Origin of the sequence: Pseudomonas sp. AG1028 (assembly GCF_007993955.1) — a bacterium.
Classification (GTDB): Bacteria; Pseudomonadota; Gammaproteobacteria; order Pseudomonadales; family Pseudomonadaceae; genus Aquipseudomonas; species Aquipseudomonas straminea.
In genome coordinates this window covers 57672-235390 of the sequence record NZ_VIVP01000011.1, presented here as the reverse complement: position 1 = coordinate 235390, position 177719 = coordinate 57672, and the positions used below count along the sequence as shown (strand labels likewise).

The 177719-nt window shown below is 63.9% G+C and carries 152 protein-coding genes, 2 pseudogenes and 1 riboswitch (1 of these 155 only partly in view); of the genes and pseudogenes, 81 read left to right on the top strand and 73 right to left on the bottom strand.

Features of this window, described 5'->3' with window-relative positions:
• Nucleotides 1-91: 91 nt before the first annotated feature.
• Nucleotides 92-1198, bottom strand: coding sequence for a glycerophosphodiester phosphodiesterase (locus FB481_RS19320; RefSeq protein WP_147177416.1), 1107 nt, complete (start codon nt 1196-1198; stop codon nt 92-94).
• Nucleotides 1199-1299: 101 nt separating this feature from the next.
• Between FB481_RS19320 and FB481_RS19315 the strand changes: the two genes are divergently transcribed.
• A complete protein-coding gene (locus FB481_RS19315; protein ID WP_178109901.1) occupies nt 1300-1824 on the top strand; it encodes a dihydrofolate reductase in 525 nt (174 codons plus the stop codon).
• Between the two features lie 16 nt (nt 1825-1840).
• Here FB481_RS19315 and FB481_RS19310 read toward each other — a convergent pair whose 3' ends face one another.
• A complete protein-coding gene (locus tag FB481_RS19310) occupies nt 1841-3796 on the bottom strand; it encodes an alkaline phosphatase family protein (RefSeq protein ID WP_147177414.1) in 1956 nt (651 codons plus the stop codon).
• A 106-nt stretch (nt 3797-3902) separates the two neighbouring features.
• Nucleotides 3903-4580 carry a Crp/Fnr family transcriptional regulator gene (locus tag FB481_RS19305; RefSeq protein WP_147177413.1) on the bottom strand — a complete coding sequence of 226 codons (678 nt, stop codon included), beginning with the start codon at nt 4578-4580 and terminating at the stop codon, nt 3903-3905.
• Nucleotides 4581-4668: 88 nt separating this feature from the next.
• Here FB481_RS19305 and FB481_RS19300 point away from each other — a divergent pair, with 88 nt between their 5' ends.
• The gene (locus FB481_RS19300; protein ID WP_147177412.1) at nt 4669-5190 is read left to right on the top strand and encodes a DUF962 domain-containing protein; all 522 of its coding nucleotides are present in this window, start codon (nt 4669-4671) and stop codon (nt 5188-5190) included.
• A 192-nt stretch (nt 5191-5382) separates the two neighbouring features.
• On the opposite strand, the gene FB481_RS19295 is transcribed toward FB481_RS19300, so the two are convergent.
• From FB481_RS19295 to oscA, 5 genes are all read right to left on the bottom strand, one after another.
• A complete protein-coding gene (locus tag FB481_RS19295) occupies nt 5383-6375 on the bottom strand; it encodes a sulfate/molybdate ABC transporter ATP-binding protein (RefSeq protein ID WP_093507609.1) in 993 nt (330 codons plus the stop codon).
• Between the two features lie 61 nt (nt 6376-6436).
• Nucleotides 6437-7297 (bottom strand): sulfate ABC transporter permease subunit CysW, encoded by an 861-nt coding sequence (gene cysW / locus FB481_RS19290; RefSeq protein ID WP_093507606.1) that lies wholly within the window; start codon nt 7295-7297, stop codon nt 6437-6439.
• 10 nt (nt 7298-7307) lie between these two features.
• Nucleotides 7308-8120, bottom strand: a complete 813-nt coding sequence (cysT, locus tag FB481_RS19285; protein ID WP_147177411.1) for a sulfate ABC transporter permease subunit CysT — start codon at nt 8118-8120, stop codon at nt 7308-7310.
• A gap of 78 nt (nt 8121-8198) precedes the next feature.
• Entirely contained in the window at nt 8199-9200 is a 1002-nt protein-coding gene (locus FB481_RS19280) for a sulfate ABC transporter substrate-binding protein (RefSeq protein ID WP_147177410.1), read from the bottom strand.
• A gap of 144 nt (nt 9201-9344) precedes the next feature.
• Nucleotides 9345-9527: a sulfur starvation response protein OscA gene (gene oscA, locus FB481_RS19275; protein ID WP_093507600.1), complete on the bottom strand. Its 183-nt coding sequence runs from the start codon at nt 9525-9527 to the stop codon at nt 9345-9347.
• A 253-nt stretch (nt 9528-9780) separates the two neighbouring features.
• Between oscA and FB481_RS19270 the strand changes: the two genes are divergently transcribed.
• Entirely contained in the window at nt 9781-10362 is a 582-nt protein-coding gene (locus FB481_RS19270; RefSeq protein ID WP_093507598.1) for an alpha/beta hydrolase, read from the top strand.
• Between the two features lie 52 nt (nt 10363-10414).
• Nucleotides 10415-11353: a sigma 54-interacting transcriptional regulator gene (locus FB481_RS19265; protein ID WP_147177409.1), complete on the top strand. Its 939-nt coding sequence runs from the start codon at nt 10415-10417 to the stop codon at nt 11351-11353.
• A gap of 55 nt (nt 11354-11408) precedes the next feature.
• Here FB481_RS19265 and modC read toward each other — a convergent pair whose 3' ends face one another.
• The 7 genes from modC to FB481_RS19230 all read right to left on the bottom strand — a co-directional run bounded on the left by modC (nt 11409) and on the right by FB481_RS19230 (nt 18596).
• Nucleotides 11409-12503 carry a molybdenum ABC transporter ATP-binding protein gene (gene modC, locus FB481_RS19260; protein WP_147177408.1) on the bottom strand — a complete coding sequence of 365 codons (1095 nt, stop codon included), beginning with the start codon at nt 12501-12503 and terminating at the stop codon, nt 11409-11411.
• Nucleotides 12500-13183, bottom strand: coding sequence for a molybdate ABC transporter permease subunit (modB, locus tag FB481_RS19255; RefSeq protein ID WP_147177407.1), 684 nt, complete (start codon nt 13181-13183; stop codon nt 12500-12502). Before modB ends, modC begins: the two co-directional genes overlap by 4 nt.
• Before the next feature lie 336 nt (nt 13184-13519).
• Complete coding sequence (gene modA, locus FB481_RS19250; protein WP_147177406.1) at nt 13520-14278, bottom strand: molybdate ABC transporter substrate-binding protein; 759 nt, start codon at nt 14276-14278, stop codon at nt 13520-13522.
• 182 nt (nt 14279-14460) lie between these two features.
• Nucleotides 14461-15321 carry a glycine betaine ABC transporter substrate-binding protein gene (locus FB481_RS19245; RefSeq protein WP_093507588.1) on the bottom strand — a complete coding sequence of 287 codons (861 nt, stop codon included), beginning with the start codon at nt 15319-15321 and terminating at the stop codon, nt 14461-14463.
• A 207-nt stretch (nt 15322-15528) separates the two neighbouring features.
• Complete coding sequence (locus FB481_RS19240) at nt 15529-16473, bottom strand: choline ABC transporter substrate-binding protein (RefSeq protein ID WP_093507586.1); 945 nt, start codon at nt 16471-16473, stop codon at nt 15529-15531.
• 43 nt (nt 16474-16516) lie between these two features.
• Entirely contained in the window at nt 16517-17398 is an 882-nt protein-coding gene (locus FB481_RS19235) for a proline/glycine betaine ABC transporter permease (RefSeq protein ID WP_093507584.1), read from the bottom strand.
• 1 nt (nt 17399) lies between these two features.
• Nucleotides 17400-18596, bottom strand: coding sequence for a glycine betaine/L-proline ABC transporter ATP-binding protein (locus FB481_RS19230; RefSeq protein WP_147177405.1), 1197 nt, complete (start codon nt 18594-18596; stop codon nt 17400-17402).
• Between the two features lie 1250 nt (nt 18597-19846).
• On the opposite strand from FB481_RS19230, the gene FB481_RS19225 reads away from it, so the two are divergent.
• The gene (locus FB481_RS19225; protein ID WP_147177404.1) at nt 19847-20947 is read left to right on the top strand and encodes a GlxA family transcriptional regulator; all 1101 of its coding nucleotides are present in this window, start codon (nt 19847-19849) and stop codon (nt 20945-20947) included.
• A gap of 351 nt (nt 20948-21298) precedes the next feature.
• Here the strand turns inward: FB481_RS19225 and FB481_RS19220 are convergent, their stop codons facing one another.
• The 8 genes from FB481_RS19220 to FB481_RS19180 form a co-directional block, all read right to left on the bottom strand.
• Nucleotides 21299-21547: a hypothetical protein gene (locus FB481_RS19220; RefSeq protein ID WP_093507578.1), complete on the bottom strand. Its 249-nt coding sequence runs from the start codon at nt 21545-21547 to the stop codon at nt 21299-21301.
• Between the two features lie 39 nt (nt 21548-21586).
• Nucleotides 21587-22360 (bottom strand): electron transfer flavoprotein subunit beta, encoded by a 774-nt coding sequence (locus tag FB481_RS19215; RefSeq protein ID WP_147177403.1) that lies wholly within the window; start codon nt 22358-22360, stop codon nt 21587-21589.
• 68 nt (nt 22361-22428) lie between these two features.
• Complete coding sequence (locus FB481_RS19210) at nt 22429-23658, bottom strand: electron transfer flavoprotein subunit alpha/FixB family protein (RefSeq protein ID WP_147177402.1); 1230 nt, start codon at nt 23656-23658, stop codon at nt 22429-22431.
• 108 nt (nt 23659-23766) lie between these two features.
• A complete protein-coding gene (dgcB, locus tag FB481_RS19205) occupies nt 23767-25725 on the bottom strand; it encodes a dimethylglycine demethylation protein DgcB (protein ID WP_147177401.1) in 1959 nt (652 codons plus the stop codon).
• A gap of 151 nt (nt 25726-25876) precedes the next feature.
• Complete coding sequence (gene dgcA, locus FB481_RS19200; RefSeq protein ID WP_147177400.1) at nt 25877-27937, bottom strand: dimethylglycine demethylation protein DgcA; 2061 nt, start codon at nt 27935-27937, stop codon at nt 25877-25879.
• A gap of 84 nt (nt 27938-28021) precedes the next feature.
• Entirely contained in the window at nt 28022-28552 is a 531-nt protein-coding gene (locus FB481_RS19195; protein WP_075933537.1) for a DUF5943 domain-containing protein, read from the bottom strand.
• Between the two features lie 119 nt (nt 28553-28671).
• Nucleotides 28672-29649, bottom strand: coding sequence for a dipeptidase (locus FB481_RS19190; protein WP_147177399.1), 978 nt, complete (start codon nt 29647-29649; stop codon nt 28672-28674).
• A 392-nt stretch (nt 29650-30041) separates the two neighbouring features.
• Complete coding sequence (locus FB481_RS19180) at nt 30042-30992, bottom strand: GlxA family transcriptional regulator (RefSeq protein WP_147177397.1); 951 nt, start codon at nt 30990-30992, stop codon at nt 30042-30044.
• 190 nt (nt 30993-31182) lie between these two features.
• Here FB481_RS19180 and choX point away from each other — a divergent pair, with 190 nt between their 5' ends.
• The 4 genes from choX to FB481_RS19160 all read left to right on the top strand — a co-directional run bounded on the left by choX (nt 31183) and on the right by FB481_RS19160 (nt 34523).
• On the top strand, nt 31183-32118 hold the full coding sequence (choX, locus tag FB481_RS19175; protein WP_093507568.1) for a choline ABC transporter substrate-binding protein: 936 nt from the start codon (nt 31183-31185) through the stop codon (nt 32116-32118).
• Nucleotides 32119-32185: 67 nt separating this feature from the next.
• Nucleotides 32186-33070 carry a 3-keto-5-aminohexanoate cleavage protein gene (locus FB481_RS19170; protein ID WP_093507566.1) on the top strand — a complete coding sequence of 295 codons (885 nt, stop codon included), beginning with the start codon at nt 32186-32188 and terminating at the stop codon, nt 33068-33070.
• Between the two features lie 20 nt (nt 33071-33090).
• Nucleotides 33091-34056, top strand: coding sequence for an L-carnitine dehydrogenase (locus FB481_RS19165; RefSeq protein WP_147177396.1), 966 nt, complete (start codon nt 33091-33093; stop codon nt 34054-34056).
• A gap of 2 nt (nt 34057-34058) precedes the next feature.
• Complete coding sequence (locus tag FB481_RS19160; protein ID WP_147177395.1) at nt 34059-34523, top strand: thioesterase family protein; 465 nt, start codon at nt 34059-34061, stop codon at nt 34521-34523.
• A 65-nt stretch (nt 34524-34588) separates the two neighbouring features.
• Here the strand turns inward: FB481_RS19160 and gbcA are convergent, their stop codons facing one another.
• Complete coding sequence (gene gbcA / locus FB481_RS19155; RefSeq protein ID WP_147177394.1) at nt 34589-35881, bottom strand: glycine-betaine demethylase subunit GbcA; 1293 nt, start codon at nt 35879-35881, stop codon at nt 34589-34591.
• Nucleotides 35882-36237: 356 nt separating this feature from the next.
• Between gbcA and gbcB the strand changes: the two genes are divergently transcribed.
• Nucleotides 36238-37338, top strand: coding sequence for a glycine-betaine demethylase subunit GbcB (gene gbcB, locus FB481_RS19145; protein WP_147177392.1), 1101 nt, complete (start codon nt 36238-36240; stop codon nt 37336-37338).
• 1200 nt (nt 37339-38538) lie between these two features.
• Here gbcB and FB481_RS19140 read toward each other — a convergent pair.
• The gene (locus FB481_RS19140) at nt 38539-39579 is read right to left on the bottom strand and encodes a low specificity L-threonine aldolase (RefSeq protein WP_147177391.1); all 1041 of its coding nucleotides are present in this window, start codon (nt 39577-39579) and stop codon (nt 38539-38541) included.
• Nucleotides 39580-39780: 201 nt separating this feature from the next.
• Between FB481_RS19140 and FB481_RS19135 the strand changes: the two genes are divergently transcribed.
• The 10 genes from FB481_RS19135 to FB481_RS19090 all read left to right on the top strand — a co-directional run bounded on the left by FB481_RS19135 (nt 39781) and on the right by FB481_RS19090 (nt 50936).
• Nucleotides 39781-40080 carry a hypothetical protein gene (locus FB481_RS19135; RefSeq protein ID WP_013793305.1) on the top strand — a complete coding sequence of 100 codons (300 nt, stop codon included), beginning with the start codon at nt 39781-39783 and terminating at the stop codon, nt 40078-40080.
• Nucleotides 40081-40180: 100 nt separating this feature from the next.
• Nucleotides 40181-40915, top strand: coding sequence for a TraX family protein (locus FB481_RS19130; RefSeq protein WP_147177390.1), 735 nt, complete (start codon nt 40181-40183; stop codon nt 40913-40915).
• Nucleotides 40916-41086: 171 nt separating this feature from the next.
• The gene (glyA, locus tag FB481_RS19125) at nt 41087-42340 is read left to right on the top strand and encodes a serine hydroxymethyltransferase (RefSeq protein ID WP_147177389.1); all 1254 of its coding nucleotides are present in this window, start codon (nt 41087-41089) and stop codon (nt 42338-42340) included.
• Between the two features lie 131 nt (nt 42341-42471).
• Entirely contained in the window at nt 42472-43722 is a 1251-nt protein-coding gene (locus FB481_RS19120) for a sarcosine oxidase subunit beta family protein (protein WP_147177388.1), read from the top strand.
• A 55-nt stretch (nt 43723-43777) separates the two neighbouring features.
• A complete protein-coding gene (locus FB481_RS19115) occupies nt 43778-44104 on the top strand; it encodes a sarcosine oxidase subunit delta (protein WP_013793301.1) in 327 nt (108 codons plus the stop codon).
• Nucleotides 44101-47118 carry a sarcosine oxidase subunit alpha gene (locus FB481_RS19110; RefSeq protein ID WP_147177387.1) on the top strand — a complete coding sequence of 1006 codons (3018 nt, stop codon included), beginning with the start codon at nt 44101-44103 and terminating at the stop codon, nt 47116-47118. The genes FB481_RS19115 and FB481_RS19110 overlap by 4 nt, the downstream gene beginning before the upstream one ends.
• On the top strand, nt 47111-47740 hold the full coding sequence (locus FB481_RS19105) for a sarcosine oxidase subunit gamma (RefSeq protein ID WP_147177386.1): 630 nt from the start codon (nt 47111-47113) through the stop codon (nt 47738-47740). The genes FB481_RS19110 and FB481_RS19105 overlap by 8 nt, the downstream gene beginning before the upstream one ends.
• A gap of 266 nt (nt 47741-48006) precedes the next feature.
• Entirely contained in the window at nt 48007-48864 is an 858-nt protein-coding gene (gene purU / locus FB481_RS19100) for a formyltetrahydrofolate deformylase (RefSeq protein WP_093507552.1), read from the top strand.
• Between the two features lie 218 nt (nt 48865-49082).
• Nucleotides 49083-50282, top strand: a complete 1200-nt coding sequence (fdhA, locus tag FB481_RS19095; RefSeq protein ID WP_147177385.1) for a formaldehyde dehydrogenase, glutathione-independent — start codon at nt 49083-49085, stop codon at nt 50280-50282.
• Between the two features lie 219 nt (nt 50283-50501).
• Nucleotides 50502-50936, top strand: a complete 435-nt coding sequence (locus FB481_RS19090; protein WP_147177384.1) for a VOC family protein — start codon at nt 50502-50504, stop codon at nt 50934-50936.
• A 206-nt stretch (nt 50937-51142) separates the two neighbouring features.
• On the opposite strand, the gene FB481_RS19085 is transcribed toward FB481_RS19090, so the two are convergent.
• The 10 genes from FB481_RS19085 to ubiE form a co-directional block, all read right to left on the bottom strand.
• Entirely contained in the window at nt 51143-52036 is an 894-nt protein-coding gene (locus tag FB481_RS19085) for an acyltransferase (RefSeq protein ID WP_093507546.1), read from the bottom strand.
• Nucleotides 52037-52300: 264 nt separating this feature from the next.
• A complete protein-coding gene (locus FB481_RS19080) occupies nt 52301-53008 on the bottom strand; it encodes a 16S rRNA (uracil(1498)-N(3))-methyltransferase (protein ID WP_147177383.1) in 708 nt (235 codons plus the stop codon).
• A complete protein-coding gene (tatC, locus tag FB481_RS19075; protein WP_093507542.1) occupies nt 53005-53799 on the bottom strand; it encodes a twin-arginine translocase subunit TatC in 795 nt (264 codons plus the stop codon). Before tatC ends, FB481_RS19080 begins: the two co-directional genes overlap by 4 nt.
• The gene (gene tatB / locus FB481_RS19070; protein ID WP_147177382.1) at nt 53796-54185 is read right to left on the bottom strand and encodes a Sec-independent protein translocase protein TatB; all 390 of its coding nucleotides are present in this window, start codon (nt 54183-54185) and stop codon (nt 53796-53798) included. Before tatB ends, tatC begins: the two co-directional genes overlap by 4 nt.
• Before the next feature lie 10 nt (nt 54186-54195).
• A complete protein-coding gene (locus FB481_RS19065; RefSeq protein ID WP_147177381.1) occupies nt 54196-54471 on the bottom strand; it encodes a twin-arginine translocase TatA/TatE family subunit in 276 nt (91 codons plus the stop codon).
• A gap of 24 nt (nt 54472-54495) precedes the next feature.
• Nucleotides 54496-54837: a phosphoribosyl-ATP diphosphatase gene (locus FB481_RS19060; protein WP_147177380.1), complete on the bottom strand. Its 342-nt coding sequence runs from the start codon at nt 54835-54837 to the stop codon at nt 54496-54498.
• Nucleotides 54830-55231, bottom strand: a complete 402-nt coding sequence (gene hisI, locus FB481_RS19055) for a phosphoribosyl-AMP cyclohydrolase (protein ID WP_147177379.1) — start codon at nt 55229-55231, stop codon at nt 54830-54832. Before hisI ends, FB481_RS19060 begins: the two co-directional genes overlap by 8 nt.
• A gap of 52 nt (nt 55232-55283) precedes the next feature.
• Nucleotides 55284-56891 (bottom strand): ubiquinone biosynthesis regulatory protein kinase UbiB, encoded by a 1608-nt coding sequence (gene ubiB, locus FB481_RS19050; protein WP_147177378.1) that lies wholly within the window; start codon nt 56889-56891, stop codon nt 55284-55286.
• Complete coding sequence (locus tag FB481_RS19045; protein WP_093507532.1) at nt 56888-57505, bottom strand: SCP2 domain-containing protein; 618 nt, start codon at nt 57503-57505, stop codon at nt 56888-56890. Before FB481_RS19045 ends, ubiB begins: the two co-directional genes overlap by 4 nt.
• Complete coding sequence (gene ubiE / locus FB481_RS19040) at nt 57505-58275, bottom strand: bifunctional demethylmenaquinone methyltransferase/2-methoxy-6-polyprenyl-1,4-benzoquinol methylase UbiE (protein WP_147177377.1); 771 nt, start codon at nt 58273-58275, stop codon at nt 57505-57507. Before ubiE ends, FB481_RS19045 begins: the two co-directional genes overlap by 1 nt.
• 316 nt (nt 58276-58591) lie before the next feature.
• Here ubiE and FB481_RS19035 point away from each other — a divergent pair, with 316 nt between their 5' ends.
• On the top strand, nt 58592-58870 hold the full coding sequence (locus FB481_RS19035) for a polyhydroxyalkanoic acid system family protein (protein ID WP_147177376.1): 279 nt from the start codon (nt 58592-58594) through the stop codon (nt 58868-58870).
• A gap of 68 nt (nt 58871-58938) precedes the next feature.
• Here FB481_RS19035 and FB481_RS19030 read toward each other — a convergent pair whose 3' ends face one another.
• Nucleotides 58939-59391: a TIGR02444 family protein gene (locus tag FB481_RS19030; protein WP_147177375.1), complete on the bottom strand. Its 453-nt coding sequence runs from the start codon at nt 59389-59391 to the stop codon at nt 58939-58941.
• Nucleotides 59392-59440: 49 nt separating this feature from the next.
• Here FB481_RS19030 and abc-f point away from each other — a divergent pair, with 49 nt between their 5' ends.
• From abc-f to FB481_RS19010, 4 genes are all read left to right on the top strand, one after another.
• The gene (gene abc-f / locus FB481_RS19025) at nt 59441-61354 is read left to right on the top strand and encodes a ribosomal protection-like ABC-F family protein (protein WP_147177374.1); all 1914 of its coding nucleotides are present in this window, start codon (nt 59441-59443) and stop codon (nt 61352-61354) included.
• A 50-nt stretch (nt 61355-61404) separates the two neighbouring features.
• Nucleotides 61405-61938 (top strand): mechanosensitive ion channel family protein, encoded by a 534-nt coding sequence (locus FB481_RS19020; protein ID WP_111542222.1) that lies wholly within the window; start codon nt 61405-61407, stop codon nt 61936-61938.
• 131 nt (nt 61939-62069) lie between these two features.
• A complete protein-coding gene (gene rhtB, locus FB481_RS19015) occupies nt 62070-62699 on the top strand; it encodes a homoserine/homoserine lactone efflux protein (protein ID WP_027904350.1) in 630 nt (209 codons plus the stop codon).
• A 2-nt stretch (nt 62700-62701) separates the two neighbouring features.
• The gene (locus FB481_RS19010) at nt 62702-63154 is read left to right on the top strand and encodes a YaiI/YqxD family protein (RefSeq protein WP_147177373.1); all 453 of its coding nucleotides are present in this window, start codon (nt 62702-62704) and stop codon (nt 63152-63154) included.
• 239 nt (nt 63155-63393) lie between these two features.
• Here the strand turns inward: FB481_RS19010 and elbB are convergent, their stop codons facing one another.
• Both elbB and FB481_RS19000 read right to left on the bottom strand, forming a co-directional pair.
• Nucleotides 63394-64053, bottom strand: coding sequence for an isoprenoid biosynthesis glyoxalase ElbB (gene elbB, locus FB481_RS19005; protein WP_147177372.1), 660 nt, complete (start codon nt 64051-64053; stop codon nt 63394-63396).
• Between the two features lie 142 nt (nt 64054-64195).
• Nucleotides 64196-64747, bottom strand: a complete 552-nt coding sequence (locus tag FB481_RS19000) for a DedA family protein (protein WP_147177371.1) — start codon at nt 64745-64747, stop codon at nt 64196-64198.
• Nucleotides 64748-64999: 252 nt separating this feature from the next.
• Here FB481_RS19000 and hemB point away from each other — a divergent pair, with 252 nt between their 5' ends.
• Together hemB and ppk1 are read left to right on the top strand one after the other, a co-directional pair.
• Entirely contained in the window at nt 65000-66013 is a 1014-nt protein-coding gene (gene hemB / locus FB481_RS18995; RefSeq protein ID WP_093506272.1) for a porphobilinogen synthase, read from the top strand.
• 18 nt (nt 66014-66031) lie between these two features.
• Nucleotides 66032-68245: a polyphosphate kinase 1 gene (gene ppk1, locus FB481_RS18990; RefSeq protein ID WP_147177370.1), complete on the top strand. Its 2214-nt coding sequence runs from the start codon at nt 66032-66034 to the stop codon at nt 68243-68245.
• 55 nt (nt 68246-68300) lie between these two features.
• On the opposite strand, the gene FB481_RS18985 is transcribed toward ppk1, so the two are convergent.
• Nucleotides 68301-70100 (bottom strand): acyl-CoA dehydrogenase, encoded by a 1800-nt coding sequence (locus FB481_RS18985; RefSeq protein WP_147177369.1) that lies wholly within the window; start codon nt 70098-70100, stop codon nt 68301-68303.
• Between the two features lie 160 nt (nt 70101-70260).
• Between FB481_RS18985 and FB481_RS18980 the strand changes: the two genes are divergently transcribed.
• A complete protein-coding gene (locus FB481_RS18980; protein ID WP_093506278.1) occupies nt 70261-71106 on the top strand; it encodes a 23S rRNA (adenine(2030)-N(6))-methyltransferase RlmJ in 846 nt (281 codons plus the stop codon).
• 153 nt (nt 71107-71259) lie between these two features.
• On the opposite strand, the gene FB481_RS18975 is transcribed toward FB481_RS18980, so the two are convergent.
• The 7 genes and pseudogenes from FB481_RS18975 to aceE form a co-directional block, all read right to left on the bottom strand.
• Nucleotides 71260-72513, bottom strand: coding sequence for an HD-GYP domain-containing protein (locus FB481_RS18975; protein ID WP_147177368.1), 1254 nt, complete (start codon nt 72511-72513; stop codon nt 71260-71262).
• A 71-nt stretch (nt 72514-72584) separates the two neighbouring features.
• Nucleotides 72585-72782 carry a putative motility protein gene (locus FB481_RS18970; protein WP_093506282.1) on the bottom strand — a complete coding sequence of 66 codons (198 nt, stop codon included), beginning with the start codon at nt 72780-72782 and terminating at the stop codon, nt 72585-72587.
• A 15-nt stretch (nt 72783-72797) separates the two neighbouring features.
• Nucleotides 72798-73448 carry a peptide-methionine (S)-S-oxide reductase MsrA gene (gene msrA, locus FB481_RS18965; RefSeq protein WP_147177367.1) on the bottom strand — a complete coding sequence of 217 codons (651 nt, stop codon included), beginning with the start codon at nt 73446-73448 and terminating at the stop codon, nt 72798-72800.
• A gap of 57 nt (nt 73449-73505) precedes the next feature.
• Nucleotides 73506-75737, bottom strand: a pseudogene (locus FB481_RS18960) (putative bifunctional diguanylate cyclase/phosphodiesterase); the annotation flags it as partial.
• A gap of 56 nt (nt 75738-75793) precedes the next feature.
• Nucleotides 75794-76178: pseudogene (locus FB481_RS23730) on the bottom strand (diguanylate cyclase); the annotation flags it as partial.
• A 310-nt stretch (nt 76179-76488) separates the two neighbouring features.
• The gene (gene aceF / locus FB481_RS18955; protein WP_147177365.1) at nt 76489-78465 is read right to left on the bottom strand and encodes a dihydrolipoyllysine-residue acetyltransferase; all 1977 of its coding nucleotides are present in this window, start codon (nt 78463-78465) and stop codon (nt 76489-76491) included.
• Between the two features lie 11 nt (nt 78466-78476).
• On the bottom strand, nt 78477-81125 hold the full coding sequence (gene aceE, locus FB481_RS18950; RefSeq protein WP_093506290.1) for a pyruvate dehydrogenase (acetyl-transferring), homodimeric type: 2649 nt from the start codon (nt 81123-81125) through the stop codon (nt 78477-78479).
• A 268-nt stretch (nt 81126-81393) separates the two neighbouring features.
• On the opposite strand from aceE, the gene glnE reads away from it, so the two are divergent.
• The 14 genes from glnE to FB481_RS18880 all read left to right on the top strand — a co-directional run bounded on the left by glnE (nt 81394) and on the right by FB481_RS18880 (nt 99357).
• On the top strand, nt 81394-84339 hold the full coding sequence (glnE, locus tag FB481_RS18945; protein WP_147177364.1) for a bifunctional [glutamate--ammonia ligase]-adenylyl-L-tyrosine phosphorylase/[glutamate--ammonia-ligase] adenylyltransferase: 2946 nt from the start codon (nt 81394-81396) through the stop codon (nt 84337-84339).
• Nucleotides 84340-84380: 41 nt separating this feature from the next.
• On the top strand, nt 84381-85418 hold the full coding sequence (waaF, locus tag FB481_RS18940) for a lipopolysaccharide heptosyltransferase II (RefSeq protein WP_147177363.1): 1038 nt from the start codon (nt 84381-84383) through the stop codon (nt 85416-85418).
• The gene (waaC, locus tag FB481_RS18935) at nt 85419-86420 is read left to right on the top strand and encodes a lipopolysaccharide heptosyltransferase I (RefSeq protein ID WP_147177362.1); all 1002 of its coding nucleotides are present in this window, start codon (nt 85419-85421) and stop codon (nt 86418-86420) included.
• Between the two features lie 20 nt (nt 86421-86440).
• Nucleotides 86441-87562 (top strand): glycosyltransferase family 4 protein, encoded by a 1122-nt coding sequence (locus FB481_RS18930; RefSeq protein WP_147177361.1) that lies wholly within the window; start codon nt 86441-86443, stop codon nt 87560-87562.
• Between the two features lie 139 nt (nt 87563-87701).
• Nucleotides 87702-88529 (top strand): lipopolysaccharide core heptose(I) kinase RfaP, encoded by an 828-nt coding sequence (gene rfaP / locus FB481_RS18925; protein ID WP_147177360.1) that lies wholly within the window; start codon nt 87702-87704, stop codon nt 88527-88529.
• The gene (locus FB481_RS18920; RefSeq protein WP_147177359.1) at nt 88526-89263 is read left to right on the top strand and encodes a lipopolysaccharide kinase InaA family protein; all 738 of its coding nucleotides are present in this window, start codon (nt 88526-88528) and stop codon (nt 89261-89263) included. Before rfaP ends, FB481_RS18920 begins: the two co-directional genes overlap by 4 nt.
• Nucleotides 89260-90009: a lipopolysaccharide kinase InaA family protein gene (locus FB481_RS18915; protein WP_147177358.1), complete on the top strand. Its 750-nt coding sequence runs from the start codon at nt 89260-89262 to the stop codon at nt 90007-90009. The genes FB481_RS18920 and FB481_RS18915 overlap by 4 nt, the downstream gene beginning before the upstream one ends.
• Entirely contained in the window at nt 90006-91436 is a 1431-nt protein-coding gene (locus FB481_RS18910; protein WP_147177357.1) for a lipopolysaccharide kinase InaA family protein, read from the top strand. Before FB481_RS18915 ends, FB481_RS18910 begins: the two co-directional genes overlap by 4 nt.
• Nucleotides 91437-91512: 76 nt before the next feature.
• The gene (locus tag FB481_RS18905; protein ID WP_147177356.1) at nt 91513-93288 is read left to right on the top strand and encodes a carbamoyltransferase; all 1776 of its coding nucleotides are present in this window, start codon (nt 91513-91515) and stop codon (nt 93286-93288) included.
• A 164-nt stretch (nt 93289-93452) separates the two neighbouring features.
• Nucleotides 93453-95273 (top strand): lipid A export permease/ATP-binding protein MsbA, encoded by a 1821-nt coding sequence (gene msbA, locus FB481_RS18900; RefSeq protein WP_147177355.1) that lies wholly within the window; start codon nt 93453-93455, stop codon nt 95271-95273.
• Nucleotides 95274-95377: 104 nt separating this feature from the next.
• On the top strand, nt 95378-96430 hold the full coding sequence (locus tag FB481_RS18895) for a glycosyltransferase family 9 protein (RefSeq protein WP_147177354.1): 1053 nt from the start codon (nt 95378-95380) through the stop codon (nt 96428-96430).
• Nucleotides 96430-97341, top strand: a complete 912-nt coding sequence (locus FB481_RS18890; protein WP_147177353.1) for a glycosyltransferase family 2 protein — start codon at nt 96430-96432, stop codon at nt 97339-97341. Before FB481_RS18895 ends, FB481_RS18890 begins: the two co-directional genes overlap by 1 nt.
• On the top strand, nt 97334-98482 hold the full coding sequence (locus tag FB481_RS18885; RefSeq protein WP_147177352.1) for a glycosyltransferase: 1149 nt from the start codon (nt 97334-97336) through the stop codon (nt 98480-98482). The genes FB481_RS18890 and FB481_RS18885 overlap by 8 nt, the downstream gene beginning before the upstream one ends.
• Complete coding sequence (locus tag FB481_RS18880) at nt 98479-99357, top strand: glycosyltransferase (protein WP_147177351.1); 879 nt, start codon at nt 98479-98481, stop codon at nt 99355-99357. Before FB481_RS18885 ends, FB481_RS18880 begins: the two co-directional genes overlap by 4 nt.
• 24 nt (nt 99358-99381) lie before the next feature.
• Here FB481_RS18880 and FB481_RS18875 read toward each other — a convergent pair whose 3' ends face one another.
• Nucleotides 99382-100044 carry a lipopolysaccharide kinase InaA family protein gene (locus tag FB481_RS18875; RefSeq protein ID WP_147177350.1) on the bottom strand — a complete coding sequence of 221 codons (663 nt, stop codon included), beginning with the start codon at nt 100042-100044 and terminating at the stop codon, nt 99382-99384.
• A complete protein-coding gene (locus FB481_RS18870; protein ID WP_256662775.1) occupies nt 100041-101225 on the bottom strand; it encodes an O-antigen ligase in 1185 nt (394 codons plus the stop codon). Before FB481_RS18870 ends, FB481_RS18875 begins: the two co-directional genes overlap by 4 nt.
• A gap of 110 nt (nt 101226-101335) precedes the next feature.
• Here FB481_RS18870 and FB481_RS18865 point away from each other — a divergent pair, with 110 nt between their 5' ends.
• The 3 genes from FB481_RS18865 to hldE all read left to right on the top strand — a co-directional run bounded on the left by FB481_RS18865 (nt 101336) and on the right by hldE (nt 105164).
• On the top strand, nt 101336-102232 hold the full coding sequence (locus FB481_RS18865) for a GNAT family N-acetyltransferase (protein ID WP_147177348.1): 897 nt from the start codon (nt 101336-101338) through the stop codon (nt 102230-102232).
• Between the two features lie 4 nt (nt 102233-102236).
• Nucleotides 102237-103670, top strand: a complete 1434-nt coding sequence (locus FB481_RS18860) for a PIG-L deacetylase family protein (protein WP_147177347.1) — start codon at nt 102237-102239, stop codon at nt 103668-103670.
• A gap of 72 nt (nt 103671-103742) precedes the next feature.
• The gene (gene hldE, locus FB481_RS18855; RefSeq protein ID WP_147177346.1) at nt 103743-105164 is read left to right on the top strand and encodes a bifunctional D-glycero-beta-D-manno-heptose-7-phosphate kinase/D-glycero-beta-D-manno-heptose 1-phosphate adenylyltransferase HldE; all 1422 of its coding nucleotides are present in this window, start codon (nt 103743-103745) and stop codon (nt 105162-105164) included.
• Nucleotides 105165-105219: 55 nt separating this feature from the next.
• Here the strand turns inward: hldE and FB481_RS18850 are convergent, their stop codons facing one another.
• From FB481_RS18850 to FB481_RS18835, 4 genes are all read right to left on the bottom strand, one after another.
• A complete protein-coding gene (locus tag FB481_RS18850) occupies nt 105220-106179 on the bottom strand; it encodes a metal ABC transporter ATPase (RefSeq protein WP_147177345.1) in 960 nt (319 codons plus the stop codon).
• Nucleotides 106180-106249: 70 nt separating this feature from the next.
• Nucleotides 106250-107086: an aldo/keto reductase gene (locus tag FB481_RS18845; protein WP_178109903.1), complete on the bottom strand. Its 837-nt coding sequence runs from the start codon at nt 107084-107086 to the stop codon at nt 106250-106252.
• Nucleotides 107083-108255, bottom strand: a complete 1173-nt coding sequence (locus FB481_RS18840; protein WP_093506334.1) for an FAD-binding oxidoreductase — start codon at nt 108253-108255, stop codon at nt 107083-107085. The genes FB481_RS18845 and FB481_RS18840 overlap by 4 nt, the downstream gene beginning before the upstream one ends.
• Before the next feature lie 39 nt (nt 108256-108294).
• Nucleotides 108295-108627: a multidrug efflux SMR transporter gene (locus tag FB481_RS18835; protein ID WP_013793240.1), complete on the bottom strand. Its 333-nt coding sequence runs from the start codon at nt 108625-108627 to the stop codon at nt 108295-108297.
• Between the two features lie 86 nt (nt 108628-108713).
• Here FB481_RS18835 and FB481_RS18830 point away from each other — a divergent pair, with 86 nt between their 5' ends.
• Nucleotides 108714-109601, top strand: coding sequence for a LysR family transcriptional regulator (locus FB481_RS18830; RefSeq protein WP_147177343.1), 888 nt, complete (start codon nt 108714-108716; stop codon nt 109599-109601).
• A 51-nt stretch (nt 109602-109652) separates the two neighbouring features.
• A complete protein-coding gene (waaA, locus tag FB481_RS18825; protein WP_147177342.1) occupies nt 109653-110933 on the top strand; it encodes a lipid IV(A) 3-deoxy-D-manno-octulosonic acid transferase in 1281 nt (426 codons plus the stop codon).
• A gap of 171 nt (nt 110934-111104) precedes the next feature.
• Here the strand turns inward: waaA and FB481_RS18820 are convergent, their stop codons facing one another.
• Complete coding sequence (locus FB481_RS18820; protein ID WP_147177341.1) at nt 111105-112535, bottom strand: TolC family outer membrane protein; 1431 nt, start codon at nt 112533-112535, stop codon at nt 111105-111107.
• Nucleotides 112536-112675: 140 nt separating this feature from the next.
• A riboswitch (TPP riboswitch) is annotated at nt 112676-112782 on the top strand.
• Nucleotides 112783-112957: 175 nt separating this feature from the next.
• Here FB481_RS18820 and thiC point away from each other — a divergent pair.
• On the top strand, nt 112958-114844 hold the full coding sequence (gene thiC, locus FB481_RS18815) for a phosphomethylpyrimidine synthase ThiC (protein WP_147177340.1): 1887 nt from the start codon (nt 112958-112960) through the stop codon (nt 114842-114844).
• Between the two features lie 52 nt (nt 114845-114896).
• On the opposite strand, the gene FB481_RS18810 is transcribed toward thiC, so the two are convergent.
• Complete coding sequence (locus FB481_RS18810; protein WP_256662774.1) at nt 114897-115652, bottom strand: DUF3298 and DUF4163 domain-containing protein; 756 nt, start codon at nt 115650-115652, stop codon at nt 114897-114899.
• 173 nt (nt 115653-115825) lie between these two features.
• Here FB481_RS18810 and FB481_RS18805 point away from each other — a divergent pair, with 173 nt between their 5' ends.
• The 9 genes from FB481_RS18805 (at nt 115826) to FB481_RS18765 (ending at nt 125124) form a co-directional block, all read left to right on the top strand.
• Nucleotides 115826-116443, top strand: a complete 618-nt coding sequence (locus FB481_RS18805; protein WP_147177339.1) for an NUDIX domain-containing protein — start codon at nt 115826-115828, stop codon at nt 116441-116443.
• Complete coding sequence (locus FB481_RS18800) at nt 116434-116886, top strand: DUF1249 domain-containing protein (RefSeq protein WP_147177338.1); 453 nt, start codon at nt 116434-116436, stop codon at nt 116884-116886. Before FB481_RS18805 ends, FB481_RS18800 begins: the two co-directional genes overlap by 10 nt.
• A 114-nt stretch (nt 116887-117000) precedes the next feature.
• Nucleotides 117001-117819, top strand: a complete 819-nt coding sequence (gene cpdA / locus FB481_RS18795; protein ID WP_147177337.1) for a 3',5'-cyclic-AMP phosphodiesterase — start codon at nt 117001-117003, stop codon at nt 117817-117819.
• Nucleotides 117820-117880: 61 nt separating this feature from the next.
• Complete coding sequence (locus FB481_RS18790) at nt 117881-118462, top strand: YqiA/YcfP family alpha/beta fold hydrolase (protein ID WP_147177336.1); 582 nt, start codon at nt 117881-117883, stop codon at nt 118460-118462.
• 45 nt (nt 118463-118507) lie between these two features.
• Nucleotides 118508-120406, top strand: coding sequence for a DNA topoisomerase IV subunit B (parE, locus tag FB481_RS18785; protein ID WP_147177335.1), 1899 nt, complete (start codon nt 118508-118510; stop codon nt 120404-120406).
• Entirely contained in the window at nt 120406-121392 is a 987-nt protein-coding gene (locus tag FB481_RS18780; RefSeq protein ID WP_147177334.1) for an esterase-like activity of phytase family protein, read from the top strand. The genes parE and FB481_RS18780 overlap by 1 nt, the downstream gene beginning before the upstream one ends.
• Nucleotides 121389-121913 carry a TIGR02281 family clan AA aspartic protease gene (locus tag FB481_RS18775; protein ID WP_093506355.1) on the top strand — a complete coding sequence of 175 codons (525 nt, stop codon included), beginning with the start codon at nt 121389-121391 and terminating at the stop codon, nt 121911-121913. Before FB481_RS18780 ends, FB481_RS18775 begins: the two co-directional genes overlap by 4 nt.
• A gap of 7 nt (nt 121914-121920) precedes the next feature.
• Nucleotides 121921-124170 carry a DNA topoisomerase IV subunit A gene (parC, locus tag FB481_RS18770; RefSeq protein ID WP_093506357.1) on the top strand — a complete coding sequence of 750 codons (2250 nt, stop codon included), beginning with the start codon at nt 121921-121923 and terminating at the stop codon, nt 124168-124170.
• Between the two features lie 249 nt (nt 124171-124419).
• Entirely contained in the window at nt 124420-125124 is a 705-nt protein-coding gene (locus FB481_RS18765) for a membrane integrity-associated transporter subunit PqiC (RefSeq protein WP_093506359.1), read from the top strand.
• 10 nt (nt 125125-125134) lie between these two features.
• Here the strand turns inward: FB481_RS18765 and FB481_RS18760 are convergent, their stop codons facing one another.
• On the bottom strand, nt 125135-126076 hold the full coding sequence (locus FB481_RS18760; RefSeq protein WP_147177333.1) for a LysR family transcriptional regulator: 942 nt from the start codon (nt 126074-126076) through the stop codon (nt 125135-125137).
• A gap of 142 nt (nt 126077-126218) precedes the next feature.
• On the opposite strand from FB481_RS18760, the gene FB481_RS18755 reads away from it, so the two are divergent.
• Both FB481_RS18755 and sstT read left to right on the top strand, forming a co-directional pair.
• Complete coding sequence (locus FB481_RS18755; RefSeq protein ID WP_093506363.1) at nt 126219-127607, top strand: L-serine ammonia-lyase; 1389 nt, start codon at nt 126219-126221, stop codon at nt 127605-127607.
• A 393-nt stretch (nt 127608-128000) separates the two neighbouring features.
• Nucleotides 128001-129233: a serine/threonine transporter SstT gene (gene sstT / locus FB481_RS18750; protein ID WP_147177332.1), complete on the top strand. Its 1233-nt coding sequence runs from the start codon at nt 128001-128003 to the stop codon at nt 129231-129233.
• A gap of 57 nt (nt 129234-129290) precedes the next feature.
• On the opposite strand, the gene FB481_RS18745 is transcribed toward sstT, so the two are convergent.
• Entirely contained in the window at nt 129291-130475 is a 1185-nt protein-coding gene (locus tag FB481_RS18745) for an NAD(P)/FAD-dependent oxidoreductase (protein ID WP_147177331.1), read from the bottom strand.
• 269 nt (nt 130476-130744) lie between these two features.
• Here FB481_RS18745 and FB481_RS18740 point away from each other — a divergent pair, with 269 nt between their 5' ends.
• Nucleotides 130745-131479, top strand: coding sequence for an ABC transporter substrate-binding protein (locus FB481_RS18740; RefSeq protein ID WP_093506369.1), 735 nt, complete (start codon nt 130745-130747; stop codon nt 131477-131479).
• 4 nt (nt 131480-131483) lie between these two features.
• Here the strand turns inward: FB481_RS18740 and FB481_RS18735 are convergent, their stop codons facing one another.
• The 8 genes from FB481_RS18735 to FB481_RS18700 form a co-directional block, all read right to left on the bottom strand.
• The gene (locus FB481_RS18735; protein ID WP_093506371.1) at nt 131484-132719 is read right to left on the bottom strand and encodes a diguanylate cyclase domain-containing protein; all 1236 of its coding nucleotides are present in this window, start codon (nt 132717-132719) and stop codon (nt 131484-131486) included.
• Nucleotides 132720-132756: 37 nt separating this feature from the next.
• A complete protein-coding gene (gene dbpA, locus FB481_RS18730; protein WP_147177330.1) occupies nt 132757-134136 on the bottom strand; it encodes an ATP-dependent RNA helicase DbpA in 1380 nt (459 codons plus the stop codon).
• Nucleotides 134137-134209: 73 nt separating this feature from the next.
• Nucleotides 134210-135625, bottom strand: coding sequence for a multidrug transporter subunit MdtD (mdtD, locus tag FB481_RS18725; protein WP_093506375.1), 1416 nt, complete (start codon nt 135623-135625; stop codon nt 134210-134212).
• Nucleotides 135626-135734: 109 nt separating this feature from the next.
• Nucleotides 135735-137444 (bottom strand): choline dehydrogenase, encoded by a 1710-nt coding sequence (betA, locus tag FB481_RS18720; RefSeq protein WP_147177329.1) that lies wholly within the window; start codon nt 137442-137444, stop codon nt 135735-135737.
• Nucleotides 137445-137607: 163 nt separating this feature from the next.
• Nucleotides 137608-139080 carry a betaine-aldehyde dehydrogenase gene (betB, locus tag FB481_RS18715; RefSeq protein WP_093506380.1) on the bottom strand — a complete coding sequence of 491 codons (1473 nt, stop codon included), beginning with the start codon at nt 139078-139080 and terminating at the stop codon, nt 137608-137610.
• Nucleotides 139081-139628: 548 nt separating this feature from the next.
• Nucleotides 139629-140219, bottom strand: a complete 591-nt coding sequence (gene betI, locus FB481_RS18710) for a transcriptional regulator BetI (protein WP_093506383.1) — start codon at nt 140217-140219, stop codon at nt 139629-139631.
• 604 nt (nt 140220-140823) lie between these two features.
• Nucleotides 140824-141507: a response regulator gene (locus FB481_RS18705; protein ID WP_013793214.1), complete on the bottom strand. Its 684-nt coding sequence runs from the start codon at nt 141505-141507 to the stop codon at nt 140824-140826.
• Nucleotides 141504-143030, bottom strand: coding sequence for an ATP-binding protein (locus FB481_RS18700; protein ID WP_147177328.1), 1527 nt, complete (start codon nt 143028-143030; stop codon nt 141504-141506). The genes FB481_RS18705 and FB481_RS18700 overlap by 4 nt, the downstream gene beginning before the upstream one ends.
• Before the next feature lie 169 nt (nt 143031-143199).
• Here FB481_RS18700 and FB481_RS18695 point away from each other — a divergent pair, with 169 nt between their 5' ends.
• Nucleotides 143200-145074: a potassium transporter Kup gene (locus FB481_RS18695; RefSeq protein ID WP_147177327.1), complete on the top strand. Its 1875-nt coding sequence runs from the start codon at nt 143200-143202 to the stop codon at nt 145072-145074.
• Nucleotides 145075-145470: 396 nt separating this feature from the next.
• On the opposite strand, the gene FB481_RS18690 is transcribed toward FB481_RS18695, so the two are convergent.
• Complete coding sequence (locus FB481_RS18690) at nt 145471-146106, bottom strand: bifunctional 2-polyprenyl-6-hydroxyphenol methylase/3-demethylubiquinol 3-O-methyltransferase UbiG (protein WP_147177326.1); 636 nt, start codon at nt 146104-146106, stop codon at nt 145471-145473.
• 101 nt (nt 146107-146207) lie between these two features.
• Here FB481_RS18690 and FB481_RS18685 point away from each other — a divergent pair, with 101 nt between their 5' ends.
• From FB481_RS18685 to FB481_RS18640, 10 genes are all read left to right on the top strand, one after another.
• Nucleotides 146208-148565: a DNA polymerase II gene (locus tag FB481_RS18685; protein ID WP_147177325.1), complete on the top strand. Its 2358-nt coding sequence runs from the start codon at nt 146208-146210 to the stop codon at nt 148563-148565.
• An 80-nt stretch (nt 148566-148645) separates the two neighbouring features.
• Nucleotides 148646-149314, top strand: a complete 669-nt coding sequence (locus FB481_RS18680) for a DUF4375 domain-containing protein (protein ID WP_147177324.1) — start codon at nt 148646-148648, stop codon at nt 149312-149314.
• Nucleotides 149315-149373: 59 nt separating this feature from the next.
• Nucleotides 149374-149925, top strand: a complete 552-nt coding sequence (locus tag FB481_RS18675) for a sugar O-acetyltransferase (protein ID WP_093506398.1) — start codon at nt 149374-149376, stop codon at nt 149923-149925.
• Between the two features lie 136 nt (nt 149926-150061).
• A complete protein-coding gene (locus tag FB481_RS18670) occupies nt 150062-150700 on the top strand; it encodes a peroxiredoxin (protein ID WP_147177323.1) in 639 nt (212 codons plus the stop codon).
• Nucleotides 150701-150709: 9 nt separating this feature from the next.
• Nucleotides 150710-151297 carry an NADPH-dependent FMN reductase gene (ssuE, locus tag FB481_RS18665; protein WP_093506402.1) on the top strand — a complete coding sequence of 196 codons (588 nt, stop codon included), beginning with the start codon at nt 150710-150712 and terminating at the stop codon, nt 151295-151297.
• Nucleotides 151298-151400: 103 nt separating this feature from the next.
• Complete coding sequence (locus FB481_RS18660; RefSeq protein WP_147177322.1) at nt 151401-152366, top strand: sulfonate ABC transporter substrate-binding protein; 966 nt, start codon at nt 151401-151403, stop codon at nt 152364-152366.
• A gap of 56 nt (nt 152367-152422) precedes the next feature.
• Nucleotides 152423-153571 (top strand): FMNH2-dependent alkanesulfonate monooxygenase, encoded by a 1149-nt coding sequence (gene ssuD, locus FB481_RS18655; protein ID WP_147177321.1) that lies wholly within the window; start codon nt 152423-152425, stop codon nt 153569-153571.
• Nucleotides 153572-153621: 50 nt separating this feature from the next.
• Nucleotides 153622-154413 (top strand): aliphatic sulfonate ABC transporter permease SsuC, encoded by a 792-nt coding sequence (gene ssuC / locus FB481_RS18650; RefSeq protein WP_147177320.1) that lies wholly within the window; start codon nt 153622-153624, stop codon nt 154411-154413.
• Nucleotides 154410-155222, top strand: coding sequence for an aliphatic sulfonates ABC transporter ATP-binding protein (gene ssuB, locus FB481_RS18645; RefSeq protein WP_147177319.1), 813 nt, complete (start codon nt 154410-154412; stop codon nt 155220-155222). The genes ssuC and ssuB overlap by 4 nt, the downstream gene beginning before the upstream one ends.
• Nucleotides 155223-155273: 51 nt before the next feature.
• A complete protein-coding gene (locus tag FB481_RS18640; RefSeq protein WP_013793202.1) occupies nt 155274-155489 on the top strand; it encodes a molybdopterin-binding protein in 216 nt (71 codons plus the stop codon).
• Nucleotides 155490-155642: 153 nt separating this feature from the next.
• Here the strand turns inward: FB481_RS18640 and FB481_RS18635 are convergent, their stop codons facing one another.
• Nucleotides 155643-157175, bottom strand: coding sequence for an AhpA/YtjB family protein (locus FB481_RS18635; RefSeq protein ID WP_147177318.1), 1533 nt, complete (start codon nt 157173-157175; stop codon nt 155643-155645).
• Between the two features lie 179 nt (nt 157176-157354).
• Between FB481_RS18635 and serB the strand changes: the two genes are divergently transcribed.
• The gene (gene serB, locus FB481_RS18630; RefSeq protein ID WP_147177317.1) at nt 157355-158554 is read left to right on the top strand and encodes a phosphoserine phosphatase SerB; all 1200 of its coding nucleotides are present in this window, start codon (nt 157355-157357) and stop codon (nt 158552-158554) included.
• A 492-nt stretch (nt 158555-159046) separates the two neighbouring features.
• Here serB and FB481_RS18625 read toward each other — a convergent pair whose 3' ends face one another.
• From FB481_RS18625 to FB481_RS18605, 5 genes are all read right to left on the bottom strand, one after another.
• Nucleotides 159047-161110: an EAL domain-containing protein gene (locus tag FB481_RS18625; RefSeq protein ID WP_147177316.1), complete on the bottom strand. Its 2064-nt coding sequence runs from the start codon at nt 161108-161110 to the stop codon at nt 159047-159049.
• Between the two features lie 64 nt (nt 161111-161174).
• Nucleotides 161175-162971 carry a molecular chaperone gene (locus tag FB481_RS18620; protein ID WP_147177315.1) on the bottom strand — a complete coding sequence of 599 codons (1797 nt, stop codon included), beginning with the start codon at nt 162969-162971 and terminating at the stop codon, nt 161175-161177.
• 128 nt (nt 162972-163099) lie between these two features.
• Nucleotides 163100-163957, bottom strand: coding sequence for an archaetidylserine decarboxylase (gene asd, locus FB481_RS18615; RefSeq protein WP_167363176.1), 858 nt, complete (start codon nt 163955-163957; stop codon nt 163100-163102).
• 56 nt (nt 163958-164013) lie between these two features.
• Nucleotides 164014-164829: a rhodanese-like domain-containing protein gene (locus FB481_RS18610; protein ID WP_147177314.1), complete on the bottom strand. Its 816-nt coding sequence runs from the start codon at nt 164827-164829 to the stop codon at nt 164014-164016.
• 66 nt (nt 164830-164895) lie between these two features.
• On the bottom strand, nt 164896-166416 hold the full coding sequence (locus FB481_RS18605; protein ID WP_147177313.1) for an HDOD domain-containing protein: 1521 nt from the start codon (nt 166414-166416) through the stop codon (nt 164896-164898).
• 121 nt (nt 166417-166537) lie between these two features.
• Between FB481_RS18605 and motA the strand changes: the two genes are divergently transcribed.
• Both motA and motB read left to right on the top strand, forming a co-directional pair.
• Nucleotides 166538-167389 carry a flagellar motor stator protein MotA gene (gene motA, locus FB481_RS18600; protein ID WP_147177312.1) on the top strand — a complete coding sequence of 284 codons (852 nt, stop codon included), beginning with the start codon at nt 166538-166540 and terminating at the stop codon, nt 167387-167389.
• Between the two features lie 5 nt (nt 167390-167394).
• Nucleotides 167395-168429 carry a flagellar motor protein MotB gene (gene motB / locus FB481_RS18595; protein ID WP_147177311.1) on the top strand — a complete coding sequence of 345 codons (1035 nt, stop codon included), beginning with the start codon at nt 167395-167397 and terminating at the stop codon, nt 168427-168429.
• Between the two features lie 31 nt (nt 168430-168460).
• On the opposite strand, the gene rsgA is transcribed toward motB, so the two are convergent.
• Nucleotides 168461-169492, bottom strand: coding sequence for a small ribosomal subunit biogenesis GTPase RsgA (gene rsgA / locus FB481_RS18590; protein WP_147177310.1), 1032 nt, complete (start codon nt 169490-169492; stop codon nt 168461-168463).
• 118 nt (nt 169493-169610) lie between these two features.
• On the opposite strand from rsgA, the gene FB481_RS18585 reads away from it, so the two are divergent.
• Both FB481_RS18585 and orn read left to right on the top strand, forming a co-directional pair.
• A complete protein-coding gene (locus FB481_RS18585) occupies nt 169611-170402 on the top strand; it encodes a class I SAM-dependent methyltransferase (RefSeq protein ID WP_147177309.1) in 792 nt (263 codons plus the stop codon).
• Nucleotides 170403-170429: 27 nt separating this feature from the next.
• Entirely contained in the window at nt 170430-170972 is a 543-nt protein-coding gene (gene orn, locus FB481_RS18580; protein WP_147177308.1) for an oligoribonuclease, read from the top strand.
• A 92-nt stretch (nt 170973-171064) separates the two neighbouring features.
• Here orn and queG read toward each other — a convergent pair whose 3' ends face one another.
• Complete coding sequence (queG, locus tag FB481_RS18575; RefSeq protein ID WP_147177307.1) at nt 171065-172135, bottom strand: tRNA epoxyqueuosine(34) reductase QueG; 1071 nt, start codon at nt 172133-172135, stop codon at nt 171065-171067.
• A 58-nt stretch (nt 172136-172193) separates the two neighbouring features.
• Here queG and FB481_RS18570 point away from each other — a divergent pair, with 58 nt between their 5' ends.
• The 5 genes from FB481_RS18570 to miaA form a co-directional block, all read left to right on the top strand.
• Nucleotides 172194-173693 carry an NAD(P)H-hydrate dehydratase gene (locus FB481_RS18570; RefSeq protein WP_147177306.1) on the top strand — a complete coding sequence of 500 codons (1500 nt, stop codon included), beginning with the start codon at nt 172194-172196 and terminating at the stop codon, nt 173691-173693.
• Nucleotides 173681-174148: a tRNA (adenosine(37)-N6)-threonylcarbamoyltransferase complex ATPase subunit type 1 TsaE gene (gene tsaE, locus FB481_RS18565; protein ID WP_027903242.1), complete on the top strand. Its 468-nt coding sequence runs from the start codon at nt 173681-173683 to the stop codon at nt 174146-174148. Before FB481_RS18570 ends, tsaE begins: the two co-directional genes overlap by 13 nt.
• Nucleotides 174149-174156: 8 nt before the next feature.
• On the top strand, nt 174157-175587 hold the full coding sequence (locus FB481_RS18560) for an N-acetylmuramoyl-L-alanine amidase (protein ID WP_208604551.1): 1431 nt from the start codon (nt 174157-174159) through the stop codon (nt 175585-175587).
• The gene (gene mutL, locus FB481_RS18555) at nt 175584-177458 is read left to right on the top strand and encodes a DNA mismatch repair endonuclease MutL (protein WP_147177305.1); all 1875 of its coding nucleotides are present in this window, start codon (nt 175584-175586) and stop codon (nt 177456-177458) included. The genes FB481_RS18560 and mutL overlap by 4 nt, the downstream gene beginning before the upstream one ends.
• 69 nt (nt 177459-177527) lie before the next feature.
• A protein-coding gene (miaA, locus tag FB481_RS18550) for a tRNA (adenosine(37)-N6)-dimethylallyltransferase MiaA (RefSeq protein WP_147177304.1) crosses the window boundary here: on the top strand, nt 177528-177719 show its start. 765 nt of this gene lie beyond the right edge of the window; the window shows 192 of its 957 coding nt (coding positions 1-192); the start codon lies at nt 177528-177530; the stop codon falls past the right edge of the window.

Below are 177719 nucleotides of genomic sequence, written 5' to 3'. Positions count from 1 at the left end.
GGCTGCATCGGGGAGTTCGTAGCGCTTTGCCATGCGGGCCTCCAGCCAATCATGGCGGCAATTCTACCCGCACCGACTTTTCGTACAGAACCTAGTGTCTGGCGGCGTCGCGCAGGCGCACGGCGATATCCGGCTGATCGATGAACAGGCCATCGATGCCCGTGGCCAGGAAGGCGCGCAGCTCGGCGTCGATGTCGCCGCGGGTGGCCGGGTCATTGCCCCGTTGCAGGTCGGTGGACAGGAACTGGTTTTCGGCACGGAAGGTGTAGGGATGAACCTTGAGGCCGGCGGCATGGGCATCGGTGACAAAACGTGTCGGCTCACCCAGGCTGCCGTCCGGCTTGCGTGGGATGACGTAGCCCTTGTCCGGACCGACGCCGTTGGCGTACTCGGCCACTGCCTTCAATCCAGCAGGTGTGGCCATCTGCGCGTAGGTCAGCGGATTACCCAACTCGACCTGATCCTGTGGCTGGCCCTTGCCGTACAACTGCACCAGGCGCAGCGGGCTGAGCTTGCGCAACGCCTTGAGATTGCTCACTTCGAACGACTGGAGATATACCGGCGCCTTGGCGTCGCGGTAGCCATTTCGGGCCAGCGCCTCGACCAGAGGTTTCTCCATGGCCAGCCCGAGCTGCTGGAAGTGTGCGGGGTGCTTGGTCTCGATATACAGGCCGATCTCGCGGCCCTGGCTGACCTGCAGCGCCTTCACCAGGTCGATGATTTCCTGCAGGGTCGGGATCTCGAACTGGCCATCCAGGCGCGTGTTGCCCGGGCGAATATCGGGGATGCGTTCGATGGCGCGCAGGCGTTTCAGCTCGGCGGCGGTAAAGTCCTCGCTGAACCAGCCATCGAGCTCGACCCCATCGATACGCTGCTTGCGTTTGCGCTCGGCGAACTCCGGGTGCCTGGCCACGTCGGTGGTCAAACCCAGTTCGTTGTCGTGGCGGGCGAACAGCTGGCCGTCCTTGCTCATCACCAGGTCGGGCTCGATGTAGTCCGCGCCTTGCAGCACCGCGACCGCATAGGCGGCCAGGGTGTGTTCGGGCAGGTAACCGCTGGCGCCGCGATGGGCGATGATCAGTGGCTTGCCGTCGTCGGCGCGCTTGGCGGCGGGGGCCGTCGGTTGTTCCGCGCTGGCGGTGAAGGGCAGGGCGAGCAGGGCGCTGAGCAGCAGCGCGCGGGGCTGGTGGGTCGGCATGGAGAGGGCTTCCTGGCGATTTGAGTGGTTAGCCTGCACCATCAACCATGGCGCGCGCATGACAATGCAGCAAGTCATGCGACGGCACGCGGCGCTCTGCTATGCTCGCCGCCATGACCACTCGACTCCCTCTCTGCCTGATCGCCGCCCTCGCCGAAAATCGCGTGATTGGCCGCGACAATCAACTGCCCTGGCACTTGCCGGCGGATCTCAAGCACTTCAAGGCCAAGACCCTCGGCAAGCCGATCATCATGGGTCGCAAGACCTGGGATTCCCTCGGCCGTCCGTTGCCGGGGCGTCTCAACCTGGTGGTCAGTCGCCAGGCAGGCCTGCAGCTCGAAAGCGCGGAAGTCTTCGCCACGGTCGAGGCCGCGCATCAGCGTGCCGAAGCCTGGGCGCGCGAGCAGGGTGTCGACGAGGTGATGCTGATCGGCGGTGCCCAGCTTTATGAACAGGCGCTGCCGGAAGCCGACCGCCTGTACCTGACTCGGGTGGCGCTGCAGCCGGAGGGCGACGCCTGGTTTCCGGCCTTCGACGAGGCGCAATGGCAGCGCGTCGAGTGCGACGAGCAGGCGGCCACTGATGTGGCGCCCGCGCACCGTTTCGAAACCTGGGCACGCCGCTAGCCCGTCACGGCAGCGCCTAAACGCGTTTCGGCGCTTCGCTGGGTTCGGCCACTTTGTCGCGGTCGTCGATGAATTCGGTTCGCGGCGAGCCATCGGCGTTGAGCTGGAACACCCGACTGGGCTGGCCCTTGGCATTGAAGAACACCTGACCGAGACCGGCGGAATTCCACAGTCGCTCGCCCGATCTGCTGTGTTTGGGAATGTGCGGGAAAACCTGCATGCGGCGGCGCTTGGTCAGCCAGTTGAGTGGCGACCAGGGCGCGTACAGCCAGCGATTGAGCCAGTCGAAGACGTTCAGCAGACGGCGTGGGAATTCGTTCTTCACGCCGCTGCTGGTGATCTGCCAGATGGTCGGGCCGCGCAACCGGTGCCGCACCTTGACCTCGTAGAAGAACGAGTAGTGCACGTCGCCGGACAGCACCACGTAGTCGCGGGGTGTGCGCGAGTGGCGGAAGATGTTCATCATCACGCTGGCGGCACCACGGTGTGCCATCCAGTTTTCCGCATCGACCATCAGCGGGTGGCCGGCCCAGCTGAATACCCGCTGCACGGCTTCGATCAGCTTGACCCCGAACATCGGCGCCGGCGAGACGATGATGGCGCTCGGGTGGTCGAGCAGGTTCTGCTGCAGCTCGCTGAGCGCTTCCCAGTCCAGCAGCCCGGATGGACGCTTGAGGTTGCGCTCGCTGCGCCAGCGACGGGTGCGGGTATCGAGCACCAGCAGCGCCGGGCTGCTGGGCAGCACGTAATGCCAGTGCTGGAAACTCATCAACTCGTCGATCAGGCGGTCCTGGGCCGGGCTGTCCAGCCCGGTTTCTCGCGCTCGCTCGCACAGCTCACGGGCATTGGCCAGCGGTTCGGCGAAAGCGTCCGGGTCATTGCCCCAGCCCTGGCACAGCAGGTAGCCAATCAGCGCGTTGCCGATGATGCGCTTGGAGAAAGGATGGCCGTAAGCGGTTTCCTCCCACTGGGCCGACAGGTTCCAGTCGTCGGTGATGTCGTGGTCATCGAAGATCATCAGGTTCGGCAGGTGCGCCAGCACCCGCGCCACGTCACCCAGATTGTCGACGAAGGCCGCGATGCAGGCGCGCTCGCTGTCGTAGCGCTGGGCATCTTCAGCGTTCAGCTCGGGCGCCGCGTTATTGAGCAGTTGCCAGGGCGTGGGTGACCACACCAGCAGATACATGGCCAGCACTTCGGCCAGGGTGACCAGGTGGTTGTCGGCATTGCTGCTGGTGAAGATGGGCTTTTCCGTGCCACCGAAGAAGCGCTCGCGTAGGGTTTCGTTGCTCTTCAGCGCCGGCAACAGGTCGGCGCGGTGGTAGTAGCTGGCCGGGTGGCGGTAGAGCTCTGTGCTGTCGTCGATGACGGCGCCTTCGAGCCATTCGTGGTACAGGCCCAGGCGCTCGATCAATTGATGAATGGCGTACAGCATCGGGCCGGCGACATCGTCGACGTACACCTGGTCGCCGCTGTGCATCAGCAGCGCAGGCCGTTCGTGGGGCGCATGGGGGGCGGCCAGCAGGCGGTCGGCACACAGCAGCCCGTCATTGGCGGCATGGTGCGGCTTGCGACAGGAGCCATGCAGCAACTGATCGATGCGCGCGCGCAGCACGAAGTTGGGGCAGGTCGCGCCGTCGTACAGCAGGTGCGCGGCCCACTCGGCGATGCCCTGGGTGCCGTCTATCAGCAGGTCGTAGTCGATCCGGGTGTCCTGGGGCAGCGGCGTGTCGAGGTGCAGGTCGATCAGGTGGATGACTGCGTGCTCACCGACCACCAGGCGCTGGCAGGCATCGTCGCCCAGCGGCTGATCACTGGCGGGCTGCTCGCCGTGTGCCAGGCGCAGCGTCAGTTGCAGCGGGCGGCTGGCGACCAGCCAGAGCACCAGGCGGCCCGGCTCCAGCCGGCGCAGAAGCGGGCCGGCGAGTACGTCGGGCAGGTCGGTAACGAGGGCAGAGTCTGGCAACGGCATCCTGGATCGTTCGCGGCCGCTGTTCATTCAGCGGGCCTGGGGTCTGGAGAATCAATAAGGACATGGCGCTTGGCCATTGGTTCTTCTGTCACAAAAGCTTCACGGTTCACTGCGCGGCCTTGCGCAGTTCATCCAGGTCGAGAATCTCGATTTCGCCGTAGGTCAGCCTGACAATACCGCGGGCCTGCAGATCTTTGAGTACGCCATTGGCGGTCTGCCGGGAAATGGCCAGCATCGCCGCCAGTTGCTCCTGGGAGAGGTGGATGATGCGCCGCGGGCCCTGGGTTTCGCCGTAGTCCTCGGCGATCAGCAGCAGGCGCCGCGCCAGGCGCTGCGCGGCGGGCAGCAGGCTGATCTCCTCGAGTGCGATAAAGGCCAGGCGCACCTTGTGAGCCATCAGCAGGGCGAGGTCGCGCCAGTAGGCGGGATGGGTGTCGAGCAGGGCCAGCAGGCCGGCCTGGGATACGTGGAGCAGGGTGCTGGCGCCTTCGGCGACGGCGTCATGGGTGCGTGGCTGGCCGTCGAACAGGGCGATCTCACCGAACCAGTGTGGTGCTTCCACCAGCACCAGCAGCGCTTCCCGGCCGTCGGCTCCCACGCTGCCGACGCGCATGGCGCCCTTCAATACGGCATACAGCCCGCTGGGCGCATCGCCGCGGCTGAACAGGCGCTGCCCGGCCTCCAGGCTCAACAGCTTGCCTTGCGTCAGCAACGCCTGTTGCAAGGCAGGCGGCAATGCGGCGAACCATTGGCCTTGAAGCAAGGTGTCGCGCAGATCGTTCATGGAAATTCCGCTTTGTCGGCTAGCTGACAGTGCTGGCGCACGAGCCGCGCCATGATGAGGTGGCACGCACCCCGAGAGGATAACAACAATGAAAACCCTGGTGGATCACCTCGCCCAATACGCGGCCTATCACCGCGACCGGCGCAATATCGTCACCCACTTCGTCGGCATTCCGATGATCGTGCTGGCCGTTACCGTGCTGCTGTCGCGACCGGGCCTTTTGGTGGGCGGTCTGTGGCTCTCACCGGCCACCCTGGCCGCGCTGTTCAGCACCCTGTTCTACTTGCGTCTGGACGTCCGCTTCGGTGTGGTGATGGGCGCGTTGCTGGGGTTGTGCCTGTGGTTCAGCGCCGGGTTGGCGATGGCCGGCACGGCGCTGTGGCTGAGCATGGGTCTGGGGCTGTTCGTGGTCGGCTGGATCATCCAGTTCATCGGCCATTTCTACGAAGGCCGCAAGCCGGCATTCGTCGACGACCTGATGGGGCTGATCATCGGGCCGCTGTTCGTGGTCGCCGAAGCAGCCTTTCTGCTTGGCCTGCGCCAGGAAATAGAACATCAGGTGGTCGAGCGGGCCGGGCCGACCTGCATACGTGAGCGCAAGGTGGCCTGAGGCAAGGTAGCGTTTGCGGGCTATCTGTGGGAGCGGGCCGTGCCCGCGAATCGCGCGCATGGCGCGCTCCCACAAGAACGGGGTTTATACACTGAGTTAGAGGCCGCCCGCGATCCCTGTGGGTACGGCCCATGGCCATGATTTTGCGGGCATAAACTGGGCGTCCGCCCGCTCCCGCAGTCCTAGATGCCGTCAGGCCCCGGTGCTTACCGGCTTGCCACCCTTGGGCTTGAAGTACAGCACGGTGCCACGGCCCAGGTCGTTGAGGCTGACGTGATCCTTGGCCACTTCGGCTTCGATCAACTCGTCCTGGCCTTCGACCTTCAGGGTGATGCGAGTGATGGCGCCGAGCAGGCGGATATCGCGTACCTCGCCGGCCTGATGGCCTTCCAGCGCTTCGGTGGAGAGACTCACTTCGTGGGGGCGGAACAGCACGTGATGATCGTCACCGACATACAGGCGGTTGGCGTCCCCGAGGAAGTGGTAGACGAAGTCGCTGGCCGGTTTCTCGTAGACCTCGGCCGGCGAACCGATCTGCTCGACCACGCCCTTGTTCATCACCACGATGCGGTCGGCCACTTCCATGGCTTCTTCCTGGTCGTGGGTCACGAACACGCTGGTCAGATGCACCTCTTCGTGCAGGCGCGCCAGCCAGCGGCGCAGCTCCTTGCGCACCTTGGCGTCGAGGGCGCCGAAGGGTTCGTCGAGCAGCAGCACCTTGGGCTCGACCGCCAGGGCGCGGGCCAGGGCGATACGCTGGCGCTGACCACCGGAGAGCTGCTCCGGGTAACGGTCGGCCAGCCAGTCGAGCTGCACCAGGCCGAGCAGGTCGTGGACCTTTTTCTTGATGGTGCTTTCGTTGGGGCGCTCGCCCTTGGGCTTCATGCGCAGGCCGAAGGCGACGTTGTCGAACACCGTCATGTGGCGGAACAGGGCGTAGTGCTGGAACACGAAGCCGACCTTGCGATCGCGCACGTCATGCTCGGAAACGTCTTCGCCGTGGAACACGATGTTGCCGCTATCCGGAGTTTCCAGGCCGGCGATGATGCGCAGCAGGGTGGTCTTGCCGCAGCCGGACGGGCCGAGCAGGGCGACCAGCTCGCCGCTCTGGATGTTGAGGTTGATGTCGTTGAGCGCCTTGAACTGGCCAAAGTGCTTGTTGATGCCGCTGACTTCGATACTCATGGGATACACCTGTGTCGGTCTGGCCGGTTCGCGCAGGGGCGCGGCGCCGGCGAAAAGGGTTTCAGTCGTCGTTGGCCTTGAGCTGGCGGCTCAGGCGCGCTTCGCTCCACTGGCGCAGCAGCAGCACGATCAGGGCCATCACCAGCAGCAGGATGGCCACGCTGAACGCAGCGACGATGTTGTATTCGTTGTAGAGAATCTCGATATGCAGCGGCAGGGTGTTGGTGTAGCCGCGGATGTGGCCGGAGACCACAGACACCGCCCCGAACTCGCCCATCGCCCGGGCGGTACACAGCACCACGCCGTAAATCAGCGCCCATTTTACGTTAGGCAGCGTGACATGCCAGAACATCTGCCAGCCATTGGCGCCGAGCAGGCGCGCGGCTTCCTCTTCGGTGGTGCCCTGTTCCTCCATCAGCGGGATCAGCTCGCGGGCCACGAAGGGAAAGGTCACGAAGATGGTCGCCAGCACGATGCCCGGCACGGCATAAACGATCTGCAGGTTGTGGTCCTGCAGGTAGGGCGCCAGCACGCTTTGCGAGCCGAACAGCAGCACATAGATAAGGCCGGCGACTACTGGCGACACCGAGAAGGGCATGTCGATCAGGGTGATCAGGATGCTCTTGCCGCGGAATTCGAACTTGGTCACCGCCCAGGCAGCGGCCACACCGAACACCAGGTTCAGCGGCACCGAGATAGCGGTGGCCAGCAGGGTCAGCTTGAGTGCGGAAATGGCGTCCGGCTCGCTGATCGCCTCCCAGAAGAATGCCAGGCCGCGGCTCAGGCCCTGGCTCAGTACGATGTATAGCGGCAGCAGCAGGATCACTGCGAACACCGCCCAAGCCACGGCGATCAGGGCGATGGCGCCGGGGGAGCGGCTCGCCGGGCGCGCCGCATTCTTGCCAAGGGTTGCAAGGCTCATGACGGGCTCCTCAGAGTTGCGGCTGGATGCGGCGCTGCAGGATGTTGATCAGCAGCAGCAGGATGAACGAGACCACCAGCATGATCACGCCGATGGCGGTGGCGCCCGGGTAGTCGTACTGGTCCAGCTTGGAGACGATCAGCAGCGGCAGTATCTCGGTTTTCAGCGGAATGTTGCCGGCGATGAAGACCACCGAGCCGTACTCGCCCACGCCGCGGGCGAAGGCCAGGGCGAAGCCCGTCAGCCAGGCGGGCAACAGGCTGGGTAGCAGCACATGGCGGAACACCTGGAACGGTTTGGCGCCCAGGCAGGCAGCGGCTTCCTCGACTTCCTTGGGGATGTCGGCCAGCACCGGCTGCAGGGTGCGCACCACGAAGGGCAGGGTGACGAACACCAGGGCCAGGGTGATGCCCAGCGGCGTATAGGCGATCTTGAACGGGAACAGCGAGCCGATCAGGCCGTTGGGCGCGTATAGCGAGGTCAGCGCGATGCCGGCCACGGCGGTGGGCAGGGCGAACGGCATGTCGACCATGGCGTCGATCAGGCGGCGGCCCGGAAAGGTGTAGCGCACCAACACCCAGGCGATGATGGTGCCGAGAATGCCGTTGAGCAGCGCAGCCGCCAGGGCGGTGCCGAACGACAGCTTCAGGGAGAACTGCAACTGGCGGTTACCCAACAGGCTCCACCACTGTTCGGCGGACAGCTGCATGGAAAACACGAACATGGCGCCCAGCGGGATCAGCACGATCAGCGCCAGGTAGGTAAGCGTGTAGCCCAGAGTCAGCCCGAAGCCGGGTATGACCGAGGAGGTTCGACGAGACATGGAGAGTCCTTTTGATCAGGTCCACAGCAAGGCCCGCCATTGCGTTGGTCAATGGCGGGCCAGATCGATCAGCTGAACTTACTGGTTGATCTTCTTAAAGATGTCATCGAACACGCCGCCATCGTCGAAGTACTTGGGCTGAGCCGAGCTCCAGCCGCCAAAGTCCTTGTCAATGGTGACCAGCTCCAGGTCTTTGAACTGGCCCTTGAACTCGGCCGCCACCTTGGCATCACGTGGGCGGTAGAAGTTCTTCGCGGCGATGCGCTGGCCTTCTTCGCTGTACAGGTATTGCAAGTAGGCTTCGGCGGCCTTGCGGGTGCCCTTGCGGTCGACGTTCTTGTCGACCACCGCCACCGGTGGCTCGGCGAGGATCGACAGCGACGGGGTGACGATTTCCAGCTGGTCGCCGCCCTCTTCGGCGAGCGACAGGTAGGCCTCGTTTTCCCAGGCCAGCAGTACGTCGCCCAGGCCACGCTGTACGAAGCTGATGGTCGCGCCACGGGCGCCAGTGTCGAGTACCGGGGCGTGGCGGTACAGCTCGGTCACGTATTCGAGGGCCTTCTCGTCGCTGCCGTACTTCTTCTTGGCGTACGCCCAGGCGGCCAGGAAGTTCCAGCGTGCACCGCCGGAGGTTTTCGGGTTCGGGGTGATGACTTCTACGCCATCCTTGACCAGGTCATCCCAGTCCTTGATGCCTTTCGGGTTGCCCTTGCGCACCAGGAACACGATGGTCGAGGTGTACGGCGTGCTGTTGTCGGCCAGGCGCTTCTGCCAGTCCTTGTCGATCAGCGGCTGGTTGAGGTTCAGCGCGTCGATGTCACCGGATAGCGCCAGGGTCACCACGTCGGCCTGCAGGCCGTCGATCACCGCCCGTGCCTGTTTGCCGGAGCCGCCGTGGGACTGCTGGATGGTCAGCGGCTCGTTGCCCTGCTCCTGCCAGTGCTTGTTGAAGGCCTTGTTGTATTCCACGTACAGCTCACGAGTCGGGTCGTAGGACACGTTGAGCAGGGTCTGAGCGGCGACCGGGCCGGCAACCAGGGCGCTGGCGAGTGCAGCGAGTGCGAAACGGCGGATGGACATGGTGAAGCTCCTAAATACTGAATTCGGTGCTGGGCGTGTCTGGCGATGCGATGTCTGCTCTCTAGGCCGGCATTCGCGGGTTACATCGGCAGTACTGGTAGCGGTTCATGCGTGGCTGCCCGTGGTCGGGTTGGCGAAAGGCGCTCAGGCGTTCTTGCTGCCGGGCTGCTGGAGGCGGAATTTTTCCTTGCGCTCGATCTGTACTACTTGGCCGTTGTGCACGGTGATTTCCACCGAGCCGAACTTGAGGCCGGTCAGGGCGCTTTGGATTTCGCGCAGGATGGTGGCGTCATCCTGGCCTTCCAGATTGCGAAGCGTGGCGGTCATGGTTGTGGCTCCTTGCCCTCGAATCGTGGTGCGACGGCTGTCGGTGGCGGGGCGTGGAGCGGATACTAAGCAGCCTGAAATATTCTTAAAAATACTGTTTAAGAACATTTATATATCTTTAGGAAATATATGGTGTTCTGCTTTCTACTGCCGAGCCAAACAGGCTTAGGGAATAAGCAAATAAGTTCTTATTCTTTTTAGATCATATTTTGCCCTCGTACACTGCAGGCCATGTAGATACGGAGGGCGCCCTATGCGCAGTGAAGCGGTTCGCTACCTGATCGTCCCTGGCTGGCAGGGCTCGGGTGATGACCATTGGCAGAGCCACTGGCAACGCAGCCTGCCCAATAGTGCGCGGGTCGAGCAGCTGGACTGGCTGGCGCCACGCCGAGAGGAGTGGGTCGCTGCGCTGGAGCGGCAGATCGCCGCTGATCCGCGTCCGGCGATCCTGATTGCCCACAGCCTGGGCTGCGTCACCGTCGCCAGCTGGGCTGCTCAGGCGGCAACGGCCGCCATACGCCGCGTGCGCGGCGCGCTGCTGGTGGCGCCGGCCGACGTGGAACGCGCCAACTGCCCGGAGGCGTTGCGCAATTTCGCGCCGATCGCGCGCCAGACACTGCCCTTTCCAAGCCAGTTGGTGGGCTCCGACAACGATTCGGCCGCCAGCGCGGCCCGTGCCATCGAGCTGGCCCGGGATTGGGGAAGCGAAGTCGCCATTCTCAGTGGCGCCGGGCACATCAACGTGAAATCCGGTCACCAGCGTTGGGATCAGGGGTTCGCTTACCTGTTCCGCCTGCAGAGCCGCATCGAACAGCAACTGCGCCTGCGTGCCTGATCGGTAGCCGCTGCCTGGCCTTTCGCGGCCTGACCGTCATGGAGAGTCACCTATGAGCCTGACTACGGCAGCCGACCCGTCGCTGCTGATTTTTCCCGACGCCGACAAGAGCCCGCTGAGTATTCGTGCCAAGGCGCTGGTATTCGTCGATCCACGTACCCGGCAATTGCGTGAGGAGGTCGAGCGCCTCGCCGGCTTGCCGGTACCCATTCTGATCGAGGGTGAAACCGGCACCGGCAAGGAGCTGTTGGCCCGCCACATTCATCGCTCCAGCGAGCGTCCGGGCCTGTTCGTGGCGCTGAGTTGCAGCAGCCTGAGCCCCAACCATGGCGAGGCCGAGTTGTTCGGCTACACCGCTGGCGCCCATCAGGGTGCACCGAGCAGTCGCGCCGGCTGGCTGGGCTCGGCCAACGGCGGCACCCTGTATCTGGACGAAATCGCCGACCTGCCGCTGGCGTTGCAGGGGCAGTTGCTGGGCGTGCTGGAAACTGGCGAGGCCTGGCGTGTCGGCGCATCGGCACCGACGCCTGTGGATGTGCGGCTGGTCGCGGCGACCAGCATCGACCTGTGGCGGGCGGTCGAGGCCGGTAAGTTCGACGAGCGCCTGGCCCATTACCTCAGTGACGGCCATCTGCAATTACCGCCACTGCGTGAGCGGGTCGGCGATGTGCTACCCCTGGCCGAGTATTTCCTGGGAATTTACACCCAGCGCTTGCGCCTGCCGTTGCCGACTATCAGTCTGGCCGCCCAGAAGGTGCTGGAACGGCATGACTGGCCGGGTAACACGCGGGAGCTGGAGAACGTGGTGCATTTTGCCCTGCTGGTGTGCGGGGCCGAGCAGATCGAGGCGCGGCACCTCAACCTGCCGGTCGCGCCGCCGCTCACGCGGATCGAGCAGGCGTTCGAGCAGCTCCTGGATGAGGGGGATGCTGGACAGCTTGCCGCGCTGCGCGACCTGCTGCAGCGCTCACCGCTGCTGGCCGCTTCTTAACCAGGCACCCATCTGGGTTTTGCGGCGCGCGATCCGTGAGTTCGACACGCGGCGTCTATGACGCCAGCAGCGATACCGACTTCACCTGTGCCCACAACGCCTGGCCGGCCTGGATGTTCAACTGATCGAACGAAAAGCGGGTGATGCGCGCGATGATGCGCTGATCGCCCAGCTGCAGCTCCACCAGACGGTGCGCCGGGTTGGGCAGGTCGAACCAGCGTTGCACCGTCACCGGCAGCAGATTCAGCACACTGCTGTCGCGGGCCTGCTCGAGGCTCAGGCTGACGTCGCGGGCCTTGATCTTGATGCGCACCGAACGCCCAGCCGGCAGCTGCGCGTGCGCCAACCGCAGGCTGGCCGTGGTGCCGGCCAGGTCGATGCCAAGCAGTCCATAGTGGCCATCATGGTGAGCGACGAGCCCGTCGATCACCGCCTCGGCTTCGGCCTCGAAGATGAATGGCAGGTCATTGCGGATCAGGGTTTCCTTGAGCGGCCCGCTGGCCGTGACGCTGCCTTCGTCGAGCACCACCAGATGATCGGCGAGGCGCGCCACCTCGTCCGGTGCGTGGCTGACGTAGAGAATCGGAATGTCGAGCTCGTCGTGCAGACGTTCCAGATAGGGCAGCACCTCGCCCTTGCGCTTGAGATCCAGCGCCGCCAGGGGTTCGTCCATCAGCAGTAGACGCGGGCTGGTGAGCAGGGCGCGGGCCATGCCGACGCGCTGGCGTTCACCGCCGGAGAGACGATCGGGCAGGCGGTCGAGCAAGTGGCCGATGCCGAGCAGTTCGACCGCCTGCTCGAGGGGTACGCGTCGCGCGGTCTTCGCGATGCGCTTGAAACCGAACTCCAGGTTGCGCCGCACCGACAGGTGGGGAAACAGGTTGGCGTCCTGAAACACGTAGCCGACCGGGCGCTGGTGGGCGGGCAGCCAGATGCCGTTGGCGCTGTCCTGCCAGGTTTCGCCGTTGACCTTCAGGTAACCGCTGCCAGATCGCTCCAGCCCGGCGACGCAGCGCAGTACCGTGGTCTTGCCCGAACCGGAGTGGCCGAACAGCGCGCTGACACCGCGGCCGGGCAGTTGCAGGTCGACGTCCAACGTGAAGCCAGGATGGCTGAGGGTGAAGCGGGCGTGGATCTGCAGGTCGTTCATGTCCAGGCCCTCTGCGTGCGGCGGTTGCTGGAGTAGAGCGCCAGCAGGACCAGGAACGAGAACGCCACCATGCCGCCGGCCAGCCAGTGGGCCTGGGCGTATTCCATGGTTTCCACATGGTTATAGATCTGTACCGAAGCGACTTGGGTCTTGCCGGGGATGTTGCCGCCGATCATCAGCACCACGCCGAACTCGCCGACGGTGTGCGCGAAGCCGAGAATCGCCGCGGTGAGAAAGCCCGGCCTGGCCAGCGGCAGTACCACGCTAAAGAAGGTATCCCAGGGCCCCGCGCGCAGCGTGGCAGCGGCCTCGAGCGGGGCGCGGCCCATGGCTTCGAAGGCGTTCTGCAGCGGCTGCACCACGAACGGCAGGGAATAGAACACCGAGCCGATCAAAAGCCCGGCGAAGGTGAAGGTCAGGGTGCCCAGGCCGAGCGCCTGGGTCAGTTGGCCGAAGAAACCGTTGGGGCCCATGCTGATCAGCAGGTAGAAGCCGATCACCGTCGGTGGTAGCACCAGCGGCAGGGCGACGATGGCGCCGATCGGCCGCTTCAGCCAGGAGTCGGTGCGCGCCAGCCACCAGGCGATGGGCGTGCCGACCAGCAGCAACAGCACCGTAGTCAGGGTGGCCAGTTCCAGGGTGAGGAGAATGGCGGCAAAGTCATTGGGGCCCAGAGGCATTCGGTGGCCTTTCAAGAGTTGGTGGTGAGACGGGTGCCACAGCCGGATGCCGATCTTCCGATGCAGGTTCCGGCATTGCAAACCGAGGGCTGTAAAAGGCAGGAGCGGACATCGGGCGCCGCCGCTCTTGTAGGAGGAGCTTTAGCTCCGAGCTTTATGAGGTGCAAAGAGCTCGGGGCTAAAGCCCCTCCTACGAGTTATGTGAACGAACGCTCTCGCCACATAGCAACCTCTAGCCGCATCTCCTGCGGGACGCTCTGCGTCCATACACCGTTCTTTATGCCAGCAATCGTGGCGCAGAGCGCCATAGGCTGGATATCCACGCAGGGCGTGGTATCAAAGCTTATAACCATAGGCCTTGATGATTTCGGCAGCCTTCGGCCCTCTCAGATACTCGACCAGCGCCTTGGCGGCCGGGTTAGCTTCGCCCTTCTTGAGGATCAGCGCATCCTGGCGGATCGGCTCGTACATCGTCTCCGGCACCACCCAGGCCGAGCCGCTGGTGATCTGGCCGTCCTTGTAAACCTGGGAAAGGGCCACGAAGCCCAGCTCGGCGTTGCCCGTGGAGACGAACTGCAGCGCCTGGGTGATGTTCTGGCCCTCGACGATCTTGCCCTTGAGCGCGTCGCTCAGGCCCAGCTTGGCGAGGGTCTGGGTGGCGGCTAGGCCATATGGCGCCGCTTTCGGGTTGGCGATGGACAGGTGCTTGAACTCGCCCTTTTTCAGCACCGCGCCCTGGTCATCGACGAAGCCTTGTTTCGGCGACCACAGCACCAGCGTGCCGATGGCGTAGGTGAAGCGCGAGCCTTTCACGCTCAGGCCTTCCTGCTCGAGTTTGGCGGGCGTGCTGTCATCGGCAGAGAGGAACACTTCGAAAGGTGCGCCGTTGCTGATCTGCACATAGAACTGCCCAGTGGCACCGTAGGACGCCTGCACGCTGTGCCCGGTGTCCTTCTCGAAGGCGCTGGCGATGGCCTGCATTGGGGCGGTGAAGTTGGCGGCGACCGCGACCTGAACCTGGTCGGCGAAGGCGTTGCCGGCCATGGCGAAGCTGGCGCAAAGCAGGAGAAGCGGACGAACGAGGCGGCTGTGCATGACTGGCTCCTGGGTGAGGGGCCGCAGGTGGCGGCCACTTTCGCTACCGCTATATACAAAAATATATGGCGGTAGGGAAGCCAAACTTGATCGGGCAGGCAGTCGCGAGGGGCATTGAACGAAAAATGCCAGTCAGGTGGCTGACTGGCATTCATGGGGCATCGCGCTAGCGAACGCTCAGATCACTTCAGCCACTCGGCCACGCGATCCGGGTTCTTGGCGATCCACTGCTTGGCCGCTTCATCCGGCTTCACGCCGTCGCGGATGGACAGCATTACCGAACCGACTTCCTCGGCACTCCAGGAAATCTTCTTCAGGAAGGCCGCCGCTTCCGGCGCCTTGGCTTCCAGGCCTGGGTTGGCCACGGTGTCGACGTGCTCGGCTTCACCGAAGACGTTTTTCGGGTCTTCCAGGAAGCGCAGTTTCCATTGCGCGAACATCCAGTGCGGGATCCAGCCGGTCACCACGATCGGCTTCTGGGCTTTCTCGGCGCGGGTCAGGGCGGTGGTCATGGCCGGGCCAGAGCTCGGCATCAGCTTGATGCTCTTGAGGTCGTATTCCTTGATCGCGTCTTCGGTGCGGCGCATCACGCCGGCGCCGGCATCGATGCCGGTGATCTTGCCATCGAAGTCTTTGGCGTATTTCTCCAGGTCGGCGATGGTCTTGGCTTCAACGTATTCGGGAACGATCAGGCCGATCTTGGCACCATCGTAGTTGGTGCCCAGCACGGTCACCTTGTCCTTGAGTTTCTCGTAGTACTCGCCGTGGGTGGCGGGCAGCCAGGCAGAGAGGGTGGCGTCGAGGTCGCCACGGGCGATGCCCTGCCACATGATGGCCGGCTCGACCGGTTGCAGGGTCACGTCGTAACCGAGCTTGGTCTTGAGGATTTCGCCGGCGACATGGGTGACTGCGACGCTGTCGTCCCAGCCGTTCACGTAGCCGATCTTGAGGGCCGGCTTGTCGGCGGCCATGGCACCGGACATGCCCAGGGCCAGGGCAGCGACACCGAGGCTCTGCAGGCAGAGGCGTTTGAAGTTGTGCATAGGTCTTGCTCCGTCAGTGAGTGGCAGTTCAGGTGGTTTACTGGCTCGTTCTGATCGCGGGCCTTGCGGCACCAGCTGTGCAGAGCAGGGCATGGCCCTGTTGGCACCGGCGCAGGGGCCTGGGCCCCCGGCTGACAGGCGATGCGTGCAGCCTCGCCTGCTGTACCTGACCCGCCCAGGTGCAGACGGGTCGCGGTGAGTGCGGGCTCAGAGCCCGACGAATTTCTTCACAGCAGCGGCGCCATCCTGACCATCGAAGGTGGTCACGCCTTGCAGCCAGGCGTCGAGCACCTGCGGGTTGGCCTTGATCCATTCCTTGGCGACGGCGGCCGGGTCCTGCTTGTCGAGCACCTTCTCCATGAGCTGGCTTTCCATCTCGACGTTGAACTGCAGGTTGTTCAGCAACTTGCCGACGTTGCCGCAGCGCTGTTCGTAGTCGGTCGGCACCACGGTGTAGACCTTGGCCGCGCCATAGTCGGGGCCGAATACGTCGTCACCACCGGACAGGTAGGTCATGTCGTACTGGGTGTTCATCGGGTGCGGCGCCCAGCCCAGGAACACCACCGGCTCCTTCTTGCGGATTGCACGTTGCACCTGCACCAGCATGCCGGCTTCGCTGGACTCGACCATCTTGAAGTCGCCCAGGCCGAACTCGTTCTTCTTGATCATGCCGTCGATCAGCAGGTTGCCGTCGTTACCCGGCTCGATACCGTAGATCTTGCCGCCCAGCTGATCCTTGAACTTGGCGATGTCCTGAAAGCTCTTCAGGCCCGCTTCAGCTGCGTAGGTCGGCACTGCCAGGGTGTACTTGGCGCCTTCCAGGTTCGGCTTGGCCAACACCTTGACGCTGTTGTCCTTGGTGAAGGGCTCGATCACCGAGTCCATCGAGGGCGCCCAGTAGCCGAGGAACACGTCGATCTGCTTGTTCTTCACGCCGGTGAAGGCGATCGGCACCGAAGCCATGGTCTTGCGCGGCGTGTAACCCAGACCTTCGGTCAGGGTCATGGCCACGCCGGTGGTGGCGGCGATATCGGCCCAGCCGATTTCCGCGAAACGGACCTGCTTGCAGCTCGCCGGCTCTTGCGCCCAGGCGCCCTGCACGAGGGCGCAGGACAGCAGACCGACACCCGCTACTTTGTGAAATACGTTCATCCGCGAATCCTTGTGTGAGTGAAAGGAAGCTCAGTATGGCCTTTTACTGGCGCTGCAGTCGCGCACTCAGCCAGTTCAGCCAGCCCGCGCGGTTTGCGGCGGTCTGCGGTGTACCGAAGCTTTCGGTGATGCGGTCGAGAATGATCGCCAGCAGCACCACGGCCATGCCGCTTTCGAAGCCCAGGCCGATGTCCAGCCGCTGGATACTCGCCAGCACGTCGTTACCCAGGCCGCCGGCACCGACCATCGAGGCGATGATCACCATCGACAGAGCCATCATGATGGTCTGGTTGACGCCCGCCATGATCGACGGCATGGCGTTGGGCAGCTGCACCTTGAACAGCAACTGTCGACCGTTGCAGCCGAACGACTGGCCGGCTTCGACGATTTCCTTGTTGACCTGGCGGATGCCCAGGCTGGTCAGGCGCACGGCCGGCGGCATGGCGAAGATCACCGTGGCGATGATGCCGGGCACGCGGCCGAGGCCGAACAGCATGGCGGCCGGAATCAGGTAGACGAACGCCGGCATGGTCTGCATGAAGTCCAGAATCGGTCGGATGATGGTCGACACGCGCTCGCTCTTGGCCGCCCAGATTCCCAGCGGAATGCCGATCAGCAGGCTGATCAGGGTCGCCGAGAAGGTCAGGCCGAGGGTCACCACGGTCTGCTCCCAGAAGCCGGTCATCACGATCAGCACGAAGGCCACGGTGGTGAATACCGCGAAGCGAAAGCCGATGCGCCACAGGCCCAGGGCCACGAAGATGGCGATCAGCAGCCACGCCGGTGGCAGCATCAGCACGTTCTCGATCGCTTCGGAGAAGCCGCTGACCACGCTGCCCATGCTGTCGAACACGCCGCTGTAGTTGTCCAGCATGTGCTGGACCGCGTCGTTGACCCAGCTACCCAGATCCAGTTTCTCGCTCATGTCATTCTCCCTGCAGGCGGGTCAGGAGGCGGCCCTTGCTGATGGCGCCGCTGTAGTGGCCATCCTGGTCGACCACCGGGATCGGACCTTCGTTGTCCACCAGGCGGTTGATCACCTGATCCAGAGGCAGGTCTTCGGGAACCGGGCTGATGGATTTGAGCACGTCACCATCGAGTGCCGGCGAGTCGCCGCCTTCGACCAGCAATGCGATCTTCTCCAGGCTGATGGAACCGCGGAACTTGTTGTCTTTGTCGACGATGAAGGCGTAGTGCTTGTCCTGCGCCTGCAGCTCGCGGCACACGGTCTGCGCATCGGGCGCCTTGCCATTGTGCACATAGACCGGAACGCTGTTGGCCTTCAGCTGGCCAGCGGTGAGATAGCGGCTGGTGTCGACCGTATCGAAGAAGTTGCGCACATATTCGTTGGCAGGATTGTCGATAAGTTCCTGTGGCGTACCGACCTGGACGAGCTTGCCGCCCTCCATGATCCCGATACGGTTGCCGATGCGCATGGCCTCTTCGATATCGTGGGACACGAAGATGATGGTGCGACGATGGGTCTTCTGCAGCTCCAGCAGGATGTCTTGCATCTCGCGGCGCTTGAGCGGGTCGAGGGCGGAAAACGCCTCGTCCATGATGATCATCGACGGGTCGACGGCCAGGGCGCGGGCCAGGCCAACGCGTTGCTGCATGCCGCCGGACAGCTCGTGAGGGAATTTGTTGGCGAAGGTGTCCAGGCCAACCTGCTTGAGTACCTGCATGGCGCGCTCTTCGCGCTCCTTGCGGCCCTTGCCGGCCACTTCGAGACCGAAGGCGGCGTTCTCCAGAACGGTACGCGAGGGCATCAGGGCGAAGGACTGGAAGACCATGCTCATGTCGCGGCGGCGCAGATCGATGAGCTGGTCCTTGGGAAGTTTGGCGACGTTCTGGCCGTCGATGTAGACATTGCCGGCGGTGGGCTCGACCAACCGGTTGATGAGGCGGATCAGGGTGGATTTACCCGAGCCCGAGAGGCCCATCAGGACGAAGATCTCGCCCTCTTCGACGCTGAACGACACGTCACTGACACCGATCACGGCGCCTTTTTCAGCGAGGATCTTGTCCTTGCTCCAGCCTTGCTTGAGCAGATCGATGGCTTCTTGCGGCTTGTCGCCGAACACCTTGTAGAGGTTTTCGACGACGATTTTTCCAGACTGCATGGGATGTTTCCCCTTCAGTAGACATCAGAGCAGTCACACGCAGCTTGCCGAGCGCCCACCGGGCACCCGTCATGCGATGCAGACTGTTCTTGCTTGTGGGTATATACACGGTTCCTGGGTTTGGACAGCGTTCTGTCACAAGGCGTTCTGCAGGCACTCGAGCGCGTCCCAGAGCGGTCGCCGAGGCGAGCGCAACAGGTGAACATGACGAATGATGTAATGCGTGGCCGTGCTGCAAACTGCTTTCCAAACCCTCTGGCAGTGTTACGAAGCCCAATCCTTTGGGTATTCACATCTCATCCGAGATGCGCGTACATCCGAAATTTCTTGTTGGGCTGGCGCCCTGTTGCGGTAGCCAGCACTTATCTGTTCTTCGGTCCGGGGCGGTGGGCCCCAGTCTGCCTCCCTGGTCAAGAGCGGCAGCGACGAAATCGGCTGACTCAACGATATAGTCTAGCGGTCGTGGCAATTATCGAATTACGACCCTGACGTGTTGGGCGACGACACGAAGCCCTCGCCTAAAAAAACCATAACAGATTCTTTCTGTACTTGGCCAAGGCTGGAGGCCGCGCATGGCGCGGTTTTCAGCCTTCAGGACGAGTGAAGGCCAGGGGCCATGCGGGCTACAGCAAATTTCAAAAAAACGTATGTAAAGCTGTTGGTCGCGGGCAAAAAGCGTATCAGTTTCAGTCGTTTTCGAGCCGTTCGGTGGCGTCTTCCAGCGTCGGAGGGCGAATAGTTGGCCGTGTTTTTCATATAGCCGGCGGTGTTTTTCCGGCATTCATCGAACTCGCTATCGACCGTACCCGAGGAGCGGCCGATGGAAATGCGTTATGCCCCACGGCAGTGAGCATTTTTTGCTCAGTGCGGCATGTGTTTGCCAGCTTTTGGTGCATGGGGTTTTTGGCCGATATGTCGCCTGAGTGACCGGTCAGTCATATTTTTTCGTGCTGCTCGGTTACCCCTGCAGACTGTGCGGAAACATCGTTACGCCAGCGACTGCTACCAAAATGCTCAAGCCCTTGTGGCATGGCACATTGCGTTCTTTTTCCGTTGCCGATTCAGGGCGCCTTCAATGCCCGCCAACCGGCCTTCCCAGCTGCCGCCAGTTCTTGTTTGAACGGGCGTTCAATGTCGGCATGGCCTTTGCGTTATATAGGCCATCTGCTTGACTGCCAGTCGGGCGTAATTACAAGAAAACAGAGCCTCGCCATGAAGGCTCATAACCTGGTTAGCGTGAGGGTTCATTGATGTCCCAGTTCAATCAGGGAGTGCAGCTCCAGAGTCGCGTTCCCCAGTCCATCGGTTTTCTGCTGCTGGACAACTTCACCCTGATCTCCCTGGCCTCGGCGGTGGAACCCCTGCGCATGGCCAACCAGCTTTCCGGCAAGGAGCTGTATCGCTGGCACACCCTGACCCTCGACGGTCAGCCGGTATGCGCCAGCGACGGTTTGAAAATCACCCCTGATGCCAGCACGGCCAACGCCCCGGCACTGAGCGCTGTGATCGTCTGCGGCGGTGTGGATATTCAGCGCAGCGTCACCCGCGATCATGTGCAGTGGCTGCAGGCCCAGGCTCGCCAGGGCCGGCAAATGGGCGCGGTATGCACCGGTAGCTGGGCGCTGGCCAAGGCCGGCCTGCTCGACGGCTACGACTGCAGCGTGCACTGGGAATTTCTCGCCGCCATGCAGGAGGCCTTTCCCCGCGCCGCCATCACCACGCGCCTATTCTCTATTGACCGTAACCGCAACACCTCGTCCGGCGGCACTGCGCCGATGGACATGATGCTGCACCTGATCGGCCGCGAGCATGGCCGCGAGCTGGCGGCGGCGATCTCCGAAATGTTCATCTATGAGCGTATTCGCAACGAGCAGGATCATCAGCGTGTGCCGCTCAAGCACATGCTCGGCACCAACCAGCCGAAACTGCAGGAAATCGTCGCGCTGATGGAAGCCAACCTAGAGGAGCCGATCGACCTCGACCAGCTGGCCCTCTATGTGGACGTGTCGCGTCGTCAGCTGGAGCGGCTGTTCCAGAAATACCTGCACTGCTCGCCATCACGTTATTACCTGAAGCTACGCCTGATCCGTGCTCGCCAGTTGCTCAAGCAGACGTCCATGTCGATCATCGAGGTGGCCTCGGTCTGCGGCTTCGTATCCACGCCGCACTTCTCCAAGTGCTACCGCGAGTACTTCGGCATTCCCCCGCGTGACGAGCGTGCCGGCAGCAGCGCCAACGTCGTTGCACTGGTTCCGGTCAATGATGAACTGCTGCACGAGTCGTCATCGGCCATGGCGGCGCTGAGTCGTGCCCAGGGCGAGTCGACGTTCGCCAGCGTGCGGATCATCTGATTTCCCGCATCGCACAAAAAATGCTCAATTCACGCAGACGCCCGAGAGCCGTGGCGTCTGCGTCGTCTTTCACAGATTATCCACAGTTATGCACAGAGTATTTGTACGCAAAACATCAGTGGGCAGGATGCCGTCAGGCCAATCATTGATTCAGGGCTGAAAGTGCGTTGTACCGGGCCTTTCGTGGCAGGCGTGATGCTGCCGTCGAGCGAAAAGTGGCCAGCCGGCCAAGCGCCCCATGAATGGGAGCGTTGCGCGGTTATCCAACAGTTTATCCACAGGTCTGCGCACAGTATTCGTGCGTCGAATGCCCACGCCCGAGCGATCAGGTGTGCGGCGCGGCGTTGTCGTTCAGCTGCGCGGCACCAGTGCCGGCAGCAATGTGCGGGAAATGGCTTCGCGCACGGTCGGCAGCACGGTCGCACTGCCGGCGAGGATGTCTTCGACCATGTGGCGCAGGGCGAGGGCGCGTTCCGGGCACAGGCCGGTCACCGCATATTCGCAGGCCTGCTCGGCGGTGGCGCCGCTGGGAACGCTGAAACCCAGGGCGACCAGGCGTTCGCGGAGATCTTCCTGGTCGATCAGTTCGGTATGCATCATCGTGGGCGTCCTCGTGGCAAGTTCGAATTCGGCGTACCGTCAGCGCAGCACGCCCTCATCCAGCAGTAGCTTGAAGATAGCCTCTGCACCTTCCTGTGGCGAGACGCCAGTGATCACCTGACCGCCACCGCCCGCCGCTTTCGCCGTCGCCGCCTTCATGCGCTCGGAGCCGGTCTTGGCCTTGATCACTTTCAGGCGCTTGGGCCGCGGCCGGGCCGGTTGCCATTGCGCGTCGGCATACAGCGGGTCGTCGACCAGCTCCACCGCTTCACGCTCAAGGGTGCCGCGCCGTGCCGGGCCGAATGCGCTCTGCCGGGCTGCCGGTGCGGCGCCATCGACACTGGCGACGAAGGGCAGACGCACCTTCAGCCGCCGCCGTTGCCCGCGGGGCAGGGCCTGCAGCACCTGGGCGCTGCCGCCTTCGATGCTTTCCACTTCTGCCAGGCCGACGACCAGCGGCCAGCCCAGTCGCTCGGCCAGCAGATAGGGCAGCATGCCCGAGCCTTCGCCGGTTTCCGCCTGGCTGCCGGTCAGCACCAGCTGCGCCTTGGCCAGTTGCAGGTGTTCGGTCAGCGCCGGCAGGGCGTCGGCCTCGCGGCTCTGCTCGAGTACGGTAAGACCCGGCAAGCCCATGCCCAGGTAGGCACGCAAGGTATCTTCCTGCGGGTCGCCGGCATGCACCACGTTGAGTTTTTCGCCGGCCAGGCGCAGGCCCAGCTCGACGGCGCGGGCATCCTGTTCGGCGCGCCGCGGACGGCCCGAGGCGGGGTGCGAACCGATGGAGACCAGGGTGACGACGTTCAGATCAGCCATGCCGGATCTCCCGTTGTGTGTACGATTTCGCGGGCATGGCCCGCTCCCACCAGAAGCGACCGAGAGAGTTATGCGGCATCGCGTTTGGCTCCGTTGCGGTGGGCTTCCACGCGTTCGATCAATGCCTGAAGGATCGCCGCCGAGTCGCCGATCACCGCCATGTCGGCGCGCTTGATCATGTCGCAGCCCGGATCCAGGTTGATCGCCACCACCTTGTCGCAGGCGCCGATGCCCTGCAGGTGCTGGATCGCCCCGGAAATGCCGACTGCCACGTAAACCCGGGCGGTAACCCAGGTGCCGGTGGCGCCGACCTGGCGGGCGCGGGGCATATGGCCATCGTCGACCGCCACCCGCGAGGCGCCTTCGGTGGCGCCCAGGGCGACGGCGGCGCGGTGGAACAGCTCCCAGTCCTTCACGCCGTTACCGCCTGAAAGGATGAATTCGGATTCGGCCATGGGGATCTGCGCCGGGTCGACGGCCACCGGGCCCAGGTCTTCGATGCGCGGCAGGTTGCGCGGCACTTGCGCCGACAGCTCGACCGGGCGCGCTTCATGGCGGGTTTCGCTGACCGGCTCGGCGCACTCGGCGGCGGCCAGGATCAGCCGCGGCGCTGCCCGCGCGATATCTTCGCGACCGGCACCGGCGCGGCCCGTGCTCTGCCCATCCTTGACCTGCCAGACGCGGGTGGCCGGGCGCTCGCCCAGGCCGGAAGCCAGGCGGCGGCCCAGTTCGCCACCGCCAGTGCGGCTGTCAGGCAACAGCCAGTGGCGCGGGCCGAACTGGTTCTCCACGGCGCGCAGCGCCAACACGCGTTGCTCGGGCGAGTAGCCGCTGTATTCGTCGCCTTCGAGTTGCAGCAGGCGGTCGACGCCCGCGCGGTCGAAAGCGGATTCCTTGTGCTCGCCGAACACCACGGCCAGCACGGCGCCATCCTTGCCGGCCAGTTGATGGGCGAGGCCGAGCAGATCCTTGTCGTGGCTGCTCAGGCGGCCACCGACCATGTCCGGTACCACGGCGATGATGAAGGCCGGCTGCTCGACCACATGCAGCGGCAGCTGTACCTGGGCGCTGCCGGTCTGGCGCTTGCCGCTGCCGCCCTGTTGGGCGCCACTGCGGTCGATGCGCTTGATGCCGGCCGGGCCGATGAAGCCGGCCGCTGCGGCTTGCGGGTTCTTGCGGACGATGCCGTTGGGGCCCATCCATTGGATCTGTTGGGGTTGCAGGGCAGCGTGCAACGGATGCAGGCGGTTGCGGGCGATACGCTCGGCACGCGGGTCACGGCGGATGATGTCACTCATGGCGGGCTCCCGTCGGACGGCTCGGTTTTGATGGGTTGGCACCCATCCTACGGAACGTGCTTTGTAGGATGGGTGTTAACCCATCAACCATCAGCGGTACGTCGATATTCATGCGACCTCCACAGCGGCGGGCTGAGCGGCCGGGCGCTTCTGCGGGGCATCGGCTTCGATCAGTACGTCGGCGACCAGCTCGGCGATGTCCTTGATCTGCGGGCGCGGCTCGACCACGCCTTCGAGCATCACGGTGCACTGTGGGCAGCCGACGGCGACCAGCTCGGCGCCGGTCTCCTTGATGTCGACCATGCGCATGTCGGGAATCCGTTGCTTGCCGGGAATGTCGGTGATCGGCGCGCCGCCACCACCGCCGCAGCAGCGTGAGCGAAAGCCCGAACGTTCCATCTCCTTCACCTCGATACCGATGGCCTTGAGTACTGCGCGTGGCGCTTCGTACTCGCCGTTGTAGCGGCCCAGGTAGCAGGGGTCGTGGTAGGTGACGGAGCCGCCCTTGTGCTTGCCAAGGCTCAGGGTGCCACGCTGCATCAGGGTTTCGATGAAGGTGCTGTGGTGCATGACCTGATAATTACCGCCCAGAGCGCCGTATTCGTTTTTCAGCACGTGGAAGCTGTGCGGGTCGCAGGAGACGATGGTCTTGAACTGGTATTTGTTCAGCGTGGCGATATTGCGCTTGGCCAGTTGCTGGAAGGTCGCTTCGTCGCCCAGTCGGCGGGCGACGTCACCGCTGTCGCGTTCTTCCAGGCCGAGCACAGCGAAGTCGACGCCGGAGGCTTTGAGGATCTTCACGAAGGCCCGCAGGGTGCGCTGGTTGCGCATGTCGAAGGCGCCGTCGCCAACCCAGAACAGCACCTCGGCGCTGCCCTTGTCGGTCATCAATGGCAGGTTCAGATCCGCCGCCCAGTTCAGTCGACCGCCGGGTGCGAAGCCGCCCGGGTTGTCGGTGGCGATCAGATTTTCCAGCACCTCGGCGCCCTTGTTCGGCGTCGAGCCTTTTTCCAGGGTGAGATGGCGGCGCATGTCGACGATGGCGTCGACGTGCTCGATCATCATCGGGCACTCCTCGACGCAGGCGCGGCAGGTGGTGCACGACCACAGGGTGTCCGCGTCGACCAGGGCATTGCCCTGCAGTGAAACGATCGGCTGGTGTGGGCCGCCGCCGTGCTCACCGAGTGGCTTACCTGGATACGGCGAGCCGGCAAACTTGGCGTCATTGCCGCCGGCCAGGCCGATGACCATGTCCTGAATCAGCTTCTTGGGGTTCAGTGGCTGGCCGGCGGCGAAGGCCGGGCACATGGCTTCGCACTTGCCGCATTGCACGCAGGCGTCGAAACCGAGCAACTGGTTCCAGGTGAAGTCGGTGGGTTTTTCCACACCCAGCGGGGCTTTGGGGTCATTCAGGTCCAGGGCTTTCAGGCCGGTCGAGCGCCCCCCGCCAAAGCGCTCGCTGCGGCGGTGCCAGGCCAGGTGCAGGGCGCCGGCGAAGGCGTGCTTCATCGGCCCGCCCCAGGTCATGCCGAAGAACAGCTCGGACACGCCCCAGGCCACGCCCACGGCGAGAATCGCCGCCAGCACCCAGCCGCCGAAGTCGGGCGGCAGGATGCCGGCCACCGGCAGGGTGGCGATAAAGAAGCTGCCCGCGAACATCAGCAGGCTTTTCGGCAGGCGCATCCAGGGGCCTTTCGACAGGCGCGAGGGCGGATTCAGGCGACGCTTGGCGACGAACAGGGCGCCGGTGAACATCAGCACCGTGGCCGCCAGCAGGGCGAAGCCGAGGATGCGGTTATGCAGGCCGAAACCGTGCACGACGATGGCCAGCACGGCCGCCAGCACGAAGCCACCGGCGGTGGCCACATGGGTCTTGGACATGTACTTGTCGCGCTCGACCACGTGGTGCAGGTCCACGAGGTAGCGGCGCGGCATCTTCAGCAGGCCGCCGAGCCAGTCGACCTTGGCCGGCCGGCCGCGGCGCCACATGAAGAAGCGCTTGGCCGCGCCGATGACCGCAAGGGCCAGGGCGGCAAAGAGCAGGATGGGGAGAATGGTTTGCAGCATTTGCTTACCCTCACAGGGTTAATCGTTCCCACGTCGAGTCGTCGAACCGTCCGCGTGGTAACGCATCGCCGGACGCTCTGCGTCCAGCGCTTGTGACGCAGAGCGTCACGGCGCTAGGTCTCCCACGCAGAGCGTGGGAGCCATCATCCAATCAGAAGTCCTTGCACAGGCGCAGGGCGTCGTAGATCGCCGCGTGCACGTTGCGCTGGGCTACGCAGTCGCCGATACGGAACAGCAGGTAGCCGTCGCCCGCCTCGGAAAGGCATGGCTGCGGCTTGATCGCGAACAGCGCCTCGACGTCGATCTGGCCCTTGTTGCGCGAGCCGTCCTTGAGCGCGTAATACAGGCGCTCGTCCGGGCGCACGCCGTTCTCGATGACGATCTGGTCGACCACTCGCTCTTCCCGGGCGCCGGTGTATTCGTTCTCCAGCACCGCGACCTTCTTGTCGCCCTCGGCGTAGACCTTTTCCAGCATCAGGTCGCCGGTCATGACCACTTCCTTGGGGTACATGCTGCGGTAGTAGGTCGGGAAGGTGGTGCCACCCATGGCCACACCGGGCTTGATGTCGTCGGTGACGATCTCGACCTGGCAGCCTTTCTCGGCCAGGTAGTCGGCCGCCGACATGCCGGTGAACTCGCAGATGGTGTCGTACACCAGCACGTTCTTGCCGGGCTCGACCTTGCCGCTAAGGATGTCCCAGGCGCTGACCACCAGGCCTTCGGCAGCGCCCCAGTGTTCGTTCTGTTCGAGGAAGGCGTGGCCACCGTTGGCCAGCACCACGATGTCCGGGCGCAGGTCGAGGATGGTCGCTTCATCGGCCGCCGTGCCCAGGCGCAGGTCCACGCCCAGGCGGGCGATTTCCAGCTGATACCAGCGAGTGATGCCGGCGATCTGGTCGCGTTGTGGGGCGCGGGCGGCGATGCTGATCTGCCCGCCGAGGCTGTCCTGCTTCTCGAACAGGGTCACGTCGTGGCCACGCTCGGCGGCGACGCGCGCGGCTTCCATCCCGGCCGGGCCGCCGCCGACGATCACCACCTTGCGCTTGGCGCCGGTGGTTTTCTCGATGATGTGCGGCATGCCCATGTATTCACGGCTGGTGGCGGCGTTCTGGATGCACAGCACGTCCAGGCCCTGGTACTGGCGGTCGATGCAGTAGTTGGCGCCGACGCACTGCTTGATCTGGTCGATCTGGCCCATCTTGATCTTGGCGATCAGGTGCGGGTCGGCCATGTGCGCGCGGGTCATGCCGACCATGTCGACGTAGCCACCTTCGAGGATGCGCGTGGCCTGGTTCGGGTCCTTGATGTTCTGCGCGTGCAGCACCGGCACCTTGACCACTTCCTTGATGCCGGCCGCCAGGTGCAGGAACGGCTCCGGCGGGAAGCTCATGTTGGGAATGACGTTGGCCAGGGTGTTGTGGGTGTCGCAGCCCGAGCCCACCACGCCGATGAAGTCGAGCATGCCGGTTGCGTCGTAGTAGGCGGCGATCTGCTTCATGTCCTCGTGGGACAGGCCGTCCGGGTGGAACTCGTCACCGGTGATGCGCATGCCCACGCAGAAATCGTCGCCGACTTCGGCACGCACCGCCTTGAGCACTTCCATGCCGAACTTCATGCGGCCTTCGAAGGTGCCGCCCCATTCGTCGGTACGCTTGTTCACGCGTGGCGACCAGAACTGGTCGATCAGGTGCTGGTGCACGGCGGATAGCTCGACACCGTCCAGGCCGCCTTCCTTCGCACGGCGCGCGGCCTGGGCGTAGTTGCCGATGATGCGCCAGATTTCCTCGACCTCGATGGTCTTGCAGGTGGCGCGGTGCACCGGCTCACGGATGCCGGACGGCGACATCAGGGTCGGCCAGTGGAAGCCGTCCCAGCGCGAGCGGCGGCCCATGTGGGTAATCTGGATCATGATCTTGGCGCCGTGCTTGTGCATGGCGTCAGCGAGATTCTGGAAGTGCGGAATGATGCGGTCGGTGGACAGGTTCACCGAACTCCACCACTGCTGCGGGCTGTCGATGGCCACGACCGAGGAGCCGCCGCAGATCGCCAGGCCGATGCCGCCCTTGGCCTTCTCTTCGTAGTATTTGACGTAACGCTCGGTGGTCATGCCGCCGTCGGTGGCGTACACCTCGGCGTGAGCCGTGCTGAGTACGCGGTTACGGATGGTCAGTTTGCCGATCTGGATCGGCTGGAACATTGCTTCGAAGGCCATGACCTTCTCCTCGATTCGACGGCTGCACTGCGTTCACGGTCAATGCGGGGTGGAGCGCCTAGCGAGTGGCGCTCCTGTTGTTATTCAGAGCGGGCGGGTTACGAACAGGCCATCGTCGTGGCCTTCTTCCGAGCCGCCGTATTCCTGCACGGTGACGGTGCGCAGGCTGCTGCCCTTGGCGGACAGGATCTGGTCGATGGCGCCAGAGAACCAGCCGGTGAACATGTAATCCACCTTGCGGCCGACCTTGCCGTACACGTACACGAAGGCCGAGTGCTTGAGCTTCACTTCCGCGTAACCGGCGTCGATGTCCAGCTTCTGGATCTCGAACAGGCCCCAGCCGCGCTGCGACAGGCGCTTCATGTAGTGCTCGAACACCGCATCGCCCTGCAGGCCATGGCACTCGGCCTCCTTCTCGCACCAGTGCCAGGCGGATTTGTAGCCGGCCTTGTAGAGAATCTCGGCGTACTTGTCGGCGCCGAGCACTTCCTCGATGCCGCGGTGGTTGTTGACGAAGAAATGCCGCGGCACGTACAGCATCGGCAGGGCGTCGGTGGTCCATACGCCGGTTTCGTCGTCGACCTGAATGGGCATTTCGGGGGCGTGGGTGGCCATGTGTGTAACTCCTGAGTTCGAATCGTAGGAGCGGCTTTAGCCGTGAGCTTCAAGGCACGTCGCCCTTTGGGGGCTGATCGCGGCTGAAGCCGCTCCTACGGAAATTGAGAGGGAAGGGCTTATTCGCCCCAGACGTCGGCGAGTACCCGTACCCAGTTCTCACCCATGATCTTGCGCACCACGCGCTCGGAATGGCCGCGTTTGAGCAGGGTTTCGGTGAGGTTGGGGAATTCGCCGACGGTACGGATACCCAGCGGATTGATGATCTTGCCGAAGTTGGTCAGGCGACGGGCATAGCCCTTGTCGTGGGTCAGGTACTCGAAGAAGTCCTGGCCGTGACCCTGGGTGAAGTCGGTACCGATGCCGATGGCGTCTTCACCGACGATGTTCATCACGTACTCGATGGCTTCGGCGTAGTCGTCGATGGTCGAGTCGATGCCCTTGGCCAGGAACGGCGCGAACATGGTCACGCCAACGAAGCCGCCGTGGTCGGCGATGAACTTCAGTTCCTCATCGGACTTGTTGCGCGGGTGCTCTTTCAGGCCCGAAGGCAGGCAGTGCGAATAGGTGACCGGCTTTTTCGATTCGAGGATGACTTCCTCGCTGGTCTTCGAGCCGACGTGGGACAGGTCGCACATGATGCCCACCCGGTTCATCTCGGCGACGATCTCGCGACCGAAGCCGGACAGCCCGCCGTCACGCTCGTAACAGCCGGTGCCTACCAGGTTCTGGGTGTTGTAGCACATCTGCACGATGCCCACGCCAAGCTGCTTGAACACCTCGACGTAACCGATCTGGTCCTCGAACGCATGGGCGTTCTGGAAGCCGAAGAGGATGCCAGTCTTGCCCAGCTCCTTGGCCTTGCGGATGTCGGCGGTGGTGCGCACCGGCATCACCAGGTCGCTGTTCTCGCGGATCAGCTTGCTGCTGGCGGCGATGCTGTTGACGGTGGCCTGAAAACCCTCCCATACCGACACGGTGCAGTTGGCCGCGGTCAGGCCGCCCTTGCGCATGTCTTCGAAGAGTTCACGGTTCCACTTGGCGATGATCAGACCGTCGATGACGATGCTGTCGGCGTGCAATTCGGCTGGGCTCATCAGGCGGCTCCCCTTGAATGAATGCACCAGATTCGCTGCTGGCGCTTTGTGGGCAGCATATGCCTCGACGCTTGGGCGACCCGATGCAAAAACGACGGGGGGATTGCCGAAAGCGTCAAGCCGAGGTCGTGGTTGGATAAGCCGCTTGCGCGTGCGCTGTTGCGGGGCAGGGGGCGAGATAGGGCGCTGAGAGTGCTAAGCCGATATCAGCCTATCTATAGGTGGGAGCGGGCCATGCCCGCGAATCGCGCGCATGGCGCGCTCCCACAAAAGCGCAGCCTTACGGGCATGGCCTGGGCGGCCACCCTCCCACAAAAAAGGCCGCAGTCCGTAGGATGGGTAAAACCCATCAATTTCCATGGGTTTCACCCATCCTACGACCTGTGACCGAGTTAAGATCCAGCCGCCTCGTGCCTATCCTGCCGCGGGCTGACGGCAAACCGCGCCCGATAACGCCGGGCAAAATAGGACGCCGAGTCGAAGCCGCAGGCCAGAGCCACCTCCAGCACGCTGAGGTCGCTCTGGCGCAGCAGTTGGCGGCCCTTGTCGAGGCGCAGGGCGAGGTAGAAGGTGACCGGTGTGGTGTTCAGGTGCTGGCGAAACAGCCGCTCCAACTGGCGGGTGGTGATGCCTACCGTGTCGGCCAATTGCTGCGGGGTGCGCGGCTCCTCGGTACAGCGCTCCATTTCGCCGATCACCAGGGCCAGCTTCTTGTCGTGGATGCCGTAGCGGCTGCTGACCTGCATGCGCTGGTGATCCAGCCGGGTGCGAATACGGCCGAGTACGAATTGCTCGGACACCTGGATCGACAATGCCTCGCCATGGTCGCGGCCGATAAGGCCGAGCATCAGGTCCAGGCTGCTGGTGCCGCCGGCACTGGTGATGCGCCGGCCGTCGATTTCGAACAATTCCTGGGTTGGTTGCAGCTGTGGATAACGTTCGCGAAAGGCCTCCAGCGCTTCCCAGTGCAGGGTGAAGCGCTGCCGGGCGTCCAACAGCCCGGCCTCGGCCAGCACAAAGCTGCCGGTATCGATGGCGCCCAGCACCCGGCATTCGCGTTCGGCACGTCGCAAGCGGGCGGCCAGCTGCGGCCCGAAACCCGCCAGTGGCTCGAAACCGGCTACCACGAACAGGCTGGTGTCGGTCAGGTCATCATCCAGAGCGCCATCGACATTGAGCGACATGCCATTGCTGGCCGGCACGGCCTGGCCGTCGGCGCTGAGCAGGCGCCAGTGGTAGTGGGGCGCATGAAAACGGTTGGCGACCCGCAGCGGTTCGATGGCCGACATCAGGCCCATCATCGAAAAGCCGGGCAACAGTAGAAAGCAGAAGTGATCAGGCATTGGAGTGCTCGCTGCGTAGAGCCTCATCTAACGGCAGCGTGGCTTGATCTTCAAGGCGTTATGTTCTGGTTTTATGTCGATATGGTGCGAATTTCCAACCGACTAACTGCGTAAGGTGGCTCCATCGGAATCCCGCTGTTCCGGTCACACGGTACTAAAAACCAGACTAAACCGTTGAGGAGCACCGCTCATGAAAACGCTCACCGCGTTCGCAGCCTGCTGCGCCGTCACCTTGTTCAGTGTGCCCCTGCTGGCCGCCGAAGAGGCCAGTTGCAAGACCGTCCGCCTCGGCGCCGTCGGCTGGACCGATGTGGTCGCCACCACCGCCGTGGCCAACCAGTTGCTGCAAGGCCTGGGCTATGAAACCACCCAGACCCAGGCCTCGCAGCAGATCATCTTCGCCGGCATCCAGAAGGGCCAGGTCGATGCCTTTCTCGGCTACTGGAAGCCGATCATGGACGACAACATCAAGCCCTTCCTCGATGCTGGCGCCGTGAAGGTGGCCGAGAGGCCGTCATTGGACGATGCCGTGGCGGTACTGGCCGTGCCGACCTACGCGGCCGAGCAGGGCATCAAGACCCTTGCCGACATCGCCCGCTTCAAGGATCAGCTCGACGGCAAGATCTACGGCATCGAGGCTGGGTCGGGCGCCAATACGGCGATCCAGAAGATGATCGATGCTAACCAGTTCGGCCTTGGCGGTTTCAAGCTGGTGGAATCCAGCGAGGCCGGCATGCTCGCCGCCGTCGGCCGCGCGGTACGCAACCAGAAGCCGGTGGTGTTCTTTGGCTGGAAGCCGCACCCGATGAACCTGCAGATGCCGATCACCTACCTGACCGGCACCGAGGATGTTTTCGGCCCCAATGACGGCGCGGCGACTGTTTCCACCGTGACTTCGCCGGACTACGCCCAGAGCTGCCCCAACGCCAACCGCCTGCTCACCAGCCTGCGCTTCACCAGCGAGCAGGAGGCCGAACTGATGCAGCCGATCATGGATCGCCAGGCGCCCGACAAGGTGGCGCGCGAGTGGATCGCGGCCAACCCCGAGGTGGTTGCCGGGTGGCTCGAAGGCGTTACCAGCCGTGACGGCAAGCCGGCCGCCCAGGCCCTGAAACTCAGCCAATAACTCAATCCCTCGCTGTCACCGCGCACTGCGCGGGGGCGGCGTTCGTCCTCGATAAAGGAGCACGACCGTGAACCACGAAGTCATCATCACCTGCGCGGTCACCGGCGCCGGCGACACCGTTGGCCGTCACCCGGCCATTCCCGTCACGCCGAAGCAGATCGCCGAGGCCGCCATCGAGGCGGCCAAAGCCGGCGCTACCGTCGCCCACTGCCACGTGCGCGACCCGCAAACCGGCAAGCCGAGCCGCGACGTGGCGCTGTACCGCGAGTTGGTCGAGCGCATTCGCGAGAGCGACACCGACGTGATCATCAACCTCACCGCCGGCATGGGCGGCGACCTGGAGATCGGCAAGGGCGAGCAGCCGCTGGAGTTCGGTGCCAGTACCGATCTGGTCGGCCCGCTGACCCGCCTGGCCCATATCGAGGAGCTGCGACCGGAAATCTGCACCCTGGATTGCGGCACGCTGAATTTCGGCGACGGCGACTTCATCTACGTTTCCACCCCGGCGCAACTGCGCGCCGGTGCCAAACGCATCACCGAGCTGGGCGTGAAGGCCGAGCTTGAGATCTTCGACACCGGTCACCTGTGGTTCGCCAAACAGATGCTCAAGGAAGGCCTGCTGGAGGATCCGCTGATCCAGCTGTGCCTGGGCATCCCCTGGGGCGCGCCGGCCGATACCGCGACCATGAAGGCGATGGTCGACAACCTGCCGCCAGGCCTGACCTGGGCCGGCTTCGGCATCGGCCGTATGCAGATGCCGATGCTCGCCCAGGCCATGCTCCTGGGCGGCAACGTGCGCGTGGGGCTGGAAGACAACATCTGGCTGGACAAGGGCGTGCCGGCCAGCAACGGCTCGCTGGTCGGGCGCGCGGTGGAAATCATCGAACGCCTTGGCGGCCGCGTGCTGAGCCCGGCCGAGGGCCGGGAAAAAATGAATCTGAAAAAACGCTGAGCCTTCGCCTGGAGCCTGCCATGTCCTTCGTAACCGACATCAAGATTTTCGCTGCACTGGGCACCGGTGTGATCGGCGCCGGCTGGATCGCCCGCGCCCTGGCCCATGGCCTGGACGTACACGCCTGGGACCCGGCACCCGGCGCCGAGGCAGCCCTACGCACGCGCATCGCCAATGCCTGGCCGGCGCTGGAAAAGCAGGGGCTGGCGCCCGGCTCGTCGATGCAGCGCCTGCGCTTTTTCGCTGACCTCGACGCCTGCGTGCGCGATGCCGATTTCATTCAGGAGAGCGCGCCCGAGCGGCTCGACCTCAAGCTCGACCTGCACGCGCGGATCAGCGCCGCGGCGCGCTCGAACGTGATCATCGGCTCCAGCACCTCGGGCCTGTTGCCCAGCGAGTTCTACGCCGAGGCACAGCACCCGCAGCGCTGCGTGGTCGGCCACCCGTTCAACCCGGTGTACCTGTTGCCTCTGGTCGAGGTGGTCGGCGGCGAACGCGCCGCGCCCGAGGCAGTGCAGGCGGCCATCAGCATCTACAGCGCACTGGGCATGCGCCCGCTGCACGTGCGCAAGGAAGTGCCGGGCTTTATCGCCGATCGCCTGCTCGAAGCGCTGTGGCGCGAGGCTCTGCACCTGGTCAACGATGGCGTGGCGACCACCGGCGAGATTGACGACGCGATCCGCTTCGGCGCCGGCCTGCGCTGGTCGTTCATGGGCACCTTCCTGACCTACACCCTGGCCGGCGGCGACGCCGGTATGCGCCACTTCATGGCCCAGTTCGGCCCGGCGCTGAAACTGCCCTGGACCTACCTGCAGGCCCCCGAGCTGACCGAGGCGTTGATCGACGATGTGGTCGCCGGCACGGGCGTGCAGCAGGGCCGGCGCAGCCTCGCCGAGCTGGAGCGCTACCGCGATGACTGCCTGCTGGCGGTGCTCGATGCCGTGCGCCAGACCAAGGCCTGTCACGGCTTCGCCTTCGAGGACTGAGCATGCTACCCGTCACCTACAAGACCGCGGTACAGCCCGCCTGGGTGGACTACAACGGCCACCTGCGCGACGCCTATTACCTGCTGATCTGCAGCTTTGCCAGCGATGGGCTGATGGATCTCATCGGCCTTGACGAAGCGGGCAGGGCGCGTACCGGGCACACGCTCTATACCTTGGAGTGCCACCTCAACTTTCTCGCCGAGGTGAAACTCGGCGTCGAGCTGCAGGTGCGCACCCAACTGCTCGGCCACGACCGCAAGCGCCTGCATATCCACCACCTGATCGAGCGCTGCGATGATGGGCAGATCGTGGCGGAAAGCGAACAGATGCTGATGAATATCGACACGGCCAATGGTCGTTCAGCGCCGTTCGATGGTGAGGTGGCTGAGCGAATTGCTGAGCTGGTCGAGGCGCAGCATGGAGCGCCGCGTTCTGTTTATGTCGGACGGGTGATCGGCTTGCCCTGAGCCTTCCTCGTGACGCAAAAAAGCCCCGCCAGGTTTAGCTGGCGGGGCTTTTTGTTCTCAGCCGCTTACTGCGTCTTCACATCCCGCAGATACGGCGCTGGCGCCGCACCCAGGTTGCTGAGCATGCGTTCGCTGTACCAGTCGATGAAGTTGACCACGCCGAACTCGTAGGTTTTCGAGTAGGGGCCGGGCTGGTAGGCGGTGGAGTTGATGCCGCGCTGGTTTTCCTCGGCGAGGCGACGGTCCTGGTCGTTGGTGGCATCCCAGACTTCGCGCAGGCGGGCCACGTCGTAGTCTTCGCCTTCGACGGCGTCCTTACGCACCAGCCACTTGGTGGTGACCATGGTTTCCTGGGCACTGATCGGCCATACGGTGAACACGATCAGGTGATCGCCCATGGCGTGGTTCCAGGAGTGCGGCAGGTGCAGGATGCGCATCGAGCCCAGGTCCGGGTTCTGGATGCGGCCCATCAGTTTCTTGCAGCCCTGCTTGCCGTCCATGGTCATGGACACGGTGCCCTTGAGCAGCGGCATGCGCACGATGCGGTTGCGCAGGCCAAAGCCAGCGTGCAGGTACGGGATCTTCTCGGCTTCCCACTTGGCGGCGGACTCGGCCACGTGGTCCTTGAACGACTGAGTCGCGCGGGGATCGTTGGTGTCGTCCCATTCCAGCAGGGTGTTGAGCAGTTCCGGATGCGAACCGTTGCAGTGGTAGCACTCGCGGTTGTTTTCCAGCACCAGCTTCCAGTTGGCCTTTTCCATCAGGGTGGTCTGCACGGCCACCTTGGCGTTCTCCATGTCGTAAGGTTCCATGTAGTGCGCCAGGGTGGCGAGGAACTCGTCGATGGCCGGCGGGTTTTCGGCCAGGGAGATGAAGATGTAGCCGCCGGCGGTCTTGCAGTTGACCGGCTTGAGGTTGTAGTCGGCCAGGTTGAAGTCGGCGCCCATTTCGGTGCCGGCGAACAGCAGGCGGCCATCCACTTCGTAGGTCCACTGGTGGTACGGGCAGACCAGCTTGGCGACCTTGCCCTTGTCGCTGGTGCACAGGCGCGAGCCGCGGTGGCGGCAGACGTTGTGGAAGGCGTGCACGACGCCCTCGGCGCCGCGGATGACGATGATCGGGTTGTTGCCTATCTGCAGGGTCAGGTAGTTGCCCTTGGCCGGGATCTCGCAGGTCATGCCGGCGATCAGCCATTCCTTGTGGAAGATCTCCTGCATGTCGAGCTGGAACACCCGCTCGTCGTTGTAGAACGGCTGCGGCAGAGAAAAGGTGCGCTCGCGATTCTGCAGCATTTCAGCGGCTGCGGCGCGTGCCGGTTCCAGCGGGTCGCCAAGGCTCAGGGTAGAGGTGACGGTCATCGGAAAACTCCTCGTGGCGGACACGGGTGCGGCCGCTGTGAAATAGGCTGGTGCGGTTGACGCAAGGTGGCATCGCCTGGCCCGGATCGCCTGCCGAATGGCGCATTGCTCAGGGGGCTGCGGCGCACGCTCTTATCCTGTTCGGCTTGGGGGTGAGTGTGGAGCCCGGCGCGGCGCGAACCTTATCCATGGGCGACATGGCCGAATCAGTTCCCGACTGGGTACGCCAGTGTCTACGGGGCAGGTCGCGGTGAGCATGCCGATGTCGCTGGCAGGTAAATGAGCGCCAGAGGCGTTGCGCACAATCGCGGCAAAGAATGGGCCGGTGAGCGGCCTGCGTGCGCGAGAGAACCGACATGTCGAACGACTTCCTCTATCCCGTCACTACCCAGACCTGGAGCAACGGCCGCCACCTGGTGCGCTGCGTCAAGGTCATCCAGGAAACGTGGGATGTCCGCACCTTCTGTTTCATGGCCGATCAGCCGGTGCTGTTCTTCTTCAAGCCGGGGCAGTTCGTCACCCTCGAACTGGAGATCGACGGCCAACCGGTGATGCGTTCGTATACCATTTCCAGTTCGCCGTCGGTGCCTTACAGCTTCTCGATCACCATCAAGCGGGTGCCGGGCGGCAAGGTCTCCAACTGGTTGCACGACAACCTGTCGGAAGGCCAGGAGCTGGCGGTGCACGGCCCGGTCGGGCTGTTCAACGCCATCGATTTCCCGGCCGACAAGGTGCTGTTCCTCAGTGGTGGGGTGGGCATCACCCCGGTGATGTCGATGGCCCGCTGGTTCTACGACACCAACGCCAACGTCGACATGGTGTTCGTGCACAGCGCCCGTTCGCCGAAGGACATCATCTACCACCGCGAGCTGGAGCACATGGCCGCGCGGATCGCCAACTTCAACCTGCACGTGATCTGCGAAAAGCACGGCCTGGGCGAGTCCTGGTCGGGTTACCGCGGCTACCTCAACCAGCCGATGCTGGAGCTGATCGCGCCGGATTACCTGGAGCGGGAAATCTTCTGCTGTGGCCCGACGCCCTACATGAGCGCGGTCAAGCGCCTGCTCGAAGCCAAGGGCTTCGACATGAGCCATTACCACGAGGAGGCCTTCGGTCCGGTGCCCGCCGAAGTGCGCCAGGAGGTCAAGGAACTGGCCGAGCTGGCTGCCGATGCACCGGAAGTGCCGGTTGGCGAGCGCAATCAGGTGTCCTTCACCAGCACCGGCAAGAGCATTCAGGTGGCTCCGGGCGAAACCGTGCATGCCGCGGCGGCGAAGCTTGGCCTGCATATTCCCAAGGCCTGCGGTATGGGCATCTGCGGTACCTGCAAGGTGCTCAAGACTGGGGGCGAGGTGGACATGGAGCATAACGGCGGGATCACCGACGAGGACGTGGCCGAGGGTTACATCCTGTCCTGCTGCAGCGTGCCGCGTAACGACGTGAGCATCGATTACTGATCCGCTGATCAAAAGATGATCAGTGCGCTGTAGCGCCCGGCTCATGGGCGCTGCAGGGGCTATCCAACAGTTTGTCCACAGCCCGGCGCACAGTAATTGTGTGAAAGGTTGGCTGCTGGTTTCCAATCGCCCGCTTGACCGGTCGCTCGCAGGGATTGGGAAAGCACGCAGGCTGCTGGAGGTTTGGCTGTGGCGGCTGCAGAACAGCTCGCGGCTGAAGCCGCTCCTACGTGCGCTATGGCACCACGCTCGAACAGCTTATCCACAGAGCTATTCACAATCTTATACAGACTTCTGACATGTCTCGCTGACGAGCACGTTGATTCGCCTGTTCAATTTTTGAACATCCTCATGTATGCCCCGCCAATAGTGGCTTTCAGCCTGATGGCGACAGCTTGTGCACAGCTTGATCCACGAAGTTTGGGGAAAGCGGGCTATGGGTTGTCCACCATGCGTCAGGCGTCACGTCGCGGCAAGACGGTAACTGAGGCTCTTCGACGGCTGATCGAAAAATGATCAATGCTGCCGAGGCCCTGCGGCTAAAGGGCTGAAGTCAATTCAAAAACAACTTATGCACAGAAACGCGCACAGTTTCTGTGTGTAGATAAGTTGCCAACTTATTGATGCTGCTCGTTTTTTGCTCGATAGGCTGCAGGTCTCTGATGGCGAGGCTTGCAGCGCTTTGCCGACAGCTTATCCCCATAATCGTCCCCTGATTGCTGGGGAAGAATGTCCACAGGCGGTAAAACCTCCGAGCGCGCATTGTGGATTAACGCGCCTCGAAATCCGCTGATCGAAATTTGATCAAGGTGCTGGAGGCCTTTGCTGGCAAGGGATGTAGCGACATATGCACAACTTGTATAAGCCCTCCTGCACAGCGATTGTGCGTAACCCAATGTGCAAGCTATTGAAATAGAACGTTTTTTGTACGATTGGCTGGAGCCCCCGTGCGCCTTGGTCTGCAGCTTTATGCCGACAGCTTATTCACAACGCCTTCCACGGGATCTGGGGATGTGGGAGATGATTGCGCACAGGCGGCGCGAGCGTTAAGCGCAGCAAAGCGCGTCGGGATACCTGTGTAGGCATTCGTTTTGGTTGGGATAACGATGTTATCCACAGGAGTGCAGGAGGAGCTGCAGGAGAGGATCGTTGCGGAACGTGAATGCGTTGGGCCGGCGCGCTGCCGGCCCAGCGCCTTGCTCAGGCGGCCATGACTTCGCGGATATCCGCAGCCAGCTGGCGAACCCGTGCTTCCTCGGTATCCCAGGAGCACATGAAGCGCGCGCCGCCGGCGCCGATAAAGGTGTAGAAGCGCCAGCCGCGGGCGGTGAGGGCGGCGATGGCCGGTTCGGACATCTGCAGGAACACGCCATTGGCCTCGACCGGGAACATCAGGCTGACGCCCGGCACGTCTTCCACCAGTTTGGCGAGCAGTTGGGCACAGTGATTGGCGTGGTTGGCGTAGCGCAGCCAGGCATCGTCCTGCAGGATGCCGACCCAGGGCGCCGACAGGTAGCGCATCTTCGAGGCCAGCTGACCGGCCTGCTTGCAGCGGTAGTCGAAGTCTTCGGCCAGGCCCCGGTTGAAGAACAGAATCGCTTCGCCAACCGCCATGCCGTTCTTGGTGCCGCCAAAGCACAGCACGTCGACGCCGGCCTTCCAGGTCAGCTCGGCCGGCGTGCAGCCGAGAAAGGCGCAGGCGTTGGAGAAGCGCGCGCCGTCCATGTGCAGGTTCAGGCCCAGTTCGTCACAGGTCTGGCTGATCGCCTGGATTTCCTCGGGGCGGTACACGGTGCCGACTTCCGTGGCCTGGGTCAGGGTGACCACGCGCGGCTTGGGGAAGTGGATGTCCTTGCGCTTGAGGGCTATTTCGCGGATCGAGGTCGGTGTCAGCTTGCCCTGTTCGGTGCGGGTGGTCAGCAGCTTGGAGCCATTGGAGAAGAACTCCGGAGCACCGCATTCGTCGGTCTCGACGTGGGCGGTCTCCGAGCAAATCACGCTGTGATAGCTCTGGCACAGCGACGCGAGGGCCAGGGAGTTGGCGGCGGTGCCATTGAAGGCGAAGAACACGTCGCAGTCGGTCTCGAACAGGCGGCGGAAGTGGTCGGCGGCGCGGGCCGTCCATTCGTCATCGCCGTAGGCGCGCTGATGGCCCTGGTTGGCCTCGGCCATGGCCTGCCAGGCCTCGGGGCAGATTCCGGAGTAATTGTCGCTGGCGAATTGCTGGGCGTTGTCGGGCATTGAAGGGTCCTTTTCTGCATCGCCCCGTGCGGGCGTATGCCGCTACTTTATCCCGCCGCACCGCTGCGTCGCACTCGCCGGGGCGACATATTGTTCCATGCCCAGGCGCGCCATTAATTGTGAACTCACGGGCGCCGATGGGCTCACAAGGCAGAGAGTTCATTACCAGGACTCACCGATCCCAAGCTACAGGAGCCCACCATGAGCTACCGTCATCTGATCGCCCTTTTCGCACCGCTCGCTTTCGCCCTGCCGGCTGCCGCCGCTCAGCAGTGGTCGCCGGAAGCCAAGTCCACCTTCGTGCAGGAATGCGTGAAGGGCGCTCAGTCCGGCCACTCCCAGGAAAAGCTCACCGCCTTCTGTGATTGCGCCGCGACCAAGGTCAGCGAGGAGTTCAGCGAGGCGGAAATGGCCGAGATGAGCAAGCAGGTTCCGCCGGACGCGGCACTGCAGAAGCGTCTGGTCACCGCATCGAGCAGCTGCAACGCGAAGCTGCAGTGAGCCTTGAGGGCGGCGTAGGTTCTACGCCGCCCTTTCTGTTTGCGCCTTGGCGCTGGCTGCCTCTACCTTGATGCTTTATCCGTCAGCGTGATGGGCGTGCATGCCTTCCTCTTTCCCACACCATCCTTCCCCTGGCCGCGACGCGGCTCTCGATCTGATCAAGTGGCTGGCGCTGCTGACCATGCTGATCGATCACCTGCGCCATGCCTGGCCTGAGCTGTATTTCCTCTATGTGCCTGGCCGCCTGGCCTTTCCACTGTTCTGCCTGGCGATTGCCGCCAATGTCGCACGGCCCAGGGCTGAGGGTGCCGGCGGCGTGACCACCCGTTACCTGGAGTGGCTGTTGCTGTTCTCGCTGATCTCCGAGTGGCCGTACCGGCTGCTGGTGCCGACCGCCGAATCGCTCAACGTGATGCCGACCCTGGTACTCGGCCTGCTGATCGCCAATGCCGTGCAGCGCGCCGATATCCAGGCGCGCTGGTTGGGCGCCGGCGCGCTGGCGACAGCCGTGCTGGCCCATGAGTGGCTCATGTTCGGTGCCTTTGGCGCGCTTTTGCCGGCCGCCTTTCTGCTTGCGTTGAAGGGCTCCTGGGCGCGCTGGTTGCTACCGATGCTCGGCTGCCTGGCAGCCAACTACTGGGCGCCGTTCTATGCCGATGCGGCCCGTGGCGATCCGTTCGCCTGGAGCGTGTTGGCCATGTGTCTGTTCGCGCCATTGCTGGGCCTTCTGCTGTTGCGCTTCCGGCCGCCATTCCCCGTACCGCCGGTCAGGCGCTGGGCTTACCTCTTCTATCCGGTGCATTTCCTGGTGCTGGTGGCGCTGCGCAGCCTCTGAGGCTCTGCTCTGGCATGCGCAATTGCGACGCTTAGGCATGTCGCAAACACAATCTCCCGTGGCGTACATAGGCATCTGGCTCGCCAGGGCCAGTCATACCATCGCTGCAACAAGACTCATACCGAGCAACCGCCAGATGCGGCGCCGCGAGGCGCCCCGGGGAGATACGTGATGTTCAGCAAGCAAGATCAGATTCAAGGCTACGATGACGCCCTGCTCAGTGCCATGCAGGCCGAGGAGCGTCGTCAGGAACATCACATCGAGTTGATTGCCTCGGAAAACTACACCAGCAAGCGTGTGATGGAAGCCCAGGGCAGCGGCCTGACCAACAAGTACGCCGAAGGTTATCCGGGCAAGCGCTACTACGGCGGTTGCGAGCATGTGGATAAAGTCGAGGCGCTGGCCATCGAGCGCGCCAAGCAGCTGTTCGGTGCCGATTACGCCAACGTGCAGCCGCACTCCGGCTCTTCCGCCAACTCGGCCGTTTACCTGGCGCTGCTGCAGCCCGGCGACACCATTCTCGGCATGAGCCTGGCCCACGGTGGCCACCTGACCCACGGTGCCAAGGTGTCGTCCTCGGGCAAGCTGTACAACGCCGTGCAGTACGGCATCGATACCGATACCGGGCTGATCGATTACGACGAAGTCGAGCGCCTGGCCGTGGAGCACAAGCCGAAGATGATCGTTGCCGGCTTCTCGGCTTACTCCAAGACCCTGGATTTCCCGCGTTTCCGCGCCATCGCCGACAAGGTCGGCGCCTTGCTCTTTGTTGATATGGCGCATGTCGCGGGGCTGGTCGCCGCCGGTCTGTACCCGAACCCGGTGCCGCTGGCCGACGTGGTCACCACCACCACTCACAAGACCCTGCGTGGCCCACGTGGCGGGCTGATCCTCGCCAAGGCCAACGAAGAGATCGAGAAGAAGCTCAACGCTGCCGTATTCCCGGGCGCCCAGGGCGGCCCGCTGATGCACGTGATCGCCGCCAAGGCGGTGTGCTTCAAGGAAGCGCTGGAGCCCGGCTTCAAGGAGTACCAGGCCCAGGTGATCAAGAACGCCCAGGCCATGGCTCAGGTATTCATCGACCGCGGTTTCGACGTGGTCTCCGGCGGCACCGACAACCACCTGTTCCTGCTCTCGCTGATCAAGCAGGGCATCACCGGCAAGGACGCCGACGCCGCCCTGGGCCGCGCCGGCATCACGGTCAACAAGAACGCCGTACCCAACGATCCGCAGTCGCCGTTCGTGACCTCGGGCCTGCGCATCGGCACGCCAGCGGTCACCACCCGCGGCTTCAAGGAAGCCCAGTGCCGTGAACTGGCAGGCTGGATCGCCGAAATCCTCGAGCACCTCGGCGACGCCGATGTCGAGGCGCAGGTGGCAGGTCTGGCCGCCGGCCTGTGCGCCGATTACCCGGTTTACCGCTGAGACACAGTCGTTACGTAGAGGCGCAGGTTCGGCACCGTAGGATGGGTGCAACCCATCAGCAATCGATGGGTTGCACCCATCCTACGGTTTAAGCACTCCCTCTACAGGCAAGCAGAATTCAGGAGTTACCCATGCAGCGCTATTCCGGCTTTGGCCTGTTCAAGCATTCTTTCAGCCACCATGAAAACTGGCAGCGCATGTGGCGCAACCCGACGCCCAAGCCGGTTTACGACGTGGTCATCATCGGCGGTGGCGGCCACGGTCTGGCCACCGCCTACTACCTGGCCAAGGAGTTCGGCGTGAAGAACGTCGCCGTGGTCGAGAAGGGCTGGCTGGGCGGCGGCAACACCGCGCGCAACACCACCATCGTGCGTTCCAACTACCTGTGGGACGAGTCCGCGCACCTCTACGAGCACGCGATGAAGCTGTGGGAAGGCCTGTCCCAGGATCTGAACTACAACGTCATGTTTTCCCAGCGCGGCGTGTTCAACCTTGGCCATACCCTGCAGGACATGCGCGACATCGAGCGCCGGGTCAGCGCCAACCGCCTCAACGGTATCGATGGCGAAGTGGTCGATGCCAAGCAGGTGGCGGAGATGATTCCGTACCTGGACTGCTCGAAGAACACCCGTTACCCGGTGCTCGGCGCTTCGCTGCAGCGCCGTGGCGGCGTGGCCCGTCACGACGCCGTGGCCTGGGGCTTCGCCCGCGCGGCCGACGCCCTGGGCGTGGACCTGATCCAGCAGACCGAAGTGATCGGCTTCCGCAAGCAGGATGGTGAGGTGATTGGCGTGGAAACCAGCAAAGGCTTCATTGGCGCCAAGCGCGTCGGTGTGGTCGCTGCCGGTAACTCCGGGCACCTGGCCAAGCTCGCCGGCTTCCGCCTGCCGCTGGAATCGCACCCGCTGCAGGCGCTGGTCTCCGAGCCGATCAAACCCATCATCGACACGGTGATCATGTCCAACGCCGTGCACGGCTACATCAGCCAGTCCGACAAGGGCGACCTGGTCATCGGCGCCGGCATCGACGGCTACAACGGCTACGGCCAGCGCGGCTCCTACCCGACCATCGAACACACCCTGCAGGCCATCGTCGAGATGTTCCCGGTGCTCTCGCGGGTACGCATGAACCGCCAGTGGGGCGGTATCGTCGACACCACGCCGGACGCCTGCCCGATCATCGCCAAGACGCCGGTCAAGAACCTGTATTTCAACTGCGGCTGGGGCACCGGTGGCTTCAAGGCCACGCCGGGCTCGGGCAACGTGTTCGCGGCCAGCCTCGCCAAGGGCGAGATGCATCCGCTGGCCAAGGCCTTCTCCATCGAGCGCTTCCACAACGGTGCGCTGATCGACGAGCACGGCGCAGCCGGTGTGGCGCACTGATTAAGGCGCCCTCTCTCGGCGAGAGGGGGACGATGGTTTTCTGGAGGTCCCGAACATGCTGCACATCTTCTGCCCACACTGTGGCGAACTGCGTTCCGAAGAAGAATTCCACGCCGGTGGCCAGGCGCACATCGCCCGCCCGCTGGACCCCAACGCCTGCACCGACGAGGAGTGGGGCGAGTACCTGTTCTTCCGCGACAACCCGCGCGGCATCCACCACGAGCTGTGGATTCACGCAGCGGGCTGCCGTCAGTACTTCAACGTCACTCGCCACACGGTGAGCTACGAGATTCTCGAAACCTACAAGATCGGCGAGCGCCCCAGCGTGACTGAGGCCACCGTCGCCGCGAAAAAGGCCGCTGACCAAGGAGTAACGGCATGAGCCAGGTCAATCGTCTTTCCCAGGGTGGCCGCATCGACCGCAGCCAGCCGCTGACCTTCAACTTCAACGGCCAGAGCTACCAGGGCTACGCCGGTGACACCCTGGCCGCCGCGTTGCTGGCCAACGGCGTCGACGTGATCGGCCGCAGCTTCAAGTACTCGCGCCCGCGCGGCATCATCGCCGCCGGTGCCGAAGAGCCCAATGCCGTGCTGCAGATCGGCTCCACCGAGGCCGCGCAGATCCCCAACGTGCGTGCCACCCAGCAGGCGCTGTACCAGAACCTGACCGCCACCAGCACCAACGGCTGGCCGAGCGTGAACACCGACCTGATGGGCATTCTCGGCAAGGTCGGCGGCGGCATGATGCCGCCCGGGTTCTACTACAAGACCTTCATGTACCCGCAGAACCTGTGGCTGACCTACGAGAAGTACATCCGCAAGGCCGCCGGCCTCGGTCGTTCGCCGAAGGAAAACGACCCGGACATCTACGACTACATGAACCAGCACTGCGACGTGCTGGTGGTCGGCGCAGGTCCCGCCGGCCTGGCCGCAGCCTTGGCTGCCGGTCGTAGCGGCGCGCGGGTGATCCTCGCCGACGAGCAGGAAGAGTTCGGTGGCAGCCTGCTGTCCACCCGCGAGATGCTCGACGACATGCCGGCCGCCGACTGGGCCGCCAAGGCCATCGCCGAGCTGGAAGGCATGCCGGAAGTGACCCTGCTGCCGCGCGCCACGGTCAACGGCTACCACGACCACAACTTCCTGACCATTCACCAGCGCCTCACCGACCACCTCGGCGAAGTCGCACCCATGGGCCAGCCGCGTCAGCGCCTGCACCGTGTGCGTGCCGGCCGCGTGGTATTGGCCACCGGCGCCCACGAGCGCCCGCTGGTGTACGGCAACAATGACGTGCCCGGCAACATGCTGGCCGACGCTGTGTCGACCTACGTGCGCCGCTACGGCGTGGCGCCCGGCCAGAAGCTGGTGCTGTCGACCAACAACGATTACGCCTACCGCGTGGTGCTCGACTGGCTCGACGCCGGTCGCCAGGTGGTGGCCGTGGCCGACGCGCGCAACAACCCGCGCGGCAGCTGGGTCGAGGAAGCGCGCCGGCGTGGCGTGCGGGTGCTCACCGGCAGCGCCGTGGTCGAAGCGCGCGGCAGCAAGCGCGTCACCGGTGCGCGCATCTGCGCCATCGACGCCGCCAAGCATAAGGTCACCAGCCCAGGCGAGACCGTTGATTGCGACCTGATCGTCAGCTCCGGCGGCTACAGCCCGGTGGTGCACCTGGCCTCGCACCTGGGCGGCCGCCCGGTGTGGCGCGAGGACATCCTCGCTTTCGTACCCGGTGAAGGCTTCCAGAAGCGTTACTGCGCCGGTGCCGTCAACGGTGTGTTCGGCATGGGCGACAGCCTCGCCGATGGTTTCGAGGCCGGCGCCAAGGCGGCTGCCGATGCGGGCTTCCAACCGGTCACCGGCACCCTGCCGAAAGCCGAGAAGCGCATCGAGGAAGCCTCGGTCGCGCTGTTCCAGGTGCCGCACGATAAAGGCACCTCGCGGGCGCCGAAGCAGTTCGTCGATCAGCAGAACGACGTCACTGCCGCCGGCATCGAGCTGGCCACCCGCGAGGGCTTCGAGTCGGTCGAGCACGTCAAGCGCTACACCGCGCTGGGCTTCGGTACCGATCAGGGCAAGCTGGGCAACATCAACGGTCTGGCTATCGCCGCACGCTCGCTGGGCATCAGCATCAGTGAAATGGGCACCACCATGTTCCGCCCGAACTACACCCCGGTGACCTTCGGCGCCATCGCCGGCCGTCATTGCGGCGAGCTGTTCGAGCCCAAGCGCTACACCGCTCTGCAGAAGTGGCACCTGCAGCAGGGCGCCGAGTTCGAGGACGTCGGCCAGTGGAAACGCCCCTGGTACTTCCCGAAAAACGGTGAGGACATGCACGCCGCTGTGGCCCGCGAGTGCAAGGCCGTGCGTAATGCGGTGGGCATTCTCGACGCCTCGACCCTCGGCAAGATCGACATCCAGGGGCCGGATGCCCGCGAGTTCCTCAACCGCGTGTACACCAACGCCTGGACCAAGCTGGACGTGGGCAAGGCCCGCTACGGCCTGATGTGCAAGGAAGACGGCATGGTCTTCGACGACGGCGTCACCGCCTGTCTGGCCGACAACCATTTCGTCATGACCACCACCACTGGCGGCGCCGGCCGCGTGCTGGAGTGGCTGGAAATCTACCACCAGACCGAATGGCCGGAGCTGAAGGTGTACTTCACCTCGGTCACCGACCACTGGGCGACCATGACCCTGTCCGGCCCCAACAGCCGCAAGCTGTTGGCCGAAGTCACCGACATCGACCTGGACAAGGACGCCTTCCCGTTCATGACCTGGAAGGAAGGCAAAGTCGCTGGCGTACCGGCTCGCGTGTTCCGCATCTCCTTCACCGGTGAGCTCTCCTACGAAGTCAACGTGCAGGCCGACTACGCCCTGGGCGTTCTCGAGCAGATCGCCGAGGCCGGCAAGAAACACGGCCTGACGCCTTACGGCACCGAGACCATGCATGTGCTGCGCGCCGAGAAGGGTTTCATCATCGTCGGCCAGGACACCGACGGCTCGGTCACCCCGGACGACCTGGGCATGGGCTGGTGCGTGGGTCGCACCAAGCCGTTCTCCTGGATCGGCTGGCGCGGCATGAACCGTGAGGACTGCCTCAAGGAAAACCGCAAGCAACTGATAGGCCTCAAGCCGGTAGACTCGAACAAGGTGCTGCCCGAAGGTGCGCAGCTGGTGTTCGATCCCAAGCAGTCGATTCCAATGACCATGGTCGGCCACGTCACCTCCAGCTACATGAGCGCCGCGATGGGCCATTCCTTCGCCATGGCCCTGGTTCGTGGCGGCCTCAAGCGCATCGGCGAGCGTGTGTACGCGCCGCTGGTCGATGGCAGCGTGATCGAAGCCGAAATCGTCAGCCCCGTGTTCTATGACCCGAAAGGGGACCGCCAGAATGTCTAACGTCAACGTCTACAAGCAACGCCCCGACGACATCGCCGGGCAATCGCCGCTGCACCACGCCGGCCTGCACGAACTGGCCGGCAAGGGCCGCACCGGCGCCGGGGTGACGCTGCGCGAGAAGAAACTGCTGGGCCATCTGGTGCTGCGCGGCGACGCCGCCGATGCCAACTTCGCCGGCGGCGTGCACAAGGCCCTGGGCCTGGAACTGCCGAGCGCACTGACCCTGGTGGCCAACGGCGATACCTCGCTGCAGTGGCTGGGCCCGGATGAATGGCTGCTGATCGTGCCTGGCGGCAGCGAGTTCGAGGTCGAGGGCAAGCTGCGCGCCGCTCTGGATGGCCAGCACATCTCGGTGGTCAACGTCAGTGGCGGGCAGACTCTGTTGGAGCTGTCCGGGCCGAAGGTGCGCGAGCTGCTGATGAAATCCAGCAGCTACGACGTGCACCCGAAAAACTTCCCGGTGGGCAAAGCCGTCGGCACCGTGTTCGCCAAATCCCAGCTGGTTATCCGCCGTACCGGCGAGGAGACCTGGGAACTGCTGATCCGCCGCAGCTTCTCCGACTACTTCTGGCTGTGGCTGCAGGATGCCAGCGCCGAGTATGGGCTGGCGGTGGAGGCCTGAGGTCTCGTAGCAGGATGAGGACGGTAGCTAAATGTGGGAACGGGCCATGCCCGTGACTTTTCGCGGGCATGGCCCGCTCCCACAGGAAAAGCAGAGCTGCAGCGGGCAGAGTGGATGACATTTCTTAGCCCAACGACTATCGCTAACCGCCGCTCCTGCTTTAGCTTCACCACTCCCAAAGGCTGCGCACAAGCGCAGCCAACGACGCTCCCCGTCGTGCACTGCCGGTCGGCGCATGGGAGCGATCTGCATAAGGAATCGCTTTCATGAGCCGCACCCCCGACACCTGGATTCTCACCGCCCACTGTCCGAGCCTCCTGGGCACCGTGGATGTGGTGACCCGCTACCTGTTCGAGCAGGGCTGCTACGTCACCGAGCACCACAGCTTCGATGATCGCCTGGCCAGCCGTTTCTTCATTCGCGTGGAATTTCGTACCCAGGCCGATTTCGATGAGGCGACCTTCCTCGCCGGCCTCAACGAGCGCACTGCGCCGTTCGACATGCGTACCGAGCTGACGCCGCCTGGCTACCGCGCCAAAGTGGTGATCATGGTGTCCAAGGCCGATCACTGCCTTAACGACCTGCTCTACCGCCAACGTACCGGCCAGTTGCCGATGGACATCACCGCCATCGTCTCCAACCACCCGGATCTCAAGCCGCTCGCCGACTGGCACGGCATTCCGTACCACCACTTTCCCCTCGACCCCAACGACAAACCCGCCCAGGAGCGCCGGGTGATGCAGGTGGTCGAGGACACCGGCGCCGAACTGGTGGTGCTTGCCCGCTACATGCAGGTGCTGTCCGCCGATCTGTGCCGCAAGCTCGACGGTCGGGCGATAAACATCCACCACTCGCTGCTGCCCGGCTTCAAAGGCGCCAAGCCGTACCACCAGGCGTACCAAAAGGGCGTCAAACTGGTCGGCGCAACGGCGCATTTCATCAACAACGACCTGGACGAAGGTCCGATCATCACCCAGGGAGTGGAAAGCGTCGATCATGCGCACTACCCCGAGGATCTGGTGGCAAAAGGCCGCGATATCGAATGCCTGACCCTGGCCCGCGCAGTCGGCTACTTCCTCGAACGGCGGGTATTCCTCAACGCCAATCGCACCGTAGTCCTCTAACCGGAGGCGGTGCCGCACAGAGAACGGCGGCTGTCGGTTTTGCATCCGCGGCCGCGCCACGCGCTAGCTAGTCTGGCTAGACCATTCGCGCTGCCCTCACCGTCAGCGCGACAGCTCGGTAGCCGTCCTGCCCTTACCGGCGGGTGCCGAGACAGACGCTTCAATACTCCATTGCAAGACCTACGCGCCTTGCATCCACAAGAAGAAAGGAGATTCATATGTCTGGTAATCGCGGTGTCGTCTATCTCGGCACAGGCAAGGTCGAAGTCCAGAAGATCGACTATCCGAAGATGCAGGATCCGCGCGGTCGCAAGATCGAGCACGGCGTGATCCTCAAGGTCGTTTCCACCAATATCTGCGGCTCCGACCAGCACATGGTGCGTGGCCGTACCACCGCTCAGGTCGGCCTGGTGCTCGGCCACGAGATCACCGGCGAGGTGGTCGAGAAGGGTAGCGACGTCGAAAGCCTGAAGATCGGTGATCTGGTTTCCGTGCCCTTCAACGTCGCCTGCGGCCGTTGCCGCTCCTGTAAAGAGCAGCACACCGGTGTGTGCCTGACCGTCAACCCGGCGCGTGCCGGCGGCGCCTACGGCTACGTGGACATGGGTGACTGGACTGGCGGCCAGGCCGAGTACGTGCTGGTGCCGTATGCCGACTTCAACCTGCTCAAACTGCCGAATCGTGACAAGGCGATGGAGAAGATTCGCGATCTGACCTGCCTGTCCGACATCCTGCCGACCGGCTACCACGGCGCCGTGACCGCTGGCGTTGGCCCGGGCAGCACGGTGTATATCGCCGGCGCTGGCCCGGTCGGCCTGGCCGCGGCGGCTTCGGCGCGTCTGCTGGGCGCGGCGGTGGTGATCGTCGGTGACGTCAACCCGGTGCGCCTCGCTCACGCCAAGGCCCAGGGTTTCGAAATCGCCGACCTGTCAAAGGATACGCCGCTGCATGAGCAGATCGCCGACCTGCTCGGCGAGCCGGAAGTGGATTGCGCGGTCGATGCGGTGGGCTTCGAAGCTCGCGGCCACGGCCATGCCGGTGCCCAGCATGAAGCGCCGGCCACGGTGCTCAACTCGCTGATGGGCGTGGTGCGGGTCGCCGGCAAGATCGGTATTCCCGGTCTTTACGTCACCGAAGATCCGGGCGCAGTCGATGCTGCCGCGAAGATCGGCAGCCTGAGCATCCGCTTCGGCCTTGGCTGGGCCAAGTCGCACAGCTTCCATACCGGCCAGACCCCGGTGATGAAGTACAACCGCGCCCTGATGCAGGCCATCATGTGGGACCGTATCAATATCGCCGAAGTGGTTGGCGTACAGGTGATCAGCCTGGACGACGCTCCGCGCGGTTACGGCGAGTTCGATGCCGGCGTGCCGAAGAAATTCGTCATCGACCCGCACAAGACCTTCAGCGCCGCCTGAAGCTGAAAAGCGGAGCCCAAGGGCTCCGCTTTTTCTTGCTGATCGTGCCCGCGCTCTGCGTGGGCATTCCGCCCGTGACGCTCTGCGTCACGATTTACGGTACGGACGCAGAGCGTCCTGCCAACGCGTTCCCACGCAGAGCGTGGGAACGATCACCTTTTTCTTTCGACGGCCGGTTCGGCTGCTACCCTGTCAGGCTCGACCTGCAAGGAGCACCTCATGAGCTTTGACCGACGGATTTCCCTGATCACCCTGGGCGTGGCCGATGTACAGGCCAGCGCCGCCTTCTACGAGCGCCTGGGCTGGACGCGCTCGTCCGCGTCCCAGGAGCAGATTGTCTTCATCAAGCTCAAGGGCCTTGCCCTGGGGCTATTCTCACGCGATGAGCTGGCCAAGGACGCCAATTTGGCCGAAGCCGGCCCAGCAGACTTTTCCGGCATCACTTTGGCGCACAATCTGGAAAGCCCCGAGGCCGTCGACACCGCCATGGCGCTCGCAGTGGCCGCTGGCGCGCGGCAGGTCAAGGCGCCGGAGAAAGTATTCTGGGGCGGTTACTCGGGTTACTTCGCCGACCCGGACGGTCACCTCTGGGAACTGGCGCACAATCCCTTCGCGCCGCTCGACGAGGCTGGCCACATGATCCTGCCGGACTGATGCAGTCGTTTCCTGTTTACGATCTATATGTGCCCGAAGCAGCAGGTACAAGGCAAAAAGCGACCGTCACCGATCTATTGTGGGAGCGCGGCATGCGCGCGAAAAATCGCGGGTATGGCCCGCTCCCACAGGTACTGCACCGATGACCGCTCTCGCAACTTTTTTGCCAATATGACCAATCCTGGGCCGAGAGCTCATAAACAGGTTCAGCCCTTGGCTTCCTGCTTCAATCGGGTGATCAGCGCATCCTTCTCCTCCCACAAGCCGCTGACCCAGTCCTGCACGTAAAGGCGGAAGTCCGGGTCGTTCTGGTAGTCACCCTGCCACAGCGCCGGCTCCAGCGGCCGCGTGCGGATATCCATGATGACCTTTGGCACCTGGCCGCTGATCAGCTTCCAGAAACCGGGCGGCGTGTCCTCGGCATAAACGATGGTGACATCCAGAATCGCGTCGAGCTGCTCGCCCAGGGCTGCCAGCACGAAGGCCACTCCGCCGGCCTTGGGCTTGAGCAGGTGCTGATAGGGCGAGCCCTGCTGGGCCTGCTTGGCGGGGGTGAAGCGCGTGCCTTCCAGGTAATTGACCACAGTAACCGGTAGATCCCGAAATTTTTCGCAGGCGCGGCGGGTGATTTCCAGGTCCTGACCTTTGAGGTGTGGGTGCTTCTCCAGCTTGGCCTTGCTGTAGCGCTTCATGAAGGGGTAATCCAGCGCCCAGAACGCCAGGCCGAGAAAGGGCACCCAAATCAGCTGCTGCTTGAGGAAGAACTTGAAGTAGGGCGTCTTGCGGTTGAAGGCCTGCACCAGTGCAGGAATGTCGACCCACGACTGGTGGTTGCTGATGACCAGGTAGGAGGTGTCCTGACGCAGCTCGGCGTTGCCGCGGATATCCCACTGGGTCGGCGTGAGCGCCGCGAAGATGCGCTTGCAGTTCTCCGCCCATGCTTCGGCGATATGCATAACCTGACGCGAGCAGGCCGCCTTCAGCGCCTGGCCGGGCAGCACGAACTTGCCGAGGGCGATGAGCATCATCGGCCCGATGAGGATCAGCGTGTTGAGCAGCAACAGCAGGATGACGGTGATGCCGGTGAGCAGACGGCGCATGACAGCTCCTTGAGGGCGCGAGGTATTCATCATAGGCAGAGCGCATGCTGGCGCCAAATGGCTGCTTGGGGCAAGGCGTTACCGGATGTCCCGTTGATAAGCGATGGCTTTGGTAAGGCAGGAGCGGACATCAGGTGCTGCTGCTTTTGTAGGAGGGGCTTTAGCCCCGAGCAGTATTAGGGTGCAAAGAGCTCGGGGCTAAAGCCCCTCCTACGGATTACGCGAAAGGCCGCTCTCGCCCTTGAGGCGCCCTCGAGCTACCGCTCAGAACAACCGGGCCAATAGCGCCGTCACCGCCGTCTCCACCCGCAAGATCCGCTCCCCCAGCTGCACCGGCTTGAGACCGGCCTCGGCCAGCTTGTCCACTTCGTAGGGAATCCAGCCGCCTTCCGGGCCGATGGCCAGGGTTACCGATTGCTGAACGGCGCGTGGGCAGGCCGGGTAGTCGCCGGGGTGCCCGGTCAGGCCGAGCGTGCCGGCGGCCAGCTGCGGCAGGCGATCTTCGACGAAAGGCTTGAAGCGCTTCTCGATGATCACCTCGGGTAGTACGGTGTCGCGAGCCTGTTCCAGACCCAGGATCAACTGTTCACGAATCGCTTCCGGCTCCAGAAAGGGCGTCTGCCAGAAGCTTTTTTCCACCCGGTAGCTGTTGAGCAGCACCAGCTGCGGCACGCCCATGGCGCTGACGCTCTGCAGCACGCGCTTGAGCATCTTCGGGCGCGGCAGGGCGAGCAGCAGGGTGATCGGCAGTTTGGCCGGTGGCGGCTGGTCGAAGGCGACCTGCAGTTCCGCGCTCGTGGCATCGAGCTGCAGCAACTGGCCGCGGCCCATCTGCCCGCCGAGGCGGCCGACACGCAAGGTATCGCCGTTCTCGGCGCGGTGCACATCGTTGAGATGGGTCAGTCGCCGGCCGCTCAGGCGCACCCGGTCGGCGGCGATGAAGTCACCGTCCTCGAGCAGCAGCAGGTTCATGGTTGGACGCTGGGCGGCTGGTCGGTCGGTGCGTTGTCGTCTTCTTCATCCGGCTCACCACGGCGCGTGCGCACCATGCTGCCAGCCAAGATGCCCAACTCGAACAGCAGCCACATCGGCACGGCGAGCAGGGTCTGGGAGAAGATGTCCGGCGGGGTGAGGATCATGCCGACCACGAAACAGCCGATGATCACGTAGGGACGGATCTTGCGCAGGTAGTCGACGTCGACCACGCCGATCCAGATCAGCAGCACCACGGCCACGGGAATTTCGAAGGCCACGCCGAAGGCGAAGAACAGCGTCATCACGAAGTCGAGGTAGCTGGCGATGTCGGTCATCATCGACACGCCTTCGGGCGTCACGCTGGCGAAGAAGTGGAAGATGATCGGGAACACCAGGAAGTAGGCGAAGGCCATGCCGGCGTAGAACAGGATGATGCTGGAGACCAGCAGCGGAATGGCGATGCGCTTCTCGTGCTTGTACAGCCCTGGTGCGATGAAACCCCAGACCTGATGCAGGATCACCGGCATGGCCAGGAACAGCGCGACGATCATGGTCAGCTTGAAGGGTGTGAGGAACGGCGAGGCCACGTCGGTGGCGATCATCGTCGCGCCTTCGGGCAAGTACTGGCGCAGCGGCGCCGAGACCAGGGTGTAGATCTTCTGGGCGAAGTAGAACAGGCAGGCGAAGATCAGGAAGATCGCTGCCACGCAGCGCAGCAGGCGAGTGCGCAACTCGGCAAGGTGGGAAACCAGCGGCATTTCCTGGTCGTTGTCGGGCATTCGACTCATGGTTGCGGCGTCTTGTCCTGGCTGGCGGCGGGTGTCGGGGCGGCCTGAGTGGCGGGCGTTGGTGTGGGCTCGGCCGGCGCTTGTGCAGTGGGCTCGACGCCCGGTGGTGGCGGCACGCTGGCCTGGGGCGCGGGCGGCAGGATGTCGTTCTTGACCGCCTGCATCTCGCGCTCCAGTTCGAGGATGCGTTCGTTATGCAGTTGCCGACGGATCTCGTCGGCGCCAATCTCGCGCTCGACTTCTTCCTTGATCGAATTGAAGCTGCGTTTGATACGCCCGATCCACAGCCCCGCCGTGCGTGCGGCACCAGGCAGGCGCTCGGGGCCGAGCACCAGCAGGGCGACCAGAGCGACCAGCAGCAGCTCGCTGAAACTGATACCGAACATGCTTGTGGCCTCAGTCCTTGCGCAGCGGGTCTTCGACCTTGCTGGCCTGGCCTTCAACGGTGTGCGGCTGGTTCAGCGGCGCCTGCTGCTGGTAAGGCTGTTGCGGTTGCTGCGGCTGTTGCGCGTGCGGTTCGGCCGGCTTGCCGTCTTCCTCGTTCATCGCCTTGCGGAAACCCTTGATGGTTTCACCGAGGTCCGAACCCAGGTTCTTGAGTTTCTTGGTACCGAACACCAGCACCACGACGATCAGAATGACGACCCAGTGTTTCCAGTCGAAAATGCCCATGTTTCGTAGTCCTCGTCAGCGTCTTTATTGAGTGTCGCTGTCGCTGCGCGCGGCTTTTTCCGCGTGCCCCGACAGGCCGAAACGGCGATCCAGTTCATCGAGCACCGCCTGCGGGTGCTGATCCAGCGCGGCCAGCATGACCAGGCTGTGGAACCACAGGTCGGCGGTCTCGTAGATCAGGTCGCTGCAGTCGCCACTGGTGGCGGCGTCCTTGGCGGCCAGGATGGTTTCCACCGATTCCTCGCCGACCTTCTCCAGAATCTTGTTCAGGCCCTTGTGGTACAGGCTGGCCACGTACGAGCTGTCCGGCGCCGCGCCCTTGCGCGACTCCAGCACCTCGGCCAGGCGCTTGAGGGTATCAGTCATGGCGATGCTCCGGCGAATAGATGGTGTGCGGATCTTTCAGCACGGCATCGACGGTTTTCCAGGCACCGTTCTCGAACACGCGATAGAAGCAGCTTTCGCGGCCGGTGTGGCAGGCGATGCCGCCGAGCTGTTCGACCATCAGCACGATCACGTCGGCGTCGCAGTCCAGGCGCAGCTCATGCAGCTTCTGCAAATGACCGGACTCCTCGCCCTTGCGCCACAGCTTGCCACGCGAACGTGACCAATAGATGGCACGCCCCTCGCTAGCAGTCAGCGCCAGGGCTTCGCGGTTCATCCAGGCCATCATCAGGATGCGCCCGGTCTGGTGGTCCTGGGCGATGGCCGGCACCAGGCCGTTGTCGTCCCACTTGATCTCATCTAGCCAGTCGTTCATTGCGTTTCCATCTTCTCTCGAAGCCAAGTGTGCCAGCCGCTGTACGGGCTGGCTATCGGCGCAGTATCAGGTACAGGCCGCTGGCGCTCATCAGCCAGGCCGGCCAGGCAGTGGCCGGTTCGCTGAGGTTGCCCAGACCAAGGGCCGTCACCACGCCGCCGCCGATCAGCGCTGCGCCGATCAGTCGCACCGCCCAGCCGTCACGTTCGCGCCAGGGCGGCGGTGGATCGTTGGCGTGAGGTTGGGCCATGCGCTCAAGCAGGCTGCGGGTCATGTTAGCCAAGTGCGGTAGCTGCTCGACCTGGCTTTGCAGGTTGTGCATCACGTTGCGTGGGCTGACGCGCTCGCGCATCCAGCGCTCCAGGAACGGCTGGGCGGTGGTCCACAGGTCCAGATCGGGGTACAGCTGACGACCCAGGCCTTCGATGTTCAGCAGGGTTTTCTGCAAGAGCACCAGCTGTGGCTGGATTTCCATGTTGAAGCGCCGCGCCGTCTGAAACAGGCGCATCAGCAGCAGGCCGAAGGAAATGTCCTTCAGCGGGCGCTCGAAGATCGGCTCGCAAACGGTGCGGATCGCCGCCTCGAAATCGTTGACGTGGGTTTCCTGCGGCACCCATCCAGAGTCGATGTGCAGCTGCGCGACCTTGCGGTAATCGCGCTTGAAGAAGGCCACCAGGTTGCGCGCCAGGTAGTCCTGATCTTCAGGCGTCAGGCTGCCGATGATGCCGCAGTCGATGGCGATGTACTGCGGGTTCCACGGCGTGCGGGTGCTGACGAAAATGTTGCCGGGGTGCATGTCGGCGTGGAAGAAGCTGTGGGTGAACACCTGGGTGAAGAAGATCTCCACACCGCGCTCGGCCAGCAGTTTCATGTCGGTGCGCTGGTCGGCGAGGGTTTCCATGTCGTTGACCTGAATGCCGTAGATGCGCTCCATCACCAGCACCTTGGGGCGGCACCAGTCCCAGTAAACCTGCGGCACGTAGAGCAGGCCGGAATCCTCGAAGTTGCGTCGCAGCTGGCTGGCGTTGGCGGCCTCGCGCAGCAGGTCGAGCTCGTCGTAGATGGTCTTTTCGTAGTCGCTGACCACATCGACCGGGTGCAGGCGGCGGGCTTCGGCGGAAGCGCGTTCGGCGATCTTGGCGAGCAGGAACAGCCAGGCCATATCAGCCTTGATGATTGGCTTGAGGCCGGGGCGCACCACCTTGACCACCACGTCCTCGCCGCTTTTCAGCTGCGCCGCGTGCACCTGGGCTACTGAGGCCGAGGCCAGTGGTTCGGTGTCGAAGCGGGCGAACGCCACGCTCACCTGCACGCCGAGCTGCTCCTCGATCAGGGCCAGCGACTTGGCCGGGTCGAATGGCGGTACGCGATCCTGCAGGTGCGCCAGTTCGTCAGCGATGTCAGGCGGCAGCAGGTCGCGGCGGGTGGACAGCAACTGGCCGAACTTGATGAAGATCGGCCCCAGTTCCTCCAGCGCCAGGCGCAGGCTCTCGCCGCGGCTCAGAGAAGACTTGCGTCGCGGTACCCAGCGCCACGGCAGCAGGAAGCGCGGTGCGCGCAGCCAGAACGGCAACGGCAGGGCGAACAGCAGGTCATCGAGGCGGTAGCGGATGACCACGTAGAGGATGCGCAACAGACGACGAACGGCAAGCAGCTTCATGCGATGGGCTTATGGCGTTGGGCGAGGCGCTCAATGCGCGCATCGAGACGGTCGAGGGAAAGTTTCAGGTCATCGAGTTCGGCAAAGCGGGCGTCGGCCTCGCGGCGGCCGACCAGGGTGCGCGATTCTTCGCTGAGGTAGTCGGCCAGGCTCAGTTGCAGGCTGTGCAGGTTTTCCCGCGTCCAGCCCGCGCGGCTGCGCAGGTGCCCGGCCAGCAGCGCCGTGGGCACCGGGCCGAGCCAACGCGACAGCTCGTATTCCCAGTCCAGGTCCAGGTCCTGCAGCACGCCGGCCAGCTCCATCAGCGCGCCACTGTCGCCATCGAGTTCGACCTCGGGCTCGTGCAGCACCGCCTGCTTGTCCCGGGCCAGGGCCAGGCGCAGCAGGGCGCTGGCGGGGGCACGCAGGGTGCAGTCGACCGCGCCGGCCCATTGCCCGGCCAGGCGCAGCCCCTGGCCGTCGGCGAGAATGAACATCTGCAGCGACGGCGACTGGGACTGCACCGCGATCACCCGGCCATTGAGCCTGGCCAGGCGCGGCAGGGCGGTGCTGTCCAGCTCGAGAACGCGGTTGAGGCCGCGCTCGACGGCCGCCAGCAGAGCCTGGGTGAGCATCAGGGCTTGATACCGCGGTGCAGGGCGACGATGCCGCCGGTCATGTTGTGGTAGGTCACGCGGTCGAAACCGGCGTCCAGCATCATCGCCTTGAGGGTGTCCTGGTCCGGGTGCATGCGGATCGACTCGGCCAGGTAGCGGTAGCTGTCGGCGTCGTTGGTGACCAGCTTGCCCACCAGCGGCATGAAGTTGAACGAATAGGTGTCGTAGACCTTGGACAGCAGGCTGCTCTTGGGCTTGGAGAACTCCAGCACCAGCAGGCGGCCGCCCGGCTTGAGCACGCGCAGCATGGAGGCGATGGCCGCGTCCTTGTGGGTGACGTTGCGCAGGCCGAAGGCGATGGTCACGCAGTCGAAATGATTGTCCGGGAAGGGCAGCTTCTCGGCATCGGCCTGCACGAAGGAGATGTTGCCGGACACGCCGCGGTCGAGCAGGCGGTCGCGGCCCACCTTGAGCATCGAGGCGTTGATGTCCGCCAGCACCACTTCGCCGGTCTCACCGACGATGCGCGAGAACTGGCGGGCCAGGTCGCCGGTGCCGCCGGCGATGTCGAGTACCCGATTGCCGCTGCGTACACCGGACAGCTCGAGGGTGAAGCGCTTCCACAGGCGGTGCATGCCGCCGGAGAGCAGGTCGTTCATCAGGTCGTACTTGGCGGCCACCGAATGGAACACCTCGGCGACCTTTTCCGCCTTGCGGCTTTCCGGAACGTCCTGGAAACCGAAGTGGGTGGTGGGTTCGCTGCTGTCGTTCTTGCGCGGATCGTTCATGTGGCCCTTTTCCTGAAGTCCGGTAGGCGTTGGCATCTGCTCAGTGTGCGGGCGTGGAGCCCGGCATGGCGTGATCGTGATCATGAGACAGCGCCGGGCGCGTCTCATCAGTGAGTCAGACAAGCGAAAAGGCGAGTTTACCGAGGTAAATAAGCGTTTCCATCGAGTTGCTGATCCACGGCCCGTTCAACCCCTGTACAGCGCCGAGTGGCGGCATTCTAAACCCAAAAGCCGGGCGCCGGCTGCACGCGTGGTAGTGGGCCGGCGGGCGCTTCTTGTATATTGCCCCGCCCGCGTTTTCAGTCAGGAGAGCCAGATGGCCAAAATCACCGTCGACCGCCCCCACAATCTGGGCATCGAGGCCGCCCGTGGCAAGGCTGAAAAGCTCGCCGAACGCCTGGCCCGCGAGTACGACGTGCGCTACCAGTGGAAGGGCGACACCCTGGAATTCAAACGCAGCGGCGCCGACGGCTGGCTCGCCGTCAGCGAAGACCGCGTGCAGCTGCAACTCAACCTCGGCCTGCTGCTGTCGGTGATGAGCGGCAAGATCAAGAGCGAGATCGAGGAAGTGCTGGATAAGGAATTGGTGGCCTGAGTACGGGTCGCCCCGTAGCCTGTGGTTGAGCGCAGCGATACCCAGGTGATCCCGCCGTGATTAGAATCTCAGAGCAGGCTGGCGCTACGCAGCCCCGCACATGCCTCGGCATGCCCTGCTGGTGAAAAAGCCTCCAGCCACCGCCGATCTTTTTCACTCGACTGCTGACTCCACCACTCGGCCTGCGCCTGCAACCGTTCCAGCAGCTCCCGCTCCGCTTCCAGTTCCAACTGCTTAACCCGCTCGCGCAGGCCGCTCAGTGCCGAGTTCTGGCCAGCCGCTTCGCGCCAACGCTGGCGCAATGCCCTCAGCGGTTTCACCACCTCTTGCTGCCAGGGATCGGCGATGCGCCGCAGCTGCGCTTCGCGCTCCGCGTCATGGGCCACACCTCGGCTGTCCAGCCACAGGCCGCAGAGCAGCAGGCAGACGTCTGCGCCGGCGGCCTGGAGTTCCAGGCAGGCGGCCTCGACGCCTGGGCGGGCGTAGAGGGTGGTGGCGAAGGTCCACAGGTCAGGGCTCATGCGTGCTCCGAGTATGCGGCGGGGGACTCTGGTAGAATCCGCCGCCATTATGATCCGACTCCAGAATCTTACCTTACAGCGTGGCCCTCAGCGTTTGCTCGAGAACGCCGAGCTGACCCTGCACGCCGGCCACAAGGCCGGTCTGATCGGTGCCAATGGCGCCGGCAAGTCCAGCCTGTTCGCGCTGCTGCGCGGCGAGTTGACGCCTGATTCCGGCGATTGCCTGCTGCCCGGCGATTGGCGCATCGCCCATATGCGCCAGGAGGTCGACACCCTCGACCGTCTGGCCGTGGACTATGTGCTCGATGGCGACCACAACCTGCGGCGCGTGCAGCGTGAGCTGGCCGCGGCCGAGCAGGGCCATGACGGCGCCGCCATCGCCCGCCTGCACAGCGAGCTGGACAGCGCCGACGGCTACACGGCAGATGCCCGGGCGCGCAAGTTGCTGGCCGGCCTGGGTTTCGACAATGCGCAGATGGATCGCCGCGTCGGCGATTTCTCCGGTGGCTGGCGCATGCGCCTGAACCTGGCCCAGGCGCTGATGTGCCCGTCCGACCTGCTGCTGCTCGACGAGCCGACCAACCACCTGGATCTGGATGCCATTCTCTGGCTCGAAGGCTGGCTGCAAAGCTACCCCGGCACCTTGCTGCTGATTTCCCACGACCGGGACTTCCTCGATGCGGTGGTCGATCACGTCGCCCATGTCGAGCAGCGCAAGCTGACCCTGTACCGCGGCGGCTACTCGGCCTTCGAGCGCACCCGCGCCGAGCGCCTGGCCCAGCAGCAGCAGGCGTACGAGAAGCAGCAGGCGCAGCGCGCGCACATGGAAAAGTACATCGCCCGCTTCAAGGCCCAGGCCACCAAGGCTCGTCAGGCGCAGAGCCGCATCAAGGCCCTGGAACGTATGGAAGAGCTGAGCGCGGCCCACGTCGACTCGCCCTTCGATTTCGTGTTCCGCGAGGCCGACAAGATCTCCACGCCGCTGCTCAGCCTCAGCGAAGGGCGCCTGGGTTATGGCGACAAGACCATCCTGCAGCAGGTCAAACTGAGCCTGGTGCCGGGCGCGCGCATTGGCCTGCTTGGCCCCAACGGCGCGGGCAAGTCGACGCTGATCAAGAATCTCTCGGCCGAGCTGCAGCCACTGAGCGGCAGCCTGACCCGCGGCGAAAACCTGGTGATCGGCTATTTCGCTCAGCACCAGCTCGATGCCCTGGACGACAAGGCCAGCCCGCTCTTGCACCTGCAGCGCATCGCGCCGACCGAGCGTGAGCAGACGCTGCGCGACTTCCTCGGTGGTTTCGATTTTCGCGGTGCGCGCTGCGACGAGCCGGTGGTGAATTTCTCCGGTGGCGAGAAGGCCCGCCTGGCCCTGGCATTGATCGCCTGGGGCAAGCCCAACCTGCTGCTGCTCGATGAGCCGACCAACCACCTCGACCTGGAAATGCGCCTGGCGCTGACCATGGCGCTGCAGGAGTTCGCTGGTGCCGTGGTGGTGGTGTCTCACGATCGTCATCTGCTCAAGAGCACCACCGACGAATTCCTGCTGGTGGCCGATGGCCGCGTGGCGCCGTTCGACGGTGATCTGGAGGATTACGCCCGCTGGCTGGTCGACTATCGCCAGCGTCAGGCTGCGCCGGTCGCCGCCGCATCGGCTGCCGGTGCCGGCAACGACAAGCGTGGCCAGCGCCAGGCCGCCGCGGCCCTGCGTCAGCAACTGGCGCCGCACAAGAAGGCCGCCGACAAGCTCGAAGCCGAGCTCGGCCAGGTGCAGGCCAAGCTCGCGGCGCTGGAAGAACGTCTGGGCGACAGCGGGATCTACGAAGCCGCTCGCAAGGACGAGCTGCGCCAGGCCCTGGCCGAACAGGCACAGCTCAAAACGCGCGAGGCCGAACTGGAGGAGGGCTGGCTCGAAGCCCTGGAAACCCTCGAAGCATTGCAACGTGAACTGGAGGCCGTGGTTTGAACCTGGAGCTGATCGATTGGGCCTGGCTGGTGTCCTGGAGCCAGCCGCTGATGCGCGCCGGCCAGGTGCTGCTGATCCTCATCCTGGCATGGGTTGCTCAGCGCATCCTCACCCGCGGTATCACCCGTCTGGGCCAGCGTTACCCGCAGTTGCCGCCGGAGCTGCTTATGCCGTTGCGCGGCCTGACCCGCTGGCTGATCCTCGGTAGCGCCATCATGCTGGTGCTCGAGCGCCTCGGCGTGTCCGCCCAGGTGCTGTGGGGCGCGCTGACCGGTTTCGTGGCGGTGGCGGCGATCGCCTTCTTCGCGATCTGGAGCGTGCTCTCCAACATGTTCTGCACGCTGCTGATCTTCGCCCTCGGGCCGTTTCGTATCGGTGATTGCGTGGAGGTGCTGGAAAGCGCCGACAAGCCCGGCGTGCGCGGTCGCGTGCTGGCCATCAATCTGTTCTACACCACCCTGGAAGACCTGACCGGCGATGCGCCGGGCACCTGGCTGCAGATTCCCAACAGCCTGTTCTTCCAGAAGGCGGTACGCCGCTGGCGCAACGGCGAGCTGCCGACGGCGCGCAAGATCGAGCCTTGATCGAGACTGTGCCACGGCACGCATTTGGGGTTGCGTGCGCCGCCTGTGAAATAGCGCCTGCAGCCCCTGCCGCGATTGCGGCAATTCAGGTAATTTCGACGTTTCGCTAATCCCTCACCGAGGTCGCCATCATGGCTCTGGAAACCTGGCTCGCTTTCTTCGTCGCCTGCTGGCTGATCAGCCTGTCGCCCGGTGCCGGTGCTATCGCCTCGATGTCGGCGGGGCTGCAATACGGCTTCTGGCGCGGTTACTGGAATGCCCTGGGCCTGCAACTGGGCCTGGCGCTGCAGATTGCCATCGTCGCGGCGGGCGTCGGCGCGGTGCTGGCCACCTCGGCCCTGGCGTTCAGCCTGATCAAATGGTTCGGCGTGGCCTATCTGGTCTACTTGGGCTGGCGCCAATGGAGTGCCGAGCCGGCGGACATGAACGTCGCGGGCGAGCGCCCCATCGGTCGGCCGCTGAGCCTGGTTCTGCGCGGCTTTCTGGTCAACTTCGGCAACCCCAAGGCCATCGTGTTCATGCTCGCGGTGCTGCCGCAGTTCATCAACCCCCATGCGCCGCTGACCGAGCAGTACCTGATCATCGGCGTGACCATGGTCACCGTCGACCTGATCGTCATGGCCGGCTATACCGGCCTGGCCGTGCGGGTGCTGCGTCTGCTGCGCACGCCGCGTCAGCAGCGCATCATGAATCGCAGCTTTGGTGCGCTGTTCGTAGGTGCCGCTGCCCTGTTGGCCACTGTCCGCCGCGCACCGCTCTGAACATGCGTGTCTGGATCGACGCCGACGCCTGCCCGCGGCTGGCCCGCGATCAGGTGGTCAAGTTCGCCCTCAAGCGTAGTTTCGAGGTGGTGCTGGTCGCTGGCCAGGCTGTGGCGCGGCCCAACTTCGCCTGCGTGAAGCTGATCGTGGTGCCGAGCGGCCCCGACGCGGCGGACGATTACCTGGTAGAGCACGCCGTGCCCGGCGAACTGGTGATCTGCAGTGACGTGCCGCTGGCCGACCGCCTGGTCAAGAAGGGCGTGCTGGCACTGGATCCCCGTGGGCGCGAGTTCGACGAACGCAACATGGGCGAGCGCCTGGCGGTGCGTAACCTGTTCACCGACCTGCGTGAGCAGGGGCAGGTCGGTGGTGGCCAGGCGGCCTATGGCGACAAGGATCGCCAGGCGTTCGCCAACTCGCTGGATCGCTTGCTGACGCGTTTGGCGCGGGGTTGAGCCTGACCTCGTAGCCTGGGTTGAGCGTAGCGATACCCGGGAGAAGCAGGCTATTGAGCGATGTGCTCGTTGATGGGCTGCGCCCATCCTACGGACATGATCGACCGATGTAGGAACGGGCGGGACGTCCCAGTCCATGCCCGTGACGTCGCGCGCATGGCGCGCTCCCACATTGACTTGAGATCGCGCGCCTTAGGCGATTAGCCGAAGCGAATCAGTCCCCAGGATGGGGCGGTCTGTCACTCGTGAGTCAGCTCCAGCACCCGGTCGACCAGCTTGTTGATGCCCGAAGCCGCTTCGGCGATGGAGTTGGCGAGCATGTAGGCCGGGGTGGTGACCAGCTTGCGCTCGGTGTCCTCGACGATGTCCTCGACATGACACTCGACGTGTCCGGCGCCCATCTTGCCAAGTGCTGCGGCGGTGTCGGTGTCGTTGCCGATGGTGCAGGTCACGCCGGCGCCAAAGATGCGCGCGGCCATGGCCGGGGCGATGCACATCAGGCCGATGGGTTTGGCGGCGCTTACGAAGGATTGCGCGGCGGCCAGTACATCGGGCTGCACGCTGCAGTCGGCGCCCTTGCTGGCGAAATCGCTGAGGTTCTTGGCGGCGCCGAAGCCGCCCGGGATGATCAGCGCATCGAAGTTGTCGGCACGCAGTTCGCGTACGTCCTTGACGTTGCCGCGGGCGATGCGGGCCGACTCCACCAGCACGTTGCGGGCGGGCTGCATTTCCTCGCCCTTGAGGTGGTTGATCACGTGGGCCTGATCGATATCTGGCGCAAAGCACTGCACCTGGGCACCGCGCTGATCGAGGCGCAGCAGGGTGATGACGCTTTCGTGGATCTCCGCGCCGTCGTAGACGCCGCAACCGGAAAGGATCACTGCAACTTTCTTGTTCATCGACCAACTCCTGATGAAGGGCCAGCACTGCGTCGAATGCAGCGCTCGCTTGAGAAAAACCTGCCTGAAGATATGACTGGGCAGTCGTGAGATTGTTACAGCCTTTTGAACGCCCGCGCCGCGTTCGTCAAGCTGGCGCTGACTAGCCTTCGTGCTGTCTGCGCCGGTACAGCCAGACGCCCAGGCCGATCACCAGCAGGGCGCCAAACAGATAGGCCTGGATCTCGTGCAGTTCGCCGAGCAGGCCTTCCAGTGCGCGGCCGAGCTTGTAGGCCAGGGTGCCGAGTGCGATGGCCCAGATGGCCGCACCAATGGCGTCGAGAATCACGTAGCGGCGTCGCGGGTAACCGGAAATGCCAATGGCCAGTGGCATCACCGTGCGCATGCCATAGAAGAAGCGAAAGCCCAGCACCCACAGGTCAGGGTGGCGGCGCAGGTACACCAGGGCCTTGTCGCTCAGCGCCTGCCACTTGGGCTTGCGTTCGAGAATGCGGCGGCCGTGACGGCGGCCCAGGTGGAACCACAGCTGGTCGCTGGCGTAGGTACCGATGAAGGCGAACAGCATCACCAGCTCGATCTGCAGGATGCCGCGCAGCGCCAGGTAGGCCGCCAGCAACAGCGACATTTCGCCTTCAAGGAAGGTGCCCAACGCGAGGGCCGGGTAACCGAAGTGCTGCAGCAGATTTTCCAGCATGTAGAGATGACCGTCGCAAATGGGTTGGCAAGGCTACGCCGTTCGACACTCTAAAACAGCATTTGTCGAAAACCCGTGAAATATCCCGAGCGCCGGCGCTAGCGGCTGATTTTGCGAGCTTTTGCGCGCCGGGATGTGCCTTACTGGCTGCGACGCACCGTCGCAGTATTCGTTGTGCTCGTCATCATTTAGTCATAATGGCGGCTTATAACTGTCACACTTCGCCCGTTCGAGCGGGCCCAGGAGTCTGCCGTGAGCTTTACCCCCGCCAACCGCCTGTTCCCTGCCACCCGCCTGCGTCGCAATCGTCGCGACGACTTCTCCCGGCGTCTGGTGCGCGAGAACGTGCTGACCACCAACGATCTGATCCTGCCGGTATTCGTGCTCGATGGTGAGAATCAGCGTGAGGCGGTGACGTCCATGCCGGGCGTCGAGCGGCTGTCAATCGACTTGCTGCTGCAGGAAGCGGAAAAGTGGGTGGCGCTGGGCATTCCGGCGTTGGCGCTGTTCCCGGTCACCCCGGCGGAAAAGAAAACTCTCGACGGTCGTGAAGCCTGGAACCCGGACGGCATCGCCCAGCGCGCCACCCGTGCGCTGCGTGAGCGCTTCCCCGAACTGGGGGTGATCACCGACGTGGCGCTGGACCCGTTCACCACCCATGGCCAGGACGGCATTCTCGACGAAGACGGTTACGTACAGAACGACATCACCGTCGATGCGCTGGTCAAGCAGGCGCTGTCCCATGCCGAAGCCGGCGCTCAGGTCGTCGCGCCGTCGGACATGATGGACGGGCGCGTCCAGGCGATCCGCGAAGCACTGGAACTGGCCGATCACGTCAACGTGCGGATCATGGCCTACTCTGCCAAGTACGCCAGCGCCTACTACGGCCCGTTCCGCGATGCGGTGGGTTCGTCGCTGAACCTGGGCAAGGCCAACAAGGCTTCCTACCAGATGGACCCGGCCAACAGCGACGAGGCCCTGCACGAGGTGGCCAGCGACCTGGCCGAAGGCGCCGACATGGTCATGGTCAAGCCGGGCATGCCCTATCTGGATATCGTTTCCCGGGTCAAAAGCGAATTCAAGGTGCCGACCTTTGTCTACCAGGTCAGCGGCGAATACGCGATGCATATGGCCGCCATCCAGAATGGCTGGCTGAGCGAGGCGGTGATTCTCGAATCGCTGACCGCCTGCAAACGAGCGGGTGCCGATGGCATCCTCACCTACTTCGCCGTGCGTGCGGCCGAACTCTTACGACAGGGGCAATAAGCCCTCCAGGGTAATTCAATGAGCAACGAAGGACTCAGTGAGAACGAACAGCTCGACGTAGCGGCAGTCAGCCTGCCTGTGGTCGACGAAGCACCGGTGGAAACAGTCGTGGAAACACCTGTAGTCGAAGCCGCGGCAACGCCCGTGGTGGTGCCGAGCCTGGATGACAGTAGCCTGTACATCCACCGCGAGCTGTCGCAGCTGCAGTTCAACATCCGCGTGCTGGAACAGGCGCTGGACGAGTCCTACCCGTTGCTGGAACGCCTGAAGTTTCTGCTGATCTTCTCCAGCAACCTGGACGAGTTCTTCGAGATTCGTGTTGCCGGTTTGAAGAAGCAGATCAACTTCGCCCGTGAGCAGGCCGGTGCCGACGGCTTGCAGCCGCACCAGGCGCTCTCGCGCATTGCCGAACTGGTGCACGAGCAGGTCGGCCGCCAGTACGCCATCCTCAACGATGTGCTGTTTCCGGAGCTGGCCAAGCACGGCATCAACTTCATTCGCCGCCGTTACTGGACGACCAAGCACAAGACCTGGGTGCGCCGTTATTTCCGTGACGAGATCGCGCCGATCATCACCCCGATCGGCCTCGACCCGACGCACCCGTTCCCGCTGCTGGTCAACAAGAGCCTGAACTTCATCGTCGAGCTGGAAGGCGTCGACGCCTTTGGCCGCGACTCCGGTCTCGCTGTTATACCGGCTCCACGTCTGCTGCCGCGCATCATCAAGGTACCGGAAGAGGTGGGTGGCCCAGGTGCGAACTACGTGTTCCTGTCGTCGATGATCCACGCTCACGCTGACGACCTGTTCCCAGGCATGAAGGTCAAGGGCTGCTACCAGTTCCGCCTGACCCGTAACGCCGACCTGTCGGTGGATACCGAAGACGTCGAAGACCTGGCCCGCGCTCTGCGTGGCGAGCTGTTCAGCCGCCGTTACGGCGATGCCGTGCGCCTGGAAGTGGTCGATACCTGCCCGAAACACCTCACCGACCAGCTGCTCAAGCAGTTCGGCCTGTCGGAGCATGAGCTGTATCAGGTCAATGGTCCGGTCAACCTGACTCGCCTGTTCAGCATCACCGGCCTGGACAGCCACCCAGAGCTGCAGCACGCGCCGTTTACCCCGGTGATCCCCAAGCTGCTGCAGAACAGCGAGAACATCTTCAACGTGGTCAGCAAGCAGGACATTCTGCTGCTGCACCCCTTCGAGTCGTTCACGCCGGTCGTCGACCTGCTGCGTCAGGCGGCGAAAGACCCGCACGTGTTGGCGATCAAGCAGACCCTTTACCGCTCGGGCGCCAACTCGGAGATCGTCGATGCGCTGGTGGAAGCCGCGCGTAACGGCAAGGAAGTCACGGCGGTGATCGAACTGCGCGCCCGCTTCGACGAGGAGTCCAACCTGGCCCTGGCCAGCCGCCTGCAGGCAGCTGGTGCGGTGGTGATCTACGGCGTGGTGGGCTTCAAGACCCACTCGAAGATGATGCTGATCCTGCGCCGCGAGAACGGCGAGATCCGTCGTTACGCGCACCTGGGCACCGGTAACTACCACGCTGGTAACGCGCGGCTGTACACCGACTACAGCCTGCTGACCGCCGACGTGGCGCTGGGTGAGGACGTCTCCAAGCTGTTCAGCCAGTTGATCGGCATGGGCAAGACCCTGCGCATGAAGAAGCTGCTGCACGCGCCTTTCACCCTGAAGAAGACGCTGCTCGACCTGATCGCCAAGGAGACGGCGGCCGCAGCCGAGGGTAAGCCGGCGCACATCATCGCCAAGTTCAACTCGCTGACCGACGCCAAGATCATCCGCGCGCTGTACAAGGCCAGCCAGACCGGCGTGAAGATCGATCTGGTGGTGCGCGGCATGTGCTGCCTGCGTCCGGGCATTCCCGGCGTGTCGCACAACATTCAGGTGCGTTCGATCATCGGCCGCTTCCTGGAGCACACCCGCGTCTACTACTTCCTCAATGGCGGTGACGAGCTGATCTACCTCTCCAGCGCCGACTGGATGGAGCGCAACCTCGACAAGCGGGTGGAGACCTGTTTCCCGGTGGAGGGCAAGAAGCTCATCACGCGGGTCAAGAAGGAACTGGAGGCGTACCTCACCGACAACACCCACGCCTGGGTGCTGCAGCCCGATGGCCGCTACGTGCGGCTGTCGCCAACCGGCAACCAGAACTCGCGTAGCGCGCAAGCCAGCCTGCTGGAGAAGCTCAGCGCACCGGTGATCACCGCGCGCTGATCAGCTGGATAAGAAAACGGGCCCTCTGGGCCCGTTTTTTTTTATTTTGGCTAATTCAGAACCAGGCGTCCTGCATCGCCAGGCAGGTATCGTCGCGGCGCGCCAGAATATCCAGGTCGTGGTGGCAGCCTGGCACTTCGCGCAGCAGAAAGTAGCGCGCGGCCTGCAGCTTGCCGTCGTAGAAGTCAGCGTCCCCTCCTTTACCGGCCAGGCGGCCCTGTTCGGCGCGTACCGCCTGCTCCAGCCAGCGCCAGCCGAGCACCAGATGGCCGAAGGCTTTGAGGTACAGCGCCGAGTCGGCCAGCGCCGTATTGATGTGGCCCTGCTGCAAGTCGCCAAGTAGGCCTAGGGTGATTTCCGACAGGCGCTCCAGCAACGCCTGCAAGGCCTGGCGCAGGGCGTTCAGTTCGCTGAATGGCTCGGCACGCTGGCAGGTATCGAGAATCCGCTGGCGCAACGCCTGCAGGCCAGCGCCGCCATGCTGGCCAACCTTGCGGCCGAGCAGGTCGAGGGACTGGATACCGTGGGTGCCCTCATGGATCGGGTTGAGGCGGTTGTCGCGGTAGTACTGCTCCACCGGGTGGTCGCGGGTGTAGCCGTGGCCGCCTAGAATCTGGATCGCCAGGGCATTGGCCTGCAGGCAGTATTCGGACGGCCAGGATTTGGCGATCGGCGTGAGCAGGTCGAGCAATTGGGCGGCCTGTTCACGCTGGGCGGCGTCTTCGAGGGTCTGGCTGTCGTCGACCAGGCGCGCGCAGTACAGCACCAGGTCGAAACCACCCTCCACGTAGGCTTTCTGCGCCAACAGCATGCGGCGCACGTCGGCGTGCTCGATGATCGCCACCTGGCCGTCGGCCTGCTTGGCGTCGGGCAGGCGCCCCTGGGGGCGCTGGCGGGCGTAGTCGAGCGAATACAGGTAGCCGGCATAGCCGAGCATCACCGCGCCCATGCCGACGCCGATGCGCGCCTCGTTCATCATCTGGAACATATAGGCGAGCCCGGCGTGGGGCTTGCCGACCAGATAGCCTATGCAATTGCCATGATCGCCGAAATTCAGCGCCGTGGACGTGGTGCCGCGCCAGCCCATCTTGTGGAACAAGCCGGCCAGGGTGACGTCGTTGCGAGCGCCGAGGCTGCCATCGTCATTGACCAGAAACTTCGGCACGATGAACAGCGAAATACCCTTCACACCGGCCGGCGCGTCAGGCAGGCGAGCCAGCACCAGGTGAACGATGTTCTCGCTGAGGTCGTGGTCGCCGCCGGAAATGAAGATCTTGTTGCCCTTGAGACGGTAGCTGCCGTCGCTCGCTGGCTCGGCGCGGGTGCGGATGTCGGCCAGGGAAGAGCCGGCGTGGGGCTCGGTCAGCGCCATGGTGCCGAAGAAGCGCCCCTCGATGATCGGCTGCAGGAAGCGGCGCTTCTGTATGTCATCACCAAAGGCTTCGATCAGATTGGCGGCGGCCATGCTCAGCAGCGGGTAGGACGCCGTGGCGATGTTGGCCGCCTGAAAGTGCGCGAAGCACGCCTGGGAGAGCAAGTTGGGCAGCTGCATGCCGCCCAGCTCGAAATCCCGTGTGGCGTTGAGAAAGCCTGCCTGGTTGAAGGCCTGCAACGCCGGTTTTACCTCGGCGATCAGTTTGGCGCCGCCGTCGACGTACTGCGGCTCGTGCTCGTCGTTCTTGCGGTTGTGCGGGGCGAACAGGTTTTCGGCGATGCTGCGCGCGGTGCCCAGGGCGGCGTCGAAGGTTTCCCGGTTGTGCTCGCTAAAGCGCGGGCGTTGGCTGAGTGCTTCGGCGTCGAGCACTTCGTAGAGTTCGAACGCTAGGTTGCGGGCGCTGAGCAGGGTATCGGACATGGTGGTTCTCCGCTGGAATGAGGCCAGTCTAGGGGCCTTACCACGCCTCGCCAGCATCATCGAAAGCGGTGATACCCGGGGAGAAGTCGAACGGCGTCGGGCGGGCGCTGCGTCAGGCGCCCAGGCCAGCTACAATTCGTCCCCTGCTCAGGAGCCGACGATGAATTACCGCCACGCCTTCCATGCCGGCAACCACGCCGATGTGCTCAAACACCTGGTGCTCTGCCGCCTGTTCGCGCTGCTGGCGCGCAAGGACGCACCCTATGCCTACTTGGACAGCCACGCCGGCGTCGGCCTGTACGACCTGCAGGGCGATCAGGCCAGCCGCACCGGTGAATGGCGCGAAGGCATCGGCCGGCTCTGGGAGGCTACGGACGCGCCCGAGCCGTTGCTCGATTACCTGGAAGTGATTCGCGCGATGAACCCCGATGGCGTGCTGCGCCATTACCCAGGCTCGCCCGAGCTGGCTCGCCTGCAGACGCGCGAGCAGGACCGCTTGCACCTCAACGAAAAACACCCGGACGACGGCCAGGCGCTTAAAGAAAACATGGCCGGTGACCGCCGCGTTGCCGTGCATCTGGGCGAAGGCTGGCATCTGCCGCGGGCCTTGCTGCCGACTCGCGAGAAGCGTGCAGTGATGCTGATCGATCCGCCGTTCGAAAAGGCCGATGAGCTGGAGCGCTGCGTCACCGCCCTCAACGAGGCGATCGGGCGCATGCGCCAGACCATCGTGGCGATCTGGTACCCGATCAAGGACGAGCGCCAGCTCAAGCGTTTCTACCGGGACATGGAAAAGAGCGCCGCGCCGAAACTGCTGCGCGCCGAGCTGTTCGTCCATCCGGCCGACGAGGCCGGGCGCCTCAACGGCTCGGGCCTGCTGATCAGCAATCCGCCGTGGGGTTTGGAGGAGGAACTGCGTGCGCTGCTGCCATGGCTGGCCGAGCGCCTGGCGCAAAGCCAGGGCAGCTGGCGGCTGGACTGGCTGATCGCCGAGCAGCAGCCCTAGGAGCCTGTTCGCGATCTTTCAGCCTTTTGGCAGCTGAGTGGCAGAAGCGGATGGTGAATGCGTGCTTTTTGTAGGAGGGCTTTAGCCCCGAGCTCTTTACGCCCTCATAAAGCTCGGGGCTAAAGCCCCTCCTACGTTCTCACCCGCCGCTGTCTAGCGGCGTCGCGGATCGACGTAGTAGGTCAGCTGCTGGCGCGGGTTGAGGTATTCCAGCGCTTCAGGCGGTAGTTGCGAAGGGCGGATGCTGGCGGCGATGGCCAGTTTCGGCTCGGCCTCCAGGTTGACGATCAGCGCTTCCTCCTTGGGCACTGCCGGATCGTAGATGATCAGGGTCGGCTTCATCGGCAGGGTCGGATGCATGCCCAGCACCAGCGCGTAGCGTTCGTCCTCGAGCTGCACCAGGCTGCCCGGCGGGTAGACGCCCATACAGCGAATGAAAGCTTTCAAGGCGACATCGTCGAAACGCACCCGATACTGTGGCAGGAACATCCGCGCCAGCGCCTCGTGGGGGCTCAGCGCCGTGCGCGGGTCTACCGGGTTGCACAGGTTGTCGAAGTGGTTGGCGATGCACACGATTCGGCTCAGCCGGCCGATGGAGGCCTCGCGCAGCTGCTGTGGATAACCGCTGCCGTCACAGTGTTCGTGGTGCTCATGGATGATGCGCAGCACATCGTCGTCGAGCATCAGCTTCTCGCCCATGCGCTTGCCGTACAGCGTGTGCATTTCCAGCAGCTGTTGCTCGGCGCGGGTCAGCGGTGGCGGTTTGAGCAGCACCTTGCTGGGCAGCTCCAGCTTGCCGATGTCATGTAGCAGGGCGCCCATGCCGAGCATGTGGCTGGCCTCAGCATCCAGGCCCAACTGACGACCGAGCATCATCGATAGCACGGTGACGTTCAGGGAATGCAGGTAAGCGTCTTCAGCAGCCTTGCCGTTGATGCTATGTAGGGCAACGCCGTCTTCGCCGAGCATGGTGGTAACCAGCTCGTTGACCAGCGCACCGGCCTGCTTGACCGATTCCTCCGGCTGGTTGCGCAGGCTCTGGTTGAGGGCCTTGACCCGCTGGCTGGCCTGGACGAAAGCGCGGTCGACCTCCGACAGGCGTTTGCGCAGCACGCTGAGCTGCTTGACCCGCGCCTGGCGTGCCTGCTCTTGGGGATCTGGCGGTGGAGGCGGTGCAGCAGGCTGTTCGACTGGCGCTTCGGCCAGCGGTAGCGGGTCGCAATCACTACGCGCCGGATCGTAGCGCAGGCGCTTGAGGCCCAGGGCGCGCAGCTGCTTGAGCTGGCTTTCGTCCTTGATCTTGAAATTGCTGAACGCGAACGAATGTTCCCACCAGCTCAGGTCGAGCTGGATGTACAGCCCGACGCAGAGCTGCTCGGGCGAAATGTAGGGCAGGTTGGCGGGCATCCGGTGCTCGTCGATTACTGGCTAATTGCCCACAAGTTTAGTCGGGCTGACGATGGGATGGCAGTAGTTCGTCAGGCCATCACGTCGATGCTGTTGCCCAGGTTTGGCGGATTGACGGGGCTACTGGCAGGCGAAGCGGCCTGCACCAGGCCGCCGACGCTGGCGGCCTGCAGCTCAAGCGTCTTGCGCAGCAGCAGGAGCGACATCTGCGCGGAGAACTGCGCCGATGCCTGACTCGATACCTGACTGGCAATGCTGCTCAACTCCAAGTCCGTCTGCTCCTGTTACTGAGGTGGCAGGCACACACCCGTGCCGCCCAGGCCGCAGTAACCTTCCGGGTTCTTGGCCAGGTACTGCTGGTGATAAGCCTCAGCGTAGTAGAAGGTCGGCGCGGAGGCGATCTCGGTGGTGATGTCGCCCAGGCCGGCCTTGCGCAGCTCTGCCTGGAACTGCTCCTGGCTGTGCTTGGCGGCAGCGAGTTGCTGCTCATCGACGCAGTAGATGGCCGAGCGATACTGGCTGCCGATGTCGTTGCCCTGGCGCATGCCCTGGGTCGGGTTGTGCACTTCCCAGAATACCTTGAGCAGATTTTCGTAGCTGGTCAGCTTGGGATCGAACACCACCAGCACAACCTCGGCATGGCCGGTCAGGCCCGAGCAGGTTTCCTCGTAGGTTGGGTTTGGCGTGTAGCCGCCGGCGTAACCAACCGCGGTGGTCCATACGCCAGGTTGCTGCCAGAAACGGCGCTCGGCGCCCCAGAAGCAGCCCAGCCCGAAAATGGCGGTCTGTAGGCCTGCAGGGAATGGGCCCTTGAGCGGGTTGCCGTTGACGAAGTGCGCCTCGGGAACCGAGATCGGCGTTTCACGGCCCGGCAAGGCCTGCTCGGCGCTGGGCAGTTCGAGCTTTTTGGTGAGGATTTCCGAGCGTAGAGCCATGGTGGAGGTTCTCCAAATCGATGTTCTGGGTAGACCGCGGCGGCTGACGGAGGTTGATTACCGTCTGGCGGTCGGGCGTCGCGAGTAGCGCTTGAGACTTTCTACCAGATCACGGCCCGCAATGGGGCGATCGAATAGATAGCCCTGGCCGATATCGCAGTTCTGACGACGCAGGAAGGTCAGCTGTGCCGGCGTCTCGACGCCCTCGGCGACGACCTTGAGCTTGAGATTGTGGGCCATGGCGATCACGGCAGAGGTGATTTCCATGTCGTCCTCGTTTTCGGGAATGTCCTTGATGAAGCTGCGATCGATCTTGATCACGTCGATGGGGAATTTTTTCAGGTAGCTGAGCGACGAATAGCCGGTGCCGAAGTCGTCCATGGCCAGGGTTAGGCCCAACTGCTTGAGTTCGTTGAGCTGGCTGCGTGTGCTGTCGGTGGCTTCCAGCAGCAAGCCTTCGGTGAGCTCCAGTTCGAGCAGTTCTGGCGCCAACTGCTCCTCTTGAAGAATGGTGGCGATGGAGCCAACCAGGTCCGGGTCGCTGAACTGCTTGGGCGACAGGTTGATGGCCACCTGCAGGTTACCTAGCCCGACCGCGGTAAGTTGCTTGCTCATGCGGCAGGCCTGGCGCACCACCCACTTGCCGATCGGCACGATGAGGCCGGTTTCCTCGGCCACGCTGATGAACTGATCCGGGCGGATCATGCCCTTTTCCGGATGCTGCCAGCGCAGCAGCGCCTCCATACCCAGCAGCTGGCCAGTCTTGAGGCACAGCTTGGGCTGGTAGAACACTTCCAGTTCGTTTTGAGTCAGGGCGCGTCGCAGGTTGTTCTCGACGAACAGCTTGTAGTTGGCCTCGGCATTCAGGGCATCGGTGAACACTTGCATCTGGTGTTTGCCGTTGGCCTTGGCCTTGTGCAGCGCCAGGCCGGCATGTTTCATCAGCGTCTGCGGGTCGGCGCCATGCTCGGGCGAGCTGGCCAGGCCCACGGAGCCGCTGATGATGATCAGTTGATTGTCGACGAACAGCGGCTTGTCGAGGGTTTCCAGCACCTGCTGGGCAATTTCCTGTCCGCGCTGGCTCTCGCAATTATCGAGCAGGATGGCGAATTCGTTGCTGGCAAAGCGCGCCAGGGTGCCTTCGCCGCTGAAACTGTTGCGCAGGCGTTTGGCAAGGCTGACCAGCAGTTTGTCGCCGGTCTGGTGGCCTAATGTGTCGTTGATGCGCTTGAAGTTATCGATATCCACCAGCAGCAGGCTGACCGGCGCGGTGTCACTGCTGAAGCGCTGCTCCAGCGCACGAATGAAGGCGTAGCGGTTGCCGAGGCCGGTGAGGTTATCGCTATAGGCCAGGCGCTCGATGCGCTGTTGAGACTGCTTGGTCTCGGTGATGTCTTCATAGATGCCGATGTAATGGGTCAGGCTGCCATCGTCGGCATGTACCTTGGAGATCGAGAACTGGCTCCAGTATGGCTCCAGGTTCTTGCGCCGGCTCTTGAACTCGCCCTGCCAGCTGTTCTGTTCGGCAAGGCCCGAGTCGGTGTTGAACAGCAGGTCACTGAGGTTTTCCAGGGCCGGCAGCTCGGCGAGCTGGCGGCCTTGCACTTCATCGGCGCTGTACTGGGTGATGGCCGTGAAGCTGGGGTTCACGTACTCCACCATGCCGTCGCGGTTGAGCAGGATAAAGGCGCTGGCGCTCTGCTCGACGGCGCGCTGGAACAGGTACAGGGCACTGGTGGCGTTGCGTCGTTCCTGATTGCTGAGCACGTTGGCGTACTGGTCGGCCAGCTCGCCGGCGAAGGCCACTTCGTCCGCCTGCCAGGTACGTGGGCCACCGGTGTGTTCCAGGCAGAGCACGGCCACCAGTTCGCCGCCGACGCGGATGCTGGCGTCGAGGATCGCGGTCACCGATTTGGGCCGCAGGTAATCCTCGAACAGCTCGCGGGTGCGCGGGTCGTTCTCTGCGTCGTGGGCGTCGAGCGCCCGGCCTTCCTTGAGCGCGCGCAGGTAACTGGGATAACGGCGACCGTCTATCGGCGGCGGCATCTCGTGATGCCCCTGTTCCTGCACATAGAGTGCTACCGGCTCGAGGGTGTCGCCGTTGATGTGCCAGATGCCGGCCCGTGCCACATCGTATATCTCGCAAGCGCTGCGGGTGATCAGTTCAGCGGCTTCCCGGCATGGGTCGGTGCCCTGGTAGCGTTGGCTGGCCAGGCGCACGATGAGCTGCTGCTGGGCCAGGGCACGTGACTGGTGTTGCAGCAATTCGGCTTGGCTGCGCTGCAGGTCCTCCAGCGCTGCTGACGGCTGCATGGTGGGGGTCAAGTCGCCCGGCTCTTCGCTGATTACCAGCAGGTAGCCGCGTAGCAGGGCGCGCCCGCGTTGCTTGAAGGGCTCGCCCAGCTCCATCAGCTTCAGAGGACCTTGGGGCGTGTGCAGGGTGTAGCGCACCAGATAATGCGAACTATCGACGAGCTGTTGCTGAATGGAGTCGTGCAGACGGTAGCGCTCCTCAGGCTCCATCAGACTGGCATAAGGCGTTTCCACCAGGTTGCATAGATCACTGGGAGGAATGCCGAACTGCTTTTCGCAGCTCGCATCGATGAACAGCAGGAGCCAGTTCGGCTCATTCATCCGCTCGAAACGCATCATGCCGAGCCGAGAGGGCACGGGCAATTGCGTGACGACCTCGGCCATGGCACGGCCTGCGGCATCGGGATGACTTTTCATCGAATGGCGTTATCCATCGGCTGGCACAGGCTATTGCCCGGCCCTACCACTATAGCGCTAACAGGGTTGAATACAGTATTGGTTGCAGCTCCGCACAGGCGATAGCCGGCCTAGGTTGCACCATGGCAGTAGCGGCTGACAAGGAATCTAATGGCATTGTGACGTCTTTATTTTAACTTGCTGATTTGAAAGAGATATTGCAGAAAGAAAAACCTGTAATCCGAGGTGATTAAGCCGATGATCGGTCAAAAAAAACCCCGCCTGATTGGGCGGGGTTGAGGATACGAGCGTGGCGCTCAAAAGATGTCGTTTACAGCAGCATGGTGCGGATGTCGGTCAGCACATCACCCAGGCGCTTGGTGAAGCGGGCAGCGGCTGCGCCGTTGATCACGCGGTGATCGTAGGACAGCGACAGCGGTAGCATCAGCTTGGGCTGGAAGGCCTTACCATCCCACACCGGCTGAATGGTCGCTTTGCTGACGCCGAGGATCGCCACTTCCGGCGCGTTGACGATCGGCGTGAAGCCGGTGCCGCCAATGTGGCCGAGGCTGGAGATGGTGAAGCAGGCACCCTGCATGTCGTCAGCCGACAGCTTCTTGTTGCGCGCTTTCTCGGCCAGTGCAGCGGCTTCGGCAGCCAGTTGCAGCAGACTTTTCTGGTCGACGTTCTTGATCACCGGCACCAGCAGGCCGTCCGGCGTATCGACGGCGAAGCCGATGTGCACGTACTTCTTGCGGATCACGGCCTTGCCGCTTGGCGCCAGCGAACTGTTGAAGTCCGGCAGTTCCTTGAGCAGGTAGGCGCAGGCCTTGAGCAGCAGTGGCAGCACGGTCAGCTTGACGCCGGCTTTCTCGGCGACAGCTTTCTGGGCAACGCGGAAGGCTTCCAGCTCAGTGATGTCGGCCGAATCGAACTGGGTCACGTGCGGGACGTTCAGCCAGCTGCGGTGCAGGTTGGCCGCGCCGACCTGCATCAGGCGTGTCATCGGCACTTCTTCGACTTCACCGAACTTGCTGAAATCGACAGTCGGGATCGGCGGAATGCCGGCGCCACCGGTTGCACCGGCAGCTGCGGCAGGAGCCGACTTGGCTTTCTGCAGCTCGGATTTGACGTAGGCCTGCACGTCTTCCTTGAGGATGCGACCTTTCGGGCCACTGCCAGGTACCGAACTCAGCTCGACGCCAAACTCGCGGGCCAGCTGACGCACCGCCGGGCCGGCGTGCACCTTGCTGCCGTCGCGGCTTGGCGCGGCCGCAGGGGCGGCCTGCGGTGCAGCCTTGGCTGGCGCGCTGCCCTGTACGTTGGCCGGTTTGGCCTGCTCGGGTGCAGCGGCTGGCGCCTGGGCTGCAGCCGGCTTGGCGGCAGCTTTGCCTTGGACCTTGAGGGTCAGGATCAGGTCGCCGGTCTTGGCCTGGTCACCGACCTTGATGGCGATACTTTCGATCACGCCAGCTTTGGGAGCCGGGATCTCCATGCTCGCCTTGGCCGACTCCAGGGTGATCAGCGATTGTTCGGCTTCCACGCTGTCGCCTTCTTTGACCAGCATCTCGATGACGCTGGCAGCGTCGGCGCCGATGTCCGGGATACGCACTTCTTCAGTGCTCTCACCGGCCGGCTCTTCGGCAGCGGCAGGCGCTTCGGCCTGGGTCTGGGCCGGAGCGGCCGCAGGAGCTGGCGCGCTGGCGGCCTGCTTCTGAGCGCCGCCGGCGCCCTTGAGCACCAGAATCAGGTCGCCGGTGCCGACTTCGTCACCGACCTTGACCGATACGCTTTCCACCACGCCGGCAGCCGGCGAGGGGATTTCCATGCTGGCCTTGTCGGACTCGAGGGTGATCAGCGATTGATCGACCTCGATGGTGTCGCCCGGCTTGACCGCCACTTCGATGATGCTCGCCTTGGCGCTGGAGCCGATGTCCGGCACCTTGACTTCCTGAGGCTCGGCGTTGCCTGCCGACTGAGCTTGCGGCTCGGCAGCCGACTCCTCGGCAGCAGCCGGTGCTGCCTGTTCTGAAGCCTGCTCCTGCTTCTGCTCTGCCGGAGCGGCTTCGGCATCGCCTTCCACGTCCAGCTCGAGCAGCTCGTCACCTTCTTTCAGGGTGTCGCCTAGCTTGACCTTTAGGCTCTTCACGACGCCGGCCTTGGGGGCCGGGATTTCCATGCTGGCCTTGTCCGACTCGAGGGTCAGCAGGCTCTGGTCGGCTTCGATGCGGTCGCCGACCTTAACGAACAGCTCGATGATTTCACCTTCACCGCCGCCAATATCGGGTACGCGAATCAATTCACTCACAATGCGTCTCCTCAGCAGTCCAGTGGGTTGCGTTTTTCAGGGTCGATACCGAACTTGACGATGGCCTCGGCCACCACCTTGCGTTCGATTTCACCGCGATCGGCCAGCGCTTCGAGCGCAGCCAGAACAACCCAGCGACGGTCCACTTCGAAGAAGTCGCGCAGCTTGCGACGGCTGTCGCTGCGGCCATAACCGTCGGTGCCCAGAACTTTGTATTCCTTGACTGGTACCCACTGACGAATCTGTTCGGCGAACAGCTTCATGTAGTCGGTGCTGGCCACGACCGGACCTTTACGACCGCTCAGGCACTGCTCGACATAGCTCTGCTTGGGCTCGTCGCCCGGGTGCAGACGGTTGCTGCGCTCTACGGCCAGGCCGTTGCGACGCAGTTCGTTGAAGCTGGTGACGCTCCACACATCGGCACCGATGTTGTAGTCGTTGCGCAGGATCTTCGCCGCTTCGCGAACTTCGTTGAGGATGGTGCCGCAACCCATGAGTTGCACGTGGTGGGCGGCTTCCTTCTTGTCCTCTTCGAGCAGGTACATGCCTTTGATGATGCCGTCTTCGACACCTTCGGGCATGGCCGGCTGCTGGTAGTTCTCGTTCATCACGGTGATGTAGTAATAAACGTTTTCCTGCAGAGTCATCATCCGGTGCGTGCCTTCGCGCATGATCACCGCCAGCTCGTAAGCGTAGGTGGGGTCATAGCTGCGCACGTTGGGGATGGTGCTGGCGAGAATGTGGCTGTGGCCGTCTTCGTGTTGCAGGCCTTCGCCGTTCAACGTGGTACGGCCCGAGGTGCCGCCCAGCAGGAAACCGCGGGTCTGGCCGTCGCCGGCGGCCCAGGCCAGGTCACCGATACGCTGGAAGCCGAACATCGAATAGAAGATGTAAACCGGCAGCATCGGGGTGTTGTAGTTGCTGTAGGCGGTACCGGCAGCGATGAAGGAGGAGAACGCGCCTGCCTCGTTGAGGCCTTCCTGGAGGATCTGGCCGTCCTTCTCTTCGCGGTAGTACATCACCTGATCGCGGTCGACCGGCTCGTAAAGCTGGCCGACAGGGGAGTAGATACCCAGCTGGCGGAACATGCCTTCCATACCGAAGGTACGCGCCTCGTCAGCGAGGATCGGCACGATGCGCTTGCCCAGCTCCTTATCCTTGACCATCGAGGCGAGGATGCGACCGAACGCCATGGTGGTGGAGATTTCGCGGTCGCCCGAGCCGTCCAGAACCGCCTTGAGGGTTTCCAGCGGCGGCGTCGGGATGCTGATGCTGCCGCGGTTACGCTGCGGCAGGTGGCCACCGAGCTTCTCGCGGCACTTGCGCAGGTACTTCATCTCGGCGCTGTCTTCGGCCGGACGGTAGAACGGCAGCTCTTCGAGCTGCGAATCGTTCAGCGGAATGTCGAAGCGATCGCGGAATTTCTTCAGCGACTCGATATCGACCTTCTTGGTGTTGTGCGCGGTGTTCTTGGCTTCGCCGGCACCGGTGCCATAACCCTTGATGGTCTTGGCCAGGATGACGGTCGGCTGGCCTTTGTGGTTGACCGCCTGGTGGTAGGCCGCATAGACCTTATACGGGTCGTGGCCGCCGCGGTTGAGGTTGAAGATTTCCTCGTCCGACAGCTTCTCGACGCGCTTGAGCAGCTCCGGATCGGCACCGAAGAAGTGCTTGCGCACGTAGGCACCGTCTTTAGCCTTGTAGTTCTGGTATTCACCGTCGATGGCGGCGTCCATGCGACGCTGCATGCGACCGTCTTCATCCTGGGCGAACAGCGGATCCCACATGCGGCCCCAGATGACCTTGTTGACGTTCCAGTTGGCGCCGCGGAACACGCCTTCGAGTTCCTGAATGATCTTGCTGTTACCGCGAACCGGGCCATCGAGGCGCTGCAGGTTGCAGTTGATGACGAAGATCAGGTTGTCGAGGTTCTCGCGGCCGGCCAGGGAGATGGCGCCCAGGGTTTCTGGCTCGTCAGTCTCACCGTCGCCGATGAAGCACCAGACCTTCTGCTTGCCGGCCGGGATGAAGCCGCGGTTTTCCAGGTACTTCATGAAACGCGCCTGGTAGATCGCGGTGATCGGGCCCAGGCCCATGGACACGGTCGGGAACTGCCAGAAGTCCGGCATCAGGTGCGGGTGCGGGTACGACGACAGGCCATCACCGTCTACTTCCTGGCGGAACTTGAGCATTTGCTCTTCGCTCAGGCGGCCTTCCAGGAAGGCGCGAGCGTAGATGCCGGGCGATGCGTGGCCCTGATAGTAGATCAGGTCGCCGCCGTGTTCTTCGGTCGGCGCCTTGAAGAAATAGTTGAAGCCGATGTCGTAGAGGGTCGCGCTGGAGGCGAAGGTGGAGATGTGACCACCCAGATCCGGGTCCTGCATGTTGGCGCGCATGACCATGGCCAGAGCGTTCCAGCGAACGATCGAGCGGATGCGGCGTTCCATGAACAGGTCGCCCGGCATGCGTGCTTCACGCGTGACCGGAATGGTGTTGCGGTAGGGAGTGGTGATCGAATAGGGCAGCTGTGTGCCGCTACGAGTGGCCAACTCACCCAGACGCGTCATTAGATAGTGGGCACGGTCTTCGCCTTCCTTGTCGAGGACGGATTCCAGTGCGTCCAGCCATTCCTGGGTTTCGATTGGATCGAGGTCTTGCATGGCTTGCTCCAGAGCGGAAAGGCTTCCAGAATCGGAAACCAGATGCGTGGCCGGCTTTTTGAGCGGGCACATAAATTCTTGGATGTACCGGTTGGGTAGATCCGGCTTCGTGTAGTTTTACTACATTTCGTCGACGATTTCAGCTCTCTCGATCAATCCAGTCGTGGCAAAACTACAATCAAATCAGGCGAGAGCCAGAAACGGCGAGCCTTCGCAGGGGCTGCGCCGGTTTTCCAACAGGCCCCCAGCCCGCCGAAAAGGATAGACCATGAGCTTGCCCGCGCTCGTCCCTTTGCCTGCTGCCCTGCAATCCATCGCCCAGCGTGCCGAGCAGTCGCTCACCCAGGCCTTCGCTACCTTGTCTGCTCAAGCAGCCGCCGATTTCGCCGCCTGGCCGGCGCAGCGCAAGGAGCAGCTGCAGTGCGTCACGGCCGCCAGTGACTTCGTCACCCAGCAGAGCCTGCGTGACCCGCAGATGCTGCTTGATCTGGCCGTCAGTGGCGAGCTGGAGCGGCGCCTGGCGGGCGGTGAGTTGCGTAATCAGTTGGCCGAGCAACTGGCTGAATGTGTCGATGAAAATGCCTTGGCACGCAGCCTGCGAAAATTTCGCAACCGCCAGCAGCTGCGCATCATCTGGCGCGATATCAGCCGTCAGGCGGATCTGGTGGAAACCTGCCGCGATCTCTCCGATCTGGCCGATGCCTGCATCGATCTGGCCTATCACTGGCTCTACCCGCGGCATTGCGAGCAATTCGGCACGCCGGTCGGGCGCCGCACTGGTGAGCCGCAGCATATGGTCATCCTCGGCATGGGCAAGCTCGGCGCCTTCGAGCTGAACCTGTCGTCGGACATAGACCTGATCTTTGGTTATCCAGAAGGCGGCGAGACTCAGGGCGTGAAGCGTCCGCTGGATAACCAAGAGTTCTTCATTCGCCTGGGCCAGAAGCTGATCAAGGCACTGGACGCCATCACCGTCGACGGTTTCGTGTTCCGTACCGACATGCGCCTGCGCCCCTATGGGTCGAGCGGCGCGCTGGTGTTCAGCTTCAATGCGCTGGAGCAGTACTACCAGGACCAGGGGCGCGACTGGGAGCGCTACGCGATGATCAAGGCGCGGGTGGTCGGCGGTGATCAGCAGGCCGGTGCGCACCTGCTGGAGATGCTGCGCCCGTTCGTCTACCGCCGTTACCTGGACTTTTCCGCTATCGACGCGCTGCGCACCATGAAGCAACTGATCCAGCAGGAAGTGCGCCGCAAGGGCATGGCCGAGAACATCAAGCTTGGCGCCGGCGGCATTCGTGAGGTGGAATTCATCGCCCAGGCGTTTCAGCTGATCCACGGCGGGCGTGATCTCAGCCTGCAACAGCGTTCCTTGCTCAAGGTGCTGCAAACCCTCAAGGACCAGGGCTACCTGCCTGGCCAGGCGGTCGAAGAACTGCACGCCGGTTACGCCTTCCTGCGTTACACCGAGCACGCCCTGCAGGCCATCGACGACCGGCAGACGCAGATGCTCCCGGACAACGCTCAGGACCGCGCGCGCGTGGCCTTTATGCTTGGCTTCGACAGCTGGGAGGCCTTCCATGGGCAGCTGATGTACTGGCGTGGCCGGGTCGACTGGCATTTCCGCCAAGTCATCGCCGACCCCGACGAGGATCAGGAGGGTGGCGATGAACTCATGGTCGGCGCTGACTGGCTGCCGTTGTGGAACGATGATCAGGATGAAGAGGCGGCCTGCCGGCAACTCATTGAGGCCGGTTTCGTCGAGGCTCAGGCCGCCTGGCAGCGGCTGGTGGGGCTGCGTAACGGCAATCAGGTGCGCGCCATGCAGCGTATCGGTCGCGAGCGCCTCGATGCCTTCATCCCGCGTCTGCTGGCTGCCACGGTGGAGCACGACAAGCCGGATCTGGTGCTGGAGCGAGTGCTGCCGCTGATCGAGGCAGTGGCGCGTCGTTCGGCCTATCTGGTGCTGCTCACGGAAAACCCCGGCGCCTTGCAGCGCCTGCTCACGTTGTGCGCCGCCAGCCCGTGGATCGCCGAGCAGATCAGCCGCTTCCCGCTGCTGCTCGACGAGCTGCTCAACGAAGGCCGGCTATTTAGTCCGCCCCATGCGCCGGAGCTGGCCGCCGAGCTGCGCGAGCGGCTGACGCGTATTCCCGAGGACGATCTGGAGCAGCAGATGGAAGCGCTGCGTCACTTCAAGCTGGCCCACGGCCTGCGCGTGGCGGCTTCGGAAATCGCCGGCAGCCTGCCGCTGATGAAGGTCAGCGATTACCTGACCTGGCTGGCCGAGGCCATTCTCGATCAGGTGCTGGCCCTGGCCTGGCGGCAGATGGTCAGCCGCCATGGCACGCCGCTGCGCGCCGATGGCAGTCCGTGCTCGCCGGATTTCATCATCGTCGGCTACGGCAAGGTCGGCGGCATCGAACTGGGCCACGGCTCGGACCTGGACTTGGTGTTCATCCACGACGGCGACCCCCAGGCCGAGACCGATGGCGCCAAGCCCATCGACGGCGCCCAGTTCTTCACTCGTCTGGGCCAGCGCATCATTCACCTGCTGACCGCACAGACTAACTCCGGCCAGCTCTATGACGTCGACATGCGCCTGCGCCCCTCCGGCGCGGCGGGGTTGCTGGTCAGCTCCTTGGGCGCCTTCCGCCGCTACCAGGAGGGCGAGGCCTGGACCTGGGAGCATCAGGCGCTGGTCCGCGCCCGGGTGCTGGTTGGTTGCGAGCGCGTGGGCGCCGCCTTCGATGAAGTACGTAGCGCCGTGCTTGGCCGCGAGCGCGATCAGGCCAAGTTGCAGGCCGAGGTCAGCGAGATGCGCGCCAAGATGCGCGACAACCTGGGCAGCCGTTCCACCGCCGCCGGCACGGCGGAGAATGCCTTCGACGCGGCCTCGCCCTTCGATCTCAAGCAGGACGCCGGAGGTATCGTCGATATCGAATTTATGGTGCAATACGCGGCCCTGGCGTGGTCGAAGCAGCATCCGGCGCTGCTCGAATTCACCGATAACATCCGCATTCTGGAAGGCCTGGACCGGCTCGGTCTGCTCCGCGATGGCGAGGCGACCCTGCTACAGGACGCCTACAAGGCCTACCGTTCGGCAGCCCATCGGCAGGCCCTGCAGAAGCAGCCCGGGGTAGTGGGTGGCGACCAGTTTCACGAGCACCGGCGCAACGTGATGCGCATCTGGCGTGAACTGGGCCTGAGTTGATGGCCGCCGCCGCCATCGGGCTTCTCTAGCGAACTGAGTGTATGAATATTCTGATCATCGGCCCCTCGTGGGTAGGCGACATGGTGATGGCGCAGACATTGTTCCAGTGTCTGAGGCAGCGTCACCCTGATTGCGCCATCGACGTGCTGGCCCCGGACTGGAGCCGGCCGATCCTCGAGCGCATGCCCGAGGTTCGCCAGGCCTTGAGCTTTCCCCTGGGCCATGGCGTGCTGGAGTTGGCCACGCGGCGGCGCATCGGCAAGTCCCTGGCCGGCCGTTACGATCAGGCGATCTTGCTGCCCAATTCCATGAAATCGGCGCTGGTGCCATTCTTCGCCGGCATCCCGCTGCGTACCGGCTGGAAAGGCGAGATGCGTTACGGCCTGCTCAATGACGTGCGCAAGCTGGACAAGGAGCGCTACCCGCTGATGATCGAGCGCTTCATGGCCCTGGCCTATCCGGCTGGCGCCGAACTGCCGCAGCCTTATCCGCGCCCCTCGTTACAGATCGATCCGGCTACCCGCGACGCGGCCCTGGCGCATTTCGGCCTTTCCCTGGACCGCCCGGTACTGGCCCTGTGCCCCGGCGCCGAGTTCGGCGAGGCCAAGCGCTGGCCCAGCGAGCATTACGCCAAGGTCGCCGAGGCGAAGATCCGTGAGGGCTGGCAGGTCTGGCTATTCGGCTCGAAAAAGGATCACCCGGTGGGCGAGGACATCCGTTCACGGTTGATTCCCGGTCTACGTGAGGAGGCCGTCAACCTGTCCGGCGAGACCAGCCTGGCCCAGGCCATCGACCTGTTGTCCTGTGCCGCTTCGGTGGTGTCCAACGACTCCGGGCTGATGCACGTGGCCGCGGCGCTCAATCGTCCGCTGGTGGCGGTGTACGGCTCGACTTCGCCGCAATTCACGCCGCCGCTGGCCGAACAGGTGGAAATCATCCGTCTGGGCATCGAGTGCAGCCCCTGTTTCGAGCGCACCTGCCGCTTCGGTCATTACAACTGCCTGGTGCAGCTCGAGCCACGGGTTGCGGTCGACGCGCTGCAGCGCCTGGCCGGCGAGCCCGTCGAGGTCATGCCCTGAATGCGTGTGCTGGTGATCAAGACCTCATCGCTGGGCGACGTGATTCATACCCTGCCGGCCCTGACCGACGCGGCCCGGGCGATCCCTGGCATCCGGTTCGACTGGGTGGTGGAAGAAGGCTTCGCCGAGATTCCAGCCTGGCATCCGGCCGTCTCCCAGGTGATTCCGGTGGCCATCCGCCGCTGGCGCAAGCACCCGCTGAAAACCCTGCGCAGTGGCGAGTGGGCGCGGTTCAAGCAGCGCCTGCGCGAGAGTCATTACGACCTGGTGATCGATGCTCAGGGGTTGTTCAAGAGCGCCTGGCTGACCCGTTACGTCAAGGCGCCGGTGGCTGGCCTCGACGGCAAATCCGCGCGCGAGCCTGTCGCTGCGCGTTTTTATGACCGTCGCTACAGCGTGCCGCGGGCCCAGCATGCGCTGGAGCGTACCCGCCAGTTGTTCGGTCTGGCACTGGGCTACAGCGTGCCCGCTGGTCTGGGCGACTACGGGTTGAACCGCGGCCAGCTTGCAGATCCGGCCGCAAGCCCTTATCTAGTGTTCCTGCATGGCACCACCTGGGCCAGCAAGCACTGGCCCGAAGCCTACTGGCGCGAGCTGGCCGAGCAGGTCGCCGAGCAGGGCTGGGCGATCCGCCTGCCGTGGGGCAACGAAGCCGAGAAGGCGCGCGCGGAGCGAATCGCCGAGGGCATCGAAAACGCCGCCGTGCTGCCGAAGCTCAATCTGGCCGGTGTGGCCAAGGTACTCGCCGGTGCTCAGGCCTGTGTGGCCGTCGATACCGGCCTGGGCCACCTGGCGGCAGCGCTGGATGTGCCCACCGTGTCGCTGTACGGCCCGACCCTGCCGGGCCGGGTCGGTGCCTACGGGCGCTCCCAGGTGCACCTGTGCGCCAGCGGCCCGGATGCCGGCAAGGGTGACCGCGAAAAGCCCTGTTTCGATGATTTGAAACCACAGCGGGTGTTCACCGAATTACATGCCCTGCTGCTGGATCTGGGGCTGGACTGATGCAAGCGAGCGGAGGGCCGATGCGCCTGGCTTTTATCCTCTACAAGTACTTCCCCTACGGCGGATTGCAGCGCGACTTCATGCGTATCGCCCTGGAGTGCCAGCAGCGCGGCCACAGCATCCGCGTCTACACGCCGATCTGGGAAGGCGAGGTACCGGAGGGTTTCGAGGTTGTGGTGGTGCCGGTCAAGGCGCTGTTCAACCATCACCGCAACGAGAAGCTCACCGCCTGGGTGCAGGCCGATCTGCGCGAGCGCCCGGTCGACCGGGTGGTCGGCTTCAACAAGATGCCGGGGCTGGACGTCTACTACGCTGCCGACGGCTGCTTCGAGGACAAGGCGCAGACCCTGCGCAACCCGCTGTATCGCCGCTGGGGCCGCTACAAGCATTTCGCCGAGTACGAGCGAGCGGTTTTCGCGCCCGAGTCGAACACCGAGATCCTGATGATCTCCGAGGTGCAGCAGCCGCTGTTCGTCAAACATTACGGCACGCCTGCCGAGCGCTTTCACCTGCTGCCGCCGGGCATCGCCCTGGATCGCCGCGCGCCGGCCAATGCCGCCGAGATTCGTGCCGAGTTTCGCCGCGAATTCTCGTTGGGCGATAACGGTCTCTTGCTGGTGCAGATCGGCTCGGGGTTCAAGACCAAGGGGCTGGATCGCAGCCTCAAGGCCCTGGCCGCCTTGCCGGAAGCATTGAAGAAGCGTACCCGGTTGATGGTCATCGGCCAGGACGACCCCAAGCCGTTCCTGCTGCAGGTAAAAGCCCTCGGCCTGAGCGATCAGGTGCAGATTCTCAAAGGGCGCAGCGATATTCCGCGCTTCCTGCTCGGCGCCGACCTATTGATCCACCCGGCCTACAACGAAAACACCGGCACCGTGCTGCTCGAGGCGCTGGTCGCCGGGCTGCCGGTGCTGGTCACCGATGTCTGTGGCTATGCCCATTACATCGAGGATGCCGACGCCGGCCGCGTAGTGCCTAGTCCGTTCGAACAGTCCACGCTGAACCGCCTGCTGGCCGAAATGCTGGCCGACGACGCGGCGCGTGCGCAGTGGAAACAAAATGGCCTGGCCTATGCCGATACAGCTGACCTTTACAGCATGCCGCAGCGGGCTGCGGATGTGATTCTGGCGGATCTGGTTTGATGCTCGACCTGCGGGTACCCGCTAGCTCCGATTGTCAGAGGCAGTGCGTATGCCGAATGATGGCTGCGTTTTGCGTCATGGCGGGTAATGCTGTGCATCACAACGATCTGCCGGCGCGCCGGCTTCTGCGAGAGGCCCTATGCCGCTGATTCTTGCTGAACCATTCAAGTCCCTATGGGCCGGCAAGGATGCCTTCGAAGAGGTCGAGGGCTTGCAAGGGCAGGTTTACCGCGAACTCGAGGCGCGCCGAACGTTACGCACCGAGGTGGACGGCCAGGGCTATTTCGTGAAGATTCACCGTGGGATCGGCTGGGGAGAAATAGCCAAGAACCTCGTCACGGCTCGCTTGCCGGTCCTTGGGGCTGGGCAGGAGTGGAAGGCTATCCAGCGCCTGAACGAAACCAGAGTGTCGACCATGAACGCAGTGGCCTATGGCGAGCGGGGTAGCAATCCGGCACAGCAGCATTCGTTCATCATCACCGAAGAGCTGGCGCCGACCATCGATCTTGAGCAACTGACGCTGAGCTGGATTGATAAGCCCCCGACACCAGCGTTGAAGCGGGCGCTCATCTGCCGTGTCGCGCAGATGACCGGGCTCATGCATGCGGCTGGCGTGAACCATCGAGATTGCTACATCTGTCACTTTCTGCTGCATACGGACAAGCCTTTCGATCCCGATGATTTTCGGCTGTCAGTGATCGATCTGCACCGGGCTCAGGTGCGCTACCGGGTGCCACGCCGCTGGCGCAACAAGGACCTGGCCGGGCTGTACTTCTCCGCGCTGAATATTGGCCTGACCCAGCGTGATCTGCTTCGGTTTCTGAAGGTCTATTTTCTCGCGGCTGACAGTCGTCCGCTGCGTCAGATTCTGCGTGAGGAAGCCTCCCTGCTGAGCTGGTTGCAGCGCAAGGCGGATAGGCTGCGTTCGCGCTACGTGCGTAAATATGAAGTGGAGGACGGCGTATGAGTCAGTGGCGTGTTACCGCCTTGGCCACGCCCGAGGCGGCCAAGGCTTTCGTCTCCCTGGATGCTGTCTTCGCTCTGCAAGGCGAGGCCATTACCCATGACCCGCTGTCGGATGTGATTCGCGTCGAGTACGGCGGGCTGCGCTACTACGTCAAGCGTTACCACGGTGCGGGCAAGGGCGCCCGGCGTTTCGTCGGTCGGCCGCGGGTCAAGGCCGAGTGGCAGAACCTCAAGCATTTTGCTGCCTGGGGTATTCCGACTGCACCTATCGCCGCCTATGGGCTAGAACGTAAGGGTTCCGCCTTTCATCGTGGTGCGCTGATCACCCAGGAGCTGGTCGATACCACTGATATGTGGCGTCTCGCCTCCACAGATGACGCGCGGCTGCGTGACCGTGCCTGGGTGGAGGATGTGAGCTGCCAGCTCGCCCGCGCCACGCGCATCCTGCATGATCACCACTTTGCCCATAACGACCTGAAATGGCGCAACCTGCTGATCGACGAACACCGTCGCCTGTATTTCATCGATTGCCCGACCGGGGCATTCTGGTGGGGGCCGTTTCTGCGCCGGCGCATCGTCAAGGATCTGGCCTGCCTCGACAAGGTGGCCAAGTATCATCTTTCGCGCACCCAGCGCCTGCGCTTTTATCTGCAGTATCGCCGTCGCGATCGGCTCAACGATAGCGACAAGCAACGTATCGGGCAGATCGTTCGCTACTTCGAGGGCAGAGAATGAAGGACTTCATCGCCAGCGACGACCAAGCGCTGCTCGATCGTCATGGTCTGGCCAGCTTCGAGGCGCTCTGGTCGCTCGAACTACATGCCGTCGACGAGCCCAACGAGGCGCCGCGAGGCGGTTGGAGCACGGTCTATCGTCTCGATCTGGAGGGGCGCGGTTACTACCTCAAGCGTCAGAGTAATTACCTGACGCACAGCCTGGAGCGCCCCTGGGGTGAGCCGACGCTAGCGCGGGAATTCCGTAATATCCGCCGCTACCAGCGCTTGGGGATCCCGGCCATGAGTGCGGCTTTCTATGCGCAGCGGCGGGTCGTTGGCGAACGGCGCGCCGTGCTGCTGACCCACGCGCTGGATGGCTGGCAGGACCTTTATAGCTGGCTGCCGGAATGGGAGCAGCTTGCCGTCGAACAGCGACAGGCAATCGTCAGTGCCTGCGGCGCCCTGGCCCGACGGGTTCATGAGCGTGGTCAGGTGCATGGTTGCTTCTACCCCAAGCACATCTTTCTTCAGCCTCGGGGCGCAAGCTTTGCGGCCCAGCTGATCGACTTGGAGAAAACTCGACCGCTGGTTCTTGGCGAGCGCGATCGGGTCAAGGATATCGAGCCGCTGCTGCGTCGTACCAACGCCTGGAATGAGGTTGATCGTGTGGGTTTCCTGAGTGCTTATCTGGGCGGTACGCAAAAACTGGATCACTGGTTGCTGCGTCTTGGTGCGCGCTTGAAAGACAAGGCCCAGCGCACATGAAGCTGGCTCAGCTGAACGACGCAGGTCGCGACCCGGTTCTGCCCCTCGAGATCGACCTGCCAGAGGCGACGTCGCTTGAGCTGGAGAGCTTGTTGCGTGTATTGCCAGGGCAGCGTTATGTCGGCCTTGCGCTGTGGCAGGGGCGCAGCGTGCTCGCCAAGATACTGGTCGGCAGCAAGGCCGAGCGGCATTTCGCCCGCGAGCTGCAGGGTGCACGATTGCTGGCTGAGCAGGGATTGTGCACGCCGCTTTTGCTTGAGCAGGGTGTCGCGGCGGGTGAGGGTGGTTGGCTGCTATTCGAGTTTCTGGGCGGTGCACGGAGTCTGGCGGACGACTGGCAGACCGTCGCTGGCGACGCCTGGCTGAGCGAGGCGCAGCAACGGGTGCTGGGTGAGGCGCTTGGCGTTATCGGCGAGCTACATCGTTGCGGGTTGTGGCAGGAAGACCTGCATCTGGACAATTTGCTGCGCCATGATGGTCGTCTGTACCTCATCGATGGTGGTGGTATTCGTGCCGAAACGCCTGGGCAGCCCCTCTCCCGAGATCGGGTGTTGGAAAACCTTGGGCTGTTCTTCGCATTGTTTCCCCGAGCCATTGATGACTTCATTGAAGAGTTGCTGTTGCACTACCTGCTGGCCAATGGCGAGCATGCGTTGCCGCTCGAGGCGTTGCTCAAGGCAGTAGCCAGAGCGCGCGGATTGCGTCTGCATTCGTTCATGGCCAAGATCCGCCGCGAGTGCACGGCATTTCGCGTTTGGCGCGGGCCCTGGCGTCTGCAGGTGGTAAGGCGAGAAGAGGAAGCGGCGTTGGCACCCGTCCTGGCCGATCCCGACGCGGCGATGGCAGTCGGCGAGCCGCTCAAGCTGGGCGGATCTTCCACCGTGGTACGTATTCGGCAGGGTGACCGGCAATTGGTCATCAAGCGTTACAACATCAAGAGCGTTGGTCATTGGCTGCGGCGCTTTTGGCGGCCGAGCCGCGCCTGGCACAGCTGGTGCGAGGGTAATCGTCTGGATTTTCTCGGTATTGCCACGCCCAGGCCGCTTGCGGTGCTGGAGCGGCGCACGCTGTGGCTGCGCCGTCAGGCCTATCTGATTACCGAACACGCGCCAGGTGTGGATATAATCGCCCGTTTCGCGCCCTGTGGGGCCGACGGACTGCCCGCCGAGGCGGATTTGCAAGCGCTGGAGGCGTTGTTCGCAGCCCTGTTGCGTGAGCGCATCAGCCATGGCGATTGCAAGGGCCACAATATCCTTTTTCAAGACGGCCGCTGGGCGCTGATTGACTTGGATGCCATGCAGTACCATGGCCAGGCCAGCAGCTTCAAGGCAGCCTATGCGCGTGATCGCGCACGCTTATTGCGTAACTGGGCCGCCGACAGCGCCCTGTACCGTGAGCTTGATCGACGCTTGCCAACACTTATCTGAGCCTTCCGAGGAGGGCTTAGCGAAATCAAACAGTATCGGTTGCCGAGTCAGGCAGCCGCGTTAAGAGGCTTTATCCGTGGCATTGACGATTCTTGGCCTGTCCGGCGCCCTCAGTCATGACCCCTCCGCCGCGTTGTACATCGACGGCAAGTTGATTGCAGCGGCCGAAGAAGAGCGCTTCGTGCGTGACAAGCACGCGAAGAACCGCATGCCCTACGAGTCGGCCAAGTTCTGCCTGGAACAGGCCGGCATCAAGCCTTCGGATGTGGATGTGGTGGCGATTCCCTTTGCGCCCATCAGCCTGTTCGGCAAGGCCCGCTTGCACTATGCCAAACGCTACTGGTACGCGCCGGACCGTGCCCTCGACGCGATCTTGATGGGCAATCGCCGCTACAAGCGCTACCGCAAGAAGATCGTCTGGTGCCTGGAGCAGCTGGGTTTCGACCCCAAGAAGGTCAAGATCGAACCGGTCGAGCATCATCTTGCTCACGCTGCCAGCGCTTATCACTGCTCGGGTTTCACCGAGAAGACCGCGATCCTCGGTATCGACGGCAAGGGCGAGTACGCCACTACCTTCTTCGGCTATGGCGAGAACGGCCGTATCCACAAGATCAAGGAATTCTTTGACCCTGACTCCCTGGGCGGCCTGTACGGCGCGGTGACCGAGTTCCTCGGTTTCGAAATGCTCGACGGCGAGTTCAAGGTCATGGGCATGGCGCCTTATGGCGATGCCAGCAAATACGATTTTTCCCGCCTGGCCAAGTTCGAGAACGGCGAGTTGGTGATCAATACCGACTACGCCAACGTCATCGGCCTGCGCCGCCACAAGGAAAAGGGTAAGGGCTTCTACTTCTCGCCCAAGCTGATCGAGTGGCTGGGGCCAAAGCGCGAAGGCGACATTGCCGACGACCCTTACATCCACTACGCCGCCAGCATGCAGGCGCTGTTCGAGAAGCTGGCGCTGGAGATGATGGATTACTACCTGGGCGACATCCTCCGCGAAACCGGCAAGATCGCCTTCGCCGGCGGCTGCGCGCTGAACGTCAAGCTCAACCAGAAGATCATCGCCCGTCCCGAGGTCAAGGAGCTGTTCGTTCAGCCTGCCTCGGGTGATGCCGGTACTTCGGTTGGTGCCGCTGCCTACGTTTCCCACAAGCGTGGCGTGCCCGTGGAGAAGATGGAGCACGTCTACCTCGGTCCGGCCTATTCCAACGAAGACGTCATTGCCGCCTGCGCCCGCCACCCGAATGCGCCGAAATGGCAGAAGATCGACGACATGCCGCAGCGCATTGCACAGATCATGGTCGACGGCAACCCGGTAGCCTGGTTCCAGGGCCGCATGGAATTCGGTCCGCGCGCCCTGGGCGGTCGTTCGATCATCGGTTGCCCGAGCATTCCCGGCGTGGCCGATCGCATCAACGAACAGATCAAGTTCCGCGAGCGCTGGAGACCCTTCTGCCCATCAATGCTCGACACCGTAGCCGAGCAGATGCTCAAGGTCGACCATCCGAGCCCGTTCATGACCTTCACCTTCGAAGTCAACGACGAGTGGAAAGAACGCGTCAGCGAAGTCGTCCACGAAGACGGTACCTCGCGCGCCCAGGTGCTCAAGCGCGAATACAATCCGCGCTGGTACGATCTGATGCAGGAGCTGGAGAAACTTACCGGCAACGGTGTATCCCTGAACACCTCGCTCAACCGCCGTGGCGAGCCGATGATCTGCTCGCCGACAGATGCGCTGAACATGTTCTTCGGCTCGGACCTGCAGTACCTGATCATGGAAGATATTCTGGTGGTGAAGGACGGGGTCGCGGCACCGACCGACGAGCTGTCCAGCAGCATGGCACCTTAAGCCCGGCGGATAGAATATCTGCCAATGGCTGCAGCATGGCGCCGTGTTTGCACGGCGCTCCAGCGCAGCCATTGCCTGGGCTGGCTCCGCTGGGCGGGTCGCTGCATTTGGTTGCGGGTTCCCTGATGGTACAATCGCCTGCTTCACCTCAGAGCCCGCATCTTATGCCTGATTCAAGCGCCAAATCGCCTTCGATCTCCAGCTTCAAGCTGTACATGCGGCTGTTGAGCTACATGAGGCGTTACTGGTTCATGTTTGGCATCAGCATGATCGGTTACATCATCTTCGCTTCGACCCAGCCTATGCTTGCCGGTCTGCTCAAGTATTTCGTCGACGGGCTCGCTTCTCCCGAAGCCGGTATGGTCGAGCTGCCACTGCTTGGCAGCATGCAACTGCTATACGGAGTACCGCTCGCGTTGCTGCTGATCACCTTCTGGCAGGGGATCGGCTCATTTCTCGGTGGTTATTACCTCGCTCGGGTTTCGCTGGGGTTGGTTCAGGATCTGCGCATCGCGCTCTTCAACAACCTGCTGACGCTACCCAACCGCTATTTCGACAACCACTCCAGCGGCTACCTGATATCGCGCATCACCTACAACGTGGGCTCGGTCACCGGTGCGGCGACCGACGCCCTGAAGGTCATGGTGCGTGAAGGACTGACGGTGGTGTTCCTGTTCGGCTATCTGCTGTGGATGAATTGGAAGCTGACCATGGTGATGGTGGCGATTCTGCCGCTGATCGCCCTTATGGTTAAGAGCGCGAGCAAGAAGTTCCGTAACCAGAGCCGCAAGATCCAGAGTGCCATGGGCGAACTGACCCATGTGTCGTCTGAAACCATCCAGAATTACCGTGTGGTCCGCAGCTTCGGTGGCGAGCGCTACGAGCGTGAACGTTTCTATGAGGCGAGCGAAGACAGCACCCGCAAGCAGCTGCGCATGACCCGCACCAGTGCTATCTACACGCCCAGCTTACAATTGGTGAACTACGCGGCAATGGCGTTTCTCATGTTTCTGGTCCTGTTCCTGCGCGGGGATGCCAGCGTAGGCGATCTGGTGGCTTATATCACCGCCGCAGGGCTTCTGCCCAAGCCGATTCGCCAGCTCTCGGAGGTCAGCTCGACTGTTCAGAAGGGGCTTGCCGGTGCCGAGAGCATTTTCGAACAGCTGGACGAAGAGGCTGAGCCAGACCAGGGCAATGTCGAGAAAGAGCGTGTCAGTGGCGCCCTCGAGATCAAGAACCTGAGTTTCGTTTATCCCGGCACCGAAAAAAACGTGCTGCAGGACATCAGCTTTACCGTCGAGCCCGGTCAGATGGTGGCGCTGGTGGGGCGCTCGGGTAGCGGCAAGTCGACACTGGCCAATCTGATCCCGCGTTTCTATCAACATGATCAGGGGCGGATTCTGCTCGATGGCACGCCGATCGAAGACTATCGCGTTGAGAACCTGAGAAAGCATATCGCCCTCGTTACCCAACAGGTTTCCCTGTTCAACGACTCCGTGTCGAACAACATCGCCTATGGCGACCTGCGAGGCTTGCCGCGCGAGGCTGTCGAGCGTGCCGCCGAGGCTGCTTATGCTCGCGAATTCATCGATTTGCTGCCGCAGGGTTTCGACACCAAGGTAGGCGAGGACGGCGTCGTGCTTTCCGGCGGTCAGCGACAACGCCTGGCCATAGCCCGCGCGTTACTCAAGAGTGCGCCCGTGCTGATTCTCGATGAGGCGACCTCGGCGCTGGACACCGAGTCCGAGCGTTATATCCAGGCCGCTCTGGATAAAGTCATGGAGGGTCGCACCACGCTGGTCATCGCGCATCGACTGTCGACCATCGAGAAAGCCGATCTGATTCTGGTGATGGATCAAGGGCGGATCGTCGAGCGCGGCACCCATGAGTCGCTGCTGGCGCAGAACGGTTATTACGCCCGCCTGCACGCCATGGGACTGGAGGATAAGGACGAGTCACACGTGCAGGAACAGCCTGAGTCCTGAGTGGCTGAGGCGATAAAGGCATGGCATTGGCGGTGAACAGAGTGCGCCAGTGAAGATTTGCCGTACGTGATCAGGGACGATATTTGGATTATGCGGGAGTTCTGATGGCCGAAGTTTTAACGCACGCTGATGCTCGTCTATCGGCGGTGCCGGCTGATTGTCGGATCGCATTGGTGCCCTCCATGGGGCTGGGTGACGGCTGCATCTATCTAGTGCTGGCCGCCAATCTGGCGCGAGCGGGTTACCAGGTCACGGTGTTGAGCAATCATCTAGGAGCGCTCAATGATTGGTTGCCGCTGTTCGAGACCCGGACGCTGCCTGCGCCTGACGAAACCTTCGCGGTGCTCGACGAGTTCGATCTGGTCATCTCCGATATGGGCAGCATGCTGACCCGCCATGCCGAGGCGGCCGAGGCGCTGGCCCGGCGTTACGTCTTCGTCGGTACGCTGAAAGTCGACTCACGATTCGTGCGGGAGCCGGCGGCCGATACGCTCGCGCGACTGCCTGCTGACAAGGCTCGCCTCCTGGCGCCGCTAGCTGCCGCTGCCGGGCCGCTGCGTTGTCTGCCGGACGATAGCGTCAGCATGGTCGAGCAGGCCGTAGCTTTCTGCCGTACACGCTTGGGCTTGAAGGATGCCAGCAGCGATATCGCGCTGCAGATGCCTTCTACGCTCCAGCACCGCGGTCATGCAAAACGGGTGATGTTGCACCCGCTGTCCTACAACGAGAAGAAGAACTGGCCCGCGCGTAAATATCTGGCCCTGGCCAGGCGCCTGCATGCCGCGGGCTATCAGCCGCAGTTCGTGCTATCGCCCAAGGAGCGCTGTGATCATCTTGAGGTGTTCGCGCCGGAATTCGCTGTTCCCGAGTTTCCTGATTCCAAAGCGTTGGCCGCCTATCTGTATGAGTCCGGTTATGTGATTGGTAACGACTCTGGCGTGGGCCATCTTGCCTCGGCGTTGGGCGTGCCGGTTCTGACTCTGTACCGTAAGCGCCGAGATGGTTTTTGCTGGCGCCCGGGCTGGGGCGCTGGGCATGTCGTGCGCCCGGCCTTCTCGCTGAGTTTCATGCGTGATCGCTGGGCGATGTTCATGAGCGTCAATCGGGTGGCCAGGGGTTTTTACCTGTTGAGTCGAAAGGTCGGAGGAGGCCAATAATGAGTGGGTCCACTTCGATAACCATCGTCATTCCCGCGTACAACTACGCCAACACCTTGGGGCGTACCGTACGTTCAGTCGTACCGCAGCTGAGCGATGATGACGAATTGCTGATCATCGACGACGGCTCCAAGGATCAAACGCCGCAAGTCATCGAGGCATTGCAGATCGATTTTCCTGGGCGCTTCACCGCGATTCGCAAGGAAAACGGAGGGTTGGCCTCGGTACGCAATTTGGGTATCGAGAAGGCCCGTCATGACTGGCTGATCTTTCTCGATGCCGATGACGAAATGGCGCCAGACAGCCTGGCTCTGATTCGTGCGCACCTGGTTGCCAATAGCCAGACCCGGATGGTCATCGGCGGGCATTGGTCGGTCGATGAGAACGGCCGGCGTCGCCAGCATTCGCCTGACCATCTGCCGCAAACCCCTGTTCAGCGTGTGCGGGCTTATCTGCTGGACAAGAAGCTGAGCATTTCCAATGGCGCCTGTGTCATGCACCGCTCCATCTTTCAGGCAGGCAATTATCCCGAGCGCTTTCGCAATGCCGAGGATATCCCGGTGTTCGCGCAAACCCTCGCCGCCTATCCGGTTACCCTGCTGCCAGAGCCCCTGGCCATGATTCACAAGCACAGCGACAGTCTACGCCATGACTTCAGCTCCAGCCTGGCAGGCGGTGTCGAGCTGGTCGATGAGGTGTTCGGGCGTCTGCCGCCAGCGCTGCAAACGTTGCGTGCTGCTTTCTACCAGCAGCGCTGCCTGTCTCTGTTTCGCAGTGCTTGTCTGGCCGGTGATCCGGTCGCTGCCAAGCAGTTCTATCGCCAGGCGGTAGTCAGTGATTGGCGCGTACTGCTCAAACTTTCCTATCTGCGCAAGGCGATCCGCCTTTGGATGGGCCGTCTGAATGGCTAGCAAACTCAAAGTTCTGCAATTGCAGACTCGCTACAACGCAGCTGATACCAACTCCGACCTCGGTGAGCAGATCCTGCAAGGGCTACCAGCGGAGCGCTTCGAGGTGGTCAATGCCTACCTCGAGGGCCGGCCCGCCGAGGCTCTGCCCAGTCCATCGGGTCGTCGCCAGGTGTTCTTCGAATTCAGCGACAAGGACATGAGCGGTTTGCGCCGCAAGGTGCGGGCGCGCCTGCTGGAGTTCTGCCGCGAGGAGAAGTTCGACGTGGTGCTGCTGCACCGCTTCAAGGCCGTCAACCTGTTCATGCACCTCAACAAGAAGCTGCGTATCGCCCGTTGTATCGGTGTATCTCATGGTTTCGGCGAGTACGACCGGTTTTATCGACGCTGGCAGGCCAGGCGCCTGATTGATGAGCGCTGGCGTTTCGTTGGTGTGTCTCCGGCAGTCGTCGACTACCTGGTGTCGCTGCGCTGTGGCTTCACGGCCGAGAACACGGTGGCGATTACCAATGCACTGGACATCGACCTGGCCGAGTCCCTGCAGCTTTCCCGAGATGAAGCGCGTCAGGCGTTGGGCCTGCCGATACAGTCGTTGATTATCGGCGCGATTGGACGCCTGGTTCCCATCAAGGGCCATACCTATCTGATTCGTGCATTCGCCGCGATCAGTGAGGAATTTGTCGATGCGAACCTGGCCATCATCGGAGGCGGGCGTGAGCAGGATAATCTTGCCGGACTGATCGCCGAGTTGGGTTTGCAGGGGCGCGTGCACCTGTGCGGTACCCAGCCCGATGCCATGCGTTATATAAGGGCCTTCGATCTCTTCGCCATGCCTTCCCTGCAGGAAGGCCTTGGTCTGGCGTTGCTTGAGGGCATGTGCGGCCGCTTGCCGGTGCTGGGCTCGGATATTCCTGCCATGCGTCCTTTACTGCAGGGCGCTGGCGGGCGGCTGTTTAAGCCGGGTGACGTGGCATCGCTGACCGAGCAGTTGCGCGCCAGCCTGGCCGATGGCGACGCTGAGCGTACTAAGCGGGGTGAACTGGCCTACCGATACCTTAGGCGCGAGCACGACATCAAGGATTTCCGCTGTAAATACCGTGAGCTGCTCGAAGGCGACCAGCTGCTGACAGGATCGTCGTCATGACCGATAGCCACAATCCGCTGCCATTGGTATCGGTACTTATCTCTTCCTACAATCACGTCGATTTCATCGAGGCCAGCATTCGCAGCGTGTACGCGCAGAGCTACCCCAATATTGAATTGCTGGTGGTCGATGACGGCTCGCGCGATGGCAGCGTTGAGCTGATTCAGCGGCTGCAGGCGGAGCTGGGATTCGATTTCGTGGCGCAGGCCAACAAGGGGCTGTGCACCACGCTCAACGAGATGATCGCCCGCAGCAAGGGCCATTACATCGCACCGCTGGGCTCGGATGACGTCATGTTGCCCGAGCGCCTATCGTTGCAGATTCCGTTTATGGAACAGCACCCGGAAACGGGCATCTGCGCTGGTGGAATCGTTCTGATCGACGGCGAAGGCAAACCGTTGCCCGACAAGAAGCAGCGCCATCGCCCGGCTCGGCGGCTCGATTTCGATGACCTGTTCATGGACCGCAAGCCGGGGCCGCCGGCCCCGACCCTGCTGTTTCGCAGGGAGGCGCTCGAAGAGGTCGGCGGCTTCGATCCGACCATTCGCATCGAGGATTACTTTGTCGAACTGCGCATCGCACGGGCTGGCTATTTCGTCGACATACTCGAGGAGCCGCTGGCCCTTTATCGCGTCCACGGCAGCAACACCTACAAGAATCGGCGTCTGATGATCGAGACCGAGTTGGCGATCTACCAGCGTTTCAGTGACCACCCAGGCTATGAGGCGACGCGTCTGCGTTACCTGAATGCCATGTTCACCAAGGTGGCCAACGAGGATCGGGCGCTGGCTGGGGAATTGTTGGCGCAAATTCCTTGGCGCTCGCGCAATCTGAAGACCCTCAAGGGCCTCTGGCGCTACTGGTTCAAACGCTGAGCACCAGGCTGCTTGGCCAGGCAGTTAGCGGGCCGCCAGCCATTTTTTCAGGTCGCGGCTGAAGCGTTCGGTGTTCCGCTGGTTGGCACTGACCGCATAGCCAGCCAGCCAGTTGTCTAGATGCTGCTGCGTCAACCAATCGATGTCCTCGGCGTAGCGCAGGATATGCTGCAGGTTGCGGCGCCTTTTCCAGGGCGCGAGCGGGCGGTTCTCGAGCTTCATGTCGGAAAGGTCGATCAGGCCGAAGCCACCATCCGGTAATAACAGCACATTGCCCAAGTGCAGGGATCGAAAGTAAACCCCGTGCTGGTGCAGCTCGCCTAGGAAGGCTCCAAACTGTTTCACCAGCGCTGCGCGTGCACCTGCATCGAGCTGGCGCAGCTGGTTACGCAGCGTATCGCCTGGCAGGGGTTGATAGCGGACGGCGCTCAGGCGACGTTCGCTGATCATCAGTACGTCGAGCACGGTTGGTGCGGTGATGCCCAGATTCAGTAGGTCTCGTGCATTGTCGGCGAAGCGTTGGGCCGGTAGATCCCAGAGGTCGGAGGACAGTAATCGCTTGCGGCGATACAGCTTGAGAAAGTCGCCATTGTCCAGCCGCGCCACCTTGATGCCCAGGCCATCTTCTTCGATGGTTTTGGCACCCAGTAGGAGGGCGTCAAGCTGTTTTGCATCGATACGTTTCATGCGCTTGCCTGTCGGTGCCGGATGGAAAGGGCGGCCAGCAGTGCAAGTGGAATCCAGATCAGGAACCAGCTTTCATTGGGGCGCGAAAGGAAGTTACCGCCTTCTGTCAGCCCCGCGCATATCCCGTAGACCAGCAGGGCCGAGGCGATCTGGAATTGCGGTAAGGCGCGTAGTTGCAGGCAGCGCCCCAGTGCGACGCCATACATAACGGCCCACACACCCAGCCCGATCATCCCCAGCTCGAGGAGCACGGCCAGCTCGACGTTGTGCGGGTCGTGCAGCAGGTAGCCAACGCCAGGAATGTCGTATTCGAACTTGCTGTTATAACCTGCACCGAGCCAGAGGTGCTGACCTGCCTGGCGCCAGGCATCGTTCCAGAGTTCAGGTCGGAATGAAGTACCGCGTTGCAGCAGGATGTCCGGGTAAAGCAGGTACGTGGCAATGACGCCGATCAACAGGGTCGCGGCGAGATAAACGGCGCGCCTGCCGCTGACCAGCAGCATCCAGAAGCTGGTCAGTGCCAGCCCCATCAGCGGTGTCCGCGAGCCCGTAGCTAGCAGTGCTGCCAGCAGGGGCAGTGTCATCAGGATCGGTAGCCAGTCATGGCGTTCGTTGCGTGCCAGCCAGGCAGCGACCCAGTAGGTGCATAGAAAGCCGAGAACGTGAGAAGTGAGCAGAGGGTTGCGCAATGCCCCGCTACCGATCAGGCGCTCGCCCGGCGCGGCGGTGTGCAGGAACCAGGCGACATTGATCAGCGCAGCCAATGCGCCGATACCTGCACCGATGCGCAAGGTCTTCATAAACAGGTCTTGGCTACTGAGCGTCATCAACGCGCAACTCGCGAACAACATGAATACATAGAGCGGTCGCTTGGCCAGGCTGCCAAAACCATCGTCCGTGCGGCTCCAGCCTAAGCTGATGAGCAGCCAGGCACTCAAGATCAGGAAGCACAATATGACGGGGTCGCGCAGTATCGGTTTAATCTGCTGAGGTACGAGCAGCATGCCCAGTAAAGCCGGCGCCGCGATCAGCGCGTAATAGAATTTCGTGTACAGACTTCCATCGGGAATCCAGAACATGCCTGTCAGCAGGACTAGATAACCGCCAATCAGCCAGCGTGTGGTAACGAAACTGTACAGGCGTGTGCGGATGTCGTTGGGCTGTGAAGAGGTTAGCTGCACCGGAGTTCCTAAAAGCATCGGTAAAGGCGCGTATCTTAAAGCATCAGTCCCTTAGTAGGCAGCGGCCGCATGATAAGCTTGGCGACCTTTTTGCCCGAGCCGGATGCCTGATGTTCAACCTGTTACAACGCTGGCGCGAGCGAGGCTGGCAACCGATTAGCGCTGATCTTTATGCACAGACCTGGGCGCGTTTTGGTGGCAGTGTCATCACGCATCCCGACGTGGTTTCGCGTCTGTCGAAACTGGCGGGTATTTCGGTGCGCTATCTCGGCTGGCCGTTACAGGGCGAATTGCAGGCCGCTGTTGCGGTCTGGGGGGGTTCGTTGGCGCTTTCCCGGGATGTGCTCAAGCGCATGCGGCAACGTGACCTGTTCGATCTGGGTAATGCCGAAGTGATCCTGCCGGCCGCGTCGGCTGCCATGGCGCCGGTGCGTCAGCGTATGCGCTACGTGTCTGCCTTGAATGAAGGGGCGATTTCGACCCTTCACAAGCAGGCCGATGAGTTGGCGTTGGCCCGGCAGCCTGAGGAATACGGCAAGAAATTTCGTTACAACCAGCGCCGTGAACTGCGCATGCTGGAAGATGCCGGCGGTGAGATTCTCCCGGTTGCCGATTTGTCGCCCCAGGCACTGGCCGCTATCTACACGGAACTGTTCGAAAAGCGCTGGGGTTTCGACGTACCCGGCAAGCAGCATCTCGTACAGGTATTCGATGCCCTTAAGGATTTCCTCTGGGGGCATTACCTGCAGCTGGACGGCAAGCCCATAGCTGTTCAGGTTCTGTACAGGGTCGAGTCGCCAGAGTGGATCAGCATCGAATACATCAACGGTGGAGTGGATCCAGCCTCTCGTGATTTCAGCCCCGGCAGCGTCCTCAGCTTTATCAACACCCAGTCCGCATGGGAAGATGCGCGCCTGCGGGGAAAACCGCTGCGCTATTCCTTTGGCAGAGCGGATGTCGAATACAAGGATCGTTGGTGTAACCGCCAACCTGTTTTTCGGGTGTAGATGAATGGAAGCACGTAAGCAGCAACTGGTACGTCGGCACCGGCGTAACAAGCGCATCCTCATGGTAGTGGCATTGCCTATTCTGGTTGCACTTGACTGGTTCGGCTCGTGGGGGACCGCCCCGGTCGTACTGGTGCTGGCATGGATCGCCCATGAAGCCTGGTTTTCCGACCATCTCTTCTATTCGCCTCGTGACGATTATCGGCACGCCTTTGTGCCTGATAGCCTCAGTCTGCCAATTTTGCTCGACCGCCATGGCCAGATAACCCTTCATGAGGGGGTGTGGCCTGAGACTGCCGATACGCTGGTATTGGCCATTCATGTGCGCAGCAATTGGTTGGGCCGCTGTCTTGACCCCCATGTCCTGATCGGCGAGGGCGAAGATCTGGACCGCCAGGACTTCGAAAGGGGCGTCAATGGTATGCGCTTTCTCAACCTGTCCGCGTGTCTGCCGCTGCTGCGGACGGGGCAGCTGAAGCTGAGCGGGCGCTTCTGCACGCTGGGGCGCGAGGCGACGCTGTACTGCTTCAGTAATCCTGACTACACCCGCCAGCGCGTTATGGTACTTGCGCCCCACGCCGATGATGCCGAGCTCGCTGCATTTGGCCTCTACAGTCGCAGTCAGGACGTGTCCATCGTGACGCTGACGCAGGGGGAGATCGAAGCCGATTTCTATCGCCGCCTTGGCCTGAGCGACGCTGCTGCGGCCCGCCTCAAGGGGCGTCTGCGCAGCTGGAGTAGTCAGACCGTGCCGCTTTGGGGGGGCGTCGAGCCCAGTCGCTGCGTGCAGCTGGGTTATTACTGCATGCAACTGCGGCAGATGGAGAGTGAGCCTTCCATGCCGTTCGCTTCACGTGAGTCCGGCGACTCCGACATCCGTAGCGTTCGCCGCTTCAATGCGATGAAATTACCCGCGGATATGGATGGTTCGCCTACCTGGCATAATCTGACGGCCGACCTTGCCGCCCTGCTGCAGCACTTCAAGCCGGAAGTGGTCGTGCTCCCCCATCCCGAACTCGACCCCCATCCTGATCATATTCAGACGGGGCGTGCATTGCGTCAGGCTATCGAGCAGAGTGGCTGGCGGCCTGATGTACAACTGCTCTACGCCAACCACCTGGCCGATAATGACCGCTGGCCCATGGGGCCAGCGGGATATGGTATCGCCTTGCCGCCGTGTATCGAACCGTTACCGGCCGACAAGCTCTGGTGTCTGCAACTTGATGACAGCGTGTTGCTCGACAAGAGCCAGGCGCTGGCGATGCAGCATGATCTGCAGACCCCGCTACCCTTCAAGAAGCGCCTGCGTCGTCTCATTCAGTGGTGTCTGGCAGCGCGTCGCTGGCCGCAGGCGGGCGAGGATGAATTCTTCCGCAAGGCTGTGCGTCGCCATGAGTTGTTCTGGGTTCGCCCGTTCGAAAATACCGAGACGCTCTGAAACGCCCCGCGGCGGTGCGTAATAGCTGATGTGCTATTCTCCGCGGCGATTTTGCAATTCCGGAGTTTCCGCATGAAGTTATCCATGCCGCGTTTCGATCAGGCCCCCGTCTTGGTGGTGGGCGATGTCATGCTCGACCGGTATTGGCACGGCGCTACCTCGCGTATATCGCCAGAGGCTCCTGTGCCGGTGGTCAAGGTCGAACAGATCGAGGATCGCCCTGGCGGTGCGGCCAATGTCGCACTGAATATCGCCGCCCTCGGTGCGCCTGCCGTTCTGGTCGGCGTTACCGGCGAAGACGAGGCTGCGCAGAGTTTGCAGCAGAGCCTGGAAGCCATTGGTGTGAAAACCTACTTCCAGCGCATCGAAAACCAGCCGACCATCGTCAAGCTGCGCGTCATGAGCCGTCATCAGCAGCTGTTGCGCATGGATTTCGAAGAGCCGTTCCAGACCGATGCCGAGGCGTTGGCGCGGCAGGTCGAGCAGTTGCTCGATCAGGTCAAGGTGCTGGTGCTGTCCGATTACGGCAAGGGCGCGCTGCAGAACCATCAGGTGCTGATAAAGGCAGCCCGGGCACGTGGTATTCCGGTGCTGGCCGATCCCAAGGGCAAGGATTTCTCCATCTATCTCGGCGCCAGTCTGATCACCCCGAACCTCAGTGAGTTCGAGTTGATCGTCGGGCGTTGTGAAGATGAAGCCGAGTTGGTCAGCCGTGGCGCGCGCCTGATGCGTGAACTCGACCTGGGCGCCTTGCTGGTTACCCGTGGTGAACATGGCATGACGCTGCTGCGCCCCGATCATGCGCCGCTGCACCTGCCGGCGCGGGCGCGCGAGGTGTTCGATGTTACCGGTGCAGGCGATACGGTGATCTCCACCCTGGCCGCGTCCATTGCGGCGGGCGAGGAGCTTCCCCAGGCCGTGGCGCTGGCCAACCTGGCCGCCGGTATCGTGGTGGGTAAGCTGGGCACCGCGGCTATCAGCACCCCTGAGCTGCGTCGTGCCGTGCAGCGTGAAGAGGGCTCCGAGCGTGGCGTGCTTAGCCTCGAGCAGCTGCTGCTGGCCACCGAGGATGCGCGTGCCCACGGCGAGAAGATCGTCTTTACCAACGGCTGCTTCGATATCCTGCATGCCGGCCACGTGACCTACCTCGAGCAGGCGCGGGCGCAGGGTGACCGCCTGATCGTGGCGATCAATGACGACGCGTCGGTGAGCCGTCTCAAAGGCCCGGGCCGGCCGATCAATGCCGTGGATCGCCGCATGGCGGTGCTGGCCGGGCTCGGCGCCGTGGACTGGGTGGTGAGCTTCAGCGAAGACACGCCCGAGCGTCTGCTCAAACAGGTGCAGCCCGATGTGCTGGTCAAGGGCGGCGACTACGGCATCGACCAGGTGGTCGGTTCCGATATCGTGTTGGCCTACGGTGGCGAAGTGCGGGTGCTGGGGCTGGTCGAGAACAGCTCAACCACGGCCATCGTCGAGAAGATCCGCAGTCGCTGATCCAGAAAGCAAAACCCCGCCAACTGGCGGGTTTTGCTTTCTAGCGCTTAGGTGATCAGACCGCCGCTGCGGTATTCAGGGGAACCCTTGATGAGGGCTCCGGGCGGGTGCTGAACAATTCTGGCTTGTTAGGTTTGGGCGTCAGGTTGTGCAGCGCCAGCCAATCCTTCCAGCGAATCCGCTCGTCGCGCACCAGCCAGCCGTCCTGGGCAGCGAAGCTTTCCGCCAGCCACAGGCCGCGGGTATTGGCCGGGATTAGCTGGCCCTGGCGCAAGGTCAGCAGTTCGGCTGTAGGGCGGCCGCCTTCCAGCGGAATCAGATACAGATCCGGGCGGGCGTGATCCAGGCGGGCAATCAGTTTGCCATTCTCCAAGTGCTCATCGACGTGCAGCAGACTGGGTTGCCTGGCCTCTTTGGGCAGGTCCAGGCGCAGGTCGTAAACCAGCTGCAGCGAGGCGGTGGGTACATGCACGTAGGCACGGGGGCGTTCCAGCAAGGTCAGGTTGCCGCATTGCACCGGGCGAGCGGCGCCAGACAGTGGGCTGAGCCGAAAATGGACGTTCTCCCGGTACTTGAGTGCGCCCTCGTAGGGCGCCGGCAGCCAGGTGTCGCCGAAACGGCCGTAGAGCCAGCCTTCGCTGGTTTCCAGCAGGCACTCTTCGGCCACTTCCTGCAGGGCAGTCAACAGCGGCAGGTTGAGTTCGTGGGCGGGCACGTAACCGGAGATCAGCTTGAGCACCACATCGCCGCGGTCATGGCGGCGCTGGCGCACCAGCAGCCAGTAGTCGCGGCCTTGCCAATGAAGGGTCAGGCGTACTGAGACGCCCAGGTTGGCCAGCTCCACCGCGAAGCGCTGGCTGTCGGGCAGTTCGACCGGTTTGCGGCGTTCGAGCATTTCGCTGAAATTCAGCGGGCGGCCGAGGCTCTGGTAGGCGATGCCGTCGGGCGTGGCCTCGACGTACAACGGCAGGGTCTTGAAGGTGGCGGGGTCCTTGCGGGAAATGATGCGCGGCATGTCGGCTCCTTCTTGCGTCGGGGTCGGCCGCCTGGGCGGCGTCAAAAGGCGTAATCGGAACGCCTGTCCATCACTCTGCTGATCCTCTGTTACCACTTTTAGTGCCGACAATAACCTCGGCTGCCACGGCCACGTTGTGGGCCAGGTGCAGCGGGTTGATGGTGCCGACGATGGCGCTAGCGACCCCGGGGTGTCCGAAGATCAGCTCGAAGCTGGCGCGTACCGGGTCGACGCCGCTGTCCAGGCAGACATGGCCGCTGGCCAGGGCTTTCTTGATCAGCACGCCTTTGGCGTGACTGGCAGCATAGTCCAATACCGGGCGCTCCTGCTGCTCGCCGAGGTTGTAGGTGACCATGGCGCAGTCGCCGCGCTCCAGGGCCAGCAGGCCGCCCTCGACCGTCTTGCCGGAGAAACCGAAGCCGCGAATCAGCCCGGCCTGCTTGAGTTCGGCCAGGGTGTCGTAGACCGCTTCGTGCTGCAGGATCGCCAGGTCGTCACCGTTGGAGTGCACCAGCACCAGGTCGATATAGTCCGTTTCCAGACGTTTCAGGCTGCGTTCCACCGAGCGCCGAGTGTGGGCGGCGGAAAAATCGAAATGCGACAGACCGTTGTCGAACTCCTCGCCGACCTTGCTGACGATCACCCAGTCATGGCGCTGGCCACGCAGCAGTGGGCCGAGGCGCTGTTCGCTGGTGCCATAGGCTGGCGCGGTATCGAGCAGGTTGATGCCCAGCTCGCGGGCCAGGCCGAGCAGCTGAAGGGCCTGCTGGTCATCGGGAATGGTGAAGCCGTTGGGGTATTTGACGCCTTGGTCGCGGCCCAGCTTGACGGTGCCCAGGCCAAGGGGGGAAACGTTCAGGCCGGTGGAGCCCAGCGGGCGGTGGAGGCTGTGCAGGTCGCGCATCAGAACGCCGCCTCCCACGCGGTGCGACCGATCACCGGGCGCGGCAGTTCGGGCAGGGCAGGGTGAGCAGCCGGGCGAATGCCGTCGCGTTCGAGATGGCTCAGCACGCGATCGGCGAAGTCCGGTGCCAGGGCCAGCTTGGTCGGCCAGCCGACCAACAGGGCGCCTTGGTCGCTTAGGAAGGCATTGTCGGGACGCACCAGGCCGCTTTGTGCCGGTTCCGCGCGCTCGACGCGCAGGGTCGCCCACTGGGCTGTGGACAAGTCGATCCACGGCAGCAACTGACTGAGCTCCTTGCGCGCTGCTTCGATCTGCGCGGCTTCGTCGCGGGCCACGCCGTCGGCTTCGGCGAGGTCGCCACCCAGATACCAGACCCACTCGCCATCAGCGCTCGGGTGGCTGGTTACGGTGACACGCGGCTTCGGCCCGCCGCCCAGGCAGTGGGCGTACAGCGGTTTGAGGCTCGAGCCCTTGACCATCACCATGTGCAGCGGGCGTAGCTGCTGGGCTGGCTGAGGAACGTCGAGGCTGGCCAGCAGATCGGCATTGCCACGGCCGGCGCTGAGCACGATGCGCTGGGCACGGATCTCGCGACCGTCAACACGCAGGCCGACCAATCGGCCATTCTCGTGTAGCGGCTCAATGGCATCGGCGGCCAGCAGGCTATCGCCGGCCAGTTCGGCCAGACGGGCGATCAGGCTCGGTACGTCGACCACCAGTTCGGCCAGGCGATAGACCTTGCCCTTGAATTTCGGATGCTGCAGCGCCGGCGGTAGCTGCTCGCCCTTGACCTGGTCGACGCGGCCGCGCACCGCCTTGCTGGCGAAGAAACTGGTCAGGTTGCCGGCCAGGGTACCCGGCGACCACAGGTAATGGGCATCGGAGAGCAGGCGCACGCCGGAAAGGTCCAGTTCGCCGGCGCCGTCCAGCGCCTCGCGCCAGCGCCGCGGCATATCCGCGATGGCCTCGGAGGCACCCGTCAAAGCACCGTGCAGGGCGTACTTGGCGCCGCCATGGATGATGCCCTGGGACTTGACGCTCTGACCGCCGCCCAGGCTTTCGCGCTCCACCAGCAAGGTGGCGTAGCCCTTGGCGCGCAGCCGCGCGTTCAGCCACAGGCCGGCGACGCCGCCGCCGACGATCAGGACGTCTGTGCTCAGAGTTTGGGACATGCGTGCGCCTCTCAGAAAAACCGGCGCCCAGTATAACGCTCAGTGGCCGGTGACGCGGGAGAACAGCTGGATCACCACCACGCCGCTGACGATCAGGCCCATGCCCAGCACGGCCGGAAGATCCGGTTTCTGGTCGTAGACGAACATCGCCGCGATGCTGACCAGCACGATCCCCAGGCCGGCCCAGATGGCGTAGGCGATGCCCACCGGAATGGTGCGGACCACCAAGATCAGCATCCAGAAGGCGATGCTGTAACCGGCGATCACAAGCAGCAGCGGCAGGGGCTTGTTGAGACCATCCACAGCCTTCATGGAGGTGGTGGCGACGACTTCGGCGGCAATCGCCAGAGCGAGATAGAGATAACCATTCATCGGCAGCACTCCTCTTAACAGGCTGTCGATTTTACCGCTGCATGCTGTTAGGTAAACTCATTACCTATCTATATGGGAGATAGGTTGTGCGCTGGAGTCTTGAGCAGCTGGAAGTTTTCGTTGCCGTTGCCGAAGGGCATTCGTTTTCGGCGGTGGCGCGCCGGATGGGCCGTGTGCAGTCGGCGGTCAGCACGGCAGTGGCGACGCTGGAAGACGATCTCGGTGTGCGCCTGTTCGAGCGCAGCAGCGGCCGTCAGCCCCGCCTAACGGACGCGGGGCAGGCGCTGCTCGAGGAAGCCCGCGAGTTGCTGCGCCAGTGCGAGCGGCTGGAGGGGCGGGCGCTCGGCCTGGCCCAGGGCGAAGAGGCCTGCCTGCGACTCGCCCAGGATGAAGCCCTGCCGCTGCCGCCCGTACTCGATAGCCTGGAGGGCCTGGCGCGGGTTTTTCCCGGTGTAGAAGTGCAGATGACCAGTGGCGGGCAGGGCGTGGTGGCGCGCCGGCTCATCGAGCGGCGTGCCGATCTTGGCCTGCTGTTCCACCACGAAGGCATGCCGGCAGAGCTGGAGCGCCGGCGCTTGGGCATGGTGGAAATGGTCATGGTCTGCGGCGCCGGTCATTCGCTGGCGCAGGCCGGTGCGGTCGGGCGGCGGGAGCTGGCGCGCCACCGCCAGCTGTTGATCACCCTGCAAGACACCCAATACCCTGGCAACGAACGGATCAGCCCATCAGCCTGGCATGCGGACAGCTTCTATTCTATGGCCGAGCTGCTGATGCGCAACCTGGGCTGGGCCTGTCTGCCGCGACATGTGGCCCAGTACCCGACCTATCGGGACCACTTGGTAGAGCTGAGCAGCGACTGGATTGCGCCGCCGCTGCCGCTGGAAATGGTCTTTCGTCGTGACGAGGCGCTAGGGCCGGCTGCCCAGTGGCTGGCCACGGCGCTGACCGAGCGTTTGCGGGTGCTCAAGGCATGAGCCCGTGGCGCGACTTGTGCTGCCCCGCCCGCATCCCTAAGCTTCGCCGCCATGAACCGACATCTCTATAGCCTGCTGTTTCACTTCTGTCTGCCGCTGATCGGCCTGCGGCTGGCCTGGCGGGCCTGGCGGGCGCCGGCCTATGCCAGGCGTATCGGCGAACGCTTCGCCCTGCTGCCGCCACTGCGGCCCGGTGGCATCTGGGTGCATGCCGTGTCGGTGGGCGAGAGCATCGCCGCGGCGCCGCTGGTGCGCGAGCTGCTGGCGCGCTACCCGGATCTGCCGATCACCCTGACCTGCATGACGCCCACCGGCTCCGAGCGCATCCGTGCGCTGTTTCCCGAGGCGCAGTTCGCCGGCCGGGTGCAGCACTGCTACTTGCCCTACGACCTGCCCTGGGCTGCGGCGCGCTTTCTCAAGCAGGTGCGACCGAAGCTCGCAGTGATCATGGAGACCGAGCTGTGGCCCAACTACATCCACCAGTGCGCCCGCCGCGGTATTCCGGTGGCGCTGGCCAATGGTCGCTTGTCCGCGCGCTCGGCCAGGGGCTACGGGCGTTTCGCCAAACTCACCGCGCCGATGCTCGCCGAGCTGAACCTGCTCGCTGTGCAGACCCAGGTCGAAGCCGAGCGCTTCATCGCCCTTGGCGCGCGACCCGAAGCCGTCGAGGTGACCGGCTCCATCAAGTTCGACCAACAGGTGGACGCCGAGGTAAGTGCCCGCGCCAGCGCGCTGCGCGAGCAATGGCAGGCGCGTCAGCGGCCGGTGTGGATCGCTGCGAGCACCCGCGAGGGCGAGGATGCGCTGGTGATTCAGGCGCACCGGCGATTGCTCGCCAGCCAGCCGGATGCCTTGCTGATTCTGGTGCCGCGCCATCTGGAGCGCTTCGATACGGCCGCGACGCAACTGCGTGAAGCGGGACTGACCTTTGTGCGGCGCTCTTCGGGCGAAGCGGTTGGTCCCGAGGTGCAGGTGCTGCTTGGCGACAGCATGGGCGAGCTGATGTTTCTCTACGCCCTGGCCGATATCGCCTTTGTCGGCGGCAGCCTGGTCGAGACCGGCGGCCACAACCCGCTGGAGCCGGCAGCGCTGGGCTTGCCGGTGATCATGGGGCCACATCGCTTCAACTTCCTGGAAATCACCGCCCAGCTGCTGGAGCACGGCGCGCTCTGCGAAGTGGCGGATGCCGACGCGCTTGGCGATCAGGTCGCAGTGCTGCTGGCTAATTCCATGCGCGCAGCCGCCATGCGCGAGGCCGGGCTTGCGGTACTCAAGGCCAATCAGGGGGCGCTAAAGCGTCTGCTGGATGGGTTGGGGAGGCTGCTCGTTTAAGGCCTGCTCAATTGGCCTGGATGCGGCTGCAACGCTGCGCACAGCAGCGATTCATTGTGTGAGCGGGCGGGGGCGCCTAGTCCACGCCCGCGATTTCGCGCGCATGGCGCGCTCCCACGATTGGCTGCTTAACAACTGCCTTTGTATTTCTCGTCCTGACTGCCCGCGTGCTTACTCGCCCTGCAGCTGCGCTTCCCCTGCCTTGGCCAGATCCGAGGGCAGGAAGTCGCGGTCCGGGTTGTAATCCGGTTTCAAGTAGGCGCCCAACGCTTGCAGGTCGGCGGGGCTGAGGGTGCCGGCGGCCTGCTTGAGGCGCAGGTTGTTGAGGATGTAGTCGTAGCGCGCGTCGTTGTAATTGCGCACCGCACTGTACAGCTGGCGCTGGGCATCGAGCACATCGACGATGTTGCGGGTGCCGACCTGATAGCCGATTTCCGTGGCCTCGAGCGCGCTCTGGTTGGAGATGATCGACTGGCGGCGCGCCTGCACGGTTTCCACGTCGGTGCTCACGGCGCGAAAAAGATTGCGGGTGTTCTGCACCACCTCGCGGCGCATGCCTTCGCGGCGCTGCTCGGACTGGCTCAGACGCTGGTAGGCCTCGCGCGCCTGGGAACTGGTCAGGCCGCCGCTGTACAGCGGGATGTTCAGCTCCAGGCCGATGGTGCGCTGCGATACGTCGCTGCCATAGTTTTGCCCGGTGTAGTTGGGGTTGCTCAGGCCGAAACCGTCGTTGTCTCCGCGCTTGTAGCTGGCCACCGCATCCAGGGTCGGCGCGTGGCCGGCCTTGCGCTGGCGCAGGCTCTGTTCGGCGGCATCCACCGCGAAGTTGCTGGCCTGCAGATTGAGGTTCTGCGCCGCCGCTGTATTGACCCAGGCGGTGGCGTCATTGGGCATCGGGGTGAGGATCGGCAGGCTGTGCTGAATGCCTTCGATGCTGCGATATTCGCGGTTGGTCAGGGTGACCAGTGCCTGGAAGGCGTCCTCGACCTGGCGTTGGGCAGCGATGCGGTTGGCTCGCGCGCTGTCGAAGCCGGCCTGGGCCTGCAGCACGTCGGTCTTGTCCGAGAGGCCGACATCGAAGCGCTCGTTGGCCTGGTCGAGTTGGCGGTTGAAGGCGGCTTCTTCGGCCTTGGTCGAGGCCAGGTTGTCCTGGGCGCGCAGCACCGAGAAATAGGCTTCGGCGCTCTGCAGAATCAGGTTCTGCTCATTCGCCGAAAGCTCGAGCGCCGCCTGTTCGCTGACTGCCTCAGCAGCCTGCAGCTGGAACCAGCGATCGGCACGGAACAGCGGCTGGCTGAGGTTGGCCTGGTACACCGTGGCGCTGCGCGACTGGGTGGCGGCAGGTTGTTCCAGGGCCGTGCGGGTATCGCTGACCTGGGCGCCGGCGCTGAGGTTGGGCAGCAGACCGGCACGGGCCTGGGGCACGCCTTCGCGGCGCGCCAGGTAATCGGCGCGAGCGGCGGCCAGGTCGGTGTTGTTGGCGGCGGCTTCCTGATACACCGACATCAGGTCGGTACGCACCGAGGGCGGCGCGGGGTCTGCCCAGGCCGTGGCGGTTGATATGGCGGTCACGGCAACGGCCAGGGAGAGTCTGCGCAGCATGTCGGTGGATCCTAGAGGGGCAGTAGCAGGCGAGACTAAGCCCGGCCACCGGGGTGGTCAAGGCGCGGCGCCAGTGGCCGCAATGCGACCGGCGGGTCTGCTGGCGATTGCCGCCACCCGCGGCTGTCAGTAGACTGGTCGGGTTCTTGTCGGGGTGCCTCGAATCGGAGGCTGAGATCGGAGAGTTCCGGATCCCGTTGAACCTGATCAGGTTAAGGCCTGCGTAGGGAACAAGAGGTATCCGCTCCGGCACCCGCTGGATGGATTCCCCCACACCACACTCGTGGTGTGCCCGCGCCCTGGCTGTTCGATCATGCCGGCGCTCGTCACGATCTCCGCATGTTCAAGCAGCTCGGGCCCGGCGTTGGCTCATCGCGCGTGCCCGTCAGGTTCTCCCCGACATCCAGCCGAGGAGCCAACCGATGAGCGTCAAACAACAACAGCAGAACCTCAGTGAGTCGGCCAAGGTCGACCAGCAGTCGATCCAGCCTTTCCCCCGTTCCCAGAAGATCTACGTGCAGGGCAGTCGCCCGGATATTCGCGTACCGATGCGTGAAATCAGCCTGGACGTCACGCCGACCGACTTCGGCGGCGAGATCAACGCTCCGGTCACCGTCTACGACACTTCCGGCCCCTACACCGACCCCAGCGTGACCATCGATGTGCGCAAGGGGCTGCCCGATGTGCGCAGCGCCTGGATCGAGGATCGTGGCGACACCGAGCGCCTGGATGGCCTGTCCTCCGAATTCGGTCAGCGCCGCCTGGCCGATGAAGAGCTGACCAAGATGCGCTTCGCCCACGTGCGCAACCCGCGCCGCGCCAAGCCCGGCAAGAACGTCAGCCAGATGCACTACGCGCGTCAGGGCATCATCACCCCGGAAATGGAATACGTCGCCATCCGCGAGAACATGAAGCTCGCCGAGCACCGCGCAGCTGGTTTGCTGAACGAGCAGCATGGCGGCAACAGCTTTGGCGCCAGCATCCCCAAGGAAATCACCCCCGAGTTCGTACGTGATGAAGTGGCCCGTGGCCGCGCCATCATCCCGGCCAACATCAACCACACCGAGCTGGAGCCGATGATCATCGGCCGCAATTTCCTGGTGAAGATCAATGGCAATATCGGCAACTCGGCGCTGGGCTCTTCCATTGAAGAAGAAGTCGCCAAGCTGACCTGGGGCATTCGCTGGGGCTCGGACACGGTAATGGACCTGTCCACCGGCAAGCACATCCACGAAACCCGCGAGTGGATCATTCGCAACTCGCCGGTACCGATCGGTACGGTACCGATCTACCAGGCATTGGAAAAGGTCAACGGTGTGGCCGAAGACCTGACCTGGGAGCTGTTCCGCGACACCCTGATCGAGCAGGCCGAGCAGGGCGTGGATTACTTCACCATTCATGCCGGCGTGTTGCTGCGCTACGTGCCGCTGACCGCCAAGCGGGTCACCGGCATCGTCAGCCGCGGTGGCTCGATCATGGCCAAGTGGTGCCTGGCGCACCACAAGGAGAATTTCCTCTACACCCACTTCGAGGAAATCTGCGAAATCATGAAGGCCTACGACGTCAGCTTCTCGCTGGGCGACGGCCTGCGCCCCGGCTCGATCGCCGACGCCAACGACGCTGCCCAGTTCGGTGAGCTGGAAACCCTGGGCGAACTGACCAAGATCGCCTGGAAGCACGACGTGCAATGCATGATCGAAGGCCCCGGCCACGTGCCGATGCAACTGATCAAGGAGAACATGGACAAGCAACTGGAGTGCTGCGACGAAGCGCCGTTCTACACCCTCGGCCCGCTGACCACCGACATCGCCCCTGGCTACGACCACATCACCTCGGGCATCGGTGCGGCGATGATCGGCTGGTTCGGCTGCGCCATGCTCTGCTACGTGACCCCGAAGGAACACCTGGGCCTGCCGAACAAGGATGACGTCAAGACCGGCATCATCACCTACAAGATCGCCGCCCATGCTGCCGACCTGGCCAAAGGTCATCCGGGCGCGCAGATCCGTGACAACGCGCTGAGCAAGGCGCGTTTCGAGTTCCGCTGGGAAGACCAGTTCAACCTCGGCCTGGACCCGGACACCGCCCGTGCGTTCCACGACGAGACGCTGCCCAAGGAGTCGGCCAAGGTCGCCCACTTCTGCTCCATGTGCGGGCCGAAGTTCTGTTCGATGAAGATCACGCAGGAAGTACGCGAGTACGCCCGGGAGAACGGCCTGTCTGACGAGAGCAAGGCGGTGGAGGCGGGCTTCAAGGAGCAGGCCGAGCGTTTCAAGGAGGAGGGCTCGGTGATTTACCGGCAGGTGTAAAACTGCAGCCGCAAGCGCAATGAGCATCACGCTTGCGGCTGACTATCCCTCTTTAACGTGCTGCGCCGGGCATATATGCCGGGCGCAGGATGCCCTGCAGCTGGCTGTAAGGAATCAGAATTTCCGGGTGGCCGTCGGCGTAAGGCGCCAGGCGCGCCACGTCGTACTTGAGCATCACCGCATCGGGGTTCAGAGCGATGTTGGCGGTGCGCTCGAACGGCCAGGTCTTGCGGTACTCCGCATCGTTGCCGTGGCCCTGGGCGATCAGCCAGGCCTGGTGGGCGCGCGCGGCGATCTGCCAGAACGCCGCTTCCTCGCCCGGCACCAGCATGTCCTGCAGGCTCAGCACCTTGTTCTGCGTTCGGTCGTAGTTCAGGTAGGTGCGCCCGGGTACACCGTGGGCGCCGCCGATGAAGTGATAGCTGGACAGCTCGATCACCACCAGTTGGTCATGCTGGCTGAGTACCTTGGCCTGCAGGTAGCTGACCCAGCCCGGTTTGCCATTGGCCAGAAACTCGCGCTCGTGTTCGGCCAGCGACGCCGGGCGGTTGCCGGTGGCTGCTTTGACCAGGTCGAGCAGGGTGGCTTCGATGCGCGCATTGAGCGCGGGCTGGCCGGTTATTGGCTGCAGTTCCACATTGACCAGCGGGCAATCCTGGCCGCTGCAGTCGGCCGGCTTGTGTTCCCATTTCTCGTGGGTGGTGGCGATGCCTTCAGGCTGTTCGGAGCGGGACAGGCTCTGGCAGGCGCCAAGCAGCAGGGCGAGGCCGAGGAGGGCGCCGAGACGGGCAATGCGGGACATGTTCATGCAGGAAAAAGCCATTGGCAGAGGACGGGCGTTCGACTGCCTGACGGCAGGGTAGTTCGCGATTATTCGTCAATGCAGGCGGATCGGCCAGGCTTTCGCCGCATCGCTTGCCGGGGAGCCTTAACAGCCCCTAGGATGGCCCCATTGTGTACAGCTCAACGAGAGACCAGCAGATGACCGAAACCTTTACCCCCGGCCCGGACGCGGTGGAAATCATCGAGCGTGAAGAGTGCTTTCGCGGGTTCTATCGCCTGGATCGCTTCCACCTGCGTCATCGGCAGTTCTCCGGCGAAATGGGCCCGGTGCTGCGCCGCGAATTGTTCATCCGCCACGATGCTGTCTGCGTGCTGCCCTACGACGCCGTGACCGACTCCGTGGTACTGATCGAGCAATTCCGTGTCGGCGCCATGCACAAGGCCACCAACCCATGGCTGGTCGAGCTGGTCGCCGGGCTGATCGACAAGAACGAGGAGCCCGATGAGGTCGCCCTGCGCGAAGCCGAGGAAGAGGCCGGCCTGACGCTCACCTCGCTGTGGCCGATAACTCGCTATTTCCCGTCGCCCGGCGGTTCGGACGAGTTCGTGCACCTGTTCCTCGGGCGCTGCGACAGCACCGGCGTAGGCGGTATCCACGGCCTGGAAGAGGAAGGCGAGGATATCCGCGTGCAGGTATGGCCGTTCGAGGACGCCCTGCAGGCGGTTCGTGACGGCAAGATCAATAACGCGGCGAGCATCATCGCCCTGCAGTGGCTGGCGCTCAACCGCGCCGAGGTCCGGGGTCTATGGGGTTGAATCTGCTGCGCGAGCGCTACCGGGTCGACTTGATCGAGCTGCAGGCGGCTTGCGAAGCCAACTATGCGCGGCTGATGCGCCTCTTGCCCGGTATGCGCGATGCCCAGGGCGCGCGGCGTGTGGCGCTCAGCCAGGGCGAGCGGCAGCTGGGCGTGCTCGCTCTGGAAGTTGTGGAGAGCTGCCCCTACACCTCCACGGTGCAGGTGCGCCAGGAGCACAGCCTGCCGTGGTTGCCGGTGCCGCAGCTGGAAGTGCGCGTCTACCATGACGCGCGGATGGCCGAAGTCACCGGCGCCCAGAGTGCGCGGCGCTTTCGCGGCATTTATCCCTATCCCAACGCCGCCATGCATCAGCCGGACGAGAAAACCCAGCTCAACGTATTTCTCGGTGAGTGGCTGAGTCACTGCCTAGCATGCGGGCACGAAACCGAACCATTGATTTGATTGATGGCCTATGGCCATGAAAATGCATCGGCTTTCTGTGAACCAGTGCTTATTTGCGGGTTTACCACCTCGTTTGACGCTTCCATAATTCGCACTCATTCAAGGAGACGTACCTTGGCGCGTGCGGCCGTTCCCCCCTCTGTCGATTCCTCGGTGCTGCTGGTGCAGCTCACCGACAGCCATCTGTTCGCCGATGACAGCGGCCGGCTGCTGGGCATGGACACCGCGGAAAGTCTGCGCCGGGTGGTCGAGCAGGTGCTCAAGGAGCAACCGGCCATCGACATGATCCTGGCCACCGGCGACCTGTCCCAGGACGGCACGGCGGCTTCCTACGCACGCTTCGTCGAGTTGAGCCACGCCATCGACGCCCCGGCCCGCTGGATTCCCGGCAACCATGACGACATTCCCACCATGCAGGCCGCCTGCGTGGGCACCGATCTGCTCGAGCCGATCGTCGATCTGGGTAACTGGCGGGTCACGCTGCTCGACTCGTCGATCCCGGGCGCTGTGCCGGGTTACCTGCAGGAATCCCAGCTGGTGCTGCTGGAACGTGCGCTGAGCGAGGCGCCGGATCGCCATCACCTGATCTGCCTGCACCACCACCCGGTGGATATCGGCTGCCAGTGGATGGCGCCGATCGGCCTGCGTAATCCGGATGCGTTGTTCTCGCTGCTGCAACGCTTTCCCCAGGCGCGCGCCGTGCTCTGGGGCCACGTGCACCAGACCATCGACACCCGCCGTGGCGACCTGCGCCTGCTGGCGTCGCCGTCGACCTGCGTGCAGTTCACCCCGGGTAGTGAAGACTTCCAGGCCGACAGTGCGGCGCCAGGTTATCGCTGGCTGCGTCTGCACGACGACGGGCGCCTTGATACCGGCGTATCGCGGGTCGAAGGCTTCGTCTTCGAGCCCGACTACAACGTTGGCGGCTACTGAGACGCGCGGGCGGCAACAGCAGCGCTTGCAGCCTGCTGGCTGGCACTAGTAGCCTCCCGTTATGACCAATACCATTCTTTATATCCACGGCCTCAACAGTTCGCCGGTTTCCACCAAGGCCAGCCAGTTGATCGCCGCCATGACCGACCGCGGCCTGCAGAACCAGTTGCGGGTTCCGGCCCTGCATCACCATCCTCGCCAGGCCATCGCCCAGCTCGAAGCCCTGATCGCCGAGCTGGGACGCCCCACGCTGGTCGGCAGCTCCCTGGGCGGCTACTATGCGACCCACCTGGCCGAGCGGCACGGGCTCAAGGCGCTGCTGATCAACCCGGCGGTGCGGCCCCACGAGTTGTTCGACGGCTACCTGGGCACGCAGACCAACCATTACAGCGGCGAAACCTGGGAACTGACCGAGGACCACGTGGCGGCCCTGGCTGAACTGGCCGTCGAGCCGCCCGTGGACCCGGCGCGTTATCAGGTGTGGCTGCAGACCGGCGACGAAACCCTCGACTACCGGCGCGCCCAGGCCTATTACCGGCACTGCGCCCTGCGCATCGAAGCGGGTGGCGACCACGGTTTCCAGGGTTTCGCCGAGCGCCTACCGATGTTGTTCGCCTTTGCCGGCATCGCGCCCGCCAGCTGAGCGGGCGCAGCCAATCCCCGATCAATCAGAGCATTGCAGAGACCCATGGCCCAGCAAAACGCCTACAACGCCGATGCCATCGAAGTGCTTTCCGGCCTCGACCCGGTGCGCAAGCGCCCGGGGATGTACACCGACACCACGCGCCCCAACCACCTGGCCCAGGAAGTCATCGACAACAGCGTCGACGAAGCCCTGGCCGGCCACGCCAAGTCCATTCAGGTGATCCTCCACGAGGACAATTCCCTGGAAGTGATCGACGATGGTCGCGGCATGCCGGTGGACATCCACCCCGAAGAAGGCGTGCCCGGCGTCGAGCTGATCCTCACCAAGCTGCACGCCGGCGGCAAGTTCAGCAACAAGAACTACCAGTTCTCCGGCGGCCTGCACGGCGTCGGCATCTCGGTGGTCAACGCCCTGTCGACCCGTGTGGAAGTGCGCGTCAAGCGCGACGGCAGCGAGTACTCCATGGCCTTCGCCGATGGCTTCAAGGCCAGCGATCTGGAAGTGATCGGCAGCGTCGGCAAGCGCAACACCGGCACCAGCGTGCATTTCTGGCCGGACGCCAAGTATTTCGATTCCCACAAGTTCTCGGTCAGCCGCCTCAAGCACGTGCTCAAGGCCAAGGCCGTGCTGTGCCCGGGCCTGGCGGTCAGCTTCCACGACAAGGCCAGCAACGAGAAGGTCGAGTGGCTGTACGAAGACGGCCTGCGCTCCTACCTGGTCGATGCGGTCAGCGAATTCGAGCGCCTGCCCAATGAGCCGTTCTGCGGCAGCCTGGCCGGCAACAAGGAAGCCGTGGACTGGGCGCTGCTGTGGCTGCCCGAAGGCGGCGATGCGGTGCAGGAAAGCTACGTCAACCTGATTCCCACGGCCCAGGGCGGCACCCACGTTAACGGCCTGCGCCAGGGCCTGCTTGATGCGATGCGCGAGTTCTGCGAGTTCCGCAACCTCTTGCCGCGTGGCGTCAAGCTGGCGCCCGAGGACGTCTGGGAGCGCATCGCCTTCGTTCTGTCGATGAAGATGCAGGACGCCCAGTTTTCCGGGCAGACCAAGGAGCGCCTGTCGTCGCGCGAGGCTTCGGCTTTCGTCTCCGGCGTGGTCAAGGACGCCTTCAGCCTGTGGCTCAACGCCCACCCGGAATTCGGCCAGCAGCTCGCCGAACTGGCGATCAGCAACGCCAGCCTTCGCCTCAAGGCGGGCAAGAAGGTCGAGCGCAAGAAGATCACCCAGGGCCCGGCGCTGCCCGGCAAGCTGGCCGATTGTGCGGGCCAGAACCCGCTGCGCTGCGAGCTGTTCCTGGTAGAGGGGGACTCTGCCGGCGGCAGCGCCAAGCAGGCGCGGGACAAGGAGTTCCAGGCGATCATGCCGCTGCGCGGCAAGATCCTGAACACCTGGGAAGTGGACGGCGGCGAGGTGCTGGCCAGCCAGGAGGTGCATGACATCGCCGTGGCCATCGGTATCGACCCCGGCTCCAACGATCTTTCCGGGCTGCGCTACGGCAAGATCTGCATCCTCGCCGATGCTGACTCCGACGGCCTGCACATCGCCACGCTGCTCTGCGCGCTGTTCGTGCGCCACTTCCGCCCGCTGGTCGACGCCGGTCATGTCTATGTGGCCATGCCGCCGCTGTACCGCATCGATCTGGGCAAGGACATCTACTACGCCCTCGACGAAGCCGAGCGCGACGGCATTCTCGATCGCCTGGTCGCCGAGAAGAAACGCGGCAAGCCCCAGGTCACCCGCTTCAAGGGTCTGGGCGAGATGAACCCGCCGCAGCTGCGTGAGACCACCATGGATCCCAACACCCGCCGCCTGGTGCAGCTGACCCTCGAAGACTTCGAGGGCACCCGCGAAGTGATGGACATGCTGCTGGCCAAGAAGCGCGCCGGCGACCGCAAATCCTGGCTGGAGTCCAAGGGCAACCTGGCTGAGGTGTTGCTCTGATGCGCCGACTGGTCGGCGCCCTGCTGCTCGCTGCCATGACGCCGGTACTGGCCGACATGCCGCCGCTGGAAGAGCTCAAGCTGGTCAGCGAGCACCCGGTAGACGGTATGGATGCTGGCAACCTGTCGGGCCTGGCCTGGTGCGGCGATGCGCTGTGGGCGGTGTCCGACCGTGAAGATGATCGCCTGTACCGCCTGGATTCCTCGGCCACCGTCTGGCAGGCCGAAGCCGAGCGTTTCGTGGCGCCGCCCGCGCCGTCGATGCCGTTGCCCTGGGGCCTGCGCATGCGCACCTGGATGGCCGGGCTGGTGCGCGGCGGGCATCTTGACTTCGAAAGCATTGCCTGTGACGCCAGGGGCAATCGCTACCTGGTCAGCGAAGCCCGCGCGGCGGTGCTGCAGGTGCCGCCAGCCGCCGACGCGCAGTGGCTGAACCTGCCTGAAGGCATGGTGCGCCAGGCCCGGGCCAGCGGCATGCTGCTGAACTTCAACGCGCTGTTCGAAGGCATCGCCATCGACCCGGCCGGCGAGCGCCTGTGGCTGGCGGCGGAAAAGGAGCGTCGTGGCCTGGTGATTGTGCATAACCGCAACAACGCCTGGCGCTGCGAGGGTGGTTGCGTGCTGCTCAACGAGGGCGGTGAAGAAATCTCGCCCGAAGCGCTGGGCGGCCGGTCCGCGCCGGTGGACTTCTCCGATGTGGCCTTCTTCGAGGAGAAACTCTACACCCTGGAGCGCCAGGCCCATCGCATCTGCCGGCGCACGCCGGCCAATGGCGAGGTCGAGCGCTGCTGGTCGTTCGTCGCCGAAGCGCTGACCGACGCGCGCCGCTATCCCGTGCATTACGGCATGGCCGAGGCGTTGTCCGTTGACGCGCAGGGCGCCTGGATCGGCGTCGACAACGGTAGCCAAACTCGCAGCGATGGCGAGAAGCGCCCGATCGTCTGGCGCTTCGCCGCACCGGCCGGTGGCTGGGGTGCCGTGCAGTGAGCGAACAGACCGTCGGGCGTCGAGCCGGCCGGGTGATGCTGGTGCTCGCCTGGGGCGCCGGCCTGCTGTTGGCCACGCATTTCTTCGGCAAGTGGGAAGAGGACAAGAGCCATCCCAATCGCCAGCCGGAATCGGTGCACGGCAGCGGCTACGTCGAAGTGCGCCTGGCCAGCAGCCCCGGCGGCCATTACCGGGTCGACGGGCAGATCAACGGCGAGGCGGCGAGCTTTCTGCTCGACACCGGCGCCACCCAGGTGGCGATTCCCAGCCAGGTCGCCAGCGATCTTGGCTTGCAAGCCGGCGCGCCGGTGCAGATCCGTACCGCCAACGGCATCGCCACGGCGCATCGCACGCGCCTGGAGCGTCTGCAACTCGGCGATATCGTGCTGCACGACGTGTCGGCGTTGATCGCCCCGGGCATGGATGGCGATGAGATCCTGCTGGGCATGAGCGCCTTGAAACAACTCGAATTCAGTCAGAAGGGCGGCAGCCTGGTGCTGCGCCAATCAACCTTGCAATGAGGCACGCATGAGCGAAACCCTCGATCTGAGCCTGGACGGCGTCGAACGCCGTTCCCTTGCCGACTTCACCGAGCAGGCTTATCTCAATTACTCCATGTACGTGATCATGGATCGCGCGCTGCCGCATATCGGCGACGGTCTGAAGCCCGTGCAGCGCCGTATCGTCTATGCCATGAGCGAACTGGGCCTGGACGCCGACGCCAAGCACAAGAAGTCGGCGCGTACCGTCGGCGACGTGCTCGGCAAGTTCCACCCCCACGGCGACAGCGCCTGCTACGAAGCCATGGTGCTGATGGCGCAGCCGTTCAGCTACCGCTATACCCTGGTCGACGGTCAGGGCAACTGGGGTGCGCCGGACGATCCCAAGTCCTTCGCCGCCATGCGCTACACCGAGGCGCGCCTGTCGCGCTATTCCGAGGTGCTGCTCAGCGAGCTGGGCCAGGGCACCGTGGACTGGGTGCCGAACTTCGACGGCACCCTGAACGAGCCGGCGACCCTGCCGGCACGGCTTCCCAACCTGCTGCTCAACGGCACCACCGGCATCGCCGTGGGCATGGCCACCGACGTACCTCCGCACAACCTGCGCGAAGTGGCCGCCGCTTGCGTGCGCCTGATCGACGAGCCCAACGCCACGGTCGAACAGCTGTGCGAACACGTACAGGGTCCGGATTACCCGACCGAGGCGGAAGTCATCACGCCGCGTGCCGACCTGCTGAAGATCTACGAAACCGGCCGCGGCTCGGTGCGCATGCGCGCCGTGTACAGCGTCGAAGACGGCGACATCGTGGTCACCGCGCTGCCGCATCAGGTCTCCGGTTCCAAGGTGCTGGAGCAGATCGCCAGCCAGATGCAGGCCAAGAAACTGCCGATGGTCGCCGACCTGCGCGACGAGTCGGACCACGAGAACCCGTGCCGCATCGTTATCATCCCGCGTTCCAATCGCGTCGATGCCGACGAGCTGATGACTCACCTGTTCGCCACTACCGATCTGGAATCCAGCTACCGGGTCAACACCAACGTCATCGGCCTGGATGGCAAGCCTCAGGTCAAGAACCTGCGGCAGATGCTCGTCGAATGGTTGCAGTACCGCCTGGGCACCGTGCGCCGCCGCCTGCAGTTCCGTCTGGACAAGGTCGAGAAGCGCCTGCACCTGTTGGAAGGCTTGCTGGTCGCCTTCCTCAATCTCGACGAAGTGATCCACATCATCCGTACCGAGGAGCATCCCAAGGCGCGCCTGATCGAGCGTTTCGAACTGAGCGAGATCCAGGCCGACTACATCCTCGACACCCGTCTGCGTCAGCTGGCGCGTTTGGAAGAGATGAAGCTGCGCAGCGAGCAGGACGAGCTGCTGAAGGAGCGCGACAAGCTGCTGGCCTTGCTGGGCAGCGAAGCCAAGCTGAAGAAGCTGGTACGCAAGGAAATTCTCGAGGACGCCGAGAAGTACGGCGACGACCGCCGTTCGCCGATCGTCGCCCGCGCCGAAGCCCGCGCCCTGTCGGAAACCGAGCTGATGCCGACCGAGCCGGTCACCGTGGTGATTTCCGAAAAGGGCTGGGTGCGCTGCGCCAAGGGCCATGATATCGACGCCACCGGCCTGTCCTACAAGGCTGGCGACGGCTTCAAGGCCGCGGCGCCCGGGCGCTCGAACCAGTACGCGGTGTTCATCGATTCCACCGGGCGCAGTTACTCGCTGGCCGCCCATTCGCTGCCGTCGGCCCGTGGCCAGGGCGAGCCGCTGACCGGCCGTCTGACACCGCCGCCGGGCGCCTCCTTTGAGTGCGTGCTGCTGCCCGATGATGAGGCGCTGTACGTGATCGCCTCCGATGCCGGCTACGGTTTCGTGGTCAAGGGCGAGGACCTGCAGGCCAAGAACAAGGCCGGCAAGGCGCTGCTCAGTTTGCCCAATGGTGCGCGCGTGGTGCCGCCACGGCCGCTGAATAACCGCGAGGAAGACTGGCTGGCGGCGGTGACCACCGAAGGCCGCCTGTTGCTGTTCAAGGTCGCCGACCTGCCGCAACTGGGCAAGGGCAAGGGCAACAAGATCATCGGCATTCCCGGTGACCGCGTGGCCAGCCGCGAGGAGTACCTCACCGACCTGGCGGTGCTGCCGGCGGGCGCCACTCTTGTATTGCAAGCTGGCAAGCGTACGCTGTCCTTGAAGGCCGATGACCTCGAGCACTACAAGGGCGAGCGCGGCCGGCGCGGCAACAAATTGCCGCGTGGTTTCCAGCGTGTGGACGGCCTGTTGGTCGAGTAACCCTGCTGGCCAATGGCCTGGGGCTGGAGTTCGCGGGCGGTTTATCGGATGATACCGCCCCTCGCATGCCCGCCGGACGGTGGGCCATCTGCCATCCTTTATTCAAGTCGTCGGGTGGCAGGCGCATTGCATGTGTACAGGGATTATTTGCACCGCGCAGGCGTAAGCCGGCGTGGTGATTCACCTATTTTTGTATTGGCATGTTCACCTGCCACGATCGCTGGCCCCGCTGCCAGCTGGAAGACATTGATGATTGCTAAGCGGCTTCCTCTCACCCTGCTTCTCACCGGTCTGCTGATGCTGACCGGCTGTTCGCACCTGATGCCCGTATCCCTCTATCAGCTCGACGGCGGCCCGGCGGCCACCAAGACGGCGGACAAGGATGGCATGAGCGTATTGCTGGGCCCGATTACCGTGGCCGATTACCTGCAGCGTGAAGCTCTGCTGCAACGCCAGGATGACGGCAGCCTGAGCCCCGCGATGACCTCGCGCTGGGCCGGCAGTCTGGCCACGGACCTGGATCGTCAGGTGCTGCGCCAGCTGTCCAACCGCATCAACAGCCAGCGCCTGGTGCTGGCCTCGGACAACCCCAACTACAAGGCCCAGGTGCAGGTGCTGCTGTCCATTACCCGCCTGGATTCCGGCCCGCGCCAACCGGCGGTGCTCGAAGGTCAATGGCGCCTGGTCGGCCGTGACGGGCAGTTGCTCGACACCCGCCTGGTGCACCTGGAAGAGAAGCACAAGGGTCCGATCGCCGATCAGGTGCGTGCCCAAAGCGCTGTAGTGCAGCAACTGGTCGACCAGTTGGCCACTGCGGTGAAGAACAGCGGCAGCAATCCGATTGCCGCCGAAGAACCGCGTCGCAAGGCGCCGGTGCCGGCTGCACGGCAGGAACCGCCGAAGATGCCGGTGGCCGAGCCGATTCGTATCGACGCCGAAGTGTTTCGCTTTTGAGGCTGACGGGTCAGGCTTGGCCTGACCCGTTTTCGCCTTCCTCACGCTGGTAACCTTCCAGCACGCCCGCCGTGCTTATCGCCTCGTCGAGAAATACGGTCACAGCCGGATGCGCGCGCTCGCCCTTGCGGTAGGCCAGAAAGATCTTGCGCTGGATCGCCGGTGCCAGGCGCACGGCTGTGACGCCTTCCACCGGCCTGAGCAGGCGCAGGCCGGAAACCACCGAAATCGAATTGCCCGAGGCGACCATCGCCGCGACCATTTCGAAGCCCGCACAGTGGGCGTTGATGCGCGGCGTGAAGCCCGAGCGGCGGCACAGGTTGGCGATGAATTCGCCGAACGAGCTGTTGGTGGAGTCCAGCGCCCAGGCTTCATCTTGCAGGTCGGCAATGGTCAGCGTGGTGCGCGAAGCCAGCGGGTGGTTGGTCGGCAGCAGCACATGCAGGCGGTCCTCGGTCAGCGGAATCAGTTCGTAATGTTCCTGGCGCGCCTTGCTGGCGCCGGCCAGGTCATCGACCACCGCCACGTCGATCTGCCAGGCGCTCAGGGCGCTGAGGCTTTCCTGAGGCTCCAGGTCGGCGACCACCACTTCCAGGCGCGGGTAGGCCTGGCGCAGGTTGTGCACGATGGGCGCGACCAGCGCCACGGCGATGGACGGGAAGGCGGCAACGCGCAGCTCACCGGCGATCTCGCTGCGCAGCTGCGCCAGTTCCGAGCGCGCCTCGTCGAGAATCACCAGAATCCGCTCCACGTGGGCCACCAGCCGGGTACCGGCGGGCGTGAGCGCCACGCCGCGGCCACGCCGCTCAATCAACGCCACATCGGCCTCACGTTCCAGCTGGGCGACCTGCTGGGACACCGCCGAGGGCGTCAGATGCAGAAACTCGGCTGTCGCCGCCATGGTGCCGCAACGGGCCAGTTCGCGAAGGGTGCGCAGGCGGATCAGATCCATGGGTGATACCTGAAAGGTAAGAATTACTAATCAATATAGTAAGAATAAATCAGTATACATAATGGAATGGCAGTCTTAGATTTTTCCTGTCGACGGTACGTAACCGGGTATCCGTCTCAACTCACAGAAGAAAAATACAGCCATGGCCGTCAGCGTATTCGACCTGTTCAAAGTGGGCATCGGCCCATCGAGTTCACACACCGTTGGCCCGATGCGTGCGGCCGCCCTGTTCACCCATGCATTGGAAAACCAGGGCCACATGCCCAATGTGGTGCGCGTGGTCGCCGAGCTGTACGGCTCGCTGGGCGCCACTGGCAAGGGCCATGGCAGTGACAAGGCGGTACTGCTCGGCCTTAGCGGCTATGAGCCGGATACCGTGGATGTCGAGCAGGTTCCTGGCTATATCGATGCCATTCGCACCGATAAGCGCATCACCTTGCCTGGTGGTCATTCGGTCGCTTTCAACGAGAAGACCGACCTCAAGATGATCCGCAAGGCGCTGCCGTTGCACGCCAACGGCCTGCGCTTCGCCGCCTTCGATGAGGCCGGGCTGCAGGTGCACGAGGCCACCTATTACTCGGTAGGCGGCGGTTTCGTGGTCAGCGAGGCGGTGCTCGCCGACGGCTCCAAGCACAAGGTCATCGCGCCGGACGCCACTACGCTGCCGCTGCCGTTTCGCACTGGTGCCGACCTGCTGCGTCTGAGCCGCGAGCATGGCGTGGGCATCGCCGAGATCATGCGCCGCAACGAGCGCCACTGGCGCACCGATGAAGAAATCGACAACGGTCTGCTGGGGATCTGGAAGGTGATGCAGGGCTGCGTCGAGCGCGGCTGCCGTACCGAAGGCATTCTGCCCGGCGGCTTCAAGGTGCGTCGCCGTGCGGCGATCCTGGCGCGCAAGCTGGGCGGCTTCCAGCGCAGCTACACCGAAGATCCGCTGCGCATGCTCGACTGGGTCAACCTCTGGGCCCTGGCGGTGAACGAAGAAAACGCAGCGGGTGGCCGCGTGGTGACCGCGCCCACCAACGGCGCCGCCGGCATCATCCCCGCCGTGCTGCATTACTACGCCAACGCGATTTCCGGTGCCAACGAGCGCGGCGTCATCGATTTTCTGCTCACCGCTGGCGCCATCGGCATCCTCTACAAGGAAAACGCCTCGATCAGTGGCGCAGAAGTCGGCTGCCAGGGTGAGGTCGGCGTGGCCTGTTCAATGGCCGCCGGTGCGCTGTGCGCGGTACTCGGCGGTACCCCCGAGCAGGTCGAGAACGCCGCGGAGATCGGCATGGAGCACCACCTGGGCCTGACCTGCGACCCGGTCGGCGGCCTGGTGCAGATTCCCTGCATCGAGCGCAACGCCATCGCTTCGGTAAAGGCCATCAACGCCGCGCGCATGGCGCTGTATGGCGATGGTTCGCACTACGTGAGCCTGGACAAGGTGATCAAGACCATGCGCGAAACCGGCGCCGACATGCTGACCAAGTACAAGGAAACCGCCCGTGGCGGCCTGGCGGTGAATATCGTCGAGTGCTGAGCCGAGCGCCTGCGCAAGCTACCGGATGCGCGGCCTGAAGGTCGCGCATCCTGCTTCACCCGTTCCACAACAATAACAAGCGAGATCCACCTGCATGACCATTCAAGCCATCCTGATGGCGCTGATTCCAGTCCCTCTCCTTGAGCCCGCTCGCCTCGGCTCTGCCACGTCAACAACGAACCCGGGCTGCCCTATCCGCAGCTCGTGAAGCCGAGCGCGCTGCGTTCGGCCTGCATTCGTTCTTGTCTTCTGTCGCTCTAGCTCGCTAGATCGTTAGCAGGCTCATATAATCGCCGGTTGTTTTGGAGTGACCTGCCCGGTTGGCGCGGCCCATGCCCTTGCTGACCTGTCCCCAATGCAACCAAGCCTCGAATTCTGGACAGCGTCTATAACATGAATACCTTAAAACGCATTGCTTCCGCCTACTCGAACACCAGCCTGGTGCTACGCATCTTCATCGGCCTGGTGCTCGGCATTCTGCTCGCCTACTTCGCCCCTGATGCGGCCCTCAAGGTCGGCCTGCTCGGCGAGCTGTTCGTCCTGGCCCTGAAGGCCGTTGCACCGGTGTTGGTGCTGGTGCTGGTGACTTCCTCCCTGGCGGCCCATCAGAGCGGCCAGCCGACCCACATTCGCCCGGTGCTGCTGATGTACCTGATCAGCACCTTCAGCGCCGCGGCCCTGGCAGTGTGCGCCAGCTTCCTGTTTCCCACCATGCTGTCGCTGGATGTCGGCGCGGCCGAAGGCAACCCGCCGGGCAGCATCATCGACGTGCTGCACAATCTGCTGACCAGCATCTTCGTTGGCCCGATCCAGGCGCTCAACACCTCCAACTACATTGCCATCCTCGCCTGGGCGATCGCACTGGGTCTGTTCCTGCGTAATGCTGCGCCAAGCACCCGCACCATGCTGCATGACCTGTCGGGCGCCTTTACCCAGGTGGTGCGCTTCGTCATCAACCAGGCCCCGATCGGCATCTTCGGCCTGGTGTCCAGCACCCTGGCCCAGTCCGGTTTCGATGCGCTGTACGGCTACGCGCGACTGCTGATGGTGATGATCGGCTGCATGCTGGTCGTGACCCTGGTCATCAACCCGCTGCTGGCCTACCTGAAGATGCGCCGCAACCCATACCCGCTGCTGTTCACCGTGTTGCGCGAAAGCGCGGTGACGGCCTTCTTCACTCGCAGCTCGGCGGCCAACATTCCGGTCAACCTGCGCCTGTGCGAGAAGCTCAAGCTGGACAAGGACACCTACTCGATCACCATCCCGCTGGGCGCGACCATCAACATGGCCGGCGCGGCGATCACCATCTCCGTGATGGCCCTGGCGACTACTCACACTCTGGGCATCAACGTCGACCTGCCGACCGCGCTGCTGCTGTGCGTGGTGTCGTCCCTGGCGGCGGCGGGCGTATCCGGTGTGGCCGGTGGCTCGTTGCTGCTGATCCCGATGGCCACCAGTCTGTTCGGCATCGACACCGAGATCGCCATGCAGGTAGTCGCCATCGGCTTCGTCATCGGCGTGGTGCAGGATTCCTTCGAAACGGCGCTCAACTCCCACACCGACGTGGTGTTCACTGCGGCGGTGTCCTATGCGGGTGAGGCGCAGGCCGGTCATGTCGATGCCTGACCTGCTCTGCTAAGAAAAAACGCGCCCTTGGGCGCGTTTTTTATGAGCGACTGCCGGCTATACGTATTGTGCGGCGGCGTAGCCCGAGGCCCAGGCCCACTGGAAATTGAAGCCGCCCAGATGGCCGGTGACGTCCAGCACCTCGCCGACGAAGTAGAGTCCCGGTGACTTCAGCGACTCCATGGTCTTGGACGACACCTCGCGGGTGTCGACGCCGCCCAGGGTGACTTCCGCCGTGCGGTAGCCCTCGGTGCCGGCCGGCACCAGCTGCCAGTCCGAGAGACGTTCGGCGATCGCCTTCAGCTCCGCCGGGGTGTATTGCTTCATCGGCTTGGAGGCGAACCAGTGTTCGGCCAAGAGGCCGGCCATCTTCTTGGTGAACAGCTCGCCCAGCAGGGTTTTCAGTTCGCTGTTGGGCCGCTCGCGCTGCTGGGTCTGCAGCCATTCGGGCAGGTCGATATGCGGCAGCAGGTCGATGCTCACCGTGTCGCCGGGCTGCCAGTAGGAGGAAATCTGCAGGATCGCCGGGCCGCTGAGGCCGCGGTGGGTGAACAGAATGTTCTCCACGAAACTCTGGCCGTTGCAGCTGACCCGGCAATCTTCCACCGAAGTGCCCGACAGCTCCGTGCACAGGCTCTTCAATTGCGGGTCGGTAAGCGTGAAGGGAACCAGGCCGGCGCGGGTCGGCAGCAGTTCGTGGCCGAACTGGCGAGCAATCTGGTAACCGAAGCCCGTGGCGCCCAGGGTCGGGATCGACAGCCCGCCAGTGGCGATCACCAGGGATTGGCAGGCGACCGCGCCGAGGCTGGTGGTTAGCCGGTAGCCATTTTCGGCGCGCTCGATGGCGGTCACCGACGTGTCCAGACGCAGGTCGACGCCGGTCTGCGCGCATTCATCGAGTAGCATGGCGAGGATGTCGCTGGATTTGTTATCGCAGAACAGCTGGCCGAGCTTCTTCTCGTGGTAGGGCACGCCGTGCTTGGCGACCAGAGCGATGAAATCCCACTGGGTGAAGCGCGCCAGGGCGGATTTGCAGAAATGCGGGTTGTGCGACAGAAAGTTGCCGGGCTCGCAGTACATATTGGTGAAGTTGCAGCGCCCGCCGCCGGACATCAGGATCTTCTTGCCGGCCTTGTTGGCGTGGTCGAGCAGCAGCACGCGCCGCCCGCGAGCTGCGGCGGTCATCGCGCACATCAGTCCGGCGGCGCCGGCACCGATGATGACAACCTGGGGTGAAAGCACGGCATGTTCCTCATACGCTGGGGCGCCGGCGTGGCTGGGCCGGCGCGAAACGGCGCAGTTTACCTGAAGGCATGCGGACGCTGTGGAGGCCAGCCTGGCCGCGCGTCCGGCTGGCAGGATTCTTCGAACCGTGGCTGCGCGATTCAGGTCTAGCAGATAAGCGTCAATCGCGAGCCGGGCTGGCGATTTGCCGCTATCTTGTCTATCAGCCTTATTGCCGTGTTCTTTCGCGGCTTCCTTCCCGTCCACCCTGCAGGGCTTGCCACCAATTGAAAATCGGGCGTGTCTGGTTGCTGTCGCTGGTGTTGTTGCCGTGGGTTGCCAATGCGCAGCCTCTGCGTCTGGTCGCCGACAGTTGGCCGCCGTTCACCGATCAGCGCCTACCCGGCGGCGGTTTGGCGGTGGAGCTGGTAAGCACCGCACTCACGCGTGCCGGCTACGCCAGCGACTACCGTGAAGTGCCCTGGCAGCGTGCCGTGCTGGGCCTGCAACGTGGCGACTACGATGTGCTGATCACCGCCTGGTACAGCCGGGAGCGCGAGGGCTTCGGTCATTTCTCGGCGCCTTATCTGGTCAACCGTATTCGTGTGGTACAGCGCAAGGGCGGCGGCGTCATCTTCAATCAGCTCGCCGACCTGCATGCCCACGAGATTGCCGTGCGCCGCGGCTATGCCTACTCGCCGGCGTTCATGGCCGACGACCAGTTGCAGACGGTCGAGGTCAGCAGCTTCGAGAGTGCCGCGCAGATGGTGCACCACGGCCGGGTGGAGCTGGCGCTGGAGGATGAGTACGTGGCGCGCTTTCTGTACAACAACGCGCTGCGCGACATAGCCGACGACCTCGAGTTTCTGCCGATGCCGCTGAGCGAGAACGGCCTGCACATTCTCATTCGCCTGACTCACGGCGAGCATGCCGAGATCGCTCGCCGTTTCGATGCCGCCATCGCCGCCATGCAGGCGGACGGCAGCTATGCGGCGATCATGGCGCGCTACGGCTTGCAGTGAGCGGTCACTGCCAGACGGTGCGCCCGCGGCCCTGGCGCTTGGCCTGGTAGAGCTGCTGGTCCGCCAGGTGCAGCAGGCTTTCCAAGTCTTCGGGTGCGCCATGGTAGATGCCGGCGCTGAATGACAGCGGCGGCGCGCTGGCGGCGTATTTCACCTGCCGGCATTGTTCGCGCAGTTCATCGAGCGCCAGGCGCAATGACTCGCCATCCTGCGGACTGACCATGGCGAACTCTTCGCCGCCCAGGCGGCCGAGCAGCGTGTCCGGAAAGGCCGCCCGAAACGCCCGACTGAAGCCGATCAGCGCGGCATCGCCGGCCGCGTGGCCGTATTCATCGTTGATCTGCTTGAACAGGTCCATGTCCAGCATCGCCACGCTCAGGTTGTGGCCGCTGCGCTGCGCCTGCTGGAACTGCTGGATGCCTTGCTCGTAGAAGGCGCGGCGGTTGTTCAGACCGGTCAGGGCGTCGTACTGTGCGGCCTTTTTCAGGGCGCGCAGCATGTCGCGGCGCTCCAGGGTGAACATCACCCGGCAGGTCAGCTCTTCGGGGCAGAACGGCTTGCGCAGGAAGTCATCGGCGCCGTGCTTGATGAACATGGCGCTCAGCGAGCCCTTGGTGTCGGCGGACAGGCCGAGGATCACCAGGTCGTTGCGCTTCATCTTCTGGCGCAGCAGCTTGACCAGCTCGAAGCCGCTGATGCCCGGCATGCTGTGGTCGACCACCAGCATGTCGACATCCGGCTGCTCCTTGAGAATGCGCAGGGCTTCATCGCCGTCGTGGGCGTCGATGATCTGGTAGCGGTGCGGCACCAGCACGTGGCGGATGAAGTTGCGGGTGGCCTCGGAGTCCTCGGCGACCAGGATTTTCACGTGGCTGTTGCTCTCCAGGCGATGCAGTAGCCGGAACGCATACTCGTAGGAGTGCTGGCTTTCCTTGAGCACGTAGTCGACCACGCCCTTGAGCAGGAGCTCGTCGCGGCGCTTCTCGTTGTACGAGCCGCTGAGCACGATGCAGGGCAAACCGTAGCGCATCACCAGGTCGACGCTTTCGCCATCCGGTGCATCGGGCAGGTGCAGGTCGACGATGGCGGCGAAGAACAGTTCGGCCGAGGCTTCGAGCATCATCTCGGCTTCAGCGAGGGAGGCGCAGAACACTGGTTGCAGGTTCGGCTCGTGGCGAAACAGGTGCTCGAGGATCTTGAGCACCAGCGGGCTGTCTTCGATGACCAGAATATTGCGCACGGAGCCCCCCTATACCCGCTCTGCCGATAGCTTGAGTCTAGAGCGTGCGCACGCGTAGCGAGCGACCTTTTATCTTGCCTTCGCTGAGACATTTGAGCGCTTGCACGGCCAGGCTGCGTTCAACGGCGACATAGGCCTGGAAGTCGAAGATGGCGATCTTGCCGACCTTCGCGCCAGGGATGCCACCTTCGCCGGTCAGGGCACCGAGAATATCGCCGGGGCGCAGCTTGTCCTTGCGCCCGGCGCCGATGCACAGCGTCATCATCAGCGGCTGCAATGGCGCGCCGCCCTGGTGTTTCAGGCTGCTCAGCGGGTGCCAGTTCAGCGGCGATTTCTGCAGGTTCTCGATGGCTTGGGCGCGATGACCTTCGGCCGGGGCGACCAGGCTCACCGCCAGGCCTTTCTCGCCGGCACGGCCAGTACGACCTACGCGGTGGATATGAATTTCCGAATCGCGCGCCAGTTCGACGTTGATCACCATGTCCAGGGCGTCGATATCCAGGCCGCGGGCGGCCACGTCGGTGGCGACCAGTACCGACAGGCTGCGGTTGGCGAACATCGCCAGCACCTGGTCGCGGTCACGTTGCTCCAGGTCGCCATGCAGGGCGGCGGCGGAGATGCCCTTGGCGGTGAGATGGTCGACCACCTCCTGGCACTGCTGTTTGGTGAAGCAGAAGGCCACGCAGGAGGTCGGGCGGAAGCAGTTGAGCAGCTTGACCACGGCGTCCAGGCGGTCTTCCGGGGCGATTTCGTAGAAGCGCTGTTCGATCTGGCTGTCGTCGTGCAGCGCCTCGACCTTGACCTGCTGTGGGTTGCGCATGAAGGTCGCCGATAGCTGCTTGATACCGGCCGGGTAGGTGGCCGAGAACAGCAGGGTCTGGCGGCGCTCAGGGGTCTGGCCGATGATCTCGGCGATGCTGTCGTAGAAGCCCATGTCGAGCATGCGGTCGGCTTCGTCGAGCACCAGGGTGTTGAGGCCATCCAGCGTCAGAGTACCTTTGGCCAGGTGTTGCTGCACACGACCCGGGGTGCCGACGATGATCTGCGCGCCATGCTCCAGGGAGCCGATTTGTGGGCCCATGGGCACACCACCACACAGGGTGAGAATCTTGATGTTGTCCTCGCTGCGCGCCAGGCGGCGCAATTCCTTGGCGACCTGGTCGGCCAGCTCTCGGGTCGGGCACAGCACCAGCGCCTGGCAGCCGAAGTAGCGCGGATTGAGCGGCGCCAGCAGGCCGATGCCGAAGGCCGCGGTCTTGCCGCTACCGGTCTTGGCCTGGGCGATCAGGTCCATGCCCTTGAGCATCACTGGCAGGCTCTGCGCCTGGATGGGCGTCATCTGCGCGTAACCGAGGGACTCGAGGTTCGCCAGCATGGCGGGCGACAGGGCAAGCGAGGAGAAAGCGGTGGCGGTCACGGTACGGGCCTGAAGAGCGTTCGAAAAGAGCGCTAGTGTAACAGGCGCCACGCCATGGCCTGCCGACTGCTCGTCATTCGTCGACGTCTACCTTCACCCGTCTGGCGCTGCGCCCGCCTTCTGGTGCCAGCTGCAGGAAGATGCCGGCCGCCAGGATGGTCAACAGGCCGATGCACAGGTAGGTCGACTTGAAGGCGCTGAGCACGCCGCCGGCCGCATCCGGGTTGTCCAGGCTGAAGCCGCTGAGCAGCGCGGCGCCGGTGGCGATACCCATGCTGATCGACAGCTGTACCACCACCGACAGCAGGCCGTTACCGCTGCTGGCCTCGCTATCGGGCACATCGATCAGGGTCACGGTGTTCATGGCGGTGAACTGCAGCGAGTTGAAGGCGCCGATCAGGCTCAGCTGGATGGCCAGTTGCACATGCGAAGTCTCGCCGTCGACCAGCGCCATGCTGGTGATCAGCAGGCCCAGCAGTACGGTGTTGAAGGTCAGGATGCGTCGGTAGCCGAGGCGGTCGATCAACGGCTTGGCCAACGGCTTCATCGCCATGGCGGCCAGCGCCAGGGGAATCATGCTCATGCCCGCCTGGGCCGGCGAGTAGCCCATGCCCAGCTGCAACAGCAGCGGAGTGAGGAACGGCAGGGCGCCGGTACCCAGGCGCGCGAAGATATTGCCGAAGATGCCCACCGCGAAGCTGCGGGTATTGAACAGCCGCGGCGGGAACAGTGCGTTGGGCGTGCGCGCGGCGCGCAGCCAGTAGGCCGCCAGGCACGCCAGACCGCCGAGCAGCAGAAGCACCACGCGCATGTGCGGCAGGTGCAGCTCGCCCAGGCCTTCCAGTGCCATGGTGATCAACAGCATGCTGGCGCCGAACAGCAGGAAGCCGATCAGATCGAAACGGGTACGCTCGCTGCCGCGCAGCTCCGGCATGAAACGGTAGGCAGCCCAGCAACCCAGGGCGCCTACCGGCAGATTGAGCAAGAAGATCCAGTGCCAGCTAGCGTATTCCACCAGCCAGCCACCCAGGGTCGGGCCGATCAGTGGGCCTAGCAGGCCGGGCAGGGTGATGAAACTCATGATGCGTACCAGCTCGGTACGCGGGTAGGCGCGCAGCACCACCAGGCGCCCCACCGGCATCATCAGCGCACCGCCCAGGCCCTGGATGATGCGCGCGATCACCAGCATGGTCAGCGACTGCGAGACCGCGCACAGCAGCGAGCCGAGGCTGAACAGGGCGATGGCGCCAAAGAAGATGTGCCGCGTACCGAAACGATCGGCCAGCCAGCCGGAGGCGGGAATCAGCAGCGCCACGGTGAGCATGTAGGCGATGATCACCGACTGCATGCGCAGCGGATCTTCGGACAGATCCGCCGCCATGCTCGGCAGGGCGGTGTTGAGGATGGTGCCGTCCAGCGTCTGCATGAAAAAGGCGATGGCGACGATCCAGGGCAGCAGGCGGGCAGTGCGGGCGTCGAGCAAAGTCATGGCGATCGGCGATCTGCGGTGGTTGGAACAGTGTGACCCAACTTGGCGGCGAATGTCGCAACAAACAGACACACCCGTGCCCCGATCAGGCACAGGTGTGCGAGTCGCCTCACGAGGCCGAACGCATCTCCTCGACCAGTCGCTGTGGCGTGCCGCGTACCGGCGCGCCATTGGCCACGTAGTAAGGCGCGGTGCTGCGTGGCAGCGCCTCACAGCCACGGATACGGTCGACGATCTTCTCGGCGATCATGATGGTGGTAGCGTTGAGATTGCCGGTGATGATCTCCGGCATGATCGACGCATCCACCACGCGCAACCCTTGGATGCCGTGCACGCGGCCCTGGCCGTCGACCACTGCCATGTCGTCGGTGCCCATCTTGCAAGAGCAGGACGGATGGAACGCGGTTTCCGCATGCTCGCGGATAAAGGCATCCAGTTGCTCATCGGTTTGCACATCAGCACCCGGGCTGATCTCGCGGCCTCGATAGGGGTCGAGGGCAGGCTGCGCCATGATCTCGCGAGTGATACGAACGGCGTCGCGAAACTCCTGCCAGTCCTGCTCACTGCTCATGTAGTTGAACAGGATGCTCGGGTGCTGGCGCGGGTCCTTGGATTTCAAGTGCACGCGGCCACGGCTCGGCGAGCGCATGGAGCCAACATGAGCCTGGAAGCCATGTTCCTTCACCGCGTTGCTGCCGTTGTAATTGATCGCCACCGGCAGAAAGTGATACTGCAGGTTCGGCCACTCGAATTCCGGGCGCGAGCGAATGAAACCGCCGGCCTCGAACTGGTTGCTGGCGCCAACGCCTTCGCCGGCGAATAGCCATTTTGCACCGATGCCGGGCTGATTGAGCATCTTCAGCGCAGGGTACAGCGACACCGGCTGGGTGCAGGCGTACTGCACGTAAACCTCGAGGTGGTCCTGCAGGTTCTGGCCGACGCCCGGCAGCTCGTGCACCACGTCGATATCCAGACCACGCAGCAGCTCACCCGGGCCAACACCGGAACGCTGCAGAATCTGCGGCGAGGCGATGGCGCCGGCGCACAGCAGCACTTCGCGGCGTGCATGGGCGGTGGTCGCCTCGTTCGCATTGCCGATCAGGTAAGCGACGCCGTTGGCGCGCTTGCCTTCGAACAGGATGCGGTCGGTAGTGGCATGCGTGACGATGGTCAGGTTCGGTCGCTCGCGGGCCTGGTCCAGATAACCGCGGGCGGTGCTGGCGCGACGGCCTTCGGGCGTCACGGTGCGGTCCATCGGGCCGAAGCCTTCCTGCTGATAGCCGTTGAGGTCATCGGTACGCGGGTAGCCGGCCTGCACGCCGGCCTCGACCATAGCGTGGAACAGCGGGTTGTTGTCGGCCTTGGGCGTGGTCACGCTGACCGGGCCGCTGTCGCCGTGGTAGTCGTTGGCGCCTATGTCACGGGTTTCCGCTTTGCGGAAATACGGCAGGCAATCCAGGTAGCTCCAGTCTTCAAGACCCGGCTGCTTGGCCCAGTTGTCGAAGTCCATGGCGTTACCGCGGATGTAGCACATGCCGTTGATCAGCGACGAGCCGCCCAGGCCCTTGCCGCGCCCGCACTCCATGCGGCGATTGCCCATGTGCGGCTCCGGGTCGGTTTCATAGGCCCAGTTGTAGCGGCGGCCTTGCAGGGGAAACGCCAGGGCGGCCGGCATCTGGGTGCGGAAATCGAGGCGGTAGTCGGGGCCACCGGCTTCGAGCAGCAGTACGCTGACATCCGCATCTTCGCTCAGGCGGGTCGCCAGCACGTTACCGGCCGAGCCGGCGCCAATGATGATGTAATCGAATTCCTGGGTCATGGCTCCTCCTGTTACCCGGATGTGGTCCGGGAGAACACGGTGACTGTTGCCGGATGGCATCCGGGCTAGGGGGCTGCGACTTTCTTGTGGGAGCGGATTCATCCGCGATGCTTTTTCGGCTGAAGCGATGCGCTGCCCGCTCGCTCCCACGCTGTGCTGGCGGTCAGAACACCGAGGCGTAATCGCCCAACTCGACCTGCACGGACTTGATGCGGGTGTAATGGGCCAGGGTGGTCAGGCCGTTCTCGCGGCCCACGCCGGATTGCTTGTAGCCGCCGACCGGCATCTCGGCCGCCGACTCGCCCCAGGTGTTGATCCAGCAGATGCCCGCTTCCAGCTTGTGGATAACCCGGTGCGCGCGGTTCAGGTCGCGGGTCACGATGCCGGCGGCCAGGCCGTAGGTGGTGTCGTTGGCGCGGCGGATCACTTCGTCTTCGCTGTCGTAGACGAGGATGCTCATCACCGGGCCGAAGATTTCCTCGCGGGTAATGGTCATGTCGTCACGGCAGTCGGTGAACACCGTGGGTGCCACGTAGGCGCCGTTGGCGTAGTCGCCGTCGGTGACGCGCTCGCCACCGATCAGCAGACGCGCGCCCTGCTGGCGGCCTTGCTCGATGTAGCCCAGCACGCGCTCCATGTGGGCGAAGCTGACCAGTGGGCCGAAATTGGTGTTGTCGTCCTGGGGGTTGCCCAGGCGGATACGTTTGACCCGCTCGACGATCTTGCTCTCGAAGCGCGCCTGCAGGGCGCGGGGCACGAACACCCGGGTGCCGTTGGTGCACACCTGACCGGTGCTGTAGAAGTTGGCCATCATGGCGATGTCCGCGGCGCGGTCGAGGTCGGCGTCTTCGCAGATGATCAGCGGCGACTTGCCGCCCAGCTCCATGGTCACTTCCTTGAGCGATGAGCTGGACGCGCTGGCCATGACCTTCTTGCCGGTCACGGTGCCGCCGGTGAAGGAAATTTTCTCGATGCGCGGATGCTCGGTCAGCCACTGGCCGACCTCGGCGCCCAGGCCGGTCAGCACGTTGAACACGCCGTCCGGCACGCCGGCCTCGGTGTAAATCTCGGCGAGCTTCAGGGCGGTCAGCGAGGTGACTTCGCTGGGCTTGAAGATCATCGCGTTGCCGGCAGCCAGGGCCGGCGCGGATTTCCACAGGGCGATCTGGATCGGGTAGTTCCAGGCACCGATGCCGGCGACCACGCCCAGCGGCTCGCGGCGGGTGTAGACGAAGCTGGTGTCGCGCAGCGGGATTTGTTCACCCTCGATGGCCGGTATCAGGCCGGCGTAGTACTCCAGCACGTCGGCGCCAGTGACGATATCGACGTAGCGGGTTTCCGACAGCGGCTTGCCGGTATCGAGCGTCTCCAGCTCGGCCAGCTCATCGTTGCGTTCACGCAGGATGTCCACAGCGCGGCGCAGGATGCGCGAGCGCTGCATGGCGGTCATCGCCGCCCACACCTTCTGGCCTCGTTCGGCACTGGCCACGGCGCGTTCGACGTCGTCCTGGCTGGCGCGCTGCACGTTGGCCAGCACCTCGCCGTTGGCCGGGTTGATGCTTTGAAAGGTGGTACCGCTGCTGGCGTCGACGTACTGGCCGCCAATGTAGAGCTGCTGATCTGCGAATCGGGCCATGGGGCGTCTCCTGATCGGGGCAAGACGCACTTGGCGCCTTGGCGAATGGATCGACTGAACGAGATGAAAAGGGATGTCAGCCGATTTGGTTAAAAAACAGCCTACTTTATTTTTATTGATCGATCAATCAATAAAAATCCTGAAGACGACCGAAAACGTGCCAGGAACGCATGAGTGCAGGGCTTCAGGTGTTTCCAAGGGGCAGGCGAATGATTGCTGAAGGAGCGGACCAGGCTTGCAATTACGCTTCCACATGCGAATCAAAATATAGACGGATCGGGCTGCGTAGGTGAAACCCATCAAGGTGTGATGGGTTTCACCCATCCTACGGAAGGACTGGGGAAGATTTGTGGGATGGATCGAGCAGCTTAGGTGAATCGATCAAGTGTCGAAGGATGTCATCAATATTGTGGGAGCGGGCCGTGCCCGCGATTCGCGCGCATGGCGCGCTCCCACATACGCCTCGGATTTGTAGGCTGGGTGCAACCCATCGGGGGCATGGGTTGCACCTAAGCTGCCCGAGCCATCCTAAGGGAAGGCGGCTGGTTTTACTCGGCTTTGGCGAGCTGCAGATCAAGATAGTCGTAAGCGATCTGCGCGGCCTGGCGGGTGTCGAAGTTCTCGCCGGTCAGGGCGCCGCGCAGCCACAGGCCGTCGATCAGCGCTGCCAGGCCGCGGGCGGCGGCGCGGGCTTGTGCTTGCGGCAGGGCGCGGCGGAACTGGCCGCACAGGTTGGAATACAGTCGCTGGTCGTTGACCCGCTGCAGGCGGCGCAGGGCCGGTTGGTGCATGCTGCTGGCCCAGAACGCCAGCCAGGTTTTCATCGCCGGGCCGCTGACCTGGGTTTCGTCGAAGTTGCCGTCGATGATGGCGCGCAGCCGTGCCCTTGGAGTGTCTTCGCGCAGCAGCCGGTAGCGTGCATGCACCGCCTCGCGTAGCGCCTGCATGAGGTGACGCATGGTCGCTTCGAGCAGGCCGTTCTTGTCCTGGAAATAATGGCTGATGATACCGTTCGATACGCCGGCAATTCGCGCGATGTAGGCGATGCTGGCATCGCTCATGCCAACCTGGTCGACGGCTTCCAGGGTTGCCGCAATCAGCTGGGAGCGGCGGATCGGCTGCATTCCGACCTTGGGCATCGTGTTCTCCGGCGAGGGGTTTTGCCGGAGTCTAACAGAGCGCGGGGAGTTGTCGGCGCGCTCAGGTTTCTCGGGGCCTGTTCACGATCTCTATGCGCATGAAGCGGCAACTGCAAGGTAAAAGTGGCCACTCGGCGGTTGCGTAGGAGCGGCTTTAGCCGCGAGCTCTTTACGCCTCATATGCGATGCGTGAGCTATGGTTTGCCAGCATTATCGCGTTGCTCATACGTTCGGTTCCGTGCTGACGAGCGGGTTTCTTTTGGCATCGCCCGGATGGCCGGCCCCGCCAAAAGAAACCAAAAGGTCTAGCACCGACATACGGCCCCAGCTTCGCTGTGGTTCCCTCACTCCATCATTGTTCCGAGGGCACGACCTAGGCGGCCCCCCACGAAGGGCCATCCCTGGCCCATCGCGTCTCTCTCGGCATCCATGCCGCTCAACCCTCTCCACAACGATTCCGTTCGGCATCCTGAAGGGGCGATTGGTGTCGCCTGCTAATTTTTTGGCGTGAAAAGCACCAAAAAGGCAAAGTGGCCGAACGGCCATTCCCGCTACTCAGCTGCCAAAATCGACGAATCTGAGCTGAAAGATCATGAACAGGCGCTCAGGCGATCAGCCGGTAGCCGACACCTGCTTCGGTAATGATCAGCCGCGGCGCCGCCGGGTCATCGCCAAGCTTCTGGCGCAGGTGAGCGATGACGATGCGCAGGTAATGGCTGTGCTCGGTGTGGGTCGGGCCCCAGATGTCGCGCAGCAATTGCTGCTGGGTGACGACCATGCCGGGGTGGCGGGCGAGGGCTTCGAGTACCGCGTATTCCTTGCGCGTCAGGCTGATTTCCTGATCATCCAGGGTCACACGGCGGAAGGCGAAGTCGACCCGCAGCGGGCCGCTGGCCAGGGCGGCGGCGGGCTTTTCGCTGGTCGGCCGGCTGCGCAGCAGAGCGCGCACCCGGGCGAGAAACTCCTGCACGCCAAAGGGCTTGCTGACGTAGTCGTTGGCGCCGTTGTCCAGGGCTTGCACCTTGTCCTTTTCGCCGGCGCGCACCGACAGCACCAGCACCGGCACGGCAGACCATTCGCGCAGGCGGGTCAGCACTTGCTGGCCGTCCAGGTCGGGCAGGCCGAGGTCGAGCACCACCAGGTCGGGTTGCTCCAGGGCCGCTAGGCGCAGGGCCGCCTCCCCGCAGTCGGCCTCCAGTACCTGGTAGCCCTGGGCCTGCAGGCCGATGCGCAGGAACTTGCGGATCGCCGCTTCGTCGTCGACCAGGAGGATGCGCGCTTCAGTCATGCCGGGTTCTCGTCAGGAGCTTGCAAGGGCAGTTGCAGGATCAGGGTAGTGCCCTGGCCGGGCGTCGATTCGACCCGCGCCGTGCCGCCGTGGGCGTTGAGCATGCCCAGGCAGATCGCCAGGCCGAGGCCGGTGCCCTGGCCGCCGCGATCGCCGCGGGCTGCGGTGTAGAAAAGGTCGAAGATCTGCGCCTGTTCGTCGGCGGGAATCCCCGGTCCCTGATCGGCGATGGCGAAGCTGAACGTCTCGCCGTCATGGCTCAGGCGGATGTCGATGACGCCGCCGGGCGGCGAGAAGCGCGCGGCGTTGTCCAGCACGTTGACCAGCGCCTGTTCGATCAGTGCGCCCTGTACCCACAGCAGCGGCAGGTTGGCGGGTACGTCCATACGCACCTGCAGGTGCTGCAGCACCGGTTGCAGGCGCTGCAGAGCGGCAGCGAGCAGGTCGCTGGCGGCTACCCAGTCGCGCTCCAGGTGCAGGCCGCCATGGCCCAGGCGGGTCATGTCCAGCAGGTTCTGGATGTAGCGGTCCAGGCGCGAGGCTTCGCTGGCGGTGCTTTGCAGCAGGTCGTCGCGGGTCGCGGTATCCAGGCTGTCGATGAACAGTTGCAGGGTTTCGATATTGCCGCGCATGGCGGTCAGCGGCGTGCGCAGATCGTGGGACACCGAGGCGAGCAGGGCGCTGCGCAGGCGCTCGGTTTCGTGCTGCAGGCGCGTATGGCCGAGGGTCTCGACCAGTTGCACGCGGGCCAGGGCGTGGGCCAGCAGCGGCAGCAAAACGTCGATCAGCTGGCGCTGCTCACCAGCCGGTGGATCGCCCTGGGCTGTGCGCATGCCCAGTAGCGCCAGTGGCTGATCGTTGTCCATCAATGGCCACCACCACCAGTGCGGATGGGTCAGGCTGTGGCTGTCGTAACCGCGCGGATGACGGCTCTGCCAGGCGTGCTCGGCGCTGATGCGCTCCAGCTCGCTGAGCGCCAGCCGGCTGCCATCTGCCTGGTACCAGTTGCCCTGGGCATCGCGGCTGAGCAGGCACAGGCGCTCGGCTGGCAGGTCCAGCTGGCTGAGCATGGCGGCCAGCAGGTCGCGCTGGTCCTGGGCGCTGGACAGCCTGCCGGCGAAGCCCAGCAGGCTTTCGGTCTGCCGCTGGGCTACCTGCAGGTCTCGGAACTGCTGGCGCTGGCGGGCGGCGAGGTTGCCGGTGAGCAGGGCGATGAGCAGGAAGAACAGCAGAGTCAGCACGTCCTGCTCGCGGTGCACCACCACCGACCAGGTCGGTGGCAGGAAGCAGAACCCGTACGCGGCGAAAGAAAGCAGCGCGCACAGCAGAGCCGGGCCGACACTGCTGCGCACCGCCACCACCAGCACCACGGCGAGAAACACCAAGGATATGTTCGGCAAGTCCAGCCAGCGTGAGACGGCCAGCGCCAACAGGCAGCCGAGCCCGGCAGCGAGGGCGGCCAGCAGGTAATCGCGTGGCGGGGCTGGCGTGCGGCGGGTGGGGCGATCGGCGGCGGTGGTCATGCGCAATTCCGGTGCGGGGCGTGGGCAGATCATGGCGTCGTGCAAGGTTGGCGTAAAGAAGCGCGCCTGCGCGTAAAAAAGCCGTAAAACTGCGCGGCATGAAGCTGCTGCGCGCGTAAAGCCGGCGTATACCTAAGGGTAATCGAGTTCATCACGGATACCCTGCAACGTGAGCACCCCTTCCCGTACCTCGCCCATCGCCCTGTTGGTCGGCGCCGTCGGCATCGTCTATGGCGACATCGGTACCAGCCCGCTGTACAGCCTCAAGGAAATCTTCTCGCCGCATTACGGCGTCGGCCTGTCCCAGGCCAGCGTGCTGGGCATCCTGTCGCTGATTTTCTGGTCGCTGACCCTGGTGGTCACGGTCAAGTACGTGATGTTCATCCTGCGCGCCGACAACGGCGGCGAGGGCGGCATCATGGCGCTCACCGCCCTGGCGCAACGGGCGGCCGCCGATTATCCGCGGCTGCGCACCGTGCTGATCATGCTCGGCCTGTTCGGCGCCGCGCTATTCTACGGCGACAGCATGCTCACGCCGGCGGTCTCGGTGCTTTCCGCGGTCGAAGGCGTCGGCCTGGTGGTCGACGGCATCGACCATTGGGTGGTGCCGCTGGCGCTGTTGATCCTGATTCCGCTGTTCCTGCTGCAGCGCCATGGCACCGCGCGCATCGGTTACCTGTTCGGCCCGGTGATGGTGGTGTGGTTTCTGGTGCTCGGCGCCCTGGGCGTGCATGGCATCGTGCAGCGCCCGGAAGTGTTGCTATCGCTCAACCCCTACTGGGCGCTGCAGTTCTTCATCGCCAATCCGCTGCTCGGCCTGACGGTGATGGGCGCGGTGGTGCTGACCATCACCGGGGCCGAGGCGCTGTACGCCGACCTCGGTCATTTCGGTCGCAAGCCCATCGTGCATGCCTGGCTGTTCCTGGCATTCCCGTGCCTGATCCTCAACTACTTCGGCCAGGGCGCGCTGTTGCTCGGCGACCCCGAGGCGGTGCGCAACCCGTTTTATCTGCTGGCGCCGGGCTGGGCGCTGATCCCGCTGATCGGCCTCTCGACGCTGGCCACCATCATCGCCTCCCAGGCGGTGATCACCGGAGCCTTCTCGGTGACTCGCCAGGCCATCCAGCTCGGCTACGTGCCGCGCATGCAGATCCTGCACACCTCCAGTGCCGAGCAGGGGCAGATCTACATCCCGATGATCAACAGCATGCTGCTGGTCGGTGTGGTGCTGCTGGTGCTCGGCTTCCAGTCGTCCAGCGGCCTGGCTGGCGCCTACGGCGTGGCGGTGACCGGCACCATGCTGTGCACTACGCTGCTGGTGTCGTCGGTGATCCTGCTGCTGTGGCGTTGGCCGAAGGTGCTGGCCGTACCGCTGCTGGCGGTGTTCCTGCTGGTCGACGGCATATTCTTCGCCGCCAACGTGCCGAAGATCATCGGCGGCGGTGCGGTGCCGATGGTCGTCGGCCTGCTGCTGTTCGGTCTGATGACAACCTGGAAACGCGGTCGCCAACTGGTGCTCGAACGGCTCGACGAACACTCTCTGGTGCTGCGCGACTTCATCGCCAGCATCGCCCTGCAGCCGCCCCATCGGGTGACCGGCACGGCAGTGTTCCTCACCAGCCGGGTCGAGGTGGTGCCCCATGCGCTGTTGCACAACCTGCTGCACAACCAGGTGCTGCACGAGCGGGTGATGCTGCTCACCGTCCTTTACGAGGACCGCCCGCGGGTGCCGCTGGCCGAACGCTTCGATCTGGAGGCCTACGACCAGGGCTTCTACCGTGTGCGCCTGCGCTTCGGCTTCCTCGAGGCGCCGGACATTCCCCGCGCCCTGGCCCAACTGAGCGAAAAGGGCATCGACTGCCCGCCGATGCAGACCACCTATTTCCTCAGCCGGGAAACGGTGATCCCCTCCGAGCGCATCGGCATGGCCATGTGGCGCGAGCGCCTGTTCGCCGTGCTGCAGAAGAACGCCGGTAGCTCGCTGGGCTTCTTCCGGCTGCCGGTGAATCGGGTGATCGAGTTGGGGACGCAGGTGGAGATTTAGCTCTTCTCGAGGCTGAGGTCGCCAGAGCTTGTAAGTTGGACGACGTTTTACCCGGCCCCCGCGTGCGGCCAGAGTTATCGTGTCGCGTACGTGTCCAGTTCCGCTCTGACGAGCGGGTTCCTTTTGGCATTGCCCCAAAAGGAACCAAAAGGTCTAGCCCCGACATCCGGCCCCGGCTTCGCCGTGGTTCCCTCGCTACATCGTTGCTCCGAGGGCCCGCCGCGAAGGGCCATCCCTGGCCCATCGCGGCTCTCGCGGCATCCATGCCGCTCAACCCTCTACGCAACGATTCCACTCGGCCTTCTGAAGGGGCGATTTATGGCGCCTGCAGAAGCTGTGGCAAGGAAACACCAAAAAGCCAAAGTTGTACGCCTCTGCATAGTATCGCCCCTCGAATCAAACCTTCTCCCGCTTGCGCCACACACTCGCCAGCCACGGTTGCTGCTCCCGCGGCAGGCCGGAGGGGCGATAGTAATGTTCCAGCTCCTCGAAACCGGCGGCGTCGAGCAGGCGGCGCCAACTGGCCAGGTCGTGCCACGCGCCGTAGCGTTCGCCGCTCCAGCCCTCCTGGTTTTCGCCGCGCGGGTTGGAGCTGAACAGCACGCCGCCGGGCTTCAGGCTGCTGCGCAGTTCGCCTAGTACGCGTGGCAGCTCCTGGCTCGGAATATGGAACAGCACGGCATTGGCGAAGATGCCGTCGAAGCGTTCGGCCGGCAGATCCAGGGCGAGAAAGTCCTGCTGCCAGACTTCGCAGCCACTGTCGGCGCGGGCCATGGCGACGAACTGCGGGCAGCCGTCGAGGCCGACAGGCTGGTGGCCCAGGGCTTTGAAGGCGCGCAGGTCTCGACCCGGCCCGCAGCCGAAATCCAGAATACTCAGCGGCGCGCTGCCGTGCACATGGCGTAGCAGCGCCGCGATGTTCTGGCTGACGTCGTGGTCGCGGGTGCCTTCGCGGAAGTCTTCGGCGCTGGCCTGGTAATGAGCCAGGGTGCGGCGGGTGATCTGTTGCAGTTGTTGATGGTCGAGGGGCATGGCGGACCTCCGTGCAAAATCTGGCGGTCATTTAACCCCATTCTGCAGGCGTTGCGCCGCCGGGTTACCATCGCCGCCTGAACAGCATTCGAGGTGGCAGGGTGGATCTACAGCAGGGCTTCGTCCTGACCCGGCATTGGCGTGACACGCCGGCCGGCAGCCAGGTGGAATTCTGGCTGTCGACCGACGCCGGCCCGCGCCTGGTGCGCCTGCCGCCGCAAACCTCGGTGGCCTTCATTCCCGCCGAGCAGCGTGCCCGCGCCGAGGCCCTGATCGCCGGCGACAAGCAATTCGAGCTGCGCCCGTTGCAGCTGCGGGATTTCCACCAACGGCCGGTGCTCGGCCTGTACTGCCGGCAGCAACGTCCGCTGCTTCAGCTGGAGCAGACCCTGCGCCAGGGCGGTGTGGCCGTTTACGAGGCCGATATCCGCCCGCCCGAACGCTACCTGATGGAGCGTTTCATCACCGCCCCGGTGCTGTTCGGCGGCACCGAGACGGCGGACGGCGTACTGGTCGACGCCCAACTCAAGCCGGCGCCGGACTACCGCCCGCAGCTCAAACTGGTATCCCTGGATATCGAAACCACCGAGCGCGGTGAGCTGTATTCCATCGCCCTGGAAGGCTGTGGTCAGCGCCAGGTGTACATGCTCGGCCCGCCGAATGGTAATGCCGAGGTCGATTTCGATCTTGATTATCTGGACAGCCGCGCCGCGCTGCTGGAGGCGCTCAACGGCTGGCTGGAGCGCCATGACCCGGACGCCATCATCGGCTGGAACGTTGTGCAGTTCGACCTGCGTGTGCTGCACGAGCATGCCCAGCGCCTGCAGGTGCCGTTGCGCCTGGGCCGTGGCGGCGAGCTGCTGAGTTGGCGCGAGCATGGCTCCAAGCAGCATTTCTTCGCCAGTGCGCCGGGGCGGCTGATCATCGATGGTATCGAGGCGCTGCGTTCGGCGACCTGGAGCTTCCAGTCCTTCAGCCTGGAGAACGTCGCCCAGCAGCTGCTCGGTGAGGGAAAGGCGATCGACAACCCCTACCAGCGCATGGACGAGATCAACCGCATGTTCGCCGAGGACAAGCCGGCCCTGGCCCGCTACAACCTCAAGGACTGCGAGCTGGTCACGCGCATCTTCGCCAAGACCGAGCTGCTCACCTTCCTGCTCGAACGCGCCACGGTCACCGGTTTGCCGGTGGATCGCAGCGGCGGTTCGGTGGCGGCGTTCAGCCACCTGTACATGCCGCTGATGCACCGCCAGGGCTTCGTCGCGCCGAACCAGGGCGAGCGCCCGCCCGAGGCCAGCCCCGGCGGTTTCGTGATGGATTCTAGGCCGGGGCTTTACGAGTCGGTGCTGGTGCTCGACTACAAGAGCCTGTATCCGTCGCTGATCCGCACCTTTCTGATCGACCCGGTGGGGCTGATCGAGGGCCTGCGCCAGCCCGATGACGAGCACTCGATTCCCGGTTTTCGTGGCGCGCGCTTCTCACGCAGCAAGCACTGCCTGCCGGCCATCGTCGAGCGCGTGTGGCAGGGCCGCGAGGCGGCCAAGCGCGCCGGCAACGCGCCGCTGTCCCAGGCGCTGAAGATCATCATGAACGCTTTCTACGGCGTGCTCGGTTCCAGCGGCTGCCGCTTCTTCGATACCCGCCTGGCCTCGTCCATCACCCTGCGCGGTCACGAAGTGATGCGCCGCACCCGCGAGCTGATCGAGGCCGAAGGGCACACGGTGATCTACGGCGACACCGATTCCACCTTCGTGTGGCTGCGCCGCGCCCACAGCGAGGCGGATGCCGAGCGCATCGGTCGCGGCCTGGTGCAGGGCGTCAACGCCTGGTGGCGCGAGCACCTGGCGACCGAGTTCGGCTTGCAGAGCGCGCTGGAGTTGCAGTTCGAAACCCACTTCAGCCGCTTTCTGATGCCCACCATCCGCGGCATGGAGGAGGGCAGCAAGAAGCGCTATGCCGGGCTGATCCGCCGCGCTGATGGCCGTGAGGACATGGTCTTCAAGGGCCTGGAAACCGTACGCAGCGACTGGTCGCCGCTGGCCCAGCAATTCCAGCAGGAGCTGTATCTGCGCATCTTCAAGGGCCAGCCCTACCAGGACTACGTGCGCGACTACGTGCAGCGCACCCTGGCTGGCGAATTCGAGGAGCGGCTGGTGTACCGCAAGCGCCTGCGCCGGCGCCTCGACGACTACCAGCGTAACGTGCCGCCCCATGTGCGTGCCGCGCGCCTGGCCGATGAACACAACGATGCCATGGGCCGCCCGCGTCAGTACCAGAGCGGCGGCTGGATCAGCTACGTGATCAGCGTCGCCGGCCCCGAACCCCTGGAACTGCGCTGCGCGCCCATCGACTATGGGCATTACCTGGGCAAACAGCTGCAGCCGGTGGCCGACGCCATCCTGCCATTCGTGGACGATGACTTCACGGCGTTGATCGGCGGGCAGCTGGAGCTGTTTTGAGTTTGCACAGCCTTGCGTCTGGCTCTCGCGCCGCGGCTCTGGCATCGTCGAGGCTGCTTTCACCATCCACCGGAGCTCCGATGATCCATCCCCTGCATGCCGAGCTCGGCTGCCTGCAGATCGAACGCGTGGTTGTCGATAGCCAGGCCGCGCATGTCCGTCTGCGCGATGGCCAGCAGTTTGCCCTCAAGCTCGACGGTTATCTGCGCCTCGACCGCCTTTCGGCCGCGCAGCGTGACGACGTGCGGCTGGAGGGCGGTGGTTTCGTCGCCAGTTGGCGGCATCATGACGCGGGGCTGTTCGACAGCATCGACCTGGCCTGGGATGAGCTGCAGGATCAGGCCCTGAAGCGCCTGCACGCAGCCGGCTGGGACCTGCAAGCAATCAGCCAGCGCGATCGGCAGTTGGTGGTGCTGTGGCGCTTGCAGGCCGACTATTACAACGGCGGCCTGATGCAGTTCTTCGCCAACTGGGGCATGCCGACCTTCGAGTTGGCACAGCAGGCGCTTACCCTGATTGGCTTGCCGGCTGCCTGCCAGGCACTGCGTGATCTGTATGCGGTATTCGCTCGCCTGGAGGATGAACCCGAGGAGATCGAGCTGTGGAGCATCTGCAGTTGGCTCGACGAGGCGGAGAACGCCCGCATCGACGAGTTGGACGATGGCTTCGATGCGTTGATCGCCGACCTGCCGATTCGTGCGCTGCATCACTTCCTGATCATCGACACCGAGCGACCGCCGGCCAATTAGCCGGAACCTCCCCACCCCACTGGGTTCCTTACTGAACATTCGTAAGGAGGCGACCCGCCATGGCGCTCAGTGAAAAACACAAGATGCTCACCGGCGAACTCTACCTGGCCAGTGACCCGGAGCTGCAGGCCGACAGCGCCGCGACCATGGCCTGGCTGGCGCGCTACAACGCCAAACTGGGGTTGTCCCAGGCCGAGCGCAATCAGGTGCTGGGCGAGCGTCTGGCGGCGGTCGGCAGGGGAGTGGTGGTGCGCTCGCCGTTTCATTGCGACTACGGTTTCAACATCAGCCTGGGTGACGGCGTGTTCATCAACTTCAACTGTGTGATTCTCGACGTGGTGGCGGTGAGCATCGGTGACAAGACGCAGATTGGCCCGGGCGTGCAGATCCTCACCGCCGACCATCCGCGCGATCCGGGTGAACGTGAGTCCGGCCTGGAATTCGGGCGGCCGGTGAACATCGGTCGCAACGTGTGGATTGGCGCCGGGGCGCTGATCCTGCCAGGCGTGACGGTGGGCGACGATGCGCTGATCGGTGCGGGCAGCGTGGTGACCCGCGATGTTCCGGCTGGCGCCAAGGTGGCGGGGAATCCGGCGCGGGTGCTGGATTGAGCGGATGAACGACGGGGTCGCGGGTCATAACGATTTTTTGATTTGGTTATAAATAAATCATTATTTATTCTTTTTAATATTTTCTGTTCCTCAGCATAGTGAGCACCACGCAACGACTCACCTGAGGAGCACAGCCATGAGCATCCGTCTGGGCGATATCGCCCCCGACTTCGAGCAGGATTCCAGTGAAGGCCGCATTCGTTTTCACGAGTGGCTGGGCAATCAGTGGGGCATTCTGTTCTCCCACCCGGCCGACTTCACCCCGGTGTGCACCACCGAGCTGGGCTTCACCGCCAAGCTGAAGGACGAGTTCGCCAAGCGCAACGTCAAGGCCATCGCCCTGTCCGTCGATCCGGTCGATTCGCACCTCAAATGGATCGACGACATCAACGAGACCCAGAACACCGCGGTCAACTTCCCGATCCTCGCCGATGCCGACCGTAAGGTGTCCGAGCTCTACGACCTGATCCACCCCAATGCCAACGACACCCTGACGGTGCGCTCGCTGTTCGTCATCGACCCGAACAAGAAGGTGCGCCTGACCATCACCTACCCGGCGAGCACCGGGCGCAACTTCCATGAAATCCTGCGGGTGATCGATTCGCTGCAGCTCACCGACAGCCACAAGGTAGCCACGCCCGCCAACTGGCAGGACGGTGACGAGGTGGTAATCGTGCCGTCGCTCAAGGACGAGAACGAGATCAAGCAGCGCTTCCCCAAAGGCTATCGCGCCGTGAAGCCTTACCTGCGCCTCACCCCGCAGCCCAACAAGTAAGGACGTCTCATGCTGGTGGTTTTTCTGGGCGGCAGCCCGAGCCTGCGGTCGCGTTCCAATGTGTTGCTGGGCAAGGCCAGGCAGTGGCTGCAGGCCCATGGTGTCGAGGTGGTGACCTATCAGGTGCGCGACTTCGAGGCCGAGGACCTGCTGTTTGCCCGCTTCGATAGCCCGCTTATTCAAGGCTTGCAAGCCCATGTGGCAGCGGCTGACGGGCTGGTGGTGGCGACGCCGGTATACAAGGCGTCGTTCTCCGGGGCCCTGAAAACCCTGCTCGATGTACTGCCCGAACGCGCGTTGCATCACAAGGTGGTGCTGCCGGTGGCTACCGGCGGCAGCAATGCGCACATGCTGGCGGTGGATTACGCCCTGAAGCCGGTGCTGTCCGCGCTCAAGGCCCAGGAAGTGCTGCACGGCGTATTCGCCGATGACAGCCAGATCAGTTACACCGAGGACGGTGGCGACTTGGCGCCGGCCCTGGAGCAGCGTCTGGACGACGCCTTGCAACACCTGATTCAGGCGCTCAATCGCCGGCCCCAGCCCATCGAGCCGGGCCTGTTGAACGAGCGGCTGCTCAGTGGGCGCTGGAGCGCCTGACGCGAGTCAACCTACAAATCCCAGGCAGTTCGCTGCCGCCCCACCTTACTAGCCCGTCAACGAGGCAGCAGGTGGCCACACACTCAATGCAGAGGAGAGCGCCATGCGCACTGTCACCCTGCGTCGGAGTCTGGTCGCCTTGTTTGCCGCGGCCATTTACTTCGGCGCCATCACCCAAGCCCAGGCCGAGACACTGCGTATCGGTTATCAGAAGTACGGCACGCTGGTGTTGCTCAAGGCCAACGGCGCGCTGGAAAAGCGCCTGGCGGCCAAGGGCATCGACGTCAAATGGACCGAGTTTCCGGGCGGCCCGCAGCTGCTCGAAGGCCTGAACGTCGGCTCGGTGGACTTCGGCACCACCGGCGAAACGCCGCCGGTATTCGCCCAGGCCGCGGGTGCGGATCTGCTCTACGTGGCCTTCGAGCCGCCAGCACCGACCAGCGAAGCGATCCTGGTCGCCAAGGATTCGCCGATCAAATCGGTCGCCGAGCTCAAGGGCAAGAAGGTCGCCCTCAACAAGGGCTCCAACGTGCACTACCTGCTGGTGCGAGCCCTGGAAGAAGCCGGCCTGAAATACAGCGACATCCAGCCCGTGTACCTGCCCCCTGCCGATGCTCGCGCCGCCTTCGAGCGTGGCAGCGTCGACGCCTGGGTGATCTGGGATCCCTTCCAGGCCGCCGCCGAACAGCAACTGCAGGCGCGCACCCTGGTCGACGGCAAGGGGCTGGTCAGCAACCACCAGTTCTACCTGGCGACCCGCCCCTATGCCGAAAAGCACCCGGAGGTGATCGAGGCGCTGGTCGAGGAAATCCGCGGCATCGGCGAGTGGGTCAAGGCCAATAACGACCAGACCGTTGCCCAGGTCGCGCCGCTGCTCGGCCTGTCACCGGAGATCACTCGCCTGGCGGTGCAGCGCCAGAGCTACGGCGCCCAGCTGATCACCCCAGAGGTGGTCGAGGCCCAGCAGAAGATCGCTGACACCTTCACCGAGCTCAAGTTGATTCCAAAACCGCTGAAGATCAGCGACGTGATCTGGCACGCCCCGGCTAGCAAGGTTGCCCAGCAATAACTTCCCGCCCCCCGCCGGTTGGGCGGGGGCATTGCGATTTCCAAGGAGACCACTCCATGAGCCTCAACATCTTCTGGTTTCTGCCCACCCACGGTGATGGCCACTACCTCGGTACCTCGCAAGGGGCCCGCGCCGTCGACCACGGCTACCTGCAGCAGATCGCCCAGGCGGCTGACCGTCTGGGTTTCGGCGGCGTACTGATCCCCACCGGGCGTTCCTGCGAGGATTCCTGGCTGGTCGCCGCCTCGCTGATTCCGGTGACCCAGCGGCTGAAATTCCTGGTCGCCCTGCGCCCGGGGATCATTTCCCCGACCGTGGCAGCACGCCAGGCGGCAACCCTGGATCGCTTGTCCGGTGGCCGCGCGCTATTCAACCTGGTGACCGGCGGTGACCCGGACGAGCTGGCCGGTGATGGCCTCAATCTGTCCCATGCCGAACGCTACGAAGCCTCGGTCGAGTTCACCCGCATCTGGCGCCGCGTGCTGGAAGGCGAGGTGGTCGATTACGACGGCAAACACATTCAGGTCAAGGGCGCCAAGCTGCTCTATCCGCCGGTTCAGCAACCGCGCCCGCCGCTGTATTTCGGCGGCTCCTCGGAAGCGGCGCAAGATCTGGCTGCCGAGCAGGTCGAGCTGTACTTGACCTGGGGCGAGCCGCCCGCCGCGGTGGCCGAGAAGATCGCCCAGGTGCGTGAGAAGGCCAAGGCTCAGGGCCGCGAAGTGCGCTTCGGCATTCGCCTGCATGTGATCGTGCGGGAAACCAATGAGGAGGCCTGGAAGGCCGCCGACAAACTGATCGCCCATGTCGACGACGACACCATCGCCCGCGCCCAGGCGTCCCTGGCGCGCTTCGATTCGGTCGGTCAGCAGCGCATGGCTGCCCTGCACGGTGGCAGCAAGGACAATCTGGAAGTGTCGCCCAACCTGTGGGCCGGCGTCGGCCTGGTACGCGGTGGTGCCGGTACCGCGCTGGTCGGTGATGGCCCGACGGTCGCTGAACGGGTCAAGGAATACGCCGCGCTGGGCATCGATACCTTCATCTTCTCCGGTTATCCACACCTCGAAGAATCCTATCGCGTCGCCGAGCTGCTGTTCCCCCACCTGGAGGTGAACCGCCCGGCGCTGCCGGAAGGCGCCAACTACGTGAGTCCGTTCGGTGAGATGGTCGCCAACGACATTCTGCCCAAGGCGGCTTCGGCCAGCTGAAACACGGCCGGGCGTGGATGGCCCGGCCCGCGATGATTTCGAGGTACGCGATGAGCAAGACATCTTCCAACAGCCTGGCCCTACGCCTGGCGCCCTGGGCCTTGCCCGTGGCGCTGCTGGTCGCCTGGCAGAGCTCGGTGGCGCTGGGGCTTTTGTCCACGCGCATCCTGCCGGCGCCGAGCGCGGTATTCGAGGCCGGCTGGCAGCTGCTGGCCAGCGGTGAAATCTGGACGCATCTGGCGATCAGTGGCTGGCGCGCCGGCGTCGGTTTCGCCATCGGCGGTGGCATCGGCCTGGCGCTGGGCTTCATCACCGGTTTGTCGAAGTGGGGCGAGCGGCTGATCGACAGCTCGGTGCAGATGATTCGCAACGTGCCGCACCTGGCGCTGATTCCTCTGGTGATCCTGTGGTTCGGCATCGACGAGAGCGCGAAGATTTTCCTGGTCGCCCTCGGCACCCTGTTCCCGATTTACCTGAACACCTACCACGGCATCCGCAACGTCGACCCAGCGCTGGTGGAAATGGCGCGCAGCTATGGCCTGTCCGGCTTCGCGCTGTTCCGTCAGGTGATCCTGCCCGGCGCGCTGCCGTCGATTCTGGTCGGTGTGCGTTTCGCTCTCGGCCTGATGTGGCTGACCCTGATCGTCGCTGAGACCATTTCCGCCAGCAGCGGTATCGGTTACCTGGCGATGAACGCCCGCGAATTCCTGCAGACCGACGTGGTGGTGCTGGCCATTCTGCTCTACGCCGTGCTCGGCAAGCTGGCCGACGTCGCTGCACGCGGCCTCGAACGTGCCTGGTTGCGCTGGCACCCGGCTTATCAGGGAGCGGCTGCGAAATGAATGCGCCACTGAATGCTTTACACAACCTCAAGCGAGGCACGCCGCTGACCATTCGCGGCATCCAGAAATCCTTCGGTGAGCGCCAGGTGCTCAGGGATATCGACTTGCGTATCCCATCCGGTCAGTTCGTCGCCGTGGTCGGTCGCAGTGGTTGCGGCAAGAGTACCTTGCTGCGTCTGCTCGCCGGGCTCGACGCGCCCACGGGCGGTGAACTGCTGGCCGGCAACGGGCCGTTGGCAGCGACCCGCGATGATACCCGACTGATGTTCCAGGAGGCGCGGCTGCTGCCCTGGAAGCGGGTGATCGACAACGTCGGCCTCGGTCTCACGGGTGACTGGCGGCCCAAGGCTCAGCAGGTGCTCGAAGCAGTGGGCCTGGCCGATCGTGCCAACGAGTGGCCGGCGTCCCTGTCCGGTGGCCAGAAACAACGTGTCGCCCTGGCCCGCGCGCTGATCCACGAACCACGCCTGTTGCTGCTCGACGAACCCCTCGGCGCTCTAGACGCGCTGACCCGCATCGAGATGCAGCAACTGATCGAAAGCCTGTGGCAGCAGCACGGCTTCACCGTGTTGCTGGTCACCCACGATGTCAGCGAGGCGGTAGCCACCGCGGACCGGGTGATCCTCATCGAGGACGGCGAGATCGGCCTCGACATCGAAGTGAATCTGCAACGCCCACGCAACCGCGGCTCCGCTCACTTGGCGGCCCTGGAAGCCGACGTGCTCAACCGCGTGCTGGAGATACCGGCGCTGCCTGCCGAACCCGACCCGGTTTCACCCCTGCCGACCCAGCTGCGCTGGGCGCTCTAACCCTGACTTGAAGCCCGTTGTGGGCACTTCACGACCCCTGGAGATTCAGCCATGACCATCAAAGCCATCAACGTTCGCAACCAGTTCAAAGGCACCATCAAGGAAATCGTCGAAGGCGACGTGCTGTCGGAAATCGACGTGCAGACCGCCGCCGGCATCGTCACCTCGGTGATCACCACCCGTTCCGTGCGCGAGCTGGAACTGGGGGTGGGCAGCGAAGTGATCGCCTTCGTGAAGTCCACCGAAGTGTCGATCGCCAAGCTCTGATTGCTGACGCGCCTTACGAAACGATTTGTGGGAGCGGGCCATGCCCGCGAAAAATCCTGCCCACTCCGCGCTTCCACAAGCTGACTGCGAATGGACCGCGCATTAAAAAGGCCGGCATAAATGCCGGCCTTCCTCATCTCTACTGCCGAATCCCTACCGCTCTTCGCGCAGCTTGGCCATCTGTCGTTCCAGCAGTGCCGGATACGGATCGAGCAGGCGCTCGACGCAGCTGGCGCCTTCGGGGCTGGCGATGGCGCGGATGCGTGCGCGCTGGCGCAGGGTGGCGTCTTCGCCGACGCGGCGCTCGACCAGCAGCAGGTTGCGGCTGTGCTGCGACAGCGCCAGGGCATCTTGGGCGGTTTCGCTGAGCAGCAGGTCGCCCTGACTCAGGCCCTGCAGGTCTTCGCCCAGGGTCAGGCCCAGTTGCAGGTGCAGGGTGATGCCGCTGTCGGCCACCTCGATCTGCAGGGCGTGGCCAAGGGCGCGCAGCAGTTCGCCGCAGCAAATGGCATGGGTCAGGTAATCGTCCCCGTTGGCCTCGTGATGGAACAGCATCAGGCTGCTGCCATCGTTGAGGGTGTGCAGCTCGGCCTTGTAGAGCGTCGCCGCCTTATCCAGGCAGCCGCGATAGCTTTCCAGCAGTTCCATCAGGCGCGAACGCGGCAGGCGACGCAGCTGCTCTTGGGCGCCCAGTTGCACGGCCAGCACAGCGCTTTTTCGCGGTGCCTTCGGCGCACTCACGGCCGGGCTGTCTTCGTCGTCATAGAGGTCGGCGAAGGCATCGTCGTCGTGCTCGTCACGGCGGCGGCTTGGCGGGTCGTAGTCGTCATCGCTGTCAAAGCGGCTGTCGCGCAGGTCACGCATCGCGAAGCTCGGGGCAGGGCGCTCGTCACGCTGATTGCGGTCGTCCTCGTGTTCGTCGTCGAGGAAGTCCTCGCCCAGCTCATCCAGGTCGTCGAATTCCGGCTCGGGCTCGGGCTCAGGTTCCGGCTTCTCCGGCGCCAGGCGCGCCTGTAGCTGGCGCGCCAGGTCGCCGATCTCGTCCTGGCGGTTGCCACCTGGGGCATAGTCGTCCGGGTCACGTAGCCACACGCGCATCTGCATCAATGGTGTGGAAATCTGCCGGCCCAGACGCAGGCTCAGCGACAGGGTCAAGGCCAGCAAAATCAGGCTAAGAATGCCCATGCTCTGCAGGCTGATGGTCATCGGCTGCTCGAACTGCTGCATGTCCAGGCTGATGCGCAGCTGTCCGGCCATTACCTCCTGGAAGGTGATCGGCGTCGAATACAGGCCTTCGGTTTCACCCAGCATGTTCTTGCTCGGCCGGGTGCCGGCTTCGGCGAGGATGCGGTTGTCCACGCTGTAGATGGCTGCGTGGGCCACCAGCGGGTTCTTCACCAGGTTATTGAGCAGCACGTTGAGGCTGAGGATGTCGTTGGACACCAGCAGCTCGGTGGCCGAAGCGGCCGTCTGGGTGATCAGGCTGCTGCCCAGCGCTTCGGCCTGCTGCTGCATGGCCTGCTTGAACTGCATGCCGATCACCCAGGCATAGATCACCAGCGCCATGGCCACCAGCAGCAGGCTGTGGCTGACGATGCGCAATGCCAGCGGCACGCGACGTTGGCGCAGTGCACGGAAGAGCAGGAGGAAGAAGTTGTCGGGCTTTACGGGGGCGGGCCGGTTCACAGAGCTCGGCTCTCGTTGACTGGAAGTGGCGCGCAGTATAGCGAGCGGCCCGCACAGGGCAAAGCGCCGCGCGTGCCGGCAGAGGCCTGAAATGGTTAGAATGTGCGTTTTTTCACCGGCCCTGCTGCACATTGCCGTTCGGCAGACCGTTCATAGTCCTGCGAGCCCCGGAGTACGCCTTGCGCCCAATCGTCCTGATCAACGTTACCGGTGAAGATCGGCCCGGCCTCACGGCAGCCGTTAGCGGCGTGCTGGCCCAGGCTGGCGTCACCGTTCTCGATATCGCCCAGTCCGCCGTGCATGGCGTTTCGTCGCTAAGCATCCTGGTGGAAGTGGCTGATGCTGCGGCGCTGAACGAGGCCGTGCTGGCTGCGACCCAAACGCTGGGTCAGCAGGTGCATTTCACCCAGCTCGATGCCGCCGACTATCAGCGTTGGGTCGAAGGGCAGGGCAGCCAGCGCCATATCGTCACCCTGCTGAGCCGCCAGGTCAGCGCCGAGCAATTGCAGCGCGTCAGCGCGTTGACCGCCGAGCAGGGCCTGAGCATCGAGCGCATCGAGCGACTGTCCCTGCCGGTGGTACCGGGCGCCCAGCCGAGAAACGCCTGCATCGAGTTCTCCCTGCGCGGTGAGCCGGGTGATGCCGCCGGCCTGCGCGCGGAGTTCCTGCGCGCGGCCGACGAGCTGAACATGGATATCGCCTTCCAGGTCGATTCGCTGCAGCGCCGCCATCGCCGCCTGGCGGTGTTCGACATGGACTCGACGCTGATCGAAGCCGAGGTCATCGATGAGCTGGCCAAGGCTGCCGGTATCGGCGACAAGGTTTCGGCCATCACCGAACGGGCGATGCGTGGCGAGCTGGATTTCCGCGCCAGCTTCAAGGAGCGCCTGGCGCTGCTGAAGGGCCTGGACGTTGGCGTGTTGGACGAAATCGGCGCCTCACTGCGCCTGACCGAGGGCGCCGAGCGGCTGTTCGCCGAGCTCAAGCGCCTGGGCTACAAGACCGCCATCCTGTCCGGCGGCTTCACCTATTTCGCCAAGCAGCTGCAGGCCAAGCTGGGTATCGACTACGTATTCGCCAATGAGCTGGCGGTGGTCGACGGTAAGGTCACCGGCGTCGCCGTCGAGCCGATCGTTGACGCCCAGCGCAAGGCTGATCTGCTCCGTGAGCTGGCGCAGAAGGAAGGCCTGCAGCTGGAGCAGACCATCGCCGTGGGCGATGGTGCCAACGACCTGCCGATGCTGGCCATCGCTGGCCTGGGTGTGGCCTTCCGCGCCAAACCGCTGGTCAAGCAATCGGCCAAGCAGGCGATCTCGACCCTTGGGTTGGATGGCGTTTTGTATCTGCTGGGTGTGCACGAGCGCGATCTGCAGCGCTAAGAACCTTTCACGATCTTTGTGCGAATAAAGCGGCAACTACAAGGCCAGAGCAGCCGCTCGCCACTTTGGCTCTTTAATGTTTTTCCTGCACGGCAATAACAGGCGACACCAATCGCCCCTTCAGGAGGCCGAATGGAATCGTTGTGCTGGGGACGAGCCGCATGGATGCGGCGAGAGGCCTGATGGGCATGGATGGCCCTTCCAGGCCGGCCCCGGAACGACGATGAAATGAGGGAACCCCAGCGAAGCTGGGACCGGATGTCGGGGCTAGACCTTTTGGTTACTTTTGGCGGGGCCGGCCATCCGGGCAATGCCAAAAGAAACCCGCTCGTCAGAGCGGAGCCGAGCTTACAGGCAATACGGTAATGCTGGCGGACTCATTCTGGGAGCGGGCGGGGACGACCCCCGTGATTTTTTCGCGGGCATGGCCCGCTCCCACAGGTAATCACCAGTCAATCCTATAGGCGCGGGGCAGCCGTGCTGCTCCGCCGATCAATCGTCCGACGAGAAGTTGTAGTCCATCGACTGGCTCGGGCCCTGCAGGTAGTAGCCCTGAATGTAGTTGGTGCCCGCCTGCCACAGCGTGGCCAGCACGCTGGCCGACTCCACGAATGGCACGATGGTCAGCTTGGCCTGGCTGTGCAGGTTGGCCAGCATGGTTTTCAGCGCTTCCTGATTGACCGGGTCTGTCAGCTCCTTGGTGAAGGAACCGTCCACCTTGACGAAGTCCACCGGTAGGTGGCGCAGGGTGTTGAACGGGTTCAGGGCGCAGCCGAACTGGCTGAGCGCGATATGACAATGCAGGTCCTTGAGCCCTTGGGCCAGGGCCTTGGCCTGCTTGAGGTAGGTGACCGCATCCGGTTCGCTGAACTGGAACACCAGCGCATCGGAAGGCAGGCGGGCGGCCTTCAGCGCCACGCTGAGCCACGGCAGCAGGGTCGGGTCCTGCAGGCTGGCGCTGGACAGGTGCACGAACAGGCGCGTGGCGTGGCCCTTGGAACGGTGATCGGCGAGCAGCTTGATCGAGCTGAGAATCACCCAGCGGTCGATCTTCTCGCCCATACCCGACTCCCTGGCCACGGCCAGGAATTCATGGGGCGGCACTTCCTGCCCTGACGGACTGAGCAGGCGCAGCAGTACCTCGTAGTGCTCATGCTCGTCGCCACGCAAGCTGATCACCGGCTGGAACAGCAGGCGGAAGCTGTTCTGCTCCAGTGCCTGCTGGACCATGGCCACCACGCTGCCGCGGCTGGCGGCAGCCGCCAGTTCCTCGGCCGGGTCGAACAGCTTGAGGGTGCCTGGCTCATTCAACTGGTCTGCGCAGCGCTGGGCACGGTCGATGACCTCACCCGCCTTGGGCGTGGTGTCGTTAAGGCCGGCGACGCCGATGGACAGCGTGGTCTGCGCGGTACGTCCGTTGATATCGAACAGGTGGGTTTCGGCTTTCTTAAGCAGTACCTCGAGCTGCGGGCGCTGTTGCTGCGGCGATAGGCCGGTCTGCAGCACGGCGAACACATCGTCACCAAAGCGCGCCAGCTGGGCATCCTTGGGGAAATGGGTGCGCAGCAGGGTGGCCAGGTCGGTGAGCAGCAGGTCGATGGCGCCCAAGCCCATTTCGGCGAGCAGAGTTGCATAGCGGTCTACGCGAATGTACGCCAGGCTGGCCGGCTGTTCGTCGTGGACGGCGCGGTGCGCGGCCTGATCCATCAGCTCGAGGAAGTGGCTGCGGTTGTATAGGCCAGTGACCAGGTCCAGGCTGCTGATTTCGCGTAGCTTCTCTTCCAGCTCAGCGTTAGCGGTCTCGGCGCGGATTACTACCTGGATGCACGGCTCGCCATCGTAGGCCGCTGGCGACAGGCTGATACGCGCCGGGAAGCTGCTGTCGTTGGTGCGCACGCCAGCGCAGGCCAGTTCCTGGCCGTCCATCTGCTGGTGGTTCTTCAGGAAATCCTTGAACGCGCCTTGGTCGCTGGCACCGATCAGGTCGATCATCGGCAGGCCTTCGAGCTCCTCGGCGTCATCGAAGCCGAACAGTTCCAGATAGGCACGGTTGGCGTAGATGTGCATGCCGTCGTGAACGTAGGCGATGGCGTCGACCGAGCTGTCGAGCAGTAACTGGCAGCGTTTCTCGGCCTCGCGCAGGGCCACTTCTGCGGCGCGGCGGGCGCGGCGTTCCTCGAGGTTTACCAGTTCGCGGCGGGCCACCAGCACCAGGCGCTCGTCCTCGCCTTGTGGCAGGGCGTCCTGGGCGCCGAGCATCAGCGCTTCGGTGACGCTGTCCGGCTCGTTGTCGGCCAGCAGCAGAATGACCGGAATGTCCTTACCCTGATGACGAATGCTGGACAGCGCTTCGTGCGGGTCGAGGTTGTCACTGCTCGGCGAGCAGATCAGCAAATCCCAGTTTTGCTTGAGGGCATCGAGCAGGTCTTCGCTGGAGGTCAGACGATGGACGCGAGTGGCATTACCAGCATTGCGGAACAGACTGACGAGACGCTCGGCCTCGTTCTGCGAGTCTTCGAGAATCAGCAGGCGGATGGTTTTCTTTTCGATGGCCATTAGCGAAGTCGAATCTGCGATAAGACAGCAGAAAAAGAGCGGGAATTAAGGGGTTTCCGGCAATCTACAGCGACTTCCAGAGTGAGTCAAAGTCTTCCTCCCCGGCTGGGCGCTGGGTGCTGGAGGCTGTGACGGAGGTCGCGTGATCCGCCGCTTTTTGCTCCAGATCGTGGTACTCGAACTGGCTGAAACTGCCTGTGCTGAGCTGTTTCTGGCTGAGCACGGCACGGCGTTCCTTGCCGTTGATATTGATCAGCACCTTGCTGCCTTCCTGGAACGGCAGGCGTGGAGTGATCAGCGTAGCCGGGCGGGAGATGGCGGCGATTTCCGGAAGCAGCAGCGCGCGCAGGTATTGGCTGTTCTGCTCGGCCTTGCGTACCAGCTGCAGACCACAGGACTGTGCGTGGGGCGCGATCAGCTCGATGCCCATCTGCGTGCCGCCGCCGCGCACCTGGCGGATCCAGCGCACCACGGCAACGCTCCAGCCCTGCTGCGGGTTATCGCGGATACCAAGGATCTCGCCAGCCTGCAGTTGGGTCGGCACTTCCTTGGGCCACGACAGGCAATAGCCACCAGGGCTATGGTTGACGATAGCCAACAGGAAGGTTGGGAAGCTTTCGCCGCCATCAGCCTGGGTTTCCAGCTCCTGGGCAGGTTTGGGATATTCGATTTCCTCGAAGGAAAGGCCGTTTTCCCATTCGTTACGCCGTGCATCCGGGGCGTTGGCCCACACATCGGGCTCTCCGCTACGCGGCTTGAACGAGGCGGCGGTGTCGACCTGCTGCTTGAGTATCTCGCTGAACACGCGGCCATTGGCCAGGTAATAGTTCAGTGCACTCATGCCGATGCAGAGGGTCATGCTGCCGGTACCCTGGGTGCGTTGGAAGGTTCGCTCGGAGATGTCGCCCCAGGCCGCTGCTGCATGTTGCAGCATGTCGATGGTGAAACCATCGGGTACCGTCAGGCGAGAGCGCGCGCGATCCTCGGGCAGCAGTTCCAGATGATCCTTGATCGCATCGACCAGTGGCGTCGGGTCGATCCCCAGCGCGCCCTGCAATTCGCTTGGCTGGAACAGCGAGGTGTAGCGCGGCGGGCCGTCCAGCTGTGGCGCCACGGCGAAGATGCTGCTCGGCTGGCTGCCAGCCTGCAAATTGACCAGCGGGCTCCAGGCCTCCAGTGCTTCGGCGAGGCGGGCAATGGCGCTCTGGCGCATCTGGTTGCAACGCGAGCAGCCAATCAGCAAGGCGACTATATAGCCCTGCTCGACGCTCAGCCCCTGGGTGTGGCGTGCCAGTGGGTCGCGGATCACCACCTTGTGCAGCTCGTGGCGACGGGCGATCAGGTAGATCTGATGCAGCTCCAGCCACAGGCCCTCAGGCACCGGGCAGTACAGTTGGCTGGTGCGAATCAGCGGGCCGTTGAGGCTATGCACCGCCCGCTGCAGCGCCGTACCGAGCAGCGCGTTGCGCTCACGGTTGGGCTGCACAGCCAGGCGCGAAATGATCAGTTTGTAACCGATGGCCAGGTGGTTTTGCAGCGCCTGGCAGAGGTTGGCGACCTTGCGCGGGCGCTCGTCGAGGACGATGGCCTGGTTGAGGAAGTGGCGTTCCAGATGCTGGCAGACGAAATACACTTCCGGGCGTAGCAGCTCGAGCAATTGCAGGCGGTTGTCAGAAGGTGTCAGCAGTTGGTTGAGCTCGATCAGCGCCTGGTAGAGCTGGCGGGCCGTTTCGCCGATGTTGGCCTTGGGCAGGCCGGCGATCCAGCGTTTCAGGTCGCGTGGCGTGGCGTCGCAGAAAGTCAGGCCCTGCTTGGTCGGCGTCGGGACGCGGAGCAAAAGGTGGGGGCTCTGTTTATCCATCTAGCTTCGTTACTCCAGCGCCAGCATTCGATCGACTGATTGGTCAGGTTTAGCGACTCTAGCAGCATCTTGCCATCGTCGCAGCCTTTGCGGCGCCGCGGGCCAGGCCTGCGCGGCGTGCCATCTGGTCATTGGCCGAGCAGTTGGCCCATGCGTACCGGGCTGTTGGCGCCCAGTTCGTCAGCCCATTTGACCTGCTCGGGGCCAAACAGCACGATAGCCGTGGAGCCCAGTTTGAAGCGGCCCAGCTCAGCGCCTTTCTCCAGGTTGACCGGCCCGCGGGCTGCCTCATCGTAGCGCACGGTTTTCAGCTCACGCTTGGGTGGGGTGATTAGTCCGGCCCATACGGTTTCGATAGAGGCGACGATCATTGCGCCGACCAGCACCACGGCCATCGGCCCGCGCTCGGTATCGAACAGGCACACCACACGCTCGTTGCGGGCGAACAGCTCGGGCACGTTTTCCGCGGTGGTCTGGTTCACCGAGAACAGCCGGCCCGGCACGTAGATCATCTCGCGCAGGGTGCCGGCCAGCGGCATGTGCACGCGGTGGTAGTCCTTGGGCGACAGGTACACGGTGGCGAAGTCGCCGCCCATGAAGGGCGCGGCGCGCTCGCTGTCACCACCCAGCAGTTCGGTCACGCTGTAGCTGTGGCCCTTGGCCTGGAATACCCGGCCATGCTCGATGCGGCCCAGCTGGCTGATCGCCCCGTCGGCCGGGCACAGCACCGCGCCGGGGGTATTATCCAGCGGCCGGGCGCCTTCCTTCAGTGCGCGGGTGAAGAAGGCGTTGAAGTGTTCGTAGGCGTTGAGGTCTTCGACCTGCGCTTCGCTCATGTCGACCTGGTACTGCTTGGCGAACCAGCCGATCAGACGGTTCTTGAACCAGGCAGCGCGGCACTGCGCGGCGCAGCCGATCAGGCGCGACAGCAGGTGGTGCGGTATCAGGTGCTGGCTGAGGATAAACAGGCGTTCTTTCATCTTTATTCCTTGGCTGCTCGGCTGTGCAGGCCGGGCACGGTAAGTGGACAGTCAGATCGGCTTCAACGTTCGACTGGTGTATCGGTCAGGTTGCCCCACTCGCCCCAGGAGCCGGCATAAGCCTTGACCCGCGGGTAGCCCAGCGCCTTGGCGACCAGGTAGGTGAAGCCGGAGCGGCGATGGCTCTGGCAGTGGGTGATGATTTCCTTGTCGGCGCTCAGCCCGCGCTGCTCGAGCTGTTCGGCGATGTCCTGGCGGATGCGCAGGGCACGGGCCGGATCCATGCCCGCCGTCCACTCGAAGTGGATGGCGCCGGGAATATGCCCGCCGCGAGCGGCCTGCACCTTCTCGCCGCGGTATTCTTCGGCCGAGCGTGCATCCCAGATGGCCAGGTCGTCGGCGCCCAGGCGGGATTTCAGGTAATCCGCGCTGGCAGTAGGCGCATCGCTGAGGGTCAGCGACACCGGCGTGTGCTTTGGCGCAGGCGCATCCTGGCTCAGCGGCAGGCCTTCGGCTTGCCAGGCCGTCAGGCCGCCATTGAGGAAGTGGTAGCGCGAGTGGCCGATCACATCCAGCAGCCAGATGAAACGGCCGGCCCAGCCGCCACCCTCGTCGTCATACACCACATAGGTGGCCTGTGGGTGATGGCCGAGTTCGCTGAACAGCTGCTCGAGCTGCGCCTTTTCCGGTAGCAGGCCGGGAGCCGATGGAGGGCTGGCCTGGGTGCGTTTGCCGTCGACGAAGCGGGCGCCCGGGATATGCCCGGTTAAGTAGCGTTGCTGGTTGCTCAGGTCGACCAGAATCAGCTCGGGGGCATCCAGGTGTGCGGCGAGGTCTACCGGCTCGATGACCAGCGGCAAATTGTCGAAGGCTGTCATACAGGCCTCGTTGGCTGAGTTAAGCGGGCGATTGTAGCGCAGAAGAATACCGCGAAGCGGCGGCGCTCAGCGCTTACGTTTGCTGAAGGTGTCCAGCGCGCGCTCGATGCACTGCGCGGTCTTGGTGAAGGCCTGCACGCTGGTGTCACTGATCGGCTGGCCGCCCTGGTCGGCAAACAGCAGCATCACCACCCGCTCGTTGCTGGCCAGCGAGCGGATCAGCAGGTGTTCGCTAGGCAGCAAGACTTTCAGGTCGCCTGGCAGCAGGGCAGAGAATTGCGCCATGTTGGCTGGCGTCAGGCGCAGTTGTGCGGGCTTTTCCAGCAGCCGACGCAGCACCTGGCTCTGCGCCGGATCGAGGGTCAGGCCGCCAGCGCTGGGCGTCACCCCAGCGTGCTGCTGCACCTGCAGACGGCTGTGGTTGCGGTCGGCCAGCAGCATCACCACCCGCGACAACCCAGTGGCCTGCAGCGCCTGGCGAGCGCAGGTGGTGAGCTGCTGGACGTTGCTGAAGGCTGAAGGCTGGGCCAGCAGTTGGCTGCACAGCTGCCGCCAATCGATCGCTTGAGGTGACGGGGCAGGCGCCGGCACTGGCTTTGGCTGGAAGTGGCGTGCATCCCAGGGCCACAGCAGCGCCTCGGCGGGGTGCCAGAGGCCGACGGTATCCAGTTGCCGGGCGCTGTGCGCGGCGTTCTGGTGGATCTGCTGCTGCAGCTCGGTCAGTGGCAGCTGCAGGTACAGGCAATTGAGTCCGTGCCAGCGTCGGGTGTGGGGGCCGTTCCAGGCGTTGTGTGCCGACACCGCGATCACATTGGCTAGCAGAATGCTGTTGGCCGGCTGGGTGAGCCAGCGCTGCAGCGTTGGGTTGGCGTCCAGTGCCTGCTGCTGGCGCAGCGGCTCATCGTTGCGTCGGGCAATGTGCAGGGCTCTGCCCAGTAGGCGGCGATCATCAATCAGCAAGCGATAGCCCTGAGAGATCCACGCCGGCAGGCGCCAGCGCTCGGCCAGCGCCAGGCACAGCGCGAACAACGGTATGCCGAGCATGTCGCGCTCGACCTTTACGGGCTGCTCGCCGTCTATCAGTACACGCCGTTCCCAGGCCTCGAACAGGTGGGGGTGAGCGGCCAGCAAGACCCAGACTGGCGATAGGAATAGCAGGCTGCCCCAGTGAATTTCCTGCCACAGACGCGCCAGGCGCGCGGCGAACAGGCCATTGGCCTGGAAAGCGGCGTGCTGGCTGATTAGCTGGATCTGCCGTAGTGGAGCTGGAATATCGGCAAGCGGCCGGGCGGGCAAGCGGGCCAGAAGCTCTTCGGCGCGCTTCAAGCCCAGGCGGGTCAGGGCAGTCTCCAGGCTTTCCGCTGCCTCACCCAGGGCGCTGCCCTTGCTGTTGGCCTCGCGCAGCACGCTGAGCACCAGCGCCGGGCTATCCTGCATCAGGTCGGCGATCTCACGCAGCGAGCGGCGGCTGTCGGCCAATGCGCGGCGTACCTGCAGGTGATGATCGGCCGCGATGGGCAGCAGCTGACCGTCCAGCTGCTTGAGCCAGGCATCGAGGGTGCGCGGTAACGGCGTGCTTGCGACCATGGGGGTGTGCCAAAATGGCTTTTTTTAGACTTAACTGACTATAGTCTGGCGCATCTCTTCCGATAAATAGAAGGGGGTTCGCGCGGTCGCCCTTTCTTATTCACCTGATCAAGTTTTTTCTATGGCCAAAATCATCGGCATCATCGTTGTATTCGCTTGCGTGTTCGGCGGCTTCGTCGCGTCGGGCGGTCATCTCATGGCCCTGGTGCACCCTTTCGAAGTGCTGATCATCGGCGGTGCGGCGCTGGGCGCTTTCCTGCAGGCCAACCCGGGCAGCATGTTCATGACTGTCTTCAAGAAGTCGTTGAAAATGTTCAAGTCGCGCTTCACCCACGATTACTACCTGGAAGTGCTGCGCCTGCTCTATGAGATTCTCAACAAGGCGCGCCGCGAGGGGATGATGGCTATCGAAGCCGACCTCGAAGACCCGGCGGCGAGCCCGATCTTCAGCAAGTACGCGGCGGTGCTGGGCGATGAGCGCATGGTCGCGTTCATCTGCGATTACCTGCGCATTATGTCCTCGGGCAACATGGCGCCCCACGAGCTCGAAGGCCTGTTCGACATGGAACTGGTCGGCCTCAAGGAGGAACTCGAGCACCCGGCCCACGCGGTGGCGAAGATCGCCGACGGCATGCCGGCGATGGGTATCGTCGCCGCGGTACTGGGTATCGTGATCACCATGTCGATTCTCGCCGAGGCGGACAACGCGCAGATCGGTGAGAAGGTCGGTACCGCGCTGGTCGGTACCTTCCTCGGTATTCTCGCCTCTTACGGCTTCTTCGGCCCGCTCTCCGCGGCACTCGAGCACGACGCCAAGGAAGAGCTGAACGTCTATGAGGCCATCAAGGCCGGCCTGGTCGCCTCGGCGTCCGGCATGCCGCCGTCGCTGGCCGTCGAGTTCTCGCGCAAGACCCTGTACCCGGCGCACCGCCCGAGCTTCAGTGAGCTTGAGCAGGCCATGCGCGGGAACTAAGCACCATGGAAAACAACCAGCCGATCATCGTCAAGCGGGTCAAGAAGGTTGCCGGCGGCCACCATGGTGGCGCCTGGAAGATCGCCTTTGCCGACTTCGCCACGGCGATGATGGCCTTCTTCATGGTGATGTGGCTGATGTCCTCGGCCACACCCGAGCAGAAGAAATTGATCTCCGGTTACTTCAAGGACCCCATCGGTTTCTCCGAGAGCGCCAGCCCCTATGTGATCGACCTCGGCGGCTCGCCGACGCCGTCGCCGGATCGCACCCTCAACGAGCAGCCCCAGGAGGCCCCGGGGGACGAAGCGAAAGCCGATCCCAAGGATCCCGCCGAGCTGGACGCCGAGCAGGCCGAAGCCAAGGCCGAGGAAGTCGAGCGCGAGCGCCTGGAGCTGCTGCTGCAGGAGCTGCAGACCAAGGTCGAGCAGGACCCGCAGCTGCAGCGTTTCAAGGATCAGATCCTGTTCGAGATCACCCAGGACGGCCTGCGCATCCAGATCGTCGATGCCGAGAATCGGCCAATGTTCGCCCTCGGCAGCGCGCAGCTGCAGCCGTACTTCGAGGACATCCTGTTCGCCCTCACAGACACCATAAAGACGGTGCCCAACAAGATCAGCATCAGCGGCCATACCGACGCCAAGCCGTTTGCCGGCGCTGGCGGCTTCGGCAACTGGGAGCTGTCGGCCAACCGCGCCAATGCGGCGCGGCGCGTGTTGATCGCGGCGGGCTACGACGATGCCCAGGTGGCGCGCGTGGTCGGCTATGCCTCGTCGGCGCTGTTCGACCGCAACGATCCGTTCAACCCGGTGAACCGGCGCATCGATATCGTGGTGCTGACCAAGAGGGCGCAGCGCAACATCGAAGGCGAGCAGGGCGGTGGCGCGCTGGCGCCGGATCCCGCGCAGGGTTCGCCTTTCGGTGGTACTGGCGCGGGCTCAGGTGCGGCGCCTGCAGCCGAGCCGCTTTCCAGTGATCAGGTGCGAGAGAAGCTGAACATCTTCGAAGATGGCACGTTGAAGCTGGATCAGCCCAAGGAGTGATCGGCTCGCACACCAACGTGTACGAAGCGGATCAATACTCGGGTTCCGGCAAACTGGCCAGAATGTGCCGGTAGCTGTTCATCCGCTGCGGCTGAATCCGCCCATCTTCCAGCGCCTTGAGCAGGGCGCAGCCGGGCTCGCGGTGATGCTTGCAGTCGCGGAAACGGCAATGGCCGAGCAGGTCGGCGAACTCGATAAAGCCCGCCTCCACATCGTCACGGCTGACATGGCCGAGGCCGAACTCGCGAATACCCGGTGAGTCGATCAGCTGGCCGCCGCCGGGGAAGTGGAACAGGCGCGCGGTCGTAGTGGTGTGGGTGCCTTTGCCGGTCAGCTCGGACAGCGCGCCGACGCGGGTGTCGACGCCCGGCAGCAGGCTGTTGACCAGCGACGACTTGCCGACGCCCGACTGGCCCACGAAGACGCTGATGTTGCCGTCGAGCTGCTTCTTGAGCTGCTCCATGCCATCGCCTTCCAGCGCCGAGACTTCCAGCAGCGGATAACCCAGCTGGCGATAGACGCCGAGCAGCGCATTCAGCGCGGTTTCGTTCTGTGCATCGATCAGGTCGGCCTTGTTGAGCAGCAGTAGCGGGCGAATGCCGGCGTGCTCGGCAGCGACCAGGTAGCGATCAATCAGGTTGGCGTGGGGCTCGGGCAGTGGTGCGAAGACGATGACGATCAGGTCGACGTTGGCTGCGACCGGCTTCAGCTGGCCGCGGGTGTCCGGGCGGCATAGCTCGGTGTCGCGTGGCAGCTGGGCGACGATCACGCCGATGCCCTGGTTGCCCGGGCGCCACACCACGCGGTCGCCAGTGACCAGCGTCGGCAGGTTGGCGCGCAAGTGGCAGCGGAACACCTGGCCGCTCAGCTCGCCGTCGGTGGCTTCGACTTCCACCTGCACGCCGAAGTGGGCGATCACCAGGCCGGTCTGCTCCGGGCCCAGATCGCCGCCTTCCAGGGTTTCCACCACGCGGGATTCGCGCTTGGCGGCGCGTGCGGCGCGCTCGCCCTGGATCTTTTCGATGCGCCAGTTTTGCCGGCGGTTGAGTTGGCGTTTGGCCATGGGGCTTCCGAGTTGTGCTGCGCTTGAAATGGCTCGGATTCTAGCACGCCTGATGGCGCGACAATTTGTCGAGGCCGGCGCTAGACTGGCCAACCGTCTTTCTACGAGCCTCAACGGCATGGCTGCTTCCTACCGCGCGCTGCATCGCCTGGGTGAACGTTATCCGGCCCTCCTGGCCCTGTTGATCCAGTTGGTGGTCACCCTAGTCATGGGCGTGGCGATCATTGCTGCGGCCCAGCTGTTCGAGTGGCGCGCGAGCCCCTTGGCCGCCGGTTTGCTGCACGGCCTGCTTTGCGCCTGCCTGGCTCGCTGGCTGGGCCTGTCGCGCTGGTGGTGGTGGCTGAATCTGCTGTTCGTGCCGAGTTTGCTGCTGGCCAGTGGTGCGCCGCTGCCGTCCTGGCTGTTTCTGCTCGGCTTTCTGTTATTACTGATGCTCAACTGGAACAGCTTCGGCGAGCGCGTGCCGCTTTACCTGACCGGCGCCGGTACCCGGCATGAACTGGCTCGCCTGCTCGAAGCCCGCGGCCAGCGTTTCAGCTTCGTCGATCTGGGCTGCGGCCCGGCCGGCACCTTGCTGTGGCTGGCGCGGCGTTTTCCCCAGGCACAGTTCACCGGCGTGGAAACTGCGCCGCTGTCCTTTGCAATTGCCTGGTTGCGCTGCCTCGGCCGGCGCAACTGCCGGATTCGTTATCAGAACCTGTGGCGCACCGAGTTGAGCGCCATCGACGTCGCCTACTGCTTTCTCTCACCTGCGCCGATGCCTGCGCTTTGGGACAAGGCCCATACCGAGTTGCCGAAAGGTGCCTGGCTGATCAGCAATACCTTCGAGATTCCCGGCGTGGCGCCGCAGCGCGTGGTCGAGCTCAAGGACTGGCGCGATTCACGCCTGCTGCTCTGGGAGATTGGCTAGAATGACGAACCCAAAGAGGAGCGCAGCATGCAGAACCCACAGAATCTGATCTGGATCGACCTGGAAATGACCGGTCTCGATCCCGAAACGGACGTCATCATCGAGATGGCGACCATCGTCACCGATACCGAACTCAACGTGCTGGCCGAAGGCCCGGTGATCGCCGTGCACCAGAGCGACGAGCGCCTCGCGGCGATGGACGAGTGGAACACGCGCACCCACGGCGAGAGCGGGCTGACCCAGCGCGTGCGCGACAGCAAGGTCAGCCAGGCCGAGGCCGAGGCGCAGACCATCGCCTTCCTGGAAAAGTGGGTGCCGAAAGGCAAGTCGCCGATCTGCGGCAACAGCATTGGCCAGGATCGTCGCTTTCTCTACAAGTACATGCCGGCGCTGGAAGCCTACTTCCACTACCGCTACCTGGATGTGTCGACCCTCAAGATTCTTGCCGAGCGCTGGGCGCCCGGCGTCAAGGAAGGCTTCGTCAAAACCGGTACGCACCAGGCGCTGGACGACATCCGCGAGTCCATCGCCGAGCTCAAGTATTACCGCCAGCACCTTCTCAAGGTCTGAGGGCTGCAGTCCCGTAGCCCGGGTTGGCCATAGGCGTAACCCGGGGGATATTCCTGGGTTCGCTGCGCTCCGGCCCAGGCTACGGGGTTGAATCAGCCCTGGCGGCGGGCGTGCTGCTCCAGCGCCCACTGCACATGCTCGCGCACCAGCTCCGACGGATACTCGCGGCGCGCCTCCAGCGCCTCCAGCACCGGGATGCTCGACGGCGCGTTGCCCAGGCCGACGGCCAGGTTGCGCAGCCAGCGCTCGTAACCGGCACGGCGCAGCGGTGAGCCTTCGGTAAGGCTGAGAAATTCCTCCTCGCTCCAGCGAAACAGCTCGGCCAGTTCGGCATTGTCCAGGCTGTGCCGCGGCTGGAAATCACTCTGTTCGGTAGGTTTGGCGAAGCGGTTCCAGGGGCAGACCATCTGGCAGTCGTCGCAGCCGAACACCCGATTGCCGATGGGCGCGCGCAGCTCCTCGGGAATCGGGCCTTTAAGTTCGATGGTCAGGTAGGAAATGCAGCGCCGCGCATCGAGCACATAGGGGCCGACGAAGGCGGCGGTCGGGCAGATGTCCAGGCAGGCGCTGCAGCGGCCACAATGTTCGCTGCCGTGGGGTGCATCCTCTGGCAATGGGATGTCGACGAACAGCTCGCCGAGAAAGAAGTAACTGCCCGCCTTGCGGTTGAGCACCAAGGTGTTCTTGCCGATCCAGCCCAGGCCGGACTGTTCGGCGATGGCTTTCTCCAGCACCGGCGCGCTGTCGACGAAGGCGCGGTAGCCAAAGGGGCCGATGGCCTGCTGGATACGCTCGGCCAGCTGTTGCAGACGTTTGCGGATCAGCTTGTGGTAGTCGCGGCCCAAGGCATAGCGCGACAGGTAGGCTTTTTCCGGCTCCTGCAGGCGCTGGGCCATCTTCGTGTCGCCGGGCAGGTAGTCCATGCGCAGCGACACCACGCGCAGGGTGCCGGGCACCAGCTCGTCGGGATGTGAACGTTTGCGGCCGTGCGCGGCCATATAGTCCATCTCGCCTTGGTAGCCGGCATCCAGCCAGCGCTGCAGGTGGGCCTCGTGCTCACCCAGCTCCAGGCCGCTGATGCCCACCTGCTGAAAGCCCAGTTCACGGCCCCAGTCCTTGATGGACTGGGCGAGGCTGGCGAGGTCGAGGGTGGCGTCGGTCATGCTGGGCGGGAATCTGCAGTAGGCGGCGTATAATTCTGCCAGACATCGGAGCTCAGGCATGCGGCATTCATCAGACGATCTTCCCCTCGCGCTCTACAGCGCCGCTCAGGTGCGGGCGCTGGATGCGGCGTTGATCGCTGCCGGCACGCCAGGTTTCGAGCTGATGCAGCGCGCGGCCCACGCCATCTGGCGCGCGCTGCGCCGCGAATGGCCGGAAGTTGGCGCGATGACCGTGCTGGCCGGGCACGGCAACAATGCTGGCGACGGTTACTTGGTTGCGGCGCTCGCCAAACGCGCCGGCTGGCAGGTGCGGGTACTGGCCGTCAGCGAGCCACAACGGTTACAGGGCGATGCCGCCCTGGCCCGTGACGAGGCACGCGCTGCCGGTGTCGAGGTACTGCCGTGGCACGCAGAGGCCGAGCCGCGAGGCGTGCTGGTCGATGCGCTGCTCGGCACCGGTTTGGCGGGCGAGGTGCGTGAGCCTTACGCGGCGGCCATCGACTGGATCAACCACAGTGGGCAGCCCGTGCTGGCGGTGGATATTCCATCCGGCATCTGTGCGGACAGCGGCCAGGTGCTTGGGCAGGCGGTCACGGCGCACCTGACCGTCACCCTGATTGGCTTGAAGATCGGCCTGTTCGTCGGCCAGGTGCTCGATCATGTCGGCCGCCTGGTATTCGATGATCTGCAGGCTGACGCCGAGATCGTGGCCGGTCAGCCATCCGTAGCGCATCGCCTGGCTGGCGAGATGTTGCCAAGGGTTGCCCCTCGTCAGCCGACCACCCATAAAGGCCAGCTGGGCCACTTGCTGGTGGTTGGCGGTGATCAGGGCACCGGCGGTGCGGCGCTGCTGTCGGCGCAGAGCGCGCTGCGCGGCGGTGCCGGCATGGTGTCCCTGGCCACTCGCGCGGAGCATATCGGCGCCGCGCAAACGCGCCTGCCCGAGGTGATGAGTCTGGCGGTCGCTTCGGCCAATCAATTAAACGTGTTGGCAGGCAAGATCACCGTGTGGGTGGTCGGGCCTGGGCTCGGGCAGGGCGCCTGGGGCCGCAGTCTGCTGTCGGCAGCCGCTGCCGCTAGTGGCGTTCAGGTATGGGATGCCGACGCGCTCAACCTGCTGGCCACAGATAATGTGCGCATCGTCCCCGGCAGCGTGATCACTCCGCACCCCGGCGAGGCGGCGCGCCTGTTGGGTATCTCCACGGCTGAGCTGCAGGCCGATCGCCCGGCTGCGGCCAGGGCGTTGGCCCGGCGTTACGACGTAGTTTGTGTGCTCAAGGGGGCCGGCACGCTGGTTGCCGATCCGGCTGGTCGCCTGCTGGTGTGTGATCGCGGCGATCCGGTGATGGCTGGCGCCGGGCTGGGCGATGTGCTGGCCGGTCTGATCGGCGCGCTGATTGCCCAGGGCTGCAGTACGTGGCAGGCAGCGGCCCTAGGCGTGTGGGTGCATGCCTGCGCCGGTGAGTCACTGGCCCATAAAGGAAATGGTCTGGCGGCCAGCGATCTGTGCGACGCTATCCGTCATTTGTTACAGGAGCGAGCCGCTTGTCGGAATTAGAACTGTTCGCCGCCGATGAGGACGCCATGCTGGCGCTCGGCGCGCGTATCGCTGCGGCCACTGGAGGGCGTGGCGTGATTTACCTGGAAGGTGATCTGGGTGCCGGCAAGACCACGCTGTCGCGCGGCATCCTGCAGGGCCTTGGTCACCGTGGCGCGGTGAAAAGCCCGACCTTCACCCTGGTCGAGCCCTACGAGATCGGCGAAGTCCGTGCCTTTCATTTCGACCTCTATCGCCTTGTCGATCCCGAGGAGCTGGAGTTTCTCGGCATTCGCGATTACTTCGAGGGCGACGCCCTGTGCCTGATCGAGTGGCCCCAGCGGGGTGCCGGCGTTTTGCCAAAGGCCGACCTGGACATTACCATTAGCCCGCGATCGGGTGGCCGGTCGCTGCTGCTTCGCAGTCATGGTGCGAAGGGTGAAAGCTGGTGTGCCGTTCTGGCACCCGGAGCATGAACAAGAGAGTGGGGGCGGGTATGCGCATAGGCGCGCGAATGATCGCGGTCGGGCTGATGTTGGCGGTCATGGCTGCCGACGTGTGGGCCGCGTCGGATGTGCGCAGTGTTCGCCTGTGGCGCGCACCGGACAACACGCGCCTGGTCTTCGACCTGTCCGGCCCGGTGCAGCACAGCGTGTTCACCCTGACCGCGCCGGATCGTATCGTGATCGATATCAGCGGCGCCAAGCTGGTCACCCCGCTGGACAAGCTGGCCCTGAGCAACACGCCCATAACCGCGGTGCGCTCGGCGCAGCGTACACCGGACGACTTGCGCGTGGTCATCGACGTCTCGGCCCAGGTCACCCCGAAGAGTTTCACCCTGGCGCCCAATCAGCAGTACGGCAATCGCCTGGTCGTCGACCTGTTCGATCAGCCGTCGGATGCCGCGCCGAGTCTGCCATCCACCACCACCGCCAGTGAGCCCCCGGTTCCCGTCACGCCGACCCAGGCACCGCCCAAGGTGGCCCCCGTGCCGGGTGGCAAACGCGATATCGTGATCGCCATCGACGCCGGTCATGGTGGCGAAGACCCTGGTGCACTGGGCCCGACCAGGGGCCAGTTCGAGAAGAACGTGACCCTGGCCATCGCCAAGGAGCTGCAGCGCCAGGTCAATGCTCAGAAGGGTTTCCGCGGCGAGTTGGTGCGTACCGGCGACTATTTCATTCCGTTGCGCAAGCGTACCGAGATCGCCCGCAAGAAGGGCGCCGATCTGTTCGTGTCCATTCACGCCGATGCGGCGCCCCGTGCGGCCGCTTTCGGCGCTTCGGTTTATGCGTTGTCCGACCGCGGCGCCACCTCGGAAACCGCGCGCTGGCTGGCGGACGCCGAGAACCAGTCCGACCTGATCGGCGGTGCCGGCAACGTCAGTCTCGAAGACAAGGACCGCATGCTTGCCGGCGTGCTGCTCGATCTGTCGATGACCGCGTCGCTGTCGTCCAGCCTCAATGTCGGGCAGAAAGTGCTTGGTCAGATGGGCCAGGTCACGCCGCTGCACAAGCGCCGCGTCGAGCAGGCCGGCTTCATGGTATTGAAGTCGCCGGACATTCCGTCGATCCTGGTCGAAACCGGCTTCATCTCCAACCCCAGCGAGGCGCGCAAGCTGCACTCGGCTGGTCACCAGCAGAGCCTGGCGCGCTCCATCGTCACCGGTGTGAAGCAGTTCTTCGAACAGAACCCGCCGCCCGGCACCTACATCGCCTGGCTGCGCGACAACGGCAAAGTTGCCCAGGGGCCGCGTGAGCACCGGGTCTCCTCCGGGGAAAGCCTGGCGCTGATCGCCCAGCGCTATCAGGTCAGCCTGGCGAGCCTGCGCAGTGCCAATTCGCTGAAGTCCGACGTGATCAAAGTCGGCCAGACGCTGCAGATTCCCGCGACCGCCCTGGCCGTCCAGCCATGAGTGACGTGGCACGCATCCAGCTGCTCAGCCCGCGGCTGGCGAACCAGATCGCCGCCGGTGAGGTGGTCGAACGCCCGGCGTCGGTGGCCAAGGAACTACTGGAAAACAGCCTGGATTCAGGGGCCAAGCGCATCGAAGTAGATGTCGAGCAGGGCGGTGTCAAGCTGCTGCGCGTGCGCGACGATGGTCGCGGCATCGCCGCCGATGATCTGCCGCTGGCGCTTGCCCGCCATGCCACCAGCAAGATTCGCGAGCTCGAAGACCTCGAACAGGTCTTGAGCATGGGCTTTCGTGGTGAAGCCCTGGCGTCCATCAGCTCGGTCGCCAGGCTGACGCTCACTTCCCGTACCGCTGACGCCGAACAGGCCTGGCAGGTGGAGACCGAAGGCCGCGAGATGCAACCGCGCGTGCAGCCGGCGGCCCATCCGGTCGGCACCTCGGTGGAGGTGCGCGACCTGTTCTTCAATACCCCGGCGCGGCGCAAATTCCTCAAGGCCGAGAAGACCGAGTTCGATCACCTGCAGGAGGTCATCAAACGCCTCGCGCTGGCGCGTTTCGATGTAGCCTTCCACCTGCGTCATAACGGCAAGAGCGTGTTGTCGCTGCATGAAGCCAATGACGACGTGAGCCGTGCCCGGCGTGTCGCCTCGGTGTGCAGCGCAGGCTTTCTGGAGCAGGCGCTGCCCATCGATATCGAGCGCAATGGCCTGCACCTGTGGGGTTGGGTCGGGTTGCCGACCTTCTCCCGCAGCCAGGCGGACCTGCAGTATTTCTACGTGAACGGCCGCATGGTGCGTGACAAATTGGTCGCCCACGCGGTGCGCCAGGCGTACCGCGACGTGCTGTTCAATGGCCGCCATCCGACCTTCGTGCTGTTTCTGGAAATCGACCCCACCGCCGTCGACGTCAACGTGCACCCCACCAAGCACGAAGTGCGCTTCCGCGAAGGGCGCATGGTTCACGACTTCCTCTACGGCACCCTGCACCGAGCGCTTGGCGAGGTGCGTCCGGAAGACCATTTGGCCACGCCGGCCGCCGCCGAGACGGTGCTGCGACCTAGCGGCCTGGCTGCCGGTGAGTTCGGCCCGCAAGGTGAAATGGGGCTTTCCGCCAGCGTGCTCGAGCGCCCGACCGATTCGGTCTGGCGTTCCCCCGGTGCCGGTTATCAGGGCCAGCGCAGCGAAGCCACGCTGCCGGCCGCCGAGGCGCAGGGCGTCTATCGCGAGTTCTACGCGCCGCTGGCCACCAGCAGCGCGCCGGCTGCCTTGCCTGAGGTTCAAGGAGATATCCCGCCGCTGGGGTATGCCATCGCTCAGCTCAAGGGCATCTATATCCTGGCCGAAAATGCTCACGGCCTGGTGGTCGTGGACATGCACGCGGCCCACGAGCGCATCACCTACGAGCGTCTCAAGGTGGCGATGGCCAGCGAAGGCCTGCGCGGCCAGCCGCTGCTGGTACCCGAGTCCATCGCCGTCAGCCAGCGCGAAGCGGACTGCGCCGAAGAGCACGGCCAGTGGTTCCTGAAGCTCGGCTTTGAACTGCAGCGTCTAGGCCCGGAAACCCTGGCGATCCGCCAGATTCCGGCGCTGCTCAAGCAGGCCGAGGCGACTCGTCTGGTGGGTGATGTGCTGTCCGATCTGCTCGAGTATGGCACCAGTGACCGCATCCAGGCGCACCTCAACGAGCTGCTGGCGACCATGGCCTGTCACGGCGCCGTGCGCGCCAATCGCCGCCTGACCTTGCCGGAGATGAACGGCCTGCTGCGTGATATGGAGCAGACCGAGCGCAGCGGCCAGTGCAACCATGGCCGGCCGACTTGGACGCAGATGAGCCTGGATCAGTTGGACAAGTTGTTCCTGCGCGGCCAGTAACCCAGCGTCGCGCTTGCGGCCGGCGGCTTAGGTCCGGAAAATGGGCCGCCGTTCATTCGAGTCGTGTTGATGTCCTCTTTGCCTCCCGCCATCTTTCTGATGGGGCCGACCGCGTCCGGCAAGACCGATCTGGCCCTGGCCCTGGCGCGTGTGTTGCCCTGCGAGCTGATCAGTGTGGACTCGGCGCTGGTCTATCGCGGCATGGACATCGGCACCGCCAAGCCTGATCGCGACACCCTCGAAGCCTTTCCCCATCATCTG

Excerpts from the sequence above, each read along its gene's own strand:
- betB (WP_093506380.1), bottom strand. The coding sequence starts at position 139,080 with ATGGCCCGATTCGCAGATCAGCAGCTCTACATTGGCGGCCAGTACGTC.
- FB481_RS19315 (WP_178109901.1), top strand. The coding sequence starts at position 1,300 with ATGCTCGCCGCCATGACCACTCGACTCCCTCTCTGCCTGATCGCCGCC.
- FB481_RS18915 (WP_147177358.1), top strand. The coding sequence starts at position 89,260 with ATGAAGGACTTCATCGCCAGCGACGACCAAGCGCTGCTCGATCGTCAT.
- FB481_RS18705 (WP_013793214.1), bottom strand. The coding sequence starts at position 141,507 with ATGACTGAAGCGCGCATCCTCCTGGTCGACGACGAAGCGGCGATCCGC.
- FB481_RS19090 (WP_147177384.1), top strand. The coding sequence starts at position 50,502 with ATGAGCTTTGACCGACGGATTTCCCTGATCACCCTGGGCGTGGCCGAT.
- ssuE (WP_093506402.1), top strand. The coding sequence starts at position 150,710 with ATGCTGGTGGTTTTTCTGGGCGGCAGCCCGAGCCTGCGGTCGCGTTCC.
- betA (WP_147177329.1), bottom strand. The coding sequence starts at position 137,444 with ATGACCCAGGAATTCGATTACATCATCATTGGCGCCGGCTCGGCCGGT.
- FB481_RS19270 (WP_093507598.1), top strand. The coding sequence starts at position 9,781 with ATGCGCAGTGAAGCGGTTCGCTACCTGATCGTCCCTGGCTGGCAGGGC.
- gbcA (WP_147177394.1), bottom strand. The coding sequence starts at position 35,881 with ATGACCGTCACCTCTACCCTGAGCCTTGGCGACCCGCTGGAACCGGCA.
- FB481_RS18865 (WP_147177348.1), top strand. The coding sequence starts at position 101,336 with ATGTTCAACCTGTTACAACGCTGGCGCGAGCGAGGCTGGCAACCGATT.
- FB481_RS19300 (WP_147177412.1), top strand. The coding sequence starts at position 4,669 with ATGAAAACCCTGGTGGATCACCTCGCCCAATACGCGGCCTATCACCGC.
- FB481_RS19310 (WP_147177414.1), bottom strand. The coding sequence starts at position 3,796 with ATGCCGTTGCCAGACTCTGCCCTCGTTACCGACCTGCCCGACGTACTC.
- FB481_RS19235 (WP_093507584.1), bottom strand. The coding sequence starts at position 17,398 with ATGAGCGAGAAACTGGATCTGGGTAGCTGGGTCAACGACGCGGTCCAG.
- fdhA (WP_147177385.1), top strand. The coding sequence starts at position 49,083 with ATGTCTGGTAATCGCGGTGTCGTCTATCTCGGCACAGGCAAGGTCGAA.
- orn (WP_147177308.1), top strand. The coding sequence starts at position 170,430 with ATGCAGAACCCACAGAATCTGATCTGGATCGACCTGGAAATGACCGGT.
- waaC (WP_147177362.1), top strand. The coding sequence starts at position 85,419 with ATGCGTGTGCTGGTGATCAAGACCTCATCGCTGGGCGACGTGATTCAT.
- FB481_RS19195 (WP_075933537.1), bottom strand. The coding sequence starts at position 28,552 with ATGGCCACCCACGCCCCCGAAATGCCCATTCAGGTCGACGACGAAACC.
- choX (WP_093507568.1), top strand. The coding sequence starts at position 31,183 with ATGAAAACGCTCACCGCGTTCGCAGCCTGCTGCGCCGTCACCTTGTTC.
- FB481_RS19180 (WP_147177397.1), bottom strand. The coding sequence starts at position 30,992 with ATGCCTGATCACTTCTGCTTTCTACTGTTGCCCGGCTTTTCGATGATG.
- FB481_RS18570 (WP_147177306.1), top strand. The coding sequence starts at position 172,194 with ATGCGGCATTCATCAGACGATCTTCCCCTCGCGCTCTACAGCGCCGCT.
- FB481_RS18780 (WP_147177334.1), top strand. The coding sequence starts at position 120,406 with ATGCGCCGACTGGTCGGCGCCCTGCTGCTCGCTGCCATGACGCCGGTA.
- FB481_RS18835 (WP_013793240.1), bottom strand. The coding sequence starts at position 108,627 with ATGAATGGTTATCTCTATCTCGCTCTGGCGATTGCCGCCGAAGTCGTC.
- FB481_RS19035 (WP_147177376.1), top strand. The coding sequence starts at position 58,592 with ATGGCCAAAATCACCGTCGACCGCCCCCACAATCTGGGCATCGAGGCC.
- FB481_RS19190 (WP_147177399.1), bottom strand. The coding sequence starts at position 29,649 with ATGAGCCCAGCCGAATTGCACGCCGACAGCATCGTCATCGACGGTCTG.
- FB481_RS18675 (WP_093506398.1), top strand. The coding sequence starts at position 149,374 with ATGGCGCTCAGTGAAAAACACAAGATGCTCACCGGCGAACTCTACCTG.
- FB481_RS19265 (WP_147177409.1), top strand. The coding sequence starts at position 10,415 with ATGAGCCTGACTACGGCAGCCGACCCGTCGCTGCTGATTTTTCCCGAC.
- purU (WP_093507552.1), top strand. The coding sequence starts at position 48,007 with ATGAGCCGCACCCCCGACACCTGGATTCTCACCGCCCACTGTCCGAGC.
- hisI (WP_147177379.1), bottom strand. The coding sequence starts at position 55,231 with ATGAACGACTGGCTAGATGAGATCAAGTGGGACGACAACGGCCTGGTG.
- FB481_RS18610 (WP_147177314.1), bottom strand. The coding sequence starts at position 164,829 with ATGACAGCCTTCGACAATTTGCCGCTGGTCATCGAGCCGGTAGACCTC.
- FB481_RS18640 (WP_013793202.1), top strand. The coding sequence starts at position 155,274 with ATGACCATCAAAGCCATCAACGTTCGCAACCAGTTCAAAGGCACCATC.
- tatB (WP_147177382.1), bottom strand. The coding sequence starts at position 54,185 with ATGTTCGGTATCAGTTTCAGCGAGCTGCTGCTGGTCGCTCTGGTCGCC.
- FB481_RS18810 (WP_256662774.1), bottom strand. The coding sequence starts at position 115,652 with ATGAACATGTCCCGCATTGCCCGTCTCGGCGCCCTCCTCGGCCTCGCC.
- dgcB (WP_147177401.1), bottom strand. The coding sequence starts at position 25,725 with ATGCTGCAAACCATTCTCCCCATCCTGCTCTTTGCCGCCCTGGCCCTT.
- elbB (WP_147177372.1), bottom strand. The coding sequence starts at position 64,053 with ATGAACAAGAAAGTTGCAGTGATCCTTTCCGGTTGCGGCGTCTACGAC.
- FB481_RS19230 (WP_147177405.1), bottom strand. The coding sequence starts at position 18,596 with ATGCAGTCTGGAAAAATCGTCGTCGAAAACCTCTACAAGGTGTTCGGC.
- FB481_RS18840 (WP_093506334.1), bottom strand. The coding sequence starts at position 108,255 with ATGTCCCAAACTCTGAGCACAGACGTCCTGATCGTCGGCGGCGGCGTC.
- FB481_RS19305 (WP_147177413.1), bottom strand. The coding sequence starts at position 4,580 with ATGAACGATCTGCGCGACACCTTGCTTCAAGGCCAATGGTTCGCCGCA.
- aceE (WP_093506290.1), bottom strand. The coding sequence starts at position 81,125 with ATGCAAGACCTCGATCCAATCGAAACCCAGGAATGGCTGGACGCACTG.
- FB481_RS19105 (WP_147177386.1), top strand. The coding sequence starts at position 47,111 with ATGTCTAACGTCAACGTCTACAAGCAACGCCCCGACGACATCGCCGGG.
- FB481_RS19295 (WP_093507609.1), bottom strand. The coding sequence starts at position 6,375 with ATGAGTATCGAAGTCAGCGGCATCAACAAGCACTTTGGCCAGTTCAAG.
- FB481_RS19110 (WP_147177387.1), top strand. The coding sequence starts at position 44,101 with ATGAGCCAGGTCAATCGTCTTTCCCAGGGTGGCCGCATCGACCGCAGC.
- FB481_RS18910 (WP_147177357.1), top strand. The coding sequence starts at position 90,006 with ATGAAGCTGGCTCAGCTGAACGACGCAGGTCGCGACCCGGTTCTGCCC.
- FB481_RS18975 (WP_147177368.1), bottom strand. The coding sequence starts at position 72,513 with ATGCCCGCCAACCTGCCCTACATTTCGCCCGAGCAGCTCTGCGTCGGG.
- FB481_RS18895 (WP_147177354.1), top strand. The coding sequence starts at position 95,378 with ATGGCCGAAGTTTTAACGCACGCTGATGCTCGTCTATCGGCGGTGCCG.
- parE (WP_147177335.1), top strand. The coding sequence starts at position 118,508 with ATGGCCCAGCAAAACGCCTACAACGCCGATGCCATCGAAGTGCTTTCC.
- msrA (WP_147177367.1), bottom strand. The coding sequence starts at position 73,448 with ATGGCTCTACGCTCGGAAATCCTCACCAAAAAGCTCGAACTGCCCAGC.
- FB481_RS18625 (WP_147177316.1), bottom strand. The coding sequence starts at position 161,110 with ATGGCCATCGAAAAGAAAACCATCCGCCTGCTGATTCTCGAAGACTCG.
- FB481_RS19165 (WP_147177396.1), top strand. The coding sequence starts at position 33,091 with ATGTCCTTCGTAACCGACATCAAGATTTTCGCTGCACTGGGCACCGGT.
- FB481_RS19000 (WP_147177371.1), bottom strand. The coding sequence starts at position 64,747 with ATGCTGGAAAATCTGCTGCAGCACTTCGGTTACCCGGCCCTCGCGTTG.
- FB481_RS19280 (WP_147177410.1), bottom strand. The coding sequence starts at position 9,200 with ATGTCCATCCGCCGTTTCGCACTCGCTGCACTCGCCAGCGCCCTGGTT.
- ssuD (WP_147177321.1), top strand. The coding sequence starts at position 152,423 with ATGAGCCTCAACATCTTCTGGTTTCTGCCCACCCACGGTGATGGCCAC.
- FB481_RS19130 (WP_147177390.1), top strand. The coding sequence starts at position 40,181 with ATGCCTTCCTCTTTCCCACACCATCCTTCCCCTGGCCGCGACGCGGCT.
- FB481_RS19220 (WP_093507578.1), bottom strand. The coding sequence starts at position 21,547 with ATGATGCATACCGAACTGATCGACCAGGAAGATCTCCGCGAACGCCTG.
- rhtB (WP_027904350.1), top strand. The coding sequence starts at position 62,070 with ATGGCTCTGGAAACCTGGCTCGCTTTCTTCGTCGCCTGCTGGCTGATC.
- mdtD (WP_093506375.1), bottom strand. The coding sequence starts at position 135,625 with ATGACTTTGCTCGACGCCCGCACTGCCCGCCTGCTGCCCTGGATCGTC.
- FB481_RS18885 (WP_147177352.1), top strand. The coding sequence starts at position 97,334 with ATGGCTAGCAAACTCAAAGTTCTGCAATTGCAGACTCGCTACAACGCA.
- thiC (WP_147177340.1), top strand. The coding sequence starts at position 112,958 with ATGAGCGTCAAACAACAACAGCAGAACCTCAGTGAGTCGGCCAAGGTC.
- FB481_RS18820 (WP_147177341.1), bottom strand. The coding sequence starts at position 112,535 with ATGCTGCGCAGACTCTCCCTGGCCGTTGCCGTGACCGCCATATCAACC.
- mutL (WP_147177305.1), top strand. The coding sequence starts at position 175,584 with ATGAGTGACGTGGCACGCATCCAGCTGCTCAGCCCGCGGCTGGCGAAC.
- FB481_RS19115 (WP_013793301.1), top strand. The coding sequence starts at position 43,778 with ATGCTGCACATCTTCTGCCCACACTGTGGCGAACTGCGTTCCGAAGAA.
- waaA (WP_147177342.1), top strand. The coding sequence starts at position 109,653 with ATGAACCGACATCTCTATAGCCTGCTGTTTCACTTCTGTCTGCCGCTG.
- hldE (WP_147177346.1), top strand. The coding sequence starts at position 103,743 with ATGAAGTTATCCATGCCGCGTTTCGATCAGGCCCCCGTCTTGGTGGTG.
- FB481_RS18860 (WP_147177347.1), top strand. The coding sequence starts at position 102,237 with ATGGAAGCACGTAAGCAGCAACTGGTACGTCGGCACCGGCGTAACAAG.
- tatC (WP_093507542.1), bottom strand. The coding sequence starts at position 53,799 with ATGAGTCGAATGCCCGACAACGACCAGGAAATGCCGCTGGTTTCCCAC.
- FB481_RS19320 (WP_147177416.1), bottom strand. The coding sequence starts at position 1,198 with ATGCCGACCCACCAGCCCCGCGCGCTGCTGCTCAGCGCCCTGCTCGCC.
- FB481_RS18765 (WP_093506359.1), top strand. The coding sequence starts at position 124,420 with ATGATTGCTAAGCGGCTTCCTCTCACCCTGCTTCTCACCGGTCTGCTG.
- FB481_RS19060 (WP_147177380.1), bottom strand. The coding sequence starts at position 54,837 with ATGACTGATACCCTCAAGCGCCTGGCCGAGGTGCTGGAGTCGCGCAAG.
- ssuB (WP_147177319.1), top strand. The coding sequence starts at position 154,410 with ATGAATGCGCCACTGAATGCTTTACACAACCTCAAGCGAGGCACGCCG.
- FB481_RS18980 (WP_093506278.1), top strand. The coding sequence starts at position 70,261 with ATGAATTACCGCCACGCCTTCCATGCCGGCAACCACGCCGATGTGCTC.
- FB481_RS19045 (WP_093507532.1), bottom strand. The coding sequence starts at position 57,505 with ATGCTCACCCAGGCTCTGCTGGCGGCCGTCGAGCGCGGCCTCAACCGC.
- FB481_RS18890 (WP_147177353.1), top strand. The coding sequence starts at position 96,430 with ATGAGTGGGTCCACTTCGATAACCATCGTCATTCCCGCGTACAACTAC.
- glnE (WP_147177364.1), top strand. The coding sequence starts at position 81,394 with ATGAGCTTGCCCGCGCTCGTCCCTTTGCCTGCTGCCCTGCAATCCATC.
- betI (WP_093506383.1), bottom strand. The coding sequence starts at position 140,219 with ATGCCCAAGGTCGGAATGCAGCCGATCCGCCGCTCCCAGCTGATTGCG.
- abc-f (WP_147177374.1), top strand. The coding sequence starts at position 59,441 with ATGATCCGACTCCAGAATCTTACCTTACAGCGTGGCCCTCAGCGTTTG.
- FB481_RS18790 (WP_147177336.1), top strand. The coding sequence starts at position 117,881 with ATGACCAATACCATTCTTTATATCCACGGCCTCAACAGTTCGCCGGTT.
- FB481_RS18620 (WP_147177315.1), bottom strand. The coding sequence starts at position 162,971 with ATGGATAAACAGAGCCCCCACCTTTTGCTCCGCGTCCCGACGCCGACC.
- FB481_RS19225 (WP_147177404.1), top strand. The coding sequence starts at position 19,847 with ATGTCCCAGTTCAATCAGGGAGTGCAGCTCCAGAGTCGCGTTCCCCAG.
- FB481_RS18805 (WP_147177339.1), top strand. The coding sequence starts at position 115,826 with ATGACCGAAACCTTTACCCCCGGCCCGGACGCGGTGGAAATCATCGAG.
- FB481_RS18800 (WP_147177338.1), top strand. The coding sequence starts at position 116,434 with ATGGGGTTGAATCTGCTGCGCGAGCGCTACCGGGTCGACTTGATCGAG.
- FB481_RS19065 (WP_147177381.1), bottom strand. The coding sequence starts at position 54,471 with ATGGGCATTTTCGACTGGAAACACTGGGTCGTCATTCTGATCGTCGTG.
- FB481_RS18605 (WP_147177313.1), bottom strand. The coding sequence starts at position 166,416 with ATGGTCGCAAGCACGCCGTTACCGCGCACCCTCGATGCCTGGCTCAAG.
- FB481_RS19030 (WP_147177375.1), bottom strand. The coding sequence starts at position 59,391 with ATGAGCCCTGACCTGTGGACCTTCGCCACCACCCTCTACGCCCGCCCA.
- FB481_RS19135 (WP_013793305.1), top strand. The coding sequence starts at position 39,781 with ATGAGCTACCGTCATCTGATCGCCCTTTTCGCACCGCTCGCTTTCGCC.
- FB481_RS18585 (WP_147177309.1), top strand. The coding sequence starts at position 169,611 with ATGGCTGCTTCCTACCGCGCGCTGCATCGCCTGGGTGAACGTTATCCG.
- FB481_RS19140 (WP_147177391.1), bottom strand. The coding sequence starts at position 39,579 with ATGCCCGACAACGCCCAGCAATTCGCCAGCGACAATTACTCCGGAATC.
- modC (WP_147177408.1), bottom strand. The coding sequence starts at position 12,503 with ATGAACGACCTGCAGATCCACGCCCGCTTCACCCTCAGCCATCCTGGC.
- ssuC (WP_147177320.1), top strand. The coding sequence starts at position 153,622 with ATGAGCAAGACATCTTCCAACAGCCTGGCCCTACGCCTGGCGCCCTGG.
- FB481_RS18850 (WP_147177345.1), bottom strand. The coding sequence starts at position 106,179 with ATGCCGCGCATCATTTCCCGCAAGGACCCCGCCACCTTCAAGACCCTG.
- FB481_RS18875 (WP_147177350.1), bottom strand. The coding sequence starts at position 100,044 with ATGAAACGTATCGATGCAAAACAGCTTGACGCCCTCCTACTGGGTGCC.
- FB481_RS18880 (WP_147177351.1), top strand. The coding sequence starts at position 98,479 with ATGACCGATAGCCACAATCCGCTGCCATTGGTATCGGTACTTATCTCT.
- FB481_RS19240 (WP_093507586.1), bottom strand. The coding sequence starts at position 16,473 with ATGAACGTATTTCACAAAGTAGCGGGTGTCGGTCTGCTGTCCTGCGCC.
- rfaP (WP_147177360.1), top strand. The coding sequence starts at position 87,702 with ATGCCGCTGATTCTTGCTGAACCATTCAAGTCCCTATGGGCCGGCAAG.
- ubiE (WP_147177377.1), bottom strand. The coding sequence starts at position 58,275 with ATGAACGATCCGCGCAAGAACGACAGCAGCGAACCCACCACCCACTTC.
- FB481_RS18690 (WP_147177326.1), bottom strand. The coding sequence starts at position 146,106 with ATGCCCCTCGACCATCAACAACTGCAACAGATCACCCGCCGCACCCTG.
- FB481_RS18920 (WP_147177359.1), top strand. The coding sequence starts at position 88,526 with ATGAGTCAGTGGCGTGTTACCGCCTTGGCCACGCCCGAGGCGGCCAAG.
- cysT (WP_147177411.1), bottom strand. The coding sequence starts at position 8,120 with ATGTCTCGTCGAACCTCCTCGGTCATACCCGGCTTCGGGCTGACTCTG.
- FB481_RS19245 (WP_093507588.1), bottom strand. The coding sequence starts at position 15,321 with ATGCACAACTTCAAACGCCTCTGCCTGCAGAGCCTCGGTGTCGCTGCC.
- FB481_RS19120 (WP_147177388.1), top strand. The coding sequence starts at position 42,472 with ATGCAGCGCTATTCCGGCTTTGGCCTGTTCAAGCATTCTTTCAGCCAC.
- FB481_RS18760 (WP_147177333.1), bottom strand. The coding sequence starts at position 126,076 with ATGGATCTGATCCGCCTGCGCACCCTTCGCGAACTGGCCCGTTGCGGC.
- dgcA (WP_147177400.1), bottom strand. The coding sequence starts at position 27,937 with ATGGCCTTCGAAGCAATGTTCCAGCCGATCCAGATCGGCAAACTGACC.
- FB481_RS18700 (WP_147177328.1), bottom strand. The coding sequence starts at position 143,030 with ATGACCACCGCCGCCGATCGCCCCACCCGCCGCACGCCAGCCCCGCCA.
- glyA (WP_147177389.1), top strand. The coding sequence starts at position 41,087 with ATGTTCAGCAAGCAAGATCAGATTCAAGGCTACGATGACGCCCTGCTC.
- FB481_RS18680 (WP_147177324.1), top strand. The coding sequence starts at position 148,646 with ATGATCCATCCCCTGCATGCCGAGCTCGGCTGCCTGCAGATCGAACGC.
- FB481_RS19160 (WP_147177395.1), top strand. The coding sequence starts at position 34,059 with ATGCTACCCGTCACCTACAAGACCGCGGTACAGCCCGCCTGGGTGGAC.
- motA (WP_147177312.1), top strand. The coding sequence starts at position 166,538 with ATGGCCAAAATCATCGGCATCATCGTTGTATTCGCTTGCGTGTTCGGC.
- ppk1 (WP_147177370.1), top strand. The coding sequence starts at position 66,032 with ATGAGCAACGAAGGACTCAGTGAGAACGAACAGCTCGACGTAGCGGCA.
- FB481_RS19080 (WP_147177383.1), bottom strand. The coding sequence starts at position 53,008 with ATGAACCTGCTGCTGCTCGAGGACGGTGACTTCATCGCCGCCGACCGG.
- cysW (WP_093507606.1), bottom strand. The coding sequence starts at position 7,297 with ATGAGCCTTGCAACCCTTGGCAAGAATGCGGCGCGCCCGGCGAGCCGC.
- FB481_RS18755 (WP_093506363.1), top strand. The coding sequence starts at position 126,219 with ATGGCCGTCAGCGTATTCGACCTGTTCAAAGTGGGCATCGGCCCATCG.
- motB (WP_147177311.1), top strand. The coding sequence starts at position 167,395 with ATGGAAAACAACCAGCCGATCATCGTCAAGCGGGTCAAGAAGGTTGCC.
- FB481_RS19210 (WP_147177402.1), bottom strand. The coding sequence starts at position 23,658 with ATGAGTGACATCATCCGCCGTGACCCGCGTGCCGAGCGTATCGCCCGC.
- ubiB (WP_147177378.1), bottom strand. The coding sequence starts at position 56,891 with ATGAAGCTGCTTGCCGTTCGTCGTCTGTTGCGCATCCTCTACGTGGTC.
- waaF (WP_147177363.1), top strand. The coding sequence starts at position 84,381 with ATGAATATTCTGATCATCGGCCCCTCGTGGGTAGGCGACATGGTGATG.
- FB481_RS19020 (WP_111542222.1), top strand. The coding sequence starts at position 61,405 with ATGCGCGCCGGCCAGGTGCTGCTGATCCTCATCCTGGCATGGGTTGCT.
- modB (WP_147177407.1), bottom strand. The coding sequence starts at position 13,183 with ATGCCTCTGGGCCCCAATGACTTTGCCGCCATTCTCCTCACCCTGGAA.
- FB481_RS19010 (WP_147177373.1), top strand. The coding sequence starts at position 62,702 with ATGCGTGTCTGGATCGACGCCGACGCCTGCCCGCGGCTGGCCCGCGAT.
- FB481_RS18930 (WP_147177361.1), top strand. The coding sequence starts at position 86,441 with ATGCGCCTGGCTTTTATCCTCTACAAGTACTTCCCCTACGGCGGATTG.
- modA (WP_147177406.1), bottom strand. The coding sequence starts at position 14,278 with ATGCACAGCCGCCTCGTTCGTCCGCTTCTCCTGCTTTGCGCCAGCTTC.
- queG (WP_147177307.1), bottom strand. The coding sequence starts at position 172,135 with ATGACCGACGCCACCCTCGACCTCGCCAGCCTCGCCCAGTCCATCAAG.
- msbA (WP_147177355.1), top strand. The coding sequence starts at position 93,453 with ATGCCTGATTCAAGCGCCAAATCGCCTTCGATCTCCAGCTTCAAGCTG.
- parC (WP_093506357.1), top strand. The coding sequence starts at position 121,921 with ATGAGCGAAACCCTCGATCTGAGCCTGGACGGCGTCGAACGCCGTTCC.
- FB481_RS18660 (WP_147177322.1), top strand. The coding sequence starts at position 151,401 with ATGCGCACTGTCACCCTGCGTCGGAGTCTGGTCGCCTTGTTTGCCGCG.
- gbcB (WP_147177392.1), top strand. The coding sequence starts at position 36,238 with ATGTCGAACGACTTCCTCTATCCCGTCACTACCCAGACCTGGAGCAAC.
- FB481_RS18670 (WP_147177323.1), top strand. The coding sequence starts at position 150,062 with ATGAGCATCCGTCTGGGCGATATCGCCCCCGACTTCGAGCAGGATTCC.
- sstT (WP_147177332.1), top strand. The coding sequence starts at position 128,001 with ATGAATACCTTAAAACGCATTGCTTCCGCCTACTCGAACACCAGCCTG.
- rsgA (WP_147177310.1), bottom strand. The coding sequence starts at position 169,492 with ATGGCCAAACGCCAACTCAACCGCCGGCAAAACTGGCGCATCGAAAAG.
- FB481_RS19085 (WP_093507546.1), bottom strand. The coding sequence starts at position 52,036 with ATGCGCCGTCTGCTCACCGGCATCACCGTCATCCTGCTGTTGCTGCTC.
- FB481_RS18985 (WP_147177369.1), bottom strand. The coding sequence starts at position 70,100 with ATGTCCGATACCCTGCTCAGCGCCCGCAACCTAGCGTTCGAACTCTAC.
- FB481_RS19215 (WP_147177403.1), bottom strand. The coding sequence starts at position 22,360 with ATGGCTGATCTGAACGTCGTCACCCTGGTCTCCATCGGTTCGCACCCC.
- oscA (WP_093507600.1), bottom strand. The coding sequence starts at position 9,527 with ATGACCGCCACGCTTCGCAATCTGGAAGGCCAGGATGACGCCACCATC.